The organism is Catelliglobosispora koreensis DSM 44566 (assembly GCF_000379685.1).
Taxonomy (GTDB): Bacteria; Actinomycetota; Actinomycetes; order Mycobacteriales; family Micromonosporaceae; genus Catelliglobosispora; species Catelliglobosispora koreensis.
Genome location: NZ_KB903251.1, coordinates 1 through 230686 on the forward strand (window position 1 = coordinate 1; position 230686 = coordinate 230686).

At 64.7% G+C, this 230686-nt stretch carries 209 protein-coding genes, 1 tRNA gene and 4 pseudogenes (1 of these 214 cut by a window edge); 125 read left to right on the plus strand and 89 right to left on the minus strand.

Annotation, left to right across the window (positions count from 1 at the left end):
* The coding region (locus A3E1_RS39740; RefSeq protein ID WP_211215919.1) for a glycosyl hydrolase family 95 catalytic domain-containing protein at nt 1–2159 on the minus strand (2159 nt) is incomplete at its 3' end.
* 137 nt (nt 2160–2296) lie between these two features.
* Nucleotides 2297–4270, minus strand: coding sequence for an N-acetylmuramoyl-L-alanine amidase (locus tag A3E1_RS0110610; protein WP_020520741.1), 1974 nt, complete (start codon nt 4268–4270; stop codon nt 2297–2299).
* Nucleotides 4271–4473: 203 nt separating this feature from the next.
* On the opposite strand from A3E1_RS0110610, the gene A3E1_RS0110615 reads away from it, so the two are divergent.
* Complete coding sequence (locus A3E1_RS0110615) at nt 4474–4794, plus strand: hypothetical protein (protein ID WP_020520742.1); 321 nt, start codon at nt 4474–4476, stop codon at nt 4792–4794.
* A gap of 50 nt (nt 4795–4844) precedes the next feature.
* Here the strand turns inward: A3E1_RS0110615 and A3E1_RS0110620 are convergent, their stop codons facing one another.
* Nucleotides 4845–6164 (minus strand): C39 family peptidase, encoded by a 1320-nt coding sequence (locus A3E1_RS0110620; protein ID WP_020520743.1) that lies wholly within the window; start codon nt 6162–6164, stop codon nt 4845–4847.
* Between the two features lie 181 nt (nt 6165–6345).
* On the opposite strand from A3E1_RS0110620, the gene A3E1_RS39745 reads away from it, so the two are divergent.
* Nucleotides 6346–8145 carry a family 10 glycosylhydrolase gene (locus A3E1_RS39745; protein ID WP_020520744.1) on the plus strand — a complete coding sequence of 600 codons (1800 nt, stop codon included), beginning with the start codon at nt 6346–6348 and terminating at the stop codon, nt 8143–8145.
* Nucleotides 8146–8167: 22 nt separating this feature from the next.
* A complete protein-coding gene (locus A3E1_RS0110630) occupies nt 8168–9007 on the plus strand; it encodes an amidohydrolase family protein (RefSeq protein WP_040390740.1) in 840 nt (279 codons plus the stop codon).
* Here A3E1_RS0110630 and A3E1_RS0110635 read toward each other — a convergent pair.
* A complete protein-coding gene (locus A3E1_RS0110635; protein ID WP_026208294.1) occupies nt 8984–9949 on the minus strand; it encodes a LuxR family transcriptional regulator in 966 nt (321 codons plus the stop codon). The two genes, A3E1_RS0110630 and A3E1_RS0110635, sit on opposite strands and share 24 nt — an antisense overlap.
* A 62-nt stretch (nt 9950–10011) precedes the next feature.
* Between A3E1_RS0110635 and A3E1_RS0110640 the strand changes: the two genes are divergently transcribed.
* Nucleotides 10012–10719: a PP2C family protein-serine/threonine phosphatase gene (locus tag A3E1_RS0110640; RefSeq protein WP_020520747.1), complete on the plus strand. Its 708-nt coding sequence runs from the start codon at nt 10012–10014 to the stop codon at nt 10717–10719.
* On the opposite strand, the gene A3E1_RS0110645 is transcribed toward A3E1_RS0110640, so the two are convergent.
* On the minus strand, nt 10703–11476 hold the full coding sequence (locus tag A3E1_RS0110645) for an SDR family oxidoreductase (RefSeq protein WP_020520748.1): 774 nt from the start codon (nt 11474–11476) through the stop codon (nt 10703–10705). The two genes, A3E1_RS0110640 and A3E1_RS0110645, sit on opposite strands and share 17 nt — an antisense overlap.
* Before the next feature lie 71 nt (nt 11477–11547).
* Between A3E1_RS0110645 and A3E1_RS39750 the strand changes: the two genes are divergently transcribed.
* Nucleotides 11548–12267: a sulfite exporter TauE/SafE family protein gene (locus tag A3E1_RS39750; RefSeq protein WP_020520749.1), complete on the plus strand. Its 720-nt coding sequence runs from the start codon at nt 11548–11550 to the stop codon at nt 12265–12267.
* A 1049-nt stretch (nt 12268–13316) separates the two neighbouring features.
* Here the strand turns inward: A3E1_RS39750 and A3E1_RS48345 are convergent.
* From A3E1_RS48345 to A3E1_RS0110665, 3 genes and pseudogenes are all read right to left on the minus strand, one after another.
* Nucleotides 13317–14705, minus strand: coding sequence for a cellulase family glycosylhydrolase (locus tag A3E1_RS48345; RefSeq protein WP_407637357.1), 1389 nt, complete (start codon nt 14703–14705; stop codon nt 13317–13319).
* A gap of 72 nt (nt 14706–14777) precedes the next feature.
* Nucleotides 14778–15260 (minus strand): annotated as a pseudogene (locus A3E1_RS49105) (discoidin domain-containing protein); the annotation flags it as partial.
* A 141-nt stretch (nt 15261–15401) separates the two neighbouring features.
* Nucleotides 15402–16850 carry a cellulose binding domain-containing protein gene (locus A3E1_RS0110665; RefSeq protein WP_020520752.1) on the minus strand — a complete coding sequence of 483 codons (1449 nt, stop codon included), beginning with the start codon at nt 16848–16850 and terminating at the stop codon, nt 15402–15404.
* Between the two features lie 205 nt (nt 16851–17055).
* Here A3E1_RS0110665 and A3E1_RS0110670 point away from each other — a divergent pair, with 205 nt between their 5' ends.
* The 16 genes from A3E1_RS0110670 to A3E1_RS0110745 all read left to right on the plus strand — a co-directional run bounded on the left by A3E1_RS0110670 (nt 17056) and on the right by A3E1_RS0110745 (nt 35149).
* The gene (locus A3E1_RS0110670) at nt 17056–18774 is read left to right on the plus strand and encodes an acyl-CoA dehydrogenase (protein WP_020520753.1); all 1719 of its coding nucleotides are present in this window, start codon (nt 17056–17058) and stop codon (nt 18772–18774) included.
* A complete protein-coding gene (locus A3E1_RS0110675; protein ID WP_020520754.1) occupies nt 18771–19352 on the plus strand; it encodes a TetR/AcrR family transcriptional regulator in 582 nt (193 codons plus the stop codon). The genes A3E1_RS0110670 and A3E1_RS0110675 overlap by 4 nt, the downstream gene beginning before the upstream one ends.
* Nucleotides 19349–20095, plus strand: coding sequence for an SDR family NAD(P)-dependent oxidoreductase (locus tag A3E1_RS0110680; RefSeq protein WP_020520755.1), 747 nt, complete (start codon nt 19349–19351; stop codon nt 20093–20095). Before A3E1_RS0110675 ends, A3E1_RS0110680 begins: the two co-directional genes overlap by 4 nt.
* Before the next feature lie 49 nt (nt 20096–20144).
* The gene (locus tag A3E1_RS0110685; protein WP_026208296.1) at nt 20145–21518 is read left to right on the plus strand and encodes an amidase; all 1374 of its coding nucleotides are present in this window, start codon (nt 20145–20147) and stop codon (nt 21516–21518) included.
* Nucleotides 21519–21605: 87 nt separating this feature from the next.
* A complete protein-coding gene (locus tag A3E1_RS39755; RefSeq protein ID WP_020520757.1) occupies nt 21606–23180 on the plus strand; it encodes an ABC transporter substrate-binding protein in 1575 nt (524 codons plus the stop codon).
* Between the two features lie 62 nt (nt 23181–23242).
* A complete protein-coding gene (locus A3E1_RS39760; RefSeq protein ID WP_020520758.1) occupies nt 23243–24202 on the plus strand; it encodes an ABC transporter permease in 960 nt (319 codons plus the stop codon).
* A complete protein-coding gene (locus tag A3E1_RS39765; protein ID WP_020520759.1) occupies nt 24199–26082 on the plus strand; it encodes a dipeptide/oligopeptide/nickel ABC transporter permease/ATP-binding protein in 1884 nt (627 codons plus the stop codon). Before A3E1_RS39760 ends, A3E1_RS39765 begins: the two co-directional genes overlap by 4 nt.
* On the plus strand, nt 26079–26852 hold the full coding sequence (locus tag A3E1_RS0110705; RefSeq protein ID WP_020520760.1) for an ATP-binding cassette domain-containing protein: 774 nt from the start codon (nt 26079–26081) through the stop codon (nt 26850–26852). The genes A3E1_RS39765 and A3E1_RS0110705 overlap by 4 nt, the downstream gene beginning before the upstream one ends.
* The gene (locus tag A3E1_RS0110710) at nt 26849–28048 is read left to right on the plus strand and encodes a metal-dependent hydrolase family protein (RefSeq protein WP_020520761.1); all 1200 of its coding nucleotides are present in this window, start codon (nt 26849–26851) and stop codon (nt 28046–28048) included. Before A3E1_RS0110705 ends, A3E1_RS0110710 begins: the two co-directional genes overlap by 4 nt.
* A complete protein-coding gene (locus tag A3E1_RS0110715; RefSeq protein WP_020520762.1) occupies nt 28045–28494 on the plus strand; it encodes a MaoC family dehydratase in 450 nt (149 codons plus the stop codon). The genes A3E1_RS0110710 and A3E1_RS0110715 overlap by 4 nt, the downstream gene beginning before the upstream one ends.
* The gene (locus A3E1_RS0110720) at nt 28491–29447 is read left to right on the plus strand and encodes an NADPH:quinone oxidoreductase family protein (protein WP_020520763.1); all 957 of its coding nucleotides are present in this window, start codon (nt 28491–28493) and stop codon (nt 29445–29447) included. Before A3E1_RS0110715 ends, A3E1_RS0110720 begins: the two co-directional genes overlap by 4 nt.
* Nucleotides 29444–30436: a phosphotransferase family protein gene (locus A3E1_RS0110725; protein ID WP_020520764.1), complete on the plus strand. Its 993-nt coding sequence runs from the start codon at nt 29444–29446 to the stop codon at nt 30434–30436. The genes A3E1_RS0110720 and A3E1_RS0110725 overlap by 4 nt, the downstream gene beginning before the upstream one ends.
* A complete protein-coding gene (locus tag A3E1_RS0110730; protein ID WP_020520765.1) occupies nt 30436–31617 on the plus strand; it encodes an acyl-CoA dehydrogenase family protein in 1182 nt (393 codons plus the stop codon). Before A3E1_RS0110725 ends, A3E1_RS0110730 begins: the two co-directional genes overlap by 1 nt.
* A 4-nt stretch (nt 31618–31621) precedes the next feature.
* Entirely contained in the window at nt 31622–33076 is a 1455-nt protein-coding gene (locus tag A3E1_RS0110735; protein ID WP_020520766.1) for a class I adenylate-forming enzyme family protein, read from the plus strand.
* On the plus strand, nt 33073–33951 hold the full coding sequence (locus A3E1_RS39770) for an alpha/beta fold hydrolase (RefSeq protein WP_051104968.1): 879 nt from the start codon (nt 33073–33075) through the stop codon (nt 33949–33951). The genes A3E1_RS0110735 and A3E1_RS39770 overlap by 4 nt, the downstream gene beginning before the upstream one ends.
* Nucleotides 33944–35149, plus strand: a complete 1206-nt coding sequence (locus A3E1_RS0110745) for an acetyl-CoA C-acetyltransferase (RefSeq protein ID WP_020520768.1) — start codon at nt 33944–33946, stop codon at nt 35147–35149. Before A3E1_RS39770 ends, A3E1_RS0110745 begins: the two co-directional genes overlap by 8 nt.
* Here A3E1_RS0110745 and A3E1_RS0110750 read toward each other — a convergent pair.
* The 8 genes from A3E1_RS0110750 to A3E1_RS0110785 all read right to left on the minus strand — a co-directional run bounded on the left by A3E1_RS0110750 (nt 35146) and on the right by A3E1_RS0110785 (nt 42107).
* A complete protein-coding gene (locus tag A3E1_RS0110750) occupies nt 35146–35673 on the minus strand; it encodes a DinB family protein (protein ID WP_020520769.1) in 528 nt (175 codons plus the stop codon). The two genes, A3E1_RS0110745 and A3E1_RS0110750, sit on opposite strands and share 4 nt — an antisense overlap.
* A gap of 9 nt (nt 35674–35682) precedes the next feature.
* Nucleotides 35683–36015 carry a nuclear transport factor 2 family protein gene (locus tag A3E1_RS39775; RefSeq protein ID WP_020520770.1) on the minus strand — a complete coding sequence of 111 codons (333 nt, stop codon included), beginning with the start codon at nt 36013–36015 and terminating at the stop codon, nt 35683–35685.
* Between the two features lie 64 nt (nt 36016–36079).
* Nucleotides 36080–36757 carry a S1 family peptidase gene (locus tag A3E1_RS0110760; protein ID WP_020520771.1) on the minus strand — a complete coding sequence of 226 codons (678 nt, stop codon included), beginning with the start codon at nt 36755–36757 and terminating at the stop codon, nt 36080–36082.
* Between the two features lie 92 nt (nt 36758–36849).
* Nucleotides 36850–38835, minus strand: coding sequence for an MMPL family transporter (locus A3E1_RS39780; RefSeq protein WP_020520772.1), 1986 nt, complete (start codon nt 38833–38835; stop codon nt 36850–36852).
* A gap of 59 nt (nt 38836–38894) precedes the next feature.
* Entirely contained in the window at nt 38895–39542 is a 648-nt protein-coding gene (locus A3E1_RS0110770; protein ID WP_020520773.1) for a response regulator, read from the minus strand.
* Nucleotides 39539–40672 carry a sensor histidine kinase gene (locus A3E1_RS39785; RefSeq protein ID WP_063825122.1) on the minus strand — a complete coding sequence of 378 codons (1134 nt, stop codon included), beginning with the start codon at nt 40670–40672 and terminating at the stop codon, nt 39539–39541. The genes A3E1_RS0110770 and A3E1_RS39785 overlap by 4 nt, the downstream gene beginning before the upstream one ends.
* 74 nt (nt 40673–40746) lie before the next feature.
* Nucleotides 40747–41574, minus strand: a complete 828-nt coding sequence (locus A3E1_RS0110780; protein WP_020520775.1) for an alpha/beta fold hydrolase — start codon at nt 41572–41574, stop codon at nt 40747–40749.
* A gap of 5 nt (nt 41575–41579) precedes the next feature.
* Nucleotides 41580–42107 carry a histidine phosphatase family protein gene (locus A3E1_RS0110785; RefSeq protein WP_020520776.1) on the minus strand — a complete coding sequence of 176 codons (528 nt, stop codon included), beginning with the start codon at nt 42105–42107 and terminating at the stop codon, nt 41580–41582.
* Between the two features lie 214 nt (nt 42108–42321).
* On the opposite strand from A3E1_RS0110785, the gene A3E1_RS39790 reads away from it, so the two are divergent.
* Nucleotides 42322–42615 (plus strand): winged helix-turn-helix domain-containing protein, encoded by a 294-nt coding sequence (locus tag A3E1_RS39790; RefSeq protein WP_020520777.1) that lies wholly within the window; start codon nt 42322–42324, stop codon nt 42613–42615.
* 63 nt (nt 42616–42678) lie between these two features.
* Complete coding sequence (locus A3E1_RS45615) at nt 42679–43722, plus strand: golvesin C-terminal-like domain-containing protein (protein WP_020520778.1); 1044 nt, start codon at nt 42679–42681, stop codon at nt 43720–43722.
* Here A3E1_RS45615 and A3E1_RS0110800 read toward each other — a convergent pair.
* The gene (locus A3E1_RS0110800; RefSeq protein WP_020520779.1) at nt 43709–45691 is read right to left on the minus strand and encodes a BTAD domain-containing putative transcriptional regulator; all 1983 of its coding nucleotides are present in this window, start codon (nt 45689–45691) and stop codon (nt 43709–43711) included. The two genes, A3E1_RS45615 and A3E1_RS0110800, sit on opposite strands and share 14 nt — an antisense overlap.
* Before the next feature lie 115 nt (nt 45692–45806).
* Here A3E1_RS0110800 and A3E1_RS0110805 point away from each other — a divergent pair, with 115 nt between their 5' ends.
* The 3 genes from A3E1_RS0110805 to A3E1_RS0110815 all read left to right on the plus strand — a co-directional run bounded on the left by A3E1_RS0110805 (nt 45807) and on the right by A3E1_RS0110815 (nt 48238).
* The gene (locus A3E1_RS0110805) at nt 45807–46673 is read left to right on the plus strand and encodes a M23 family metallopeptidase (protein ID WP_040390731.1); all 867 of its coding nucleotides are present in this window, start codon (nt 45807–45809) and stop codon (nt 46671–46673) included.
* A gap of 64 nt (nt 46674–46737) precedes the next feature.
* On the plus strand, nt 46738–47298 hold the full coding sequence (locus A3E1_RS0110810; protein ID WP_020520781.1) for a bifunctional 4-hydroxy-2-oxoglutarate aldolase/2-dehydro-3-deoxy-phosphogluconate aldolase: 561 nt from the start codon (nt 46738–46740) through the stop codon (nt 47296–47298).
* On the plus strand, nt 47288–48238 hold the full coding sequence (locus A3E1_RS0110815; RefSeq protein ID WP_020520782.1) for a sugar kinase: 951 nt from the start codon (nt 47288–47290) through the stop codon (nt 48236–48238). Before A3E1_RS0110810 ends, A3E1_RS0110815 begins: the two co-directional genes overlap by 11 nt.
* On the opposite strand, the gene A3E1_RS0110820 is transcribed toward A3E1_RS0110815, so the two are convergent.
* From A3E1_RS0110820 to ngcE, 6 genes are read right to left on the minus strand one after another with little or no spacing between them, the layout of a single operon-like run.
* Nucleotides 48174–48950: an IclR family transcriptional regulator gene (locus A3E1_RS0110820; RefSeq protein WP_020520783.1), complete on the minus strand. Its 777-nt coding sequence runs from the start codon at nt 48948–48950 to the stop codon at nt 48174–48176. The genes A3E1_RS0110815 and A3E1_RS0110820 overlap by 65 nt on opposite strands.
* A gap of 20 nt (nt 48951–48970) precedes the next feature.
* Nucleotides 48971–49870, minus strand: coding sequence for an N-acetylmuramic acid 6-phosphate etherase (gene murQ, locus A3E1_RS0110825; RefSeq protein WP_026208300.1), 900 nt, complete (start codon nt 49868–49870; stop codon nt 48971–48973).
* Nucleotides 49839–50762, minus strand: a complete 924-nt coding sequence (locus A3E1_RS0110830) for a MurR/RpiR family transcriptional regulator (protein ID WP_020520785.1) — start codon at nt 50760–50762, stop codon at nt 49839–49841. Before A3E1_RS0110830 ends, murQ begins: the two co-directional genes overlap by 32 nt.
* 10 nt (nt 50763–50772) lie before the next feature.
* Nucleotides 50773–51603, minus strand: coding sequence for a carbohydrate ABC transporter permease (locus A3E1_RS0110835; RefSeq protein ID WP_020520786.1), 831 nt, complete (start codon nt 51601–51603; stop codon nt 50773–50775).
* Nucleotides 51600–52508, minus strand: coding sequence for a carbohydrate ABC transporter permease (locus A3E1_RS0110840; protein WP_020520787.1), 909 nt, complete (start codon nt 52506–52508; stop codon nt 51600–51602). Before A3E1_RS0110840 ends, A3E1_RS0110835 begins: the two co-directional genes overlap by 4 nt.
* Before the next feature lie 2 nt (nt 52509–52510).
* Nucleotides 52511–53920, minus strand: coding sequence for an N-acetylglucosamine/diacetylchitobiose ABC transporter substrate-binding protein (gene ngcE / locus A3E1_RS0110845; RefSeq protein WP_020520788.1), 1410 nt, complete (start codon nt 53918–53920; stop codon nt 52511–52513).
* Between the two features lie 132 nt (nt 53921–54052).
* Here ngcE and A3E1_RS39795 point away from each other — a divergent pair, with 132 nt between their 5' ends.
* The 4 genes from A3E1_RS39795 to A3E1_RS0110865 all read left to right on the plus strand — a co-directional run bounded on the left by A3E1_RS39795 (nt 54053) and on the right by A3E1_RS0110865 (nt 59715).
* Nucleotides 54053–54964 carry an N-acetylglucosamine kinase gene (locus A3E1_RS39795; protein WP_020520789.1) on the plus strand — a complete coding sequence of 304 codons (912 nt, stop codon included), beginning with the start codon at nt 54053–54055 and terminating at the stop codon, nt 54962–54964.
* Between the two features lie 52 nt (nt 54965–55016).
* Nucleotides 55017–56615, plus strand: coding sequence for a glycoside hydrolase family 10 protein (locus A3E1_RS0110855; RefSeq protein ID WP_026208302.1), 1599 nt, complete (start codon nt 55017–55019; stop codon nt 56613–56615).
* Between the two features lie 94 nt (nt 56616–56709).
* Complete coding sequence (locus A3E1_RS0110860) at nt 56710–57438, plus strand: PIG-L deacetylase family protein (protein ID WP_026208303.1); 729 nt, start codon at nt 56710–56712, stop codon at nt 57436–57438.
* 192 nt (nt 57439–57630) lie between these two features.
* Nucleotides 57631–59715 carry a transglycosylase domain-containing protein gene (locus tag A3E1_RS0110865; protein ID WP_026208304.1) on the plus strand — a complete coding sequence of 695 codons (2085 nt, stop codon included), beginning with the start codon at nt 57631–57633 and terminating at the stop codon, nt 59713–59715.
* 45 nt (nt 59716–59760) lie between these two features.
* On the opposite strand, the gene A3E1_RS0110870 is transcribed toward A3E1_RS0110865, so the two are convergent.
* The 4 genes from A3E1_RS0110870 to A3E1_RS0110885 all read right to left on the minus strand — a co-directional run bounded on the left by A3E1_RS0110870 (nt 59761) and on the right by A3E1_RS0110885 (nt 63888).
* The gene (locus A3E1_RS0110870) at nt 59761–60570 is read right to left on the minus strand and encodes a carbohydrate ABC transporter permease (protein WP_020520793.1); all 810 of its coding nucleotides are present in this window, start codon (nt 60568–60570) and stop codon (nt 59761–59763) included.
* Nucleotides 60567–61466 (minus strand): carbohydrate ABC transporter permease, encoded by a 900-nt coding sequence (locus A3E1_RS0110875; RefSeq protein ID WP_020520794.1) that lies wholly within the window; start codon nt 61464–61466, stop codon nt 60567–60569. The genes A3E1_RS0110870 and A3E1_RS0110875 overlap by 4 nt, the downstream gene beginning before the upstream one ends.
* A gap of 62 nt (nt 61467–61528) precedes the next feature.
* Nucleotides 61529–62836 carry an ABC transporter substrate-binding protein gene (locus A3E1_RS0110880; RefSeq protein WP_020520795.1) on the minus strand — a complete coding sequence of 436 codons (1308 nt, stop codon included), beginning with the start codon at nt 62834–62836 and terminating at the stop codon, nt 61529–61531.
* A gap of 71 nt (nt 62837–62907) precedes the next feature.
* Nucleotides 62908–63888, minus strand: coding sequence for a LacI family DNA-binding transcriptional regulator (locus A3E1_RS0110885; protein WP_026208306.1), 981 nt, complete (start codon nt 63886–63888; stop codon nt 62908–62910).
* A 138-nt stretch (nt 63889–64026) separates the two neighbouring features.
* Here A3E1_RS0110885 and A3E1_RS0110890 point away from each other — a divergent pair, with 138 nt between their 5' ends.
* The 10 genes from A3E1_RS0110890 (at nt 64027) to A3E1_RS39815 (ending at nt 76666) form a co-directional block, all read left to right on the plus strand.
* Nucleotides 64027–65421 (plus strand): Gfo/Idh/MocA family protein, encoded by a 1395-nt coding sequence (locus A3E1_RS0110890; RefSeq protein ID WP_040390733.1) that lies wholly within the window; start codon nt 64027–64029, stop codon nt 65419–65421.
* Nucleotides 65409–66803 carry a glucuronate isomerase gene (uxaC, locus tag A3E1_RS0110895; protein ID WP_020520798.1) on the plus strand — a complete coding sequence of 465 codons (1395 nt, stop codon included), beginning with the start codon at nt 65409–65411 and terminating at the stop codon, nt 66801–66803. The genes A3E1_RS0110890 and uxaC overlap by 13 nt, the downstream gene beginning before the upstream one ends.
* On the plus strand, nt 66800–68089 hold the full coding sequence (locus A3E1_RS0110900; protein ID WP_020520799.1) for an enolase C-terminal domain-like protein: 1290 nt from the start codon (nt 66800–66802) through the stop codon (nt 68087–68089). The genes uxaC and A3E1_RS0110900 overlap by 4 nt, the downstream gene beginning before the upstream one ends.
* On the plus strand, nt 68074–69375 hold the full coding sequence (locus A3E1_RS39800) for a mannitol dehydrogenase family protein (RefSeq protein ID WP_020520800.1): 1302 nt from the start codon (nt 68074–68076) through the stop codon (nt 69373–69375). The genes A3E1_RS0110900 and A3E1_RS39800 overlap by 16 nt, the downstream gene beginning before the upstream one ends.
* The gene (locus tag A3E1_RS39805; RefSeq protein ID WP_040390734.1) at nt 69372–70358 is read left to right on the plus strand and encodes a Gfo/Idh/MocA family protein; all 987 of its coding nucleotides are present in this window, start codon (nt 69372–69374) and stop codon (nt 70356–70358) included. Before A3E1_RS39800 ends, A3E1_RS39805 begins: the two co-directional genes overlap by 4 nt.
* 140 nt (nt 70359–70498) lie before the next feature.
* A complete protein-coding gene (locus A3E1_RS0110915; protein WP_020520802.1) occupies nt 70499–71695 on the plus strand; it encodes a pectate lyase family protein in 1197 nt (398 codons plus the stop codon).
* An 80-nt stretch (nt 71696–71775) separates the two neighbouring features.
* The gene (locus A3E1_RS0110920; protein WP_020520803.1) at nt 71776–73377 is read left to right on the plus strand and encodes a pectate lyase family protein; all 1602 of its coding nucleotides are present in this window, start codon (nt 71776–71778) and stop codon (nt 73375–73377) included.
* The gene (locus A3E1_RS45620; protein WP_020520804.1) at nt 73374–74891 is read left to right on the plus strand and encodes a pectate lyase family protein; all 1518 of its coding nucleotides are present in this window, start codon (nt 73374–73376) and stop codon (nt 74889–74891) included. Before A3E1_RS0110920 ends, A3E1_RS45620 begins: the two co-directional genes overlap by 4 nt.
* 65 nt (nt 74892–74956) lie before the next feature.
* Entirely contained in the window at nt 74957–75916 is a 960-nt protein-coding gene (locus A3E1_RS46000) for a DUF4190 domain-containing protein (RefSeq protein WP_020520805.1), read from the plus strand.
* Between the two features lie 3 nt (nt 75917–75919).
* Nucleotides 75920–76666 (plus strand): DUF6807 domain-containing protein, encoded by a 747-nt coding sequence (locus A3E1_RS39815; protein WP_020520806.1) that lies wholly within the window; start codon nt 75920–75922, stop codon nt 76664–76666.
* Here the strand turns inward: A3E1_RS39815 and A3E1_RS0110940 are convergent.
* Entirely contained in the window at nt 76652–77608 is a 957-nt protein-coding gene (locus A3E1_RS0110940) for a GNAT family N-acetyltransferase (protein WP_020520807.1), read from the minus strand. The two genes, A3E1_RS39815 and A3E1_RS0110940, sit on opposite strands and share 15 nt — an antisense overlap.
* A gap of 46 nt (nt 77609–77654) precedes the next feature.
* Here A3E1_RS0110940 and A3E1_RS39820 point away from each other — a divergent pair, with 46 nt between their 5' ends.
* From A3E1_RS39820 to A3E1_RS0110965, 5 genes are all read left to right on the plus strand, one after another.
* A complete protein-coding gene (locus A3E1_RS39820; protein ID WP_020520808.1) occupies nt 77655–79886 on the plus strand; it encodes a choice-of-anchor D domain-containing protein in 2232 nt (743 codons plus the stop codon).
* A gap of 66 nt (nt 79887–79952) precedes the next feature.
* Nucleotides 79953–80456, plus strand: coding sequence for a GNAT family N-acetyltransferase (locus A3E1_RS0110950; RefSeq protein WP_020520809.1), 504 nt, complete (start codon nt 79953–79955; stop codon nt 80454–80456).
* Nucleotides 80457–80528: 72 nt separating this feature from the next.
* Nucleotides 80529–82259, plus strand: a complete 1731-nt coding sequence (locus A3E1_RS39825; RefSeq protein WP_020520810.1) for a S8 family peptidase — start codon at nt 80529–80531, stop codon at nt 82257–82259.
* A 63-nt stretch (nt 82260–82322) separates the two neighbouring features.
* Entirely contained in the window at nt 82323–83801 is a 1479-nt protein-coding gene (locus A3E1_RS0110960) for a S8 family serine peptidase (RefSeq protein ID WP_157631447.1), read from the plus strand.
* A complete protein-coding gene (locus A3E1_RS0110965; protein ID WP_020520812.1) occupies nt 83798–85294 on the plus strand; it encodes a S8 family peptidase in 1497 nt (498 codons plus the stop codon). Before A3E1_RS0110960 ends, A3E1_RS0110965 begins: the two co-directional genes overlap by 4 nt.
* Here A3E1_RS0110965 and A3E1_RS0110970 read toward each other — a convergent pair.
* The 3 genes from A3E1_RS0110970 to A3E1_RS0110980 form a co-directional block, all read right to left on the minus strand.
* Nucleotides 85291–85767 carry a helix-turn-helix transcriptional regulator gene (locus A3E1_RS0110970; RefSeq protein WP_020520813.1) on the minus strand — a complete coding sequence of 159 codons (477 nt, stop codon included), beginning with the start codon at nt 85765–85767 and terminating at the stop codon, nt 85291–85293. The two genes, A3E1_RS0110965 and A3E1_RS0110970, sit on opposite strands and share 4 nt — an antisense overlap.
* Nucleotides 85768–86303: 536 nt before the next feature.
* Nucleotides 86304–86501 carry a hypothetical protein gene (locus A3E1_RS0110975; RefSeq protein ID WP_020520814.1) on the minus strand — a complete coding sequence of 66 codons (198 nt, stop codon included), beginning with the start codon at nt 86499–86501 and terminating at the stop codon, nt 86304–86306.
* A gap of 222 nt (nt 86502–86723) precedes the next feature.
* A complete protein-coding gene (locus A3E1_RS0110980; protein WP_020520815.1) occupies nt 86724–87923 on the minus strand; it encodes a lipase family protein in 1200 nt (399 codons plus the stop codon).
* A gap of 107 nt (nt 87924–88030) precedes the next feature.
* On the opposite strand from A3E1_RS0110980, the gene A3E1_RS0110985 reads away from it, so the two are divergent.
* The gene (locus A3E1_RS0110985; protein WP_020520816.1) at nt 88031–88645 is read left to right on the plus strand and encodes a TetR/AcrR family transcriptional regulator; all 615 of its coding nucleotides are present in this window, start codon (nt 88031–88033) and stop codon (nt 88643–88645) included.
* Here A3E1_RS0110985 and A3E1_RS0110990 read toward each other — a convergent pair.
* Entirely contained in the window at nt 88620–89258 is a 639-nt protein-coding gene (locus A3E1_RS0110990; protein ID WP_211215906.1) for a TetR/AcrR family transcriptional regulator, read from the minus strand. The two genes, A3E1_RS0110985 and A3E1_RS0110990, sit on opposite strands and share 26 nt — an antisense overlap.
* Nucleotides 89259–89316: 58 nt before the next feature.
* Here A3E1_RS0110990 and A3E1_RS0110995 point away from each other — a divergent pair, with 58 nt between their 5' ends.
* The 4 genes from A3E1_RS0110995 to A3E1_RS0111010 are packed head-to-tail and all read left to right on the plus strand — an operon-like array spanning nt 89317 to nt 92972.
* On the plus strand, nt 89317–90483 hold the full coding sequence (locus A3E1_RS0110995) for an acyl-CoA dehydrogenase family protein (RefSeq protein WP_020520818.1): 1167 nt from the start codon (nt 89317–89319) through the stop codon (nt 90481–90483).
* The gene (locus tag A3E1_RS0111000; RefSeq protein ID WP_020520819.1) at nt 90480–91385 is read left to right on the plus strand and encodes an acyl-CoA dehydrogenase family protein; all 906 of its coding nucleotides are present in this window, start codon (nt 90480–90482) and stop codon (nt 91383–91385) included. The genes A3E1_RS0110995 and A3E1_RS0111000 overlap by 4 nt, the downstream gene beginning before the upstream one ends.
* Nucleotides 91369–92142, plus strand: coding sequence for a MaoC/PaaZ C-terminal domain-containing protein (locus A3E1_RS0111005; RefSeq protein ID WP_020520820.1), 774 nt, complete (start codon nt 91369–91371; stop codon nt 92140–92142). Before A3E1_RS0111000 ends, A3E1_RS0111005 begins: the two co-directional genes overlap by 17 nt.
* A gap of 2 nt (nt 92143–92144) precedes the next feature.
* Nucleotides 92145–92972 carry an SDR family NAD(P)-dependent oxidoreductase gene (locus A3E1_RS0111010; RefSeq protein ID WP_020520821.1) on the plus strand — a complete coding sequence of 276 codons (828 nt, stop codon included), beginning with the start codon at nt 92145–92147 and terminating at the stop codon, nt 92970–92972.
* Here A3E1_RS0111010 and A3E1_RS0111015 read toward each other — a convergent pair.
* The 4 genes from A3E1_RS0111015 to A3E1_RS0111030 all read right to left on the minus strand — a co-directional run bounded on the left by A3E1_RS0111015 (nt 92969) and on the right by A3E1_RS0111030 (nt 97919).
* Nucleotides 92969–94033, minus strand: a complete 1065-nt coding sequence (locus A3E1_RS0111015; RefSeq protein ID WP_020520822.1) for a CapA family protein — start codon at nt 94031–94033, stop codon at nt 92969–92971. The two genes, A3E1_RS0111010 and A3E1_RS0111015, sit on opposite strands and share 4 nt — an antisense overlap.
* A gap of 74 nt (nt 94034–94107) precedes the next feature.
* Nucleotides 94108–95190 carry a CaiB/BaiF CoA transferase family protein gene (locus A3E1_RS0111020; protein WP_020520823.1) on the minus strand — a complete coding sequence of 361 codons (1083 nt, stop codon included), beginning with the start codon at nt 95188–95190 and terminating at the stop codon, nt 94108–94110.
* Nucleotides 95190–96383, minus strand: coding sequence for a lipid-transfer protein (locus A3E1_RS0111025; RefSeq protein ID WP_245571131.1), 1194 nt, complete (start codon nt 96381–96383; stop codon nt 95190–95192). The genes A3E1_RS0111020 and A3E1_RS0111025 overlap by 1 nt, the downstream gene beginning before the upstream one ends.
* Nucleotides 96384–96392: 9 nt before the next feature.
* Nucleotides 96393–97919, minus strand: coding sequence for an AMP-dependent synthetase/ligase (locus A3E1_RS0111030; protein WP_020520825.1), 1527 nt, complete (start codon nt 97917–97919; stop codon nt 96393–96395).
* Nucleotides 97920–98148: 229 nt separating this feature from the next.
* Between A3E1_RS0111030 and kdpF the strand changes: the two genes are divergently transcribed.
* The 7 genes from kdpF to A3E1_RS0111070 are packed head-to-tail and all read left to right on the plus strand — an operon-like array spanning nt 98149 to nt 106537.
* On the plus strand, nt 98149–98238 hold the full coding sequence (gene kdpF, locus A3E1_RS44610; RefSeq protein WP_020520826.1) for a K(+)-transporting ATPase subunit F: 90 nt from the start codon (nt 98149–98151) through the stop codon (nt 98236–98238).
* The gene (gene kdpA, locus A3E1_RS0111045; protein WP_020520827.1) at nt 98238–99908 is read left to right on the plus strand and encodes a potassium-transporting ATPase subunit KdpA; all 1671 of its coding nucleotides are present in this window, start codon (nt 98238–98240) and stop codon (nt 99906–99908) included. Before kdpF ends, kdpA begins: the two co-directional genes overlap by 1 nt.
* Nucleotides 99908–101959 carry a potassium-transporting ATPase subunit KdpB gene (kdpB, locus tag A3E1_RS0111050; protein WP_020520828.1) on the plus strand — a complete coding sequence of 684 codons (2052 nt, stop codon included), beginning with the start codon at nt 99908–99910 and terminating at the stop codon, nt 101957–101959. Before kdpA ends, kdpB begins: the two co-directional genes overlap by 1 nt.
* Nucleotides 101959–102798: a potassium-transporting ATPase subunit C gene (locus A3E1_RS0111055; RefSeq protein ID WP_020520829.1), complete on the plus strand. Its 840-nt coding sequence runs from the start codon at nt 101959–101961 to the stop codon at nt 102796–102798. Before kdpB ends, A3E1_RS0111055 begins: the two co-directional genes overlap by 1 nt.
* Before the next feature lie 33 nt (nt 102799–102831).
* Nucleotides 102832–105330: a sensor histidine kinase gene (locus tag A3E1_RS0111060; protein WP_020520830.1), complete on the plus strand. Its 2499-nt coding sequence runs from the start codon at nt 102832–102834 to the stop codon at nt 105328–105330.
* Nucleotides 105327–106013 (plus strand): response regulator, encoded by a 687-nt coding sequence (locus A3E1_RS0111065; RefSeq protein WP_020520831.1) that lies wholly within the window; start codon nt 105327–105329, stop codon nt 106011–106013. Before A3E1_RS0111060 ends, A3E1_RS0111065 begins: the two co-directional genes overlap by 4 nt.
* A gap of 14 nt (nt 106014–106027) precedes the next feature.
* A complete protein-coding gene (locus A3E1_RS0111070; RefSeq protein WP_157631449.1) occupies nt 106028–106537 on the plus strand; it encodes a hypothetical protein in 510 nt (169 codons plus the stop codon).
* On the opposite strand, the gene A3E1_RS0111075 is transcribed toward A3E1_RS0111070, so the two are convergent.
* A complete protein-coding gene (locus A3E1_RS0111075) occupies nt 106534–107754 on the minus strand; it encodes a CynX/NimT family MFS transporter (RefSeq protein ID WP_020520833.1) in 1221 nt (406 codons plus the stop codon). The genes A3E1_RS0111070 and A3E1_RS0111075 overlap by 4 nt on opposite strands.
* 49 nt (nt 107755–107803) lie before the next feature.
* On the opposite strand from A3E1_RS0111075, the gene A3E1_RS0111080 reads away from it, so the two are divergent.
* Both A3E1_RS0111080 and A3E1_RS0111085 read left to right on the plus strand, forming a co-directional pair.
* Complete coding sequence (locus tag A3E1_RS0111080) at nt 107804–108460, plus strand: FadR/GntR family transcriptional regulator (RefSeq protein ID WP_020520834.1); 657 nt, start codon at nt 107804–107806, stop codon at nt 108458–108460.
* Nucleotides 108461–108467: 7 nt separating this feature from the next.
* Nucleotides 108468–109577 (plus strand): SdrD B-like domain-containing protein, encoded by a 1110-nt coding sequence (locus tag A3E1_RS0111085; protein WP_083929444.1) that lies wholly within the window; start codon nt 108468–108470, stop codon nt 109575–109577.
* Here A3E1_RS0111085 and A3E1_RS0111090 read toward each other — a convergent pair.
* Together A3E1_RS0111090 and A3E1_RS0111095 are read right to left on the minus strand one after the other, a co-directional pair.
* Nucleotides 109571–111301, minus strand: a complete 1731-nt coding sequence (locus A3E1_RS0111090) for a glycoside hydrolase family 35 protein (protein ID WP_020520836.1) — start codon at nt 111299–111301, stop codon at nt 109571–109573. The two genes, A3E1_RS0111085 and A3E1_RS0111090, sit on opposite strands and share 7 nt — an antisense overlap.
* A 55-nt stretch (nt 111302–111356) precedes the next feature.
* A complete protein-coding gene (locus A3E1_RS0111095) occupies nt 111357–111887 on the minus strand; it encodes a DM13 domain-containing protein (RefSeq protein ID WP_020520837.1) in 531 nt (176 codons plus the stop codon).
* An 81-nt stretch (nt 111888–111968) separates the two neighbouring features.
* Between A3E1_RS0111095 and A3E1_RS0111100 the strand changes: the two genes are divergently transcribed.
* The 4 genes from A3E1_RS0111100 to A3E1_RS0111115 all read left to right on the plus strand — a co-directional run bounded on the left by A3E1_RS0111100 (nt 111969) and on the right by A3E1_RS0111115 (nt 117147).
* Nucleotides 111969–112646 (plus strand): response regulator transcription factor, encoded by a 678-nt coding sequence (locus tag A3E1_RS0111100; RefSeq protein WP_020520838.1) that lies wholly within the window; start codon nt 111969–111971, stop codon nt 112644–112646.
* On the plus strand, nt 112636–113616 hold the full coding sequence (locus tag A3E1_RS0111105; protein ID WP_020520839.1) for a sensor histidine kinase: 981 nt from the start codon (nt 112636–112638) through the stop codon (nt 113614–113616). The genes A3E1_RS0111100 and A3E1_RS0111105 overlap by 11 nt, the downstream gene beginning before the upstream one ends.
* A gap of 220 nt (nt 113617–113836) precedes the next feature.
* Nucleotides 113837–116146 (plus strand): ribonucleoside-diphosphate reductase subunit alpha, encoded by a 2310-nt coding sequence (locus tag A3E1_RS0111110; protein WP_245571132.1) that lies wholly within the window; start codon nt 113837–113839, stop codon nt 116144–116146.
* Between the two features lie 5 nt (nt 116147–116151).
* Nucleotides 116152–117147, plus strand: coding sequence for a ribonucleotide-diphosphate reductase subunit beta (locus A3E1_RS0111115; protein WP_026208313.1), 996 nt, complete (start codon nt 116152–116154; stop codon nt 117145–117147).
* Here the strand turns inward: A3E1_RS0111115 and A3E1_RS0111120 are convergent.
* Nucleotides 117102–117890: an HD domain-containing protein gene (locus A3E1_RS0111120; protein ID WP_051104970.1), complete on the minus strand. Its 789-nt coding sequence runs from the start codon at nt 117888–117890 to the stop codon at nt 117102–117104. The two genes, A3E1_RS0111115 and A3E1_RS0111120, sit on opposite strands and share 46 nt — an antisense overlap.
* A 54-nt stretch (nt 117891–117944) precedes the next feature.
* On the opposite strand from A3E1_RS0111120, the gene A3E1_RS39830 reads away from it, so the two are divergent.
* The 3 genes from A3E1_RS39830 to A3E1_RS0111135 all read left to right on the plus strand — a co-directional run bounded on the left by A3E1_RS39830 (nt 117945) and on the right by A3E1_RS0111135 (nt 120637).
* On the plus strand, nt 117945–118574 hold the full coding sequence (locus A3E1_RS39830) for a dTMP kinase (RefSeq protein ID WP_020520843.1): 630 nt from the start codon (nt 117945–117947) through the stop codon (nt 118572–118574).
* A complete protein-coding gene (locus A3E1_RS0111130; protein WP_026208314.1) occupies nt 118549–119454 on the plus strand; it encodes a MurR/RpiR family transcriptional regulator in 906 nt (301 codons plus the stop codon). Before A3E1_RS39830 ends, A3E1_RS0111130 begins: the two co-directional genes overlap by 26 nt.
* 250 nt (nt 119455–119704) lie before the next feature.
* Nucleotides 119705–120637 (plus strand): sigma-70 family RNA polymerase sigma factor, encoded by a 933-nt coding sequence (locus tag A3E1_RS0111135; protein ID WP_040390735.1) that lies wholly within the window; start codon nt 119705–119707, stop codon nt 120635–120637.
* A gap of 76 nt (nt 120638–120713) precedes the next feature.
* On the opposite strand, the gene A3E1_RS0111140 is transcribed toward A3E1_RS0111135, so the two are convergent.
* Nucleotides 120714–121673 (minus strand): C40 family peptidase, encoded by a 960-nt coding sequence (locus A3E1_RS0111140; RefSeq protein WP_020520846.1) that lies wholly within the window; start codon nt 121671–121673, stop codon nt 120714–120716.
* A 419-nt stretch (nt 121674–122092) separates the two neighbouring features.
* On the opposite strand from A3E1_RS0111140, the gene A3E1_RS0111145 reads away from it, so the two are divergent.
* Nucleotides 122093–122572 carry a DUF6232 family protein gene (locus A3E1_RS0111145; protein ID WP_157631450.1) on the plus strand — a complete coding sequence of 160 codons (480 nt, stop codon included), beginning with the start codon at nt 122093–122095 and terminating at the stop codon, nt 122570–122572.
* On the opposite strand, the gene A3E1_RS0111150 is transcribed toward A3E1_RS0111145, so the two are convergent.
* A complete protein-coding gene (locus tag A3E1_RS0111150; RefSeq protein ID WP_157631451.1) occupies nt 122573–123400 on the minus strand; it encodes a helix-turn-helix domain-containing protein in 828 nt (275 codons plus the stop codon).
* 164 nt (nt 123401–123564) lie between these two features.
* On the opposite strand from A3E1_RS0111150, the gene A3E1_RS46005 reads away from it, so the two are divergent.
* Both A3E1_RS46005 and A3E1_RS46010 read left to right on the plus strand, forming a co-directional pair.
* Nucleotides 123565–123759 carry a DUF397 domain-containing protein gene (locus A3E1_RS46005; RefSeq protein WP_083929446.1) on the plus strand — a complete coding sequence of 65 codons (195 nt, stop codon included), beginning with the start codon at nt 123565–123567 and terminating at the stop codon, nt 123757–123759.
* Between the two features lie 89 nt (nt 123760–123848).
* Entirely contained in the window at nt 123849–124046 is a 198-nt protein-coding gene (locus A3E1_RS46010) for a DUF397 domain-containing protein (protein ID WP_083929447.1), read from the plus strand.
* Here A3E1_RS46010 and A3E1_RS0111160 read toward each other — a convergent pair.
* Together A3E1_RS0111160 and A3E1_RS39835 are read right to left on the minus strand one after the other, a co-directional pair.
* Nucleotides 124035–124742, minus strand: coding sequence for a serine/threonine-protein kinase (locus A3E1_RS0111160; RefSeq protein WP_020520850.1), 708 nt, complete (start codon nt 124740–124742; stop codon nt 124035–124037). The two genes, A3E1_RS46010 and A3E1_RS0111160, sit on opposite strands and share 12 nt — an antisense overlap.
* Nucleotides 124743–124796: 54 nt before the next feature.
* Nucleotides 124797–125372 carry a thermonuclease family protein gene (locus A3E1_RS39835; RefSeq protein ID WP_051104972.1) on the minus strand — a complete coding sequence of 192 codons (576 nt, stop codon included), beginning with the start codon at nt 125370–125372 and terminating at the stop codon, nt 124797–124799.
* 81 nt (nt 125373–125453) lie between these two features.
* Here A3E1_RS39835 and A3E1_RS0111170 point away from each other — a divergent pair, with 81 nt between their 5' ends.
* Nucleotides 125454–125864 (plus strand): QcrA and Rieske domain-containing protein, encoded by a 411-nt coding sequence (locus tag A3E1_RS0111170; RefSeq protein WP_020520852.1) that lies wholly within the window; start codon nt 125454–125456, stop codon nt 125862–125864.
* A 9-nt stretch (nt 125865–125873) separates the two neighbouring features.
* Nucleotides 125874–126815 carry a pirin family protein gene (locus A3E1_RS0111175; RefSeq protein WP_026208318.1) on the plus strand — a complete coding sequence of 314 codons (942 nt, stop codon included), beginning with the start codon at nt 125874–125876 and terminating at the stop codon, nt 126813–126815.
* On the opposite strand, the gene A3E1_RS0111180 is transcribed toward A3E1_RS0111175, so the two are convergent.
* Nucleotides 126816–127073 carry a UBP-type zinc finger domain-containing protein gene (locus tag A3E1_RS0111180; protein ID WP_020520854.1) on the minus strand — a complete coding sequence of 86 codons (258 nt, stop codon included), beginning with the start codon at nt 127071–127073 and terminating at the stop codon, nt 126816–126818.
* 8 nt (nt 127074–127081) lie between these two features.
* On the minus strand, nt 127082–128590 hold the full coding sequence (locus tag A3E1_RS0111185) for a Na+/H+ antiporter (protein WP_020520855.1): 1509 nt from the start codon (nt 128588–128590) through the stop codon (nt 127082–127084).
* Nucleotides 128591–128632: 42 nt separating this feature from the next.
* Here A3E1_RS0111185 and A3E1_RS0111190 point away from each other — a divergent pair, with 42 nt between their 5' ends.
* Together A3E1_RS0111190 and A3E1_RS0111195 are read left to right on the plus strand one after the other, a co-directional pair.
* Nucleotides 128633–129811, plus strand: coding sequence for an FAD-binding protein (locus A3E1_RS0111190; RefSeq protein ID WP_020520856.1), 1179 nt, complete (start codon nt 128633–128635; stop codon nt 129809–129811).
* Nucleotides 129808–130317 carry a GNAT family N-acetyltransferase gene (locus tag A3E1_RS0111195; protein ID WP_020520857.1) on the plus strand — a complete coding sequence of 170 codons (510 nt, stop codon included), beginning with the start codon at nt 129808–129810 and terminating at the stop codon, nt 130315–130317. The genes A3E1_RS0111190 and A3E1_RS0111195 overlap by 4 nt, the downstream gene beginning before the upstream one ends.
* On the opposite strand, the gene A3E1_RS0111200 is transcribed toward A3E1_RS0111195, so the two are convergent.
* A complete protein-coding gene (locus A3E1_RS0111200) occupies nt 130295–130675 on the minus strand; it encodes a VOC family protein (RefSeq protein WP_020520858.1) in 381 nt (126 codons plus the stop codon). The genes A3E1_RS0111195 and A3E1_RS0111200 overlap by 23 nt on opposite strands.
* Nucleotides 130676–130766: 91 nt before the next feature.
* Here A3E1_RS0111200 and A3E1_RS0111205 point away from each other — a divergent pair, with 91 nt between their 5' ends.
* The 3 genes from A3E1_RS0111205 to A3E1_RS0111215 all read left to right on the plus strand — a co-directional run bounded on the left by A3E1_RS0111205 (nt 130767) and on the right by A3E1_RS0111215 (nt 133741).
* On the plus strand, nt 130767–130973 hold the full coding sequence (locus A3E1_RS0111205) for a hypothetical protein (protein ID WP_020520859.1): 207 nt from the start codon (nt 130767–130769) through the stop codon (nt 130971–130973).
* An 88-nt stretch (nt 130974–131061) separates the two neighbouring features.
* Complete coding sequence (locus tag A3E1_RS47035) at nt 131062–131394, plus strand: hypothetical protein (RefSeq protein WP_020520860.1); 333 nt, start codon at nt 131062–131064, stop codon at nt 131392–131394.
* A gap of 67 nt (nt 131395–131461) precedes the next feature.
* Nucleotides 131462–133741 carry a polyprenyl synthetase family protein gene (locus A3E1_RS0111215; RefSeq protein WP_020520861.1) on the plus strand — a complete coding sequence of 760 codons (2280 nt, stop codon included), beginning with the start codon at nt 131462–131464 and terminating at the stop codon, nt 133739–133741.
* Here A3E1_RS0111215 and mltG read toward each other — a convergent pair.
* The gene (gene mltG / locus A3E1_RS39840) at nt 133738–135201 is read right to left on the minus strand and encodes an endolytic transglycosylase MltG (RefSeq protein WP_020520862.1); all 1464 of its coding nucleotides are present in this window, start codon (nt 135199–135201) and stop codon (nt 133738–133740) included. The genes A3E1_RS0111215 and mltG overlap by 4 nt on opposite strands.
* Nucleotides 135202–135411: 210 nt before the next feature.
* On the opposite strand from mltG, the gene dacB reads away from it, so the two are divergent.
* Nucleotides 135412–137001: a D-alanyl-D-alanine carboxypeptidase/D-alanyl-D-alanine endopeptidase gene (dacB, locus tag A3E1_RS0111225; protein WP_020520863.1), complete on the plus strand. Its 1590-nt coding sequence runs from the start codon at nt 135412–135414 to the stop codon at nt 136999–137001.
* Here dacB and A3E1_RS0111230 read toward each other — a convergent pair.
* Nucleotides 136998–137726 (minus strand): putative protein N(5)-glutamine methyltransferase, encoded by a 729-nt coding sequence (locus tag A3E1_RS0111230; RefSeq protein ID WP_026208320.1) that lies wholly within the window; start codon nt 137724–137726, stop codon nt 136998–137000. The genes dacB and A3E1_RS0111230 overlap by 4 nt on opposite strands.
* Nucleotides 137727–137838: 112 nt before the next feature.
* On the opposite strand from A3E1_RS0111230, the gene A3E1_RS0111235 reads away from it, so the two are divergent.
* Nucleotides 137839–139080 carry an SGNH/GDSL hydrolase family protein gene (locus tag A3E1_RS0111235; RefSeq protein WP_020520865.1) on the plus strand — a complete coding sequence of 414 codons (1242 nt, stop codon included), beginning with the start codon at nt 137839–137841 and terminating at the stop codon, nt 139078–139080.
* Here the strand turns inward: A3E1_RS0111235 and A3E1_RS0111240 are convergent.
* Both A3E1_RS0111240 and A3E1_RS0111245 read right to left on the minus strand, forming a co-directional pair.
* Nucleotides 139073–140539: a pyridoxal phosphate-dependent decarboxylase family protein gene (locus tag A3E1_RS0111240; RefSeq protein WP_020520866.1), complete on the minus strand. Its 1467-nt coding sequence runs from the start codon at nt 140537–140539 to the stop codon at nt 139073–139075. The two genes, A3E1_RS0111235 and A3E1_RS0111240, sit on opposite strands and share 8 nt — an antisense overlap.
* A gap of 184 nt (nt 140540–140723) precedes the next feature.
* Nucleotides 140724–141410: an LPXTG cell wall anchor domain-containing protein gene (locus tag A3E1_RS0111245; RefSeq protein WP_020520867.1), complete on the minus strand. Its 687-nt coding sequence runs from the start codon at nt 141408–141410 to the stop codon at nt 140724–140726.
* Between the two features lie 157 nt (nt 141411–141567).
* Between A3E1_RS0111245 and A3E1_RS0111250 the strand changes: the two genes are divergently transcribed.
* From A3E1_RS0111250 to A3E1_RS39850, 4 genes are read left to right on the plus strand one after another with little or no spacing between them, the layout of a single operon-like run.
* On the plus strand, nt 141568–142980 hold the full coding sequence (locus A3E1_RS0111250; protein ID WP_020520868.1) for a ferredoxin reductase family protein: 1413 nt from the start codon (nt 141568–141570) through the stop codon (nt 142978–142980).
* 19 nt (nt 142981–142999) lie between these two features.
* Entirely contained in the window at nt 143000–143437 is a 438-nt protein-coding gene (locus A3E1_RS0111255) for an FMN-binding protein (RefSeq protein ID WP_020520869.1), read from the plus strand.
* Complete coding sequence (locus tag A3E1_RS39845) at nt 143434–144252, plus strand: FAD:protein FMN transferase (protein ID WP_020520870.1); 819 nt, start codon at nt 143434–143436, stop codon at nt 144250–144252. Before A3E1_RS0111255 ends, A3E1_RS39845 begins: the two co-directional genes overlap by 4 nt.
* Nucleotides 144253–144261: 9 nt before the next feature.
* Entirely contained in the window at nt 144262–145029 is a 768-nt protein-coding gene (locus tag A3E1_RS39850; RefSeq protein ID WP_245571133.1) for a DUF3152 domain-containing protein, read from the plus strand.
* Here the strand turns inward: A3E1_RS39850 and A3E1_RS0111270 are convergent.
* The 4 genes from A3E1_RS0111270 to A3E1_RS0111285 all read right to left on the minus strand — a co-directional run bounded on the left by A3E1_RS0111270 (nt 145005) and on the right by A3E1_RS0111285 (nt 151787).
* On the minus strand, nt 145005–146660 hold the full coding sequence (locus A3E1_RS0111270) for a sensor histidine kinase (protein WP_020520872.1): 1656 nt from the start codon (nt 146658–146660) through the stop codon (nt 145005–145007). The two genes, A3E1_RS39850 and A3E1_RS0111270, sit on opposite strands and share 25 nt — an antisense overlap.
* The gene (locus A3E1_RS0111275) at nt 146657–147331 is read right to left on the minus strand and encodes a response regulator transcription factor (protein ID WP_020520873.1); all 675 of its coding nucleotides are present in this window, start codon (nt 147329–147331) and stop codon (nt 146657–146659) included. The genes A3E1_RS0111270 and A3E1_RS0111275 overlap by 4 nt, the downstream gene beginning before the upstream one ends.
* Nucleotides 147332–147340: 9 nt before the next feature.
* The gene (locus tag A3E1_RS0111280; RefSeq protein WP_020520874.1) at nt 147341–148669 is read right to left on the minus strand and encodes an MFS transporter; all 1329 of its coding nucleotides are present in this window, start codon (nt 148667–148669) and stop codon (nt 147341–147343) included.
* Between the two features lie 70 nt (nt 148670–148739).
* Nucleotides 148740–151787, minus strand: coding sequence for a tetratricopeptide repeat protein (locus tag A3E1_RS0111285; protein ID WP_020520875.1), 3048 nt, complete (start codon nt 151785–151787; stop codon nt 148740–148742).
* A 72-nt stretch (nt 151788–151859) separates the two neighbouring features.
* Between A3E1_RS0111285 and A3E1_RS0111290 the strand changes: the two genes are divergently transcribed.
* Complete coding sequence (locus A3E1_RS0111290; protein WP_020520876.1) at nt 151860–153713, plus strand: serine hydrolase; 1854 nt, start codon at nt 151860–151862, stop codon at nt 153711–153713.
* Nucleotides 153714–153831: 118 nt separating this feature from the next.
* Nucleotides 153832–154194, plus strand: a pseudogene (locus A3E1_RS48355) (mismatch-specific DNA-glycosylase); the annotation flags it as partial.
* Between the two features lie 14 nt (nt 154195–154208).
* Here the strand turns inward: A3E1_RS48355 and A3E1_RS0111300 are convergent.
* The gene (locus A3E1_RS0111300) at nt 154209–154817 is read right to left on the minus strand and encodes a DedA family protein (RefSeq protein ID WP_020520877.1); all 609 of its coding nucleotides are present in this window, start codon (nt 154815–154817) and stop codon (nt 154209–154211) included.
* Nucleotides 154818–154963: 146 nt separating this feature from the next.
* Between A3E1_RS0111300 and A3E1_RS0111305 the strand changes: the two genes are divergently transcribed.
* From A3E1_RS0111305 to A3E1_RS0111325, 5 genes are all read left to right on the plus strand, one after another.
* The gene (locus A3E1_RS0111305) at nt 154964–156325 is read left to right on the plus strand and encodes an alpha-lytic protease prodomain-containing protein (protein ID WP_026208324.1); all 1362 of its coding nucleotides are present in this window, start codon (nt 154964–154966) and stop codon (nt 156323–156325) included.
* An 89-nt stretch (nt 156326–156414) separates the two neighbouring features.
* On the plus strand, nt 156415–158748 hold the full coding sequence (locus A3E1_RS39855) for a M4 family metallopeptidase (RefSeq protein ID WP_245571134.1): 2334 nt from the start codon (nt 156415–156417) through the stop codon (nt 158746–158748).
* Nucleotides 158742–159653, plus strand: a complete 912-nt coding sequence (locus A3E1_RS39860; protein WP_020520880.1) for a helix-turn-helix transcriptional regulator — start codon at nt 158742–158744, stop codon at nt 159651–159653. Before A3E1_RS39855 ends, A3E1_RS39860 begins: the two co-directional genes overlap by 7 nt.
* A gap of 20 nt (nt 159654–159673) precedes the next feature.
* Complete coding sequence (locus A3E1_RS0111320; protein ID WP_020520881.1) at nt 159674–160477, plus strand: dioxygenase family protein; 804 nt, start codon at nt 159674–159676, stop codon at nt 160475–160477.
* A gap of 30 nt (nt 160478–160507) precedes the next feature.
* A complete protein-coding gene (locus A3E1_RS0111325) occupies nt 160508–160813 on the plus strand; it encodes a DUF1232 domain-containing protein (RefSeq protein WP_020520882.1) in 306 nt (101 codons plus the stop codon).
* Here the strand turns inward: A3E1_RS0111325 and A3E1_RS0111330 are convergent.
* The 8 genes from A3E1_RS0111330 to A3E1_RS0111365 all read right to left on the minus strand — a co-directional run bounded on the left by A3E1_RS0111330 (nt 160783) and on the right by A3E1_RS0111365 (nt 167826).
* On the minus strand, nt 160783–161628 hold the full coding sequence (locus tag A3E1_RS0111330) for a YihY/virulence factor BrkB family protein (protein WP_020520883.1): 846 nt from the start codon (nt 161626–161628) through the stop codon (nt 160783–160785). The genes A3E1_RS0111325 and A3E1_RS0111330 overlap by 31 nt on opposite strands.
* 30 nt (nt 161629–161658) lie before the next feature.
* A complete protein-coding gene (locus tag A3E1_RS0111335; RefSeq protein ID WP_020520884.1) occupies nt 161659–162048 on the minus strand; it encodes a VOC family protein in 390 nt (129 codons plus the stop codon).
* Entirely contained in the window at nt 162045–162332 is a 288-nt protein-coding gene (locus tag A3E1_RS0111340) for an ArsR/SmtB family transcription factor (protein ID WP_020520885.1), read from the minus strand. The genes A3E1_RS0111335 and A3E1_RS0111340 overlap by 4 nt, the downstream gene beginning before the upstream one ends.
* A gap of 29 nt (nt 162333–162361) precedes the next feature.
* Nucleotides 162362–163516 carry a mechanosensitive ion channel family protein gene (locus A3E1_RS0111345; protein ID WP_245571135.1) on the minus strand — a complete coding sequence of 385 codons (1155 nt, stop codon included), beginning with the start codon at nt 163514–163516 and terminating at the stop codon, nt 162362–162364.
* A 35-nt stretch (nt 163517–163551) separates the two neighbouring features.
* Nucleotides 163552–164484, minus strand: coding sequence for an NAD(P)/FAD-dependent oxidoreductase (locus tag A3E1_RS0111350; protein ID WP_020520887.1), 933 nt, complete (start codon nt 164482–164484; stop codon nt 163552–163554).
* Between the two features lie 169 nt (nt 164485–164653).
* A complete protein-coding gene (locus A3E1_RS0111355) occupies nt 164654–165139 on the minus strand; it encodes a hypothetical protein (RefSeq protein WP_020520888.1) in 486 nt (161 codons plus the stop codon).
* Nucleotides 165140–165177: 38 nt separating this feature from the next.
* A complete protein-coding gene (locus A3E1_RS39865) occupies nt 165178–165876 on the minus strand; it encodes a SigE family RNA polymerase sigma factor (protein WP_020520889.1) in 699 nt (232 codons plus the stop codon).
* A 75-nt stretch (nt 165877–165951) separates the two neighbouring features.
* The gene (locus tag A3E1_RS0111365) at nt 165952–167826 is read right to left on the minus strand and encodes a M48 family metallopeptidase (protein WP_245571140.1); all 1875 of its coding nucleotides are present in this window, start codon (nt 167824–167826) and stop codon (nt 165952–165954) included.
* Nucleotides 167827–167987: 161 nt separating this feature from the next.
* Between A3E1_RS0111365 and A3E1_RS0111370 the strand changes: the two genes are divergently transcribed.
* From A3E1_RS0111370 to A3E1_RS0111380, 3 genes are all read left to right on the plus strand, one after another.
* A complete protein-coding gene (locus A3E1_RS0111370; RefSeq protein WP_407637358.1) occupies nt 167988–169328 on the plus strand; it encodes a carbohydrate-binding protein in 1341 nt (446 codons plus the stop codon).
* 37 nt (nt 169329–169365) lie between these two features.
* A complete protein-coding gene (locus A3E1_RS0111375; RefSeq protein WP_020520892.1) occupies nt 169366–169899 on the plus strand; it encodes a GNAT family N-acetyltransferase in 534 nt (177 codons plus the stop codon).
* 63 nt (nt 169900–169962) lie between these two features.
* Nucleotides 169963–173052: an AfsR/SARP family transcriptional regulator gene (locus A3E1_RS0111380; protein ID WP_020520893.1), complete on the plus strand. Its 3090-nt coding sequence runs from the start codon at nt 169963–169965 to the stop codon at nt 173050–173052.
* Here the strand turns inward: A3E1_RS0111380 and A3E1_RS0111385 are convergent.
* Complete coding sequence (locus A3E1_RS0111385) at nt 172992–173792, minus strand: Calx-beta domain-containing protein (protein ID WP_020520894.1); 801 nt, start codon at nt 173790–173792, stop codon at nt 172992–172994. The genes A3E1_RS0111380 and A3E1_RS0111385 overlap by 61 nt on opposite strands.
* Nucleotides 173793–173922: 130 nt before the next feature.
* Between A3E1_RS0111385 and A3E1_RS0111390 the strand changes: the two genes are divergently transcribed.
* On the plus strand, nt 173923–174381 hold the full coding sequence (locus tag A3E1_RS0111390; RefSeq protein ID WP_020520895.1) for a hypothetical protein: 459 nt from the start codon (nt 173923–173925) through the stop codon (nt 174379–174381).
* 47 nt (nt 174382–174428) lie between these two features.
* Here A3E1_RS0111390 and A3E1_RS48360 read toward each other — a convergent pair whose 3' ends face one another.
* Nucleotides 174429–174677 carry a hypothetical protein gene (locus tag A3E1_RS48360; RefSeq protein WP_245571143.1) on the minus strand — a complete coding sequence of 83 codons (249 nt, stop codon included), beginning with the start codon at nt 174675–174677 and terminating at the stop codon, nt 174429–174431.
* 133 nt (nt 174678–174810) lie between these two features.
* Nucleotides 174811–175059 (minus strand): annotated as a pseudogene (locus A3E1_RS48365) (SAM-dependent methyltransferase); the annotation flags it as partial.
* Between the two features lie 221 nt (nt 175060–175280).
* Between A3E1_RS48365 and A3E1_RS0111405 the strand changes: the two are divergent.
* Nucleotides 175281–175760, plus strand: a complete 480-nt coding sequence (locus A3E1_RS0111405) for a hypothetical protein (protein WP_020520898.1) — start codon at nt 175281–175283, stop codon at nt 175758–175760.
* Between the two features lie 65 nt (nt 175761–175825).
* On the opposite strand, the gene A3E1_RS0111410 is transcribed toward A3E1_RS0111405, so the two are convergent.
* A complete protein-coding gene (locus A3E1_RS0111410; protein ID WP_157631455.1) occupies nt 175826–176422 on the minus strand; it encodes a hypothetical protein in 597 nt (198 codons plus the stop codon).
* Between the two features lie 98 nt (nt 176423–176520).
* On the opposite strand from A3E1_RS0111410, the gene A3E1_RS0111415 reads away from it, so the two are divergent.
* From A3E1_RS0111415 to A3E1_RS0111430, 4 genes and pseudogenes are all read left to right on the plus strand, one after another.
* The gene (locus A3E1_RS0111415; protein WP_020520900.1) at nt 176521–178449 is read left to right on the plus strand and encodes a tetratricopeptide repeat protein; all 1929 of its coding nucleotides are present in this window, start codon (nt 176521–176523) and stop codon (nt 178447–178449) included.
* A gap of 12 nt (nt 178450–178461) precedes the next feature.
* Complete coding sequence (locus A3E1_RS0111420) at nt 178462–179043, plus strand: GNAT family N-acetyltransferase (RefSeq protein WP_020520901.1); 582 nt, start codon at nt 178462–178464, stop codon at nt 179041–179043.
* Between the two features lie 80 nt (nt 179044–179123).
* The gene (locus tag A3E1_RS0111425; protein WP_020520902.1) at nt 179124–179471 is read left to right on the plus strand and encodes a YciI family protein; all 348 of its coding nucleotides are present in this window, start codon (nt 179124–179126) and stop codon (nt 179469–179471) included.
* Between the two features lie 62 nt (nt 179472–179533).
* Nucleotides 179534–180654, plus strand: a pseudogene (locus A3E1_RS0111430) (RNA polymerase sigma factor).
* Here the strand turns inward: A3E1_RS0111430 and A3E1_RS0111435 are convergent.
* Nucleotides 180640–181494 carry a class I SAM-dependent methyltransferase gene (locus tag A3E1_RS0111435; RefSeq protein WP_020520904.1) on the minus strand — a complete coding sequence of 285 codons (855 nt, stop codon included), beginning with the start codon at nt 181492–181494 and terminating at the stop codon, nt 180640–180642. The pseudogene A3E1_RS0111430 and the gene A3E1_RS0111435 overlap by 15 nt on opposite strands.
* A gap of 61 nt (nt 181495–181555) precedes the next feature.
* Between A3E1_RS0111435 and A3E1_RS0111440 the strand changes: the two genes are divergently transcribed.
* Complete coding sequence (locus A3E1_RS0111440) at nt 181556–184375, plus strand: AAA family ATPase (RefSeq protein WP_020520905.1); 2820 nt, start codon at nt 181556–181558, stop codon at nt 184373–184375.
* A gap of 7 nt (nt 184376–184382) precedes the next feature.
* Here the strand turns inward: A3E1_RS0111440 and A3E1_RS44615 are convergent, their stop codons facing one another.
* From A3E1_RS44615 to A3E1_RS0111455, 3 genes are all read right to left on the minus strand, one after another.
* Entirely contained in the window at nt 184383–186647 is a 2265-nt protein-coding gene (locus A3E1_RS44615) for a tetratricopeptide repeat protein (protein WP_169454390.1), read from the minus strand.
* A gap of 97 nt (nt 186648–186744) precedes the next feature.
* Nucleotides 186745–187656, minus strand: coding sequence for a hypothetical protein (locus A3E1_RS0111450; protein ID WP_026208328.1), 912 nt, complete (start codon nt 187654–187656; stop codon nt 186745–186747).
* Nucleotides 187653–187982 (minus strand): PadR family transcriptional regulator, encoded by a 330-nt coding sequence (locus A3E1_RS0111455; protein ID WP_020520908.1) that lies wholly within the window; start codon nt 187980–187982, stop codon nt 187653–187655. Before A3E1_RS0111455 ends, A3E1_RS0111450 begins: the two co-directional genes overlap by 4 nt.
* Nucleotides 187983–188080: 98 nt before the next feature.
* Here A3E1_RS0111455 and A3E1_RS0111460 point away from each other — a divergent pair, with 98 nt between their 5' ends.
* The 5 genes from A3E1_RS0111460 (at nt 188081) to A3E1_RS0111480 (ending at nt 191448) form a co-directional block, all read left to right on the plus strand.
* Nucleotides 188081–188611 carry a hypothetical protein gene (locus A3E1_RS0111460; protein ID WP_020520909.1) on the plus strand — a complete coding sequence of 177 codons (531 nt, stop codon included), beginning with the start codon at nt 188081–188083 and terminating at the stop codon, nt 188609–188611.
* Between the two features lie 127 nt (nt 188612–188738).
* Complete coding sequence (locus A3E1_RS0111465) at nt 188739–189170, plus strand: hypothetical protein (protein WP_157631456.1); 432 nt, start codon at nt 188739–188741, stop codon at nt 189168–189170.
* Nucleotides 189171–189508: 338 nt separating this feature from the next.
* Entirely contained in the window at nt 189509–190642 is a 1134-nt protein-coding gene (locus A3E1_RS0111470; RefSeq protein WP_020520911.1) for a glycoside hydrolase family 11 protein, read from the plus strand.
* Between the two features lie 94 nt (nt 190643–190736).
* Nucleotides 190737–191165, plus strand: a complete 429-nt coding sequence (locus tag A3E1_RS0111475; RefSeq protein ID WP_020520912.1) for a VOC family protein — start codon at nt 190737–190739, stop codon at nt 191163–191165.
* A gap of 61 nt (nt 191166–191226) precedes the next feature.
* Nucleotides 191227–191448, plus strand: coding sequence for a hypothetical protein (locus A3E1_RS0111480; RefSeq protein WP_020520913.1), 222 nt, complete (start codon nt 191227–191229; stop codon nt 191446–191448).
* A gap of 123 nt (nt 191449–191571) precedes the next feature.
* Here A3E1_RS0111480 and A3E1_RS0111485 read toward each other — a convergent pair.
* The 3 genes from A3E1_RS0111485 to A3E1_RS39885 all read right to left on the minus strand — a co-directional run bounded on the left by A3E1_RS0111485 (nt 191572) and on the right by A3E1_RS39885 (nt 194596).
* A tRNA-Arg gene (locus tag A3E1_RS0111485) sits at nt 191572–191645 on the minus strand.
* 106 nt (nt 191646–191751) lie between these two features.
* Nucleotides 191752–193581 (minus strand): PQQ-dependent sugar dehydrogenase, encoded by a 1830-nt coding sequence (locus A3E1_RS39880; protein WP_020520914.1) that lies wholly within the window; start codon nt 193579–193581, stop codon nt 191752–191754.
* 73 nt (nt 193582–193654) lie between these two features.
* Nucleotides 193655–194596 carry an alpha/beta hydrolase gene (locus A3E1_RS39885; protein WP_083929466.1) on the minus strand — a complete coding sequence of 314 codons (942 nt, stop codon included), beginning with the start codon at nt 194594–194596 and terminating at the stop codon, nt 193655–193657.
* A 150-nt stretch (nt 194597–194746) separates the two neighbouring features.
* Here A3E1_RS39885 and A3E1_RS0111500 point away from each other — a divergent pair, with 150 nt between their 5' ends.
* The 3 genes from A3E1_RS0111500 to A3E1_RS0111510 all read left to right on the plus strand — a co-directional run bounded on the left by A3E1_RS0111500 (nt 194747) and on the right by A3E1_RS0111510 (nt 197403).
* Entirely contained in the window at nt 194747–195259 is a 513-nt protein-coding gene (locus A3E1_RS0111500) for a single-stranded DNA-binding protein (RefSeq protein WP_020520916.1), read from the plus strand.
* Between the two features lie 81 nt (nt 195260–195340).
* Nucleotides 195341–196873 (plus strand): cobyric acid synthase, encoded by a 1533-nt coding sequence (locus A3E1_RS0111505; protein WP_026208329.1) that lies wholly within the window; start codon nt 195341–195343, stop codon nt 196871–196873.
* Entirely contained in the window at nt 196870–197403 is a 534-nt protein-coding gene (locus tag A3E1_RS0111510; RefSeq protein WP_020520918.1) for a uridine kinase family protein, read from the plus strand. The genes A3E1_RS0111505 and A3E1_RS0111510 overlap by 4 nt, the downstream gene beginning before the upstream one ends.
* Here the strand turns inward: A3E1_RS0111510 and A3E1_RS0111515 are convergent, their stop codons facing one another.
* A complete protein-coding gene (locus tag A3E1_RS0111515) occupies nt 197404–197814 on the minus strand; it encodes a VOC family protein (protein ID WP_020520919.1) in 411 nt (136 codons plus the stop codon).
* A 314-nt stretch (nt 197815–198128) separates the two neighbouring features.
* The gene (locus A3E1_RS49110) at nt 198129–198353 is read right to left on the minus strand and encodes a DUF6188 family protein (protein WP_026208330.1); all 225 of its coding nucleotides are present in this window, start codon (nt 198351–198353) and stop codon (nt 198129–198131) included.
* Nucleotides 198354–198379: 26 nt separating this feature from the next.
* On the opposite strand from A3E1_RS49110, the gene A3E1_RS0111525 reads away from it, so the two are divergent.
* Nucleotides 198380–198799 carry a hypothetical protein gene (locus A3E1_RS0111525; RefSeq protein ID WP_157631457.1) on the plus strand — a complete coding sequence of 140 codons (420 nt, stop codon included), beginning with the start codon at nt 198380–198382 and terminating at the stop codon, nt 198797–198799.
* Nucleotides 198800–199573: 774 nt separating this feature from the next.
* On the plus strand, nt 199574–200923 hold the full coding sequence (locus tag A3E1_RS0111530; protein ID WP_020520921.1) for a dipeptidase: 1350 nt from the start codon (nt 199574–199576) through the stop codon (nt 200921–200923).
* Here the strand turns inward: A3E1_RS0111530 and A3E1_RS39890 are convergent.
* Complete coding sequence (locus A3E1_RS39890; protein WP_020520922.1) at nt 200858–201625, minus strand: SURF1 family cytochrome oxidase biogenesis protein; 768 nt, start codon at nt 201623–201625, stop codon at nt 200858–200860. The two genes, A3E1_RS0111530 and A3E1_RS39890, sit on opposite strands and share 66 nt — an antisense overlap.
* A 117-nt stretch (nt 201626–201742) precedes the next feature.
* On the opposite strand from A3E1_RS39890, the gene A3E1_RS0111540 reads away from it, so the two are divergent.
* Nucleotides 201743–202312 carry a GNAT family N-acetyltransferase gene (locus tag A3E1_RS0111540; protein WP_020520923.1) on the plus strand — a complete coding sequence of 190 codons (570 nt, stop codon included), beginning with the start codon at nt 201743–201745 and terminating at the stop codon, nt 202310–202312.
* Nucleotides 202313–202321: 9 nt separating this feature from the next.
* Here A3E1_RS0111540 and A3E1_RS0111545 read toward each other — a convergent pair whose 3' ends face one another.
* Complete coding sequence (locus A3E1_RS0111545; protein ID WP_157631458.1) at nt 202322–204538, minus strand: transglycosylase domain-containing protein; 2217 nt, start codon at nt 204536–204538, stop codon at nt 202322–202324.
* A gap of 49 nt (nt 204539–204587) precedes the next feature.
* Here A3E1_RS0111545 and cobT point away from each other — a divergent pair, with 49 nt between their 5' ends.
* Together cobT and cobA are read left to right on the plus strand one after the other, a co-directional pair.
* A complete protein-coding gene (gene cobT / locus A3E1_RS0111550) occupies nt 204588–205673 on the plus strand; it encodes a nicotinate-nucleotide--dimethylbenzimidazole phosphoribosyltransferase (protein WP_020520925.1) in 1086 nt (361 codons plus the stop codon).
* The gene (gene cobA / locus A3E1_RS0111555; RefSeq protein WP_020520926.1) at nt 205670–206872 is read left to right on the plus strand and encodes a uroporphyrinogen-III C-methyltransferase; all 1203 of its coding nucleotides are present in this window, start codon (nt 205670–205672) and stop codon (nt 206870–206872) included. Before cobT ends, cobA begins: the two co-directional genes overlap by 4 nt.
* On the opposite strand, the gene A3E1_RS39895 is transcribed toward cobA, so the two are convergent.
* The 4 genes from A3E1_RS39895 to A3E1_RS0111575 are packed head-to-tail and all read right to left on the minus strand — an operon-like array spanning nt 206849 to nt 212627.
* Nucleotides 206849–207760 carry a GNAT family N-acetyltransferase gene (locus tag A3E1_RS39895; RefSeq protein WP_020520927.1) on the minus strand — a complete coding sequence of 304 codons (912 nt, stop codon included), beginning with the start codon at nt 207758–207760 and terminating at the stop codon, nt 206849–206851. The genes cobA and A3E1_RS39895 overlap by 24 nt on opposite strands.
* Nucleotides 207754–208650 carry a GNAT family N-acetyltransferase gene (locus tag A3E1_RS0111565; protein ID WP_020520928.1) on the minus strand — a complete coding sequence of 299 codons (897 nt, stop codon included), beginning with the start codon at nt 208648–208650 and terminating at the stop codon, nt 207754–207756. Before A3E1_RS0111565 ends, A3E1_RS39895 begins: the two co-directional genes overlap by 7 nt.
* A gap of 21 nt (nt 208651–208671) precedes the next feature.
* Entirely contained in the window at nt 208672–211200 is a 2529-nt protein-coding gene (otsB, locus tag A3E1_RS0111570; protein WP_020520929.1) for a trehalose-phosphatase, read from the minus strand.
* On the minus strand, nt 211197–212627 hold the full coding sequence (locus A3E1_RS0111575) for an alpha,alpha-trehalose-phosphate synthase (UDP-forming) (RefSeq protein ID WP_020520930.1): 1431 nt from the start codon (nt 212625–212627) through the stop codon (nt 211197–211199). The genes otsB and A3E1_RS0111575 overlap by 4 nt, the downstream gene beginning before the upstream one ends.
* Nucleotides 212628–212666: 39 nt before the next feature.
* On the opposite strand from A3E1_RS0111575, the gene ettA reads away from it, so the two are divergent.
* From ettA to A3E1_RS0111595, 4 genes are all read left to right on the plus strand, one after another.
* A complete protein-coding gene (gene ettA, locus A3E1_RS0111580; RefSeq protein ID WP_020520931.1) occupies nt 212667–214343 on the plus strand; it encodes an energy-dependent translational throttle protein EttA in 1677 nt (558 codons plus the stop codon).
* Nucleotides 214343–214747, plus strand: a complete 405-nt coding sequence (locus A3E1_RS0111585) for an acyl-CoA thioesterase (protein WP_085952230.1) — start codon at nt 214343–214345, stop codon at nt 214745–214747. Before ettA ends, A3E1_RS0111585 begins: the two co-directional genes overlap by 1 nt.
* The gene (locus A3E1_RS39900; protein WP_020520933.1) at nt 214735–215286 is read left to right on the plus strand and encodes a hypothetical protein; all 552 of its coding nucleotides are present in this window, start codon (nt 214735–214737) and stop codon (nt 215284–215286) included. The genes A3E1_RS0111585 and A3E1_RS39900 overlap by 13 nt, the downstream gene beginning before the upstream one ends.
* Nucleotides 215287–215487: 201 nt before the next feature.
* Nucleotides 215488–216060 carry a type III secretion system chaperone family protein gene (locus A3E1_RS0111595; protein ID WP_157631459.1) on the plus strand — a complete coding sequence of 191 codons (573 nt, stop codon included), beginning with the start codon at nt 215488–215490 and terminating at the stop codon, nt 216058–216060.
* 110 nt (nt 216061–216170) lie between these two features.
* On the opposite strand, the gene A3E1_RS0111600 is transcribed toward A3E1_RS0111595, so the two are convergent.
* The 4 genes from A3E1_RS0111600 to A3E1_RS0111615 form a co-directional block, all read right to left on the minus strand.
* The gene (locus tag A3E1_RS0111600) at nt 216171–217409 is read right to left on the minus strand and encodes a hypothetical protein (RefSeq protein ID WP_020520935.1); all 1239 of its coding nucleotides are present in this window, start codon (nt 217407–217409) and stop codon (nt 216171–216173) included.
* Nucleotides 217410–217432: 23 nt separating this feature from the next.
* Entirely contained in the window at nt 217433–217822 is a 390-nt protein-coding gene (locus tag A3E1_RS0111605) for a globin (protein ID WP_020520936.1), read from the minus strand.
* A 9-nt stretch (nt 217823–217831) separates the two neighbouring features.
* Nucleotides 217832–219154, minus strand: a complete 1323-nt coding sequence (locus A3E1_RS0111610; RefSeq protein ID WP_169454392.1) for an MFS transporter — start codon at nt 219152–219154, stop codon at nt 217832–217834.
* A gap of 118 nt (nt 219155–219272) precedes the next feature.
* Entirely contained in the window at nt 219273–220274 is a 1002-nt protein-coding gene (locus tag A3E1_RS0111615; protein WP_020520938.1) for a mechanosensitive ion channel family protein, read from the minus strand.
* Between the two features lie 157 nt (nt 220275–220431).
* On the opposite strand from A3E1_RS0111615, the gene A3E1_RS0111620 reads away from it, so the two are divergent.
* Nucleotides 220432–220959 (plus strand): HNH endonuclease, encoded by a 528-nt coding sequence (locus tag A3E1_RS0111620; RefSeq protein WP_026208334.1) that lies wholly within the window; start codon nt 220432–220434, stop codon nt 220957–220959.
* Nucleotides 220960–220963: 4 nt separating this feature from the next.
* Here A3E1_RS0111620 and A3E1_RS39905 read toward each other — a convergent pair whose 3' ends face one another.
* Together A3E1_RS39905 and A3E1_RS48370 are read right to left on the minus strand one after the other, a co-directional pair.
* Nucleotides 220964–221572, minus strand: a complete 609-nt coding sequence (locus A3E1_RS39905) for a class F sortase (RefSeq protein ID WP_020520940.1) — start codon at nt 221570–221572, stop codon at nt 220964–220966.
* On the minus strand, nt 221569–222078 hold the full coding sequence (locus tag A3E1_RS48370; protein ID WP_040390775.1) for an LPXTG cell wall anchor domain-containing protein: 510 nt from the start codon (nt 222076–222078) through the stop codon (nt 221569–221571). Before A3E1_RS48370 ends, A3E1_RS39905 begins: the two co-directional genes overlap by 4 nt.
* 80 nt (nt 222079–222158) lie before the next feature.
* Between A3E1_RS48370 and kynU the strand changes: the two genes are divergently transcribed.
* From kynU to A3E1_RS0111675, 8 genes are all read left to right on the plus strand, one after another.
* Entirely contained in the window at nt 222159–223646 is a 1488-nt protein-coding gene (gene kynU, locus A3E1_RS39915) for a kynureninase (protein WP_083929452.1), read from the plus strand.
* 115 nt (nt 223647–223761) lie between these two features.
* Nucleotides 223762–225087, plus strand: coding sequence for an FAD-dependent oxidoreductase (locus A3E1_RS0111640; protein ID WP_020520943.1), 1326 nt, complete (start codon nt 223762–223764; stop codon nt 225085–225087).
* A gap of 130 nt (nt 225088–225217) precedes the next feature.
* The gene (locus A3E1_RS0111650) at nt 225218–226675 is read left to right on the plus strand and encodes a 2-hydroxymuconic semialdehyde dehydrogenase (RefSeq protein ID WP_020520944.1); all 1458 of its coding nucleotides are present in this window, start codon (nt 225218–225220) and stop codon (nt 226673–226675) included.
* A complete protein-coding gene (locus A3E1_RS39920; RefSeq protein ID WP_020520945.1) occupies nt 226672–227466 on the plus strand; it encodes a 2-keto-4-pentenoate hydratase in 795 nt (264 codons plus the stop codon). Before A3E1_RS0111650 ends, A3E1_RS39920 begins: the two co-directional genes overlap by 4 nt.
* A 181-nt stretch (nt 227467–227647) precedes the next feature.
* Nucleotides 227648–228529: an acetaldehyde dehydrogenase (acetylating) gene (locus tag A3E1_RS0111660; protein ID WP_020520946.1), complete on the plus strand. Its 882-nt coding sequence runs from the start codon at nt 227648–227650 to the stop codon at nt 228527–228529.
* 79 nt (nt 228530–228608) lie between these two features.
* On the plus strand, nt 228609–229616 hold the full coding sequence (dmpG, locus tag A3E1_RS0111665; RefSeq protein ID WP_020520947.1) for a 4-hydroxy-2-oxovalerate aldolase: 1008 nt from the start codon (nt 228609–228611) through the stop codon (nt 229614–229616).
* Nucleotides 229609–230310 (plus strand): 2-keto-4-pentenoate hydratase, encoded by a 702-nt coding sequence (locus A3E1_RS0111670; protein ID WP_020520948.1) that lies wholly within the window; start codon nt 229609–229611, stop codon nt 230308–230310. The genes dmpG and A3E1_RS0111670 overlap by 8 nt, the downstream gene beginning before the upstream one ends.
* Before the next feature lie 67 nt (nt 230311–230377).
* Nucleotides 230378–230686, plus strand: the 5' portion of a protein-coding gene (locus tag A3E1_RS0111675) for a RidA family protein (RefSeq protein WP_026208335.1). The gene runs 93 nt beyond the window's last position; 309 of the gene's 402 nt are visible here — the first part of the coding sequence; its start codon is at nt 230378–230380; its stop codon lies beyond the right edge, outside the window.

Genomic DNA, 230686 nt, shown 5'->3' on the forward strand with positions numbered 1-230686 from the left:
GACCCAGTAGTGTTGTCGAGGTTGACGAATCCGGTGCCGGTGAAGCCTGCGTGGTTGGATTCCACGAGACCCCGGCTAATCGTGGCGTTCTCCGCCTGATACGCGGCCGTGCCAATGCCGTGCTTGAGCCGCAACGGCTCCCCAGCGAGGCTCCGCACGCGGACAAATTTAGTCGCGCCCCCGCTGCGCGATGCGCTCACGAGGAACGCGCCCTGGGCCAGGAAATCATGCAGCGTCGCGCTTTGCCACGCCGCCGGGACCGCCGGGAAGACGCGGACAATACCGCCCCAGCTCTGGCACAGCATGTCGTGCAAGGACTGTGACGCCGACAGTGGTGTCTCGACGACCGGCCCGGCTTCGGTATACATCGTGTTCGGCAGGCACGGATAGCTCGTTGTCTGGTCGAAGAACCGCAGCAAGTAGTTCAGCGCCGTGTCACCACGGCCCATCATCGCGTACATCGAGGCGGCGCCTGTGTAGCTGTACCCACGGTGTGCCCCGGTGAGCGCATGCCAGCGCACGATGCTCTTTTCGATCAGGGCCTGGTCCGCCGGCTGATCCCAGTTCACCAGATACAACGGGTAGACCATTAGCAGGTGCGAGTAATGCCGGTGCGATTGGCTATAGGGGACTCCGGCGCCAATCATAAAACCATTGCTATCTATGGGGTACGCCGTGAGGTTGTTCAAAATGCTTTGCCAGGCCGGCCGCAGCGGATCGTTGATCCCGAGCCGCGTGGACGCCTCAAGCAACGTCTGGCACCCCCAGCGAATGAGTGACAGGTCGTAGTTGCAATCGGGCGCCACCGTCGGGTACTCAGGCGAAAGCGTTGTCCCCAGGTGAAGTTTGCCGTCGCTGCCGGTGGTCAGGAAGTGGCGGTAGTAGTTGATGGCACGCTTGAGCACAGGAAAGAGCAGGTCCCGCAACAGGTTGTCGTCCATGGTGTGGCGGTAGGACAGCCAGATGTTGTGCAGTGTCCAGGTGAGGTCGCCGACTTCGGCACCGCTGCCTGGCGTGCCGACACTGCGCTGGCAGAACATGTCGGAACTGCGGCCCAGCCCGGAGGAGTCGGAACGGTAAGCACTCGGGACGTTGGCGATGAGCTGCGCTTGATTGTCGCGGATCGTGCTCGTGACGGCATCTAGTTCAAGGTGGTTGGAGCCATGGATGAGCCAGTACTCCAGCTGCACGTTGAGGTTCCACCACACGCCCGGCCATGGCGTTGGCTCCAGCCATGGGCCGGTGGTGGCCATGATAGGCCCTCCCGCACGGCTTCCAGCGGCGACCTTGTAGAGCTGAATCCAGTGAAACGCCTGCAACCGCTGATCAGGAATGGATACGAAGCTCTTGCGGTAGTAGCCGTGCCACCAGGCCCGGTGGCCGTCCACAAGCGACGGTGTGGCCGCGTTGACCCGGTTCAGCGCGGTGGCCTCGGCGCCCGTGCCGGGGAACGTGTGCGCGATCGTCAGGTAGAGCCATCCGCTGGATTCGCGATATGCCGTGGCGGTTTGACCGCCACCGAGCAGCGGCTGGGTGACCTGTTTCGTGCTCCCGGTCTGTTTCACGGCCGGGGCGGGATTGCCCGTGTACCCCGCGGGCGGCGTCTCCGAAGCGGCCCGTGGGCTGATCGCCTCCTGCGGATGAAAGTTCCACCTGACCTGCTCGCTGCCGCTCGCTGTGACGCGGACCGCCAGCACTTGGTCGTGGACCAGTGCCTGAATACTCAGCGTCCCGCTAGCGGTGGTGATGGTTCCGGTCAGTTCGGCGTCCCATAGCGACTGCCGCCAGTCGACGGAGGTGATCGTGCCGATGGGCTCTAGGGTCAGGTAACCCACGGGCAGCCGGGCCAGCCCAAACAGACTCCCGTACTGCGGGCGGTGGTCTTGTGATTCGGCGTGCTGAGTGCTGAAGCGCACTTGGTTCTTGCCCGGTTCCTTGTAGACCATGACGCCAAGGCGCCCATCACCCAGGAACGGACCCTCCTTCCACGACGGTGGCAAGCGCCGCCACAGCAGGTCCTGTCCGCGAAGGAAGGCAGCCCACTGGGCATCGGTGGTCATCTGATTGTCGAGTGGGACGGCCGCTGCCGAGGGAAGGGCATCAAGCCCGATGGCACCTGCTACCAGCGCAGTCGCGCCCAGGACGGTTCGTCGCGACACCATGTCGCACCTCCGCTACAGAATGCGTTCGAAAACATCGGATCAATCTGTATCGAAGTGAGGGTAGCTCGCCGGGCTTGATGGCAAAAGAGGGAGGATTCATAGGATCTTCCCTCTTTTGCTTCTTCGTTATTCGGTTAGAACACCGACGGGACGATGTCGACGTCGGCGAGGTTCACGAACATGAACCGGTGCCCGAACTGAATCTGGACATAGGTCATGTCGCCTTGGATGACGGTGCCATCGCCCGGTGACGACCAGTCATAGGTCACCGCCCGGTAGTACTCGCCCTTCATCAGGTTGCCCACGACGTACTTCTGTCCCGCGGGCAAGCTGTACTGCAACGGCGTGATGGTCTGGTAGGGAACGCCAGCCGGGTACGCGGCCTCCTCCGGGTAGGCCCGGCCGTAGACCGGGATGGAGGTCTTGCCCGCTTTAGGCTTGGCCACGAAACCGAACGACCACAACGCATTGCGCGCACTTGACGGGTTGTGGAACCAGGCCTTGTTGCCCAGGTACCAGATAGCCGTCCAGTCCCCGCTGACTTCGGCGATGGCGAACTGCTGCCCAGCGTCAACGCGTGCTCCCATGTCGGAAACGCGCATCGTGTTTGGCGTGCCGTCAGGCCGCAAGCCCTTGTCGTTGACGAGCGGAGCGTCGTGCGACGGTGCCTGGCGCAGCATCACCGAGGTCGAACCGCGCACGGGGCATGGCCCGGGAAGGGCCGGTCCGCTCGGGTTGGACAACGGCGGGCAGTTCGTGAACGCGGGCTTGTTGCTGGCGAAGTCCGGGTTGATGGTGACCATCCCGGTCCGCGAGGTGCCCGTGCCCCAGAACGGCCGCTTCAGCAAATCGAAGTAGTGACCCCAGTCCCAGTACGGTCCCGGGTCCCAGTGCATGGCCGGGACACGCGACGGCGTGATGCCGGGGATGTTGTCGTGACCGACGATGTGCTGCCGGTCCAGCGGGATGCCGAGTGCGAAGGCGATGTGCCGCACGAGTTTCGCCGACGTGCGGTACATCGTTTCGGTGTACCACGTGCCCTGCGCGGCGAAGCCCTCGTGCTCGATGCCGATCGCCTTGCCGTTGACATACCAGTTGCCCGCGTGCCAGCCGACGTCCTTGGCCTTGATGTGCTGTGCCGTCTGGCCGTCCACGGAACGCATCGTGTAATGCCAGCTCGCTCCCCAGTCCTTGTTCTGGCCGGCGCGAACGGTGCTGGCGTAGTAGCCCTCGGCATCGTGAATCACGATGTATTCGATGCGCTGCTCCTGCGGGCGGTTGGCCTTGTCGTACTGCCCGTAGAAGGTCTTGTCGGTTCCGTTGCCACGCAACGCGTACGCGGCGGGGAACCACTCACACGCGATGTCCAGTGGGCACTCCAGCCCGTCGGGACGCTCCAGCTTCCGCAGGCGCCACAAGCCAAGCCAGGACTTGTCCGGCGTGATCGCTTGCGGGGCAAGGGAAACCTGGCTGCCGTCGTCGGTCCGCCGGGCGACACCATCGCGGATCGTCGCGAACACCTCGTCGGCGAAAGCCGCCGCACCGTCTTCGGTGTCGGCGCCGGAATACTTCGCCACCGCGCCGTACCAGGCGGCCGGGTCGCTGTTGAGACCCGTTGGCGCACCAAGCTGAGCTTGGTAGGACGACAGGATCGCGGCACCACCACGGATGTTCTCGCCGGTCTCGGTACGCAATTCTTCTTTGCTGGCACCGGTTAACTCGGCGGCCTTGTCCATCGTTTGCAGAGCTTCGAGGCTGGGGGCAGGCTCGGAAGCACCGTGACCACCGGGCAACTCGGCCCGGGAGTCGTCCCCGCGGCGGTCTTCACCGACCGGCTCATGTTCCTCTTGCGGAACCGGCAGCGAACCAACATAAGCCGCATCCGTCAGGTGCATCGGCCCGAAACCACCGCCGGTGCTGGGTGTCCCGGCGTTGTAATCCCAGCGCGACTCCAGATAAGAAACACCAAGCAGAATACTTTCGGGTACGCCGAATTCCGCGGCCGCGGCACTGAACTCAGCTTGCCGAGAATCCGGTTCCTGTGCTTGAGCAGGCAAGGGACTCAGCACGAGGGCAATGCTGAGTGCGATGCCGATACGTCGGGCCATCGAACCTCCAAATAGAACGCTTACCCCGGTCACCCTCACGCTTCCAGCACGTTCTGTCAATGCTTCACGCAGAGTTACAAGTCTGCGTAAATGATTCACGACCCCATCAAAGAATGTCGATGGTCGCACTCCGCTGTTCGGCTGATTACCAAGAGCTTTAGCGAGCGCATAATCGTGTCACCATTTCGAGAAGGAAACGCCCCATGACCAGCGAACAGATAGCAGGAGTCCCGCTTCTTGCCGTGACGAAGCCGGGCAAAGCCTTGCATTTGGTTTGGACTTCCCTTCTCGTGACGGGAGTTGGCCTGTTCGCGGCCGGGTTCCTCTTATTGGCCACCGGCCCGGCATGTGGTGAACTCGCCAAGCCCGGCGACCTCTGCCAGGTCGGCAGTTCGGGCTCGGTCACCGCGGTGCATTACGCCGACGAGACGTCGGCGCCCTACCTTCTGATGCCGGCCGGAGCGATCGCCGCCGCCGTCGGCGCCATCGGAATCTCCCGCCGCAAACTCGTCCCGGCAGCATAAAGGCCGCCCGCCCACCTGGTGCGGAGAGCGGACGGCCCTGGGAGACCGGCTTACCAGTTCGTGGAGCCGGGGAGGTGCGGCCATGGCTTCCACCATGGCTTGATCAGATATGCCACGCCGCCGGGGCCTCCGGATGTGCCGCCGCTGGCGTTGATGCGCTTGGTCCGCTGCCAGGCTGTCTCGACCTGGTCTCGTTTGTAGACATTGCGGACCACATCGTTGGACGAGGACGCGGGATCGTTGATGATGACGTCGCCGGTCGAGGTGAAGCCAACGATGACGAACAGGTGGCCTGACGTGCTGTAGTTCGCACCGTCCAGTTCGGACGACAGGAACGAGATGCTCACCACGACCGGGATGCCCGCCTTGATGAAGTGTTCCGCCTCATCAAGCGAGTGCAGCCGGGTGACTTTAGCGTCGAGGCCGGGGAACGTGGCCGCGTAAGCGGTGTTGAACGGCCAGTTGCCGGCGCCGTCGTACTGGTAGTCGTAGACCATCCGGGCCGCGTGGTTCACGGTGTGGTCCGGGTATTGCGGGTTCACCCACGCCGTGTCGGCTTCGGACGGTTTACGGCCGTAGTACTCGATGACCATCTCCGTTGAGGTCGGCGAGCACCAGGCCGCGCCGCCACCGTCGTATTCCGGGTAGTGTCCGGCGTGGACGTTCTGCGAGTAGCGCGGAACCTTCAGCTCCGTGCCCCAGGCGATCCCGCCAGTGCTGGGCGTGACCGTAAAGCGGTCTGGGACATAGGAACTCATCGCCCCGAGCATCCACACTCGCGGCGAGCGCCACTGCTCCGGTGCGCGGTAGAGCGTTAGGCGCAGCTGGTATTTCTCCAGCATCACGCCATTGGCGACATCGTCGATCGAGAACGTGTCAGTGAAGATGGTCGACCAGGGGTCACCCTGGCGATTCTTACTGGTCCGCATGATGTCCTGATCGCCTGACGCCCAGCGGCCCATGACGTACCAAGGCGTCAAGTTGCCGGTGTTGTAGGTACCCTGCATTTCCACCTGAATCCAGGTGCCCGCGGGGGTGTAGGCGTTCCACGACACGACCTGCTCACTGGCGAGGAAGCCCACTGCCTTGACCGGTGAGGTCCAGGTCGCGTAGTTCCATGGCTTCGTGAGGCCCGTGTGCGGGTCGGTGTAGTCGGTCGTGCCCTGCGGCCGCAGCATCGTTATCCCCGTGCGCACCCCGGGGATAGCGAACGTGCCCTCATGCGTGCCGCCACGCCAGTCCGAGTAGGAATCCCACTCCTGGAACGTGATTTGTTCATCGTGTTGCACCGGCGGTGTTGCCAGGGCCGGTGCTGGGGTGGCCACGACGGCCAGGGCCATGATCGTCGCGGCGATTCGTGAAATCTTCACGCTTGGATGTTAACTATTGTCAAAGAATCACTCAAGGCTCAAACTTTCCTTCATGCAAATGCGAAGGTTAGCGATGACGGCTGTTCTCCTAGCCGGATTTATAGCAATACCAACGATTTCCCCAGCCCAGGCCGCTGTCTGCACGCCAGCCGCGGCCACGCCAAAGCAGCAATTTAGGGCAATGTGGATCGCCAGTGTCGTCAATATCGACTGGCCGAGTCAGACCGGGCTCTCCGCCGCGGCGCAGCAGGCCGAGTACCGGTCGTGGCTGGACCTGGCGGTGTCGAAGAAGATGAACGCCGTCGTGGTGCAGATTCGCCCCACCGCGGATGCCTTCTGGCCCAACGCTCTTGAGCCGTGGTCGCAGTACTTGACCGGCACGCAAGGCGTCAGCCCGGGCTACGATCCCTTGGCCTTCATGGTTAACGAGGCGCATGCTCGCAACCTCGAATTCCACGCCTGGTTCAACCCCTACCGGATCGCGATGACCGAGGACGCGTCCACTTTGGTGTCCAGTCATCCAGCGCGGCAGAACCCAAGCTGGCGGTTCCCTTATGGCGGCAAGCTCTACTACAACCCCGGCATCCCAGCGGTCCGCGACTTCGTCGAGGACGCCATGATGGACGCGGTCACCCGCTATGACATCGACGGCGTGCACTGGGACGACTATTTCTACCCCTATCCGGCAGCGGGAGAGTCCATTCCGGACAGTGCCACGTTTGCCCAATATGGCGCTGGATTCAGCAACATCCACGACTGGCGGCGCAACAACGTCGACTTGCTCGTGCAGGAGATGGGCCAGCGGATCCACGCCGCCAAGCCCTGGGTGAAATTTGGCGTAAGCCCGTTTGGCATCTGGCGCAACGCTTCCACCGACCCGAACGGTTCGGCCACCACAGGGTTGCAGTCCTATGACGCCATCTATGCCGACAGCCGCAAGTGGGTGCAGCAGGGCTGGATCGACTACATCACGCCGCAGATCTATTGGCACATCGGCTTCGCCACCGCTGACTACACGGAATTGGTGCGCTGGTGGTCAACCGTCGTAGCGCCAACGAACGTGCAGTTGTATGTGGGGCAAGCGGCCTACCGGGCCGGTGCCTCCGGGCAGGATCCGGCTTGGCAGAACACCACGGAACTGTCCGATCACTTGACGGTTAACCGCGGCTATCTCGAGGTGAAGGGCGACATCTACTTCAGCGCCAAGGATGTTCGCGACAACCGGATCAACTCGATCAGCACACTCGTCAACGCTCACTACACCAAGCCCGCCCTTGTGCCCGCTCACGGTTCCGGTTCCGCGCCCGCGGCGCCAGTCATCACCTCTGCGGTGCGAGGCGCCAACGGGGTTTCACTGACATGGACGGGCAGCGGCACCGAGTACGCCATCTACCGCCTAACCGCGCCCGCGGGCGAATGCTCGTTTGTGGACGCGGCGAACCTCATCAAGACGGTCCGCGGCACTTCATACACCGACACGACAGCCGCGGTGGGCACGACCTACACCTACTACATCAGCGCTCTCAACCGGTACCACAAGGAAAGCCCCGTCAGCGCGGGGCGGACAGAGGTGCCGGCCGGCCCTTTCCAGGTGATCATCGATGGGCCGACAACCGCCTCCTCCAACTGGGGCTCATCGTCGTTCTCCTCGCAGCGTTATGGGGCGGACTATCGCTTCGCCAATCCCGCCTCCGTAAGCGACGCCGCGTGGTTCCGGGCGAACATCCCGGCGGCGGGCAACTACAAGATTGAGATCTGGTACCCGGCGAACTCCGGCTACAACAACCTGACACCGCACATCATCGCGGCCAGTGGGGGCAACCAGACCATCAACGTCAACCAGCGCGTCAACGGTGGCGCGTGGCGCAATCTCGGCACGTTCAGCCTCACCGCCGGCGACCACAACATCGTGGGCGTCAGCAGGTGGACTACCGGTACGGGCTACGTTATTGCCGATGCCGTGAGGATTACCAAGGTTTAGCGACTGGGCTAGGGTGGTGGGCGTGCTCATCGACGCCCACCATCATCTCTGGGATGTCAGCAAAGGCTATGCGTGGCTTGACGATCCGGCCCTAGCTCCGCTGCGCCGCAGTTTTTCCGTCACTGACCTGCGCGCGGAACTGTCCGCTAACGGCGTCGATTACACGATCCTCGTGGAGGCCGGAAGATGCGCTCCGGCTGAGGTCGAAGAATTCCTAAACATAGCCGGGGGCACTCCGGAAATCGCGGCCGTGGTCGGGTGGTGCGACGTGACCTCGCCCCGCTTGCCGTCGTCGCCATTGCTTGTAGGCGCCCGTGACCAGATCCAGGGTCAGCCCGACCCCGATTTCCTTGCGCGCCAAGACGTTCACTCCGGCCTGCGCACCCTGGCCGAGCGAGGTCTCGTCTTCGATCTGGTGATCCGGCCCGACCAATTGCCTGCGGCCGCTGCCGCGGCCAGGGCGATCCCAGAGCTCACTTTCGTGCTCGACCACTTGGGCAAGCCGCCTCTTCGCTCCGGTGACTTGGGGCCATGGCGGTCCGCTTTGGAGCGGCTGGCGTTGCAGCCCAACGTCTATGCCAAACTGTCGGGTCTGGTAACTGAGGCCGCGTGGGACAGCTGGACCGTCGCCGACCTCGTGCCGCCCGTTGACGCGGCCCTAGGGCTCTTCGGAGCTGACCGCCTGATGTTTGGGTCCGACTGGCCGGTCTGTTTGCTCGCAGCGTCCTATAGGGACGTCAAAGCGTCCGTTGACGAGACGCTGGCTCAGCTCAGCGCGGCCGAGCGTGAGCAAATCTTCAGCGGCACGGCGATCCGGGCCTACGGCTTGAGCGGCCTTCTAGGAGCGGCGGGCAGCCCATAGAGCCGCCTCGGTGCGTGAGGCCAGGCCCGTCTTTCTGAGCAGATTGGACACATGCACCGCGACCGTCCGGATAGAGATGCCCATCGAACGGGCCATCTGCTTGTTGGACAGCCCTGCCGCGAGAAACGCCAGGACCTCCTGCTCGCGGGCGGTCAGGGTGGACGGCTCCTGGGACAGGAGCTGAAGATGACCGGGCATGGGCTCGCTGAGCAACGCGGTTGGTGGTGCGCCAGCGGTCGCGGCGAGGAGCTCAGACAGCCAGTAGGGATTGCCCTGGGTCCGCTCCCACACTCCATTCACGACATCGGCCGGCATGCTTTCGGCGTACCGGCTGAAAAGGATCGTGGCGACCTCGGGCTCGGGCAAAGGTCCTAGATGTTGCCGCACGGCCCTGGGGGTTCCGGAGAGCCGTGCGACGGTGCGGGCGACGAGTTCGGTTTCCGGCTGCCTGCTCGCGACCAGCAGCAGCGCGGGCAGCTCGGCGGCCGTGGCTAGCTCGCCCAGCAGATTGAGGCTCGCCGGGTCGAGCGCGTGCAGGTCGTCCGCGACGATGACGGCTGGGCCTTCCTTGACGAGCTCGTGCACGGCTTTTGTGGCGATACGCAGCAAGGCTGAAGGCGCATAACGCTCTTTGGGGACATCTGGGTCCTGCGCCAGCCAGGCCAGCGCGTCCTTAGGGATCGCAAGGTCTCCGGCCTGCGCATTAGTGAGCGCGGAGGCTAGCCAGTCATAGGGTGCTGGCGTGTGCAGCCGGGCGGTGCCTAGGATCACCGTGGCGGGCACCGGATCCAGAGCTTCGAGGGCCGCTGCGATCAGGCGGGATTTGCCGAGGCCGGGAGCGCCGGTAATAACTACCGTGCACGGTGCTTTCGCGAGCTGCGACCAGACCCCTACGATCTCCGCAAGCTCGCCGGCTCGTCCGACCATGGGCACCGGCAACACGGGCACCAGAATACGCATTAATGCTTAGTGACTCAGACATGCGGTTTCGGCAGGCTGGAGGGATGAGCGTGACCCTGAACGCGGCGGTCGTCAGCGACCTAGGGATGCTCCGTCCAAACAATGAGGATGCGGCATTCGCTGGCAGCCGGGTCATCGCGGTCGCCGACGGCATCGGAGGCGGGCCAGCTGGCGAGGTGGCCAGCCAGATCGTCATCCGGGCGATCGAGGCAGCCGACGACCCTGAGATCGATCCCTTGCCCGCATTGAGGCGAGCCGTGGAAACCGCCAACCGCCTGATCAAAGAGGCCGTAGAGGCGGATCCGGCAGCCGAGGGCATGGGGACGACGCTCACCGCGATCGTGCTGGCCGGTGCGGTGGCCTCGATGGTCCACATTGGAGACTCGCGGGCCTATCTGTTTCGCGACAGTTCGCTACACCAAATCACCCGTGATGACACCTATGTCCAGAACCTTGTCGACGATGGTCTGATCACCGCCGACCAGGCACGGCATCACCCGCACAAGTCAGTCATCACCCAGTCGTTGCAGGGACGCACATTCTCCGCTCGGTACTCCACGGTCGCTATCTCGCCTGGCGACGTGTTCCTGCTGTGCAGTGACGGACTGTCCGACATCGTGACGGACGAAGCGATCGAGAATGTCCTGCGGACCGTCACCGATCCCCACGCGGCAGCTGAGCGGCTCGTCAAGCTCGCCCTTCAGGCCGGCGCTCCCGACAACGTCACGGTCATCGTCACCCAGCCTGCATAAGCTTGCGCACGCCGTGCAGCCAGCGGTCCGGGTTAGCGGCCTTACGCTGCTGGAACGTCGCCACTTCCGGGTGCGGCAGGATGAGGAACCGTTGCGCGGCAAGGCCTTCGATGACGGACTCGGCGACCTCTTCCGGCTCTAGGATCTTTCCCGCGTTCGCGACGGCCAGCGCCGCTGGATCACCCGCGTTGATGCCGTCCATGAGCATCGGCGTCCGTACGCCCTGTGGGCACAGGACGCTGACGTTGATGCCACGCCCGCCATACATGGCCGCGAGCCACTCCGCGAACGCGACGGCCCCATGTTTGGTGACGTTGTATGGAGCGTCGCCCAGCGAGATGAGCAGGCCAGCCGCGCTCGCCGTGTGCAGCAAATAGCCTTCGCCGCGTTCGAGCATCTGGGGCAGCGCGGCTTTGGCCGAGTGCACGTGCGCGAGCACGTTGATCTCCCAGGACTTCGCCCACTGCTCAGGAGTCGCGTCGAGCCCTTTGCCGGTCGCGATGCCAGCGTTAGCGCAGAACAGGTCGACGTGACCAAGTTCTTGTTCCGCTGTTTGCACCAGCGCTTTGACATCGTCCTCATTGGACACATCAGTCGCGACGGCTATGGCATTCAGTTCGCTGGCTAGTTGCTCGGGAGCTGTAATGTCCGAAAGCACCATTTTCGCGGCGCCCTCGGCGTGGAACCGTCTCGCGAGCGCGGAGCCAATGCCACCCGCCGCACCTGTGATGACGACCGTCTTCCCAGCGATCCGCATGATGCGCTACCTTCCCTCCCACGCCGGCATACCGTCCGGTCGGTTTGCATCACGATAGGGGCGCGGAGCGTTTGAGTACATACCTGATCTGCTTCCTGATTCTCACGCTTGCGGCGTTTGCGCAAACCGTTTCGGGATTCGGATTCGCTCTGGCCGCCGTGCCTTTGCTGTCGCTCGTGATCGATCCGGTCACGGCGGTAGTGACGGCGACGCTGGGGAGCGTGCTGTTGTGCTTGATCACCGCTGTCGCTGACCGTGCTCACATCGATTGGCGTTCGTCCTGGACGCTGACCCTCACCTCCGTGCTCGGCATGCCGTTTGGGCTGCTTTGCTTGACCTTGTTGCCCGCTTCGGTCCTTCGTGCCGTGATCGCCGTCGTTGTTGTGGCCTGCCTGTTCTTAGTCTGGCGGCGCTGGCAGTTGCGTCCCGGGATCTGGCGCGTTGGCGTCGCCGGGGCCGTCTCGGGCGTGCTGCAAACAGCGACAGGCACGAATGGCCCGCCGTTGGTCGCCGCGCTTCAGGCGCTAGGCCTCGACCCGCGTCAGTTCCGGGCCACCTTGGCCGCGACCTTCTGCGTCGGCGGTGCGTTCGCCATCACCGGATTCGCCGTGTCCGGAGTGGTCACCCGCGAAGCCGTGCTGCTCAGCGCACTCAGCCTCGTCGCCACCGGCATCGGCGGCCTAGCCGGGCACCGCGTCTTCCTGCGCATCGACCCCGCCCGCTTCCGCCACGTCGTCCTCGTCGCCCTCGCAGGCTGCGCCGCCGCCGCCATCCTCAACGCCACCTTCTAGCCGGGCTTCCCCCGCCCGCCTTCCCTCCACCTCCCACCTCCCCGGCGCCGCCTGCTTTCCCCGCTGCGATTGCCTCCGTGCCCGCCCTCCATCTGCCTGCCGCGCCCGCCTTCCGCTTGGCTTTCGCGCGCTTTCGCACAGCGCCGCCTGTCTTTGTTCCCCTTTCCATGCCGCGCGCCTTACTCGCGGACCCGGTCGGCGCAGCCTTGCACTCTTTCGCAAGCGCAGCTCCGTGACGCCCGCCTTCCCGGCTGCCTGCTTTCGCTGTTGCGAACCGCTTCTCCGGCCGTCCACTGTCCCTTTGCTGGTTCCCAGGAGGTGTTGGCCGCAGGCCTTGCCCGCTTTGGGCTGTTTGGTGGCGGGCACTTGATCGTGATCCACATCCATTTAGCTGATCGGCATCCCTTGGGACGTGATCAAACCGCCTGTGGATCACGTCCCAAGAGATGTCGATCAAGTGTGGCGGGTTCGAGATCCCTTTTGGACGGTCCTCACCACTTCAGCAATGGGTCCTGAAACGACGATCGGCGCGAAGTGAAAGCCGACGAGATGCGAGACGCGCGGTCGGACGGGAGGAGTGCGGCCGGAAGCGAAAGGAGACCCGGTTGGGGAGAGCCATCAGGCCGCGGGCGTGGGCAAGCGGCGGGATGGAAGGGGACGGCGGTGGAAAGGGGGACGGCCAGGGAAGGAAACAGGTGCGAGCCCGGCAGTTCGGGGCTGCGAGGCGAAGAGAGCGGAACCCGGGACAGGCAAGCGGCAAGGACAAGAGAAGGCAAGGCACGAAGGTTGAGGATTTCGCGGGCGAATGGGAGGGCAAGCGGGGGAGGGAAGAGGGCGGGGTGCAGGTGAGCCGGGAGGGAGGGGATCGAGGTTAGTGGTAAGGAAAGGGGAGGGTGAGTGGGGAAGAGATGGGGATGCGCGGAGGTGGCGGCCTCGCGGGAGGGACGGCCGGGACCACGGCGGGCATCGGAAATAGGTTGGTATTAAAGAGAAAGTCCGGTCGTTGCGCTGGGACGGGAGCGCAACGACCGGACGTTAGGGGGACGGGATCAGCTGGTGGGGAAGTTGTCCGCGGTGCGGATGCGGTCGCGGATCCAGACGCCGGCTTCCTTCAGGCGGGACGTGCCGGAGAAGGAGCCGCCGGGGCAGGTGCCCGGGGTGAAGACGGCGCCGCTGCGGCCGTCGTCGGAGTAGTTCCAGTTGACCCAGCTGATTTTCTTGGTAGCCATCAGGTCCAGGTAGGCCTGTGACTGGGTGAAGTTGTTCGAGCCTTCGCCGGCGGAGTTCTGGGTGCCGAACTCGGTGACGAACATCGGGATGCGGTCAGCCGCACGAGACAGCGTGTTCAAGTAGTTGCTGCCGTGCGAGGCCGCGTAGAAGTGGAAGGTGTACATGATGTTCGTGGCGTTGACCGGGCTGTTGATGACCTCGGTTTCGCTGGAGCCGTCGGAGACGCCCAGTGAGGACCAAGCCCGGGTGCCCACGAGCACGACGCCGTCGGGGTCTTGGGCGCGGATCACGGGGATGAGCTGCTCCGCGTAGCTCTTGACAGCCGACCAGCTGACGCCGTTGGGCTCGTTCGCGATTTCGTAGATGATGTTCGGCTTGTTGCCGTGCCGTTGCGCGATCTCAGTGAAGAACGTCTTGGCGCGGGCGAGGTTGTAGTTGGGGTCGCCGGGGGTCAGCATGTGCCAGTCGACGATGGCATACATGCCCTTCGCGACCACGAGGTCGATGAAGCTGTGCATGCGGTCGGTGAACAGGCGGGGGTTGGTTTCGTAACCCTCTTCCTGGATGTACATGGAAAGGCGCATGACGTCGGCCTTCCAGTCGTCGGCGAGGGCGCCGACGGAAGCGGTGTTGACGCACTGCGGGAACCACTGGATGCCGTGCGTTGACATACCGCGCAGCTGGATCGGCTGGTTGAAGCGGTTGCAGAGCTTGACACCACACACGTGCAACTGTCCGTTGATGGAGACCGGGGTGCCGGTGGGCGGAGTCGGTGAGGTCGTGGGCGAGGTGGTCGGCGAGGTGGTCGGTGACGGGGTTCCAGCCGTGCCGTAGACCTCGACCTCGAACAGTGAGTAGCCGTAAGCGGTGCCGCGCTGGGTGCCGTAGACGCGCACGTAACGTCCTGTGCCGGACAGTCCGGTCAGGTCGTCGGTGGCGCCGTTTCCGGTGGTGGTGCTGAAGATGCTCGCCCAGTTGCTGCCGTCATTGGACGTCTCGATCCGGTAAGCCTTGCCATAAGCGGCTTCCCACGTCAGCTTGACGCGGCTGATCGAGGCGGTGACACCGAGGTCGACGCGAATCCACTGTGGATCGACAGCCTCGACGCTGGCCCAGCGGCTGCCGGAGTTGCCGTCAAAGGCCTTCTCCGGGCCGAAAGTGCTGTCTTCGGTAGATGACGCTGTGGCCGGCTTGCCTTGGGACAGCAAGCCTGAGGCCGGTGGCGTGGTCGGCGGGGTGCCCGTGTCGCCGTAGACCTCGACCTCGAACAGTGAGTAGCCGTAAGCGGTGCCGCGTTGCGTGCCGTAGACGCGCACGTAACGTCCTGTGCCGGACAGTCCGGTGAGGTCGTCGGTGGCGCCGTTTCCGGTGGTGGTGCTGAAGATGCTCGTCCAGGTGTTGCCGTCGGCTGAGGTTTCGACGCGGTAGGACTTGCCGTAGGCGGCTTCCCACGTGAGCTTCACGCGGCTGATGGCATAGCTGCTGCCGAGGTCGACGCGGATCCACTGGGGATCGACGCCCTCGACGCTGGCCCAGCGGGTGCCGGAGTTGCCATCAAAGGCCTTCTCCGCGCCGAAGGTGGCATCCTCCACAGAGGACGCTGTGGCTGGCTTGCCCTGAGACAGCAGCGTCTCGGCAGCCCAGCTCTGGCTGGTCATCACCAGCGCGGTGGCCGCGAAGACAGCTGCGCCCACGGCGGCGCCGAGTTTCACGGCAGGGCGCCTGCCGAGAAATCTTGTTAACGAACTGGAACGGCTGGTCATTTTCACTCCTGTTCGAAAGTTAAACTAACTAACTATCTGATCGCACAATGAACCCTATAAAGCGGTGTATGTCAATGGGGCTTATGCTGGGCTTAGGGTTCCGGCTAGCCGGTGGGGCTAGCCGGACCGCCCTAACTGGACTTACGGCGTTACGGCGATATTTGTTAAACCCGTGCGCGCGTTAGTGACTGTGTTGGTTGAGTAGACGACGTTGAGGTTGCCGGAGCACTTCGACGTTGACGTGACGTAGATGGCGTAGTTGCCCACGCCACCAAGGTCAGAACGGTTGCGCCGCCACACGTTGCCGCATCCATTTTGGAACGCTGGCGTGGTCGTCGGATTGTGCGTCTCGTAACCGTTGGCGAACGTCCCCGGCGACGCGAACGTGCCGGTGTTGTCCTCGATCACATAGCCGGCGCCCTTGACGTCGACCCAGGAGTCAGCAGAGTTCTGGCCGCTCAGGCCACGGCCGTCGAACGTGTTGCCACGAATGACACCGTTGAACGTGCCTTCCTTGACGTCAATGTGTTCCGCGGCGACGTTGGGCCCGATGCGGTTGCTGAGCACCTGCACGCGATCTGAGCGGTCAGCGCCGGAACTGTTGCCGTGGCAACCCCAGTTGGAACCCGCCGATCCAATGTAGACGCCCTCGCCATACCCAGCCTGTACCAGGCCAGTGTGCTCGATGACGGAATTGCGGATGATGCCATCGGCCGACGAACGCCGGAAGTGCACCGCCTCTTCGTCGACGTGATGGACGTGTACGCCATCGACCGTGACGAAGCGCGAGTTGTCCAGCACGATGCCCTTCTTGGACTCCTTGACCGTGAAGCCATTGAGGTTCCAGTAGGACGCGTTGAACAGCCACAGCCCGTAGCCGGAATCCCAGCCCGCCGTGGGAGCCGGGCACGAGGGCGCGGTGCCTGATGGCCCATCGTTGATGAGCACGGCAGACCGTGGCCCGGTCAGCGTGATCCGCTGGCTCGCGGTGCCGGACCGCTGGGTGAGGAACGCACCGCGATAGTCACCCGCGGCGAGACGGATCGTCTGCCCCGCAACGGCATTGGCCAACGCGGCGCTCAGCTGGGCTGAGGTCGACACGTCGACGATCGGTCCAGGCGGTTGCGACGGAGTGGGAGACGCGGAAGGAGACGGTGAGGGGCTCACGCTTGAACTGGGCGAGGCGGTTGGTGACGGGGGAGTGCCGCCGCCGCAGGGCAAACCGTTGACGGTGCAGTTGAACGGCATGCCCAGCCCGTTGGCGTTGAAGCCAAACTCTTCAGATGCGCCAGGAGCGATGTCGCCGTTCCAGGACACATTCGTGAACTTGTAGTGCTGGCCGGACTGGGTGCGCACGGAACTCCACGAACTGGAAACGGTCGTTCCGGCGGGCAGATCGAATTCCACCACCCACGACGTTGTGGTGGTGGTGCCCTGATTGGACAGAATGACATCGGCGCCGTAGCCACTGCTCCACACCGACGTCTGGACAACTTGGACGGTTAGTGCGGGCGCAGCGGCCTGAGCTGGCAATGAAGCCAGTCCGGCGACCACGGCGAGCGCGGCGCTAAGGCCTAGAACAAGGCGCATATATGCCTCCGGGACGGAAGGAGGTTGCGCCGTTCAGTTTGCTGAGCGCATTCCAGCCCGTCAATAGTTATCCGCGTCTTAATATGGCGTCCACATATGTGTCAATCCGCGAGCCACATACCGACCGGTCGGTATTGACAATCCGAGCCTGACCGGGTGTGATTCCTGGCACGTCCTGGCGGCGTCACTGACGGAGGAGAAGCGGATGACCCACTACCGGAGCAACGTGCGTGACCTGCGGTTCAACCTGTTTGAACTGCTCGGCCTCGGCGATGATCTAGCGCGGTTCGAGCTGGACGCCGACACGGTCAACGACATGCTCACGGAAGTCGACCGGCTGGCGACGGGCCCGATCGCGGCCAGTTTCGCCGACGCCGACCGTCATCCGCCGGTCTATGACCCGGCCACCTACAGCGTGCAAATGCCCGAGGGCTTCAAGCGGTCCTACCGCGCCTGGATGGACGCCGAGTGGTGGCGCCTCGACGCCGCGACAGAACTCGGCGGGCAGCCAGCGCCCCGGTCGCTGTGGTGGGCGGTCGTCGAACTGGTGCAAGGTGCCCAGGCTCCGGTGTTCATGTTCGGCGGCGGGCCGTCGTTTGCCACTCTGCTTTACCGCATTGGTACTCCCGCACAGCAGCGCCTGGCTCAGATCATGATCGAGCGGGGGTGGGCCGCCAGCATGGTGCTCACGGAACCCGATGCCGGCTCAGACGTGGGCGCCGGGCGGACCGTTGCCAAGCAGCAGGCCGACGGCTCCTGGCACATCGAGGGCGTCAAGCGCTTCATCACCTCGGGCGAGCACGACCTCGAGGAGAACATCGTCCACTTTGTCCTCGCGCGCCCCGAAGGCGCTGGCCCCGGGACGAAGGGGCTGTCGATGTTCGTGGTGCCAAAATACCTCTTCGATCACGAGACCGGGGAGATCACTGGCCGCAACGGGGTCTATGCCACCAACGTCGAGAAGAAGATGGGCATCAAGGTGTCCACGACCTGTGAGCTGACGCTAGGGGCGAACGAACCCGCTCAGGGATGGCTCGTCGGCGACGTGCACGACGGCATCGCCCAGATGTTCAAAGTCATTGAGGGCGCACGGATGCAGGTCGGTGTGAAGGCCATCGCGACGTTGTCGAGCGGTTACCTCAACGCGCTCGACTACGCGAAGATCCGCGTGCAGGGACCGGATCTGACGCGGTTTACCGACAAGACAGCGCCCCGCGTCACGATCGACAACCACCCTGATGTGCGCCGGATGCTGATGCTGCAGAAGGCATACACCGAGGGGCTGCGCTCGGTTTACCTTTACACGGCAAGCGTTCTGGACCAGGGTGACGCGGGCATGAACGATCTGCTGCTCCCGATCGTCAAGGGCGTCGGCTCCGAGCGGTCGTGGGAAATGCTGACGCTGTCGCTGCAAACCCTTGGTGGCTCTGGCTTCCTGCAGGACTACCCGATGGAGCAGTATCTGCGCGACACCAAAATCGACACGCTCTACGAAGGCACGACCGGCATTCAGGGCCAGGACTTCTTCTTCCGTAAGGTCTCACGAGACAACGCCGAGGTGCTCAACCGGTTGTTCGCCGAGATCGAGAAGGTGCAAGACGAGCGGCTGCAAGCGGCGCTGGCCGACGTGCGCGAGATGGTCGACACCATGCTCGGCTGGACCAAAGCCTCGGCCGAGCAGGCTGAAGAGCTTTACAAGGTCGGGCAGAACACGACCCGTTTGCTGATGAGCGTGGGCGACCTGGTGATCGGCTGGCTGCTGCTCAAGAGCGCGGCGATCGCTGAAGGCAAGGAGCAGGACGAGTTCTACCGTGGCAAGATCGCGGCCGCGAAGTTCTTCGCTGACACGGTGCTGCCGGAAATCACGGTCCGGCGGGCGATCCTGGAACGCACCGATAACGCCCTGATGGACGACGTCCTGTGAACGCGAAGCAAAAGGTCCTCGCCGCCGCCGAAGAACTGTTCGCGGAACAGGGATATGACGCGACTTCCGTGCAACAGGTCGTGGACCGGGCTGGCGTAACCAAGGGCGCGATGTATCACTACTTCTCGTCCAAAGAAGACCTGCTCTTCGATCTGTATCACGAGCTTTTCGTCGAGCAGCTCGCCGGGCTCGACCGGATCGTGGCCCAGCAGACCGATCCAGTGACCACGATCCGCGAGATCATCGACGACCTTGTCATCACGACGGCGGCGCGCACCAGAGCGGTCACCATCTTCGGCCGCGAAGGCTCACGTTTCCTTGGCAAGGAAAGGTTCCTGACGCTCCAGACCGAATGGCGGCGCTATCAGGACACGGTCCGCAAGGTGATTCGCGACGCTCAGCTCAGCGGTGAGTTCACCTCCGCCGCCTCACCTGAGGTCATCTCGTGGGCCATCTTCGGCTTCACCAACGACTTGCACACGTGGTACCGGCCGGACGGTCCCAAGCCGCCTGCCGTCATCGCTAAAGAGCTGACCGATTTCGTCCTCAATGGACTCATGGCAAAGGAGCAAGCATGAGAGCCGCAATCGTCACCGGAGCAGGCCGTGGGATCGGGGCCGCGACGGCCAAACGGCTGGCTGACGACGGAAACGCCGTCGCAGTCGTCGACCTGCGCGTGGAAGACACGACGGAAACCGTTGCGGCGATTGAGGAACGTGGCGGCAAAGCCATCGGCATCGGCTGTGACGTGTCCAAGGCTGATCAGGTCGAGGCTGCGGTCGAGCGCACCGTGCAAGAGTTTGGCCGCCTGGACTTCCTCGTCAACAACGCCGGGATCATCCGCGACAACATGCTTTTCAAGATGTCTGAAGACGACTGGGACCTGGTGATGGCCGTCCACCTGCGGGGCGCTTTCCTGTGCTCCCGTGCCGCGCAAAAGCACATGGTGGGCCAGAAGTCCGGCCGGATCGTCAACCTCAGCTCCACCTCGGCCGTCGGCAACCGTGGTCAGGCGAACTACGCCGCCGCTAAAGCGGGCATTCAGGGCTTCACCAAGACACTGGCGATTGAGCTTGGCCCGTATGGCATCAACGTCAACTCGATCGCGCCCGGCTTCATCATGACGCCGATGATCGAGCAGACCGCCGAGCGCATGGGCGTGTCGCTTGAGGACTTCAAAGCCGGTGCGGCACAAGGACTTCATCTGCGGCGTACGGGGACTCCCGAAGACATCGCCGGAGTCGTGTCGTTCCTGTGCGGACCGGACTCGTCGTTCATCACGGGGCAAAACATTTACGTCGACGGTGGCTACCGGCTATGAGCGAGGGAGCACCCTTCGGCGAAGGACCATCGGTGTGGTGGTGGAGCGCATGAGTGCCCTGCACCACCTCAGTGCGCTGGAGCAGGGCGACCTCATCCACAACGGAGAGGTCACCCCGCAAGAGCTCGCTGAGCACTACCTCAAGCGGATCGAGCGGATCGACCCACAGGTCGGCGCCTTCGTCACCGTGCGCCAAGACACGCACGTGGACAATCCGTGGAGCCCGCTCAACGGGGTGCCAACGGCCATCAAGGACAACATCCCCACGGCCGGCTTGCGAACCACGTTTGGTTCCAGGGCACTGGAGCACTTCGTGCCCGAGGTTGACGGTCACTTAGTGACGCTCATCCGCAACGCGGGCCTCGTGAGCCTGGGTAAGACGAACACACCTGAGTTCGCTCTGTCGGTCTACTCCGACAACGACGTCGCCCGGTCGTCGCGAACCCCCTGGGATCCTTCCAGGAGCGCGGGCGGGTCAAGCGGCGGCGCGGCAGCAGCGGTGGCGGCCGGTCTCGTGCCGGTGGCGCACGCTAACGACGGAGGCGGCTCGGTCCGGATTCCCGCGAGCGCTTGCGGTGTCTTCGGGCTGAAGACGTCACGTGGGCGCGTCAGCCCGGGTCCGCTCGGCGTCGACCTGTTCGGGCTGACCGTTCAGGGGGCGATTTCGCGCACGGTGGCCGACGCGGCGGCTCTGCTGGATGTCATGGCCGTGCCGATGCCGGGCGATCCGCACTGGGCTCCGCCGCTTCCGGCGGGCGAGACGTTTCTCCAAGCGGCGCAAAGAGAACCGGGCAAACTGCGGATAGCGGCTTATACCGAGTCCGGCTTCGACAGTGTGACCGCCGATCCGGAGTGCGTCAAAGCCTTCGAGGAGACGAGGCGACTGCTCGTTGACCTTGGCCATGACGTTGAGGACATCAAAGACCCGTACCCCCAAGAGGTTATCGGGATCTTCCAAACGCTCTGGGCGGCACAATCGCTGCGGTTCCGGGTCGCGAATGAGGACGAATTGCGTCCCATCACGCGGTGGTGGCGTGAGCGGGGCCGCACCCTCCAAGGTGGAGCGGTCATCGACGCGATGTACGACGCGCAACTGCTCGCACGCAAGATCGTCACCGAGCTCGCCCGGTTTGACGCCGTGCTGACCCCGACCCTGGCGATGCCTCCCGTGGCGCCGGGCTGGTTCAGCGAAACCGGCGATCCAGCTGACGAGATTCAGCGGCAAACGCGGTTCAGCCCGTTCGCCGGCGGAGCCAACCTGACGGGTCAGCCGTCAGCGAGCCTTCCGCTCTATTGGACCCCCGACGGATTGCCGATCGGGTCGATGGTTTCCGGGCGCCCGGCAGGGGAAGCCCAGCTGCTCTCGCTGTGCGCACAGCTTGAGCGGGCAAAACCCTGGAAAGACCGGTGGCCGTCGCCTTAAAACCGGTGATCGTGAGGCCGGTCAGCTTCCCGGCATAACGGCCTCACGACCATCCACTGCACCCCTTAAATAAGGAGAGCAATTTACATGGTAAGTGTGCGTGCTAAGACCGGCGCGCTGGTAGTCCTCACCAGTATGGCGATGGCTGCCTGTACGACCGGTGGCAACGAGACCGAATCACCGACCGAGGCGAAAGTGTCCATCGCGATGGTCGGCGATCCTTCCACTTTGGATCCGCACAAGTCCACCCCAGCTCACGAGCTGATGATGGCGCGGATGATGTTTGACACGCTCGTTCGCCGTGACGATGGCGGCAAGATGATCGCTGGGCTGGCCAAAAGCTGGACGGTGACGCCAACGTCGGGCGAATTCGTCCTGCGCGACGACGTCACCTGTGCTGACGGCACCAAGCTGACCGCCACGACCGTCGCTAAGTCGATGACCCGCTTCGCTGACCCGAAGACGGGCGCGACCGCGGCCGGACAGGTCTTCGGCACCGCGAACCTGGGCAAAGCCACCTTCACCGGTGACGATGCCGCCAGCAAGCTGACCGTCAAACTCGATCAGCCCTGGGCAGACTTGATCTTCGGCCTGTCGCTCCCTCAGGCCGGCGTCATCTGTGACAAGGGCCTGACCGACGAAGCCGCCCTCAAGGCCGGAACCAAAGGCGTGGGCACGGGACCGTATTTCCTGGCCGGTGACAGCGCTGTGCAAAAGGGCGTTAGCTACACGCTGACTGGCCGCCCTGAGTACAAGTGGGCACCGGTCTACGCCCGGATGCCCTCGGGCAAGGTGCCGACCACCGTCGTCATGAAGGTCATCCTCAAAGAAGACGTCATGGCTAACGAGCTGCTGGCCAACAACCTCGACTACGGCGGCATCACGGGACCGGACATCGCACGGCTCCCGGCCAAGGACTTCAACATCAAGCCGGCTCCGCTCATCCGGGCCTTCGTGGTGTTCAACCAGCGTCCGGGCCGTCCCGGTGCTGACCCGGCGTTCCGCAAAGCGTTCGCGCAGGCGATCGACCGCACCGCGTTCAACCAGGCGGTCACCCGTGGCACCGGAACGCTGATGGCCGGCATCACCGATCCGGCCGTGCCCTGTGCGAACAAGGATGAGTCGCTGCTCGTCAAGCCCGACGCCGCGGCGGCCAAGGCAGGACTCACGGGCAAGAAGGTCAAGATCGTTGGGCACACGGCGGTCGCCGCAGGCGCACCCGCGGAGTATGCCCTCACCGCGCTCAAGGCGGCGGGAGCCGACGCGGAACTGCGCAACGTCGACTTGGCCACATGGACCAACGACGTGTTCTCCAACAAGGGCGACTGGGACGTCACGGTGCTGACGAACCTCAACCTCACCAACATGCTGACGCCGCCAGCGGCGCTGCTAATTGGAAGTGCCCCGGAGGGTACGCCGCCAGGCCGCAACTTTGGCGCCATCCAGAACCCGGCCTTCGCTCGGGCCTTCGGCATGGCGATGGCCGCACCCGACCCGACCGCACAGTGCGCGGCGTGGGGCGAGGCCCAGAAAGCGTTGCTGGAACAGGTAAACGTGATCCCGCTCGCGGCGATCAACGTGAACTACGTGACCACCAAGCGTGCCACCGGATCTGACCCCGATGGCATCTTCGACCCGACGACCATGCGGGTCGTGGGCTAATCACACCGGCAGGACGGTGCCGGGTTTCCGGCACCGTCCTATCCCGACAGAGAGGAGGCGGCATGAGATCCCCTTGGTTTCGGTTCATCGTGCGCCGTCTGATCGGGCTAGCCGGAGTCCTGATAGTGCTCGTGGCTGGCACGTTCCTGATGGTGCAGCTCATTCCCGGCGATCCAGCCCAGCTGGTGGCCGGGCCGAACGCCGCGCCCGAACAGGTCACGCACGTGCGTGAAACGCTGGGTCTCGACCAGCCACTGTGGAATCAGTTCACTGACTACACGCGCGGCATCCTTAGCGCGGACCTCGGAAACTCTTTCGCCACAGGCGAACCGGTGAGCAAAGTCATCGCCAGCCGGCTGCCGTTCACCGCTCAGCTCGCCTTCGCCTCGATCGTGCTGGTGCTGCTCATCAGCGTGCCGCTCGGCATGGCCATCGCCGTGGCGTGCCAAGGCGGGCGCCGGCGCTGGCTCGACAGCGCGTTCACGGGCGCCACCTCATTCTTTGGAGCCATTCCCGAGTACGTCTTCGGGGTGCTCCTCATCTTTATCTTCGCCGTTTCCCTTGGGCTGCTTCCCAACTCGGGGGCGGCAACGGTCTCCGCGATGATTCTTCCCGTCGCCGCCGTGAGCGTCGGCCCGGTGTGCACATTGGCCCGCATCGTGCGCCGGGAAACGACAGTCGTGCTCGCGCAGGACTACATGCGCACCGCGCGAGGCCGGCGGCTGCGCCCGTTGCGGCTCTACACCCGTCACGCCTTGCCGAATCTGCTCACGAGCACGCTGACGCTCGGTGGGCTGATTCTCGCGAGCCTGCTCGGCGGAACGATCATCGTCGAGTTCATCTTCAACTGGCCGGGTCTCGGGACGCGGATCATCAGCGCGATCGTCAGCCGTGACTATCCGGTCATTCAAGGGGTGGTACTCGTCGTAGGCCTGCTCGCCGCGGTCATCAACCTCTTGGTCGACGTCGTGCTGGGCCTCACCGATGCGCGCACCCTATCCGGAAAGGCGGGCACGCGATGAGAAGAGTCCGCTGGAACGCCCCGCTCATCCTGGGCCTGACCGCCACGGCTGTGCTCATCGTGATCGCCATCATCGCGCCCTGGGTGTGGGGCGAGCGAGCCGAGCAAACCGATTACTCCGCGACGCATCAGAGTGCCTCGGCGGCACATTGGTTCGGCACTGACCTGTTCGGGCGGGATGTCTTCGCCCGCACGATGGTGGCCACCAGGCCGACGCTGCTCATGGCCTTCGCCGCCATGCTGATCGCTTCCGTGGGCGGCATCATCGCTGGCTCGGTCATCTGGGTGTCCGGCCCGCGCGTGCGGGAAATCGGCCAGCGTGTCATCGACATTCTGATCTCGTACCCGAGCGTCCTCTTCGCTCTTGTCATCGCCGCGATCCTGCAACCCGGAGCGGTCACTTCCGTTGTCGCGATTGGACTGGCGACGTGCCCCGCGTTCGCCCGGCTGACGACAAACCTCGCGGCATCGGTGGCCACGCGGGACTTCGTCAGCACGTCACGTTTGCTCGGCGTGGGGCCGTTGCGCTTGCTGCGCCGGCACATCCTGCCCAACATCGCCGAACCGTTGCTGGTGCTGATGTCAGTGGCGTTCACCATCTCGCTGAAGGCGTTGACCGGACTGTCAGTCCTGGGCGTCGGCTTGCAAGCGCCCGCCTATGACTGGGGATCGCTTCTGGCTAAAGGCCTGGAGGGCATCTATGTCAACGCGTGGCCGGCTCTTGGGCCGTCTATCGCGATCGTCGTCGCTGGCCTGGCCGGCGGGTTCATCGGCGACGGCCTCGCCGCCGCGGCGAACCCCGCTTCCAGCCGCCGCGTTCCCAAGCGCACCATGAAAGCCGCCCTTGCCGCCGCTTCGGCCAGCGTTCCTGGCGCGCCGCCATTGCTTCGTGGGGATGAGGTCGTTCCCGCGGAAGACGTCGGGGTCGTGGCGGTTCGGGGACTGAGTGTGGTGATGGCGGACGGGACGCGGCTGGTGGACGAGGTGTCGTTCACGGTCGGTGAAGGGGAGATCGTTGGTGTCGTGGGAGAGTCCGGCTCGGGTAAGAGCCTGACGGCTATGGCGCTGGCGCGGCTGCTCGCCGAAGGGCTGCGCGCGGAAGCAAATCAGCTCAGTGTGGCCGGGCACAACCTGCTGGGCAGACCGCCGCGCGAAAAGCTCGCCAAGGACATTGGCATCGTCTACCAGGACCCGGCTTCGTCGTTCAACCCGACGATGAAGGTCGGATCGCAGCTCACGGAAACGTTGCGGGTGCACGGTGGGGTCAGCCGGGGTAAGGCCGCGGCGCGAGCGATCGAACAGCTCACGCTCGCCCGCGTGAGCCGGCCGGAACTCCGGATAAAGCAGCATCCGCACGAGCTGTCCGGCGGGATGCGCCAGCGGGCGATGATCGCGTCAGCTTTGCTCACGTCACCGAAGTTGCTCATCGCAGACGAGCCGACCACCGCTTTGGACGTCACCGTTCAAGCTGATGTGCTGCGCCTGCTGCGGGAAGCCAACACCCGTGATGGGGTAACGATTCTGCTCATCTCACACGACATTGGCGTCGTCTCGGCGATCTGCGACCGCGTGCTCGTGATGTATGCGGGACGTATCGCTGAAGAGCTGTCAGTTGAGGATCTTCGCGCGGGTAACGCGCGGCATCCGTACACACGGGCTCTGCTCGCGGCGACGCCCAAGGTGACCGAGACCTCGGGGGAACTAGCGCCGATCCCGGGCAGGCCACCACAGCCCGCGCAGCGGCCGTCCGGTTGTGCGTTCGCCCCAAGGTGTCCGCTCGCTCAGGACGTATGCGTGGAGGAGCGGCCAGCGCTCATGAGAATTGGCACAGGGGCAGCGGCGTGCCATGCCCTCACGTGGCAACCGGTAGGTGTCCAATGACGACGGTGCTTCAGGTGGACAACCTCGACGTCTACTTTGGTCACGGCCGTAGCCGTGCGCACGTGCTGCAACAGGTCAGCTTCGCGGTGAAGGCCGGAACGACCTTGGGACTCGTGGGCGAATCAGGGTCGGGCAAGTCAACGACGGCCAAGGCGATCGTCGGCGTCGTGCGGTCCGCGGCGGGGACGGTGCTTGTCAACGGGGCGAACATCGCCGGTGCCCGAGGCCGTGCGCTGAACGCCTTGCGCCGCCGGGTGCAGATGATCCCGCAGGACCCCTACGCGTCACTGAACCCACGGATGACCGTCGGGGAAACCCTCGCCGAGGCGATCGACCCGCGCCGGGCGAGCGTGCGGGCCCACGCGGGCAAGATCACCGAGCTGCTCGCGCTGGTCGCGATGGACGCCGACGCGTCACAGCGCTATCCGCATGAGTTCTCCGGCGGTCAGCGCCAGCGCGTGGCGATCGCCCGTGCGCTGGCCGTCCAGCCGGAAATCATCATCGCCGATGAGATCACGTCGGCCCTGGACTGCTCCGTTCAGGCCGAGGTGCTGGGCGTGCTGCGGGAATTGCGTACCAGGCTGAAGCTCAGCATGCTCTTCATCTCTCACGATCTGGCCGTCGTGCGGCACGTTTGTGATGAGATCGCCGTGCTCTATCAGGGCCGCATCGTCGAGTATGGAAAGCGCGACGACGTCTTTGACGCCCCGCGCCACGACTACACCCGCCTTCTGCTCGACAGTGTGCCGGATGGAGGTCCGTTGAAGTGAGCCTGCTGATCACGAACGCCTCTCTGCTCGAACCGAGCACCGGGGAGATCACCGAAGCCGCCTGGCTGGAGATCGCCGCTGGCCGGATCTCCGGCACGGGAACCGGCCGCCCGCCGGCCCAGCCCGGCGGTGTGCGCACGCTGGACGTGGGCGGGGCGACGGTCATGCCGGGCCTCATCGACGGGCACGTGCACGTTGTGCTCACTAGCATTGACGGTGCGGACGCGAAGACCTGGACCCCGGGATACGCCACGCTCCGTGCGATGCGTGAGGCGGAGCGCATGCTTCGGCGCGGGTTCACCACCGTGCGTGATGTCGGCGGGGCCGATTACGGCATGGTGCGCGCGATCGAGGAAGGCCTGGCGCTCGGTCCCCGGATCGTCATGGGTGGCAAGGCGCTTAGCCAAACCGGTGGTCACGGCGACTTCCGTGCCCTGAGCGACGACAGTCACGTGTGCTGCCAGTCCCGGCCCGGCTTCGCGCGGATCGCCGACGGGACAGACGCGGTCAGGGCAGCGGCCCGCGACGAGTTCCGCAAAGGGGCGCAGCACTTGAAGATGCTGGTGTCCGGCGGGGTCGCCTCACCGCATGACGACATCGCGGCGGTGCAGTACAGCGAAGACGAACTGCGGGCAGCCGTTGAGGAAGCGGCCAACCACGGCAAATACGTGACCGCGCACGCCTATCACCCGCGCGCGATCGTCCGGGCGCTAAACGCCGGCGTGCGGTGTATCGAGCACGGCAACCTCATCGACGACGAGGCGATCAGCCTTCTCGTCGAGAAGGACGCCTTCCTGGTGCCGACACTCATCACCTACGACCGTCTCGCGGAAGCAGGCGTCAACCCGGAAAAGCTCGCCCAGGTCAGTGAGGCGGGACTGTCGGCATTGGACAGAGCGCACCGCGCGGGGGTAAATCTCGTCTACGGCTCAGACCTGCTTGGCGACATGCAGGAAGCTCAGCTCCAGGAATTCACGTTGCGCGCCCAGGTGCAACAGCCGATCGACATCATCCGCGCCGCCACTGTCAACGCGGCCCGGTTGCTTGGCTACGAAGGCGAGCTAGGCACGCTAGCTGTGGGCGCCCACGCCGATCTACTTGTCCTGGAAGGTAACCCGGCCCAAAACGTCAGTGTGCTGACCGACCCCGGAAGGCACATGCGCCACATCATCAAAGCAGGAGAGGTTTTGTCATGAGCTTTTCGACGCTGGAGGAGCTGCGCGCCGCGGTGGGAACCGAGGTGGGCACCAGTGACTGGGTGCTGGTCGACCAGGATCGCATCAACCTGTTCGCCGATGCGACCGACGACCACCAGTGGATCCACCTCGACCCGGAGAAAGCCGCGGCCGGGCCGTTTGGCACCACCATCGCGCACGGATTCCTCACGCTGTCACTGCTGCCGTTCCTGTCAGCCGGGGTCACGAAGGTCGACGGGGTGAAGATGGGCGTGAACTACGGGCTGAACAAAGTCCGGTTCCCCGCACCGCTTCCAGCCGGATCGAAGGTGCGGGCGCACTTCAAGCTGCTGTCCGTTGAGGACATCGAAGGCGGCGTGCAAATGGTGACCCAGGCGACGATCGAACGCGAAGGCGGCGAGAAGCCCGTGTGCGTCGCCGAGACCGTCTCAAGGATGTACCTATGAGGGCCTGGCAGGTTTTCGAGCCCGGTGAGCCGGGCGATGTGCTCAAGCTAAACGACGTCGAGGTGCCACAGCCCGGCCCCGGTCAGGTGCTCGTGCGTGTCAAAGCGGCCGCGCTCAACTTCCCGGATGTGCTGTTGTGCCGTGGGCAGTACCAGATCCGCCCGCCGATGCCGTTCACGCCGGGCGTGGAACTGTGCGGCGTGGTGGAGGGGACCGGACAGCGTGTCATCGGGACGCCGGTGCTGCCATACGGTGCCCTGGCCGACTACGCGGTGATGGAGGAAGCGGAGCTGTTCGCCGCACCCGAGTCGCTTGATGATGCGGCTGCCAGTGGACTGCTCATCGCGTACCAGACGGGATGGTTTGGTCTTCATCGGCGCGCGAACCTGAAGGCCGGCGAGACGCTGTTGGTCCACGCGGCTGCCGGTGGGGTCGGCGCGGCCGCCGTGCAACTCGGGAAAGCCGCTGGGGCAACGGTTATCGCCGTCGTGGGCGGACCGTCCAAAGCGGAGGTCGCCAGGCAACTGGGCGCCGATGTGGTCATCGACCGGCGCGAGCAGGACTTCATCAAGGTCGTCAAGGAGGTCACGGGCGGCCGTGGCGCGGATGTCATCTACGACCCGGTCGGTGGCGCGGCCTATGCGGGATCGGCCAAGTGCGTGGCATTCGAAGGGCGCATCCTGATCGTCGGGTTCGCTAGTGGCGATGTTCCCGCGCCGGCGCTGAATCACGCTCTCGTCAAGAACTACTCCATCGTTGGCCTGCACTGGGGGCTTTACCGTCAGCACAACCCGGCGTCCATTCGCGACTGCCACGAGGTGCTGACAGGCCTTGCAGCGCAAGGACTGATCAGTCCACTGGTCAGCGAAAAGCTTCCGCTGGAGGAGGCGCCGAGCGGTTTGACGAAGCTGGGCGCGGGTGAAACGACCGGCCGCATCGTGGTGACCCCATGATCGAGGTGCCGAAAGGCCTTGACCTAAAAGCGGCGAGCGCACTGCTCGGGCAGGAGTTGCTGGGCGGTCAGCTGATCGTGGGCGGCAAGTCAAACCTGACGTATCGCGTTTGGTCGGCCGAAGGCGAATACATCGTGCGGCGCCCGCCCCTGGGACACGTGCTCAGCACCGCGCACGACATGGCCCGCGAGTTCCGCGTCATCAGTGCGCTGGCCTCGACCAAAGTGCCGGTGCCGCAAGCGATCGCCCTGAGTGACGATCCGTCATTCTATCTCATGTCGTTTGTGGACGGACCGATTTACCGCCGCCCACAGGAGCTGGAGCCACTCGGGGGCGACCGAATCCAGAAGCTGATGACAGCACTGGTCGGCGTGCTGGTGGAACTGCATGCCATCGACCCCGCTTCCATTGGACTGCAAGACTTTGGCAGGCCCGAGGGGTACTTGGAACGCCAGTTGCGCCGTTGGCAAAAGCAGCTGGACTCTTCCCGTTCCCGGGAGCTTGAGGGCATCGACGAGCTGCACGATCTTCTGGTCAAACAGCTTCCCGTGTCCGGCAACCCGGCCATCATCCATGGCGACTACCGCATCGATAACTGCATCGCGACCGCTGACGACGGCATCGCGGCGGTTCTCGACTGGGAGATGGCGACCCTGGGCGATCCGCTCACGGATGTTGGCCTGCTGCTCATGTACTGGCGGCTCAACATCGAAATGGGTGGCGTGGAAGCGTTTGGCAACGCGACACCGCTGCCAGGTGCGCCGACGGGGGCGGATCTCGCGGCGATGTATGCCAGCAAGCGGGGGATCGACCTCGCTTCCCTCGACTGGTATCTGGCGTTCGCCAACTACAAACTCGCCGTGATCGCCGAAGGCATCCACTTCCGGTACCAGGCCGGGCAAACCGTGGGCGACGGCTTCGCCACGCTGGGCGCCATGGTGCCTTTGCTTGTCACGCAAGGACATGCGGCACTGAGAGGAGAATTCTGATGAACTTTGAATTCGAAGACTTCCCGTTGCTCAATGAGCTCAACAACTTCATGGTGTCGCACGTCTACCCGGCCGAACCGGTGCTGCACCAGCAGCTGGCGACGATCGAGCGGTGGACGACGGCTCCTGTGATGGAGGAACTCAAAGCCGAGGCCCGCTCGCGCGGACTCTGGAATCTGTTCCGTGACTTGCCAAACCTGCAATACGCCCGCATCGCTGAGATATCCGGGCGCAGCCCCGAGCTAGCGCCGGAGGCGATGAACTGCAGCGCCCCCGACACCGGCAACATGGAGGTGCTGTCGCACTTCGGCACGCCGGAGCAAAAGGAGCAGTGGCTCAAACCGTTGCTGGCAGGCGAGATTCGGTCGGCGTTCTGCATGACCGAGCCCGACGTCGCGTCCTCTGACGCGGCCAACGTCCAGACAGCGATCCGCCGCGACGGCGACGACTTCGTCATCGACGGGCGCAAGTGGTTCTCGTCGGGCGCGATGAACCCCAACTGCAAGATCTTCATCGTCATGGGTAAGACGTCATTTGAAGGCGACCGGCACCGTCAGCAGAGCATGATTCTCGTGCCACGCGACACGCCAGGAGTCACCGTCAAGCGGAGCATGCAGGTCTTCGGCTTCGCCGACGAGTCGCATGGTGGCCACGCGGAGGTCGTGTTCGAAGGCGTACGCGTCCCCGCCTCCAACATCATCGGTGAAGTGGGCGGCGGTTTCGCCATCGCGCAGGCACGCCTGGGCCCCGGCCGCATTCACCACTGCATGCGCCTCATCGGCATGGCCGAGCGCGCGCTGGAGTTGATGTGCCAGCGCGCCCTGTCCCGCACCGCTTTTGGCAAGTCCATCGCCGATCAGGGTGTCGTCGGCGAGTGGATCGCCGAGGCTCGCGTGCGCATCGAGCAGGCGCGCTTGCTCGTGCTCAAAACGGCGTGGCTCATGGACACGGTGGGCAACAAGGGCGCGCACACCGAGATCCAGGCCATCAAGATCGCGGTGCCCACGATGGCGGAATGGGTACTGGACAAGGCGATCCAGGTGCACGGCGGTGGTGGCGTGAGCCAGGACTTCCCGCTGACCATGATGTGGGCGGCGGCCCGTTCGCTGCGCCTGGCCGACGGACCGGACGAAGTGCACAAGATGTCGCTGGCCCGCCAGGAACTCAAGAAACACAAGTGATGACGTGAGCTTCAATCTGGCGGTCATCTTGGAGGAGGCCGCGAAACTGTATCCCGATAAGGCGGTCGCCATCGCGGGTGACCGCCGGATGACCTACGCCGAACTCGACGTTGCCTCAAGCCGTTTCGCCACAGCATTGTTAGCGCACTGTCAGCCCGGCGACCGGGTCGGTGTCATGTTGCCGAACAGGCTTGAGTTCCTGGAGTGTTACTTCGGGATTCTCAAGGCGGGTCTGGTGATGGTGCCCGTCAATCCACTGTTCAAAGCCGACGAGGTGCGGCACATCTTCACGGACAGCGCGGTGACGGCTGTCGTGCACAGCGAGGCTGTCAGCGGGGTGCTCGACGGAGACTACGTCCGGTTCAATGTGGACGCCGCGGACTACCTCGGCTCGCCTGCGCCACTGGACGCGGCCGCCGCGACGAACGCCGACGACACCGCGCTCATCATCTACACGAGCGGCACCACCGGCAAACCCAAAGGCGCTGAGCTGACGCACTTTCAGCTCTACCTCAACTGCACGATCGCGGGCGAGACGTTTGGCACGCGTCCCGAGGACGTGTCGATCGCGGTGCTTCCGTTCTTTCACATCTATGGGCTATCCGGCATCCTGAACGTCGCGATCCGTTATGGGTCAACGGTTGTGTCGATGCCCCGCTTCGACCCGCCAGCCGTGCTCGACGCGATGCACGAGCACCGCATCACGGTCATGGTCGGCGTGCCCACGATGTATCACGCCCTGTTGCACACCGACATCGGCGACCGTGATCTGTCCGCCCTGCGCATCGGGGCCAGCGGCGGCGCATCACTGCCAGAGGCCGTGATGACCGCGTTTGAGGACAAGTTCGGTATCACGATCCTTGAAGGCTATGGGATGTCGGAGACCGGCAGCTCGGCCACGATGAACTACAGCGTGCAGGACCGCCGGATCCTGTCGATCGGCAAACCGATCTGGGGTGTCACGGCGAAAATCGTGGGACCCAACGGGGTCTCGCTAAAACCACGAGAGGTGGGCGAGATCTGGCTGAGGGGCCACAACATCATGAAGGGGTACTGGGGTAACCCGGCCGCGACCGCGGAAGCCATCCAAGACGGCTGGCTGCGCACCGGCGACCTGGCCTACAAAGACGAAGACGGCTACCTCTATCTCGTCGACCGCATCAAGGACCTCATCATCCGCGGCGGTTACAACGTTTACCCCCGCGAGGTCGAAGAGGTCCTCTATGGGCACCCCGCCATCGCTGAAGCGGCCGTGATCGGCCGGCCCGATGACCGGCTCGGCGAGGAGATCGTCGCCGTTGTCGCGCCGAAACCGGGTGCGGTGATCGATCCTGAGCACGTGATCGCGTTCTGCCGGGAGCGGCTGGCGTTATACAAGTGCCCACGGGAGGTCCGGGTCATGCAAGCCCTGCCTAAGACGGCCGCGGGGAAACTGCTGAAGAGGGAGCTGCGCGGATGAGGATGGATATCGCTGGCCCGGTGCACTACGTGGACCACGGTGGCCCGCAGGACGCTCCAAAAGTCGTTTACGTGCATGGCCTGGGCGGCTCGCACCACAACTGGAACGCCTTGGCGCCCTTGCTCACTGAGCACGTCCGCGCCCACGCCGTCGATCTCGCCGGATTCGGCCTGACGCCCGCGGCGGGCCGCAAGACGACCGTCGCGGCGAATGCTGTGCTCCTGGGCCGGTTCCTGGAGCGGCTCGGGGACGGACCGTTCCTGCTCATCGGCAACTCCATGGGCGGACTGATCTCCACCTATGTGGCGAACAGTCATCCTTCGCTCGTGCGCGGCCTCGTGCTCGTCGACCCGACACTTCCGCTCGCGGAACGGCTTCAGATCGATCCCGCGGTGCGCAACCGCTTCCTCATCAACGGCCTTCCGCTCATTGGCGAGTGGGCGTTACAGCGCCGCTATCTTCGCGTTCCGGCGAAGGTGCGCATCGCCGAGGTGCTGCAGCGGTGTTGCGCTGACCCGAGCCGCATCCCCGCGTCCATGGTCGACGAGATGGTCGCGCTGGAGGAGGAGCTGACCCTGCAGCGCGGGCATGCCGCCGCCCAGCTCGCCGCCAGCCGTTCCATCGTTTATGGACTGGCCCGGCCGAGCACCTACTGGCGGCGGATGGCGGCCATCAAGCAGCCCGTGTTGCTGCTGCACGGCACACACGATCGTCTCGTGCCCATCTCATCGGCACGGGCCGCCGCGAAACGGCTTCCCCACTGGACTTACACCGAGCTTGACGCGGGACACATCCCGCAGATGGAAACCCCTGAACTGGTCGCCGAAGAGATCGTGCGGTGGCTGAAAAACACGAAGGAGCTAAGCAATGCCTGAAGCCGTCATCGTCGCGACTGCCCGCTCACCCATCGGCAGGGCGGGCAAGGGCTCGCTGGTGTCCATGCGCCCGGACGACCTGGCCGCGCAAATGGTTCGTGCCGCGCTCGCCAAGGTCCCGCAACTGGACGCAGGCGAGATCGACGACCTCATGCTCGGCTGCGCTGAGCCCTATGGCGAGCAGGGACACAACCTCGCCCGGGTCGTCACGGTCATGCTGGGCTACGACCACCTGTCGGGCGTGACGGTCAACCGCTTCTGCTCCTCAAGTCTGCAAACGACACGGATGGCCTTGCACGCGATCAAAGCAGGCGAAGGTGAAGTGTTCATCTCGGCTGGCGTCGAAACCGTTTCGCGCTATCCGCGCGTGGAATGGGAGCCAAACCCGCTCTTCAGCGAGGCTCAGGCACGCACGCTGCACGCGGCACAAAACGGTGCGCCGGAGTGGGTCGACCCGCGCAAGGACGGGCTGCTGCCCGACATCTACATCACGATGGGCCAGACAGCGGAAAACTTGGCTCTGGCTAAGGGAATCAGCCGTCAGCAGATGGACGAATTCGGTGTCCGCTCACAGAACCTCGCCGAAGCCTCTATCGCCAACGGTTTCTGGGATCGCGAGATCACGCCGGTGACGCTCAACGACGGCACCGTGGTGTCCAAAGACGACGGACCACGAGCGGGCACGACCTATGAAGGTGTTTCCGGGCTCAAGCCCGTCTTCCGCCCCGACGGCCGGGTGACCGCCGGAAACTGCTGCCCGCTCAACGATGGTGCCGCCGCGGTGGTCATCATGTCGGACCGCAAGGCCAACGAGCTTGGTCTCACCCCGCTGGCACGCGTTGTCTCCACGGGAGTCTCGGGCCTATCGCCGGAGATCATGGGCCTCGGGCCGGTTGTGGCCTCGAAGCAAGCGCTGGCGCGCGCCGGGCTTTCCGCGAGCGACATCGACCTCGTGGAAATCAACGAGGCCTTCGCCGCACAGGTCATCCCGTCCTATCAGGATCTGGGCATCCCGATGGACAAGGTCAACGTCAACGGTGGCGCGATCGCCATCGGCCACCCGTTTGGCATGACCGGTGCCCGGATCACCACTACGCTCATCAACTCGCTCCAGTTCCACGACAAGCAGTTTGGCCTGGAGACCATGTGCGTGGGCGGTGGCCAGGGCATGGCCATGGTTATTGAGCGACTGTCCTAACGGGGCGTCAGCACGTCGTTGAGGTGGTGCACCGGATCGTGCACGAAGTAGCGGGCGAACGTGTCCACCGTGAACTTCGCGCCGTCACTGCGAATGCCGGTCCGGTCCCACTGATCACCGTCAACCTTGGCGAACGCGGCCGCGATCGACTCGGCGGCGAGCCTTAGCTCGATGATGACCCGGTCCGGGTCTTGCTCGGCATAGCGCTGCTCGATCGCCGTCGCGTCCTGATCCCAGTTGGGATAGTGCGGTTCGTCCTCGCTCAGCATCAGGCCCAGCCGGTATTCGTAGAGCCGGAACACATCGCGGACGTGACACGCGTATTCCAGCGGCGACCAGACGTCGGGCCGCGGACGGCTGCGCACGTCTGGATGAGTGGAGAAGATCTCCTGCCAGCCGCTCGCGTTTTCCCGGATCAGCTTCGGCACCTCGGCACGCTCGATCGCGCGGGTGTCAAAGCCGCACTCCGGGCAGGGGCGCCGCAGGACCCAGGTCCAGTCTTTGTCATCAGGAACGATGCCCATGGGTGCAGCCTAGGTCTCGTAGGAGATGGTGAGGTTGAGAACCTCGCCATCGCGCCACTGCACCTGCATCGACCCGGAACCGCCGTTGTCCCAGTCGAACCGGGCGATCACCGTGTCGGGGCCGATCTCTTCCACCGACCAGATGCTCATGGTGTCGGTGGGCGGCTGCGCGGCATAAGCCGTGGCTATCTTGTGCCGGCCCTTGAAAGGCCCCACTGGTACGCCGTCAAAGGTCATCACGGCGTCTTCGGCGAAACTGGCCGCGAACGCCTCAAAATCACCCGCACGCACGGAATCGTTGAACAATTCCTGGTGCTCCATCACTGCCGTTTTCAGATCCACGCCCGCATCGTAGGGGACACCTACGACGCGGGCGAGGCTGCTGTTGTTGGGTGCTAAACCGGGATCAGACGCCAGAAACGCTGGTGATCCAGGCGCGGCTGGCCGGGACACTGCCATACCACTGGCGGCTCGAACCGTCCGCGGTGGAAGCTACGCCGACCTGCAGGCCGTTGTAGGTCTCCGGTCCGCCGGAGTCACCTTTCCACGCGTTGCCGTTGATCCGGGTGCTCGCGATGGCTGGACCGCCGTAGTAGTCCGTCGCTGAGGTCGACGTGACCCGGACGGTCGCCGTCTTGAGCACGGTCGACGCGCCACAGCCGGAGTAGCAGGTCATGCCCCAGCCGTAGATGTTGTTGGTGCTGTTGACCGGAGGATTCGTGCTCGCCAAACGCATGTAGGTCGTGCTGATCGACCGGTCGAGGCGCAGCAGAGCGAGGTCATAACGCACGGAGTAGCTCGTCACGTTGGCGACCGTTCCGCCGGACGTGCGGTTGACGCTGCCGACCCGCACCGACATCGCGCTTCCGGTGCAGTGGCGTGCCGTGAGCACCCACTGAGCCGCGATGATCGTGCCGGAGCAGGTGAACGATCCATTACGGAACACCGCGGCCGCCCAAGGTGCCGACGACACCGTGCCGCCGCCGATGATGGTGGGTTCGACGTCCGCCTGCGCTGGGGCAGCGTTGACGAACACGCTGCCCAGCGCCAGCGTGGCGGCGGCCAGAGTAACTCTTAGTCGCATGTATGGTCCTTTCAGTTCGGGGGCAGGACCATACATTCAAATTCTTAACTTTCTGTCAATACTTTACGGGTCATAGCATTTGCGGCATAACATCAACTCGCCAGTTTGCTGGGCCACCAGGAGCGCGGGCCAACGTGCAGGAGCAGGGCAGGGACGAGAAGCGAACGCACCACGAAGGTGTCTAGCAGCACGCCCACGGCGACGAGGACGCCGAGTTGCACCATGAACACGATCGGCAGCACCGCGAGCACTGAGAACGTTGCGGCTAGGACGATTCCGGCACTCGTGATCACGCCACCGGTGACGCCAAGGGCCTTCGTGATGCCCTCCCGGTGACCGACGCTGGCGATCTCTTCGCGCGCCCGCGTCATCAGGAAGATGGTGTAGTCCACTCCCAAGGCGACGAGGAACAAGAAACCGTTCAGTAGCACCGTTTTGTCGATCGCTGGAAAGCCCATGAGGTGATAGACGCCAGCGCTGAGACCTAGGGCCGCGCCAAAGGAAAGCACGACGCTGGCTAGCAACAGCACAGGGGCGATCAAGGAACGCAGCAAGACGATGAGGACGATCAGCACCACGAGCAGGATGAGCGGGAGGACGATCCGCAAATCGCGGTCCATGGTGGTGCTCTGATCCAGCCGCTGGGCGATGCTGCCGCCCACGAGACCTTGCGCGTCCAGGGAATGGACCGTTTCCCGCAAGTGCGCGACGGTCTGCTCGGCTTCCGTGCCGTCCGGATCAACGCTGAGGACAACGGGAATCCGGGCCCACTGCCCGCGCACTTCGGTCTCCTCGACATGATGCACCCCTGCCACAGCGGACAGTTTCGCCGCGGCCGCCTGACCGGAGGTGGCTGGAACGAACACGTCCACCGGTTCGGCCGAGCCAGCCGGGTAATGCTTAGCGAGCAGCTCGAAGCCGGCCACCGACTCCGGCTTGGTGGTAAACGAATCCGCCTGGCGCAGCCCGGCCGTGAGCGACGTCGCCCCAAAAGCAACGGCCAGCAATGCGGCCGCGGTGCTCATCCAGATCGCGCGCGGGTGCCGTGACACAAAGCCCGCCAGCCGGTTCCAGAAACCGGCCGGTGCGCTTTCAGGCTGAACATCCGGCGTGTACCGGGGAATCACCGGCCAGAACGCCCACCGTCCACAAACGACCAGCAATGCGGGCAGCAGCGTGGTCATAACGGCAAGGGCGGACACGATGCCAATCGCGGCAACGGGACCGAGCCCTCGCGTCGAGTTCAAGTCAGCGAACAACAACGTCAGCAACGCGAGCACCACTGTCGCGGCGGAAGCGGCGATCGCGGGCAGGCTGCGCCGTAGTGCCAAACCCATCGCCCGATGACGGTCAGCGTGCAGGTGCAGTTCCTCGCGATAGCGGGCGATCAGCAGCATGGCGTAGTCGGTCGCGGCTCCAAACACCAGCACGGTAAGGATTCCCGCGCTTTGCGGATCGACCACGAGACCGAAGTTCTTCGCCGCCCAGTAGACGAGCCCGCCTGCCGTGAGGCTGGCGATTCCCGCGCACAGCAACGGAATGAACAGCAGCACCGGGCTGCGATAGGTCACCAGCAGCAACACGGCCACGACGCCGACGGTGACGACGAGCAGGGTGGTGTCAAGGGAATCAAAGGCTTGGTCAAAGTCAGCCTCAGCGGCGGGAGCACCGGTCAGCCTGGCGGTCAGACCGCTCGGCTGAGCATCGGCCACCACCGAGCGGACCGCTTCGAGAGTGCTCTTGGCCGGTTCAAACGGCATGATGAGCAACATCGCCTTGCCGTCGTCACTGGGCTGCGGCGGAATTCTGACGCCCAGTGCGGCGGCATCCGCTGTCACCGCGGCCTTGTCAGCTTCGGTGAGCCCACTGTCTCGGGCGTAGATGAGGAGCAGATCCTCCGGATCGTTTGACGGGAACTGAGCTTCGGCCAAGTCCAGTGCGCGCGTTGACTCCGCGTTAGCGGGCAGCCAGCTGCGCAAGTCTTCGGACTCGACGTCGTTGACGCTGCCCGCGAAAAGGGTGATCATCATGACCGCGAGCACCCACGTACCCGTGAAGGCCCACTTCAGTTTCTTCATGCGCGCCACACTCCCGCTCTAGCCGTGTCGCGCGCGTCAGCGTGTCAACGCAACTGGCCCTACTGCGGAATGCGTACGCCCGACTGGTAAGCGATGACGACGAGCTGCGCCCGGTCACGCGCGCCCAGTTTGATGAGCACCCGGCTAACGTGCGTGCGCACTGTCGCTGGGCTCACCACGAGAGCGGCGGCTATCTCGTCATTGGACAGCCCGGTCGCCACCCAGCCGACGATCTCCAGTTCACGGTCCGTCAGCAGGTGCAGATCGGGATGTTTGCGCAATGGTGTGCTGGGCGAGGCCGCGGTGAACCGCTCGATCACACGCCGGGTGATCGCCGGGGACAGCAGCGATTCCCCGCCCGCCACGACTCTGATCGCCCGCAGGATCTCGTCGGGCTCGGCGTCCTTGGTTAGGAAACCGGACGCTCCCGCGCGCAGCGCCTCAAACACGTATTCGTCGAGCTCGAACGTCGTCAGGATTATGATCCGGGTGCTGGACGTGTTGCGCCGTAAGACTTCCAGTCCATCCATCCGCGGCATGCGCACGTCGAGCAGGAGCACGTCAGGATGCTGGGCTTCGATGAGGTCCAGCGCCGCCTGCCCGTCTTCGGCTTCCCCGACCAGCCGCAAGTCTTCTTCGACCTCGATGAGGGTGCGGATGCCCAGGCGTACCAAGGCCTGATCGTCGGCGATCCCGACCCGGATCATTGTTTCCCGGCCTCGAATGGCAGCACCGCATGCACTTTGAAACCACCCCCGTCGCACGGGCCGGCCTGAAACGTTCCGCCGAGGGAACGAGCCCGTTCACCCATGCTCTCAAGCCCAGACCCACCAGGGCGGATCGCCCCGCCGACGCCGTTGTCGCTCACCGTGATCTCGACCCGGCCCGGCGAATACGCGATGGTGACCGTGGCGAGGCTCGCTTCGGCGTGCCTGACCACATTCGCCAGGGCTTCCTGAGCGATGCGGTACCCGGCCAAGTCCACCGTGGACGGCAGGTGGCCGCGGGTTCCGTGCTCGGACAACCGCACCGTGAGCCCGCCAACCTCGCTCGCCGCGACAAGACTGGGCACCAGCTCAAGGCCGGGGTTGGGGGCGTCGGACAGCGTGCCGGTGAAGGTGGCGAGCGTGGACCGGAGCTCATCTAGGGCACCGGTGCTCGACTGGCGAATGGCCTTCAAGGACTCCTCGACCGATGCCGGGCCCGGTTGCTTGGACAGCACATGGAGCGCGGCACCCGCGTTCATGCTGATAACGGCGAGACTGTGCCCGACCACGTCGTGCACTTCTTGGGCGATCCGCAGCCGTTCCTCATAGATGTGCCGGTGCTTTTCCTCGCCCCGCAGACTGGCCTGGGCTTCGCGGTGGATGCGCACCGCCGTGCCGGCCGCGAACGGGGCGGCTAGCCAAAAAGACGTGGTGAGGCTGGTGAACAGGAGGCCGTCAGGCTCGTTTTCCACCCATAGCGACCACGGGATGTGTGCCAGCAGGCAGAAGATCAGGGCACCCGTGGCGATCTTGGCGCTGCGCCAAGCGGCGATCGAATAGATGGCCACCATGGCGTAAAGGAAGATCGGGCCATAGGGGTAGCGCAGCACCACATAGAGCATCGTGAACCCAAACGACACGAGGACCGCGACGAGCGGCCACTTGCGCCGCAGGATCAGTCCCGCCGCGCACAGCCAAAGGAGCGCGTAGGCCCGCGCGTCCAGCTTCGCCATGTCGGTCTGGTCGATGCCCGCCGCGTAGGTGCCGACCGTGACCAAGATGCCGAGCGACACCGCCAACACGGTGTCGGTCAGCAGGGGACGCCGGCTGAACCAGGCTATGAGGTGCACAAACGTGAGGGTACGCAGTGTGGCGCCCGCTGGCGTCAGCACCCATGCGTACGCGTCTTTGCGTATGCGGAGAGCTAACCGCCGACGCGTGCCACGATCTCGGCCGCGACGACTTCGGGCGCCTGATCTGGTACCCAATGAGAGATCCCAGACAGGGAAACGAACCGGTAGCCGGCCGCGACATAGTCTCGCGTGGCCTCGGCCGCGGTTTTTCCCAAAGCGATGTCCTCGTCACTCCAGAGGTAAGTGGTCGGGACGGTGACTGGTGCGATGCCGCCCAAACCCCCTTGGGCCAAGGCTGTGTACCAGCTGAGCGCGGCTCGCAGGGCACCGGGCTCCCGCATGGGCTTGACGTAAGCGTCCACTTCGGACTCTGTCATGCCGCTTCCGCTGAAAAGTGAGCGCAGCGCCTGCGCGTCGTCGGCCAGCAACATGGGTTCTGACCGGTCGAGGTTGGCGAAAACACCCATGTAGGTCGAACGCTGCTGCTGATCGGGGTCGTCGCGCAGTGCCTTGGCCAGGGCCGCCGGATGCGGAACACTAATGGCGACCAGGCTGCGCACCTGGCTGGGAAAGTTCGCTGCCAAGCCCCACGCGATGGCCGCGCCCCAGTCGTGCCCGACGACGTGGAAGTCGCTGAGCCCGAAGGTGTCCACTATGGACAGAACGTCGGCGACGCATTCCGTGACCGCATAGCTCGCTGGATCGAGCGGGCGAGCGCCGGGGGAGTAGCCGCGCTGGTCGATGGCGATGGTCCGCAAACCGGCTTCGTGCAACGGACCCGTGACCTTATTCCACTGTCCGCTGTGCTGGGGAAAGCCATGCAATAAGACGACGGGAGTGCCGTCGCGCGGCCCATCGGTGAAAACGGAGAATTCGAATCCGCGTGCAGGCACGAGCATGCGGTTCAGCCTAGCCGGTATTCCCACCCTTCGCGCCAGGCGAAATCAGTCTTCATAAGATTCTCAAGCGGCGTTTGATTGATGAAGTGATCCAGCGCCCACCGCGTCGCGACGTGTCCAATCACGAGCACCCGCTGACCCTCCCACCGCGACGGCAGGTCCTTGAGGAAACCGCCAGCCCGGTGCACCGCCTGCCGCCAGCTTTCGCCGCCGGGATAAGGCTGATCGAGGAACTGCAGCTTGTCCGGGACCGGTTGCTGCCCGTTATGCCAGCCGTAGTCGCACTCGCGCAAGCGCCAGTCGTGCAGCAACGGCATCTTGGACGTCCCGAACGCGATCTCGGCGGTCTCGACGGCACGGCGCAAGTCTGAGGTGAAGACGGCGACGATTCCGTCATCGCGCCGGCGCAGGCCAAGTTCAGCCGCGAGTAACCGCCCGCGTTCGGACAGTTTGCCAGGCAGCCAGCCAGTGGCGTGGCCACGGTCGTTGTCCTCGCTCCAGGAGTGGGTCTCAAAAACGATCTCGATGGACACGGCATTCTTTCTACCTGACGGACGCTGGTTTCGCGTTAGGGAACGAGGTCGATGCTGCAGGTCAGGTTGGACAGATCATCTGACCACTTGGTAGGTTTCGCACGGGTTCTTACCATCGTCGCGGAAGATTTCCGGCAGGCCGGCCTTGGGGCAATGTTGCTCGGCGCCGTGGCGAACCATCCGCGATTTCAGCGTTGCTGAGCTCGGGGGAGATGTGACGGAGATACTCACCGAACGCGTCATTGATGACGTGTCGACTTTGAAGGCCTTAGCCGACCCGGTCCGCTTAGGCCTGCTTGACTTCGCGATGGCGGCTCCGGACAAGACGTTCACCGCCAAGGATCTCGCGGCCCACATGGGTGTGCTGCCGACCAACCTGTACTACCACCTCAACATGCTTGAGCGGCATGGATTGCTGGCCGTCAGGGAGACGAGGATCGTCAACGGGATCATCGAGAAGCATTACGGCGCAGGGCAGCGGCGGCTGACCTATCGCCTGGGGGCGTGAAAGGTGGTAAGAAGATGAAACGCTGCGCGGCTTCATCTCCCACACCCCATTTCGGAGTGAGCCATGCACCTTTCCCGCCGCAACGTCTTTCGTGGTGCTGTCGTCATTGGAGCCGGGACGGTTCTGCCGCCCCTGCTAACTGAGCCCGCCCTGGCCGCCCCAGTGATCGCGAGTTGCGCGACCTGGGGCGCCCGTAATCCGTCATCCACGCTGACTCAGTTAGCCACTAACCCCAACAAAATCATCATCCACCACACCGCGACGCCCAACTCCACGGACTATTCGCAGGCACACGCCTATGCGCTGGCACGGTCGATCCAGAACCATCACATGGACAACAACGGCTGGTCCGACACCGGCCAGAACTTCACGGTCAGCCGAGGTGGCTACATCATGGAAGGCCGCCACTACAGTCTGTCGAAACTGACCGCTGGCAGTGGGTTTGTGACCAGTGCACACTGCCCGGGGCAGAACACGACCGGCGTGGGCATCGAGAACGAGGGCACCTACACCTCGCTCACACCACCAACCGTGTTGTGGGACAAGCTGGTTGACCTGTGCGTCTACATCTGCCAGCGATACGGCATCTCCTCGTCGCAGATCTATGGCCACCGCGACTTCGTCGCGACCGCTTGCCCGGGTGACGCGTTCTATGCCCAGCTGCCAGCGCTCAAGGCAGCGGTGCAAGCCAAACTCGTGTCCTTCTCCGCGACCGTCGACAACACGTCCAGCGGGTTCCGGGCCTCCGCTAACTGGGGCGTGTCAACGTATTCGTCGCAGCGCTTCGGCGTCGATTACCGTTACGCGGCACCGTTCTCGGGCTCCGACGGGGCGTACTACTCGGCGACCCTGCCTAGCGCGGGAAACTACAAAGTCGAGATGTGGCATCCGGCTAACACGGGCTACAACGCCGCGACGCCGGTGGTCATCTTCAGTTCGGCGGGCAACCAGACCGTGACCGTCAACCAAACCGTGAGCGGTGGCGTGTGGCGCAATCTGGGCACGTTCGCCTTCGCCGCTGGTGCGCAAGACTTCGCCGCGGTCAGCCGCTGGACCAGCGGTACCGCTTATGTCATCGCCGACGCGATGCGGATCACCAAGGTGTAACCGCGGCTTGAAGGCGCGCGGCCTCGTCGAGGAACGCGCCACCAAGGTTGCCGCGCCCGGCGTCACGGTGCAGTTCGCCGAGCCGCCGGGCGCATTTGGCTTGAGCCTGCCGGTCGCCGATGCGCTCGAAGATGTCCAGTGCTTGGGTGAGCCGCACGATGGCGGACTCCACCGGCTCCAAATCGGACAGATGCGTGAGGCAATAGGCCTCGCCGTGGGCGTCTCCGATGGCTTCGAACTGCTTCATCGCCTCGGTCAGTTTGCCGTGTGCCGCTTCGGTTTCCCCTTGCCGCAGGAAGACGACGCCGAGAATCTGGGTCAGGTGGGCCAGCCGGTGCTCATCGCCGATCTCGGTCGCGATCGCCATGCCCTGCCGCAGAGCCTGCGCGGCTTCCGGCAGATCACCACGCGCGAGCAGGCTCTGCCCAAGCGAACCCTGAGCGAACGCTTGCCCGTGCAAGTCACCAGCCTGCACATAGGACGCCAGCACTTGACGAAAACAGCCGTACGCCTGGTCGATCTCGCCCCTGATCCGCAGGACGGTGCCCAGGCCGGCCAGGGCACCGGCTTCGCCGCAGTCGTTGCCCAATCTGGCGAACAGCAACCGGGAGCGGCCAAACGCCTCAGCCGCGGCCTCATAGTTGTCCCGGTAGACATGCAGCTGCCCGAGCCCACGCAACGTGACGGCCTCGCCGAGCTGATCACCGGCCTGGCGGCACGCCTCCAAAGCCGTGTTGTGGGTGCGTTCCCAGCCCGAGGTGTGCCCACCGAGATCGCACCAGGGGACGAGCGCGTGTGCCAGCTCCCAGGCGAAATCAGCCCGCCGCAACTCCGCGGCCGCCTCGACGGCACGCTCGATGGACGGCTGCTCCTCGGTGAACCAGGCGGTGGCGTCAGGCACGGACTCGGGCGTCGGCCAGCGCGGGGCCACCTTGACCCCGGGCCCAAAGACCTGAACTGGCAACGCTTTCACGGCCTGATCGGCCAAGTGCAGGTAGCCACCGAGCACCCGCAACAGCGGAGCGTCGCCGCTATCGCCGGGCAAGTCCGGGGCCAGTAGGTTCACCAGCGCGGGCACCGCGAAGCGGTCATTTTCCGCCTCGCGCAACAGCCTCGCCGTCACCAGCGATCGCAGCACCGGTGCCGGGTCCCGGCAATCGGCCAGCGCCGCGGCGGTCCAGGCCGGAGCGGTGCCCAGGGCGAGACGGGCCAGCCCGCGCAGCACCACACCGGCCGCGCCGTCGAGCGGAGCCGCGTCGATGGGCTGCTCCACGAGCAGCTCGCGGTGCAAGCGCCGCAACGGTTCGCCCGGCTCGATGCCAAGCTCAGCGGCCAGGGTGCGGCGCGCATCGGCGTAGGCGGCCAGGGCCTCGGCTCGCTGCCCGGCCGCGGCCAGCGCCCGGACCAGCAAGAGCCATCCCTCTTCCCGCAAGGGATCATCGGCCACGAGGTCGCGCAGATCAGAAAGGACAAGGCGCGCACGATCCGTGTCGATCAGCTGGCGAGCCCGCGCCTGCCGGGCCGCGCGCCACTTCTCTTTCAAACCCGTGATGTGGGTACTCCATACGCCTGCGACAGGCAGATCCTCCAGCGGATCGCCGCGCCACAGGGCAACCGCTTCCTCCAGATCGGACAGAGCGTCGCTGGCGCACAGCTTCTCGAAGCGGCGCAGGTCGAGTTCATCGTCGCCGAGCACGAGCCGGTAGCCGCCGGAGCTGGTGTGAAGACGTTGTGACCCAAAGAGAGAACGCAGGCCACTGACGTAGGTCTGCACGTTGGCGACCGCTGACCTGGGCTGTCCCTTGGGCCACAGGATGTCGGCGAGCTGACCAGTGGAAACGACCCGGCCGTGGTGCAGGGCAAGGGTGCCAAGCAGCAGGCGCGGTTTGATGCCGCCGAGGCTGACCGCGTCTCCCTTTCGGATCAGCTCAAGCGGGCCTAATACCCGCAGTTCAAGCCCATCCGCCATACCGGTCAGCCTAGGCGGTTGTAGCCCGTTTGTAGAGAACGTGAAGCTGAATAGCTGACTCTGACGCGTGCCGCGTAGCAACAAATTCTTCACAACCCTTCGAAGGGACATCCGTATGCGACTATCCCTCCTGCGTGCGACGGCTATCGTGGCTATGGCGTTCGCGGGGACGACCCTCGTGGCCGCACCGGCATCAGCGGCGCCAGCCTTCCAGCTCCCCTTCCCCTGCGGGCAGACCTGGAACGGAAACAGCACCAACAGCAGTGCCCATGTCTCGTGGGAGATCGACTTCAACCGCGGGTCAACAGCGACGGCCGATCTCGGCGATACGGTCGTGGCCGCCGCTGCCGGAACCATTGAGGTATCCGCACATCAGGGATCGGTCAACGGATACGGCAACCTGATCGTCATCAACCACGGTGGCGGGTACTACACCTATTACGCGCACCTGAACAAGCGCGCGGTCTCGGCTGGCCAGTCGGTGCTGCGCGGCCAGGCGATCGGATCGCTTGGCAACACAAGCAGGCCGGGCAACGGCATCTCACCGCACCTGCACTACGAGGTTCGTTACCCGACCCGTTCGCAGTCGGACATCATTAAGGCGGTGTTCAACGGCTCGACGTTTGGTTACGGCTCTGCGAACGTCACCAGCCGCAACTGCGCGACCTCTTACGACCCCGCCGCCGAGTGTGGCGCGGGCTTCGAGATGACCGACTCGGTCAAGCTCGGCTCGGCTGGCACGGTGAACCTGCTGTGGAAGGGCTCGACGAGCCAGAACTGCGCCATCACCCTGAAGATGGCCAGCGTCGGCACGCCGACGGCGACCTCGGCTTTCCTTGAGCCACAAGGTTCGTCGCGAACTACCGACTCGGGCAGCTTCTCCTACTATGCCGGCCCGGTTATCCGTACCGCACCGAGCTGTGTGAAGTGGGGCGGCAGCGCCGGCGGTGTCTCGTACACCTCACCATTCGAACACTGCTAAATCCCCCAACGGGACGCCCACTCCGGCTGGACAGGACGGGGTGGGCGTTCTATCGTTCCGTCTGATGGAACGCATTGCTGCAATTCTGGAACGTGCACGGATCGTCCCGGTCATCCGCACTGCCGACGCCGACAGTGCCTACGTGGCCGCCGCAGGCTTACTCCACTCTGGACTGTCCGTCGTGGAACTGACCGCGACCACGCCGGGCTGGCCCTCGGTGCTACGGAAACTGCGAGCCGAGTTCCCTGATGCTGTGCTGGGCGCCGGAACGATCGTCACTGCGGCCGACGCGCGCGAGGCCACCGCGAGCGGGGCGGCCTTCCTGGTGAGCCCGTTCCCCGCTCCCGAAGTGCGTGCTGTGGCTGAGATCCCGTTCCTGGAAGGCGGTTTCACGCCAGGCGAGATCGCCTCCGCTTGTGCGCACGGTGTCGCCAAGCTCTTTCCCGCCTCCGCGCTCGGCCCGGCCTATCTCAAGTCCCTCCTCGCCGTGCTGCCCGGTGCCCGCGTGATGCCCACAGGCGGCATCAAACCAGCCGACGCCGCGCAATGGCTCGCCGCTGGCGCTATCGCCGTTGGTATCGGCAGTGACCTCGCCCAGATTCCGGTGGTGCTCCGTGACTTATGACGTTGTCGTGATCGGGGAACCGTTGCTGGAGTTCTCCGCTGACGGGCCGCTGACTTCGGCAGGCACCTTCACGCTTTCCTTCTCTGGCGACGCCCTCAACGCCGCCGTCGCCGCGGCCGCTGCCGGGGCACACGTGGCTCTGCTAACACGCCTTGGCGGCGACGAACTATCCGATCGTCTCATCGGATTCCTTGCCACGGCAGGTGTTGACACCTGCCTCATCGTGCGCGACCCCGGCCAAACCGGTGCCTATGTCTTAGGGGCAGACCCAGGGGGTACTAGGGAATTCGCCTACCTGCGCGCCGGCTCCGCCGCGACCCGCCTGCAACCGTCTGATGTGGACGCAGCCGGTGTCGTGAACGCCCGCTCGGTCTTGCTCAGCGGCATCACCGCCGCGCTGTCCGCATCATGCGCGGCAACGGTTCTGCACTCGGCAAAACTTGTGCACTCGGCCGGCGGGACAGTCGTCTACGACCCGAATTTCCGCCCCCGCTTGACTTCCGCTTCGGCGGCGCGTGCCTTCTTCGGCACCATCGCACCGCATCTGTCCGTCGCGCTGCCTTCCTCGCCTGGCGACACGGCCCCGCTGTTCGGCGTCACCGATCCCGTGGCGGCAGCACGGCACTGCCATGACGCGGGCACGCCGGTCGCTGTCGTCACCTGTGGCACCGATGGCTTGCTGCTGTCCACCGCGGACGGTCACACCGCGCTGCCGGTCATCCCGGCGCCAGCCGTCATCGACTCCACCGGGGCGGGGGACTGCTTCGCTGGTACCCTCACGGCTCGGCTAGCCCTAGGCGACACCCTCCCGGAAGCAGCCGGCGTAGCGATGGCAGCCGCCTCGCTCTCGCTCGGCGGCCAAGGCGGCACGGGCTTTATCCCTTCCCTGACCCAGTCTCGTGCCCACCTAGAGCGGCGGACACTTCCTGCGCGGTCTTGACGACCAGCGGGCCGAGGGCTTGGGCGTCCTTTAAGGATAGTTCGTGCGCGAGCGTGGAAACGCTTATGGCGCCAAGGATCTGTCCGTGGTGCCCGGTCACGGCGGCGCCGACGCAGCGCAGACCGGGCTCGTTTTCCTCGTCATCGATCGCGAAGCCGGCCTGGCGCACGGCGGTCAAGTGGGCGAGCAAAGCCGACGATGAGGTGAGCGTGGACGGCGTGCGGGAGGCGAGCCCCGCGCGGGCGCAGATGCCGGTGACCTCATCGTCGGCCAGGGTCGCGAGGATGGCCTTGCCGATGGCGGTGCTGTGCAGCGGCAGGCTTTGGCCAATGCGTGAAGTCATCTGATAAGGCCTGTGCCCGGACAGCTTCTCGACATAAACCGCCTCATCGCCGTTGCGCAGCGCGAAATGAACCGTGTGACCGGTGTGGTCGCGCAGCGCGCGCAGGGCGGGATCGGCTTGCCGGGCCGGGTCAAAGCGGTGCATCACCTTGCCGGCCAGCGTGAGAATGCGCGGACCGGGCAGGTAGCCCCCGATGCCATCCGGCACCGCGAACCCATATCCGGTAAGGGATTGCAGGATGCGGTGGACGGTCGACTTCGGCAGCCCGGTCTTCGCCGCTAAATCGGTGATGCGCTCGTGCTCTGACAGTGCTTCCAGCACGGTAAGCGCCTTTTCAATGGCGTTACCCGAGCCGGAACTGGCAGTCATGGCGCCAGCTTAGCGCCGGTTCAGCTTAATCGCCGCACAGCGTCAGCCACCATGCCCTGGCTCGCGACCAGAGCCGACCGCGCGGTCGCCGCGTCGACGGAGGACAGCAGCATGACCAAGGCCACCGGCAGTTCCTCGTCGGCTTGAGCGATCGCGGCCTGTGCCGTTTCGGCCGGCAGCCCCGTCGCGCTGACGAGCGTGCGCACGGCTCGCTGGCGCAGCTTGGCGTTGGTCGGCACCGCGCACACCATCAGGTTGGACCACGTCCGTCCAATGCGGACCATAACTGCGGTCGAAAACGTTGTCAGCACTAGTTTTGCCGCCGTGCCGGCCTTCATCCGGGTCGAGCCAGTGATCACTTCCGGCCCGGTTTCGACAGCGATCGCGATATCCGAGAACTCATGCAGCGGAGCTTGCGGGTTCGAGGAAATGAGCGCTGTTGTCGCTCCCACGGAGCGGGCGTGTTTGAGAGCGCCAGCCACATAAGGGGTCGCGCCGGAAGCCGCTACGCCTATGACGAGGTCGTTCGCCGTGACATCTCGCGCATCGCGCGCACCGGCCTCAGCGTCATCTTCGGCCTGCTCGACCGCGTTCCACAACGCCTCCAGGCCACCCGCGACGTGCGCGACAACCTGATCTGAGGCGAGGCTGAACGTCGGGCGCAGCTCGGCGGCATCGGCGAACGCGGCCCGGCCTGACGTGCCCGCGCCGAAGTAGTGGATGCGCCCTCCCGAGCGCAGCGCTCGTACTCCGGCGTGGACGGCCAGTTCGATCTGCGGCAGTACCTTCGAGACCGCTAAGGGGACGGTCTGGTCCTCCTGGTTGATCAGTCGCAGTACGTCGGATAAAGGTAAGGAATCCAAATCCATCGAGGCGGGATTACGGTCCTCAGTTGGTACGGCGGCTACGTGCACGTTCACCTGTCCTCGAGGAGACTGCCTGATGGACTTGCTCAAACGCCGCCCACGTCTGCTCACCTCGATGCTGGGCCAGCGCGACGAACAAGCAGTCCGTGACATACAGCTGGGCAATGCGGCTGACGGTGGCACCGGTCCGGAAGAGCACGTCTTCCTGGCCAGCGCTGGCGAGCACAATGTCCACTTGGGAAGCGAGTGGGGAGTGGGGGTAGTTCGTGACCGCGATGGTCTTCGCGCCGCGTTCCGCCGCGACACGCATCGGGTCGAGCACCTCGGTCGTGCGCCCGGAGTGGGAAACCCCGATCGCGACGTCGCCCTCGCCCAGATGCGCGGCAGAGGCGATAGAACGGTGCACGTCTGAGTACGCGACCGCGATCAGCCCGAGATGGGACAGCTTGTGGTGCAAGTCGGCGACCACGACGTCGGAGGAGCCAACGCCGTAGATGTCGACTTTGCGGGCCGTGGCAAGAACCTCCACGGCACCGGCAAGGGCACTGATGTCGAAGGTCTCCAGGGTGTCCTGGATGGCCTGCTGTGACGCGATGGCGATTTTGCGGGTTATCGCGGGCAGCGGGTCATCCGCCGCGATCTCGGCCTCGGCCCCGATCGGGAGCTGGCGGCCCGCCGCCTCCTGCTTGTATCCGGCGACGGCCAGCAGCAACCGCAGTTCCTGGTACCCGTTGAGCCCGATGCTGCGGCAGAAGCGGGTGACAGTAGTGGCGGAGGTGCCTGCCCTGCGAGCCAGTTCCGAGATCCCCACCCGGGCGATCTCAGCGGGCTGGTCGAGGACGAGGCGCCCAACGGCCCGCTCGGATTCGGCCAGCGTCGGCAGGAGCCCGCGCAGGCGGACGAGCAGGGTTTCGGCGCTGCTTTCGGCAGTGGTTTCGGTCGTCATCGTTTATCTCCTACTTCAACTGGCCCGCGGTAAGTCCGGATTGGACCTGACGCTGGAAGACGGCGTAAACGATAAGCACCGGAAGCATGGCCAGGGTCAGGCCGGCGAACAGCCGTGAATAGTCACCCCGGTAGCCTTCGCTAATCGCTAGCGCCGCCAGCCCTTGTGCCAGCGTGTATTTGTCTTCGTCGCTGCTGACCAGGACTACCGGAATGATGTACTGGTTCCACTGGCCGAGCAGGTTGAAGATTCCGACGCTGATGAGGCCAGGTTTGGCCATCGGCAGCATGACCCGGAAGAAGAGCCGGAACGGCCCTGCCCCGTCGATCATCGCCGCCTCCGCTACTTGTGTCGGCAAAGTGCGGAAAAAGGCGGATAAGAAGAACACGGTGAACGGCAGCGAATACGCCGTGTAGACCAGCATTAGCCCAGGCAGCGAGTTCAGCAGGCCGAGCTGGCGCACAACGAGGAACAGCGGCACCAGAGCCAAGAAGACGGGGAACATCATCCCACCGACGAACAGGTAGTAGATGAAACGGTTACCCCAGAAGTCGTACCTGGCGAGGGCGTATGCCGCCGTGGCGCCGAGGAACATCGTCAAGGTCAGTGACACCGACAGCACGATGACGCTGTTGAGGAAGTATTCGCCGATGCTCGCGTGCGTCCACGCGCGGGCGAAGTTGCCAAAGCGCAGTGCGCCGGGCAGCCCCCACGGGTCGCTCAGGATCTCGTTGTCGTCCTTGAACGCGCTGGCGATGACCCACAGCAGGGGCAACGCCGTCATTAGGCCCCAAATGACCAGGAAGCCCTGGGAGAAAGGGTTGTGCAGCTTGAACTTCATGCCAGCTCAATCCTTTCCCGCTTGGTAAGGCGAAGGGCCACCAAGGTGACCGACAGCGTGAAGAAGAACAGGACCACACCCATGGCCGAGGCCATGCCGAAGCGGCTGTCGGTGAACGCGGTGTCATACATGCGCTGGCCCGCCACGTCGGTGGAGAAGTTGGGACCGCCGCGGGTCATGATCTGCACGATGGCGAATCCGTCCAGGGCGATCACCGCCAGGTAAACCCAGGCGACCTGAACCGTGTCCCACACCAGCGGCAGCGTGATGCGAAACAGGGTGGTCCAGCGGGACGTGCCGTCGAGGGCGGCAGCTTCGTAGATGTCGCGTGGAATCGACGACATCGCCGCTCCAAACAGGACAACGTAGAAGCCGACGTTCGCCCAGACCATCACCGCGAGCACCAGCCAGAACGCCATGTCGGGGTTGCCGAGGTTGTCGCCGGCGAAACTGTCGAGCCCGACAGCCCGCAGGCCACTGTTCAGGATGCCGCTGCGCGGGTTGTAGATTTCTTTCCACAGCACGCCAATCACGGCGACTGACAGCACCTGCGGCACGAAGTAGATGATTTTGTAGAAGCCAGAACCGCGCAGGCCACTGACCGCTCGCTTCGAGGTGCCGCCGACGTTGAGCAGCGAGGCCAGGAACAGACCGAGCAGGATCGTGATGGCTGGCAACAGCACGAGCAGCAAAGCGTTGTGCCACAGGGCATTGCGGAAGTACTCGTCTTTGAACAGTGCGACGAAGTTGTCCAGCCCAACGAACTTGTAGCGGTTGGACAGCCCGCTGGCGTCGGTCATCGCGATCAGGAAGGCCTGCGCGTAAGGCGCGAGGACAAAGACCCCATACAGCCCGAGTGCTGGCAGCAAGAATGCTGCCAGCAACGGGTATTTGCCGTGTTTCACGGTTATGACCGCTTGTACTTCTTGAAGCTGGCGTCCTTGGCGATCTCGTCGGCACCCTTTTGGCACGCCGCGAGGAACTCCGCCGGGGTCGACCGGCCGGAGAAGAACTCGCCACAAGCCGCGTCAACGAGGTTGCGCTCGAGCTTGCGGTAGTAAATCTGGTAAATCCAGTTGAAGCCGTTGTCACCAGAGGCCTTGATGGCCTCGACACACGATGCCAGACCCGGCGTGAAGGACAGGCCGTCGGCCGCGCCCGCCACGATGGTCAGGCTCTTGACCTTGCCGGTGAAGTCCTTGGCGCCCTTCATGGAAAGCATGTGCCGCATCAGTTCCATGCCACCGCGCGGGTTCTTCGCCTTGGCCGGAACGATGTAGGGCTCGCCTGCCGTGCCACGGATCGCGGCGAACGGAAGCTTGTCACCCGCGCCGAGGCTCGGCGTCGGAGCGACGGTCATGTTGAAACCTTGCGGTGTCACCGCGGCTTGCTCGTTTTCCAGCCACGAACCGCAGGAGATGAACGCCGCGTTGCCCTTGCACCACTCGGTCTGCGACTGCTTGTGGTCCAAGCCAGGCGAGCCGTCGAGGATGTACTTGTCCTTGACGATCTGGTACCAGGCGTCGGCTGCCATCTTCATGCCCTCGGACTGCCACGCGTTCGGCACCAGGTTGTCGATGTCGAGCGCGACCTGCTTGCCGGCGAACTTGACGGCGGTCGAGATGACCGGCCAGCTCATGTAGCGCGGGTGCACACCGGCGTAAGTCCACGGCGCCATACCCGAGGCCTTGATCTTCTTGCACAGGGCGATGTGGTCGTCCCAGGTCTTGCCGTATTCCCAGCCCTTGTCAGCGAAGAGCTTCTTGGAATACCAGATGCCATACACGGTGTAGGCGTAGTTCAGGATGAACATCTTGCCGTCGAACATGCCCGTCTCGACCGCACCCGGAAGCAGCGTCTGGCGGACCGTTTTGCCTGGCTGGTCCAGGCTCGGCACGTCTAGCAGCTCCTTGAGGTCTGTGAGCTGTTCCTCGGCGACCAGCTTGCCCGCGTCCATCGCGTTGGAGCCGGAGTTGTTAATGAAGTCTGGAGGGTTGCCCTCGATGAATCGCGGCTGCAGGGTCTTCCCGATCTCAACGACCGCCGTGTGTTTGACCTCGGCCTTGGGGAAGCTCTCCTTGTACATAACCTGGTGTGCCTTGGCGTAGTCTTCGCCGAAGCCGCCATTGAAGATGACCACGTCAAGCGGCGCATCTTCCTTGACACCCAATGGGTTCTTCGTGTTCTTCTCGCCCTCGGCCTGGTTGTTGCCTTCATCCGAGCCAAGCGCGCAGCCCGTAAGCAGGCCAGCCGGGGCCAGCGACGCCGCAGCCGCGGTGCCGAGCACCGTGCGGCGGCGGATTTTTTCTGCACTCATTAAAGGGGTTCCGTTCCTTCGTTGAACGAATGTGAGCCCGATAGTTCCCTCAGAACCCGGCTGGTGTCAATAGTTAACGTGAATCGTGATCGAGCAGTTAATGATTTTCGGATCACTGCTAAGGTACGGCGCATGCTGGTTATCGGAGTCGACCTGGGCGGAACCGGCGCGCGGGCGGCGTTGGCTGATGGTGGTCATCTCCTGGCGCAATCTGAGCTACTTGGCGTGACAGATCGTGCGCAGACTGTTATCGATTTGGTCACGGAATTGCTGGCACGAACCCATTTGAGCAGCGTGGACGCGATCGCGGTCGGCGCGACCGGTTTCGTGCTCACCGGCGCTGAATTGCGGGAACGCTTGCCGCACAAGCTTTTGACGCATGCGCCGCATCTGCTGCTGTGCTCTGACATGGTTTCCAGTTATGCCGGGGCGCTCGGTCTGGCACCTGGTGTGGTTCTCGCCGCGGGCACCGGCGCCGTCGCTCTCGGGACGGATTTGAAGGGCACCTGGTCGCGGGTGGATGGCTGGGGTTATCTCGTGGGCGACTTCGGCGGCGGGAGCTGGATCGGGCGCACGGCGCTGTCGGCCGCGCTCCGCTTCGCCGACGCGCGCCCCGGCGGGTCTGAGCCGTTGCTGCAAGCGCTGAAGGAGCGCTTTGGCGAGCCGGCCGCGTTGGTGGCCCTGCTGCGGGACCGGCCGGACCGGGCGGGTGTCATGGCAGGCTTCGTCCCGGCGGTGAAGCAAGCCGCGGACGACGGCGACCCGGTCGCGGGGGAAATTCTGGCCGAAGCGGGACGCCACCTAGCCGACACGGCAGTGGCGGCGATCGTTCCAGGCTCGCCGCGGCACATCGCCCTGACGGGAAATCTGTTCCAAGCCGGCCCCGCGCTGACAGAGCCGTTTCAGACCGCTCTGGCGGCCGCTGACGCCACGTTACGGCCCGCCCTAGGGTCCAGTGTGGACGGTGCGCGTCTGCTAGCGGTCGCGGCGAGGACGGGCAATCTGCCGCCAAACACTCCTTGTGAACAATTCACTTCCTCTTAGAGGTGATCGTTAACTATTGACATCGGGCGGCGGGGTGTTGAAGCTTTCCACCATGAAAGCCACCCGCAGAAACGTCCTCCTCGCGGCTGGTTCAGCCGCTTTTGTTGTGCCGCTTGGGTTTTCCGCTCCCGTGAGCGCGGAGCCCACGACGGCGCCGGAGTGTGAGCCGAACCCGTTCACACCGAAGCGTCAGTTCCGTGCGATGTGGATCGCGACCGTGCAGCGGCTCGACTGGCCGTCCCCGGGCGACATCGAAACGATGAAAGCCGAATATCTCCAGTGCCTGGAATACGCGGTCGCCGCGAAGATGAACGCGGTCATCGTGCAGGTCCGGCCAACGGCAGACTCGTTCTGGCCGGGCGCGCTGGAGCCGTGGTCGCGTTATCTCAGCGGCACCGCGGGTCAGGACCCGGGCTGGGATCCGCTGGCCTTCCTGCTTTCGGAGGCGCACGCCCGCAACCTCGAGTTCCACGCGTGGTTCAACCCCTACCGGATCAGCATGCCGGCCTCGGCCACCGAAGCCGGTGTCGACCTCACGAAGCTGCCGGCCGACCACCCGGTGCGCAACCATCCGGAATGGACGGTGCCCTACCCGGTCGCCGCCGCGGGCGCCCGGCTTTACTACAACCCCGGCATCCCGGCCGTGCGCGAGTTCGTGCAGAACGCGGTCCTCGACGCGGTGCAGAAGTACGACATCGATGGTGTGCACTTCGACGACTACTTCTACCCCTACCCGGCCGCCGGGCAGGACTTCGGGGACGCGACGACCTTCGCCGAACACGGTGCTGGCTGGGCGAACAAGGCCGACTGGCGCCGCAACAACATCGATCTGCTCATCAAGGAAATGAACGAGAAGATCAAGGCGGTCAAGCCGTGGGTCAAGTTCGGCGTTAGCCCGTTCGGCATCTGGCGCAACGTGGGTTCCGATCCGCTCGGCTCGGAGACCAACGGCACCCAGTCCTACGACGCTAACTTCGCCGACACCCGCAAGTGGGTCAAGGAGCAGTGGATCGACTACATCGTGCCGCAGATCTACTGGCACATCGGGCTCGCCGTGGCTGACTACGCCAAACTCGTGCCGTGGTGGAACGACGTCATGGAGGGCACCCGCGTGCACCTCTACATCGGCCAGGCCAACTACAAGGTGGCCCTTGCCGGGCAGCCCGCCGCCTGGTTCGACCCGGCGGAGATCAGCAAGCACCTGACGTTCAACCAGGCATACCCCAATGTGGACGGTGACATCCACTTCCGGGCGAAGATCGTCATGGCCGACCCGATCGGTTCGTCGACTCAGTTCATCGCCGACCACTACTCCCGGCCAGCCCTCGTCCCGCGGATGCCACACCTTCCTGCCGGGCCGATGTTGTTCCCGGTGATCGTCAAGGACACCCGCGACGCGAGTGGCGTCACCCTGACCATCCGCCACATCTGGGGTGACATCAAGTCCTACGCCATCTACCGGGTCGACCAGGATTCGGAGATCGGCTGCGACGACGCTCGCAACCTTTTGGGCACCGTCCGCCGGAGCGGCAAGGAGACCACCTTCGTCGACACCACCGCCGAAGCTGGCAAGCGGTACCTCTACGTGGCCACCGCGCTCGACCGGCTCTGGAACGAAAGCCCACCCAGCCCACCACGGCTAAGCTCTTAAGCTTTCAGCATGAGCGACGCTTGCGGAGCGAATCGGAATTGCAGGGTGCCTAGTGCCGCATGGGCAAAACTCTGCGCTCTTTAGAGTTTTGCCCATGAGTTTTGCTCCATCTGCGGACCCGCTGCCGGACGTGCAGCGGGTCCTCTGCGTTTTCGCTCATCCCGACGACGTCGATTTTGGTTCGGCCGGAACCGTCGCCTCCTGGGTTGATGCAGGTCTAGAAGTCAGCTACCTGCTCGTCACGCGTGGGGACGCGGGCGGGTTCGATGACACTCCCCGCGAGCAAATGCCGTTGCTGCGTGAAGCGGAGCAGCGGGCCGCGGCCGCCGCGGTCGGTGTGAAGGACGTCGAGTTCCTTGAGGGATACCGCGATGGGTCGGTCACGCCGTCGCTTGAGTTGCGGCGCGATCTGACGGCCGCGATCCGGCGCTACCGTCCCGATCGCCTCCTGACGAGCGCGCCGTTGCGCCGCTGGGACCGGATCGCTGGGCCGAGCCACCCCGATCACCTGGCGGTCGGCGAAGCCGTCACCTGTGCGGTCTACCCCGACGCACGCAACCCGTTCGCCCACATGGATCTCGGCCTTCCGGCTTGGACAGTGCGGGAGATCTGGTACTCCGGCGGTCCGTCACCGGATCACCCGGTCGACGTGACCGAAACGTTTGGCCGCAAGCTCGCGGCGCTGCGAGAGCACGTTTCGCAGACATCGCACATGACGGGCCTGGAGGAGATGTTGCGGCAGCGTCTGTCCGATGTGGCCGGTGCGCTGGGGCTGCCCGCCGGGAGGCTAGCTGAAGCCTTCACCGTCATCAGGACTGAATAAAAGAAGAGGCCCGTCCCGGCGATCACGGGGGGAACCGTCGGGACGAGCACTGCGGGCGAGCCTACAGCCTTTCTCGGCACCTTGCCAAGCGGTGTCAAAAAATTGTCTGTCCGGCCAGACCTGGTCCACTGTAGACATCGATGATTCGCCATAATCGATACCGTCTGAGCTGGGCTTCGGTAGCGTCGAAGGGTGGTTCGCTTTTGGGGGAGCATTCCACGCCTGCTGCGCTGGGGCCTTATAGCTGGGCTGGTGGTAGCCCTGCTCGCCACTCCTGTCGCCATCGTCGCCGGCCGGACAGTCAAAGCAGGATCGGACATGTTCCTGGCATTGTCTTCTGAGCTCAAACAGCCAAAAACCGGTCAGACAAGCTATATCTACGCCAATGATGGCAAGACGCTTCTGACAACGTTCTACGAGGAGTACCGCCGCTACGTGCCCCTGGGCGAGATCAGCCCGTACCTGCGCGACGCGGTGGTATCCGCCGAAGATGCCCGCTTCTACGAACACAACGGCGTTGATGTGAAGGGCCTGGCCCGTGCGTTCGTGGCCAACCAGCAAGCCGGCGAAGTCTCGCAGGGCGGCTCGACGCTGACTATGCAATACGTGCGCATGGCTTTGCGAGACAGTGCCGTGAACGCTGAAGAAGTGCTTGAGGCGACCGAGCAGACCAATGAGCGCAAGCTGCGCGAGGTCCGCCTGGCTACGGCGCTGGAAAAGCAGCTGTCAAAGCCGGAGATTCTCGAGCGCTATCTCAACGGCGCCTACTTCGGTCACCGTGCCTACGGTGCGCTGGCCGCCGCTCAGATCTACTTCTCCAAGGAGCCCAAGGATCTGGCGCTTTCCGAGGCCGCCCTCCTCGCCGGTCTGGTCAAGGCGCCGACCGACTTCGACCCGGCGTCACAGGACCCGAAACTCGCCGTCGAGCGGCGCAACTGGGTGTTGCGCCAGATGGCCGCCAACAACTATGTCTCGGCGGCCGAAGCCGAGGCGGCAGCGGCAGAACCGTTGCGGCTCAATGTGTTTGAGCCACCAAACGACTGCATCTCGGTGCCCTCTGAGCACAGCGACTGGGGCTTCTTCTGCGACCTGTTCAAAACCTGGTGGGCCCAGCAGCCGTCGTTCGGCGCCACGCCACCGCAGCGCCTCGCCAATCTCAGACGAGGTGGGTACGCGATAACGACGTCCATAGACCCGAATATCCAAGCCTCCGCGATGGCTCAGATCAACGAGAAGGAGTCGGCGAACAGCTCCTATGCTCACGGTGTGGTCGTGATCGAACCGGGCACCGGTTTGGTCAAGGCGATGGCGGTCAACCGGGTCTATTCGATCGACCAGAGTGGCAACGGCCCGAACACGGACCCGAACAAGCGGGACGTGCCGGGTAACTACCCGAACACCGTCAACCCGCTGCTCGGCGGCGGCGATCTGCCCGGATACCAAGCTGGCTCGACCTTCAAGATTTTCACGATGCTCGCCGCGATCGAACAAGGGCATCCGCTCACGACAAGTTACGACGCACCGATGAGGTACACCTCGATGTACCCGGGCGAGATTGGCCACCCGAGCAGTTGCGGAGACCGCTGGTGCCCCAGCAACGCCAACGAGGCTATGACTGGCCGCCAAACCATGTGGTCGGGCTTCGGCAAGTCGGTGAACACCTACTTCGTGCAGCTGGAACAAACGATCGGAGCTGAGAACGCCGTCAAAATGGCGGAACGGCTCGGCTTGCGGTGGCGCTCAGAGGTCGACGCCGCGATCGCCAGCGACCCGCGGAGAGCACACTTGTGGGGCTCGTTCACGCTAGGGACCGCTGACACGACACCGCTGGAGATGGCTAACGCGTTCGCGACCGTTGCGGCGGAGGGACTTTACTGTCCGCCGACGCCGGTTGCGGCCATCAACGGGGAGAAGGTCGACCCGGGTTGTCATCAAGCCGTGGAGCCCTGGGTCGCCCGCGCGGCCACCGATGCCGCCCGTTGCGTGACCGGCTACGGCGCCGTCGGCGGACCGTGCGGCGATTGGTCCACAGCCGGTGCTGTTTATGGAGCGGTCGGCCGTCCCGTCGCGGGCAAGACCGGCACTACCGACGACACGCGTGCCGCCTGGTTTGTCGGCTACACACCACAGCTCGCGGCCGCGTCTTTCATCGCCGACCCGGACTACCCGTTCCACGTCGCCGGTGACGGCAACTCCTGGAAACCGGTGCAGTCGGTGTCGAATGTGCTGCGGGAGGCTTCGGAAAGCTTGCCCTGGGCCGACTTCGCCTATCCGTAAAAGTAGGTGCTGGTGCGGCCTCCAAACCGCACCAGCGACCTAACTCTAGCCCTTGAGGCCCGTGGTGTTGATGCCCTGAACCAGCATGCGCTGGAACACGACGAAGAACAGGAACACGGGAACGAGCGAAAGCACTGACATCGCGAACATGGGCCCGAGCGACGTTTGACCCGTCGAGTCGAGGAAGTTGCGCAACGCCACTGGAACCGTGATGTTCTCCAGATCGTTCAGATAGATCAGCTGGGTGAGGAAGTCATTCCACGTCCAGATGAATGAGAAGATCGCCGTGGTCACGAGTGCTGGCTTGGACAGCGGCAAGATGACCTGAAGGAACACTTGGAACGGACCGCAGCCGTCAATGACAGCAGCCTCGTCTAGCTCCTTGGGGATGCCCCGCATGAACTGCACCATGAGGAAGATGAAGAACGCCTCCGTGGCAAGGAGTTTCGGAATGATCAAAGGCAGCGGCGTATTGATCCAGTCAAACTGCTTGAACAAGATGTACTGCGGCACGATCAGCACGTGCCCGGGTAGCAGCAGCGTGCCGATCATCAAGGCGAACCACAGCTTGCGGGCGCGAAACCGCAAGCGGGCGAACGCATAGGCGGCCAGCAGACAGGATACGCAGTTGGCCACCACGGTCAGCCCGGCGATCAGCGCGCTGTTGGCGAAGAACGTCCCGAAGCCAACGTCCATGCTGGACCAGCCTTCGGGATAGTTGCCGAGTGTCGGGTCCTGCGGCCACAGGTTGATCGAGGCGACGATTTCGTCGTTCGGTTTGAACGAGGTGCCCAGCATCCAGACGATCGGGTAAACCACGATCGCCAGCAGGGCGATGATCAGGACCTTCCTCATGACTGATCTCCGTAATGAACCCAGAATTTTCCAGTGGAGAAGACGATCGCGGTGATGACGGCGATCGCGATCAGGAACACCCAGGCCATCGCGGAGGCGTAGCCCATCTCGTAGTCGGTGAAGCCCGCCTGATACAGGTAAAGCGTGTACATCAGGGTCGAGTCCACCGGGCCACCGGTGCCACCTGACACCACGTAGGCCGAAGTGAAGCCCTGGAACCCGTTGATGGTTTCCAGCACGAGGTTGAAGAAGATGACGGGGGACAGGCCCGGAAGCGTGATGTGCCAGAACAACCGGGCACGGGACGCTCCGTCCACCGAGGCGGCTTCGTAGAGCTCGGCAGGAATCTGTTTGAGCCCAGCCAGGAAAATCACCATCGGCGCACCGAACTGCCAGACCGCCAGAACCACCAAAGTGGACAGAGCCCAGTCGGGCTCGTTGATCCAGTTCATTCCCTCGATCCCGAAAAGGCCCAGGAAGCCATTAACGGCACCGTCTTTGGACCACATCGCCCGCCACACGAGCGCTAGCGCGACACTGCCGCCAAGGAGAGAGGGTAGATAGAACAGCCCACGGAACAGTCCGTTCGCGCGGCTGTTCCGGTTGAGCAGCAAGGCGACACCGAGTGCCGCTCCGAGCTTGAGGGGCACCGCGACAAGGGCGAAGACGACCGTCACGATGACCGCTTCGACATAGTGCGGATCGTCGGCGAACATGCGCGCGTAGTTGCGCACACCCACCCACTCCAGCTCCGACCATGGCGAAAGCAGGTCATAGTTGGTGAAGCTCAGGATCAGGGAGCCGATCATCGGAATCGCGGTGATCCCGAACAGCCCAAGTAACCAAGGGGAAAGGAACGTGTAGCCCGCTATCCCCTCACGGCGGCGCACCGCCATTGCACTCTCCTTAAGGGAAAGGGCGGCCGCGCAAGGGTTTGCGGCCGCCCAGGTGAGGGGGACTAGCTGGCTATCGCCGCGTTCGCTTCCTTGAGGTAGGCCTCGGCGGCCGCCTCAGGCGTCGCCTTTCCATATTGGACGCTCTCCGCGTGGGTGATGAGCAGAGCGCGAGCCTTGACGTGTCCCTTCGGCGGCACAGGCGGTGCCTGGCCGAACTTGGGCGCCAGATCGGTTTCGAAGGCGAAGGCCGTCTTCTGTGTCGCGTCGGTCAGCCCGTCCGCGACGGCCTTACGGACGTCGAGGTTGGCCGACAGGCCACGGTCGGCACCCCACAGCTTGCCCACTTCCGGGGAGTTAACCAGGAAGTTAACGACGTCGACCGCCCGGTCGCGCTTGGTGCTGCTGCGGGCGATCGAGAAGTAGAGCGCCGCACGAGCCCATTGCGCGCTGGGGTTGCCGGGGTAGGCCACGACGCCGAGGGCTTGCTTGGACAGCTTCTGCACCTCGGTGATCTGGTTGGCCCACAGGAACGAGGTGGCCGCTTTGCCGGTCACCACGAGCTGCTTGGTGACGTCGCCACCGTTGGCCTCGTGGATGATGTCGGCGCTCGGGGCGGCCTTGCGATCACGGGCGCCTTGCCACAGCTTGAACCACGCGACGAGATCTTCCTTGCTCGCCCCGATGGCCTTGCCCTTGTAGAGCTCCTTGCCCTGCTGGCGCAGCCACATCCACAGCGCCTTGTAGTCGGCGCTGGGGTCCATGGTGCCAAAGACCTTGCCGCCCGACTTGGTGTAAATCTGTTCGCCCCAGCTGATCAGGGCATCCCAGCTCATGCCGGTCGTTGGTTCCGGCACGCCCAGGTCGGCGCAGAGCTGCTTGTTGTAGATCATGCCGGGCGTGTTCTCACCCGTTGGCACTCCCGCGAGCTTCCCGTCAACCTCGCCGTATTTCCAGAGGCTTTCCGGGAACTTCGAGACGTCGAGCTTGCCGTTGGCCTTATACGGCGTCAGGTCCAAGGTCACACCGCGCTCGCCGTATTCGCTGAGCGCGCCGTCATCGATCTGGAAGATATCCGGTGCGTTGCCGCCCGCGGCCATGGTGGCGAGCTTGTCGTAGTAGCCCTGATTACCCTGCCACGTGGTCTTGAACGTCACGAATGGGTACTTAGCCGTGTAGAGCTTGAGCGCTTCTTCAGTCGCCTTCGCCCGGGCCTCGGCACCCCACCAGAAAACGGATAGCTCAACCGGGGCCGTCGATTCGGGCTCGGCTTGGCTCCCTTCCGTGCCGCACGCGGCGAGGACTGGAGCGGCCAGGGCAGCCAACAGCAGGCTGCGCCTGGTTGTAACGTGTGATGTTGCGGCGCGGTGCATGCATCACTCCTTGATGTAGTTTTCCGATCGCTCCGCTGCCCGGGCGGGCAGTGCGATGCCTGCCCGGGTTCCTAGCTCGCGCGGACCCCAGAGGAGTCGCGGATGACGAGCTCGGTCTGAAGCGTGACCAAAGCTGTGGTTCGACGGTCGTCGCCGTGCTGCAAGAGCATGTCGACGGCCGCCCGTCCGGCGGCCGCGGTTGGGGTGGCCACCGTGGTCAAAGTCGGGCGGGTGCGGCGGCTCAGCGCGGTGTCGTCAATGCCGACAACGCTTATCTGGCCCGGAACACTCACCCCAAGACGGTCGAGCCCATCGATCAGGCCAACCGCCATCAGATCGTTGTAAGCCAGCACCGCCGTGGCGCCGGTGCGCAAAACAGCCTCGGCCTGTGCCGCGCCACTGTCTTCGGTGGGCGGATTGGGGCCGAGCACGGTAAGCCCGCTGCCAGCGGCGCGAGCCGCGAGCGTAGCGGAGCGGCGAATCTCGCGGTTCGTCCACGAACCACGGGGCCCGCCCAAAAGTGCGATCTCCCGGTGGCCCAGCGTTATCAGGTGCTCTATAGCGAGCCGGGCACCCTGGGCCACATCCATCACCACGGCAGGCAGACCCGGAACGGGACGGTTGACCACGACTAGCGGAACGTCGCGCGAGAGCCGCTCGATCTGGGTATTGCTCATGCGGGGACTGCACAGCAGCACCCCATCCACCTGCTTGGCCAGAGCGAGCACGAGTTCTTCTTCGACACCAGCGTCTTCATTGGTGTCAGCGACGAAAACGTGGTAATCCCTTGCCCTGGCATGGCTTTCCGCCGCTTTGATCAGTGGCGGGAAGAAGGGGTTAGCAATGTCGGCGACGATCAGGCCGATGTTGTGCGTGCGGCCGGTGATCAGCGCCCGTGCGGCCCGGTTGGGCCGGTAGCCGAGTTGTTCGGCGAACTCCAGCACACGAGCCCGTGTGGACGGGTTAACCAAATGCGGCGCACTGAACGTGCGCGACACGGTGGACACGTGCACGCCGCTCACTCGGGCGACATCTCGGATAGTGGCTGGCACGGTGTCATTAATGCAAACGGTTGCGGGTCTGTCAACGCTCCCAGGTTTCGTTCTGATGACGACGGTGGACCTTGGGGGTGCTTTAACTACCACAAAATCGGGCATTAGGGGGCGGCCTATTGACGTTTCTGAGGCGCGATGGTTAGTTCCACTGCAAACGTTTGTAGTCGCTCACCGCCAGAGAGGGGAGCACCCGCAGTGCGGGCAGCAATCGTGGGAACCGGGGCCAGGGCCCAAATGTGGGCGCATGAGCTGCGCCAGCACGGCGATCTCGTCGCTCTTGCCGACACCAATCCGGCCCGGCTAGCCGCTTTCCAGCGCCTCATCGCCGGCAACCGTTCGCAGCCGGCTCCGGCTGGTGAAGCGGTATCCGGCCATGCCGCTCCAGCGAGCTGGGTGATCGCGCAATCGGCTGACGTGGCAAGGATGCTGGCCGCGGAGAGGGCCGACGTCCTGGTCGTGTGCAGTCCTGACGCCACGCACGATGAGCACATCGTCGCGGGCCTCGACGCTGGCGCGCACGTCATCACAGAAAAGCCGATGACAACTGACGCCGCAAAGGCTCGCCGCATTCTGGACGCTCAGAAGCGGACCGCCGGCTTGGTCACGGTCGCCTTCAACTACCGCTATCACCCGGTTTACGCCCAGGTGAAGCAGGTCTTGCCCCGCATCGGGGAGATCAGCTCCGTCCACTTTGAATGGTTGCTGGACGTGCGGCACGGCGCGGATTACTTCCGCCGGTGGCATCGCGACAAGGCCCAGTCAGGCGGGCTGCTCGTGCACAAGGCGACGCACCATTTCGACCTCATCAACTGGTGGCTGGGCACCACGCCGGAGCAAGTTTCCGCTCAGGGCAAGCTGTTCTTCTACGGGGAAGCGGGCCGCAGGCACGGCTATGACCGCGGCTATGCCCGTGCGCACGGGACGGCTGAAGCGGTGGGCGATCCGTTTGCCTTGTCGTTGCAGGACAACCCCGCGATGAAGGCGCTCTATCTCGATGCCGAGGAGCACGACGGCTACCAGCGTGACCTCAATGTTTTCGCCCCGGGAGTGTCCATTGAGGACGACCTCGCGGTGCTCGTGCGTTATGCCAGCGGGGCCACGATGTCCTATCACCTGACGGCCTTCTCGCCCTGGGAGGGTTTGCGCATCGCGTTCAATGGCAGCCAAGGGCGCCTGGAACTCGACCTCACCGAATCAGACCACGTCGCGCCGGGTGTTTCCGGTGCGGTCAAAGGACATTCCGCTGCCCTGCACGGCGCCGAAGCCGCTGCCGAGCAGGGAGGCGTATCGCTGCGCCTGCGCCACTTCTGGCAGCCACCACAGGACCTTCCCGTGGCGACCTATGAAAAGACAGGGCACGGTGGAGCCGACAGCCGCATGGTGGCGGCCATCTTCTCCGCGGCCAGCGCCCCGACGGCGACCGACGGTGCCTGGGCGCTGCTGACCGGGCTGGCCGCGAACGAATCTATGAGGACGCAACGGTCCGTGCGGGCCAGCGACCTTCTTGACCTAACTGAATGGGAGAGCTGAACCGCATGGAAGACCTGCTGTTCCCGGCTGATCAGCGCACGAGGGAGATCGCCCGTGAGCTTTTCGCGCACGTGCGGGAGCTGCCGCTGATCAGTCCACACGGGCATGTGGATCCGGGAATCCTCGCCGATGACGCCGCGTTTCCGGATCCGGCTCAGCTCATCATCACTCCCGATCACTACCTGACCAGAATGCTGCTGAGCCAGGGGATTCCGCCGTCGGAGCTCGGGGTGCGGCGCGTCGACGGTGGCCAGACACAGACCGATCCACGGCGGATCTGGCGTACCTTCGCCGACAACTGGCACCTCTTTCGTGGTACCCCCTCGAAATTGTGGTTAGAGCAAACGTTGCGGCAAGTCTTCGGCATCGAGCCCCCACTGACCTATGAAACCTACGATCAGCTCGCCGAAAAGCTGGGGCAGCCAGAGTTTCGGCCCCGTGCCTTGTTCGCCAAGTTCAACCTCGAAGTGCTCGCGACGACCGAGTCGCCTTTGGACGATCTGTCGCGGCACGCGAAGCTCAGGGCCGACGGGTGGCTGGGCAAAGTCATCACGACTTTCCGTCCCGATGACGTCGTCGACATGGACTGGGCCGGCTGGCCCGACCGTGTCGCACGGCTCGGTGAGATCTCCGGTTGCGACACTTCGACGTTCGAGGGATTCCTTGAGGCGCTTCGGCAACGGCGCGAGGTCTTCATTGAGTTCGGTGCGACGTGCTCCGACCACGGTCATCCCACCGCACAGGTGGCCATCGCCGATGACGTGGCCGCCATCTATCAGCGTGGCCTGCGCGGGATGGCCAGCCCCGGTGAGGCCGAAGCGTTCCGTGCGCACATGCTCATGGAGTTCGCCCGGATGTCGCTTGACGACGGCCTGGTGATGCAGCTGCACCCGGGATCGTCACGCAACCACAACCGTTACCTGCACCGCGCTTACGGGCGCGACACCGGCGGCGACATCCCGCAGGCGACGGAATACACGTTCGCGCTCAAGCCGTTGCTCGACGCCTATGGCCACGATCCACGGTTGCGGGTCGTCATCTACACGCTTGATGAGTACACGTATACCCGGGAAATGGCACCCCTGGCCGGCGGCTACCCGGCCCTTTTCCTCGGGGCACCGTGGTGGTTCCTTGACGCGCCAGAGGCTTTGCGGCGCTGGCGCGAAGCCGTCACGGAGACGGCTGGGTTCTACAACACCGCCGGATTCGTCGATGACACCCGTGCCTATTGCTCGATCCCGGTGCGACACGAGGTTTCCCGGCGCGTGGACGCCGGGTTCCTGGCGCGCCTGGTCGCCGAGCACCGCCTGTCGCTTGATGAAGCCCTTGAGACGATCGCCGATCTTGCCTACAACTTGCCTAAGAAGGTGTTCAAGCTTTGAAAATCACCGCTTACCGCGTGCACGACGTCCGCTTCCCGACCGCCGCCGCCGGGGATGGCTCGGATGCCATCAACCGCGGTGACTACTCCGCCGCCTACGTCGCGTTGTCGACCGACGAAGGTGTCACCGGTGCTGGGTTCACCTTCACCAACGGCCGGGGTAACGAGATCGCCTGTGCCGCTATCGAAGCGCTCATGCATCACGTCGTTGGCCGGTCCCTAGAAGAGTTCTTCGGTGAGCCGGTCACCTTCTGGCGCTCACTGACCGCCGACGTTCAGTTGCGCTGGCTGGGACCGGAAAAGGGCGTCATTCACATGGCGGCTGGCGCGATCGTCAACGCGGTGTGGGACTTGCGGGCCAAGGCTGAAGGCAAGCCCATGTGGCGCTTGCTCGCCGAGATGCCGTCAGAAGAACTCGTGCGCAACATCGATTTCCACCACATCACCGATGCCCTGACTCCCGAGGAGGCACTGTCGCTTTTGGAGGAACGCCGCGCCGGGTACGCCGAGCGGCTCACAGTGCTTGAGCGCGACGGGTTCCCGTCCTACACCACGTCCGTCGGGTGGCTTGGTTACCCGGACGAGCAGGTTCGCGCTCTCACCCAGGAGGCTTACGCCAAGGGCTGGCGGGCCATGAAGATGAAGGTCGGCGGTCCGATCGAGGACGATGTGCGCAGAGCACGGCTCATCCGTGAGGTCATCGGCGACGACGCGCTCCTGATGATGGACGCCAACCAGGTGTGGGACGTGCCAGAGGCAATCGAGAACATGGCCCGGCTGGCCGAGTTCCGGCCCTACTGGATCGAGGAGCCAACGCACGCCGACGATGTGCTCGGGCACGCCGCCATCGCTAGAGCCGTGTCGCCGGTTCGGGTCGCGACCGGTGAAGTGGCCGCCAACCGGGTCATCTTCAAGCAGCTGTTGCAAGCTAACGCGATCGGCGTGTGCCAGGTCGACGCTTGCCGGGTCGGCGGGGTCAACGAGGTGCTGAGCATCATCTTGCTGGCGGCCAAGTTCGGCGTGCCGATCTGCCCACACGCGGGCGGCGTCGGGCTATGCGAATACGTTCAGCACCTGTCGATTTTCGACTACCTGCGCGTGGGCACGTCACTGGAGGGCCGGATGGTGGAATACGTCGATCACCTGCACGAGCACTTCGAAGACCCGATCACCGTCGTCGGCGGGCGTTATCAGCTTCCGGTGCGGCCCGGCTACTCCGTGACGCTCAAGCCCGAATCCATCGCGGACTACTCCTTCCCGGACGGGCCGGTATGGGCACGAAACTGAGCCGTGCGGCGGTCCTGCCACCTGGCAGCGGTCCGCTGGTGGAGCCGGGGTCCTTTGGGAGCGGCATCGTCCATTTTGGAATCGGGGCGTTTTTCCGTGCCCACCAAGCTGTCTACACCGAGGCCGCGATGGCGGCCAGTGGCGGCGACTGGGGAATCACCGCGGTGGCGCCCCGGTCGCATGGTGTGCTGGACGCGCTGATACAGCAGGACTTGCTGTTCAGCGTCGTCACCGTCGGCGGGGGAGCGCCTAAGGCGCAGGTGCTTTCGGTCCTGTCCGACGGGCTGCACGCCGCCTCCGACCCGGCCGCCGTTATCAAGCAGCTGGCCGACCCAGCGAACAAAATCGTGACTCTGACCGTCACGGAGAAGGCCTACAACGCCGATTCAGCCATCATGCGGCTCCTGGTGACCGGCCTACGCGTACGAGGCGGAGCCCCCATAACGCTGCTCAGTTGCGACAACCTCCCGTCCAACGGGACAACCCTGGCCAGCGTCGTGCTCGGGCTGGCGCCCGAGCTGACCGCCGTCACGTTCCCGAGCAGCATGGTGGACCGGATCGTCCCTGCGACGACACCGTCCATATTGGAGAAAGTCCGAGCGGGTCTCGGGTGCGAGGACCGTGCCGCGGTCGCGGCGGAGCCGTTCTCCCAGTGGGTCATCGAGGACTCCTTCGCCGCGGAACGTCCCGACTGGGCCGCCGCTGGAGCCCAGTTCACGTCAGATGTCGCACCGTGGGAACACTTGAAACTGCGTGCCCTTAACGGTGTGCACAGTGCGCTGGCCTATCTCGGGGCGCTCGCTGGCCGCGACACCATCGCTGAGGCGCTGCGCATGCCGGGCATGACGGGGCTGCTGCACCGGTATGTCGAAACCGAGGTGCGTGCTTGCCTCGTGCCCCCTGAGGGGGTTGATGTTGTGGCTTATGGGCGATCGGCGCTGGAGCGTTTCGCCAACGCGGACCTCGGGCATCGCACCCGCCAGGTCGCCATGGACGGCACGCAGAAATTGCCGCAACGATTGCTCTCGGTGCTGAACGCGGTTTCCGAGCCTCGGGTGGCCACGCTGATCGCGGCCGCGTGGGCGGAATATGCCGCCATGACACCGGATCTGGACGATCCGCTCGCCGAGAAGGTGCGCGCGGATCTGAGCACGGAAGCGCTGTTCGGCGAATCCGGGGTGCTGGCTGTTCCCAGCGAGGCACATCGTGCCATGATCGCCACTTGGCGGGGCGAGCTCGCCCGGCACGGGGCAGCGGAAGTGGTGCGATCGGAGGGCTTGGCGTGAGGGTGGCACTTGTTGGCGCGAACGGGCACGGGGCGCACCACCGGCGCAACGTGCCTGATCTGGTCGCGTTGTGCGACCCCGCCGACATCGAGGGCGCGCCACCTGGCGTGCCCTTGTTCCGTGACCACCACGCCATGCTGTCCGCCATCAAGCCCGACGTCGTGATCGTGTGCACACCGCCGGCCACCCATCTGCCCATCGCGTCAGCGGCATTGCGGGCCGGGGCCGATGTGTTGCTGGAGAAGCCTCCGGTGCTGAATCTGGCCGAGCATGACGAACTGTCCAGGGTGGAGGGTGAGACGGGACGGTTCGTGCAAGTCGGGTTCCAGGCGCTCGGTTCACCTCAGCTGCCGGAGCTTCGAAGGCACGCCCCCTGCGACGTCTCGGTGGTCAGCTCGTGGCAGCGCGACGACGCGTACTGGAGCCGGTCGTCCTGGGCCGGGCGGCTGCCGTTGGACGGAGCGTTGCGCAACCCGTTCGCCCACGCGATCATGCAGGCACTGTCCGTTAACGACAGTCCGCTGGCTAGCGTAGAAGTCGCCTGGTGCCGCACCAGGGAACAGCTTGAAGTCGACGACACCGCGACCCTGCGGCTGACACTAGCCAACGGGCACCGCGTTCTCATTGCCGTCACGCTCGCCGGAGACGAGTTCGCCGACGGCTGGCTGTCGGCCGGGCCGTTTCAGGGAAACTTCCGGCACGACAACGGCGTTTCGTTGCTAGCCAACCTCATCGCGCATCGGATCAGTGGCGAGCCTCTGCTGGCGCCATTGGCGAAGACACGTGATTTCACCGCGATCGTGCAAGTGCTGAGCACCATGCCGGAGCCTGCGCTTGTCGCGTCTGAGATCAGCGGCGGCACGCGGACACTGCCCGGAATAGCGGCCATATTGCGGGAATGTGGCCGGGAATTCGCTTTGCTAAACGAGATCAGCAATCCGTGGGCTGCAAAGGTTACGGGAGGCGCTGCAACTATCGGGTAGGCCGCTCGAATGGCGAATTCAATAGCACCAGGTAGCCCGGTCTCGGCACCCGGAGCAGGGAAAAGTGTTCCCAATTCACTGCAACATTCCTGCATATCGAATCCATTGACTTCGCTGTAATGCGTTTCTAGTTTTCGTTTATGCGCGCCATTTCTTTGTTATTGACCGTCGCTTTAGGAGCGCCGGTTCTGCCGCCCAGTGACGGCTGGGGCTCGGCCGGCCCCGGCACGACGGGTGGACACGGCGGGACCGTGGTCACCGTCCACACCCGCGACGAGTTAGCTGCCGCCGTCCTGGGCAGCGCTCCGAAGATCGTCCTGGTGGACGGAACGATTGAAGGCCCCTCGTGCGCCGGCCTAGCCGATCCTGAGTACAGCCTTGAGGCCTATCTGGCCGCCTATGACCCCGCGGTGTGGGGACGAGCCACCGACCCGAGCGGACCGTTAGAGCAGGCCCGCGTGCGGTCGGTCGCGAAGCAGAAGGCGCTCACCGAAATCAAGGTGGGCCCGAACACCACGATCCTTGGCAAGCATGGGGCGACGCTGAAGAAGCTGACCCTCATGATTGACAACGCGCCCAACGTCATCGTGCGCAACCTGCGCCTAGAGGACGCCGCCGACTGCTTCCCGAGGTGGCGCCCGACCGATGGGGCCGAAGGTAACTGGAACTCCGAATACGACCTCGTGTCGGTCCGGCGCTCCACCAACGTCTGGATCGATCACTGCACGTTCACCGATGGCGACAACCCCGACTCAGCGCAGCCTGTCTACTTTGGACGGCCATGGCAGATGCACGACGGCGCTCTCGACATCACGCACACGGCCGACCTGGTGACCGTGTCGTGGAACGTTTTCACCAACCACGACAAGACCGTTCTCATCGGCTCCAGCGACACCGTCGGCCCCGATGTCGGAAAGTTGCGCGTGACCTTGCACCACAACGTGTTTGACGGGTCGATCCAGCGCGCTCCGCGCGTGCGGTTCGGTCAGGTCGACGTCTACAACAACTACTTCAAAGTGCGCGAGCCCTTCGACTACAGCGTCGGGCTGGGCATCCAGTCAGCCATCGTTCTGGAGAACAACTTCTTCCACGTCTCCGGCGGGATCCCGCTCGATCGCCTCCTGAAGGACTGGAAGGGAACGAAACTGACCGAGAAAGGCACCTGGGTCAACCACGGCCCGGTCAGCCTTATCGACGCCTACAACGCCGTGAAGGACCCAGACTTCGCCCCCGACGCGGGCTGGACGCCGGAGCTGCGGGCACACAAACCGCTACCCACCATCGTGGTGCCCATCGTCACCACGCTGTTCGCCGGTGCCGGGAGGCTGCCGGTCTAAAGCTTCCGCAGCCGGTGAGCCGCGCCTCGGTGCACCCGGCACCGAATCTCACCGGCTGCGGGAATCTGGAGGAACGACAGATGAAATTCCGTCCCAAGCTAGCGGCCGCCGTAAGTGCCGCCGCCGCCACAGTTCTCGTCGCGGTCATGGTGACTTCGGCTAGCGCGGCCACCCTGTTCTCCGACGATTTCAACGACGGCAACGCCAACGGATGGTCCAAATCCGGTGGCAGCTGGACCGTCACCGGTGGTGCCTATCAGCAGTCGGGCACCGGAGCCGACGCCAAGGCTCAAGCCGGGTCAACCTCATGGACCGCACAGTCGGTCAGCGCCAGGGTAAAGCCCCTCGCCTTCGGCAACTCCAGCCGGTCGGTGGGCGTACAGGCCCGGGCACAGAACATGACCAACTTCTACTCACTCGTGCTCACCGGCAGCGGCTCGGTGCAACTGCGCCGTACGTCTGGAGGCGGCACGGCGACGCTCGCTAGCGCGGCTGTTTCTGTGGTGCCGGGCACGTGGTACACCCTGCAGCTCAACGCTTCGGGCAGTGCGCTATCCGGCTCGGTCAACGGCGTGTCACTCGTCTCGGCCACTGACTCCACCCTCGCCAGCGGCCGGGCTGGCCTCATCACGTCTTATGCCTCTGCGGCGTTTGATGACGTCGTCGTGAGTGACGCTCCCGGAACGCCACCGACCTCGCAACCGCCGACATCACAGCCGCCGTCCTCACCTCCTCCCTCCTCGCCGCCGCCGGGGACGTGCAACACCTCTGGTGCGCCAACAGGATTCGCTTCCGTTAACGCTTGGGGGCAGAACGGGACGACCGGTGGAGCTGGCGGGCCAACGGTGGAAGTCGACACCGCGGCCGAACTCATCTCGGCGATCGCCCAAAATGGGCCGCTGAACGTCTGTGTCCGCGGCATGATCACGGTGCCCGCGGGAATGTATGACGTTTCGTCGGACAAGACCATCGTGGGCATCGGCGCCAGCTCTGGCATCACGGGAGGCGGCCTCAACATCGGCTTGCCGCTCAGTGACGCGATTTTGGAGCCGCCCGCGAACGCGGTGCACAACGTCATCATCCGGAACCTGAACTTCCGCAACGCCAACGATGACTCCATCAACGTGCAGATGTTCTCGCATCACATCTGGCTCGACCACAACGATCTCGCGCAGGGCTATGACGGTCTCATCGACATCAAGCGTGGATCGTCCTACATCACCGTCTCGTGGAACCACCTGCACAACCACAGCAAGAACATGCTGCTCGGTCACGATGACAGCAATGGTGCCCAGGACATCGGCCGGCTCAAGGTGACCTATCACCACAACTGGCTAAACGCGACACCGCAACGCAATCCACGCGTTCGCTTCGGCGAGCCCGTGCACATCTACAACAACTACTACTTCTACAACACCGATGTTGGCGTGGCCTGCCAAGCCAACGCGGGTTGCATGGTCGAAGGCAACTACTTCGAAAACGTCGAAGAGCCCGTTTCCAACTCGTACGCCGGGCCGGCCGGCCGGTGCGTCGCCCGCAACAACGTGTTCGTGGGTGAATCCGGTGCCCCTGACTGTTCCGGTTCAGTGCAGGAACCGTCGGGCTACTACTCCTACACGCTCGACGACCCGAACTCGGTCAAAGCCTCGGTCACGAGCGGCGCGGGAACGGGGAAGATATGAAGCGGATCGGAGCTGCCGCTCTCGCGGCGGTCGTGGTGATGCTGGGCCTGCTCGTCAGCCGGGCGGATGCCGCGACTCTGTTCAGCGATGACTTCAATGACGGCAACGCTAGTGGCTGGTCGACCTCCGGTGGCAGCTGGTCAGTCGCCTCAGGGACCTACTCCCAGACCGGCACCAGCGCTGACGCTAAGTCACAGGCAGGCAACCTTGCCTGGACGAACACCAGCATGCAGGCACGGGTGCGCGTGAACTTCTTTGGCAGCAACGCGTCCCGGGCGGCTGGCATCACGGCACGGGCACGCAGTTCAGCGGACTCCTACGCACTCGCGCTCACGCCGAGTTCGGTGGAGCTGCGACGGGGATCCAACGTGCTGTCGTCGGCGTCTTTCGGCGTGGCGACAGGGACTTGGTACACCCTGCGGCTAGAGGTTTTTGGCAGCACGCTGCGGGGCTTTGTCAACGGCACCCAAGTGGTCACCGCGACGGACAGCAACTTCGCGGCCGGGCGCATCGGCTTCATCGCCAAATACGCGGCGGCTTCGTTTGATGACGTTTTGGCCACCGACACGGCCGGTCCCGGGCCGACCTCTTCACCGACAGCTTCGGCTTCCGCTTCCCCTTCCACGTCACCATCGCCGCAGCCTCCGGCTGGGCAGGCCGACGGCTTCGCCAGCGGGACAACGGGTGGCGCGGGCGGGCCAATAGTCGTGGCCACCACGGCCGCGCAGCTGGAAGCCTATGTGGGACAAGCAGGTCCGCTGATCATCATGGTGCAGGGGACGATCGCGATTGACGGCATGCTCACGGTTGTCGCCGACAAGAGCATCATCGGCGCCGGCTCCACCGCGCACATCACCGGCGGTGGACTGCAGACGGGCTCGACGACCAGGCCAGGCAACAACGTCATCATCCGCAACATTAAGTTCAGCAACGCCGATGACGACTCCATCAGTGTCACCAACGGAGCACATCACGTCTGGATTGACCACAATGAGTTCCTACCCGGCTACGACGGGTCAGTGGACGTCAAGCGGCAGTCCACCAACGTAACGGTGTCGTGGAACAAGTTCAGCGGGACCGACAAGTCGATGCTGCTCGGTCACTCGGACGATTTCACCGCTGACATCGGCTATCTAAAGGTCAGCTACCACCACAACTACTTCGATGGCGCGAACCAGCGGCTGCCACGGGTCAGGTTTGGTGAGCCAGTTCACGTCTACAATAACTACTACCGCAATATCGGACTCTACGGAGTCGTCTCGGTGCAAAACGCCGGCGTCGTCGTCGAAGGGAACTACTTCGAAAACGTCGCGCACCCGTGCTATTCGGTCAGCGGCTATGCCGACAGTGGTCCCGGAAGACTGGTGCAGCGCAACAACATTTTCAGCAACTCGGGTGTCTGCGAGGCCGGCGGAAACGTCGCCGAGCCGGGAAGCTACTACTCCTACACCCTGACCCCGGCAGCCTCCGTGCCCTCTGTCGTATCCGCGTCAGCGGGCGTCGGAAAGCTGTAACAAATGCCGCTCCGGGCAGGTATCCGACCTGCCCGGAGCACACCAACCTGGTAGGTTCACCTGCTGTGACATATCCCCCTCAGGATCCACAGAACACCCCGTATCCTCCGGCGCAGCCGGAGTATGGCCAGCAACCGCAGTACGGCCAGCAGCCCCAATATGGGCAGCAGCCTGGATATGGGCAACAACCGCAGCAGCCGGCTTACGGTCAACCGCAACAGCCGGCCTACGGCCAGCAGCCGCAATACGGGCAGTCACCGTATGAGGCTCAGCAGCCGCAGTATGGGCAGCCGCCGGTAAGTGGCTCGCCCTATGAGGCGCCGACGTCGGCACAGCCTGGCTACTACCAGCCACCGGCTCAGGGCAGCCCCTACCCGGCCGCGCCCTACCAGCAATACGGCGCACCCGCGCCCTCGGGCAAAACCAATGGCTTCGCCATCGCGTCGCTCATCCTGGGCATCATCGGTGGCGTTCTGCTTTCGGCCATCTTCGGTTTCGTCGCGCTCTCGCAAATCAAGAAGCGCAACGAAAAGGGCAAGGGCATGGCCATCGCCGGCCTTGTCCTTTCCGGGGTGTGGCTCCTGGTCTGTGGTGGCCTGATCGCGGCGGGTGCCATTGGCGGCATCAACGCGTCTGCCGACCGCGATGACAAGGGCACCATCACTGACAGTGGAAACGTGGACGCCAAGGCGATCAAGCTCGGCGACTGCGTGAACGACCTTGAGGAAGGCAGTGTTACCTCCGTGGCCGCGGTGCCCTGCTCGCAGCCGCACGACGCCGAGGTCTACGCCGAGTTCAGCCTCACCGGCAGCACCTATCCCGGTGACACCAAAGTAGAGACCGACGCCGAAGAGGGCTGCAGCGACCGCTTCGAGACCGCTGTCGCCGCTAAGTTCGTCGAGGATGAGTCGATCGACATCTACTTCCTCTACCCGAGCAAGGAAACCTGGGCCCGGGGCGACCGCACCGTGTCCTGCTTCGCCGAGAAGACCGACGGCAAGCTCACCGGATCGATCAGGAAGTAGCCAATGGAGCTGACCGTGGGCGGGGTGCCCGTAGCGGAATATGTGTTAACGCCAACGCTCGATCACACCCTATCCCCGCGGCCATACCTCCATCCGGTTAGGACATTCGGCGGAGTCATCATCACCGATGCCGAACCCGAAGACCACCGGTGGCATCTGGGGCTATCCCTGGCCATGCAAGACGTTAACGGCACTAACCTGTGGGGCGGCCGGACGTATGTGCGTGGCCAGGGCTACACCTGGCTGGACGATCACGGGACGATCACGCATGAGGGGTTCGAATCTCCGGGCGTGCAGCGGCTTTCCTGGCGCGACAGTGACGGCAAGGTCCTGCTTGACGAACGGCGCACGATCACGACGTCGCTTGTGGACAGCCGGTCCTGGCAACTGAGCCTGGGCTGGGAACTGACGGCGCCAGGGGAGCGGGTCGTGCTGGGTAGCCCGGCGACCAATGGCCGTCCCGATGGCGCGGGCTATGGCGGATGCTTCCTGCGCCTGGCCCCCGGCCCGGCTCACGTCACCGCAGGCTCGCTAAGCGGTGAAGCCGAAGTCAACGGGTGTTCTGAGCCCACTGTGGTGTGGCGGTCCGCCCAGTTCGAGGTCACCGTCACTGGAGCGGACCGCTGGTTCGTGCGCACCGGGATCTATCCCGGCCTCTGTGCCGCGTGGGCCTTCGAAGAAGTGCGTGTCATCGAAGCCGGCCAAACGTGGGCCGGACAGTTTTCGATGGTTGTCTCAGACGTCCAATAGCTTGCGCCAGCTGTCGATCACGAGCACCTCGCGCATGCCTGCCCGCGTGTAGAGCCCGAGCGCGGGACGTTGCGGGTTTGAGTCGACGTGCAAAACCGTTCCGGCACGGCCGATCGCGGCATCTTCGGCGAACGCGTAACGCAGCAAGAACCCGGCGAGCCCACGGCCCTGATTCCCAGGCACGGTTCCCAACGTGAGCACATAGCCGAGGTTCTCATCCGGCACGAAGTGGTTGGTGCGCACCAGAACCGCTGCTGGTTCCTCGCCGTCATAGAGCACGTGAACAAGACTCCAGTCATGCGCGGCGCTGCCTTCGCGCTCCTGCACCCACTCGTCGTAATCCTTGGGCACGAAGCCGTAGTGGTCGTGGAAGGCTTTGTTCCGTACGTCCAACGCGTCCCGCCGCACTTTTTCCTCCGACGTCCCGTGGCGCAGCGTTGTTCCTTCAGGCAACGACGGAGGTGGTACCAGCTGGGGGTGATCGATCCGCATCCGCACGAAGCGGGCGGCCGCCTGGTAGCCCTTGGCCTCCGCGGTCCGGCGCGTGCGCTTTTCTTGCGGGTACATGTTGATGTCTAGCCGAGTGGTGGAGTAGCCCGCCTCCCGCGCCTTCTCACGAGCACGTTCTTCGGCCGTTTCCCAGAGCCAGCCGTAAAGCTCATCGTGCCCCGGAAGTGCATAGACCTGCATCTCCGTGTTGTCGCTGCCGGTCTTGATGACCGCCCAGGCCCAGCCAGCCGGCTCACCCGCCTCGGTCAGCACCAGCCAGCCGTCACGATCGCGGTCAAACGTGGGCTCATCCAGCTCATCACTGGCATCTTGCTCGGTGTAGTCGGCCGCGCCGATGGCGTCAATGTTCTGTGCGGCGACCACCGCGAAAACGTTAGGCCCGTCGTCCAGCGTGGGCCGGCGAACGGAGTAACCCGGCGGAAGAGTTGGCATCCCTCTATCCTGTCGCGCGCCCATCGTCCCGGCGACCGAATTTCGTGTGGTTGAATACCTGCTCACGTTCATGTTCGCGCTCCACACGGGGGTAAATTTGCGCACCCTTCGCGCGCTCGTATGCGCCGTAACCCTGGCCGCCACGGTTGGCTTCGCCGTCAGCCCCGCTACCGCGGCAGCCCCAACCGCCCCATACACCGCCATCGCCGGCACCATGGGTCCTATCGACCCTTACTTCAGGGGCCCGGGAAGCTTTGTGCTAGACGGCTCCAACGGCATGACTATGGAAGGCGAGAGCGGATCATACCCCGACAGCTCGGACGCGGTAACCGTTACAGCCTTCACCTCAGACCACAACATTTACCGGACAATTGGGCTTGATGGGACTTACTCTGGGCGGTTCCAGCAGGGCCAGACCTACCAGCTGAGCCACGGGTACCAAACCGGCGCAGTGCGGCTCTGGGGGAATTGGACTTCACTGTCGTGCGTCGACGCAAACTATTCTGGCACCGTAACGGTCCTAGAGGTGGCCCGAACAGCTGAGACGCAAGCAATTACGGCGTTTGCCGGGTCGATTAAGGAGAACTGCGGCGACGTCTCGATTGGCAAGGAACTTCGCTGGAATTCCACTGTGCCCTATGTCGGGGTGACGACCAGCACTGGCTGGATTGACTTCGGCTGGATCGATGTCAACGCTACTGCCGCCGAGAAGACGGTGACGGTCACTGGGCATGGGCCGACGCCACTTGTGCTGGGCAGTGCCTACCTCGGTGGAGCCGTGCCAGCAGCCTTTGAGATAACTGCCGACGCCTGCTCGGGCAAGACGCTCCAATACGGACAGTCCTGTGAGCTGAAGGTGCGCGGCAGGCCCACGGCCGTGGCGACCCAGGAGGGGCTGCTGCTCCTGCCTGACAACACGTCCGGTGGCCATCAATATGTGCAGCTGACGGTTCGAGGCGTGCATGGGGCAACGGGAACGTATTATCCGGTCAGGCCGATGAGGTTCCTCGATACGAGGTCTATCTGGAGCAACGGCACCAACAATGGCAGCAAGCTTGGGCCAGGCGCGACAACGCGGCTGAAGGTCGTGGGGAGAAACGACATCCCCGAGCAAGCCTCGGCTGTCGTGCTGAATGTGACCGCTACGGAGACGACGTCTCCCGGTCACCTGACGGTCTACCCTGCGGGCGTGACTCGGCCAACGGCATCGTCGCTGAACTTTAGCGCTGGTCAGACCATTGCCAATTCGGTGACCGTGGCCGTTGGCGCCAACGGTGAGATCGAAATGTTCAACTCAGCCGGGCAGACCCACATCCTTGTGGACATCATGGGCTGGTACGCCAAGGACAACAGTGTCCTTAACTGGGCCGGGTATGGAGCGGGTGGGCAGTTGCACACCCACGAGCCGGTGCGGCTGCTGGACACCCGGGATCCCGCGGACTGGCCGTGGGGCAAGCTGGACGCGTTCTCGTACGCCTTGGTTCGCTTTGGTTACGCGAAGGAGATCCGCCAGCACATCAAGGCGGTCGTGGTCAACGTGACCGCGGTTGATCCAGACGGAGCCGGGCACCTGCGGGCGTGGAACGGCGTCGATACGGGTCATGGAAGCATTCCTGACACGTCGATTCTGAACTACACCCCCAAGAGCATCGTGCCTAACTTGGCGATCGTGCCGGTCTCGCCCTGTGGCGCCGACTGTGGTGAGGGCTGGGAAGACCTTCCGCAAATCGGTATCTACACCAACGGGACCACGCACGTCCTCGTTGATGTCGTTGGGTTCTATGACGATTCGACGCTCGAAGGCGGTCTGCGTTTTCAGCCCAACACTCCAAGCCGGATTGTCGACACCCGGATCGGGCTCGGCGTGGCTGGCAAGGTTGGCCAAGGTCAAACGGCGACGGTGACGACGCCACAGAATCTGGCCGGAGCGACGGGACAGGCGCTCGCACTGAATGTCACCGGCGTTCACCCGAGCCAGACGACACACATGATCGTCTGGGAGAACGGGATTCCTAAGCCGACGGTGTCAAACCTCAATCCCGCGCAGGGCCAGATCGTGCCCAACGCAGTGATCACGGGTATAGACGCCGCACGCAAGTTCAACGTCTACAACAACGCCGGGCAAACCGACGTGGTGATCGATGTCGTGGGTTCGTTCTACATCTGGACACCGCCCGCGGAGTCCCTTATGGCTCACCGAGGGATACAGCGGCTGATTCCTGTGCCGGTCAACCTCGCACCAACGGCGGATGCACCGCTGGCATTCCGTAAGGCATAACTCGCTGTCACGGGCCGCCCCGGGACCTTATGGTTCCCAGGGGCGGCCCTTTCTGTGGGAGACGAGATGATGGATCACGTGATGTTGCGGCAGTTGGATGAAGAGTCGCTTAAGGCACTGCTGGAAGTCGCGGTGAGCGATGCCGATCCGGATGAGACGATGCCACCGATGCCGGGTAACCCGGGGTGGACGACCGAGCGGCGCGAGAAGTTTCTGGAGTTCTTCCGGCCGATGCTGGCAGGACTGGACGGTCCGAGAGCGACACTTATCTATGCGATAACGGTCGATGGGGTCATCGCCGGGTTTATCCGGCTTGCCCGCACGAACCGTGACGGTGTGGCCGAAACGGGGATCTGGCTCGGGCGGTCGTGGCGGGGCAAAGGGCTCGCGACTGAGGCGCTGAAGGAATTGCTGACGATAGCTGCGGCGCTAGGCTTTTCGTCGATCGTCGCGGACACGAGCCCGGAAAACGCCGCCGCGCTGGGAGCGCTTCGCCGTTTGGGGGCCGCTCTTCGCGTACACGCTGAATTAATAATCGGTCCAGCTTACGCCCCTGATCTAGATAAGTGAATATCTATAAATCGATGTGCTTCTCCCTTTAGCATCGGTCAATCGGCCAACCAGCAAGGGGAGGAACTCTACGTGAAGTTCCGGCTATTCGCGCTGGGTGCCGCAGTGGTTACCGCCACGGCGGCCATAGGCGCACAGGCAGGCGCGGCACCGCCAGCGCAAGGTTTCATTCTCGCCGCGGACAGCCCCCGTGCCATCAGCGGCTCTTACATCGTGGTGCTCAAGGACAACGTGGGCATCGCGGCGACCTCGGCCAGCCTCGCCTCGCGCTACGGCGGCACGGTCGTCACCACGTGGCAGGACGCTCTCAAAGGCTTCCACGCCAACATGTCGCCGGCGGCAGCGCGCAGGCTGGCCGCCGACCCAGCCGTCAAATACGTTGAGCAGGACCAGGTTGTCACGCTCGTGGGCACGCAGTCACCGACCCCGTCGTGGGGCCTTGACCGCATCGACCAGCGGAACCTGCCGCTCAACAACTCCTACACATACCCCAACACCGGTTCCGGCGTCACCGCGTACATCATCGACACCGGCATCAGGGTCACGCACAGCGACTTCGGTGGCCGTGCGACCTGGGGCACCAACACCACTGGCGATGGCAACAACACCGACTGCCATGGCCACGGCACGCATGTTGCCAGCACTACCGGAGGCACGACTTATGGTGTCGCCAAAGGCGTCAGCCTGATCGCCGTCAAGGTGCTCAACTGCTCCGGCAGCGGCTCGACCGCCGGCGTCAACAACGGCATCAACTGGGTGACCAGTCACCACACCACCGGCGCGGCCGTGGCCAACATGAGCCTCGGCGGCGGTTTCAGCCAGTCGCAGAACGACGCGGTGACCGCGTCCATCAACGACGGTGTCACCTACGCCATCGCGGCCGGCAACTCCAACGCCAACGCGTGCAACTACTCGCCCGCTTCCACTCCAGCAGCCATCACGCTCGGGTCGTCGACGAACACCGACGCGCGGTCCTCGTTCTCGAACTGGGGAACCTGCCTCGACCTGTTCGCCCCCGGCAGCAGTATCACCGCGGCGTGGAACACGAGCGACTCAGCCACCAACACGATCAGCGGCACCTCCATGGCCTCGCCTCACGCCGCGGGTGCCGCCGCTCTCATCAAGGCGGCCAACCCTTCGTTTACACCGCAACAGGTTCGCGACCGCATGGTCGCCGACGCCACCCCCGGCGTCATCACTTCGCCGGGCACGGGCTCGCCGAACCTGCTGCTGTTCGTGAACAACGGTGGCACGCCACCCGGCCAAACGGTCTGGGAAGACACCTTTGAGACCGCGACGGGCTGGACCACCAACCCGAACGGCACCGACACGGCGACCACGGGCGCTTGGCAGCGCGGCGATCCAGCCGCGACCTCAAGCGGCATCGCGCTGCAACTCGGCACCACGGTCAGCGGCACCTTCGACCTCGTGACCGGGGCCGCGGCTGGCACTGGCGCTGGTGACTTCGACGTTGACGGTGGCGTGACGAGTGCACGTTCGCCCGCGGTCACGTTGCCGGGCACTGGGACGCTCACTTTGAGCTATTCCTGGTACCTAGCGCATCTCAACAATTCCAGCAGTGCTGACTTCTTCCGGGTCAGTGTCGTCCACAGTGGAGGGACTACGGTCCTGTTCACGCAAGCTGGTGCGGCGTCGAACCGGGCCGGCGCCTGGGCCACGGGCAGCAACGCGCTGTCGGCCTACGCCGGGCAGTCGGTGCGCATCCTCGTCGAATGTGCTGACGCGTCAACGGCCAGCCTCGTCGAGTGCGGCGTCGACAACGTAAAGATCGCTCAGTCCTAGTTCTGCTGCAAGGGTTCCGGCGCTCACGGGCGCCGGAACCCCGTCTGCGTGGGGAGACTTTCTTTGAAGACTTTGCTAACGGCCGCGGTGGTCCTTGCTTCTTTAGCTGGTACGCCGTCAGCCGCCTACGGAAATGTAGCTGCCGCCCCGTCAGGTCAGGTGATCCCTGACTCCTACATCGTCGTCGCCGAACGGTCCCAAGTGGAGCGTCACGGCGGCAGGATAGTGCGCGAGTTTAAGAGCTTCAACGGTTTTGAAGTGCACATGAACGCCTCGCAGGCCCGCCGGGTGGCGGCCTCGGGCTATGTGGAGCAGAACGCGGTCATTCAGCTAGATGCCGGCATCCTTGGCACGCAACCGAATCCACCGTCGTGGGGACTAGACCGCATCGATCAGCGCAACCTGCCACTGGACGCTTCCTATACGTTCCCGAACAACGGTGCCGGCGTTCGCGCCTACATCCTGAGCACGGGCATCCGCGTCACACACACCGATTTCGGTGGCCGGGCGATCCACGGCTACGACTCTGTTGACAACGACTTCATCGCCACCGACTGTCAGGGCAGCGGAACGCACCTAGCCGGAATCGTTGGTGGCGCTAACTATGGTGTCGCCAAAGGCGCGACACTCGTCGCTATGCGGATCGTCAACTGCACGGGCGCCGGAACCATAGCGCAGGTCGTCGCGGGAATCGACTGGGTGACCAACAACGCGGTGCGCCCGGCGGTCGCGGTGCTGGCGGTGGGCAGCGCGGCCAATACGGTGGTCGACAATGCCGTCAAGGCTTCTATCGCCTCCGGCATCTCCTATTCCGTGGTCGCCGGCGGCAGTGGCTCCGACGCGTGTAACTTCTCGCCTGGCCGCGTCACAGACGCCCTGACCGTCGCGGCATCGTCCAATACCGACACGGTCAGCGGATCGTCCGGCTTTGGCCCGTGTGTTGACCTTTACGCGCCGGGGGTCGGGATCACCTCGACCTGGTACACCACTGACACCGCTGTGGCCACGATCTCCGGCACGACACCGGCTTCAGCACATGTCGCGGGAGCGGCGGCGCTGATTCTGTTCGCGCATCCCACGTGGTCGGCCATCCAGGTGCACAACGAAATCACCGCCGACGCGACACCGGGAGTGCTGACAGGCGTGCCGCCGGGCACGGCAAACCTGTTGCTATACGTGGACAACGGCGGCACCACGCCTTGCCTTTACACCAACGGGACCGATGTGCCGATCCCCGACTATCCCGGAGCGGCCGTCTACAGCGACATCAACGTTCCGTGCGCGGGCACTGGCTCGGCGGCGGCACCTGTCACGGTCAACATCGTGCACACGTGGAAGGGCGACCTGACGGTCGAACTGGTTTCCCCTGACGGGTCAACGTTCCTCCTGCACAACCGCACCGGCGGCAGCGCCGACAACATCAACCAGACCTACATCGTGGACCTGTCGGGTGAGGGCCGCAACGGCGTGTGGCGCCTGCGAGTGCGTGACCACGCCCGCGCCGACACCGGATACATCAACTCCTGGACGGTGAACCCATGAAACTCCTGCTAGCCGCCGTTCTCGCGTTCGGGTCGCCAATGGCGCCCGTTGCGCCTGAGGGCACGATCAGGCCAGCGTCGAATCCTGTGGACGGATCGTATTTGGTGGTGCTCAAGGACGCTTCGTCTTTGGGGGACATGCTTTCGGCGTACCAGCCGGAAAGGGTCTTTAAGCATGCGCTGCACGGCTTTGAAGTCAGGCTGGAAGCCAAGGCTGCCCGAAAACTGGCCGCTCATCCAGCAGTTGATTATGTACAGCAGAACGGGACCGTGTCGCTCGACCCGGGAATCCTTGATACGCAGCCATCTCCGCCATCGTGGGGGCTCGACCGCATAGACCAGCGCAACCTGCCGCTGGACGCTTCCTACAGCTACCCGAACACGGGAGCCGGGGTCCGCGCTTACATCCTGAGTAGTGGCATTCGCACGACGCACACGGACTTTGGCGGCCGCGTGGTGCACGGCCGGGACACGATCGACAACGACAACGACGCGTCCGACTGTAACGGTCACGGCACCAACGTGGCCGGGATCGTTGGTGGCGCCGCGCACGGCGTGGCCAAAGGCGTGACGCTGGTGGCCATGCGGGTCGTCAACTGCCAGGGCAGCGCGTCTTTCGCTCAGGTCATCGCGGGCGTCGACTGGGTGAGCGCCAATGCCGTCAAGCCAGCCGTGGCCGTGATGGTTGTCGGTGCCTCCCTGGACGCGACCATCAACAACGCGGTGCGCAACTCGATCCTTTCTGGCGTCACGTATACGGTCATCGCCGGATCGTCGAGCAGTAACGCCTGCAACTTCTCGCCCGCCAGTGTCACGGAGGCGATAACCGTTGCGGGGACGACGAACCTGGACGCCCGGCACACGGCATCGAACTTCGGGACATGCCTGGACCTGTTCGCCCCCGGCGTTGGAGTCACGACCACGGCCTGGACGTCGGACACCGCGACGATCACCATCTCGGGCACCTCGTTTGCCACCGCTCACGCGGGCGGTGCGGCAGCGCTGATCCTTGCCGCCCATCCCACGTGGACCCCCGCCCAAGTGCGCGACCAGTTAGTCGCTGACGCCACTCCAGGCGTGGTGACGAACCCTGGCACAGGTTCACCGAACCTGCTGCTCTACGTCTCCAACGCCGGTGGCCCGTTACCTTGTGTCTTCTCCAACGGCGGCAACGTGTCCATCCCGGACTATCCAGCCGCGGCCGTTAACTCGTCGGTTGTGGTAAGTGGCTGCAGCGGCAACGCTTCGGCGACTTCTAGCGCCGAGGTCCACATCATTCACCCGTTCCGCGGCGACCTTCAGATCGACCTCGTCGCCCCGGACGGAACGGCCTATCGCCTCAAGAGCCGCGATGCGGACAGCGGCGACGACATCCACTCCACCTATGTCGTGAACGTTTCCTCCGAAACCCGCAACGGCACCTGGCATCTGCGCGTGCGCGACCGCCGGGCCAATAACGTCGGCTTCATCGACAGCTGGACCTTGCGGCTCTAGCGATAGGCTCCCGGGGGCGGCGGAACACCACGGTGTTGCGCCGCCCTTACCTCCCACTGGCTAACCTTTCGCCGTTCATCGCGCCGCTTTCGGTTGCGCCAGAAGGTCTCAGGCGGATAGGCCAGCCCGTAGACGCCTCCCCACCAGTCATCGCTCACGGGGTCAACGATGGTGTCCAAGTGGGAAGGATAGCGGCGCCCGGCACCGTCTGTGAGATCCTCCCGGTCAAGCATCGGCATGAGCATGCGTCCCTTCTCGTCAGTGACGACAAGGTAGTGCTCCGTTGCCGCGAGGAGCTTCAGAAAGACCGCCAAACTTGGCAGCCTTTCACCGGTCTCGATCCGGCCAATCATCGACGGATGAACACCTGCTGCCTTTCCCAACTCGGCTTGGCTAAAGTCGGCTTTGCGTCGCGCTGCCCTGAGCAACCCTGGCGCGGGGAACGGCAGTTCATCACTGGTGCGTTTGGGCATGCCCTGAATCTGCCGCCGTGCCGTTTGGGCCGCAAGCCTTCATGCGTCTTATGTGGACAACCGATGGCGTTGTCCACAGGCTGGTTTGCTTTCGCTCTGCACCCATAGAGACTGCGCCGATTTTGGGTCTTAGGCTCGGGCCTTTGCAGGTCATGGTGTGTGCGTGCGGTGCATTTGCTTTCCACCTATAGGGGCTCGAATATGCAATGGGTCGTGCCCCCGTGGGTGGAAAGCAAATGCACTGAGATGAAGGGGTATCACCTGCGGTTCATGGCTTGAGCCGGCCGCGAGCGCTGACTCCTCTTTGGGTGCAGAGCGGTGCCAAGCCGAGCGCGCAACAAACCGCGTCAGGCTGGGCGTGCACGATGTAGTGCAGCGCGCATCTGCTCAAAGATGATGGCATCGACGTGGCGGTCGCGGGCGTGGACACGATCGCACGAGATCGCCACGGCGAATCTCGTGCGGGCCGCCAAAGTCGCCGGGGTGGGGCACGCGGTCTACGTCAGTGTTGCGGGTGCCGGGCAGGTGCCGGTCGGCTACTTCAAGATGAACAGCAAGTGGTTCACGACAATGGCGTGCCGGGGACGATCGTGCGGGCGGCGCAGTTCCACGATCTCGTTTACACCGTCGTGTCGAAGCTTGCCAAGATGCCGATCGTGCCTGTCGTGAAGGGACTCCGGTTTCAGCCGGTCGACGCTCGTGATGTCGCGAAGCGCCTTGCTGAGCTGGCGCAAGGAAAGCCAGCCGGGCGGGCGGCAGAAATCGTGGGACCGCGTTGCGGCACAAGGAAAGCGGCATGTATCCGTGCCGATGGGTATGCCGGGCCGCGCCTATCGCGACGCAGCCAACTTGACGCGCAGCGGTGCCACCGTCGGGACTCACACCTGAGAATCGTTTGTAGCACAACGGCTCGGAGCCGGCGCGAAGTGACGACGCCGGCCCCGAAGCGGAAACAACTAGCAGGAGTTGCTGACGGAACGGCCACGGAAGCGATCGTCGAGCCACGAAACGGCAGACGGTGCGCCGATGGGGACGCCGCCGATGTGGGCGACGAAATACATGGGCTTCCACGTGACGTGTGCGCCCATCGAGCAGTACTTGTCTTTCAGCGCACGGGCGTTGCTGAACGGGATCAGTTCGTCCCACGTCCCGTGGTACATAAGGATGGGATTAGCCGGCTTATAGTGCCCGGTGGACATTGAGCTTAGGGCTGCCTGCCACGACGGAAGGGTCAGCGGGTCCGGTCCGTTCACGAAATCTCTCATCCGGCGAAACGGCAAGAACCCTGACGTCAGCTCGACACAGGAGTTCTTCGCCAACGCGACCGCGGCCCGGCCGGTGTCGTTGAGGATCTCCTCGAACGGGACGTCATAACTGGTGTCAGCACCGATCGCGGCGAGAATCATGATGCCGGAAAACGGGCTGCCGTCGAGGTTTCGGGCCACACCGTTGATGTCACCAGGGACACCGCCAGCCGCTGCGCCCACGACGGCGAGGCCGGAACCGTAGGTGCCTGCTAGCTCGGAAGCCCAGGCGGCGGCGTGACCTCCTTCGGAGTACCCCCAAAAACCGACCTTGGAGGACGTGGACATGGAGGTGCCCCCAAGGCGTTGCGCGGCGCGGGCCATGTCGATGGCCGCCCGGCCGGCTTCCGGGCCGACGATGTAATGCTGCGGGCCTGGGCCGACACCCCGGCCGACGAAGTCGGTGATGGCCACGGCCCAGCCTTTGAGGAGCGCGAGGCTGAAGATGGCCGTCTCGTATTCGACGCCGTTGGCCAGTTGGTAAGACGTGGCGCAGAACGGGGCGATGCCCGCTGTGCCGGTCGTGTAGGACACGATCGGACGGGCGCCGCCGGACCAGGCGGTCAAGGGCTCCAGCACGATGCCGGACACGGCGACGTCTTGGCCATTGACCAAAGTGGACTTGTAGATGACTTGCGTGGCCCGCACTGGCACCGGGAGGAGCGGAAGTGCCTGGGCCAGGACAGGACGGGAGCGGATGATGCTGCCGGGGGAGCCGGCCGGCATCGGGGACGGTGCGGCGTAGAACGGGTCTAGCTGCGGCGGAAGAACCGTCGCGGCCGAGGCCGGAGCCGCGGGAGCCACCAGGACCATGGCCAGGATGAGCAGTGCAGTCTTGCGCAGGACGGACACAATGCACCTACCTGTAATGTGGTAACCAGTCTTTCCTGAATTGGTTACTAGACGGTAATACCAGCGACGCAAACTGACAAGACGGCTTTTCAGATTTAAGGAGACCCATGCGTTCGTATGCGGGCCGCAGTGCGGAGGAGCGGCGCACGGAACGCAGAGAAAAACTGATCGAAGCGGCGCTCGAACTCTTCGGCACAGAAGGCTATGCGGCGACCTCGATCGAGAAGCTGTGCGCGACAGCCGGAGTGTCCACACGCAACTTCTACCAAGAGTTCTCGGGGCGCGAAGACCTTCTGCTCGCCGTGCACGGCCAGATCACAGAACGGGCGGTCGCCGGGATCGCGGAACTGTTGTCCAGCTTGGAGAATGCCCCGCTCGCGGTGCGGATTTCCAAGGCGGTCACGGAATACGTCCGGCTGACAGCGGGTGATCCGCGTGTGGCGCGGGTGGCCTATGTCGAGCTCGTGGGAGTGTCGCAAACCGTTGAGGAGCACCGTCTTTCGTGGCGGGCGAAGTGGTCAGCGCTCATGGAGGCCGAAGCGGCGCGTGCCGCGAGCCGGGGCGAGGCGGTTACCCGCGACTTTCACTTGAGCACGGTCGCCATCATGGGCGCGGTCAACGAACTCGTTTACCACTGGTCGACGAAACGCACTGACGCGTCAAGGGAAACCGTGACCGCGGAGTTGACCCGCCTGATCATGGCTTTGCTAACGGTGCCTTAAGCGCGGCGTCAAAAGCCATCCGCAGGTGCTGCTTCGCGCGGTGCCATCTTGCTTCTAGCCGTGGTACTGGGTCAGCGTGCACAAACGACGTGAGCAAAATGCCGCGGACGGTATCCATCGCCGTGTAAACGCAATGCGCGTAGGCCTGCTGGTCGGCGTGGGCCGGGAACAGCGAGCGCGCGACCTCCACAACGGACGCTGTGGTCGCGGGCTCGACGAGAGCCAACTGGCTGTTGAGTTCCGGGTCGGTGCGGGCCGCGACCCAAAGCTCAACGGTCGCGTGGAAAACCGGTCCTTGGTGCATCTCCCACATCAGGTCGAGTGCCGCGTCGATGGGGTCGGGCGAACTGCGGATGCGGTCTAGTTCAGCGAAGGCCGCCTCGGCCCGTTTGGCGGCAAGGTGCCGAAGCGCCGCGGCGACAAGGGCGGCTTTGGTGGGGAAGTGGTGCACCTGCGCACCGCGCGTGACTCCCGCGCGCTCGACGACTTTTGTCGTCGAAGTGCCCGCGTAGCCGTAATCCACCAGGCACTCGATGGTCGCCTCAAGCAGGCGGTGCCGCATCGCGGACGCCCGCTGCGCTTGGGTTCTCCTCGTTGTAGCCGTGGCTGCCATAGCGCCTACTCTAACGGCCGGCTATACAAACATACAATTCTGACTGTATGTTTCTGGCGTGGACCTCACGGACTCCCCTCAGCTGGCCACGTTCCGCCAGCGCGTCCGCTCTTGGCTGCAAGCGCACCAAAGCGATGCGCCCACGGAGAAGACCGGCCTGCACATCAAGGACATCGAGCCGTTTCGTGCGTGGCAACGGCAGCTAGCCGAAGCCGGACTGGTCGGGGTGACCTGGCCGGTGGAGTTTGGCGGGCAAGGGCTCGGCATGATCGAGCAAGCGGTCATCAACAGCGAGCTTTACCGGCTGGGTTTGCCGGGCGCGCTCGACCTCATCGGGCTGGGCAACCTCGGGCCGACCATCATCGTGCACGGCACCGCCGGGCAAAAAGAGCGTCATCTCAAGCCTTTGCTGACCGGTGACGAGATCTGGTGCCAGTTCTTCTCGGAACCTTCCGCCGGCTCCGACCTCGCCGGGATCAGAACCCGTGCCGTTAAGACGGACGAGGGCTGGCTCCTCAACGGGCAGAAGGTCTGGACCACCAACGCTCAGCACGCGGCCTTCGGCCTGCTGCTGGCCCGCACCGACCCGTCGTTGCCTAAGCACCAAGGGCTTTCCATGTTCATAGTGGATATGAAGGCGCCCGGGGTTCAGGTGCGGCCGCTGCGTCAGCTGACCGGGATGGCCGCTTTCAACGAGGTCTTCTTCGACAACGTTGAGCTGCCCGAGACGGCGATCGTTGGTGAGGTCAACGACGGCTGGGCTGTCGCGCTGACCTGCCTGATGTATGAACGGTTCAACCTGCTCACGATGCTGGACCAGATCGGCTGGCAGCCTTCGGTGTTCGTGCAACCGTTGCGGGACAAGATAAAACCGCAGCATGTGCAACCGCTGGCTTCCGTTCTGGTGGATCTGCTGGCGGTCCGCTATAGCGGCCATCGTGCGCTCAGCAAGGTGGCTCATGGCGAGTTGCCCGGGCCTGAAGCGGGGCTAGGAAAGATCACCCTTGTCGACGCGGCGATCCGTGGCGCGCAGATCATCGCCGAAGTGGACGGACCGTCGGCATTGGACGGTCAGTGGGGCCAAGTGCTCGCCGAGATGCAGGGTTTGCGCAGTGGCGGTGGCACCGATGAGATTCTCCTGAACACGATCGGGGAGCGCGTCTTGGGCCTGCCGGGTGAGCCGCGAGTCGACAAAGGCATGCCGTTCTCGGAGGTGATGTCGTGAACTTCGAGCTGGGCACCGACGAGATAGCCCTGATCAATAGCGTGCGCCAGGCATTGGGGCGCACCGCGACGCTGTCAGCGGCCCGGGACGCGCTCGATGGCGGGCAGCGCGCCGACCTGTGGCCCGAAGCGGTCAAGGGCGGCTGGAACGATCTGCCCGAGCTGCTCTATGGCGCGCTCGTGCTCATCGAGTGCGGCCGGGTGCTGGCGCCAACGGGACTGCTCGGTCATCTGACGGCCCGTTTCGCCGTACCAAATCTCGATGCCTCCAAGCGCACCGCCTATGTCCCGCTGGACGGGAAGTACGTTCCCGACGCCGCGGAAGCCGAAGTCTTGGTCGCCGAAACACCCGACGGCGGCCTGCTGCTGGTCGGTCAAGCCGAAGTGGAGGCGGTTGGTAACTATGACGCCTCGCGGCCGCTGGGCAACGTGACCGTCCATAGTGGAACGCCGGTCGACGGCGACGCCCGCCACGCGTGGAACGTCGCGCAGACCCTGCTCGCCGCGGAAACGCTCGGCGCGTCCGAAGCGGCACTTGCCATGGCCGTGGGCTATGCCAAGCAGCGCAAGGCTTTTGGGCGTGCGATCGGCTCGTTCCAGGCGATCAAACACCAGCTGACCGACGGGCTGCGGCTCAACGAGAACGCGCGATCACTGCTCTACTACGCGTGCTACGCGGCTGGGTCGGCGGAGTTCGAACTGGCCGCCAACGCCGCCAGATTCGCCGCTGACCAGGCGATCGGCGTCGTGACCCAGCGGTGTATCGCGATCCATGGTGGAATCGGAGCCACCTGGGAACACGATGCTCATCTCTATTTCCGCCGGGCGCAGCTGACCCGCCTGCTGCTTGGTGGTCAGGCTGGCGCGGGCGAGAAGGTGGTTACCCATGTCATTTCTGGTTGAGGCGGCGCGGACCATCGCCTATGCGAAGGCCACGAACGACCCGATCGCCGAGCATCTCAACGGGGAACTGGCTCCGCCGGTGTTCGCCGTCGTCCCCGCGTGGGACGCGCTGGTGATGGCGATGGCCAATGTCGCGCCGCCCGAGATGCTGCCGTTGCTGGTGCATGGGGAGCAGGACATTCATATACACCAGCCGCTGGTACCAGGTATGAATGTCACCACCGCAGCGAAGGTGATCGGGGTCCAGGTCAAGTCGTCTGGCACGACGGTCACGACGCACTCGGTAACGTCCACTGTGGACGGTGAACCCGTGAACGAGCAGTATCTCGTGACGTTCATCCGGTCGTGGCAGGCCGAGGAGTCGTGGGGACAAGCCGCACCGGATCACGCGTTCAGCGTGCCTGAAACCCAGCGGGACCACGAAGTCATCACGCGCATCGACGCGGATCAGACGTTCCGTTATGCCGAGGCGTCGGGCGATCCGATGACGATCCATCTCGACGATGAGGTCGCCCGGGCCGTCGGCCTGCCCGGGATCATCGTGCATGGCTTGTGCACCATGGCTTTCACGTCGTGGGCGGCCATCACGACCTTGTGCGACGGTGACCCGCGCCGGCTCAAGCGGATCGCTGTCCGCTTCAGCCAGCCGGTGTTGCCGGGGCAGGAAATCACCACCCGTTTTTGGGGGAACAGCTTTGAAACCTCGTCCGACTCGGGCGCGGTCGTGATTAAGAATGGTCTCATCGAGAGGGTTTGAACATGGGTGCACTCGATGGCAGGGTCGCCATCATCACCGGCGGCGGCCGGGGCATCGGGCGTGAGCACGCTCTGCTGTTCGCGCGAGAAGGAGCCAGCGTCGTCGTCAACGACTTCGACCCCGACGTGGCCGAAGAGATCGCCAAGGAGATCGGCGGTGTCGCTGTTCCTGGCGACGTTTCCGACTTCGGCGTGGCGGCGGCGATGGTGGAGCGGGCGATCAGCCACTACGGCAAGCTCGATGTGCTCATCAACAACGCGGGCATTTTGCGGGACCGGTTCCTTGCTGACATGACCGAAGACGAGTGGGACGCCGTCATCAAGGTTCACCTCAAGGGCCACTTCGCTCCACTACAGCAGGCGGCCCGTTATTGGAAGGCCACGGCTAAGGCGAGCGGACCGGTCAACGGTGCGGTGGTTAACACAGCGTCGGCCAGCGGCACGTTCCTGCCGAACCCGGGCCAGATCAACTACGGCGCGGCAAAGGCTGGCATCGCGGCGATGAGCCTGGTGGCGGCTCAGGAACTGGGCCGCTATGGCGTACGCGTCAATGGCATCGCCCCGGTCGCGCGGACCCGTCTGACCGAGGACGTGCCGATGGTGGGCGATCTCGTTGCCGCGCCATCGGAGGAAGGCGCTTTTGACGCCTACCACCCGTCGCACGTCTCGCCGTTGGTGGCCTATCTGTCCACCGCGGACTGCACCATCACCGGCAAAGTGTTCTCGGTGCAGGGCGGCCTGATCCAGGAGCTGGAAGGCTGGAAGGCCGGTGGCGCTTACGAAACCACGGGGCCGTGGACGCTGGAGTCGGTCGCGGCCAAGCTGGGCTAAGACGATGGCGCCTCGGCGAGCCCGGTGCACTTGGCCGACTCGTCGAGGCGCTTTTGTATGGCGTCCTTCTGCGTGCCGAAGACGGGAATGGGCTGACCGGTCTCACTGACCGTCCCGACGACGAACTCCCGTCCCGTGACCCGGCCGTCCCGGCGGACCGTCACGAGCAACAACCCGGTGTCCTTGCTGCCTGAGCGGGCCCACAGAAAGTTGCCCAGCCCGTAGTGGACATAGGTCTTACCACTGAATCCGTCGCCTTGCGGCACATGGGAATGCGTCCCGACGATAATGTCGGCCCCCGCGACTGCCAGTTCCTTGGCGATGCTCTTCTGATCCGTGTTGGGACAGTTCACATCCTCGGTGCCCCAGTGCAGGTAGACGATGACGACATCGGCCAGCGAACGGGCCTTCTTCACCGCGGCGACGGAAAGCTTGCGGTCGTGCGCCATCGCGATGCCGGGCTTGGCGGCCGTCGCCTTCCATGGCCCGGCCAGTTCCCAAACCTGAGACAGGGCAACGACTCCGAGCTTCACGCCCTTAACCGTCGTGATGTAGGGCTCGTAGGCCTCCGTCACGTTGCGGCCTGCGCCAACGACCGGCATGTTGGCGGCTTTGGCCCCGTCAAGCGTGTCGAGGAGACCGATCTGCCCATAGTCGAGGGTGTGGTTGTTGGCGATGCTCACCAGGTCGACGCCTGCGGCTTGAATCGCTTGGTACGCCGATGCAGGCGCCCGGAAGTGGAAGTTCTTGGGCTGCTTCTCGCCGCGTTCGGTGATGGCCGTTTCCAGGTTCACCATCGACCAGTCAGCGGCGGACAGCTGCTTGGCGAACGGCCCGAACGTGGTCTTCGGATCGTTGAGCAGCGGCAACGTGTGATCGACGAAATGCACATCCCCAGCGAAGGCGAGGGTCAGCTCGTTAGCGGTCGACGGCGACGGGCTAGGCCGTGAAGGCAGGGCCGTCGGCAGGTCAGGCAGCGGGCCAGGAGGCGGTGGCGCCTGGTCACAGCCAGCGAGCACGATGGCGGCAATCGCAATGATCAAACCTGAGAGGCGTGGCACAACGGCAGTCTATGGTTGAGCCACTCTGACGTAGTGATGGCCCTCGCTCGATCGCGGCGAGCGGGGCCATAGCACTAGGTCCAGCTGGACAGGACGTCGTCGAGAGCGTCCTCACCTGGGTGCGGAGGTCTGCGGCCCAGCTCTGGCGGCGTGCGCGAAAAGCGGGGCGCGGGTGCGGGCTGGGTCGCCCCTTCGTGCACCACATAGGTCCCGCGTGCCTGCAGGTGCTCGTCAGCGGCGGCGTCCCAGAGCGAGAGCACCGGTGCCACACAGCCGTCTGAGCCGGCGAACACCTCGGCCCACTCGCCTTGCGTCCTGGACCGGAACACGTCCGCGATCAGCGAGCGCAACGCTGGCCACCGCTCGCGGGAGAAGTAGTCATCGGTCTCACCGGCCAGCCCGAGACGTGTCATCATCTCGGCGAAGAACTGCGGCTCCAGCGGGCCGACCGCCATGTGCTTACCGTCTGACGTTTCGTAGACGCCGTAGAAGGGTGCGCCCCCGTCAAGCAGATTGACCCCGCGACGGTCCGCCCACGTGCCGCCCTGCAACATGGACCACTGCAGGGTGAGCAGGTGCGCCGCACCGTCCACAATGGCGGCGTCGACCACTTGGCCTTTTCCGCTGGTACGCGTCTCCCAAAGGGCGGCAAGGATTCCCGCGGCCAGATACATGGCACCGCCGCCGAAATCGCCGATCAGGTTCAGCGGCACCGACGGCGGACCGTCAGCCGGCCCGATCGTGTGCAAGACGCCACTGACCGCGATGTAGGCGATATCGTGCCCGGCCGTGTGCGCGCGGGGGCCGCTCTGGCCCCAGCCCGTCATCCGCCCATAAACGAGCTTCGGGTTTACCGCGAAGCAGTCCTGCGGCCCGACCCCGAGCCGCTCAGCCACCCCGGGCCGGAAGCCCTCGATGAGCACGTCGGCTTTTTCGATGAGCCGCAACGCTTCCGCCGCTTGCGTCTTCAGATCCAGCGAGACCGACCGCTTGCCGCGATTCAGGAGATCCTTCTTGTACTCCGTCGCTACGATCCCGCCTGCGGGACGGTCGATCCGCACGACGTCGGCGCCGAGGTCGGCGAGGAACATCGCGCAGAAGGGACCCGGGCCGATCCCCGCCAGCTCAACGACCCGCAGTCCCTTCAGCGGTCCCATTAGGGCTTCTTGTACATCGTGACGACGGCGGCGCCGCCTAGGCCAATGTTGTGCTGCAAGGCGACTCGGGCACCCTCGACCTGCCGTGCCTCGGCCTGGCCGCGCAGTTGCCAGGTCAGCTCGGTGCACTGGGCCAGACCGGTCGCGCCGAGCGGGTGTCCTTTGGAGATAAGCCCTCCGGACGGGTTCACGACCCACTTGCCGCCATAGGTTGTCGCCCCGCCGTCGATGAGCGACCCACCTTGACCGGGCTCGCACAGCCCCAGCGCTTCATAGGTGAGCAGTTCGTTGACAGAGAAGCAGTCGTGCAGCTCGATGACCTGAACGTCTTGCGGGCCAAGGCCTGCGCGGTCATAGACACGCTGCGCGGCCAGGCGGGACATCTCGGCGCCCACGATGCTGATGGCACTGCGGTCCTCGAATGTCGATGGCGTGTCGGTCACCATCTCCTGTGCCGCGATCTCGATGGCCCGATCCCATAGGTTGTGCTGCTCCACGAAACGCTCAGAAGCCAACACCGCGGCAGCCGAGCCATCGGAAGTCGGCGAACACTGCAGTTTCGTGAGCGGTTCGTGAATCATCGTCGCGCCCAGGATCTCCTCCAGCGTGTAAACGGTCTGGAATTGAGCGTAGGGGTTGTTGGCGGAGTGCCGGTGGTTCTTCTCGGCGATGCGCGCGAACTGTTCTGGCGTGGTCCCATATTTCGTCATGTGCTCGCGGCCGGCGTCGGCGAACATCTGCGCCGCCATCGGTGCCGCGGTGAGTTCGTAGAGTTCGGACAGTGCCATCAGGTGGCGCATCAACGGCTGTTCCCGGTCGCCAAACTGCGCGGTCAGCGAGCCGGGCTGCATCTTCTCGAAGCCGAGAGCCAGCACGCAGTCGGCCAGACCGCCCTGAACCAGTTGCCGCCCAAGGAAAAGCGCGGTCGAGCCGGTGGAGCAGTTGTTGTTCACATTGCTGATCGGGATGCCGGTCAGCCCCAGCTCGTAAAGACCGCGCTGGCCACAGGTGGAATCGCCGTAGACGTAACCCACGACCGCCTGCTCGATGGTGCTGTAGGCAACGCCGGCGTCGTCGAGCGCCTTCTTTCCCGCCTCACGCACCATCTCGGGGTAGTCAATGTCGTCGCGGCCAGGTTTGCGGAAGGGAGTCATGCCGACCCCGATGACAAACACGCGTGAAGAAACAGTCACGACTGTATGTTAGTTGCCGTAGAGCGATTCGAATAGGCCTGCATAACGCTCAAAAACCACTTTCCGCCGCACTTTCAGGGAGGGGGTCAGGTCACCGGTCTCCGGCGTGAAGTCGTGATCGAGGATCGTGTGACGGCGCACCTGCTCCGGCGGTGCGTAGCGCTGGTTGACCTCATAGACGAACTGGTCCACCAGATCGCGAGCCTCTTGCTCGCTGATGCCCGCGCGGTCAACCTCTTCGCGGTCCAGCGTCAGCAACGCCACGGCATAGGGCCGGCGATCGCCATACATCACCGCTTGCGAGATCCAGCGGCACTGGCGCAGATCGTTTTCCATGTTCGCGGGGCTGAGGTTCTTGCCGGCGCTCGTGATGATGAGATCTTTCTTGCGGCCAGTGATGGTTAGATAGCCCTCGTCGTCGAGCTCGCCCAGATCACCCGTGTGCAGCCAGCCATCGCGGATCGTCTCAGCCGTCGCTTGTGGATTGTTGTGATAGCCCGGGAACACGTGCTTGCCCCGCGTCAGAATCTCCCCGTCCTCGGCGATGCGGACCTCAACTCCCGCCAGAGCCTTGCCAACGGTGCCATGCTTCGTGGCTCCAGGAGAATTCGAAGAGATCAGTGCCGTCGCCTCGGTCAACCCATAAGCCTCATATATGGGTACGCCGCAAGCGCCGAAGAACTCAAGAATCTCTTTGGCGATCGGGGCACCACCGGTCAGCGCCTCGACGACGTTGCCGCCAAAGATGCCCTGCACGATCGCGGGGCCGTATTCGGCGCGCTGCTCCTCGTCGAGCATCGACGCGACACGGGCGTAGGCCTTCTCGAAAAGCCTTGGCACGCTTGGCACATGCGTGGGCTTGAGCTCGCCGAGATCGTCGACGATCCGGGTGACGTCACCACCCCAGAACACCAGCGTCGCCCCCGTGGCGAGCGTAGCGAACTGCACCGTGCGCGCGAACATGTGCGCCAGCGGCAGGTAGAGATACATCGTTGAGCCCACCGTCATCGCGCTCAGCGAGGTGATGGCGTCGATCGTGGCGAACCAGTTGGCGTGCGTGATGAGACAGCCCTTGGGTGGACCCGTGGTTCCGGACGTGTAGATGATGGTGTTCACGTCATCAGGGCCAACGGCGGGTGCCGCGAAAGTGCCCCCGCCGGACAGCTCGCCAAGCATCACCGTCGGCACGTCCCCGGTGCGGGTGCGCTGCGTTTCGTTGCCACATACGGCCAGTTTCGTGCCCGAATCGCTGAGTACCCAAGCGTTTTCCTCGGCCGAGTTCGTGGGATAGACCGGCACGCATACCGCTCCCAAGGCGGCGACCGCCAGATCACACACCGTCCACTCCGGACTCGTGTCGGCCAGCAGAGCCACCTTGTCGCTCTTCGTCATCCCCATCGCCGCAAGTGCACCGGCCGTTTGCTGGACCCGGTCTGCCAGCTCCGCATAGGACAGCTGGCCACCGGGAAACTTCAGCGCGACTGCGTCACGGTGCGCATGAGCCGCGTCGGCGGCGAAGGTCGCGAGCGTACGCATAGACATCTCCAAAAGTGGTCAGCTGCCTTTTCACTTTGCGCGAGAGCGTAGCCCCTCGTCAAGATCGCGTCAAGAATGCCTGTTCAGGCGTATGGGAGGCGTCAGAGCCGCTGGCAACTCGGGGTCTAGCGCGGTTCGCTCGGGAGGTGATAAACGACCTGACCTTCGTCCTGCTCACCATCGGCCTGTTCGCTCTGCTCGCCCTGACGATCCGGGGAGCTGAGCGGCTGTGACCGCGATCGACCTCGTTGGCCTGGCCATCGCCGCGGGGCTGGCCATGTTCATGGTCGCGGCTCTGCTTTTCCCAGAAAGGTTCTGATGACTACCGCTTTCGCGGGAGTGCTCTTCATCCTCTCGCTCATCGTCGCGCTGGCGGTGGCTTACCGCTATCTCGGCGACTACGTGTTCAAGGTCGTCTCGGGCACCCGTCACTCCGCCGTGGAGCGTGGGCTCTACAAGGTGATGGGAGTGAACCCAGCGGCGGAACAGTCCTGGGGCACCTATGCCCGCAGCCTCCTAGCGTTCTCGGCCGTCTCGATGCTTGCCCTGTATGGGTTCCTGCGGTTGCAGGACCATCTCCTGACGACGCCTCAGTTCGCGGCGGGAATCAACGAGCGGGTCTTCGCTCATCTCGCGTGGAATACCGCGGTCAGCTTCGTGACGAACACGAACTGGCAGGCGTATTCGGGTGAGGCGACCATGACTCACTTCGTTCAAGCGGCGGGCTTGGCGGTGCAGAACTTCGTTTCCGCCGCGGTCGGCATCGCCGTCGCCATCACGCTGGTCCGGGGCTTCGCCCGTTCCCGCACCGACAAACTCGGCAACTTCTGGGTTGACCTCACGCGCATCACGTTGCGCCTTCTGTTGCCGCTGAGCGCTATCGCGGCCGTGCTGCTGATCGCTGGCGGGGTGGTGCAGAACTTCTCCGATGGCACGGTGGTGTCCACGTTGACCGGTGGGCAGCAACACCTCACGGGTGGGCTCGTGGCCTCACAGGAAGCCATCAAGGAGCTGGGCACCAACGGTGGCGGGTTCTACAACGTGAACTCGGCCCACCCGTTTGAGAACCCGGCGTCGTGGACCAACTGGCTGGAGATCTTCCTGCTGTTGTGCCTGCCGATCGCGATGCCCCGGGTGTTCGGGCGGATGATCGGTGACAACCGGCAGGGGTACGCGATAGTGGCCGTCATGGCCACTCTGGCGCTCGCCAGCGTCGCGCTCACGAATGTCTTTGAACTCAACGCGAGCGGCACCGTGCCGTCGGCCGTCGGGGCCGCACTGGAAGGTAAGGAGATCCGCTTCGGCGTCTCCAACTCGGCCACCTTCGCGGCGGCGACAACACTGACGTCGACGGGAGCCGTTAATTCCTTTCACGACTCATACACCGCACTCGGCGGCATGATGCCGATGGTCAACATGATGCTGGGCGAAGTCGCGCCGGGCGGTGTGGGCGCGGGGCTTTACGGCATGCTGGTGATCGCGGTGCTGACCGTTTTCATCGCGGGACTCATGGTTGGCCGGACGCCGGAATACCTCGGTAAGAAGATCGGCGCGCGGGAAATCAAGTTCGCCTCGCTCTACTTCCTCGTGACGCCAGTGCTGGTCTTGAGCGGCACCGCGGCCGCTCTAGCGACGGGAAACTGGAGCACGCAAGCCAACGCTGGCCCGCATGGGTTCTCCGAAGTGCTCTATGCCTTCACCTCGGCGGCGAACAACAACGGTTCCGCGTTCGCCGGCCTTACCGTGAACACGCCTTGGTGGGACACCGCTTTGGGCTTAGCGATGTTTCTCGGGCGCTTCCTGCCGATCATCCTGGTGCTCAGGCTGGCCGGCTCGCTGGCACGGCAGAAGCCGGTTCCGGTATCAGCGGGCACACTGCCCACCCACAGGCCGTTGTTCATCGGCATGGTCGTGGGCGTCGTGCTGATTCTTGTGGCGTTGACTTTCCTCCCGGCGCTCGCGCTCGGGCCGTTGGCTGAAGGTTTGTGATGACAGAACAACTTTGGCGCTCCCTTCCGGACGCTCTGGCCAAGCTCAACCCGATGACGCTGTGGCGCAACCCGGTGATGTTCGTGGTCTGGATCGGGGCTGTGTGCACCACGGTTTTGGCTATGATCGAACCGTCTGCCTTCGCCTGGACCATCGTGGGGTGGCTCTGGCTGACCGTGGTGTTCGCGAACCTGGCCGAGGCGGTGGCCGAAGGCCGGGGCAAGGCGCAAGCCGCGACGTTGCGCAGGGCCAAGAAGGACACCATCGCCAGGAAGCTGCCGCGATGGCCCGCGCTCGGCGAGGTCGCCACGGAAGCGGTTGCCCTGCGACAAGGTGACGTGGTCGTCTGTGAAGCGGGCGATATCATCCCCGGCGATGGCGACGTCATCGAAGGTATCGCGAGCGTTGACGAGTCAGCGATCACCGGCGAGTCGGCTCCCGTGATCCGGGAGTCGGGCGGTGACCGCAGCGCGGTAACCGGTGGCACCAAGGTGCTTTCCGACCGGATCGTCGTGCGGATCACGCAGAAGCCCGGTGAGTCGTTCATCGACCGGATGATCGCACTGGTTGAAGGCGCCAGCCGGCAGAAGACCCCGAACGAGATCGCCCTCAACATCTTGCTAGCCAGCTTGACCATCATCTTCCTGCTGACCGTCGCCACGTTGCAGCCGATGGCGGTCTACGCCAAGGGATGGCAGCTGGCCGCACCGGACACCATCGCGCTCAGCAAGGACGGCCTATCCGGGATCGTGCTCATCTCATTGCTAGTCGCCTTGATCCCCACCACCATCGGTGCCTTGCTGTCCGCTATCGGCATCGCGGGGATGGACCGGCTGGTGCGGCGCAATGTCCTTGCCATGTCGGGCCGCGCCGTGGAAGCAGCGGGTGACGTGACCACGCTTTTGCTGGACAAGACCGGGACGATCACGCTGGGAAACCGGCAGGCGTCGGAATTCTTGCCGGTGAAGGGAACCACGGCTCTGGAGCTGGCGGATGCCGCGCAACTGTCCAGTTTGGCCGATGAAACGCCCGAGGGACGGTCGATCGTCGTTCTCGCCAAGGAGCAATTCAATCTGCGTGAGCGGGAAAGCAAGGACCTTCACTTCGTGGCCTTCACCGCGCAGACACGCATGTCTGGCGTGGACATGAAGGACCGCCAGATCCGCAAAGGTGCGGCGACCGCGGTGATGAAGTGGGTACGCGAAAACGGCGGTCACCCCACCGACGACGTTGGCTCCGCTGTCGATGCCATCAGCGCCGGGGGCGGGACACCGCTCGTGGTCGCTGAAATCGCCGCAGGGAGGCCAGCCCGCGCTCTGGGCGTCATTCACCTCAAGGATGTCGTCAAGCAGGGCATGCGTGAGCGGTTCGACGAGATGCGGCGCATGGGCATCCGGACCGTGATGATCACGGGCGACAATCCGTTGACAGCCAAGGCGATCGCGCAAGAGGCCGGGGTCGACGACTTCCTCGCCGAGGCGACGCCTGAGGACAAACTCGCGCTCATCAAGAAGGAGCAAGAGGGCGGCCGTTTGGTCGCGATGACCGGCGACGGCACGAATGACGCCCCCGCGCTCGCTCAGGCCGACGTCGGCGTAGCGATGAACACCGGAACCTCCGCCGCCAAAGAGGCTGGGAACATGGTGGACCTCGACTCTGATCCGACGAAGCTGATCGAGATCGTGGCGATCGGCAAGCAGTTGCTCATCACGCGCGGGGCGCTGACGACCTTCTCGATCGCCAATGATGTAGCCAAGTACTTCGCGATCATCCCGGCCATGTTCGCCGGGGTCTATCCGGCTCTCGACGCGCTCAACGTCATGCGGCTGAGTTCGCCTGAGAGCGCCATCATCTCGGCGATCGTCTTCAACGCGCTCGTCATCGTGGCACTCATTCCGCTCGCCTTGCGCGGGGTCCGGTACCGGCCGGGGAGCGCGAGTCAGCTGCTGGCCCGCAACCTCTGGATCTATGGGCTCGGCGGCCTCATCGCACCATTCATTGGCATCAAATTGATCGACATTGTCGTGTCATTTATTCCAGGGATCTCGTAATGCGCATACCAAGCTGGATCAGCCAGCACGGGGCCGCGGTCCGTGCGGTGCTCGTCTTCACCGTGATAACGGGTTTGCTTTATCCCGCCGTCATCCTCGGCATCGCTCAGCTTCCCGGGCTCAGCGACAAAGCGGGCGGATCGATCGTCGAAGCGAATGGCCAGCCGGTGGGCAGCAGCCTGATCGGGCAGTCGTTCCTTGACGCGCAAGGAAATCCAGTCAAGAAATACTTCCAGAGCCGGCCCTCGGCGACGTATGAGTTCGAATACAACACCGATGGCACCGCGGCTAGCAATCTCGGCCCAGAGTCCATTGAGGGCAACGAAGCGCTCCTCACGACGGTTTGCGCGCGCAGCAAAGCCGTTGGGGAGCTGGAAGGCGTGGACGGAGCCCGGCCGTATTGCACCAAGGGTGGCGTCGGCGCGGTCCTGCGGGTCTTTTACAGCGAAGGACTGAAAGGCAAGGTACAGCGGGCGGTCAGCGTCAACGAACTCTGCCCGGCGACGCCCTTCCTCGCCGCGCACGAGGGGGTCACCGTCGAGTGCGCTCAACCAGGCGGTGACTACGCGGGTGGCGTGTTGGTGCCGGTCCGTGGGGACGCTGCGGAGTCACCCGCCGTGCCCGCTGACGCGGTAACGGCAAGCGGCAGTGGGCTCGACCCGCACATCAGCGTCGCCTACGCGAAGCTGCAAGCGCCACGGGTCGCGCGCGAGCGTGGGCTGCCGCTCGACAGGGTGCTCAAGCTTGTCGGCGCTCACACCACCGCCAGGTTCCTTGGTTTCATGGGCGAGCCAGCGGTGAGCGTGTTGGAGCTCAACCTGGCACTCGACCGCGAGTGACGACCACGAGCGCGGCCCTGGGAGGATTTAGGCATGTCACGCGGACAGTTGCGGATCTATCTCGGTGCCGCGCCGGGTGTCGGCAAGACCTACGCCATGCTCGAGGAAGCGCACCGGCGCAAGGGCCGGGGCACCGACATCGTCATCGGCTTCGTGGAGACCCATGGGCGCCGGCACACGATGGAACTGATCGGCGACCTGGAGACGCTGCCGCGGCGGGCGATTGAGTATCGCGGCGCCACCTTTACCGAGATGGATGTGGACGCCGTCATCGCGCGCAAGCCAGATGTCGTGCTCGTCGACGAACTAGCCCACACGAACGTGCCGGGCTCCCGCAACGCCAAGCGCTGGCAGGACATTCAAGAGCTGGTGGACGCGGGTATCACCGTACTGTCCACTTTGAACATTCAGCACCTGGAGTCGCTCAACGATGTGGTGCAGACGATAACCGGTGTGCCGCAACGGGAGACCGTGCCAGATCAGGTCGTGCGCCGGGCCGAGCAGGTTGAGCTCGTGGACATGACTCCTGAGGCGTTGCGCCGGCGCATGGTGCACGGCAACGTTTATCAGCCCGAGAAGATCGATGCCGCGCTCGGCAACTACTTCCGGGTCGGCAACCTCACGGCGCTGAGGGAGCTGGCCCTGATCTGGCTCGCGGACAAGGTCGATGAGCAACTCGACCGCTATCGCGCCGAGCACAATATCGACAAGACCTGGGAGGCCCGTGAGCGCGTCGTCGTCGCGCTAACCGGCGGACCGGAGGGCGAAACGCTGATCCGGCGGGCCGCCCGGATCGCTGACCGTGCCCGGGGAGCGGCACTGCTCGCGGTGCACGTCGCCAGAAGCGACGGGCTCGCGGGCGCCGACCCGGCGCTGTTAGCCAAGCAAAGGGTCCTCATCGAAAGCATGGGCGGGAGCTATCACGAGGTCGTCGGCACCGACATTCCCCAGGCCCTGCTGGAATTCGCTCGCGGGGTGAACGCGACACAGCTCGTGCTCGGGGCGAGCAGACGTGGCCGCTTCGCCCAGATCCTGTCCCGGGGCGTCGGAGTAACGACGACGGCCGAATCGGGCTCTATCGACGTCCATCTCGTCACCCACGAAGAAGTCAGCCGGGGCAACAGGTTGTCCATCGGGCGCTCCGCGCTGTCGCTGCGGCGGCGGGCCGCCGGGTTCGCCCTCGCGGCGGCCGGCTTACCTTTGCTGACCCTCGGCCTGCTCGCGGCCGGGGAACTCAACCTCACCAGCGACGTGCTGCTCTTCCTGCTCGCCGTGGTCATCGTCGCGCTCGTGGGCGGCCTGTGGCCCGCGGTGCTCGCCGCGCTTGGCGGATTCCTCTTACTGAACTACTACTTCACGCCGCCCGTGCGCGAGTGGACCATCGCGGAGACGGAAAACCTGCTGTCGCTGTTGGTGTTCTTGGGAGTTGGCATCTCCGTGAGTGTTGTCGTCGATCTCGCCGCCAAACGCACGCGCGAGGCCGCCCGAGCGTCAGCCGACGCTCAGACACTGTCCACCGTGGCCGGTGGCGTCCTGCGCGGCGGCCGTCCGCTGATCGCGCTACTGGAGCGCCTGCAAGAAACCTTCCAGCTGACCGCTGTGTCGCTCCTGGAACGAGACAGTGACGGCAAATGGCAGATCGCCGAATCGGTCGGGACTAGCGCGGCTAAGACTCCCGCTGAGGGTGACACCGAAGTGACGATAGACAGCCAGCTCGCGATGGTCCTCAAAGGACCTTCGCTGGGTGCGGGCGACCGGCGCATCCTGGAAGCCTTCGCGGCGCAGGCGGCCACGGCACTGCGTCAGGAACGGCTCGCCTTGGAAGCGGCCAAAGCCAAGCCGCTGGCCGCCGCCGACAAGATGCGCACGGCACTGCTCGCGGCGGTCAGCCACGACTTGCGTACGCCTTTGGCGAGCGCGAAGGCGGCGGTCACCAGCCTGCGCAGCACTGAAGTGCGTTTCACCGAGGACGACCGGGAAGAACTGCTGGCGACGGCCGACGAATCCTTGGACAAGCTGAACCGCCTCGTGGTGAATCTGCTCGACATGAGCCGTTTACAAGCCGGTGTCCTTGGCGTGTCATTACAGCCCGTAGGCTTCGAGGAAGCGGTCCCGCACGCGCTTGATGAGCTGGGCGGGGCCGCGCGGGCGGTCCGCATGCGGATCCCCGTCGACCTGCCGGCGGTCAGCGCTGACCCTGGCCTGCTGGAGCGCGTGCTCGTGAACATTGTCGGCAACGCGCTCAGGTTCAGCCCACCGGAAAAACCACCCTTGCTCAAAGCCAGTGAACACGGTGGCTGGGTGGAACTGCGCGTCAGCGACCAGGGCCCGGGGATTCCAGAGGAAGACTGGGAGCGGGTTTTCTTGCCGTTTCAGCGTTTTGGCGACCGTGACAACACCAGTGGCGTCGGGCTCGGCCTGGCATTGGCCCGTGGTCTGACCGAAGCGATGGGCGGCACCCTGCGGCCCGAGGCGACGCCGGGCGGTGGGCTGACGATGGTGTTGTCGCTTAGGCAGGTGGAGGAAGCGTGACCAAGGTCCTCATCGTGGATGACGAGCCGCAGATCTTGCGTGCGTTGCGGATCAATCTGCGTGCCCGGGGTTATGACGTCGAAGTCGTGCCCGATGGGACGTCGGCTTTGAAAGCGGCAGCGGCGTACCACCCGGATCTCATTGTTTTGGACCTAGGTCTTCCAGACATGGACGGCGTCGACGTCATCCGCGGCGTCAGGGGCTGGACCGAGACGCCGATCATCGTGCTGTCCGGCCGCGCGGGCAGCGAGGACAAGGTCGAGGCGCTCGACGCGGGCGCTGATGATTACGTCACCAAGCCGTTTGGCGTCGATGAGCTGCTCGCGCGGATGCGTGCGGTCACCCGCCGGCACTCGAGCGTCGCCGAGGTGACGCCGATAGTCCGGATTGGACAGTTCAGTGTGGACATCGCGAGCCACTCGGTGCACGGCACCGACGGCAGCGAGGTCCGGCTGACGCCCACGGAGTGGGGACTGCTCAGCCTGCTCGTGCGCAATCCGGGAAAACTTGTCAGCCAGCGTCAGCTTCTGCGCGAGGTGTGGGGGCCGCAGTACCAGTCCGAGACCAACTACCTGCGCCAATACATGGCACAACTGCGCCGCAAGCTGGAAGCCGATCCCGCGCGCCCACGGCAATTGCTCACCGAGCCAGGAATGGGATATCGATTCTTGTCACAGGACTAGCGCATAATGTGCCGGTGGCGGAGAAGGGCTCGTTCTGGACATCGACGGCGACGATATTGACCGCGATTGGCACGCTGCTGGCGGGATTCGTTGCGCTAGCGACGTTTATCGTCAGCCAGGACTGGTTCGGCGGCACCGCCAAACCGCCCGGCGACGCGCCCTCACACATCGAAATATCGAACAAGCTGTTTTGGGGACCAGACGAGATCAGTCTTGACGACTCCGGGAGCATCGACCTCGACAAGCAGCCGCCCGACCGTGACACCTATACCGGCGACATCTACCTGACCATGCGCAAGACGGCCTTCGGCACCCTTTTCCTATGGAACGCTGACAGCACACCGTCGGCATCGGACTGTGCGACCTACCTGTCCAAGCGGTCGACCAGCGAGCAGATCCCGATTGATCCGGGCAGCAAGATATGCGCCTACACCGATGAGGGGCGTTATGCCCTGCTCGTGTTCAAGGAAACCGGCGACCAATGGCTGATCGAAGTGACTGTCTGGGCTTACCGCGACGTCTAGCGAAGCTCGTCTTCGAGGTAACGCGGGCGGGCCACGATCAGGCCGGCGAAGGCTTGCACGACCGCGGCGGCGATGAGGAACCCGAGCGGCATTGTCCAGCCACCCGTGACTTCGTGCAGGATGCCAACCAGCAGCGGACCGAGAGCGCCGATCACGTAACCCGTGCTTTGAGCGAACGCTGACAGGGCGACGATGCCGTCAGGAGTGCGGGCCCGCATCCCAATCATGGCAAGCACCATGGGGAAAGCGCCCTGTCCTAGAGCCAGCAAAGCGACCCACAGAATGGCACCGCTGTGAGGCGCGATCATGATGCCCACATAGGACAGGATCATGGCGGTGGAAAGCATGAGGACGAGCGGCTTCAGGTTTGGCCGCCGGGTCGCGATCGAAGGCATCAAAAGCGCTATGGGTACGCCGAAAGCCGTCACCCCGGCCAGTAACAGGCCGGCGTTAGCGGGAGTGAAAGACGCGTCGCGGAAGATCTGGGCCAGCCACCCCATCGTCGCGTAGCCGCTGAGCGACTGCGCTCCAAAGTAGATTGCCATCGCCCACCCGAGCCTGGTGCGCCCAGCGCGGATGCGCGAGTGGGCCTCGGTGCGAGCGGCGGGCTTTCCTCGCTGTGATAGCCAGGGCAGCGCGGCCACGACGGCGACCAGTGCCCACACGCCAAGGCCGGCTCGCCAGGAGCCGAAGGCGTTGGCGACCGGGACCGAAGCCGCCGAGGCGACCGTGGTGCCGGTAATCATCGTCATCGTGTAGACACCGGTGACCAGGCCGGCCTTTTGCGGGAAGTGTTCGCGCACGAGAGCGGGCAGGAGCACGTTGGCCACGGCGATGCCAGCCATCGCTAGCGCGCTCGTGATCAAGAAGATGACGGCCGAATCCGTGAGCACGCGAGCGGCCTGACCCAGGGCGAGCACGATCATCGCGCCGGTCAGGATCTGTCCCGACGAGAAGCGGCGGGTCAGCTTGGGCGTGAACGCGCCGAAGAAGGCGAAGCTCAGCGCGGGCAGTGTCGTGATCAGCCCAGCGACCGTGGGCGATAGCGACAAACCGGCGCTGACTTCCGGCAGGAGCGCACCCAGGCTCGTGATGGCAGCGCGTAGATTAAGCGCGACCAGCAGGATGCCGAGCAGCACGAACCCAGCAGCGCCGACCCTGAGCCGAGGGCGCGCGACGGCGGAAGTGGGCAGCTCGATGACTGCGGTCGGCGGCATGGTCCCATCGTAGAATCATGGGACGAATTGAGTCGAGGGGTTGTAACGAGTGACACTGCGTGCTCCCAAACGCGAGGCACTGGTCCCGCAAGTGATCGAGCAACTGCGGGCTCAGATCAGCATGGGTGAATGGCCCGTCGGCACCCGGATTCCCACCGAACCTGACCTGGTCGCGGCACTGGGAGTGGGCCGCAACACGGTCCGCGAGGCGGTCCGGGCGCTGGTTCACTCGGGTGTGCTGGAGCGCCGGCAGGGGTCGGGCACCTTTGTGACCGCTCGCCACGAGCTGACCGGTGTCATTACCCGCCGCCTGGAGGGTGCCGAGATCACGGACGCGATCGAGGTGCGGCGAGCCTTCGAGGTGGAGGCCGCCCGGCTGGCGGCCTTACGGCGTACCCCCAAGGATGTTGAGGCGCTCGACGAGGCGCTGGCTGCCCGCGAAGCCGCCTGGGCCTCGGGCATCGCGCTGGATTTTGTCAAGGCCGATGCCGAGCTGCACACCCTCATCGTGAAAGCGGCGCATAACGCCATGCTCGCGGAGCTCTACGCGTCCTTTCACGGTGCGCTGATCGCGAGCCTGAGCCAGCAAATTGGCGAAGAGCTAACACCCGACTCCTATGTGGACCACTCCGAGCTGGTAGCAGCTATCCGGGCAGGCGATTCCGCCCGAGCGGCCACTGCTGCCGGAGCCTTCCTAGAGCTGTAGTGCCATCATGCGTATCTTGCGTGCCGCAATGGTGGGCCTCATCGCCGCGGTGCTGATTGCGGTGCCGGCGGCGGCCGCGCCCCTGGTCCCTTCGCTGACCCTCAAGATCGAGCCGAGGTACTACAGCGACCAAGGGAACTTCAGTGCCATAGCCGTGCTGGCGGGCGCGACAAGCAACGTGACCGGGGTGCTCTACTTCCGGCGCTACGCCACCGCCGCGTGCACCGGAGGGTTCGAAATGCTCGGCGGGATTGGCGTTTCGGGCAACCGCGAATACAACAGCCCTAACTTGCAGTCGGGTGCGCTGGGCGACTTTGGGATGACCGTCTTTTTCGACAGCTCGAACACCACCGTCAACACCGATCAGACCAGTGCTTGCGTGAAATACCTGCGACAGCAGCGTACGACCGTTGAGATTCATTTGCCACGCAACCGATTCGACACTCCGGCGAAGCTTGAGCCCCAGATCACCGCGTCGCACGAGGGCGTTGTCGAGCTGGAGCGGTTCGCCGCGGCAGATTGTACGGGCACGCCACGGGTGGTTCCGGCCGGTCCCGTGACCGACGACGCCTTGGGCAACCACTCGCTGCGCGCCGCCTATCGCGGCACGGAAACGCTCGCTGAGGCGTTCTCCACCTGCCGTGCCTACACCGTCGGGACCTACGTCCGGGGACGCGTGTTTGAGGACATCGATAGCAACGGAACGCTCGACGACGGTGAGAAAGGGCTCGCCGGTGTCACCGTCACGCTGCGCAAGGGTCCGTCCACTGTGGACACCGCGCAGACGGACGCGGAGGGACGCTACGAGTTCTTCGTGACCTCGGCGGGCGACTACACGATCGTGCAGAACCAGCCGCAGGGCTTTGACAGCACGACACCGGATGAGCTGGCACTGCAGGTGCCGGGCAACGTGCTCGCCGACTTTGGTGAGGCGTCAGCCGAGCCTTCTGTTCGCCCGATCACGACCAGTGCGGCCGCGAGCCAGCAGCCGCTGGCCGCCGAGGGTGGCCGGACAGGGCTGGAGTTGGTGCGTTACGGCGCCATCGCGCTGATCGCCATTGCCGTCATCGTGTTGCTGGTGCTGCTTTATGCCGCACGGGCGAGGCGTGACTACTGAGCTTCGCGCTTGAAAGCGAGATCGCGCACGGGGTGGGTCAGGTCGAGCACGACGATCTCGTTGCGGCCCTGGCACAGCAGTGGCCACGGGAGGTAGAGCCGTTGCTGGGGGCCAATGTTCCAGTACCGGCCTAGGGCGAAGCCGTTGACCCACACGTAGCCCTTGGTGCCGTGGGGAATCTCGACGAAGGTGTCGCGTGGTTCGGTCAGCTCGATCGTGCCCCGGCTAAACGCGGCGCCCTCGGTTTCGGCCGCGAGCTCCCAGGGCAGGGCCGAGATGTCTTCCAGGGCAAGGGGATGCGCGGTGAACCCGTGCACGAACTGCTGTCCGTGGCGCAAACCCTTGAGTCCCTTGGACTCACCGGTCAGCGGTCCGTAATTCACGCGGCCCATCGACTCCACGAGCAGGCTGACTTCCCGCTCCTGCGCTGGCACGTCGAACGGGAGCGTGGGAGCGGTTTCGTCCAGCGTGGCCAGCTTGTGCCCGTCGGAGAAGACGTGCGCGATCCCGTCGAGACCGTCCGCTGTCAGGGGATAGCTGGCGCGGGGACCGGGAACGGCGGTGCGGTAAAGCACGACGCCGTGATGCACGCCCAGGTCCTCAAAGGACAGTGGCATGCCCGACGCTGTCGCGGGAACTTGCTGTAGGACGGTCAGCAGCGGGAGCGTTTCCGTTAACGTGACGGTCTGTTCGGGCAGCAACGGGGGCAACTCGGGGACGTCCGGCAACGGTTGCGCCGCATAGGTTTGCAGCACCTCACGGAATTTCCAGTATTTCTCCGTCGGCCCGCCGCGCTCATCGATCGGGGCGTCGTAGTCATAGGACGTGACATCTGCCTTCAGCACGCCGAGGTGGTCGGCGCCAGGGCGGTTGGCGCCCGCCCACAGGCCGAAGTTCGTGCCACCGTGCGCCATGTAGATGTTGACGGACGCGCCCGCGTCGAGCATGCGCTTCAGGGTGTCCGCGGCGTCCGCCGGGTCACGGGTCACGTGCTCATTGCCCCAGTGGTCGAACCATCCGCACCAGAACTCCATGCAGAACAAGGGATCGCTTTCGCGGTACCCCCGGAAGGTCTTGAAAGCCTGTTCTGGCTCGGAGCCGAAGTTGACGGTGGCCAGGACACCCGGGATCGTCCCGCCCGTGAGCATGAAGTCCTCGGGACCATCCGAGGTGAATAGCGGAACGTCGATGCCGCGCCGGGTCAGCCCGTCGGCGAGATGCCGCAAGTAGGCCTGGTCGGACCCATAGGAACCGTATTCGTTCTCGACCTGAACCATGATGACGTTGCCGCCACGGGTCACTTGATGCTCGGCGACCAGGGGGATGAGCTGGTCAAACCATGAGTCCACCGCGCTGAGATAGCGCTCGTCGAGGCAGCGGATGCGGATGCCCGGCTGGCCGGTCAGCCACGACGGCAGGCCGCCGTTGTCCCACTCGGCACAGATGTAGGGACCGGGCCGCACGATCGCGTCGAGCCCCCCCTGGGCCGCGGCTTCCAGGAACGCTGGCAGGTCGTTTAGCAGGGCGAATTCGCCCGGCTTCGGTTCATGCAGGTTCCACGGGACGTAGGTCTCCACCGTGTTGAGGCCCATGGCCCGCAGCATGCCGAGACGGTGCCGCCACTGCTGCGGGCGCACCCGGAAGTAGTGCAGGGCACCCGAAAGCACCCGGTGCTCCCGGCCATCACGCACGAATCCGCCCCCGTTGACCTCGAACGTGCCCATGATGTCTCCTCCGGAAGTAACCGTTTACTACCGGAGGGGAACCATACCTGGCAGGTCAGACTTGCGCCAGTGGGGCAGCGCCAAAGGAAACGGAGAACCGCTTGCACCAGATCGAGACCGACGTGTACTCGGCGGGGTTCACATCAGCAGGAAGGTCATAGACCAGCGTGCCGTGGGTGCCCTTGAGCCGGCCGGCTTCGAAGTATTTGCCATCGTCGAACAGTCGCCAGCCGGCCTGTCCTTCGACGACGGGCTGATCGGTGAGCCACACGCGCAGATCTGGGCCGTCGCTTGTGGACAGATCCCGGAGCACCAGTTGATGCTTGCCGTCCGGGAGCCGGACGATCTCGGCCGTGCCTGACGTCTCGTGCTCGTGGGTGATCAGGCTTCCGTGGGATACCAGCATGGCCACCGCCTGGGGCGCGTTGCTCGGCGCGCCACTCGGCGCGACGCTAGCCACGATCGGAGCCGCGTCGTTGACCGTCTTGGACGTGAACAATTTCCACGGCTGGAACCAGTAGAGCCCGAACCCGGCCAGCACCGAAGCGACAAGGGCGGCCGTTATCCAAACTGTTTTCCTGCGCATGGCTTAAGCCTAAGGGCATTTGCACTGATCGCTGTCGTTCCGTAAGACCGCCGTAAGGTTCTGCGCACTAGGCTTTGGCTCATGGGGACAAACGTGCTGGTGGTCGACGACGACGCGACGGTGAGCGACGTGGTCCGGCGGTATTTGGAGCACGCCGGGATCGCCGTGACGCTGGCCGCCACTGGCGCCGAAGCGCTTGCCGCGTATGGGAAGTCGCGGCCCGACCTGGTGGTCCTGGATCTCATGCTGCCCGGGATCGACGGCCTGGAGGTGTGCCGGCGCCTGCGTGCCTCCGGCGACACCGTGCCCATCATCATGCTCACGGCACTCGGCGAAGAAGTCGACCGGATCGCCGGACTGCAGCTGGGCGCCGACGACTACGTGACCAAGCCGTTCTCGCCGCGGGAACTCGTGCTCAGGGTGCAGTCGGTGTTGCGGCGCAGTGCCCCACCCGCGTCGTCGGCGGTCTTGACCGACGGCGACCTCTCGCTCGATCCCGTCTCGCGGACCGTGCTGTTGTCTGGTGCGCCTTTGGAACTGACCGTCCGGGAGTTCGACCTGTTGCACTACTTCATGTCGCGCCCGGGCGTCGCCTTACGCCGGTCGGATCTTCTCGAAGCGGTGTGGGGCTGGACTTTCGGCGACCAGTCCACGGTGACTGTCCACGTGCGACGGTTGCGCGAGAAGATCGAGCCTGATCCCGCCAATCCAGCGCGGATCCAGACCGTGTGGGGAGTGGGCTACCGCTATGGTTCGTGATCTCCTGCTGATGCTGCTCGCGACCGTCATCGGGGCGCTGATCGTTTGCGTACCAGGCGCTTTCGTCCTGCGGGCACTGCACCGGCGCTCGATCACGGTCAACATCGTGGTGTTGCTCGCGATCACCGTTCTAGCTGTCGTGGCCGGGGTTGTCGCCGTCGCCGAGGAGATGTTCATTTCCCCGCACGACCGCAATGTCCTGCTGATCGTGGTGCCTATGGCGGGTCTCGTGAGCCTTGGCATCGGCTGGTGGCTCGGGCGGCGGCTGGCCCGTGCCGCGATGTGGGCCGCCCAAGCCGAAGCGTCGCGGCGCGACCTCGTCGCGTGGGTGTCGCACGACTTACGCTCGCCGCTGGCCGGGCTGCGCGCGATGGCCGAAGCGCTAGAGGATGGCGTCGTCAGCGATCCGGTGACCGTGCAGGAATATCACCGCCGCATGCGCACCGAAACCGATCGCATGGCGTCTCTTGTGGACGACCTGTTTGAGTTGTCGCGCATCAGTTCTGGAGCGTTGCGGCTACGGCTGTCTCAGGTTTCGCTGGGCGATGTGGTTTCTGACGCGGTCGCCTCGGCGTCACCAATAGCGGCCTCCCGGGGGATCCGGCTCGTTTCGCCGACCCAGCAATGGCCCCACGTCACCGCATCAGCCCCCGAACTCTCGCGGATCGTCGCCAATTTGCTGCTGAACGCGATCCGGTACACGCCATCGGACGGCACGGTCACCGTTACGGGTGGCAGTGATGGCGCGGGCAGCTGGCTCGCCGTGTCCGACACGTGTGGCGGGATCGCCGAGACTGACCTGCCAAGGGTTTTCGACGTCGCGTACCGGGGATCATCGGCCCGCACACCGGGCGAAGGTGGCGGCTTCGGGCTCGCCATCGTGCGCGGCCTCGCCGAAGCACACGGCGGCCGGGCGACGGTGGAAAATATCGCCGGCGGCTGCCGCTTCGTCGTCCACTTGCCGGCCTAGTGACGCGGATTGCCCTTGTCCTGAGCGTTCGTTTATTGATGGTCCATTTTGAGTTCTATAGACGCTGATTTGCGCGACACGCCAGACGATGTGGGGTCACTTTTACGCGCGAGCCACTACATGTAGTGTCTCGATGGCGGGGAAAGCGTCCAAGGTGGAGGAAAGCGCGCTCTGGGGAGCGCTGCTTTGCCGTGCCCGGATAAGTTTGGGGGAGCGTAGGTTGACAACAACGGTGGATTCGCTGGTTAAAGCGGTGCAAGAGGCGGCGCTAGGGCTGGCTGGGGTAGAGCCAGAACTCGTGAGCGGCCCGGTAGCCGCAGGCATTTGGCCCGGCGCGACCGAGGCTGAGCTGCGATTGCGGGCCGTTGAAACAGCAGCGGCGATGGTGGCGCAGGAGCCGTCGTACAGCCGGCTGGCCGCGCGGTTGCTGTCCGCGCACATCAGCGAGGAAGCCGCTACGCAGGGCGTCATGTCCTTTGCCGACGCCATCAGGGCTGGGCACGATCTGGGGCTGCTGGCCGATGACCTGGCCAAGTTCGTGGCCGTGCACCCGGAACTCGGCGACCTGATCGATCAGGACGCGGATGACCGCTTCGAATACTTCGGCCTGCGTACCGTCTATGACCGCTATTTGCTGCGCCACCCAACGAACCGCCAGGTCATCGAGACGCCGCAGTTCTTCCTGCTGCGCGTCGCGTGTGGACTGATGGGTGCCGTCGGCAGCGCTTCCACGGCCGGGCGCACGCTGGCTGGCAGCGTCGCCGACATCGCTGAGCTCTACGAGCGCCTGAGCAAGCTTGCCTATCTGCCCAGCTCGCCGACCCTGTTCAACGCCGGCGCGAAAAGGCCACAGCTGTCGTCATGCTTCCTGCTCGACTCACCCCGCGACGAACTCGACTCGATCTACGAGCGGTACGCTCAGATCGCGCGACTGTCCAAGTACGCCGGTGGGATCGGGGTGTCCTGGTCGCGCATCCGTTCGCGGGGTTCGCTGATCCGGGGCACTAACGGGCTGTCCAACGGCATCGTGCCGTGGCTGCGCACCCTGGACTCTTCCGTCGCGGCGGTCAACCAGGGTGGCCGGCGCAAGGGTGCGGCCTGTGTCTACCTGGAGACCTGGCACGCCGACATCGACTCCTTCTTGCAGCTGCGGGATTCCACGGGCGACGAAGCCCAGCGCACGCACAACCTGCACCTGGCCAACTGGGTTCCCGACGAGTTCATGCGGCGGGTCGAGACCGACTCATCCTGGTCTCTGTTCGACCCCAAAGATGTGCCGTCGCTAGTGGACCTGTGGGGACCCTCGTTTGATGAGGCTTACCGTGCGGCTGAGGCGGCTGGCCTGGCGATCAAGACGGTCCAGGCGCGTGAGCTTTACGGCCGCATGATGCGGACCCTCGCGCAGACCGGCAACGGCTGGATGACCTTCAAGGACGCGTCCAACCGCACGTCGAACCAGACGGCCCGCCCGGAAAACGTGATCCACCTGTCCAACCTGTGCACCGAGATCCTCGAAGTCACGAGCGACGAAGAGACCGCGGTGTGCAACCTCGGCTCGGTCAACCTTGCGGCGCATGTCACGGCTGACGGTGTCGACTGGGACACGTTGCGCGAGACGGTCCGTGTGGCGGTCCGGGTGCTGGACCGCACGATCGACCTGTCTTACTACCCGACATCGCAAGCCAGTGGTGCCAACAACAAATGGCGCCCGATCGGGCTTGGCGTCATGGGCCTGGCCGACGTGTTCTTCACGCTCAAGCTCGACTTCGACTCCCCGGAAGCACTGGCGCTCTCGACGCGTATCGCCGAGGAGATCTCGCTCGCGGCCTACGACACCAGCGCGACACTGGCTGCCGAGCTGGGCTCGCATCCGTCCTATGCCGACACTCGTGCCGCCCAAGGCGTGCTGCACGTGGACCACTGGGCCTCGGCGGAAATGACGAAGCCAGCCGAGTGGGCGTCGCTGCGGGAGAAGGTGGCCCGCACGGGATTGCGCAACTCGCTGCTCATCGCGATCGCTCCCACCGCGACGATCGCCTCGATCGCCGGCTGTGCCGAGTGCATCGAGCCGCCCGTGGCCAACGTGTTCAAGCGCGAGACGCTCTCGGGTGAGTTCCTTCAAGTCAACCGGTACCTGGTCGAGGAACTCAAATCCCGCGGCCTGTGGACGGCACAGTTGCGTGACCGCATCATCCGGGCCGAAGGCTCAATCGTTGGCATCGCTGAGATTCCGGCCGAGCTGCAGAAGCGGTTCCGCACGGCGTGGGAGCTGCCGCAGCGGTCCCTGATCGACCTCGCCGCGGCACGGGCGCCCTACATCGACCAGTCGCAGTCGCTGAACCTGTTCATGGCCGCGCCGGAGATCGGCAAGCTGTCGTCGATGTATGCCTATGCCTGGCGCAAGGGTCTCAAGACGACCTACTACTTGCGCTCGCGCCCGGCGACGGCCATCGCCAAAACGACGGTCGCCGCGCCGTCGATGATCCAGCTTGATGTTGAGAACCCTGAGATTTGCGAGGCTTGCCAGTGACGAAGATGTTGCTCAACCCCGGGCTGGATCTGACGTTGCGGCCCATGCGGTACCCGGATTTCTACGAGCGCTACCGCGCGGCTATCCGCAACACGTGGACGGTCGAAGAGGTGGACCTTGGCAATGATCTGCCCGACCTGGCCACGTTCTCGCCCGGGGAACGGCACCTGATCAACCGGCTGGTGGCGTTCTTCGCCACCGGCGACACGATCGTGTCGAACAACCTCGTGCTCAACCTCTACCGGCACATCAACGCTCCGGAGGCACGGCTCTATCTGAGTCGCCAGCTCTTCGAAGAAGCCGTGCACGTCCAGTTCTACTTGACGTTGCTCGACACGTACCTGCCTGACGACGAGTCGCGCCGGGAGGCCTTTGACGCGGTCGAGAACATCCCGTCGATTTCCCGCAAGGCACAGTTCTGCTTCCGCTGGATCGACTCCGTGTTCGACCTTCCGTCGCTGGAGACTGTCCAAGATAGACGCAAGTTCCTGCTGAACCTGATCTGCTTCGCGGCGTGCATCGAGGGCCTGTTCTTCTACGGCGCGTTCGCTTATGTCTACTGGCTTCGGTCGCGCGGTCTGCTCGACGGTCTGGCCACGGGCACGAACTGGGTGTTCCGCGACGAGTCGATGCACATGGATTTCGCGTTCGCTGTCGTGGACACCGTTCGCGCCGAGGAGCCGGATCTGTTCGATGAGCAGATGGGCAAAGACGTCACGCTCATGATCGAGGAAGCCGTGGACGCGGAGCTCGCCTTCGCCGAAGACCTGTGCGGCGAAGGCCTGCCCGGGATGACGACGGCCGACATGCGCGAATACCTGCAATACGTAGCGGATCAGCGGCTGGCCCGGCTCGGGCTGCCCGCCCGCTTCGGATCGCGAAACCCGTTCCCGTTCATGGCACTGCAAGACGTTCAGGAGCTAGCGAACTTCTTCGAGCGCCGGGTCACGGCCTATCAAGTGGCTGTTGGCGGTTCTGTTTCACTCGACGAAGACTTCTGATCGCTTGCGATCAGAAGCGGTGAGCTCTGCTGAAGTATTGCTTCGAATCGCTGGGTGGCGAGGTCGAGCTGGCCGTAGATGTGCTGCTTGACCTCGCCATCGAGCGGAGTGTCCGGTCTGGACACGAGCGCGCGCAGAATCGGCACCAGCGGCGCGTATTTGGTGGACGCCTTCACGAGCTTGTCGCCCGTCGTGTGGATGATGCCCACGCCGTTGTCGGTGAAGTCGGAAATCTTGATCACGCGGGCCCATGGCTCAAACTCAAGCGCCTCGGCGACGTGATTGCGGTACTGCTCGTTCTTGTCCCGTGCCGGGTCATAGTCGGGGTTCGTCACCGCGTCCACGAGGCGGGCGACGCGATGGCTGTATCGCTGTGCCAACACCAGGAGCGCCTCTGTCGTGGGTGGAGGGCCGGTCTCGTCATCGGCGCCGGTGAGCCGCCACGGCTGATCCTCGACCGCGTCGTGCAACAGGGCCGCCGTGAGCACCTCAGCGTCCCGCACGCGGTAGTAGCACAGGATCCGCAGGGTTACCCGCAGCAGATGGTTGATGTACGGCTCGCGCACGCGGCGCTGTCCATCGTGCAGGGTGGTCGCTAGCTTCAGCGCATCGAGCAACGTCGCCTGGTCGTGCGGGGGCAGGTCTGAGATCTCGAGAGCGAACCGTTCCCGTAACCCCTCTTCCCCGTACACCTCGGTGATCGCGTGCAGGGGCATGGTTCGCAATAGAGCCGGGGATCTCATGGCAATCTTTATAGCCAACATCCGCCGTTTGTGCGTGCGCGGTAGCGTTTTGCTGTGGTTACCTGCATCGCCATAGTCGGAATCGATGGCTCCGGCAAAACAACGCAGGCGGTGCGGCTCACCTCAACGCTCAACGAGGCCGGCCGGCCTGCCCGCTACGGACCCAACCCTGGAGGCCGTCGCTGGCTTAGCCGGGCGGCGCAGCGGTTCGGCCGCGAGGACGCCGCCGACTGGCTCGGCCGGCGCGGAATGCTTATGGCCGAATCCCTCCTGCGATGGCTGGCGATCGCACGGTCGCTGACGATCGCGGCCCTCACCCGCAAGACGGCGATCATGGACCGCTACGCCGTGTGCCAGAGCGTCAGTTTGCGGGTGCATGGAGGCGGGCCGTGGCTGACCAAAGTGGTCAATGCGGCTTATCGTGTCTTTCCGGCGCCCGATGTCCTTGTCCTGCTTGATATCCCGCCAGCGGTCGCGTTCGACCGGATCGAACGGCGCGGAACTGACCATGAGGAGTTAGCGTTCCTCGCTTCGGCGAGCGATGCTTATCAGGAGCTTGCTGCGACGGCGATTCACGTTGACGCGAGCGGCTCGCCCGACGAGGTCGCCCAAGCAGTCTGGAACGCGGTGTGCGAAAGCGACCGGGTAAGGTCCGATCGTGGCAAGGACAACAAAGGTGCCTGAATCCGATGAAGGCTTGGCCGGCCTAATGGTCCAAATCAACGGCTTGCTCCCGGCGCTGTCGCCGGCGGAGCAACGTGTCGCCAGGATCGTGCTGGCTGACCCCGCCGGGGCCGCCGAGCGCACCATCACCGACCTTGCTGCCGCGGCACAGACGTCAGAGGCGAGCGTGGTGCGGTTCTGCCGCTCCATCGGGCTAACCGGTTACCCCCAGTTGCGGATCAGGCTCGCGGCTGAAGCGGCTCGCAAGGACCCGACTGTCGACGCTCACGTCGCTGGCGGAGCGATTCAGCCCGGGGCCGGGCTGTCGCAGATCATCGCCACAGTGGCCTTCAATGACGCCAGGGCGGTCGAAGAGACCGCGCAGCAACTTGACCCCGAGACGTGCGAACAGATCGTCCACGCGCTGCTCAAGGCCTCCAGAATCGAGGTCTTCGGCGCGGGCGGAAGCAGCTTCATCGCCGCCGACTTCCAGGCCAAGCTGCACCGGCTCGGCCGGGTGGCCTACTTCTGGCCCGACGTTCACGGGGCGCTCGCCTCGGCGTCGATGCTCGGCCCGGGCGACGTCGCCATCGGCATTTCGCACACCGGGACCACCTGGGACACCATTGAGATGCTCTCTCGTGCCCGAAAAGCGGGCGCGACCACCGTTGCGCTAACGAATTTCCCCCGGTCGGCCATCAGTGAGGCCGCCGATCTCGTTGTCACCACCGCTGCCCGTGAGACGACCTACCGTGCTGGAGCGCTCGCCTCACGCTTGGCCCAGCTGACCGTGCTCGATTGCATCTTCGTCGCCCTGGCCGCCCGCACGCGCGGAAAGCAGACACTTACGGCTGAACAGCCAGCCACCAGGCGGGGGACGGGACGCAAAAAGGCGTCATAGCGCGTTCGATCTTCTGTCGCCAGGAATAGCGATGCAGCTCACAGGCCTTTCGTGACCTGCATCGCTGTGACCATGGCCCGGATCTTGGTGTCATAAATCGGGCAATTTAACTCCCAATACAGGAAGTTCACAGCTCTTCGTGACACTTTCAGGGGCAACGCGGAATCATCTCCGAGCGTCATCTGTTGTGCAGGTGTCAGCACCGCAGGCCCCTGCGGCGATTACGGGGGAGGACCCGAACGTGGAGAACATGACCATGCTGCGCACCGATCAGGTAGCCGAGGAGCGCGATCTCGTCGGCGTGTACCTGCACGAAATCTCACGCACTCCTCTGCTGGACGCCCAAACTGAGGTAGACCTAGCCAAGGCTATCGAAGCGGGACTCTACGCGGAGAGCCTCCTCGAGGAGAACACCCTTCCCCAGGGTGTCTCGCGCGAGGAACTCGAGCTGCTGATGGAAGAGGGTGCGCGAGCCAAGGACCTATTCATCCGGGCCAACCTCCGCCTAGTGGTGTCGATCGCTCGCCGTTACGTACGTTCCGGAATGCCCATGCTGGACCTGATCCAGGAGGGCAACACCGGCCTCGTGCGCGCCGTCGAGAAGTTCGACTACGTCAAGGGATTCAAGTTCTCGACTTATGCCACCTGGTGGATTCGTCAGGCGATCAGCCGCGCTATCGCGCAGCAAGAGCGGACGGTCCGGCTGCCAGTGCATCTTGTAGAAGACGTCAACCGGATGCGTAATGTCGCCCGTCAGCTCACTCGTGAGCTGGGCGCCGAGCCAGAGCCCGAGCAGATCGCGGTAGCCCTCGGGGTGCCGCTGGAGCGGGTTACCGAGCTCATCCGGTGGTCACAGGACACCGTGTCGCTCGACACCCCCGTCGGCGATGACGGCGACACCAACCTCGGTGACCTCGTTGCCGACAGCGACTCCCCGAGCCCGGAAGAGATCGTTCTCTCCGCGCTTGAGCGCCAGCGCATCGAGGGCCTGCTCAACCACCTGGATGACCGGTCGGCCGGCATCATGCGGGCGCGTTACGGGCTCGAAGACGGCCGTGAGCACTCGCTCACCGAGGTCGCCTCGCGCTTCTCGCTTTCCCGCGAGCGCATCCGCCAGCTCGAGATCCAGGCGTTGGGGCGCCTGCGCGAGCTGGCCCGGGCCGAAGGCCTTGCGGCAGCGTAAGTAGACATTGTTGGGGGATGGGAAAAGCCCCGCACCGCCGGCTGGCGATGCGGGGCTTTCGTAGATGCGATCGTCGTTACGTGCGCACGCGCCCGTAGCCGTACGGCGTCATCATGTCCACATTGGAGATCTTCACCACGTCGCCGAACGTTGGCGCGTGAATGACTTTGCCGTCGCCGACGTAGAGCCCGACGTGGCCAAGGCCGGAGTAGAACACCAGATCGCCGGGCGCTAGGTCAGAGCGTCCAATGTGGGCGGTCTGATTCCATTGCTGCGCCGCGTTATGCGACAGCGAGACGCCAGCGGCCCGCCAAGCGGCAAGGGTCAGCCCCGAGCAGTCATAGCCATTAGGACCCGAAGCGGCCCAGACATAAGGTGTGCCGATCGCGTTGTAGGCGAAGGTCACCGCGACCCCGGCCGACCCCGGGATGCTGGGAATCGGTCCGTTGTAGGAGCTGCCGCTCGTCGTGGCGGACCCCCGGACCTTGATCTTCAGCTCATTTAGTTTGGACAGCTCGGCTTCGATGCCCTGCTTCTGGGCTTCGAGGGTCTTGGCGCGGCCGTCCTCGATGGACTGCTGCTCCTCAAGCGCCTTGCGCGTGCCCGCGAACTTGCTGGCCGCTGCTTGTGCGGCGTAAATGTGCTCGTTTTGAGCGGAAGCGAGCTGGTTCAGGGCGCCCAAGCGCTGAAGGGCCGTGTGGGCGTCGCCACTGGACAGGACCGCCCCGACTCCGCTGACCCCCGCTCCGCGGTAAGCCGTTTGGGCGATTTCTGTGACGCGGCCACGGGCCTGCCCGGCTTGCTGCTCCAGCGGGCCCAGTGTCTCTTGCAGCTTCGCGATCTCGGCCCGGGTCGCGGCCAGCTGTTCGTTGATCATGTTGTATTGCTCGACGACTTTTTCGAGTTCCTCAGACTTCGCCGAGATCTGCTTTTCGACTTCGGCCACGGTCGGCTCGGCATGAGCCACCGCCGCTGAGCCGAGGATGGTCGCGCATATGACGCCCACCGGTAAGAGCATTCGGAGGGTCTTGAACATGGGGGTGAGCCCTTCCTCTGCCGCCTCTCGCTAAGCCAAGGCGGCCCTGTCCGGTGCCGAACGGGGGTGAACGGCGGGGGACCGGCACAGTGTTGGTCACCCTAGCCAGGCAAAACGCGGGCAGGCCAGCGCTCGTTGAACCAGATATCCGCTTATGAAGGGAAAAAGGAAGAAGATTCCGCACAAGGGTCAGCCGTTTGGACTATGCATATGCCAACCTGACAGGTGGCTATCTGACGCCTTCCCCTTATGACATCTCTACGTCACACTAAATCTCGCACGCTCTCGTAAGCACGTGCCCCACTGCCGGTGCCTGGGTGCCACCGGGCACCGGCACCATTGGTGCGAAAAGGGGATGATCGATGGATCACCGCGACCCCGTAACCGCCATAACCCACACAGACGCAGAGCCCATCCTTGTGACTGTTCGTCCCGGGCTCCACATCACGCCGACCTGTTTCCGGGTCGGGGGGCGTCACTATGAACTCCACTCGCTACGCAACCTGGAAACCCGGCAGTCCGCTCACGATCCGCTCACGCGGCAGTCGGCGATCCTCGCCGCCGTGGGGCTGCTCGGTCTCGCGCTGCTCGCCAGGTACATGCACCCGGCCGGCATCGCCGCCACTGGCGCTGTCCTGTGTGGACTCGCCGTCGTCGCTCTCACCAGCGCTCACCGCAGACCGCGGCATCAGCAGCTGTGGGCCGTCTACAAAGGACACGACATCCAGTTGTTCAGCAGCGACGACAACTGGCTCTTCGGCGCCGTCGACCGCCAGCTGCGCCGGTCGATGACAGAAAGCAGGCTCGGCAGCACGACGGTGCCCCGCCCGGTCACCCCGTTGCCCGCCGTTCCGCACCCGTCACTCGTGCATCCGTCGAAGATGTATCCGGTGACGTAATTAGTTGTATCGCCCGGCGAAGGAAGCGATGTAAGCCAAGGATTCCGCCGGGCTAAGCGCGGCCGCTGACAACCGGTCGAAAACCTGACGGTGCTTGGTGATGCCATCGGCGCGGTCGAGAACGTGTGATGTCGCAACGGCATTCTCAAGGTAGACCGCGTCGGTGTCGGACTGGTCGGGGAACTCAAGCACGACGAAGGGTCCGCTCACGGTGTTGATGCCGGCGCCAAACGGTAAGACCCGCAACGTGATCCGGGGCGAGTCGCCGAGCGCGATCAGGTGCAGCAGCTGTTCGTGCATGGTTTCCTCGCCGCCAAAAACGCGGTGCAGCACCGATTCGTCAAGGATCGCGTCGATGACCGGAGCGTCGGGGCGGTTGAGCAAATCACGCTGGCGCTCAAAGCGAACGCGTTTGCTGATTTGGCTCAGCTCCTCGGGCGGCACGGACGGCGCCGTGCTCGGAATGACCGCCGTGGCATAGGCATCGGTCTGCATAATGCCCGGCACGATCATTGGCTGATAGAAGTAAAGCGCGCTCGCCTCGCGTTCCAGTCCAATGTAGGCAGCGTAGGCGGTGGGCAGATGTTCTTTATAGGGCGCCAGCCAATCGCGCTGGCGCGCGATGCGGGCGAGGGCGAGGAGCCGGTGGACTTCTGCCGGATTTCCGACGTTGTAAAGCTGAAGTGTCGCGCGTAAATCCGTAGAAGATATTCCGACAGTTCCCGCTTCGATTCGGATCACTTTGGACAGTGACCACTCGAGGAGTTCCGCAGCTTGTTCCTGGGTTAAGCCCGATTCCTCACGGGCAGCACGCAAAGCTATTCGCAAGCGGCGTCTCGCTACGGTCGGGCCCTTGGCCTGGCTAGACATCGGGACTTGACACGCGCCTCTCCGGCTCGCTTCTAGCTCCTTGCTCTTAATTAGATGCGTAGTGTACAACAGGACGTTGGCCTATCCGCCATTTCCGATCATTATTCGCATTTGGAGCACCTATGACAGGTCGAGTTGCCGGGTCCTGGCGCAAAAGCACGCGCTGTGGCGAATCGAGCCACTGCGTGGAGGTTGCGTATTTGGGCCATAGCGTGGGTTTGCGCAACTCGACGCGTCCACATCAGACGATGGAGCTGTCCATTCCGGCGTTTCAGGATCTCGTGAGCCGGATCAAGAACGGCGAGCTCGACCGCTAGCCAACGTGAGCCCGTATTCACTCGCGTAACATTTTCGCATCTCTATGGCACCCTGAAGTTGAACAACGGACCGACAGGCGGGGTGGCCAATGGTAGATGAGGCGCACACGCAAGGATGGCGTAGCGCATGCGGCGAAGCGGGCAGTTGTGTTGAGGTCTGCTACGACGGCGACGACGTCTTAGTAAGAAGTTCACGGGACCCCAGTGGTCCCGTGCTCACGTTCACCACTGATGAGTGGCGCAACTTCTGCGCTGGCATCGTCTCGGGTGAGCTGTTACCCAAGTAACGTCCACATGCGAAGGGCGGCCTCGCGGGCACTGGGGCGGCCGGTGGCGTTCTTAGCGAGGCATGCCCGGCACAGCTCGGCCACGGCCGAGGGCAGGCCGGGTAACGCTAGGACCGGTGCCGGGCCCATGGTGCGCGGTTCCCGCGACCGGCCGGTCAGCATTTGGAACAACAGCGCCCCGAGGGCGTAAACGTCATCACACGCTTTCGTCGTGGGGCCAAGGAGTTCGGCGAGTCCAAAGTCGACGACCTTGGTGCCGTGTGACGTGAGCATGACGTTGGCGGGGCTGAGGTCGCGATGGGCGACACCGCGGCGGTGTGCGACCGCGAGCACGTCTGCCGCCGTGCCCGCGACCTGCAGCGCTGTGCGCCAGGGGAGCGGGCCGTTGGTGAGCGTGTGCGTGAGTGAGGCGCCGCGAAGCAGTTCCAGCGCTAGGTATCCAGCCTTCTGGCCGGTGCGGTTCAGTGACACGACACCGACGTCATAGACTCTCGGCACGTGCGGATGGTGCAGCAGCCGGGTCATCTCCGCTTCGTGACGGATCAGGCCTGCGTAGTAGTCGTCAACAACCTTCACCGCCAGGCGCCGGGGTGACTGGACATCCACCGCTTTGTACACCGTGGAAACCCCTCCTCTGGCAAGGGTTTCCGTCAGCACGTAGCGGCCGGCGAGGGTGGTGCCGAGCGCTATCTCCACGGCGACAGATTCTGCCCCAAGAACTAGCTTGAGGCCATATCCATCACATTAAATTCAATTTATGCAAGCGCCCCAGAGGCCGCGTTTCTCTGTTCGCGCCTCGGCGATTTTGTTGTGGAGCTGCTGTTCATAGGCATAGTTCGGCGGGATGGACAGCTCGCGGACGGCCCCGAGTGAGGCCAGTCTTTCGTTGACGAAGATTCCGGTCTTCGTCCAGGCGTAGACGAGATAGCGCCCGTAGACATCCTGCGGCTGGGTGTCACCGCGCAGCCAGAGTCTGCCGCCGGAGGGGGCGAGCTGGTTGAGTTCGGCCTTCGCGGTGTCCGCCCAGCACTGTGGCTGCCCGTTGTCGGTGTGCATCTCAGGGGCGTCGATGCCGAGCAGGCGCAACTGGACCGGCTCGGTGACCCCGATGACCGGCCCGGCCGCGAGCGCGGTCACTTGGAGCGAGTCTCCGTCCTGGAGAAAGTTGACGATGACTTCCTGCGAGCCCTCAGGCGGACCGGTCATCTCCGGCGCGTCCTCGGGCGGCTGCTGCTTCCAGTACCACCACGCGCCGGCCACGAGCAACCCAATGATCAGCAGCCAGAACAGGGCCGCCGACCCTTCGCGGCGGGCAGCAGTGGACATAACACTCATAATGCCCGTCTCATATGTGAGACAAAGCACGATCACAGGGAACTCCTAGCCCGCACTGAGACTCTTCACGGCATGCCGGAAACTGATCTGAGCCGCCGGGCCGTGTTCGCCGCTGGTGCGGGCTGCGTTGCCCTCGCCCTCCTCGGCGCTTGCGGAAGCGGAAGCGAGCAGACACCACAAGACCAGAGCACCGCTGGCACGGGGCTGCCCGTCAAGGCGTCTTCCGTGCCTGTAGGGAGCGGGATAGTCGCCGGAGATGTGGTCGTCTTACAGCTCACGGAAGGCAACTTCACCGCCTTCAGCGCTGTCTGCCCGCATCAGAACTTCAAGGTTCAGCCGCCGGACAGCACCGGGGTCATCACCTGCCTCGGGCATATGTCGCATTTCAAGGCCGCTGATGGCTCCAGGATCGACGGTCCGGCCATGAGCGGGCTGACGCCAGTAAGCGTCAAGAAAGACGGCGAGAACATCGTTCGGGCCTAGCATGGGTGCGTGAGCAACCTTGAGGCGAGCCCACAGGAGGCTCTGTGCGAGGGGACTCCGGCTGACGGTCCGGTGCGGGAACTGCTTTACCCACGAGACGTCGTGCTCGGCACCCGCGACGGAACCACGGTCAGCCGGACCCTGCCCAACAAGGACCGCCGGATGGTGGGCGCCTGGTGCTTCGCCGACCACTACGGCCCGACAGACGTCAGCGACAGCCCGGGGATGAGCGTGGCCCCGCACCCGCACGCCGGTCTGCAAACGGTGAGCTGGCTGGTGGCGGGGCAGGTGCTGCACCGCGACAGCCTCGGGCACGTCGCGACGGCCAGGCCGGGCACGCTCAACCTCATGACCGCGGGGCGCGGCATCGCTCACTCGGAACACTCACCAATACCCCATGATGATGTTTTGCATGGGGTGCAACTTTGGGTGGCGCTGCCTGGCGAGCACCGCGACACCGAGCCCCATTTTGAGCACCATGCCGATCTGCCAGCGGCCGAAGGGCACGGATGGCGGGCCACTGTCGTGATGGGACAGTTCGCCGGTCAAACCTCAGCGGCGGCAACGTATTCGCCGCTCGTCCTAGCCGAGATCACCGCTGATGGCCAGTTCACGTTGCCGTTGCGGGAAGACTTTGAAAATGCCCTGCTGGTACTCGACGGGGAGGTCGACGGCGTCGAGCGCGGGCCGCTGCTCTACCTCGGGGCGGGCCGGGCGGAGATCGAACTGACCGGCCGGGCAAGGTTTCTGGTGCTCGGAGGCGTTCCGTTCCACGAGAAGATCGTCATGTGGTGGAACTTCATTGGCCGCACCCACGACGACATCGTCGCCATGCGAGAGTCGTGGATGGACGGTGACCGCTTCGGCGAAGTCCAGGGCAGCGGCCAAAGCCGGCTTGCGGCACCGCCGATGCCCGGGACTACCTTGATGCCGCGTGGCCGCAAACGCTAGCTAGCCAATGGTTTCGTCGACGTAGCACCAGCGCCAGCTCTCGCCCGGCTCAAAAGAGCGGATAACAGGGTGGCTGGTTTCGTTGAAGTGCTTGGTCGCGTGCTGGTAGGGCGATGAATCGCAACAGCCCACATTGCCACAGGTCAGGCAAAGGCGCAGATGGACCCAATTGGTGTTGCCGATGGCCAGGCACTGAACGCAGCCCTCGGTGCTAGCGGGGTCGGGCTCGGTGGCCACCATGGTGTGCTGACAGGTCATGTGCGTACTCAACTCCTTTCCAGGAGCGACTCTTCCAGATCCATGTCCCGTTGTGCCCGAACTAGGACACGTTCTGTGATGCGTCCCTCATCGCGGGCGATCCGGAATACTTCACGCTCGGCTTCGAGCATCGCCCGCCGCAACCTTACATAGGCTTGAGAGGGAGTCTCGCGGTTGCCGCCAAGGCGCTCCCAGGCCATATTCGTGCGCTGCTGGGTCAGACTGCTCAAGCGTTCGACCACGTCCGCTGGCGCGGTCGCGGCGAGTTTTTCGAGCGCTTGCCGGGCGGCGGCGCTGGCCTGGTGCTGAACCGCCGCTTCGGCCAGCACCTCCTGCATCGGGTCATCCATGGGCGGCTTCACGAGCCGGGCGAAGGCAGGCAGCGTCAGTCCTTGCCCGACAAAGGTTCCCACGATGACGGCGAAGGCAAGCCAGATAAAGAGCTCCCGGGGGTACTCCATCCCGCCCACGTCATTGGGTAAGGCAAGCGCGGTCGCCAGGGTGATCACTCCCCGCATGCCGGCCCAGGAAGCGACGGCGGCCACTCGTTTCTGCTTCCATGCGGTCACGAAGACCCAGATGAAGCGGGTCAGGATGACCGTCCCCAAGACCGCTGCCGTGAGGGTGACGACCCTCCATATTGGAGTGTCCAGTTCTTTGATGACACTGCGCAGCTGAAGGCCGAGCACGAGGAAGATGACACCTTCGAGAAGGAACGTGGTCATCTTCCAGAACGCGCCCATTTGCAACCGGGAGGCCGCGGACATCAGCGTCGGCCACTTGTGCCCGAGGGCGAGTCCGGTGACCACAACGGCCACCAGGCCGGAGGCGTGCAGGCGTTCCGCGAACAGCATCACGGCGAACGGGGTCAGCAGGGAAATAGTGTTGTCCAGCAACGGATTCGTCGTCTTGCGGTGCAAGAACCCGAACACGATGGCGCCGAGCACGCCAATGGCTATACCGCCGCCAGCGGCCAAGGCCACCTCGGACACGATTTCGCCCGCGCTCACGGCTGATCCAGCCGCCGCCAAAAGCGCGACCCGGAAGATGACCAAGGCCGTGGCGTCGTTGACGAGACTCTCGCCTTCCAGCACGGTCACCAGGCGATTGGGTAAGCCGATGCGCCGGGCGATCGCGGTCGCCGCGACCGCGTCGGTGGGGGCGACCGCTGCTCCTAGGGCCAGGCAGATCGCGAGCGGCACGCCAGGCACCATCGCGGCCACGACATAGCCGACGGCAACCGCTGTAAAGATCACGAGCCCGATGGCGAGGAAGAGGATGGGACGCAAGTTGAACCGGAAGTCCGGCACGGACGTCTCGATCGCCGCCACATAAAGCAGGGGCGGCAGCACACCGACGAGCACCAGATGCGGGTCAAGCGAAGGAACGGGGAACCCGGGGACCAGCGCCAGCACGATGCCAGCGAGCACCAGCAGGATCGGGCTAAGCAGCCGAAGCTTCCCGGCCACCGCCGAGACGGCCACGACGATCGCGATCAGTCCAACGAGCTGTTCCATGGCGATGAGCCTAGATCGCGGGCTTTCACTAGCCTTTACGGCGTGCGGAAAAACTGGGCTGGCAATGTCACCTACAGCGCTCGTGCGTTTCACGAGCCAACGACCGTGGCACAGGTGCAATCGGTGCTGGCTAGCAGCGATCGGGCGCGGTTCCTTGGTACCCGCCATAGTTTCAATGGTCTTGCCGACACCGACGGCGACTTGATCTCGCTGGCCGGGCTGACGTCGGTGGTGGAAATCGACTCCGTGGCCATGGCGGCCAGGGTGCCGGGCGGCATGCGTTATGGCGAGCTGGCTGAACATTTGCACGGCGCGGGTTACGGGCTGCACAACTTGGGATCCTTGCCACATCTGTCGGTCGCAGGGGCGGTAGCGACCGCCACACACGGCTCCGGCACAGCCAATCTGGCCACCGCCGTGTCCAGTTTGGAGGTGGTCACAGCGCTCGGTGAAGTCATCGAGCTTTCCGGTGCTGGGGTGCCGGTGTCGCTGGGGCTCCTGGGCGCCGTTACCGCGCTGACGCTAAAGCTCGAACCAGCCTATGAGGTGCGCCAGTTTGTCTATGACGATGTCGCCGGCCCGTGGCGCGACGTGCTCTCAGCCGCTTACAGCGTCAGCGTTTTCACCGCTTGGGATGGCCGTTACCAAGCGTGGGTGAAGGCCCGCGACGACTTTCAGGCTCCAGCGTCCTGGCGCCTGGCCGACGGTGAGCGGCATCCGATCCGGGGCGTATCCGCGCAGGCGTGCACAGCGCAGGCAGGCGTGCCCGGGCCGTGGCACGAGCGGCTGCCGCACTTCCGGCTCTCGCATACACCGAGCGCTGGAGCGGAGCTTCAGTCAGAGTTCTTCGTGCCGCTCGCGGACGCCGAGGCCGCGATCGAGGCGATGGCGAGCATCGGCGAGCGCCTCCGGCCGGTGCTGCTGATCTCCGAGTTGCGCACGGTTCTCGCCGACCGGCTGTGGCTGAGCCCGGCTTATGAACGCGACTGCCTCGCGATTCACTTCACCTGGACCCAGGACACAGCCGCGGTGCTGGAAGCGATCACGCTGGTGCAGGACGTGCTGCGGCCGTTCGCGCCACGCCCACACTGGGGCAAAGTGTTCACGATGCCGATTAGCGGGCTGTATCCCAAACTTGCCGATTTTGCGGCGCTCATCAGGGCATATGACCCTAAAGGCAAGCTGCGCAACACTTTTGTTAACACTATGCTTGCCGAATGATCATCCTTGAGCCGTGGGCAGCCGGTGACTTCTGGCTGCTCGAGGCCACTAACTCGCCGGACATGACCCGGTTTCTCGGCGGGCCGGAAAGTGACGGGCAGCTGCGCCTGCGTCACGAACGTTACGTGCGGCTGACCCGCACCGGCCCCGGCTGCATGTACCGGGTCGTGCTCGAAGAAAGCGGCGAGACCGCTGGCAGCGTTGGCTTCTGGGAGCGCGAGTGGCAGGACAACAAGGTCTACGAATGCGGCTGGGGCATCCTTCCCGCCTTTCAGGGCAAGGGAATCGGGGTCGCCGCGGCACTGGCGGTCGCCGAGCACGCCCGCCTCGCCGGTGCGCACCGCTATCTGCACGCGTTTCCTGACACCGAACATGCCGGCTCCAACGGGATCTGCCGCAAGGCGGGCTTTGTCCACATGGGAGTGTCAGACTTCGAATACCCCAAGGGGCACTGGAAGAAGGCTCACGACTGGCGGCTCGACCTCAGTCCCAGCGAGCAGCGTTAGCGTCGTTGAGCGTGCCCTGCGGCACCGGGATGACACAGAACAACAGGCCCGCCGGGTCACGCATGATCTTCCAGTGACCCGCCTCCTGCGCCACTGTCGCGCCAAGGGCTTGCAGGCGTGCGACTTCGGCGTCGAGGTCGTCGGTGTGGATGTCTAGGTGCACCCGGCTTTGACCTTCGGTCAGCTCTTGCACCAGCACACCGAACTCTTTGTGGTGCAAATGGGCGCCGTGAAACTCCGGGTATTTAGCGAACTGTTCCATCGGCAGGCCAAGCGCGCCTTGCCAGAACTCCAGACCCTCGTCGTGCACGTCGGAGGGCAGGTCGATCACCACTTTGGAGAGGTGGCTGTAGTGCATGTTTCCCCTTTCACGGCGACGGCCCCAGGCTAGCCTGAGCCTATGACACAGGCGGGATGGACGGGCGTGCTGCAGGCCGTGACCCCCGCAGGTGCGCTCGCTCGCCCTCGGCGCGCAGGAGCTGCTCGGCAGTGTGCTCAAGGACGCGTCGCAGGAAACCGATGTGACGGCGAAACTGCTCGCCTTCACCTACGCGCCGGAGACTGCACGGGTTTGCTCGAAGGAACGGGAAAGAAGGCCCGGCACATCAAGATCAGCGCAACTGAGCAGCTCACGGACCCTCGCGTACGGCAGCTGATCGAGGCGGCGGCAGCACTGAGCTAGCCCGTGTTTTCCCCTCGCGCCCTCCGGGTAATTGCAGGCGCCTGGGAGAAACGGAGCATGAGATGGTTACCTTGGGATGGCTGCTACTACTTGGCACGGCTGGGATCTCGGCCGCGCTCATCTGGTCCAACCAGGAGGTGTTCCTGGCATCAGCCGGGACGATCGAGTTCCTGGGCTACACCGTTGAACCGTCAGCCGGTCAGGTCTTCGGAGCGGGAGCCATCGCTGGGGCGATGGTCATTCTGAGCTTCGCGTTGATCCTAAATGGACTGCGGCGGCGTTCGCGCCGGGCTTTCCGGCAGACACCAGCGCCCGCGAAGGCGACCGCGAGCGTTCCAGCACCCCCTCCACCCGCGCCGGTCAAGGTGGAGGAAAAGGAACTGGCGAAATCGTAGGCTACGGGCTCTTACCTACGGGAGTTACCCGATCGCAGGGGTGGCGCGAGCACGCTTCAATGGTGAGATGACCCGATTAGGTCAGGGCCCGTATCCGTTTCGCCAGCAAGACCTGCACATCTCGCGCCTGAACCCAGGCGTGGCACACACCCTGCGCGACTTCTGCCGGTGGCGCGACACCCATCCAGGCGTCATCGCTGATCACGTCAACCAATACACGGCACAAGCGCGCGGCATGAAACCCCGGCACCGGTTTAGCGGGTTCCTGCCGGGCCGGCGCCGTCGCGTCCAGGAGCGGCTGTCGCGAGAGCTCAACTACTTCGCCGTCTACAACCTCGCCGAGATCTTGCCGGGCCAGTCGCTGCAGCGGTTCGCTGAGCGCGGGCTAGGCCGCGTGCGCCGCATGCGGGAAGTCGACCGGAGCAAGAGCGTCGGCGGTGTCATCGCCACACTGCAAGCTCAGGTGCCGGCGTTGCGTCAGATGGACGAAATGCGGTGGCTCGCGGGACGGCTGGAGCGGCTTTACCGGATCCTGCCGGAGGCCGTGATTGTCAACGGCGGCATGGGAAAGGTGTGCCGGACCGTCGCCGGGATTCTCGCGATCGGGGCCTTTGACACGCTAGACGCGGGCCGGGCCGCGACCAGGGCGCATCTCGCGCGGATTCTTCCGGCCGCCTACGCCTACGGCGCTACCTACGCGATCATCGACGACACCTTGCACGACATGCCAAACTATCTGTCCGAAGCGGACAGACAGCGTTACCACGAGATGATTCAGCGCGGGCTGTCCACCGGTCAGCCGCTGGACTCGGGGCACTTCCCGGATCATCCGCTCGCCGAGGAACTTTACGACCTCTACAACCTGGTGCTAGCGGCCTTTCCGTTCGGCACCTACCGGCATCTCTACCACGCGGCCGAAGCCATGTACGCCGCCCAGCACCGCGACGCTTCAGGGCCGGCCGGGCAACTGTCAGCCATGTATCCCGACATCTTCGTCAAGTCGGGCATGAGCCGGATCGTGGCTAACATCTTGGGCCGCAGGGAACTGCACGACGAGTTCTACGCCAAGTGCTTCAACACGATCTTCCTCAGCCAGCTCAAGGACGACCTCGCTGACCGCGCGGAGGACGCTCAGGCCAATCGCCTGACACCGTTCACCTTTCCGGCCGCTGACGCTGATGTGAACCCGCTCTACGACACGTTCGCCTACGACGCCTACGTCGTGGAAGAAGTGTTCCGGGGCGACGAAGCGGCCCGCAACGCCTTCACCTACTTTGGCGCGCTCAAACTCGCCGTGCACCTGACCGCGGGCGAGCACAACGCCCGTGAGCTCAGGCAGCGCTACGAGACCACGAGCGAGATCGACAGTTTCCTCGACACCGCCTCCGGGCTGCCGCCGCGGGCTGTCCGCCGTCTAGACCCGGCTGACGTACGGTTTCAAAACGGGATCAGCAAAGCGTTGCGCTCACGGGACCGGTCCAAGATGGACGCCCGCACCTTCGTGTCCGACCGCCGTGTTTATCTCGATGACGTCATCAAGCGGCACTACCACCACAACGAACTGGGCGAGATCGTTCAGTACACGATGGACGGTGCCGGCAAGCGCTTGCGGCCAGCGCTGACGCTGATGCTCGCCGAGTCGCTGGGCACGCCATATGAGAAGACCGAGCCACTGCTGGCCGCTGTCGAGCTGTTCCACACGTCCAGCCTCGTCTTCGACGATCTGCCCGCTCAGGACAATGCGACGTTGCGGCGTGGGCGGCCGACAGCGCACACCGTCTTCGAAGAGAGCAGTGTCCAGCTCGCCGCCATCTCCATGATTTCGTCCGGGTTCGGTTTGCTTGGCGGGCTTGACTACCCACCGGCCCGGATCACCGAGGTGCTCAGCTACGTCGGCACGGTGCTCGGGCCGGAGCGGCTGTGCCGCGGGCAATACCTGGACTTGCAGCTTGGCCGCGACGGCGGGCAGGTCACCGCCCCGGCGATCCTGGAGATGTACAACCTCAAGACGTCCACCATGATCGAGGCGGCTCTAGTGCCGTTGATGGTGCTCGAAGGCCGCCCGCCGCCCGAGGTAGAGCTGATCAAGCGCTACGCCTATCACGCCGGTGTGGTGTTCCAGATCCGCGACGACATCCTCGACGCGACCGCGCATAGCCTGCGCACAGGCAAGGACAGCGATCTCGATGTCGGCAAGGTCAACCTGGTGCGCGTGTATGGCCTCGACCGGGCGAGCCAGCTCATGCAGACGCACCTCAGCGAGGCTTTAGCGAGCTGCCGTGAGCTGCCTTTCCCGACCGCGTTGCTCGAAGGCGTCGTGACCGCCTTCGCGACCCGGGCCGCCTAGCAGGGCCTGACCGGAACGTTGGCTTTGATCGCCTTCTGCACGTTGGAACAGTGCGATGACAAACTCGAGGCGAACGCCGCGGTGCCCTTGTCGTCGACGATCACCCAGTATTGGAAGCTCGAACTCGACGGGCTCATCGCCGCGCTCAGGGCGACTTTGCCGGGGTTTCCGATCGGGGTCGGTGGCATGCCCGCGTTGACGTAGGTGTTGTACGGGTTGTTCTTGTCCGCGAGCTCAGCGGCGGTGATGTCCTTGGACGGCTTGGCCGGCGCCCCGTTGAGCTTGAAGTAGTAGTTCAGTGCGCTATCGGCCTTGAGGCAGTTGCATGGGAACTTCTTCGAATAGGCGCGGAAGTAAAGGGCCTGCGTTCCCTTGGACATGTCCTCGTCTTTGCGCAGTTCGTTTTGCGCGATCGACGCCGCGATAAGCGCTTCGTAGGCGGAATAGGTCTTATTAGAGGCGAGCGTCTCGACGAACTTGATTTCCTTGGCGACCTCGTTGAAGCGGGACACCATCGCCTTGAGTGCCTGCTCGGGAGTGGTGCTGGGGGTGAACTCGTAGGTCGCCGGGAAGAGGAAGCCTTCGATCGACTTGGTGACGGGCTTGCCGTCTTTGCGGGTGAACCAGGTCTCGGCGACGCCGAGCGCGACCGGATCCTTGGCGGCGTTGGTGAACTCTTCCACCGGGCGCCCCAACTCGGTCGACAGCTTCTTATAAATCTCAGGCGTCGCCATGCCCTCGGTGACGAGCACGGTCTTGACGTAACGATTCTTCTTGTCCAGCAACGCTATGATCGCGGCTTCCGCGCTCATTTCCTTTTGGAGCTTATAGAACCCGGCCTGAATGGTTTTGGAGTCAGGATTCTTCAGCGAAGCTTCCAGGAAAGCCGCCGCGCTCTTGATGACTCCTGCGGAGACCAGGGTTTCGGCTATCTCGCCGCCGGACTGGCCTTTCTTGACCTCGACAATGGCCTCCTGGCCGTTGCCGGAACCGCTGTAGTCGGAGGGGCCTAGGAAACCAAACTCACTAAGGCCGTAATAACCGCCGAAACCAATGCCAGTCAGGATAAGTAGGGTAACCAGCGCGGCGAGGAAGGGATTGCGCTTCTTCTTGCGCTTTTTCTTCTTCGGCGCGGTCTTGCCAACGGGCCGTTGCGGTTGCTGGCCATATTGTGGCTGCGGGGCGAACTGCTCGTATTGCTGCGGGTCATAGCCTTGGTGCCCGTAATAGGTGCCGTAGTCCTGGCCGTATTGTTGCTGGCCATAGGTTTGCTGACCGTATTGCGGCTGTTGCCCATATTGCGGCTGACCATATTGCGGTTGCTGCTGCCACTGATCCGGTTGCTGCTGACCATATTGCCCGTATTGCGGTTGCTGCTGTTGCGGCCACTGCTGCTGGCCACCCTGCTGCGGGTAGCGTCCATCGTCGTAGTAGCCGCCGTAATCCTGGCCGTAGCTCACTACGCCTCGCCTCCGCTTCTTAGTGCCTCTGTCGTGCGAGCCTACGACCGTAGCGCAAAATGTTGAAGGGCTCTGTATCTGTTGCGACGGTATTTCCCCATGTGGCATGCCCAAACAATCGATCCACTTTGGATATTCGAGCCCTTTCGCGTGATTAATTTCCGGACGTGGCATCTAGAGGGAAACAAATTTTCGTGACAGCATGCAGCCATGCATCGACGTCACGTTGCCCGCCTTGCCGCGGCGGGCCTGCTCACCGTGGCCGCGTTCGCGGCTGGCGCTCCCACCAGCGGAATCGCCCAAGCACAAGATCCAGCCATCGTGCAGCTGACTCAAACGCTCGACAACATTCTGGCCGACGCCCGGCTCAACGGCGCGGCTCCGGCCGTGGTCGTTCGTGACGCGGCCACCGGCGAAAAGCTGTATGACCGCAACGGAAACCAGCGGCTGATCCCCGCTTCCAACACGAAGCTGCTCACCTCGGCCGCCGCCATGGAGATCCTTGGCAGTGGGTACCGGTTCAGCACTGACGTGAAAACAGCGGTTGCCCAGCGCGGGCCGGTCATCACCGGTGACCTCTATATCAAGGGCACCGGCGACCCGACCATGCTGGAAGCCGACTACGACAAGCTGGCGCAAGCCGTCGCGGCTAAGGGGATCCGGCTCGTGACCGGAAACCTGGTCGCCGACGACACGTGGTTCGACAATGTGCGCCTGGGCCCGGAGTGGGGCTGGGACGATGAGTCCTTCTACTACGCGGCACAGATTTCGGCTCTGAGCGTCGGGCCGGACACCGACTACGACGCCGGAAACGTGATCGTCTCGGTCGGTCCTGGCACGGCCGCGGGAGCCAAGCCGGTGGTCACGATGACTCCGGCCAATGGTTATGTCACGTTCGACAACCGCGCCACCACGGTCGCGGCCGGTGAGAGCGACACGCTCACCTTCGAGCGCGAGCACGGAACGAACCGCATCGTCATCACCGGGCAGATTCCCGTGGGGGCGAACCCGACCGTCGACTGGATGTCGGTGTGGGAGCCAGCCGGTTACGCGGCTGACGTGTTCCGCCGCGCGCTGCAAAGGCACGGGGTGCACGTTCTCGGTGGCAACAAGATCAGTGTGGCTACGCCCGATGGCGCGGCGACGGTCGCCTCACACGAGTCGATGCCGCTGGAGCAACTGCTCGTCCCGTTCATGAAGCTGTCCAACAACGGCCACGCCGAAGTGCTCACGAAAGCCATTGGCCGCAAGGTTTCCGGCCAGGGCACGTGGTCGGCTGGACTGGCCGCCATCAAGAACTTCGTTGGTAACGCTGGCATGGACACCGCCGGGCAGCGTCAGTCAGACGGGTCTGGCCTGTCGCGCTGGAACATGATTCCAGCGGGCGAGTTCACGGATCTCCTGCTCGCGATCAAGGGCAAGCCCTGGTTCGCCGCCTGGTACAACTCGCTGCCGGTCGCTGGCAACGCTGACCGGTTCACCGGCGGCACGTTGCGCAGCCGGATGCGCAACACCCCGGCCGCCAACAACGTGCGGGCCAAGACCGGCTCACTGACCTCGGTGTCCGCGCTTTCGGGCTACGTCACCGACGCTGACGGTCATGAACTCGTGTTCTCGATTCTGCTCAACAACTACCTGGCGTCGAGTGTCAAGAACATCGAGGACCGCATCGCCGTCGCGCTGGCGAGCTTTACCCGCAACCCGGGGGCCAGCGCACGGATGGCTCCGCCCGCTGTTCCTGAGGTGGCTGGACCGCCAGCCAATATCGAATGCAGCTGGGTCAAGCCGATCGCCTGCTAGAGCGACTGTCCGATCACGACGGCTGACCCGTCGCGGTGCGAGACCTTTACGGTCAAGCCGTGGCGGGTCAGCTCGTCCCGGGCGGCGCAAGCCTGATCACGGGACGTCTCGGTGAGTAGGAAGCCTTGCGGCGCAAGCCATCGCGGCGCGCCCTCGGCGACGCGGCGCAGCACGTCAAGCCCGTCAGGACCGCCGTCGAGCGCGACCCGGTTCTCATGCAAACGGGCTTCGGCCGGCATCAGCTCGATCGCTTCTGTTGGCACATAAGGAATGTTGGCCACGATGAGGTCAGCTTTCAGCCCTTTGGGCAACGGGTCGTAGAGATCGCCAAGGTAGACGCCATCACCGAGGTTGCGCCGGGCGCAGGCCACCGCCGCGGGATCGATGTCGACGGCGAACAACTGGATCGCGTGAGCCGCCCTCAGCACCGCACCCACGGCACCGGAACCGCAGCCAAGGTCGAAGACAGTCGTGTTGGGGCGCAGCCGCTTCAGGGCTTCGCGCGCGAGCGCTTCGGTGCGCCGGCGCGGTATGAACACTCCGGGGTCGACAGCGATCCGCAGCCCGCAAAACTCGGCCCAGCCAACGATGTGCTCCAGCGGCAGCCCGCTCACGCGGCGCGCGACCATGTCGTCGAGTTCGGCTGGCGTGCGCGCGGCTTCCAGAATCAGCTGTGCTTCATCCTCCGCGAACACACAGCCCGCGGTGCGAAGTGTCTTAACGATCTCTTCCGTTTCCGTAACGCAGTGATCTTAGCCGAGGGGTAAACGCAAGTATTTTTCACGCCTGGCGGGTTTGCTCTTGTGTCCGCTTTGGACACGCGACCAGGCTGGGCGAATGCGTAAACTCCGTCCCTTGCTCGCCGCGGCGCTGCTGGTCACCACCTTCGGTGCGCTGGCCGTCAGCACTCCCGCGGCAGCCAGCCTCCCGACCGCGGCGGTCGCCCTCGGCGACAGCTTCATCAGCGGTGAAGGTGCTGGCGCCTATCAGCCCGTTCCCGACCTCAACGGGGTGGCCCAAGGCTTCCCCGGCTGGTCGGCCCCTAACAGCAATCCGTTCTTCTGCCACCGCTCAGGGAACGCCTCGATCAACCAGGCCAGCCTGCCCGGCATCTCGGCCCGGTTCAACTTGGCGTGTTCCGGCGGCCAGCCGTTCGACATCGCGAGTGCCTCAGCTAGCCGTGCCAAAGGCCGCCAGGTGAAGTCGCAGCTCGACCAGTTGCGTGCCGTGGCCCAGACGCACGACATCGATCTCGTCCTGATCGGGCTGGGTTCCAACAACAGTTCGTTCACCTTTGGTGATGTCGCCGCCGAGTGCGCCAACCGGTTCATCGCCGACGCGTGGACCGGCTGGTGGGAGTTCTGGGCCTACATCAACGGCCCGATCAACCAGAACCCATGCACCGCCAACGATTTGGCCACTCCGGCCGAGGTGACCGCGGCCACCGCCGAGACCGCCAGCGCGGTCAGGCAGATCCTCACCACCCTGGCTCAGATCGATGTGGACGGACAGCACCGCGTCGTGTTCCAGGATTACACCAACCCACTGCCGTTTGACGTGCTCGCGTCACTCATCAGTGAGGATGGCCGGGAGGACGACCGCGACAAGTTCCGCGATCTCGGCGCCGAGCGATATGCCGCTGGCTGCCCGATCCACCGCGCGAGCCTGAGCCCTGGACACGGCTTCTCCACCAACCTCGGCACGCTCGTGCGTTCCGTGCACACGACGATGTCGGCTGAGTTCCCCGGCCGGGATCTGGTTTACCTCAACGTGCAGCAGGCCTTCAATGGCGCCCGTCTGTGCGAGGTCTCGGCCAATCCGGCCACCGCGCTGGCGACGCCGGTGCGCGTGATGGACGGACCGTCCGGGGTGCACCTCACCAGCCTGGCGGGCAAGGACAAAATCGCGATCAAGCGGTACGCCGACACCTGCATCACGTATTTCCAGACGTGCCAGGAGTCGTGGCACCCCAACGCCTCCGGCCATGCCGTGCTCGGTCAGTGTCTGGCAGGCGCGGCGGCCACGGTGAACCGGACCGTCGCTTGTGTCCGGTCCAACGGGATAATCACGGTCAGCTAAAAGCTGGGCGCTGCAGCAAGCTGACGAACTCGATGAGCATCCGCTCACGCAACCGGGGTGGCGCGGCCGCCAGGATGGTGTTGACCTCAGCCATCCGGCCGCCCGCCCCGGCCTCGCCCGTCAAGCCAAACGTCTCGGCCAGGCCGGCGACCAGATCTGGCGTGAGCTGGTCCGGCGTCAGGGCTGCTGCCATCGCGAGCAGCTCATCAGGCAACCGCACCGGGCCGTGGGCACGGGCGGCCTCCACCGCTTCGGCAAGCGCCGGCCCGAACGCCGGGACCTGTGGCGCGACAGCCGCCGTGACGGTCAGGTGGATGCTCGCTGGCATTGCGGCATAAGGCAACTGGGGCTGTGTGTGCCAGCCCCGGCTGGACAGCTCGTCTGCGAGCACGAACAGGTCAAGCCGCGGATCGTCTGAGGTGAAGCACACGACGGTCGTCTCGGCTGGCGCGAGCAGCCGCAGACCGTCCACATCGGACACCGCCTTGGCCAAACCCTGCACCGCGTCACGCGTTTGCCCGGCCAGCTTTAGATATCCCTCGTCCCCGATATGGCGCAATGTCGCGAACGCCGCCGCGATCGGCCCGCCGGAACGCGTCGAGGAAATCACGGGATTAATCATCGTGTAGCCGGGCCAGTCAGCGAACGCGAAGAACTGCGGCTTCCTCAACTCCGCATCGCGGTGCAGCAACACGGAAACGCCCTTGGGGCAATACGCGTATTTGTGCAGATCGACCGACATGCTCGTCACGCCAGGCACACTGAAATCGAACGCGGGCAGGTCAACGCCTAGCCGCTTGAGGAACGGCAGCGCCCAGCCGCCAAAACACGCGTCCACATGACAGCGAATGTTGTGCCGCAACGCGATCGCCGCGATCTCAGTGACCGGATCGACCACGCCATGCGCGTAGGAGGGGGCCGAACAAACCACAAGCACGGTGTCCGGGGTGATCGCCCTGGCGATAGCTTCGGGGTCTGCCTGAAAAGTTTGACCATCGACTGGTACGCCATCAGCCTGAACTTGAAGATAATGCGCGGCCTTGAAGAAAGCCGGATGCGCTGTCACCGGCAGGACCATGCGCGGGTGCTCGATGCCGGGCCGGGCATCCCGGGCCGCCTTGACCGCCAGGATGAGCGACTCCGTGCCGCCGCTCGTCACGCTGCCCACGACCTCCGGGGCGGAAGTTCGCGGGCCGGCGCCCAGCACGCGGGCGGCAGCGGCCACCAAGGCGTTCTCGGTCGCGAGAAGAGAGGGGAAGGCCGTCGGATCGAGTCCATTCACGTGAGCTGACAACGCATATGCCGACATCGCCAGATCGTCGAGCCCGGCGACCGCCGGGTCGTAGACGTAAGCGAACAACCGCCCACCATGCGTCGGCAGGTCCTTGTCCCGCAGCGCTTTTAGTTCCGTGAGCACCTGTTCGGCGGGCACACCCCGGCTCGGCAACGCCTCGATCATGCCTCCAACCTACCGGAGCCGAGGCGGGTGTCAGGAGGTTGACTGTGGGCTTTGAGATTTCTTTGATCCCACCTTGAACCTCGTGACCAAGATGTTTCCCGCTGCCGGCGAAAGGCGCACCTTCCCGGACAGCAGAGAGCGGGTGCCCCGCGCACCTAGGGCACCCGCTCTCGCTTCGCTGGGGTTATACGGACTCGGTCAGGTCCCGGCGGCGGCGCAGCGCGAGCAGCGCGGCACCGGCGGCGATGAGACCAGCGCCCACCGCCAGGATCGCGCCGATGGACGCGCCCGTCCTCGGCAAGGTGCCACCCGGTGGCGTTGAGGCCGAAGCCGACGCCGAGGTGGACGCAGATGCCGAAGCTGACGGCGACGGCGAGGGCGACGTGCCCGGGTCGTCGCTGGCACAGGTGTGGCTCAGGTTGAAGAAGGCGCCCGTCTGCACATTGAGGAGGAACGCGGCAGCCGCGTCCAGGGTCCAGCCCTCGTCGGTGATGACGTAGGCGTGCTTCTTCTTGCCACCAGCCTCGGCGAACCAGCCGGACCAGCCCGCTCCGTTGTGGACGGTGCCAGCCGGGCTATCGGGTAGCACGACGGTCACCTTGGTGTCGTCGCTCTTTTCGTAAATGACCGTGAGCGAGACGAAACCTTCGCCCGCGGAGTCGGGCACGATGAAGTGCCAGCCATCCTTGCCGTCGGGCAGATTCGCGAACGGCCCACTGCAGTCCTGACTGCCGAAACCGGCGGCGGTGGCGCCCAGGTGGGCGTCGTTGATGTCGATCGGCAAAGCGGGGTCGGCCTGCGCCGGGGTGGCGAGCACAGCCACGAGCACGGCCACCGCGGCGGCGCTCAGGCCAAACCGTTTGGTGCGCATTACGTTGTTCCTCCAGAGAAAAGGGGACTGGAAGGCAACATCATGCAGGTGGCGCCGCGTTTGCGATGTCTAGTTGCTGACAGCAGGCTCCACCAGACACAGCTGGTTCATAGCCAAAGCAAAGGAACCGCCAACGCTGGCTGTGAATCGTTAGGGCATGACCATGACGGCAGAGCCACTCCGCACTTTTCTGAGCTCGGCTCCGGTGGCGGGCAGACGTGCCGCCCCGCGCTGGTGGGGGCGGGCAGCGATCGCCGGTGCCCTGTTCAGCCTGCTTGCTGCGGTAGCACTTTGGGCGAGCAACGGCGGGATCGGCGAGCTGGCCAGTGGTGGCGCGCAAGCCATCGTCGCGGGCGGACGGCTCGGTGGCCTCATCGCCTCAAACCTCTTGCTGCTGCAGGTCCTGCTGATGGCCCGGATTCCGTTCGTGGAGCGGTCCTTCGGGCAGGACCGGCTCGCGCGCTGGCACCGGTGGACCGGGTTCACGTCATTTCACTTGATGCTGGCACATCTCGTGCTCATCACCGTTGGCTACGCCCTTCCCTTTCGCACCAACGCTTTTAGCACCTTTTTCGACCTCGTGCTCACCTATCCGGGCATGCTTCTGGCGGCGGCTGGCAGTGCACTGCTCGTGATGGTGGTGGTCATCTCGATCCGGGCCGCTCGACGGCGGCTGCGTTACGAGTCGTGGCATCTGCTGCACCTTTACGCCTATCTCGGCGTTGGCCTGGCCTTGCCGCATCAGCTCTGGAACGGCGCTGACTTCCTTCACTCGCCGGCCGCGACGGTCTACTGGTGGGGGCTCTACGCAACCGCTGTCACAGCGGTGATCGTGTTCCGGGTGCTGCTGCCGTTGTGGCGCAATGCCAAGCACCGCTTGGAGATCGCCGACGTGGTGAGCGAAGGTCCCGGCCTCACTTCGGTTTACCTTCGCGGGCGTCAGCTGGGACGGCTTCCGGCCCGCGCCGGCCAGTTCTTCCTGTGGCGCTTCCGTGACGGCCCGGGCTGGTCACGCGCACATCCCTTTTCGCTATCCGCGTCGCCTCGTGAGGACATGTTGCGGATCACGGTCAAGGCACAGGGCGATGGCAGCGACCGGGTCGCCTCGCTGCGGCCGGGCACACGGGTCCTGGCCGAAGGCCCGTTCGGCAAGCTCACCGGCGAGACCTACACGGGCGGGCCGGTCACGATGTTCGCCTGTGGCATTGGCATCACGCCTCTACTGGCGCTGCTGTGGGAGTTGCCCTACCAAGAGGGTGAGGCCACGCTGGTTTACCGGATCCGCTACTCGCAGGACCTGGCTTTCCGCTCCGAATTGGACTATCTCGCCGAGCAGCGCGGCCTGCGGCTGATCGTCCTGGCGGGGCGCCGGGCCGACCGTGCGTCGTGGCTGCCCGCGGGTTTTGCCGAGGTGACCGATGTGGAAGCGCTAAGGCAGATCGCGCCAGACATCGCCGAGCATCACATTTACGTTTGCGGGCCAGAGCTGTGGACACAGCTAGTCCAGAAGGCGGCCAAGGAAGCCGGAGTCCCCGGCAAACGGCTGCGTACCGAACGATTCGCCTGGTAAGAGGAAGGGACTAGTTCGCATGCGACGTATCGCGTTGTGGCTCGTGTCCACGGTGGCCGGTCTGGTGCTGCTGTTTAGCTACCGTCCGCCGGCCACTACGGTCACGGCGCCCAGTCCGCCACCGGCGATCGTGGCCACGGCACCGGCTCCTACGACAAGTCAGGGCACCACTCTGGACAACGGGACGTTTGACGGGACGCTGGTGCAGACGACTCAAGGGCCCGTTCAGGTGCGGATCACTGTCGCCAATGGACGCATCGTTGACGTGAACGCGATCGTGTTCCCTAACGACAGCGTCCGCCATCAGCAGGTCAGCAGTTATGCCTTGCCCAGCCTGCGGGAAGCCGTGCTAAACGCGCAAAGTGCTGAGATCGACACGGTTTCCGGCGCTACGGACACCAGCTTTGGCTACCTTGAGTCGCTGCAAGCTGCCATCGACGCGGCGCACCGGGCATGACCACGATTCCCCGGCGAGCGTGGACGCGGCAGATCATGGGCATGCCCATCAGCTTGCACGTGCGTGGCGCGGAACTATCCATCGAGCACCAAGTGGAGCAGGTGTTCGCGAGTCTGTGTGACGCCGATGCCTTGTTCAGCACCTATCGCGAGGACAGTCAGCTCAGTCGATGGGAGCGTGGTGAGCTAGCCCTCGCCGATGCCGATCCAGCTCTGGCGGAAGTGTTTGAGCTGTGCGAAGAGGCGCGACACCGCACCGGGGGCTACTTCGACGCGCGCTCGCTGCCGCGCGTGTCCGGCGCGGGACGGCACTACGACCCGTCCGGACTGGTGAAGGGCTGGGCCGTCGAGCGCGCTGCCGGGCACCTCGCTGAGCTGACCGCGCACAGCTGGTGTCTCAACGCGGGTGGCGATGTGCTGGTGCGCACGGCTGACGGGCACCCGGCCTGGCGCGTGGGCATCGAGGACCCGTTCGACCGGGCCAGGATCGCGCGTGTCTTCAGCGTCGCCGATGGTGCGGTCGCCACGTCGGGAACAGCGCGCCGCGGCGCGCACATCGTCAACCCGCATGACGGCCAGCCGGCGATGGCTGTGTGTTCGGTCACTGTCATCGGGCCATCGCCGTTGTGGGCCGATGTCTACGCCACGGCCGCCGTCGCCCGGGGCGAGGGTGCCGCATCATGGCTGAGCAGCATCAATGAGTACCAGGGGATGATCGTTAAGGCCGATGGACGGCCGAGCTGGTCTGGCCCGGCGAGGGTGGTTAAGCAAGATCCGGACAGCTTCTTCATAGGTTCTTCATCGGCGTTTGGGTAGCTTCTCGACGTGCGTTGGTGGATCGGGATCCTGGCAGGCGGGTTAGCACTCGTGATCGCGGGCGTGGTGTGGCGGGTGGGCAGCGGTGAACCGCAAGCTCAGCCCAGCACGCCGGCCAGTGTGAGCCCGCCGGTGAAGCCGTCTCCTAGCGTCTCGCCCTCGCCGGTGTTGCAGAAGCCCGGTGACCTTCCCGCTTCAGGGCCAGAAACGTTCGTCTACGGCAGCATTAGCGGGCCTGTGCTCGGCAACAGCGGTGTCGTCAAGCGATTCCGCGTGGCGGTCGAGTCCAACCTGGCCAGTGAACTTACCGAGTTTGGCGCCACCCTCGAGCAGGTGCTCGGTGACCCGCGCAGCTGGACAGCCAGTGGGCAGCACCGGTTCCAGCGCGTCGCGGAGGGCGAGCCCTACGACTTCACGGCCTATCTCGTGACCCGCGATACGGCGTACAAGATGTGCAAGGTCAACGGTGTCGACATCCGGCAAAATGGGGTGCCCTACACCTCGTGCCGGCAGTGGAAGAAAGTCATCATCAACCTGGATCGATGGCGGCTGTCCGTCCCGGATTATGTCAACGGTGGTACACCGCTGCAGACCTATCGCGAGTACGTCATCAATCACGAGACCGGACACGAACTTGGCCGTGGGCACGAGCAGTGCCTGGGCCCGGGGAAACCAGCGCCCGTGATGCAGACGCAAACGCTGGGGCTCAAGGGCTGCACCGCCTATCCGTGGCCTTACCTTGACGGCAAACGCTACGAGGGACGGTGGATCCGCTGACGCGACGGCAGCCGCAATCTAAACGTCGTGCCCTGGCCCAGCGCACTGGAGACGTCAACCGTGCCACCGTGATCGGACACGATCTGGCGCACGATCGCGAGCCCCAGCCCGGAGCCTGACCCGCGGGGCCGGGCGCGGTTGGCCCGCCAGAACCGGTCGAAGACGTGAGGCAGGTCAGCTTCGGCGATGCCGGAACCCGTGTCAGAAACCGTTAACTCGACGCCATCGCCCCGGTTGCTGACCGTCAAGACGATCCGCCCTCTGGCGCCGCACGCCGCGACAGCGTTGCGCACGAGGTTGCCGATCGCTTGCCGCAGCCGGTCGAGGTCACCGTCCACATAGGCCGGTCCGTTGCTCCTGGCCACGATGCTGATTCCGGGCGCGAAGTGTTGTGGCGGATAGGTTTCGGCGAGCTCAGCGAGGTCGATGCGCTCGTGGCGGTAGCGCAACTGTCCCGCTTCGGCGAGCGCCAGGTCCTGCAGATCGTCGATAATGCGTTGCTGCAGCAGGGCTTCTTCGCGCAGGGACAGGAACAGCTCCTTGCTAGGGGCGGCTGTGCCGTCGGTGAGCGCTTCGAGGTAGCCGCGCAGATTCGTCAGCGGGGTGCGCAGTTCGTGAGCGATGTCGGCGGTCATTCGCCGTTGCCGCTCTTCGCTGTCCTGCAAGGCTTGTGCCATCCGGTTGAAGGCCTGGCTCAGCTGCGCTAATTCGTCTCGTCCGTTGACCGGAACGCGGTCGCCCAGGCGTCCCTGCCCGAGCTGGTTGGCCGCGCTCGTGAGGGCCCTGACGGGCTGCAGCACCCGGCGGCTCAGCAACAGCATGCCCAGCAAGGCGATGAGAGCGACACCGGAGGCAGCGGCCGCGATCGGTGCCACGGGAACAGCGGCCGGGCGATCCTCCGAAGCACCAATGTAGACCCGTAATGGCTCCGGCGTCACGGTCGCGATCTGCGTTAGGAACGCCTGCTGAAGACAGTCCCGCAAAGCCTTGTCGGCCAAGGTTTCGCAGGGCGTGGCGGCGGTGATGTAGGCCGAAAAGTCGCCGGCCGAGGTTTCGGTGTTCCGGTCGCACATTCTTGACGCCACCGACGGGACCGAAGCCTGCACCACCTCCATGCCATAGGGCCCAGACGCGGTCGTCATGGCTGCCCCGGCATTGAGGAGGCATTGCTTGAGCCGGTGGTTTTGCAGAAAGCTGGAGATGGCCGACGCGGTGATTTTGATGCCACTGCGCGGGTGCATGCTCGCGACGCCGCCGGGCTCGAGCACCGCGGGCAGTTGCAGCACCGGCCGTGGATCGATGACCAAAGGCGCTCCGGTGACCGCCCTCGCGGGCCGTCCAGCTAGCTCATCGGAATCAGCGATCGTGCTGCCCGACTCGGTGACGAGCCGGATGCGCTGGCCGGTCTGGGTGGCCAGATCGCTGACCACCGGCTCGATGCCTTGCCACGTCTCGTGATCACGGCCGTGCTGCACGAGCGAGGTGGCGATGTGCTGAATGTCCTGGGCACCGGCCGTCACGGTCCGCTGCACCTGCTGCGTAGCGGTGCGCCAAGTGAGCCAGGCGGTCGCTCCGGTCGCGAGTACGGTCACGAGCATGATCAGGGCGAGCACCCGTACGCGGAAACTCATGACACCGCCAAGCGGTAGCCCCGGCCGTAGACCGTTTGCACGTAAACCGGTTCGGCGGGATTGACCTCGATTTTGCGCCGGATATTCATGATGTGCGCGTCGACGGTCCGTTCCTCGACGAAGCGGTCGAAGCCGAATGCCCGCTCGATCAGCTGGGCTCGCGTGAGCACGTGCCCGGGCGGGCTCGCCAGTGCCCGCAGGATGTCGAACTCCTTGGCGGTCAAGACAACCGGCTCACCAGCGACGCGCACTTCGAAGCGGGCCGTGTCGAGCTCTAGCTGGCCGGCGCTGATGAGCGACGGCGGCACAGCCTTGCCGCGCCTGAGCAAGACGCGCACGCGAGCGGCCAGTTCCCGTGGGTTGTAAGGCTTGGTCATGTAGTCGTCAGCACCGATGTCCAAGCCGAGCAGCATGTCGTTGGTCGTGGTGCGCGCGGTCAGCAGCAGAATCGGGATCTCGGACTCGGCTCGCAGGATGCGGCACACGTCGAGCCCGTCGACCTCGGGCAACATGATGTCCAAGATGGCCAGATCGGGGCGGTATGCCCGGCAGCGGTCCAGCGCCGAACGCCCATCGCCGACGATCTGCAGGCTGTGACCCTCACGTTCGAGGTACATCCGGATGAGGCCGGCCTGCTTCGGGTCATCTTCGGCGACAAGGATGCGAGGCATGCGCCAAGACTATTGAGCCAAGTCGGCTTCCGTCAGGGTGTAGCGGCTCAGAAGAAGCGTCGCGATCCCCACGAGCAGGGCCGGCACCACCGTGAAGGCGAGCAGAATGCCCAGGCGTGCCCCGGAAGACTGAGCCACGGCAACACCGGTGTCGGAGGACCGGTAGCCGGCGACCGCGATGATGAGGCCGAAAATGCCTGGGCCCAAAGCCAATCCGAGCGTTTCGCCCGCCGTCCACAGTCCCGTGAACACACCGGCCTGCCGTTTGCCGGTACGCCGTTCGTCCCACGCGATGCAGTCAGGCAGCATGGCGAGCGCGAAGACTTGCTGACCGGCATAACCACAGCCGATCAGCGCGGTGATGGCGTAGGTGACCGCGGGCGGAACAGCACCCGAACTCGTCAGCGCCAAAGCACCGCCAGCGAACAGGAGCGAGGACACGATCAGGGAACGCTTCTTGCCCCAGCGTGCTCCCGCCTTGAGCCACAACGGCATCACGAGCAGAGCGGGAGCCACGAAGGCGGCGAACAGCAGGGTCGGGCCGTCATCAGGACGTTTCAATACGTGATCGGCCATGTACTTGACCCCGGCCAGCATCGTGGCGATGCCGACGGACTGAATCACGAACACGATCAGCAAGGCCACGAACGGTTTGTTGCGCCGCGCGACGCTGAACTGGGCGCGTAGCGTCGGCTCACTCTCGGTGGCGTGACCGGTGGGGGCTTTTCTGGTACCAGCGAAGGCTCCTAAAGCCCCGATGAGAATGAGGGCCCCGACGAACAGGCCCATCGCGCGGTGGCCGGGAATGCCATTGCCGGCGGCCTTGACCACGAGGGGTGCCACCGCGCCGGAGACCAGAATCGCGATCGCGAGGACGGCTATGCGCCACGTCATCAAGCGAGTGCGCTCTTCATAGCCGTCGGTCATTTCCGCGGGCATCGCGACGTAGGGCACCTGGAAGAACGCGAACGCGGTCGCGGTGAGCAGGAACATGAGGGCGACGTAGAGCGCACCGTCAGAACCCGGGCCAAAGGGCGCGGCGAACATGCCCGCGAACAGGACGGCCATCGCGATCCCGCCAGCGAGCAGGTAGGGGCGGCGGGCACCCCAGCGCGTCACGGTCTTGTCGGACAAGCGCCCGGCCAGCGGGTTGATCAGGACGTCCCAGGCTTTGGGCAGGAGCACGAGCAATCCCGCGAGACCCGCCACGATGCCCAAAGAATCGGTCAAATAGGGCAGCAAGAGCAGGCCCGGTACCGTGCCAAAAGCGCCCGTGGCCAGCGAGCCCAGGGCATAACCCGCCTTGGTGCCGGTCGTCAGCCGCGCGGAGTTGCTCATGGGAGCGCATGTTACGCGGCAGCCGACCCTGGGCAGCAGTGCACAAAAGGAGGAGATGCCCGCTAGCGACTCAGCTTAGGGTGCCCATCGCCTCGCGGTAGCGGGCTTGCGCTCGCTGAGCTTCTCCGTGCCAGCCGTGCCCGGACAGCAAGTCGATCAGTGTCTTGTGCGCGCTCTCGTCATAGGGGTCGAGCTGAAGGATTTGGTACAGGTAACCGATGGCTTCAGCGGTCTCGCCCGCGTCCTGGCACAGCTCGGCGAGCGTGCGCACAACACGCAAGTAGACAGACCGTGCCTCTTCCCGCGCTGGGACGGCCCAGTCGTCATAGGGCTCGTCGCCGAGGAATTCGCCGCCGTAGAGCCGTTGCGCGTCACCGAGCACGGACCGCGCCTGGCTGTGCTCACCTTCGCGCACGAGACGCAAACCGTGCTCGGCGGCAAGGAGAAAGTCTTCCAGGTCAATGTCTATGCGCACGTTATCGAGGCTGACACTGCCCTGGCCCGGCTGGATGAAGTGATCGGCGGGCATACGCTTGTCCGGGTCGAGCGCACCGCGCACGGTCGACAGCGCGACCGACAGCCGGTGCGGGACTTTGGCCGGGTCTTCTTCAGGCCAAAGGAGTTCGCCGAGTTCCTCGCGGGGGACGGGACGTCCACGGCGCGCGATGAGAATCCGCAACAGGTCGCGGGCTTTGCGCGATTGCCACGTCACGGGTTCGCCCGCTTTGACGATGACTTCGAACCGGCCGAACGTGCGCACCGACACCCGGTAGGGCGGTGCCCCGGCCGGAGCCCAGTCCACGCCAGCGGCGGCAAGCCTTGCGGCGGCTAGCTTTCCGGCGATGCGGTCGTCGGCCGGGGCGCCCGGCAGGGCACCGAGGCCGACAGCGAGCCGGTCGGCGTCGAGCACGGCGCCAGCCGCCAGCCAAAGTTCCAGGGCTTCCCGCCATGCCTTGCGCGCCAACGACGGGCTGTCCGCCGCGTCGCCCATGAGTTCCAGTGCCTCGGGCAGCAAAGCCCGTTCCTGCAACCGCCGCGCCGCCTGAGCGGACTGCGCCGCGATCTCAGCGGCCGCTTTGGACTCGCCCGCCGCGAGCTTCGCCCAGCCGACCGCCAAGCGGGCCACAGTTGACTCCGGGTCGGCTGCCACGGCACGCTCCGCATAGGACAGTGCCGCTTGCGGGTCGGTGCCTGACATGACGCGGGCGAGCCCAGCGAGCGCGGGCACGAGTCCTTGCCGGTCACCGGCCGCCTCGGTGATCTCGATCGTTTCGGAGTAGGCCGTAATCGCTTGCGTCACCTGCCCTTGGCGCCGGTGGATCCCAGCGACACCGAGCAGGGGATAGGCGACCATCCGCGAGCCCGTACGCCGATACAGCCAAACAGATTTCTCAAACGCCGCCAGTGCTTCGTCCAGGCGGCCCAGTCCGGTGAGGGCTTCGCCTTCGTTCACAAGCGCGAGGGCGTGCATGGGCACGTGCCCGATCTCCTCAGCGAGCCGGACGGCCGGCTTAACCTCCGCCAGCGCCTCAGCGAACCTGGCGTCGTCAATCAAACGCGAAGCCCTGTTCGACCGGATCCTGGTGACCTGAACCGTGTCGCGTGCTTGTTCGGCGAACGCCAGCGCCCGCTCATAATGCTCGCCGTTGCCCTGCGGGTCACCGGCGAGCTTCGCGTGCAACGCTCTGGCGACGTGAGCCGCGGCCATCGGCCCGGGTTCACCACTGTCCAAAGCGGACTCCATCGCCTTCTCAGCGTGCCCCGCACAGTCGCCGAGGTTGCCCAGCAGCCAGTGCACCGTGGCGCTCCACGAGTGCAGCCGCGCCCGGTCGAACGCTGTGCCCCCGCCGTCTGCCTGCTCCAAAACGGACAGTGCCGCTCGCGGGTCGCCGGCCAGATAAAGCAAACTGCCCAGGCGCCAGGAGACCGCAGGGTCTTTCGCGTCCATCGCCTTCAGCAACCGCAGCGCGGCCGGGGCTTCACCGGTCGTGTAAAGCGCTTGGGCGTGCAGCATTTCCAGCCGCGCTGGCCGCTCTTTCAGCTCGCCCGCGAGCCGGATGATGGCCGGAGCCCCGCCGCTGGCCAGGATTTGTTCCCCTTGGGCCACAACGAGTTCGGCGGCATCGCCGAGCAACCCGGCGTCGTGGTAGGTGCGCACTCCCGCCACCGGCAGCGCGTTGCTGGCATACCACCGCGCCGCCCGGACGCGCATGTCCCTAACCCCGCTGCTGTCCGGCGCTTCCTGCCCGCCGGCGACCGTTGAGGCAGCGCTGGCCTTCGCCTTGGCGCTGCCTTGCGGGTCGTCGGCAGCCAAGGCGGCCAACGGTGGCACAGCGGCGAAGGGTGAGGAAGGCGAGGTGACTGGGGAGCGGAGGTAAGCCGAGATGAGGGGCACGATGCGGTAATGACCGGGCTGGCCCGCCGGGCGGAGCAAACCGGTGCGGCGCAACGTGTCCACGGCCGCACCCGCGTCGGGAAAGCCGAGGTCGCTAGCGAGGCCGGTCGTGATGACGTCGATATAGGCCGAAGCGGTCAGCAAGGCGAGCGCCGACGGGTCGAGGCTGTCGAAGACCTCGTGCGCCAGGAAGTCGGCCACGGGACTGTCGCTCGACGTGAGCCACGTTTGCACCGCGGCCGGCGAACCGGGACGGTCTGGTTGCGACAGTGCCTGCCCGAGTAGGTGCACGAGCGCGGGCCAGCCGCCCGTGAGCTGCCAGACCAGCTCGCCGTCGGTCACGCCATATTCGCCCCGCAACAGCGCGTCAGCCTGCGGCTGCGTTAGCGCCAGGTCAACGGGGCCGAGCTCGGCTAGCAGGCCGCGGGCACGCCACTTGGCAAGAGACGCCGAGTGTGGCGTGCGTCCTATCAAGACCAGGCGCGAGTCGTCGGGCAGGGCCGCCGCGTGCTCCATGACGGATTCGATTTCGGGGGCGGCGAGACTGCGTACGCCATCGAAGACAAGCACCGTGCCCGGTGCTGGCGTCGCGGCCTTGAGCTGCTCTTCGAGGTTCTTTCCGTCAGCCCAGCGGACCTTGACGCCACGCAGCCGTGTGCGCACGGTGGTGCTCTTGCCGAACCCCGCCGCGGCCGTCACGACCGTGCACCTGCGTGAGAACACCTGTCCGCTCCTCAACACCCGACTTTGAGAACAGTTTGAGGCACCTTGAGGGTTCATCGCGAACCTTGTCCCATGCGATTGAACAAACTCATCAACGCGGGCCTGACCCTGGCCCTCACCGCCGGCATCGTTGCCGGTACAGCCACCTCGGCTTCGGCCGCGACGGTTACCGACCCGGAGCGTTACTCGGCGACCCCGACGGGCTTCGGCTGGTATTTCTCCGCCTCCAAGGCGACGATCAACAGCTGGGCGAACCAGTACAACATGCGCATCACCAACATAGAGGTCAACGGCCCGGACAACTTCACGGCCACGCTCGTGCACAACTCCGGCGTCTACCAGCGCGGGCTTAGCGGATCGTCCTCCTGGACCACCGATGAGACCGTGGACACGATGCTGGCCAAGCTCGCTGGCAAGCGCCTGCTCGACCTGGAGCGGTATGTCGTGAACGGACAGACCCGCTTCGCCGCCGCCTGGGTCGACAACCCGGCGGGGAACTGGCACGACTACCGCTGGTACATCAACAGCACCGAAAGCTTCATCAACCAGAAGCAGGCCGACTTCAACGGCCGGATCATCGACATCGACCATGTCTCGGCGGACCGCTATGACGTGGTGATGGTGCCCAACACCGGGGTGGATTACAAGGACTCCAAGGTGGTCTTCGGCAAGACGATGGTGGAGATCGGCAACATCATCGCGCTGGACTACCGCGTCGTCGACATCGAACGCCACGCTGACGGCAAGTGGTCGGCCGTGCTCGTCAAGAACGACCAGGCCTACTGGTCCTGGCACCCGAACCTCAGCGGGCAGCAGGTGCTCGATATGCAGGCTGACAAGGGCCTGCGCCCGATCCACCTCAAGTCGTTCGTCCAAAATGGAGAGACGCGCTATTCGGTCATCTTTGTCGACAACCTGGACACCGTGTCCATCAAGGCGCGTGACGCCATCGAAGACGGCGTCGGCCACAGCAGCGCGACGCGGGGCTTCTACCTCAAGGCCGTCGATGGTGGCGTCTACAACTGGCTCGGTGGCGACACCAAATTCGAGCCGGCCAGCATGCTCAAGGCGCTGCACCACATCCACGCGATGCGTCAGGTCTACCTGGGCAATGACTCCCTCGCCGACGGCGTGACCTGGTACAAGAACCCGGCCGGGCCGAACAACGGTGGCTGGTGCGCTTACGAGGACGACGGCGACCCCATCACCACGCTGCCGGTCAACGACACGCTGGAGAACACGCTCAAAGGCATGATGGAGCAGTCGGACAACCGCAAGACCGACGCCATCTACAACCTTTACGGCCCCAACGCTTTGAACACGACCGCGGACGCGCTGGGCATGACCAACACGCAACTCAACCACCGCATCGGCTGCACGTGGGAGGCGGCCGGTCAGGTCAAGGCCAGCAACGAACTCACCCTCGTTGACGCCGGCAAGCTTTACGAGTCGGTCTACCGGGCCTCAAACCCTTACCTTGGTACAGGAGAAGCGCGCACCAAATTTACCGAGCTGGCCAGCGACGGCACCTCGATCTTCTCCGCCGTCATGAAGGAGGAAGCGGCGGCGCTCGGTCTAACCATCGCGCAGCGCGACGAATTCGCGACACAGATGTGGGGCGCGTTCAAGCCCGGGGGCTACGCCAACGGCACCCCGACCGCGGTGTGCGACGCCACCGGCTGCACCGAACTGCTGATGCGCAGCACCGGTGGTGGCATGCTCTCGATCCCGGTCAAGGGCATCACGGGCCGGATCTCGGAGAAGAAGTTCGTCTACGGCGCCTTCATCGACGGGGTCTTCGACTGCGGCACGGGTGCCGACAAGGACTGCTCGCAGGAGTCGGCGGCCATGTGGCCGGCGGTTCAGGCCAGCATGGCTGAGATGATGCGCCCGCACTTGAAGGCCGCGCTGGCGACGTTCAAGTAACACCAGCCCAACCACGAGTAGCCGCTCCCACCCGGGGGCGGCTACCGTCCGTTAGGTGCTGCCAGATGTGATCGGGACCGGGCTGGACGTGTTGTTCTGTGGGATCAACCCAGGGCTCATGTCGGAGGCGACCGGGCATCATTTCGCCCGGCCGGGTAACCGGTTCTGGCCAGCGCTGCACCAGAGTGGGTTCACGCCGGTGCGGTTGCACCCAACGGATCAGGGGCGGCTCACGGAGTACCAGCTGGGAATCACGAATGTGGTGGCGCGGGCCAGTGCGCGAGCCGATGAGCTTTCGCGCGATGAGCTGGTTGAGGGCGGGAAGATCCTGGTGCGCAAGGTGAAGCGGTATCAGCCCGCCTGGCTCGCGATTCTGGGAATTGTCGCGTTCCGGGGTGCGTTCGGGCAGCCGAAAGCGGTTGTGGGGGAACAAGATTTGCGCATTGGCCAGACCCGGGTATGGGTGCTGCCGAATCCGAGCGGGCTTAACGCCCACTACACGCTTTCACGGCTCAGTGCGGAATTCGCCGCCTTGCGGCGCCAGGCGCGGATGACTTCGACGACGACGGTGATGGACAAGGCCAAACCGAGGCCGAAGAGCAAGCCCTTGACCGGGTGATGGTCGAAGGCGACGCCCCCGAAATAGCCGATGAGGGCTGAGTAGAGCGCCCAGGACACCGCCGCGATCGTGGTGAAGAAGCTAAATTTCTTTAGCGGGTACGCCATCGAGCCGAGCGTGAGCGTGACCGCTGTGCGGCCACCGGGAATGTAGCGGGCCACGACGAGGATGAGTCCACCCCGGACAGTGATGGCGTCACGGGCCCAGGCGACCGCCTTCTGATTGAACCGGGCGAGGATGCGGGCGCCGAACTTGCGGCCAAGGAAGTAGGAAATGTGGTCGCCGATCCAGGCACCGGCGGCGGCGACCGCGATGACGCCGAAGATATTGGGCCGGCCTGAGGCCGCGAAGACGCCCGCGGTGATGACTGAGGTCTCGCTCGGAACGATAGGGAAGAAGCCGTCGATGACAGAAACCGCGAACAGCGCAAGGTATCCCCAGGGGGATCCGAGGGCGTCTTGCAGCCAGGCGGTGATCTCGTGCATGAACGCCAGCCTGCCGCTGGCCTCACCCCAGAAACATCGGTGGCGGCCACCCAAGTCCCGCTAGGGGCATTCCCTTAGGTCATACTGTTAACAATATGGCCTATTCAGTAGTACCTTGTTAACTGTTATCTCCTTAGATTCCATGAATGGCTAACAGATCTACATGGATCGCTACAGCACTCACCACGGTAGCTGTCGCGGCTGCCATGGCGATAACCCCCTTTGCCGGTGCGCAACCCGCACCCGCACCTCTTGAGGTCACCGGGCTCGACCAGGGCATGGTGACCGAACTGGCTCGCACGCTGAAGATCACCCCAAGTGAGGCACTCGCTCGCGTCGGACGTGAAGCAGCCTTCGCCAAGGCCGAAGACCGGCTGCGGTCCTCCCTCGGCAGCGAGTTCGGCGGCGCCTATCTCAATGGCGACGCGACCACCCTTACCGTCGCGGTCACGAGCGTGTCTCAGCAGACGCGAGTGAAGGCAGCCGGTGCCACGCCGGTTGTGGTGCGGCACAGCGAAGCCCAGCTCTTGCGGGCCTCATTGCTGCTTGACCGTGTCGCCGCCCAGGCGCCCAAACAGGTGCCTGGTTGGTACACCGACGTGCGCACCAACGCGGTAGTCGTGCTTCACCGCGCTGAGGCGCTCGCCGCGGCTCAGTCGTGGGTCAAGTCGAGCGGTGCGTCGACGGAGGCCGTCCGCTATGAGGCGACCGCTGAAGACCCACGTCCACTGATCGACATCGTCGGCGGCAACGCCTACTACATCGGCAGCGGCACGCGCTGTTCCGTGGGCTTCGCCGTCACCGGCGGTTTCGTGACAGCCGGGCACTGCGGCAACACCGGCGCTTCGACGACGCAGCCGAGCGGAAGCTTTGCCGGGTCTAGCTTCCCGGGCAACGACTACGCCTGGGTGCGGGCCGCCGCTGGAAACACCCCACAACCGACGGTCAACCGCTACCCCGGCTCCGTCTCCGTCGCGGGCTCACAGGCCGCTGGCGTGGGCGCGTCGGTCTGCCGCTCCGGCTCGACCACAGGCTGGCACTGCGGCACCATCAACGCCCTCAACAGCTCAGTGACCTATCCACAAGGGACGGTCAGCGGTCTCATCCGCACCAACGTTTGCGCCGAGCCCGGCGACTCCGGTGGCTCGCTGCTCGCCGGCAACCAAGCCCAGGGCGTCACCTCCGGCGGATCGGGCAACTGCAGTTCCGGTGGTACGACGTACTTCCAGCCGGTCAACGAGATCCTGCAAACCTACGGCCTCACGCTGACCGTCAGCGGGGGAACGCCACCTACGACAACGCCTCCAACGTCGACGCCGACTTCTACGCCAACCACGCAGCCCCCAGGTTGCGGCGGGTTGCAGGCGTGGAGTTCGACGACCGCTTATGTGCCGGGGAACCTCGTGTCCCACAACGCCCGGCGCTATGAGTCGACCTGGTGGTCCACCGGTGCCGTGCCTGGAGCACCCGGTTCCTGGGCGGTCTGGGCTGACCGCGGTTCCTGCTAAGCATTCCTCCCCTGCAGGTGTGGCCTGGGCGCGTGTCTAGAAGGGGGCCGTCGCCCAGGCCACCCACCCCTATCCCTTAAGGAGCAACGGTGAAGTCAGCCGTTATGAGAGCCATGGTCGCGGTCACCGCCGCGGCCGTGGGACTGGCCCTGTTACCCGGTGCGGTCACGGCACGACCAGTGACGCCCCTGCGGCCGGTGAACATCGTGGCAGCAGCCGACCGCGCTGCCGACAGCGGATTTGACGCCCTGGCCAAAGGTCCGGGCGAATCGTTCGTGCGCCGCGACGCGGTCGCGGGTTCCGGCGGGTTCCACTACGTTTCCTACGACCGGACGTTCCGTGGCCTGCCAGTGATTGGCGGCGACGCCGTGGTCACGACGGACAGTCGCGGGGCGATTCGGGGCACCGCGTCGGCGATCGGCCGGCCGGTCCGTCTGGGTTCGGTGAGTCCGCGGCTGTCTGCTCTGCAGGCAGACGCCTTGGCGCGCAAGCAAATGAGCCAGGTGACCGAAGCGTCGGCACCGAGTTTGGCGGTTCACGCCAGCGAAACCGGCGACAAGCTCGTTTACACACAGGTGCTCGCCGGCACGCGGGAAGGCCTCCCCAGCCGGCTGCACGTTTACGTCGATGCTCAAACCGGCTCCATCGTGGACACTCGCGATGACGTGCGCTTCGGCACCGGCAGCGGCTTCTACAACGGTCAGGTCAGCATCGCCACCAGCGGTTCGGGCACGTCGTGGTCGATGACCGACACCTCGCGTCCGGGGATCCGGTGTGGCGGGCAGAACGGCTCGGCCTTCACCGGCACGGATGACACATGGGGCAACGGCCAGGGGACCAACCTCGAAACCGCTTGCGTGGACGTGCTTTATGGCGTGCAGAAGCAGTGGGACATGCTCAGCTCGTGGCTGGGCCGCAACGGCATCAACGGCAACGGCGGCGGCTTCCCCGCACGGGTCGGGTTAAACGAAGCCAACGCCTACTGGAACGGCAGCTTCACCAACTTTGGCCGGAACTCGGCCGGCACGCAGCAGGCCACGCCGATTGACGTGGTGGCACACGAGTATGGGCACGCCATCTTCCAGACCACGCCGGGCGGCGCGGGCTCGGGCAACGAAAACGGTGGCATCAACGAATCCACCGGCGACATCTTCGGTGCGCTCACGGAGTTTTTCGCCAATAACCCCAACGATCCGCCGGACTACCTCGTCGGTGAAGAGGTCAACCTCGCGGGATCGGGCCCGATCCGCAACATGGCCAACCCTTCGGAAAAGGGCCACCCGAACTGCTGGTCGACCAGTTTGCCCTCCTCGGTGCACGCCTCGGCCGGGCCGGGCAACCACGCGTTCTATCTAACCGCTGTCGGCTCTGCCGGTGGTGGCGGGCAGCCGTCGTCACCGACGTGCAACGGCTCGACGGTCAGCGGTATCGGTATCCAGAAAGCCGGCCAGATCTATATGGCCGCGCTCAACCTGAAGACCTCAACGTGGCGTTATCCCAATGTGCGCACGGCCGCGCTGCGGGCAGCCGTGAACCTGTTCGGCGCCTCGTCGGCGGAATGCCGCACGGTCAAGGCGGCGTGGGATGCCGTTAGCGTTCCGGCGCAAAGCGGTGAGGCACAGTGCACCACCGGGCCGGGCAACGACTTCTCCCTCGCGGTCAGCCCCACAAGCGGATCTGTCCAAAGAGGATCGTCGGTTTCGGCGACCATCTCCACCGCGACAACGTCTGGTACCGCACAAAACGTGGCCCTAACGGCCAGCGGCCTGCCCTCGGGTGTGACCGCTGCCTTCAGCCCGTCCTCGGTGACCTCAGGTGGCTCAAGCACGCTGACTCTCACCGCGTCGGCTGGCGCGGCGACCGGCTCGTCAGCGGTCACCATCACCGGCACGGGGACCAGTGCCACCCACACGGCGACCTACACGGTGACCGTGACCACGGCGCCCGGGGGAGACGACTTCTCGGTCTCGCTGTCGCCTGCCTCGGCGACTGTCGCGGCCGGATCGTCCACATCGGCCGCCGTCAACACCGCGACAACCTCAGGCAGCCCGCAAACGGTTGGCCTGACGGTTAGTGGCGCGCCCACAGGAGTCACCGCGTCGGTCACCCCGGCCTCGGTAACTTCCGGTGGCAGCGCGACACTTTCGATAGCGGTCGCCGCCACCGCGGCGGCCGGGACATACACCCTGACGGTCACCGGGGCCGGCCCCTCGGCGACCCACACCGCCACCTTCACGCTGACCGTCACGAGCAGCGGCGGAGGCTGCGGTGGGCTCCCGGCTTGGAGTGCTTCCACGGCATACGCACCCAACGATCTGGTGACACATAGCAGCCGCAAGTGGAAGTCCACTTGGTGGTCAACGGGCGCCGAGCCCGGTGCTCCCGGATCGTGGGCCGTCTGGTCTGACCAGGGGGCATGCTGAAACCGGAGAGCGTGGAGCGGCCCGGTCACACCGGGCCGCTCCCTCTGCATAACCTCGAAGCTGACCTGCCCTTCGCGATCGGCAGCTTTGACGGGATCGGGCCGTTGTCGCGCGCGGATTTCCCACACCGGCACACGTTCTACGAAATCGTCTACGTGACTTCAGGAGCGGGCGGTCACGTCATCGACCTGTCCGCACGGCCGCTGCAGCCGCCGCAAATGCATGTCGTCTTTCCCGGGCAGGTGCACTTCTGGCAACGGACAGCTGGGCTCGACGGCTATGTCATCCTGTTTACCGGCGAGTTTCTTTCCGCCTATCCCGGCGACCGGGAAGTGTTACGGCGCTTGGCTGACCGTCCACTGGGCCAGTTGTCCCCAGGCGACGATGACGACCTGTCAGCTGTCGTGACGGCGATGCGGCAGGAGTATGAGCAGCGGTCGGCTGATTTCGTGCCGGTTCTTCAGGCCTATCTGCACATCCTGATTCTGCGGGCGGCCCGGTTGCCCGCGTGCCCGATGGCCTACATCCCGCCACACCGCGCCGCTTTGGTGGCACGCGAATTCTCCGTCCTGCTAACGGAATGGACCGGCACCCGGCTGACCGTCCAGCGGTGTGCCCGGCACTTGCGGGTCTCCCAGACGTATCTCAACGAGGTGGTGCGTGCCGTTACCGGGCACACGCCAGCCCAGATGATCCGTCAGGCGGAAGTGCTTGAGGCCAAACGACTGCTCACACGCACAGGGCTGACGGTCGCGCAGATCGCCAGGGAACTTGGCTTTCCCGATCCGGCTTACTTCTGCCGGTTCTTCCGGCGGGAAACGGAACAGTCGCCGGGGGAGTTCCGGCGTACCGCTGATGGAATTCACCATCTTCACCCGCCGCACTCCATCGACGGTCAGCATTGAACCTCTTTAGTTTCAAAGACATGACCACAGAACCCACCGGCATCAGCCGCAAGAATCTGCTGAAAGCCGCTGCGGCAGCTGCGATTCCGTCAGCCCTGCTCGCGGGAACCGTTCCCGCTCTTGCCAATACCGAGCCGCTCACGCCGACCCCGTTCTGCGACGACGGGGACGATCCGACGCCACCACAGATGGAAGGACCGTATTTCAAGCCGAACTCGCCGCGCCGCACGTCCATGCTGGACGGTGCCGGAACCCGCCTCACCGTGAGCGGATACGTCTTCGGGCTCGCCTGCCAGCCGATCGCCAACGCGCTGCTCGACTTCTGGCAAGCTGACAACGCCGGTGCCTATGACAACTCGGGCTACCGGTTCCGTGGGCACCAGTTCACCAACGCGCAGGGTGCTTTCTCGCTTACGACGATCGTGCCCGGGCTCTATCCGGGACGGACCCGACACATTCACGTCAAGGTGCAGGCGCCGGGACGCCCGATCCTGACCACGCAGCTCTACTTCCCGAACGAGCCGCGCAACGCGACCGATTCGCTCTTCAATCCTGTGCTCCTGATGACGGTCCGAACCGTACCGAGTGGGCGCGAAGGCACGTTCGACTTCGTGTTGAACGTTGCGGGCACGTCGAGCCCGTCACCGACAACGACGCCTACCTCGACACCAACGCAGCCCGGCGGAACCTGGCAGGCCGGCCAGTACTACGCCGTCGGCGCCCAGGTGACCTATGGCGGCTTGCGCTACCAGTGCCAGATCGCGCACACCGCGCAGCCCGGCTGGGAACCGCCGAACACCCCGGCGTTGTGGCGACGGCTTTAAATTCTCCGATGCGGGGGTAACAATCCGCCCATGAGTCGTGAGGGCTGGATCGTCGTTGGCGTCATCGTCGCCGTCATCGGCATAGTCACGTTAATTGGAGCGATTCGCTTGGTGCGTAAGCTTTTCCGCACCAAGCGAATGCTCGGTGAGCTGGGCACGGGCGGCAAGGTCGCGTTCTACGGCGCGCTGATCTACACGTTCTTCCCGCTGGACCTGCTGCCCGATCCCATCTATTTGGACGATATGGGAGTTCTTGCGGCTGCTTTGGCGGTCCTCACCGGTTTGCTGCGTAAGCGGCGTAAGCCTCAGGAGCTGCGCTCGCCGTCACGCAAGTGAAGATGACGGTCGAATTCCGCCCCGAGCAACACGGCAAGATTGCTCAGCCAAAGCCAGATCAGAAAGACGATCACCCCGGCGAGGGTGCCGTAGGTCTTGTTGTAGGAGCCAAAGTTCGCCGCGTAGACAGCGAACCCAAACGACACGACGATCCACAGCAGCACCGCGAGCAGCCCGCCGGGGGTAATCCAGCGAAACCCGCCTTGACGCGAACTCGGTGACGCCCAATAGAGCAGGGCGAACATCAAGCTGACGAGAAGGATCAGCACTGGCCACTTGGCGATGTTCCAGACAGTTACCGTGGCCGACGTGATGCCGAGCCAGGCGCCCACGCGCTCGGCCAGCCCTCCACTGAGGACGACGATAAGAATGCTTGCCACGAGCAGGACGCCGGTGACCAGCGTGACTCCTAGCCGCAGGGGCAGCGTCTTCCACAAGGGACGGTCCTCGGGTACGCCGTGGATCATGTTTGCCGCTTGGATGAACCCTCCGACGTAGCCGGAAGCGGACCAAAACGCGACGGCGAGGCCGATGAGGGCGGCCAGCCCGGCCCCGCTTCCGCTCTCCTGCACGCTGCCGATCGCGGTGGCCAGGATCTCCCGCACGGGCTCAGGCATCACCGGAGCCAGAGCGTCCAATAGCGACTGGGTCAGGGAGTCATCGATAAGCCCGAGCACCGCCACGAGCACGAGGAGCCCGGGGAACACCGAAAGCACGCTGTAGTAGGTGAGTGCCGCCGCCCAAACGGTGAGCTTGTCCCGCTTGAATTCCTTGACGGTGCTCACGATCGCGGATTTGACGCCTGACCTGGTCACAGCGCCAACTTACCCACCGTGAGCTGCGGTTTAACCCATCTGAACGATCTGGATGAGGTTGCCGCACGTGTCGTCGAAAACGGCGGTGATGACCGGCCCCATCGGCGTCGGCGGTTGCGTGAACGTCACGCCCAGCTTTGTCAGCCGCTCGTATTCGTCCTGCGCGTTGTCCACCTGGAACTGGGTGAACGGAATGCCATCGGCGACCAGGGCTTCCTTGTATACCTTCGCGGCCGGGTGTCCCGTGGGCTCCAGCAGCAGCTCGACACCGTCGGGGTGCTCGGGTGACACGACGGTGAGCCAGCTGGCCCCGTTGCCCACCGGCACGTCGGTCTTCTTCACGAAGCCGAGCACGTCGGTGTAGAAACGCAGCGCTTTGGCCTGGTCGTCGACGTAAACACTGCACACGTTGATAATCACGATGTCTCCTCATCTGTGCGCCGCCGCCAGCGATCGGCGATGCGCTCTAGCGGCTCAGCGTTGATGTAGTGGAATTTGAACCGCCCCTCGCGGCGCGTCTCGATCAGCCCGGCCCCTTCAAGCAGGTCAAGGTGTTGCGAGATCGCCTGGCGAGAGGAGGCCAGCTGGTGCTTCATGGCCAGCCGCGAGCAGATTTCAAACAGCGTCTGCCCGTTGCGGTCGGTCAGCTCGTCAAGGATCTTGCGGCGAGTTGGATCCGCCAGAGCCTTGAAGATGTCTCCCACGGCTCCATCATAGGCAAGTAACTACTTGCCTATGCAATGGTTGGACCATGAAAAGTTTGCGCACGAGCATCCGCGTCGTCGCTGCCGCTGTATAGGCGGGAGTTTTCTTCCGAGCCGGGCGTGGGGCGCACTGGCCGTTTGGGGCGTTCGTCGTCGGGGCCGGAAAGCTCGGCCCTCGTGCGGGGGATCGCGAGTGGCTGCTGATCGCGGATCCACGCGACGAGGTGTTCGCGCACCAGACAGCGCAAGTCCCACAGGGAGGGTCCGTCGGCGGCACTGACGAGCGCGCGGAGGCGGACCGTGCCCCGAACCGCGTCGGTAACCTGCAGCACGCAGACGCGGCCATCCCACAGGTCGCTGCTTTCGGTCACTTTCCTTAGCTCGTCGCGCAACCGGGGCACCTGGACTGTCCAATCCAGATCGAACTCGACCGTCCCGAGCACCCTCGATTGCGTACGCGTCCAGTTCTGAAACGGCTTGGTGACGAAGTAAGCCGTCGGAAGGATGAGCCGGCGTTCGTCCCAGATGTGCAGCACGACATGGGTCAGCGTGATTTCCTCGACCCGCGCCCACTCGCCTTCCATCACCACGACATCGTCGATGCGGATCGCGTCGCTGAACGCCAATTGCATGCCGGCGAACACATTGCTCAGCGTGCTCTGCGCGGCGACGGCCGCCACGATGCCGATCACACCGGCTGAGGCGAGCAGGCTCGCGCCGAGCGCCCGCACTTGCGGAAACGTCATGAGGCTCAGCCCGAGCGCCAGCACGACAACGGCGGCGATGGTGACCCGGCGCATCATGGCGACCTGCGTGCGGACCCGCCGTGCCCGGCGGTTATCGGGCACATCGATGCGAAAACGGGACTCAGCCGCGTCTTCCATCGCGATGAGCATGGTCGCCAGGAGCCACGCGCCCACGCCGATCAGCGCGATAGCCGACAGGTGCAAAACGCCGGCGCGCCAATCGAAGCGCAGAGGCGACAGGGCAAGGACAGTGCGCATGGCGAACAGCGCGCTGAAAATCTGGAAGGGACGGTGGGAGTGCGCGGCCAGCTCGCTAAAGGCCGCTGAGCGCCGGGCCATCCGGACGATCGCGCGATGCACGATCTCGACCAGGCCAAGCGCGAAAGCCGCGGCCAGCAGCATTCCCAGGATTGTCCAAACCATCTGCGGGTACGCCATAAGCACTGCCCTTACCCCCACCGCCCGGGAGTGAATCATTCCTCGCGGTGGGCGGCGACAGCGAGGCGCGTGTCTTCGGTCACTAGGTCAAAGTTGATGGCGGCGGCGGCGTTGAGGCCTGCGCCCGCGGCCACGATGACCTGGGCCGCGAGGTTGGTCACGTTGCCCGCGACCCAGACCCCGGGCACGGAAGTGGCGCCCATCGGGTCAGACGGCACATAGGTTCCGATCACGTGATCGCCGAACATCTGTTCGGCGGTCTGCAACCCAAGGCCCGCAAGCACTTGCGAGCGTGCCGTCATGCGGGTCGCGACAACGACCGCTTGCCGCTCAACGAAGTCGCCAGACACGAGCCGAACGCCCTTGTCCTCAACCGCGGCGACCTCACCGGTGACGACTCTAATCCCGCGGGCGGCCAGTTCTTCAAGCTGCGCCGCGGTAATCTCGCTCACGGTGTGCTGGAACACGATGACGTCGTCGCTGAGCTGGCGGAACAGCAACGCTTGGTGCATAGCGCCTTCCGGGCTGGCCGCGATGACGCCGATGGCCTGGTCCCTGACTTCCCAGCCGTGGCAATACGGGCAGTGGATGACGGTGCCGCCAAAGCGTTCCGCGACACCGGGAATCTCCGGCAGTTCGTCCACGAGACCGGTGGTGACGAGAAGACGGCGTGCGCGTACGGTCCGGCCGTCGCTTAGCTCGATGACGAATCCGGGCTGGGCTGAAACGACCGTGCCGTCGACGATGTCCACGCCGTAGGATGCCACTTCCGCGCGGGCGAGGGCGAGCAGCTCCGCTGGCGGGGTGCCATCGCGGGTGAGGAAGTTGTGCACGTGGCTGGCGGGCTTGTTGCGTGGCGCGCCCGAGTCAATGACGAGGACGGACCACCGGGCACGGGCGAGGGTTAACGCTCCGCTGAGCCCGGCGGCACCGCCGCCGATGATGATGACGTCGTACCTTTCATTCATGCCATAACGGTGCGCTGGGGGACCCCGCAACGGCAATGGTTGTTGCCGTTTTGGCAAGTTCGCTGAGCCATCAGCCGGGCGACAAGGTCACGCCGGGCGTAGCCGTCGTAAAGGCAGGAAGCCTGGCACGAAACAAGGGGCCAGCCCCGTGACTGGCCCCTCACCCCCGTCAGGCGCACATCGCCATCGCTGTTTTCTCAGCCGCGTCCATCTCGGGAATCTCCGTCGCGGCTTCTAGCTTCGAGCGATCCGTGCCCGCCGCCTGAACGTTGGCCACGGCTTTGGCCGCGCCGTCGGAATAGGCCTTGAGACTTTCCTTGAGCTTGGCCGTTTCCGCCTGGCTAGAAGCCTTGGCCATCTCGTCCTTGAGCTTGGTGAAGGCGGTCTTCAGATCCGTTGCGGCTTCGGTGATTTCGGTGGTTGTCGAGCTGGCGTCGGTGACCGTCATCGCGGCCATCAGCACGTCGTTGACCGCCGCCAAACGCGCTGCCTTGAACGTGGCGCAGGCCGCTTTGTCGTCGCCCTTCGGCGCCGCTTGGGAACTGGCCGCGGGGGCGGAGCTTTGCGGTGCCGTGGGAGTGTCGCTGGAATTGCAGGCCGTCAATGCCGTGGCGAGGGTCAGCCCGGCGAAAAGGGGCAGCATGAAGCGTCGCATGTCGTTACCTCGAAAAAGTGTGGTGAACGGGGGTGATGTCAGCGGCGGCCAGCCCGGCGCCAGGTGGCGACGGTGCGATGTGCCGCAAGCGATCCAGGCATCGTGATCGGCGGCGGGATCCACGCCTCGAACAGCTCGGCCAGCGGATCGGTGAGCGAGATGCCGAGATCGAGGTGCGCTGATCCCGGCCAGGACTCGATGCCAGTAAAGGACTCCACGTCGCCGCCGCGAGTGCGCCCTCCCGTGCCAGCGAGCTGAATCGTGTCCGAAACAGACAGTTGAGCGGAAAGCACGGTGCGTGCCCGCGACATCCACGACTTGACCGTTCCGGCTGGCACCTGTGACAGCTCGGCGATTTCACTCACCGAGAGGTCGCCCAGGTAATGCATCACGACCACTTGCCGTTGCCGGGCAGGCAGTTTCGCCAGCGCGGAAACGAGGTCGACCCGGTCTGGCGTGGGGCCAGAAGTTGACCCTTCCGCGTCTTCCGGAGTCCAAGCCGACAGCCGCCGCGAACGGCGCCACTGGCTTGTCGCCAAGTTCCACGCGACGCGGCGCACCCAGCCCGCCGGATCGTCGTATTGCGACAGTTTCGGCCACCGTGCCAGCGCCCGGCAGCAAGCCTCCTGCACGACATCTTGCGCGTCGGTCAGGTTGCCGCAATAGGCGTAGAGCTGCATGGTGAGCACGCGGAAGTTCTCGGCATAGAACGCCTCGAAATCTCTCGCCTGTGTCATAAAGCCCTCCGCCCGGTCGTGAAGCGCACAAGACACGCAGCCTCAGGGCCACCGGTTGCACACTTTTCAAGATTTTTATGTGTACGCCTTGAGCAGCCCAGTTAGTGCGTCGGCGCTGTCGTCGGTCAGCCTGTCACCGGTGATCGCTTCCCGCAGGACGATCTGCTTGCCGTCATAAAGCGTGAGCTCGACGTGAAACGGGCTCGGCCACTTCACGACCGCCTGGCTGACCTCGGCGAACGGGGTGAACGGATAGCTGACCATCAGCTCGCTTAGCGTCATGCGGCCAAGGACCTCACGCAGGCGTTTGTTGCCCTCGTTGGTGTCACGGCTGGTCTGCATGAGCACGAGACCGGTGTTGAGCACGATCAGATCGGCTTGCGGGCAGGACCAGACGGATCCAGTACCCACGTTGACGTTGCCGAAGCCAGCGACCAAGCGTGGGCTAAGGTCTGGCGCTTTGAGCTCGTCCAGCGCGGCCGGATCGAGCGTGATGCCCAGCCGCCGCAACCGTCGCGTTAGGAGAGCGTCGCCGTCGGGCTTGAGCGCCGCGCGCGCCATATCTGCCAAGGGCAGCGGTTGCCCGTCGGGGTCCACGAGCATCGCCGGGCCGCTCCAGGACGGACGCCAGTCGGCCGATCCACTGCGCAAAATGGCCAGCGCCAACACCAACGGCAACTTCGCCGCGAGATCGCCCGCAGCTTCCCCCGCGGAATCCTTCGCACCCTGCTTCCCGTCGCCTGACTCCGCAGCGGTGTGGCCTGACCCTTGCGCGGTGTCTCGCCGCGCTAGCTCCAAGATTTGTGCCAGCGTGACCGTGCGCGTTCCGAGGATCCGGCGTGCTTCGCGCAGGACGGCGTCGGCCTCGGCTTCCAGTCGTGCCGAAGATGCCGCGGCGACGAACTCGTCCCAGGGCAGGAACTGGCAATCGGCGCGTGGCAGCACGTGCGGGATCATCACAGCGGCCAATTCCTCAAGCCCGCCAACGAGTCGCGCCGGAGCTTCAGTGAGCACCGCTGGCTCGGGCAGTCGCTCGATCGCATGGATCCGTTCACGGACCGGCGGATGCGTGTCCCAGACACTCGCCGGACTGTCCAAAACAGACTGCCGCAACTGGCCTAGCTCGTCTTGCCGTTCGCTAAGGAAGAGGGCGAAGCCGTCGTAAAGATCGGCGGGCAGATAGCCATATTCGGCGCGCGGAGCGATTTGAGTGTTCACGAAATGGGTGAAGGCCGACGCCAGCGTGTGAATCTCGACCAGTGAGCTGACCGTCGCGGCCCGCCCAGAACTGCGCACCGCCTGCGCGTCAGCTTGCAGTTCCTGCACGCGTGAGGCAGCCCGGTCAACGAAGAGATAAAGGCGGTAGTAGGCCCGGAATCCAGCCCCAAGCGGGTTCCTCGGGTGGATGCGCCCGACCGTGCCCGAGATGGCCGCACGGCCGCGGTACACGATCGCGCCGAGCCGGGTGTGCGCGTGCGAGTAGTGGCCCAATTCGTGCGAGATGATCGCCTGAAGCTGTGGCCCAGTAAGCACTCGCAGCAAGGGCAGCCCGAGGTAGAGATAACGCCTGCCGCGCCATAGCCCGAGTAAACGGCTGGCCTCCGAGACGGCGGCGTTGACCTCAGCGACGATCCGGATCTCGTCAGGCGGCCGGGTCTGGGCGCGGCGAGCCAGTTCGTCGACCATCGTCCACAGAGGAGCGGCCTGAGCCCGCGAGACGGTGACTCCCGGCATGGGAAGGTGCCGTGCCCGGATCGCCGCCCACCAGGCGCTGAGCACCGAGCCAGCGGCGACGGCATATAGCGGCAAGGAAAGGATGAGGCCAAGTGGACCCGGAAGCCACTTGGACAAGAACCAGTTGATGGTCACGACGATGGCGAACTGTACGAACGCGACGAAATAGAAGCCGGTCAGCATGACCAAGCTGAGAAACGCGCGGGCCGTCGCCATCACGCGCCACACGATAGCGGCTGTGGCGTTATTAAGGTTTTGCTAATCCTTTGGCATAGACATTGACAATAAGCTTTCCTAATAATTACGGCATGCTGAACATACCGATTCCAGCAAGATCCCGGCGGATGGCAGCGGCCCTGGCCACCGCCACCGTCACGATGACGGTCCTAACCGGACTGGTTCTGGTGCCCAGCGGCCAGGCCGCTAACGGTTCGGCAAACGCGGTCATCATGGTGGTCTGCAACGCCCCGGCCTGGGCCGAAGGCAGAACCTACACAGCAGGCACCCAAGTGACCTACAACGGCCGGCTCTACCAGGCGCTCGTGACCCACACGGCGCATGTTGGCGCAGGCTGGAACCCCGCCGCGACGCCATCGCTGTGGCGGGACCTGGGCGCGTGCACCGGCACGCCGACCTCGTCGCCCACTACCTCTCCCACCACGTCACCCACTAGTTCACCCACTTCGTCGCCCACCGCCTCGCCAACGACGTCTCCGACGGCATCTCCGACCTCCTCGCCGACGCCCACTCCCACGGGCTCGCCGACGTGTGCGGTGAAGTCGCGTCCGTCAGGCAAGGTGCTGCACGGCTACTGGGAGAACTGGGACGGTTCGTCCAACGGCGTGCATCCGCCCTTTGGCTGGACGCCGATCACGGACTCGCGCATTCGCCAGCACGGTTACAACGTCATTAACGCGGCTTTCCCGGTCATCCTGTCTGACGGCACAGTCCTTTGGCAGGACGGCATGGACGCCACGGTAAAGGTCGCCACTCCGGCCGAAATGTGTGCTGCCAAGGCGGCCGGCCTGACGATCTTGCTGTCGATCGGCGGTGCTACGGCCGGGATCGACCTGAGCTCAAGCGCTGTCGCGGACCGGTTCATCGCCACGGTCGTGCCGATTCTCAAGAAGTACAACTTCGACGGCATCGACATTGACATCGAAACCGGCCTCACCGGCAGTGGCAACATCAACCAGCTCTCCGCTTCTCAAGCCAACCTGATCAGGATCATTGATGGGGTACTAGCGCAGATGCCCTCCAACTTCGGTCTCACGATGGCTCCGGAAACCGCTTATGTCACCGGCGGCAGTGTCGTCTATGGATCGATCTGGGGCGCGTATCTCCCGATCATCAAGAAGTACGCCGATAACGGGCGTCTGTGGTGGCTGAACATGCAGTACTACAACGGCAGCATGTACGGCTGCGCGGGTGACTCTTATTCGGCCGGCACCGTGCAGGGTTTCGTGGCCCAGACCAATTGTCTCAACACGGGTCTGGTCATCCAGGGCGTCACCATTCGCGTGCCGTTCGACAAGCAGGTCCCGGGGCTTCCGGCCCAGCCGGGCGCCGGTGGCGGCTACATGTCACCGTCACTGGTCGCGCAGGCATGGAACACGTACAACGGTCAGCTCAAGGGACTTATGACCTGGTCGATCAACTGGGACGGGTCGAAGAACTGGACGTTTGGTGACAACGTGAAGGCGCTGCAAGGAAGGTAAGTCACGGCTCACGCCACCATGATGCGATCATGGTGGCGTGAGCGTTTCCACCCGTCTTGTCAGCCTTGACGATGCCCCTGTTCTCGCGGAGTTGCACCGCACGCACCGCGCCTTCCTCGCCCCGTGGGAGCCGACCCGGCCAGAGGAGTACTTCACCGTTCAAGGGCAGCGAGCGGTCATTGAAGGGGTGCTTGAGCAACATGTTCAGGGACATACGCTGCCCCATCTCATCCTCAACGACGAGCGGGTCGTCGGCCGGATCACGCTAAGCGAGATCGTGCGCGGCGCGTTCTTGTCCTGCCGCCTGGGCTATTGGGTCGCCCCGACCGACAACGGCCGCGGAGTCGCGACGGCCGCCGTGGGGCTCATGGCGCGCGTCGCCTTCCGTGATCTGGGCCTGCACCGGATCGAAGCCAACACCCTCTTGCACAACGAGGCATCGCAGAAAGTGCTGCTGCGCAACGGGTTCACTCGCTTCGGGATGTCACCGGGTTACCTGAAAATCGCGGGACAGTGGCAAGACCACGCGATGCATCAGCTGCTGTCCACCGATCTGCCCGGCTCGCAGTAGCAGAAAGTTGCCGCTGTCGGCTTGCCGCCAGCGGCCAGCGGGCACTGCTCTTATGGTGGGGCGGTGCCTTCGCGAAGTGAGTTCGGCATCCTTGGATGTGTCGAAGTCGCTGGGCCGCAAGGCCCCGCAGACCCGCTCGGTGCCCGGCACCGGGCTCTGATCGCCGCCTTCGCCTTGCGGCCAGGGCAGACCGTGCCCCGCCGGCGTCTCGTCGAGGCGCTGTGGGGCGAGGACCCGCCACGGACTGCCGTGAAATCATTACACAGCCACGTCGCCAGGCTTCGCATTGTGCTGGAGAAGTGTGGCGCTGGCGGTGTCCTGCAAACGCGTGGGCAGGACTATGCCCTGTGCGTTGACCCGGTTTCGGTTGACGCCGGCCGCTTCGAGCAGCAGCTGCAGTCTATCCGAAAAGGACTGTCCAAAGGCGAGGTGGAAGAAGCGCTTGACGCCCTGGCGCACGCGCTGGGGCTGTGGCGTGGAGAGGCGCTCGCCGACGCCGAGCCGACCGGGTGGATGGCGGCTGAGGCGGCACGGCTGGACGGGCTGCGGTCGGCGGCATTGGCCGACCGGTGTGAGGCGATGCTTAGCCTCGGGCATTACGGTCCCGCCCTGAGCGAGGTCGAGCGGTTGCTGGCGACCGACCCGTTGCGGGAACGCCTCACCGGGCTGCACATGATCGCGCTGTGGGGCTGTGGCCGGCCCGCTGAGGCGCTGGACGCCTATCAGCGGCTGCGCCAGGACTTGGCCGAGGAACTCGGCGTTGATCCCTCACAGGAGCTTCAGGGCTTGCACACGTCCATGTTGCGCGGTGTCGCGGCCGGCGAGCTGCGGGCACCGGGAAGTGTCGTGGGTGCACGCCGGCCGCCGGTGCAAGTGGCTCCCGCGCTGCGCCCGGCGCAACTGCCCGCGCCGGTGGGCTACTTCACGGGACGGGCACGGGAGCTGGGTGCCCTGGAAGAAGTCCTGACTAGCGATTCCCCTGTGGTCGCGCTGATTTGCGGGCCGGGCGGGTTTGGCAAGACCGCGCTGGCGGTGCAGTGGGCGCATCGCGTCGCGGCAAGGTTCCCTGACGGACAGTTGTTCGTGGACGCTCGCGGGCACGATAAGGCCAGCGCCATGACGGCTGTGCAGTTAACCGGCGTGCTGCTGCGCTGCCTGGGAGTCGCCGAAGACCGCCTGCCGCCGGACTTGAGTGAACGCGTAGGTCTCTACCGCAGTTTGCTCGCGGGTAAGCGAATGCTGATCGTCATCGACAACGCCTGCAACACCGAGCAGATCGCCCCACTGATTCCCGGATCGGCGGCCAGCCAGCTCGTGGTCACGAGCCGGGCTAGTCTTGCCGCGCTCGTCACGCACGCGGAAGTGCGGTACGTCGCGCTGGAAGCCATGTCAGCGGCAGAGGCCGGAAACCTGCTGGCCAAGGTGATCGGCCCGGAGCGCATCGCTCATGAAGTGCTTGCGTCGCAACACCTCGCCGAGCTGTGCTCACGGATGCCCTTGGCCCTGCGGATCGCCGCGGCCAAACTCGCGGCTCAGCCGGCCCGCGCGATCAGTGCCTTCGTCGCTGAGCTGTCGGCCGGGGACCGGCTCGCGCAGCTGGGGATCGAAAACGGAACCCGTTCGGTAGAAGCCGTATTCGCGAGTGCCTACAGCGCGTTGTCGCCGACGGGACAGCGCCTGTTTCGCCGGCTGGGGTTGCACCCTGGCCCCCACCTAAGCCTCGGCCTGGCGGCCGCTTTAACGGCGACCCCATCGGCTATGGAAGAACTGGTGGCCGCCCATCTGATCGCCGAAGTCCAGCCCGGGCAGTTTCGCTTTCACGACCTCATCCGGATCTTCGCCTACGAGTGTGCGCTGCGAGACGAGGCACCGGCCGCCCGTGACGAGGCCATTCAGCGCGGCTTGGAGTGGTATCTCACCGCCGCACAGGCGGGCAGTCAGCTGCTGGACAACAGTCACGACTTGATCGTGCCGACATTGCGTTTCGCGCCCGCACCGCGTCCTTTCGCACCAGCCCGGGAAGCGGCTCTGTCCTTTCTGGACACTGAGCGTGACAATCTTCAGGCCGTGGCGTCGTTCGCTTCCGCTAACGGCCACTTCCGCATGGTCTGTGAGCTGACCTATCTGCTGGCGAGCTACTTCGACGCACGCGGAAGCTGGCTCGACCGCATCGAGATGTGCCAGCTCGCGGTCGCCGCGGCGCAAGAACTCGCGGATGTCAGGGTCGAAGCGGAGATGCACCGTGCGCTCGGGGCCGCTTATCGCTTCACCTATCAGCTGCGGCCGGCCTTAGACAGCCACCTGCGGGCTTTGGAGTTGATGCGAGACACCGGTGACGACAAGGGCTTGGCCTACGTATACAACAACATTGGCGGGGCACGGGTCGAGTTGCGCCAGTTCGACGAAGCGGTCGCGGCGTACCAGTTGTCATCTCGGCTGCATCTGAAAGCCGGCAACCAGCACGGGGCCGCGGTGGCGCGGCGCAACCTCGGCTACACCTATATCCGGATGGAGCGGGCCGACCTGGCTTTGAGCTGCCTGGCCGAGGTGCTCGACACGAGTCGTGCCATCGGCCATCAGCGGGTGGAAGCCGGCACCCTCGACAGTCTGGGCGAGGCCTACCTGCAGCTGGAGCAGTTTGGCAACGCCCTGGAGTGCTTTCAGCAGGCCCTCTCGGTCAGCCGTGCGATCGGCAACCGCCGGTACGAGATGGACGCCCTGGCCAACATCGGCCTAGCTCACCTGGGCAGTGGTGCCATCAGCTGTGCGCTCGAATCGTTCGCCGCTGCGCTGGCGTTAAGCCGCGAGCTGGGTCACAGACACGCGGAGGCCCGCATCCTGCACGACATCGCCGAAGCTCACGTGCGTCACCACGAGCCTGGCATAGCGCGGAGGTTTCTTTCCGCCAGCGCGGTCCTGCGTCAGTCCATTCCGGACAGTTATGAGCAGGCGCGGTGGCACCGGACCTTCGGTGAAGTTTGCCTGCTGGAAGGCTCTGTTAGCCATGCGCGCGAACATTGGGAAAAGGCGGCCGGCCTGTTTCGCGCGGCCGGAGCCGGGAAACAGGCCGATCAGCTTGTGTCGCAACGGGTTCAGCTTGCGGGAATGACCGCTTTGGTGACCGCTTTGGTGATAACACCAGCGGATGGCTGAGAGATCCTGATGCCGAAGTAGCGTGAGACCCCGAAGTCGCGGTCCGTGCGCAGCAGCACCTTCACCTTCGCGACGGTCGTCCCTGCGGGGAAGGTCACCTGACCGGCGATGACCGGATGGTATTCGGCGACGCTCGTGCCTGTCCCGTCGAACGTCTCAAAGGTGAGCGTCACACCCTTGACCGAGGGCGGCGACATAATGACCACAGCCTCGCAGACCTGGCCCAGCTGCCCGAGGCAATCGGGCTCGCTGTCGATGGTGTAGTTGCCACCGTCATCATTGCGAATCCACCCTGTGGCGGACGTGTCCCTGGCACTTAGGCCAGAGAGGTTAAATAGCTCAAGGACAAGCGCTTCGTCGCTTTCGATGTCCACGTCGCTTCTGATCTCGACGTAAACGGTCTTGAGAGCCGCCTCATTGATCTGCCAGGACAGGGTTGACGTGGTGGTCACATAGTCATCGGTCGTGGCCGACGCTGGGCCTGGTGTCCCCGGGACGGTGCGGTAGGACAGCGATCCTGCCGCACAGCCATTGGCTGTGATCTGGAACGCCAATCGCAAGCCGAACGTGTCGCCTTCGGCCCGCGAAGCCTCCGTGACAGTGACCTCTCGTGCGCGACAGGCGTCTTCAACGGCAGCCGAGGGGGCGCCCGAAGCGAATACGGCGAGGGGAACCAGTATCGCCGGGAGAAGGATCCGGCCGATGACCCAGCGCTTCCTCTGTTTTGCCCGCGTAGTCATGCCTACCTGTGTAGAGCACGCCGGTTGCAGCTCGGTTGTGGACAGTGCCGCAACCGCGTGGCAACCGTGGCACAACCCTAGCCCTCTTTGCTGGCCTTGCCACTAGGGCACTCACCAGAGGGAGTAAGAAATGATCACAATGCGAAAGGGACTGCGGGCAGCGGTCGCGACGCTCGGGTTGCTGGGCTCGCTGATCGCCGTGCAGGCGATTCCGTCGGCGGCACAGGCCCGCTGTAACGGCGCAACGTCGGAGACGCTCTATCTGACCGTCAACGGCACCACCTATGCCGAAGCGATTCCGGTGGCAGGCACCTGTAACGCCAACGGGTTGTTCCGGGTCAACTTCCACGCGACCCAGCCCGGCTTCCGGGCGACCTACCGGTGGCAGAACAACGGGATCTGGAGCGCCGCCAGCGGGCCCTACAGCATGGCGTGGTCCTACGTTGAGTTCTACGACGCCAACTCGAACTCGCTAGAGAACATGTGCGTCAACAACAGCATCGGCACCTACATCTGCGGCATCGACGGCTGGGCCACGATTACGGCCGCGCCTACGAACACCTACAGCTGGCTCAATAGCGGCTTCTAGTCCCCGTCACAAACGAACGGCCCGCACGCGCGGGCCGTTCGTGCTTTCTACCGCTTCATCAGCGCGAAAAGGCCCCAGCCCAGCAACGGGCGCTGGAACATGGTGTAGCGCAACGGTTCCCGATCCAGCTCGGCCCGCATCTCGGGCGCGAGTTCATCATCGGGGTTGGCGTCGAGCCAGGTTCTGACGTTCAGCCATTGCGCGGCCACGTAGCGATCCCAGCTGTCCTCGTCGGCCAGCACCATTTCGACGACGTCGTAATTCAGCTCCTGGAAGTGGGAGATGAGGCCCGGCAAAGCCCGAAAGTCGCTGGGGGGACTGGGCGAAGCAGCCTTCCACCGCCTCCTGGCTGGGAGGCTCGGCCCGCCAGAACGGTTCGCCGATGAGCATCAGGCCACCCGGGCGCAGGCTGCGTTCAAGCAGGCCAACGGTTCCGGTGACACCGCCACCGATCCAGGTCGCCCCGACGCAGGCGGCGACGTCCACGGGACTGTCGGCTATATAGGACGAAGCGTCGCCATGCACGAACGAGACTTGAGCGGCGACGTCGAGGGCGGCGGCGCGTTCGCGAGCGGCGGCTAGGAACACCGTGCTGATGTCCACCCCGGTTCCCGTGATGGCATGCTCACGTGCCCACGTGCTGAGCATTTCGCCTTTGCCACAGCATAGGTCCAGCATGATGTCGCCGGGCCGCAGCCGTAAGGCGGCGCCAAGGGTCGTCAGCTTCTCTGGGGTGTAAGGGTTGAGAATCCGGTGATGACTCTCCCGGATGGTGTGTTGCCGCGCTAGATCCACTGCGGCAAGCTAGCGCCCAGGCCGGTGACGTGGCAACAGGTTTTGTGACCTGCCTTTGAGTCGGCTTTGAAGCCACCATGAAGCGCATCCATAGGTTTGCCCGTATGAAACGTCTCGCGTTACTAGCCACTGTCCTAACCGCGACAGCAGCCGCGGTTCTCGTTGGTGCGGCGCCCGCGGCGGCCGCGGTCGAGCTGAACTGCACCACCAGCACCTACACCATCCCCGACCCGTTCAACGGCACCCACACGGCCAGCTACGTTGGCAGCTACTGGACCCTTGGCGGGACGTGGCGCGTCTGGCACTTCACGTCCAACTACGGCTCCGGGAATATCTACAACGGAGCTGGCGCGGCCCGGTGCGACGCGTCTGGCCACCAGCTCAGCTGGACTGACCTGACCCGCGAAACGCTGACGGCCAGCGACCATCCCAAATGCGGCACGACGAGCTACACCGTCGGCGACGACAGCTATACCTACCTCGGCAGCCGGTACAACAACGGCGACAGGTTCCGCTATTGGGGGCAGACGATCCAGTCGGGAATGATTCTGTTCCGTGGCGTCGCCGCGGCGCGCTGCGACTGACCTGTCCAGATAGGACTAAGCGGGCCATGCCGTCACCGGCATGGCCCGCTTTAGTTCCGCTGGGATTACAGTGCTCGCTTGGCGGCTATTTCGGCGTACGCCTTGGTGAACTCGCGCAGCGCGGCGGCACGCCAAGGGTGGGGGTCAGGCTCGGCGAAGGAGCGCTGCAAAAGGGTGAGCCCATCGGACAGATCCTGGTCCGCGGCCGCCAGCCACGCCCGGTGCGCGGGAACGGTGGTCTGCTTGAGCTCGTCGTAGTAGCCAACGACACCGGGGCGGACACTAGCCGACCCGAGACTGCGCGCGGCGGAGCTGAACGCGCTCATGGCTTCCTGCTGCAGCTTCGCGGCGGCTGCCGGATCGCGCTGGATGTGCGCGTCACTCATCTTGGCCAGCCCGGCCGTGAGCTGCTCGTGGAACGCCTTGTCCACGGCCGCGGGCAGCGACACCGACGTGCCGAGGTCGATCTCCCAGAAGCACCGCTCACAGCCGATGATGCCGTCGATCTGGTCGATCCAGAACCACTTCTGCAGTTTGTCGCCAACCTGACTGATGACGTAGTACTTCTCGAGCCTCGGCACGGCCTGGGCCGGAGCCTGAACGAGCGTGGTAGCCACGACCGCTGCCAGGATCGTCGCAGCGAAGCCGGTGAATCGCTTCATCACATCACCTTTCCTATCGGAGGCCACCAGCGTCTCTGTCGGGATCACGGCTGCTTCAAGGCCTGTTCTGGGCCGGTTCACGGTGGCAAGGTGGGCGAATGAGGGTGTTGGAGTCCAAACCCGATTTCAGTACCATTGACGCTTTGCTGCTATCGGGCGATATCGATGGTCTGCTTGACGAGTTCGCTGACCTCGGCGACCGGCTACCGGCCGGGATGGCGTGGAGAGTCGGGCTCACGCACTACCTGCTTCGTGGTTCCCCGCGAGACGCGCTACGTGAACTGTCCAAAGGGGACGTCGGTGCGGAGAAGACCGCCGATGAGGCGATTCTCCTGGGCTGGCTGGCCTCGGTGCACTGGGCGCTGGGTGATCTCGAGGCATGCACGCGTGATGCCGAGCGGGCTTTCCTTGCCGCGCAAGCGTCTGGCTCGTGTCAGGCCAAGGCCGCCGCGCAGGTGAGCCTCGGATTGCGGGCGATGCTCGCGGGCGACCGGGTGGGCAACGCGGCCCACTATGCCAAAGCCCTTCGTTATGCCTCCGCCGCCGCGGACAGCCTTCAGATCATCCGGGTACGCATGAACCGTGCCGCGCACTTCGGAGATGAAGGCAACTATCGCGAAGCGCTGGACGACTTGGCCGAAGCGGTCAAGCTCGCGACCGAGATCGGAAACCCGGTGCTGCTGGGCGTGGCTCTCACCAACGAAGGTGACACGTTCAGCGCCATGGGCCAGCTCGGTGAAGCCGTTAGCCGTTTTCACCAGGCGACACAGCTGTTTCAGCAAGCGGGCTCGGGCAAGGTGTCCTTCTCCCTGCTCAGTTTGGGTGACGTTCAGCGCCGTCGCGGGCAGCTCGCGTTGGCGCAAGCCGCTTATGAGGAAACGATTCCGCTAGCGGAGGCGCACGGCCATACCCAGGTGCTCGTCGCGGCGCTTGCGGGACTTGCCGAGACTGTCTGCGAAGCCGACCCGGAAACGGGACTACAGCTTGCCTCCCGGGCGCACAAGGAGGCGGTAGGTCCTTTCACGACAGTCGCGCTTTTGGCTCTGGCCAAGGCCACACTGGCGAGCGGAGATGTGGAACGTGCCGGGCAGTTGGCCATCGAGGCCCAGCGGTCGGCGCGGGCCCACCGCGACCGGGCTTCCATCGCTCGCGCGCTGGAGCTTCAGGCACAGGTGTGCGCTGACTGGGAACGAGCCGGCCGTTATCTGGCCGAGGCCCGGGGAATTTGGATCGACCTTGGCTCAGCGTTTGACGCCGAGCGCGTCACTGTCGTTTTAGGAGACCACAGTCCGCTAGCTGTCGGACCGGTCGCTATCAGAACGCTGGGGCGATTTGAGGTTAGCGTTGGCGGTAAGCCGCTGCCGCCCTCGGCGTGGCAATCACGCAAAGCCCGGGATCTGTTGCGGTTGCTTGTCGGGCGGCGAGGCCGGCCGATCGCCCGGGAGGAACTCGTCGACCTGCTGTGGGCCGACGAGCAAGGCGTGAGCACGGAAAAGCGCCTGCACCGGCTCGCTGTGGCACTTTCCATCGTGCGCGGTGTCGTGGATGGCCCGCGACAGTCCTCATCGGACAGTGTGGTGCTCGCCGACGGCTCAAGCATCGCCCTGGACACCAGCCGGATGAACATCGACCTGGAAACCTTTATCCGGCAAGCAGAACACGGGCTGCGATTGCATCGCGCGGGCAAGACCGACGATGGCCTGGCCGTGCTCATCGGGGCAGAACGCCGGTATACCGGGGATTTCATGGAGGACGAACCCTACGAGGCGTGGACGAGGGTTCCGCGCGAACTCGCTCGCGCGACCTATCTCAGGGTCGGGCGGGTGCTCGCCGAAGCCGCATTGCGCCGGTGCGACACCGACGAGGCGATCCACTATCTGCTGCGCATCCTGGCCGTCGACGGTTATGACGAGCAAACGCATCTCGACCTCATTGAGTCCTATGCCAAAGCGGGCCGCCACGGTGAGGTCCGGCGGGCGAGGGAACGCTACGCCGGGGCGATGGCTGAACTCGGCGTCACCGTTTAGTAGTTTGGCTCTATGCGGGTCTACCTGGAAACTGACCGCCTTGTCCTGCGCTACCTGACGGCTGATGACGCGGACAACCTCATCGAGCTGGACAGCGACCCTGAGGTGATGCGCTACCTGAGCGGTGGCGAGCCCACATCACCTCAGCGGATTCGCGAGGTGGTGCTGCCTTACATGCTTGAGTACTACGAGCAGGGTGACGCGTTCGGTTACTGGGCCGTGATCGAAAAGAGCACAGGTGAGTTCCTCGGCTGGTTTCACTTCAGGGAGCACCCCAGCGAAGGTGGCCCCGCTGGAGCGCCCGAGCGTGAGGGAATCGAGGTTGGTTATCGCCTGCTCAAGAAGGCCTGGGGCAAGGGCTACGGAACCGAAGGCACGAGAGCCCTGATCGAAAAGGGCTTCCGCGAGCTTGGCGTGCGGCGGGTCTACGCCGAAACCATGGCCGTGAACACGGCCTCACGGCGTGTGATGGAGAAGTCCGGCCTGAGTTACGTGCGCACGTTCAAGCAGGACTGGCCGGAGCAGATAGAAGGCTCTGAGCAGGGCGAAGTCGAATACGCCGTCACCCGCGAAGAATGGCTGAAAAAATCTTGAGCCGGTAACGTAGTGGAGCGCCGCAGCCGTTCGTCATCCAGGTGAGCAGGTAAAGGCCGACGAGCGAGCAGGAGCGCAAAGTGAAGTATCTGATGCAGGTGTGCACCGACCCGGGCTACGAAGTCAGCGAGGCGGACGCCGCCAACATTCCCGATATCGAGGCATGGGTGTCCGAAATGGACAGTCGCGGCGTGCGTCTCATGGGCAACCGGACCCGTCCCGCGAGCGAGGCGACGACGATCCGGGTGCGCGGGGGAGAGGTGCTGCTGACGGACGGTCCGTTCGCTGAGACCAAGGAACAGATGGCAGGCTTCGACATCCTTGAGTGCCGGGACCTCGACGAGGCGATCGAAGTCGCGTCCAAGCATCCGATGGCGTGGGCGGGAATGATCGAGATCCGTCCGTTCTGGCCGGACGACGAGGAGTAGTCACGGACGCGGAACGTTTCGCGCGGATCTACGCCGATGGCTGGAGCCGGATCGTGGCCACCATGATCCGGCTGACCGGCGACTGGGATCTCGCCGAAGAGTGTGCTCAGGACGCGTACACCCAGGCATGGCAAAAATGGGATGCCACCGGCATTCCCGGCCAGCCACTGGCCTGGCTGACGACGACTGCCCGCAACAAGGCGATCGACCGGATGCGCCGTGCCTCGCGTGAGGCGCAGAAGATGCAGGAGGTGGCGCAGATGGAACCCCCGCCCGCGCCGCAGCACGACTCCGAGATCCCCGATGAGCGCCTGGAACTGATGTTCACGTGCTGCCATCCGTCGCTGAACCTTCAGGCACAGGTCGCTTTGACGTTGCGCAGCCTCGCGGGCATGACGACGGCCGAGATCGCCCGGGCGTTTCTCGTTTCCGAGCGCACTATGGGGCAACGACTGTTCCGGGCGAAGGAAAAGATTGTCCACGCGGGCATCCCGTTTCGGGTGCCGCCGGCACACCTGTTGCCAGAACGGCTTCCGGCCGTGCTGCACGTCATCTACTTGCTCTTCAACGAGGGCTATGGCGACGCGTCCAAGCGGCGGCTGACCGATGAGGCGATCCGCCTGGGCCGGGTGCTGGTGGCTTTGATGCCTGACGAGCCGGAAGCCAACGGCATGCTCGCCCTCATGTTGCTGCACGACTCCCGGCGGACCGCCCGTGTCGGCCCCGATGGCGATCTCGTGCCGCTGGACGAGCAGGACCGTACCAAGTGGAATCAGGCCGATATCGCGGAAGGCTTGGCCCTGTTGCGTTCTGCGGCGGGACCGTTTCAGCTTCAGGCGGCGATCGCGGCGTGCCACACGTCAGCGGTCACCGACTGGGCCCGCATCGCTGACCTTTACGGACAGCTGGAAAGTTCGTTCCCAGTGCGGTGGTGCGCCTCAACCGTGCCGTCGCCGTCGGCTTCGCGCAGGGACCCGCACAAGCGTTGCCCTTGCTCGATGAGCTTGACAGCGAGCTCAACGGTTACTACTTGCTGCCAGCCACGCGAGCCGACATGCTCCGCCGCGCGGGCCGGGCGGAGGAAGCGGCCGAGAGCTATCGGGCAGCCATCGCTTTGGCCCCAACAGATCCCGAGCGCCGCTTCCTCCAGCACCGTCTCGACTCGTTGTCAGCGAGCCCCTGAGACCACCAGCATTTCGCAGGGCCCGGAAAACCCTTGTGGCCCTTCGAATTCTGAGAGCGCTGTCGCGATCTCGTCCCACGCCGCTTCGCGTTCGTGAGCGGGCAGCCCTGAAAGCATTTGGTGCAGCGCCCCAAACGATTCACGTTCGAACCGCACGCACTCGGCAGCTGACGGCAACCGCACCGGTGACGGCACGGTGTCCACCGTGATGTCCCGGAATCCGGCGCGGGCCAAGGTTTCCTCGGCGACGCCTGGGTTGCCGAGGCTGAACGGGCCAGGCTGTCCCGGGGCCGGCGGCGGAAGCTCTGCCCGGCGGCGGATGATGCCCACCGGCGTGGAGAAGAACTTATTGCGGTCAGCCGTCGAGTAGACCACGGCGGCGAACCGCCCACCTGGCCGCAGCGCGTCACGAATGCAGCCGAGCGCCGCTTGCTGGTCGGGGAAGTAGATCAGCCCGACCCGTGAGATCGCCGCGTCGAAACTCTCCTCTGGCACCTGTAGCGCCTCGCCATCGGCCTCCTGAACGGCGAGGTTCCGTACGCCCGCGTTAGCCGCGGCAGCCATCGCGTAGTGGAGGATCTCCGGCGAGATGTCGGTCGCCAGGACGTGACCTGACGGGCCGGCCCGGTGAGCCGCCGCGATGGACTGCCCACCCGCGCCCGCCGCGACATCGAGCACCCGGCTGCCCGCCCCGATCTTCGCCGCGTCGAGCATCTGGCTGGTCGCCGCGCCGAGCCAGTCTTCGATAGTTGGCCCCCAGCGGTGCCACGCTTCGGCGGCGTCTTGCCACTGCTGCCGCGTGGTGCTCTTGTAGACCGCTGGGTCGAATGTCGTCGTCATACCCTGTACGCGCTAGAAGCACCGCGCGTTCCGCCAGATCCGGTCTAGCGATAATGGACGGGTGCCATTCGTTGGGCGCCCCGAGGCGCTCGCCGCCTTGCACGAGGCGGCAGGTCCAGGCAGAAACCTCGTCCTGGTGACGGGTCCCGCCGGCATGGGCAAGACCGCCTTGCTCACCCGGTTCGCTCAAGATCATGATGCGCTCTGGGGCACCTGCTGGGCGCCCGACGCCCCAGCGCTGTGGCCTTGGACGCAAGCCTTGCCCGAGATTCGCGAACTGGCCCAGATCGAAGATCAGCTGGAACTCTTCGAGGCGATCAGTCACCGCATCACCAAGCCCATCGTGATTCTTGACGATCTCCAGTGGAGCGACCCGTCAAGCCTTGCCCTGGTGCGGTTTCTGCTCGGTGCCGCACATATTGACCGGTTGCTTATCGTGGGCGCCTATCGTGATGACGAGGCCCATCCCGGCCTCGCCGCGCTCAGCTCCGCGGCCCTTCGCCTTCCGCTGCGGGGGCTGAGCCGCTCGGAGGCAGCGGAACTCATCGATGCCAGTGCCCAGTCGTGGGCGGATTCCATCTACGAGCGCAGCGGCGGCAATCCGTTCTTCCTGCGGGAGCTGAGTCAGGTCGTCTCGTCCGGCGGAGCGGTCGCCGGGGTGCCGCACGCGATCAGGGAAGTGGTCTCCCGGCGGCTCGCCCGGCTTTCCGATGGTTGTGTGCGGCTGCTGGAGGCGGCCGCGGTCGCCGGTCCCTCGCCGTCGCCGGATGTGCTGGCCGGCATGCTCGGCGTCTCCGCGACACAGGTCGCCGAGCTGCTCGATGAGGCCGTGGGAGTGCTTGGCGCGGGCGGTTTCACGCATGACCTCTATCGCGAATCCATCTACAGCTCGCTATCGGCCAGCCAGCGCGCCGAGCTGCATCACCGCGCCGCGCAAGCGCTGGTGCGCCGGCACGAGCGCGGTGCTCAGGTGCACGCCGCCGAAGTGGCCCGCCATTTCACCCTCGCCGTAACGCTTTGCGGTCCGGATCCGGTGGCGCGGTGGGCCATAGCGGCCGCGTCCGCTGACCGCGCCCGGTTCGCCTTCGCCGAGTCCGCCGCGCACTTGGCCCGGGCGCGTGAAGCCATTGCCACCGCTGGTTTCGCGCTGTCCAAACCGGACCTTGTCGACCTGCTCACCGCCGAGTCGGGAGACCGGCTGCGGGCCGGAGATCCCACGGCCGCACAGGATTTGCTCACGCAAGCGTGGTCGCTGGCCGCGGATCCGCAACGGCAAGGGGCGGTCGCGCTAGGTTTCGCGCAAATCGGTGCGCGGTTCGCTATGCCAAGGCAAAACCTCTTGGGGGTACTAGGTAAAGCGCACGAATCCCTGAAGGGCACCGCGACGGCCACCGAAGCTCAGGTCACCGCGGAGCTGTCGCGCCAACTGCAGCACTCCGTCCCGTCAGACCGGCCGCGAGCGCATCCGCTGGCGCGGCAAGCGGTAGCGATCGCCCGCTCCCTCGGCGACCCACGCACCCTGGCCGACTGTCTGCTCGCGGAACACGACAGCTTGTGGCGCCCTGGTCTAGCTGCGCAACGGTTGCCCATCGCCCGCGAGATCGCCGCCCTGGCACAGCAAGCCGGCGACACGGAACGTCACGTCCAGGCTCTGCTGCTCATCGCTAACGCTTTACTGGAGAGCGGTTCACCAGCCTTCAGGCCCGCGCTGGCCGACTACTTCCATCACGCCCGCCAATCACGTCAGCCGCGCAACCAATATGTGTTGCGCACACGTGAGGCGGCACTGGCCATTTTGGACGGAGATGCCGTCGCCGGCGAGCGGCTGAGCCGGGAAGCCGAAGTCATGGGCGAGGCTATCGGCGACCCCGACGCGGGCAACGTCAGGATGTCGCAACGGCTGGAACTGGCGCGCCTTAGCGAAGACCCGGTGCTGTTGCGCCAGTTCGCGGAACAGGCCATCCAGTGGTGGGTCGGTGTTCCCGCCCACGCGCACGCTGTCGCCGCCGGATTCCTCGCCCGTGCAGGCGATCTCGACGCCGCCAAACGCGAGCTGGACCTAGCCCGTTCCCTCGATGACTGGAAACTCGACCGGTCTTATCTGTGGTCTGTGTTCATCGGTGAGATGACCGAAGCCGCGGTCCGGCTTGAGGACCGTCCATTTTGCACAGAGCTGCTCGCTGAGCTGTTGCCAGCGGCGGACAGTTGCGCGGTCAACGGCGCGCTCGTGGCCTTCGCTGGAGCACAGGCGCACCGGGCCGGGCAGCTCTACGCCGTCCTCGGCAAGCCGGAGGACGCACGCAAGTGGTGGGAGAAGGCGCTCGCGACACATCACGCGCTCGGTGCCCGCGCGTGGGAGGCCGTCTCCGACAGCGTCCTCAACAACGCGCGTCCCCAATTCGTACGCGACGGATCGTTGTGGCACTTGACGTTCCAGGGACGGACCGCGATTGTGCGTGACACCAAGGGATTGCGCGATCTCGCGACGCTGGTCAGCCGTCCCGGCGTGGACATCTCCGCCCTGGATCTCGCGGGCGCGGGCGTCGTCGACTCAACGGAACCAGCTCTCGACCGCCAAGCACTCGCCGCCTACCGGCAACGGTTGCGTGACCTCGACGAGGAGCTGGCGTCGGCTGACGTTGTCCATCGTGACCGGGCGGCAGCCGAGCGCGAGGCTCTGCTCGCGGAACTGCGCCGTGCCACCAAGCCAGACGGATCGTCACGCGACCTCGCCGTTACCGTCGCGGAACGTTCCCGCAAAGCCGTGACCGCTCGCATCCGTGATGCCATCACCCGCATCGGCGAATCGTTCCCCGAGTTAGCCACCCACCTATCGCGGACCGTCCGAACCGGACTTTCCTGCCGCTACGACCCGCAATAGACTGGCGTCACTTGAAGGTGTTCATGAGGCGGATGGATTCCTTGGTGTCCGGGTGATCCGGGCCGAGGATGCGTGTGCGGTCCTCGACGAGCTGCTGGAACAACTCCACCGCCTGCTGCCGGTCGCCTGATTCCCCGACGTTGTAAGCCAGGCGGTGCCGGGCCTTCAAGGTGTCGAGGTGATCGGGGCCGAGCACGCGCGTGCGGTCGAGCACGAGATCGCGGAACATCTTCGCCGAGCCCGCCCGGTCACCGGTCTCACCGAGGTTGTAGGCGACCTGGTGCCGCGTCCACAACGTGTCGGGGTGATCGAGCCCGAGGAACCTGACGTAGTCAGGAAGCAGCTCCTGGAACAAGCGCAGTGCTTGCGGCCGGTCTCCGGTTTCACCGATGTTGAACGCCAGCTGGTGCCGCGCCCACAGCGTGTCGGTGTGATACGGGCCGATGATGCGCGTGCGGTCAGCGACCAAGTCCCGGAAGAGCATCACCGCTTGCGCGCGGTTGCCGGACTCACTGATGTTGTAGGCCAGCTGGTAACGGGTCCACAGCGTGTCCGCGTGCTCTTCGCCGAGGATGCGGATGTTGTCTTTGAGCAGGTCCTGGTACAGGCGGACGGCCTGCTGCCGGTCGCCGGTCTCGCCGACGTTGAAGGCGAGCTGGTGCCGCGTCCAGAGCGTGTCGGTGTGATCTGGCCCGATGACGCGGATGCGGTCGGTGATCAGCTCGCGGTAGAGCCGGATGGCTTGCTGGCGGTCTCCAGACTCACCGAGGTAGTAAGCCCACCGGTAGCGGGTCTTGAGCGTGTCCACATGGTCGGGCCCAAGGACCCGTGCGCGGTCGTCGGCCAGTTCCTTGAACAGTTCCGCGCCCTTTTTCTTGTTGCCTGTCTCGCCGGTGTTGTAGGCGACTTGGTGCCGTGTCCACAACGTGTCGTTGTGATCGGGGCCGGCGTAGCGGATGTGATCGGGCTCCAACTCCACGAACAGCCGGAGCGCTTCCCTGCGGTCGCCGGTCTCGCCGATGTTGAACGCGAGCTGGTGCCGGGTCCAGAGGGTGTCGATGTGGTTCGGGCCGATCGCGCGAATGCGGTCGGTGAGTAGTTCCCGCAAGAGCGTCACCGCTTGCGCGCGGTTGCCGGACTCACCCGTGTTGTAGGCGAGCTGGTAACGAGTCCAGAGCGTGTCGGCATTGTCAGCGCCGAGCACCCTGGCGCGATCCTTGGACAGCTCCCGGAAGATTTCGATCGCTTCTGGGCGGTTGCCGCTCTCACCGAGGTTGAAAGCCAAGTGGTGTCGCGTTAGGAGGGTGTCAGTGTGATCGGCGCCCAGGATGCGGACGCGGTCGTCGAGCAGCTCGCGGAACATGACGGCGGCCTGGCGGCGGTCACCGGTTTCGCCGGTGTAATAGGCCGCGCGGTACCGCGTCTTGAGGGTGTCGGAATGCTCCGGGCCGAGGATGCGGCTGCGGTCGTTGACGAGATCCTGGAACAGCTTTACAGCCTCGGCCGGCTCGCCGGTCTCACCGAGGTTGAAGGCGAGCTGGTGGCGGGTCCACATCGTGTCGCCATGGTCAGAACCAAGGAACAGCACGTCGTCTGGCAGCAGCTCCCGGAAGATCAGAACCGCTTGGCGGCGGTCGCCTGATTCGCCGAGGTTGAAGCCAAGCTGATAACGCGTCCACAGAGTGTCGGGGTGCTCGGCACCAATGACGTGCGCACGGTCGACGGCCACGTGCCGCAGCAACTGAACGGCACCGTTGTAGTCGCCACGGCCAGCCAGCGTTAGGGCGTCGTTGTATTGACGGGTCAACGTCGCGGCATCGGGCAGCGGACTGGTCGGCGGGATGGACAACAGCGTGCTCACCGGCTTTGGTGGCGGTGGTGCCACCGGCGCCGCGGCCTTCGAGCCCCGCAAGCGGTCAACAAACCGTGACGGTGGCATCCGGCCGCCGGTCACATCCTCGAACTGAACATCACTGAGCCGGAAGAACCTCCGGCCGGAAATCAGCAGCGGGTAGATCGGCTTGCCCATCTCCTCCGCCTGGTTGATTTCCCGGTTCACCCACACGGATTCTTCGGCGGCTGGACTCATCACGACGATAAAGGCCACGCATGAATCAAGCTGTTTTCGGATCACAGCCGCCCACCGATCACCACTGATGATGTCGCGGTCGAACCAGACAGGTATGCCTTGCTGGCTCAGGTGTTCTGCCAGTTGCTCAACATAATCCGAGTCGCTGGCATGGCTGTAGCTGATAAACACGTGGCCCGTCACGAACAGAAAACTACCGATTGCCACACGTCCCTGACAAACCCAGTACGCCAATCTTTATCCGAAATGCTTAGTCCTATGTGGAGAGAGATCAGTTAGCTCAGCTAACCAGGTTGATAGCCTTGGCGCGGCTGGCGTACTTCCGCCGGGCCTTGATGGCGAGGTCAATGAGGATTCCAGCGACGGTGAGCACCAGCACAAACTTGACGAGACGGTCCGACGGGGGACTCTGGTAAACCGGGCCGGCGAACACCACCCACGTCATCACCGCGCCCATCGCGAGGTCCAAGACAAGCTCCAATTTGCGTGTGAAGGGCGACCATCGCCCCTGGACGGTGACCATGGCGAAGTGCACTATCGCGAGCACCATGAGCGCGAGCACCAAGGGGCCCCGCAGGCGCAGGAACTCCTCGTCGAAGGAGAACGCCGCGATCGCGTCAGGTGCCGAGGTCACCTTCTTGATGAGCCAGCTGGCGTTGACCAGCACCAGCGTCCCGGCGACGAAGAACACTATCGCCGCGATCCGGCCGGCCCTGTTCACGTGATCGGTCCGTGACGGCTTGGGTTTCCAGGCCGCACTGCTAGGCCAGCGCCTGCGCACCCAGCCCGCGATGCCAAAGCACACGACGAGAAGGCCGGGCCACCAGAAGGACTGCAGGACATATTTGAAGTACCACACCTGAAGCACCATCATCGCGCCGCTGCCCGCCTCGATGGCCTCGATCAGCCCCAGCGACCAGATGACGATGACGCCGACAACGCTGAGCCTGAGGAACGGGCGCGTGTCACCCTGATCGATCACTGTCAGCGGTTTTCCGTACCGTGCGGCCACTTCCGCGGGACGGCCGAAGCCCCGCAACAGTTCGAGCGCCTCGTCAGCCGAGCCGTCCCCAAGCTCGTCGCGCAACAGCTCGCGCAGCTCCATCGAAACGTCGGCCCGATCCTTGCGTGGCAGCAATCTGGCCACATCGGCCACGTAGGCGTCAATTAGTTCAGGCGCGGTCATCATCATCCTTCATCACCTTCCAGGAGCCGGTCCATAACCTCGTTCAGCCCGCGCCATGAGGCCGTCAGCTGCTCGCAGAGCTTCACCCCGGTGTCGCTGAGCTGGTAATAGCGCCGCGGTGACCCTTCATTGGCCCGCCACTCGCTGGTGAGCACGCCCTGCGACTCCAGCCGCCGCAACAGCGGATAGAGCGTGCCCTCTTCGATGGGGAGCCCTTTGCTGGACAGCGACTGCCGCAGCTCGTAGCCGTAGCGGTAGGACCGCAACTGCGACAGGACAGCCAGCACGACCACCCCTCGCCGCAGTTCAAGCTCCAGCTTCTCGCTTACCATGCGCCACACAGTACTGTGCGCCACATAGGCTCGTCTAGTGACAGAATTCAGCACCATGTCCCCTGGGCTGCTTCAGCAGTCTCCAATGTGGAGGATCTATGTCCGGCAACGCGAGACAGCCCAGCAACAAGCTCCTTGTCCTCGGGTGTTTGGTTCCTCTGCTCGCTGTACTCGTAGGAGCTGGAAGCCTGCTGGTCCACTACGCCATCGAATCCCCCGTGTCGCCTTATCAAGTGGAGTTCTCCGCGTCCGGGAAGGCGTGCACAAAGGATGATCCGGGAGACTCTGCGCTCGTCCTTGATCAGGACACGGGCGAGGTTCTGTATTGCAGTGTCCTGCCTCCGATGGGTGTGACCGGCGGTCCTCTTGCTAGCGGGGCGTTTTCGGCTGAGGAGGTTGGACGCATCACTCAACTGTCGCGTTCGCTCGCCTCAGAAGGTGGCTTTAGCGATGCGGACCGAGACGCTGTGCAGCAACTGGTGGCACAGATCAGCCGCGAACACGGCCACGACAAGATGGAGCCAACCCTGCTCGAAGACCTGACGTGGAATGTCGGCCTCTTCAGTCTCATCGCAGGGTTTGCTGTAGTCATTGGTCTCGGCCTTTGGAGCCATTCCCGCGGGGATTGAGCTCAAGTTGTGATCCAAAGGCGCTTTACCGACGGCACGGAGACTGATTGGTGCGTCAGGAATGTAACGTCTCAGCCGTGAGCACCGCTTAGTAGATAAGCGTTCCGGTCGGCGGATGGAGGCTCCAATGACGTCAGAGTGTCTGCGGATTATGTGCGAGCAGCTGGATGTGCACTGGCGGCAGCTTTACGAAATCGACGTCATCGAGCAAGCCGAGTCCGTGATCCGCGAGCAGCACCAAAACGCGCTTCTCAAGCAGCTGACCGAGGCACTGTCCGATGTGGACACAGCGAAGGATCGCTTAGCTGAGGTGAGAGAGTCTTGCGGCCAATCGGCTGCAGCGATGGCCGAAGAACATCTGTGCGCGGTCAGGCGGCGTGCGGAAAACCTGCTGGATCAAATCAACCGGCAACGTGACGCCTGCGCGCTCGTGCAAGACACGCATAAGGCCAACCGTGCTCATCTGCTTCACGTGATTCAGGCCTTGCAACTAGCCATCAGCAGACGCCGTGCCGAGGAAGACAACGACGGCGTCCTCCCGTGGCCACCCGTCGTCTGACCCGCTGTCGCATGGGTACCGAAACTTTCGGCATTCTCACGCCGAAGATTTAGTGATCTCCAAAGTAGACAGGCTATCTTCGGCGGCAGCTAAAGCCGTGCAAAGGCACTAAAAGGGAGCACGCGAGAGTGCCATCGCTTCCGGAAGTTTCCCGGAAGTTATTGACAGTCCAAATTGGGCCGGCTGATGATTCGAGCATCGATGAACCTCAACGATCGAGACATCCCGGCGTGATCCGGCGCTGATGACGGTGGCCGTGCCCGACGGCCCCACGACAGTGCCGAGTCGTGTCACGCAGCCTGGTCCCTAGGGCTGCCCTCACCTAAGGACACCTGCACATGTTCGACATCCGCTCCCATCCCAAACGCCGCATCAAGCTGCTCGCTGTCGCCGTGAGCGCCGTCGTGCTAGCCGCGGCCTCGATCACGCTGGGCAGCGCCGCCCATGCCGAGGCCGACCGCACCATCACCTCGAACTCGACCGGGTACCACAACGGGTTCTTCTACTCGTACTGGAAGGACAGTGGCAACGTCACCATGAACCTTGGTGCCGGCGGCCAGTACAGCGTCCAGTGGAACGGCATCAACAACACCGTCGTGGGCAAGGGCTGGAACCCAGGCTCCAACCACACAGTGAACTACTCGGGCAGCTTCAGCCCGAACGGGAACGGTTATCTCGCGCTCTACGGCTGGACGACCAACCCGCTCATCGAGTACTACGTCGTGGAGAGGTTCGGCAGCTACAACCCGAGCACGGGCGCGACCCGGCTGGGGTCGGTGAACACCGACGGCAGCACGTACGACATCTATCGCACCCTGCGCGTCAACCAGCCCTCCATCATCGGGAACGCGACGTTCTACCAGTACTGGAGTGTCCGCCAGCAGCACCGGACCGGCGGCACCATCACCACCGCCAACCACTTCAACGCGTGGGCCAGCCTTGGCCTGAACCTGGGCACACACAACTACCAGATCCTCGCCACGGAGGGCTACCAGAGCAGCGGTAGCTCCAGCATCACCGTCAGCGAAGGACCGGGCGGGAACCCAACGCCAACGCCAACTACCTCGAATCCGCCTGGCGGCAGTGGCCAGCAGATCGTGGGTGGGCAGTCTGGCCGGTGCGTTGACGTTCCAGGCGCTTCGACAGCCAACGGCACCCAAGTGCAGCTATACGACTGCTGGAGCGGCACCCAGCAGCGCTGGACTTACACCGCCAACAGGCAGCTCGTGGTTTACGGCAACAAGTGCCTGGACGCCTCGAACCGGGGAACCACCAACGGCACCGCAGTGATCATCTGGGACTGCAGCGGCCAGTCCAATCAGCAATGGAACGTGAACTCCAACGGCACCATCACCGGTGTGCAGTCCGGGCTTTGCCTAGACGCCTCCGGCAACTCACCGGCGAACGGAACAAAGATCATTCTCTGGTCGTGTAGCGGTGGCTCGAACCAGCGATGGAGCCTGCGCAGTTGACCGCCGTCCGGGCCCTCGGCAGCGAAAGCGGTCTGGGGCCCGGACAACAAAGTTTGGTACTGCGACGGTTCGCGATCCCGATTACGGTCTGCACATGGTCCCCGACATTCATATCGTGTTCGACTGCGGCGATCCGGACCTCCTCGCTCGTTTCTGGATGGTGGCGCTACCTGGCTACGACTTCCCGCACGGCCCACCCGACGGCTACGCCACCTGGGAGGAATGGGCGGACGCCAACGAGATTCCGGAAGATCAGCGCAACGCCGGCCGCACCTTGGTCGACAAGAAAGGCCACCGTCCCGACATCTTCTTCCTCCGCGTTCCTGAACCCAAGAGCACAAAGAACCGCGTCCACCTCGACGTGAAAGCCGGCGGGCCAGACGATGGCCAGCGCCGCGCACGGATCGAGGCGGTTGGCGCCCAGCTAATCGCCGCCGGTGGATCGATCCTGCGCCGCGTAGACGACGGACGGTTCTGGCTTGTCATGCAAGACCCGGAAGGCAACGAATTCTGCGTCAACTAAAGACCACGCTTTCCGGTGAATGCCTGTTTAGCGGCCGGCCTTTAGGGGCAACCAGCGGTTCATGGCCGACAGTTTCATGCAGCTGATAAATAACGCCCGCCTGATAGAAGACACAGGCGGGCCGGCCCCGGCCACAGATCTTGAACGCTTTGACGCCAGCCTGGCTGAGCTGATTCGCCGCGCTCGTTTGCAGGCGGGCGAACTCGCTCTAATGATCCAGCGCATGGAAAAGCTCCGCCTCGATATCAGGACGCACCTGCCCCGGCCGCGCACCGCGGAGTAGGTGCCCTGCGGGTGCGGCTGTCCGCCTCGTGCTCGTGGCGGTGAGCGTCGCAGGCAGCCAGCCGCACCACCGCTCACCTGCCTGGCTAAGAATCCAACATGCGCAGGTGGGGAAGAGTGAGAGTGCGCCCGGCAGGATTCGAACCTGCGACCGGCGGATTAGAAGTCCGCTGCTCTATCCAGCTGAGCTACGAGCGCATCCGTAAGGGTCGCCGGCCAGCATAGGTGACGGACCGTGACGCCCGGAGAAAAGGGTACCGCGGACACGGTACCGCTCCCCGGGCGCGTCGGGCATCTCGATTAACTACGGCGCTGATCCATTGGTGGACGTAACTTTCCAGATCCGGCCGTTGGCTTTGGCGAGGATGTAGAGCTCTCCCGCCGCGTCGAGGCCGAATCGGAGGTCGACTCGGGAGTCTCCGGCTAAAGACGGCATGCTTGTCTGCGTACCAGATGAATTGAATATCTTGAATTGATAGACCTGGGGTAGGGGACCGCCGCGGACCATGGACGATTCGTTGGTGTAGAAGACCCAGCCCTGCACCAGATCGCCGAAGATGTATTTGCCCCGTAGCGCGGGGATGGCGTTGCCGCGGTAGACGAAGCCGCCGGCGATGGCGCGGCCGAGGTCGCTGCTGCAGTTCCAGCCAGGCGGGGGATCGTGGTCGTAGGCCGCGACCGGATAGGTATAGCCAAACGTCGAGTCGTTGGACGGCAGGCTGTAAACGTTGCAGGGATCGGATTTGTTGTAGATCCAGGCGCCTTCGCGGTCGCTCCAGCCCATGTTGTCACCGGCGCGTACGTCATAGACGCCCTCAATGGTGTGTTCGCCGATGTGGCCGAGGAACATGCGGTTCGTGCCGCCGCGGTCCCAGCTGAAGCGGTGCGGGTCGCGGTAGCCGATCGAGTAGATCTCACCGAGCGTTCCGGGCACGCCAACGAATGGATTGTTCGGCGGGATGCCGTAGCGGCCGTTCGCGCTGTTCGTGCCCGCCGGGTTGATCCGCAGGAGCTTGCCGAACGGGACATTGCGCTGCTGCGGGATCGTGCTCGACGCGCCGCGGCCGCCATCGCCAACCGCGATATACAGCAAGCCGTCTGTCGTGTTCGGATTGAAGTCGATCTGCTGAATAGCGTGAATGTAGGTGCCAAAACCGAGGCGCAGCAGCTGCCGCCGAGTACCAGTAAATGTTGTCGCCATGGGGTTGCTGGCGGTCCATTCGGTGACGACGCTGTGCACCACGGCGCTGGATTGCGTCCAGTCCGCTTGCTGGTTGGGCGATTCACTGTGGACGGTGTAGAACTTGCCGTTCGTGACGTACTGCGGGTGGAACGTGACGAACCCAAAACCACTGCCAAGGCCGCGGCCTGAGAAGAAATTGCCGCCAACCGTGGCGCGAACATCTAGATAGGTGGTTGGGGTTCCACCACTGGCTGGTACTAGGTAGAGCTTGCCGTTGAGGTCGGGAACGAACTTGCGCCCGGGTATGCCCGGCACCTCACCTAGGTGGTTGATGCGGGCCCGGCGCACGAGGCGGGAGTCCGTCGGCGCGGGCACCGGGTTTGACTGCGGAAACGTCGCGAACTCCGTGAGCACGAGACCGAGCCCTGACGTGACCGGATCGTTGGGGATCGGGTCCTCGACCGGCGCGGGATCGCCGCCTCCGCCCTGGCCATCGTCAACGGTGAGGGAGTCGATATTGGACAGTCCGTTGGACGTCGTCGCGCTGATACGGATGGTGTTGGTGCCAGCGGCCAATGTGGCGGTCGCGCTCATGGTGGACCACGATGTCCACGCGCCCGTGGGCGGAAAGAGCGGGCTGGAGTGGGCGGTGCCGTTGATGGTGAGCGTCGCGGGACGGTTCGACGTGGTTCCGTTGGCGTGCCGGAAGACGAGGGTCCGGCTGGCGGCCGCCGTCATCGGGACGCTGAACTCGATGGCTGCCCCGATAGCGTTGGCGCTGTTGACGAATCCGGTGCCGGTGAAGCCCGCGTGATTGCTCTCGACGACACCGTTGATGATCGTGGCCTGTTCGGCTTCGTAACGGACCGGGGCGGCGCTGGCGGCGGGACTGATGACAAAGCTGAGCATGACGAGCGCGGCGAATGCCGCCCAGGTCCGGACGGGACGCATAGTCGTCTCGATTCGACGGTTGGAAACCTTTCCATTAATAGTTCGTCAGGTTAACAATCCATCTTGATCGATTCTAGATGTAGGCGCCCAGCCACTTCTGGGTCTCGCTGAAGAACCGCTGCCTGGCAGGCTCCCGGGACAAGGTCAGGTCGTGTTTGCCGCCATCGATGCGCACCACCGTGACGTGGCGGCCGAGCGCTGGTGCCCAGCGGGAGATGTGCTCGACGTTCAGCACGGCGTCAGCCTCGTGGGCGGCATCGTCCCAAACCGGGGCATGAAACGAGGCGCTGGAGTGCGCGACCAGGATCGGCGCCGTGATGTCCAGGCCCGCCCGCAGGCGCTGCTGTCCTAAGCGGACCGCGTGCAGCCAGCCCAGCCGGGCCGGGAACGACGACACCGGTTTCCACGACAGGTCATAGACCCACTCGCCGTTGTAGTCCTGGTGCAGGCTCTGGCCGTAAAGCGATACACCACGCGAGCCGAACGGGCGCTTAGGCAGCCGCCCGGCGACGCGGCCGATCACGGCGGCAAGCGGCCGGCGGACCATCCAGCTGGTGTTGAAGTCAAAGAACGGACTGTTGAGCACGAGCCCGTCCACGGCCCCGGTGTGCGAACGCGAATGCGCCCACAGCGACGAGATCAGGCCACCGGTCGAGTGAGCGAAGATGACCATCGTGTCGTGCTCATCGTCGGCCCTGATGATGCGGGCCGCCTCGTCGAGCTCGGGGAAATAGTCCGCCAGGCTGCTGACATAGTTCGCGGTTTGATGGGGCTGCAGACTCCGGCCGTACTTACGCAGGTCGAGTGCGTAGAAGTCATAACCGCGCTCGATGAAGAAGTCAGCGATATGCGTCTGGAAGAAATAGTCGTTGTAGCCGTGCAGGTATAGCGCCGCTTTCGGCGTCGGCTGAGGTGCCTTGCGGCTGACCAGCGTCGCGATGACGGGACCCTCGTCATCGTCGGGAAGCTCGATCACCCGCTGGTGATATGGCTCGCCGAGAACGTCGATCTGCAGTGCGTCCGTGCCCACCACCAAAGATTACCTGGGGCTAGTTATCCACAGGCTGGGGTTATCCACAGCGGACGGGTCGTGAGGTTCGCTCGGGGTTGGGGTGCTGGCGCACGCTCCTTTTCAGGTTCGCAGATGGAGAAGGAGGGATGGGGGATGTTCGATACACCTCTGACGATCGTGGGCAATGTCTTGACGGCGCCCGAGTTTCGCAAGACCAGCCAGTCCAACCAGGTGGTCGCGAGCTTCCGGGTCGCGTCGACCGCGCGGCGCTTCGATAAGGGGACGAGCGAATGGGTTGACGGGCATAGCTTGCGGGTTCGGGTGACGGCCTGGCGCCGGCTGGCCGAAGGCGCTGTCCAGTCGCTGAAAGTTGGCGACCCGGTCATCGTTGTCGGGCGGCTCTACACGCGCGACTGGATCGACGAGGCGGGCGTGCGGCGCGTGCTTTACGAGCTCGACGCGGGCGCGATCGGGCACGACCTCGCTCGCGGGACGTCGACGTTCCAGCGGCACTCGTCGGCGGTCAGCACGAGCACGATCGAAGACGAGGAAGCGGAGCGCCGCGTCGGTGGCGAGGATTCGGAGCCTTATCACCCGGGCGTGGTTCCGCCGGGTGAGGCCGACGATGACGCGTTCGAAGACGAGCGTGAGCTGGCCGGAGTCTGACCGCTGCTGGGGACAGGGGTGGCCGGTGAGGGCGCTCTGGGGAGAGGGGGGCACCGGCCACCCCGGCACGGATAGGCTCGGATGATGGGCGGGATCTTGATCGCGGGCACGACCTCGGATGCAGGCAAGAGCGTTGTCGCCGCTGGCGTTTGCCGGTGGCTGTGGCGGCGCGGGGTCAAGGTCGCGCCCTTCAAGGCGCAGAACATGTCGAACAACTCCGCTGTGGTGGTCGACCGGCACGGGCGGGGCGGCGAAATCGGGCGGGCACAAGCGTTGCAGGCTGTCGCCTGTGGACTCGAGCCCGAGGTCCGCTTCAACCCGGTGCTCCTCAAGCCGGGCAGCGACCGGTCGAGTCAGGTCGTGCTGCTCGGCGAGGCCATCGGCAACGTGGACGCGGATAACTTCCGCAGCCTGAAGGAAACCATGTCCACCACCGCCTTCGCGACCTATGACGAACTAGCGCGCGAGTTCGATGTCGTGGTGTGTGAAGGGGCGGGCAGCCCAGCGGAGATCAACCTGCGTGCACATGACTACGTGAATATGGGACTGGCGAGGCACGGAAAGCTCCCCACCGTCATCGTGGGCGACATCGATCGCGGGGGAGTCTTCGCCGCGTTCTACGGCACGGTCGCCTTGCTGGACAAGGCGGATCAGGATCTCGTGGCCGGGTTCCTCGTCAACAAGTTCCGCGGTAGCCGCTCGTTGCTGCAACCGGGAATCGACATGCTGACGCGACTGACCGGCCGGCAGACCTTTGGCGTGCTTCCGTTTGACGTCGACCTGTGGCTCGACGCGGAAGATTCGCTCGCCTACGGCAAAGTGCTCGGGCGTCCCGCCGCACCGGTGGGCACGCAATGGCTTCGGGTCGCGGTCATCCGGCTGCCGCACATCTCGAACGCGACTGACGCCGAAGCACTCGCGACCGAGCCGGGAGTGGCCGTCCGCTTAACGGTAGAGCCCGCTGAACTCGCCGACGCCGATCTCATCGTGATCCCAGGGACAAAGTCCACAGTGGAGGATCTGGAGTGGTTGCGCCGCACCGGTTTAGCCGACGCCATCGTTGCCCACGCGAACAGTGGCCGTCCGCTGCTCGGGATCTGCGGCGGGTTCCAGATGCTGTCACGGCGCATCCACGACGAGGTGGAGAGCAAGCGCGGCGAGGTCGAAGGGCTCGGTTTGCTGCCCGTCGAAATCGGGTTCCAGAAGACGAAAACCCTTGCCCGGCCAACAGGTGAAGGGCTCGGCGCTGACGTGAGCGGATACGAGATCCATCACGGCCAGGTCGTGTGGCGCGAAGACCATTTGCCACCCCTGCTCACGCTGCCCTCCGGTGCCGGCGAGGGGGCAGCTTCAGGATCCATATGGGGTACTCATTGGCACGGCGCGTTTGAATCAGACGAATTCCGGCGACGGTTCCTGACCCTCGTCGCCGGGCTAGCCGGGCGCCGTGGATTCACCGTCGCGCCGGGCACCTCGTTCGCCTCACTGCGCACGGCGACCGTGGACCGCCTCGCCGACCTGATCGAGGAGCACTGCGACACGGAGGCGCTCTGGCGTGTCGTGGAAAGCGGTGCGCCACAAGGACTTCCGTTCCTGGCTCCCGGTGCGCCGTGACCTATGTCGCTACGTTAGAAGCGCGCCTTCGCGAGCCACGGCTCGGGCGGACGCGCCTGGTGCTCATTGACGGGCCTAGTGGAGCGGGGAAGACGACTCTCGCTGAGCTGCTCGGTGAGCACTTGGCGGCTCAGGTAGTACACACTGATGATCTTTTGAATGGCTGGGATGACCAGTTCACTTACTGGGATCGCTTGAAGGAACTCGTGTTAGGCCCGTTGTTCCAGGACCGTGCGGGTCGCTACCAGGCTTACGACTGGCACGCCGAACGTTTCACCGGCCCATGGCACGAAGTCGAGCCCGGCGGAATCCTCATCGTCGAAGGCGTTGGCGCGGCGAGAGAAGAAGCACGCCCTTGGGCGAGCCTGACCCTCTTCGTCGACGCGCCCCTGAGCGTCCGCGAAGCGCGTTCCCTTGAGCGCGACGGCGAAGCCATGCAAACACAGCTAAAAGCCTGGCGCGCCAGGGAAGAACTCCACTTCGCCGCCGACGCCACCGCCTGGTGCGCCGACGTCATTATCTCCGCGTGACTAGCCGCGCTTGGGCCAGACGGGACCCTGGTCGGTCCACGTGACGCCCTTGTTACGGCACAGGCAGAAGGGGTGCCCGACGGGGTCGGTGTAAACGCGGTGGCCGTAGCCCTCAGGGCCGACGTAGTCGCGCATCAGGGTCGCGCCGAGGGCCAGGACACGGCTGTGTTCGGCCTCGATGTCGTCGACTTCGAAGTCGAGGTGAAACTGTTTAGGGCGCTCGCTGTCGGGCCACTGCGGCGCGCGGTAGTCCTCCACGGGGGTAAAAGCCAGCTCGATCTCGCCGAACTGGATGCCGGCCCAGTGCTCGGTGCTGCCCTCCTTGACCGGGCGGCCCGTCACCTCCGAGTAGAAAGCCGCCAGCTTCATCGTGTCCGGGCAGTCGATGATGAAATCGGTGAGTCGCAGCATTCGGCGATCTTGCCACAAGTCCAAATACGCCGCGGACTGAGACGGCCCCGTACGCTGCGGCTCAAAGGCCGTTAGCGAACGGCGAGACATCCGGTGGTGGGAGTACGAAGAGGGCTGCATCCGAGACGCTTGGCTTGCAGCGGAATAGCCGTCAAGCATCAGGTGGGACGCCGGCGTAAAGCAGTACCCGAGACCTGCGACGGCAGATGGCGAAATGCCAGGCTTGGATTGATGTGTGTTCTCCCCGCCTTTCCAGCTGCCCGCAGCCGGGAAGCTTCTAGCTAGACGCTCACGCTCGAAATCTGGGTCATGGTTCATTGTGCTGGCTGTCGGTTCCAGCTGGTCTCACTGCGGGGACCGACAGTGATGCATTCAACGCCGTGTCCGGCCAGATGCCAGGACTCAAACGTTGGGTCGGGGGTGACGAAGACCTCGGCACTGTCGTGGAACATCAGGTGAAGAGGATGCTTAACTTTTCCGTCCCAGGTGATCTCTACCTGGTGACCCAGAGCCAAGCAGCGGTTGCGCGCGCATGGCATCCTGCCTGGTATGGGTGGGACCGATCATGGCCAATGAAGCGCCGCCATATGGATATTGGTTCATTTCCGCGATGCTTGCCGTCGAGATCGGACTGTCACTATTGACCCTTGGCCAAGCGATTTGGCTCAGTATCGCCGGTCAGGAGGTAAGGGGAACCGTCGCGGCGGTCAACTACGAGAAACGCCCAGAAGGCGGCGGGTGGGTTCAGCAGTCCTACGTCAAAGTTGACTTGCCGCAGCCGTGGAACCAGCAAGTGGACCTTTGGACCTGGAACGGGGCGCCGAAGCCAGGTGACACGGTTTTTGTGACCGTCGACCGGTTCAACCCCAGTTTCGCCCGGGGCGCCAACAGCTTCATCAATGGCCAACAGTTCGCCACCGGTTGCTGCACCATGCCGGTCACGTTGGTGTGGTGGTACGGCTTAAGGAAAATGCACCAGCGGTAGGAGACACGCTGGCCACTCCGGCAGAGAAGTCATGCGCACAGCTATCCGTTGACGGTTGGCGCAGACTCTCACTGTTCATGAGACCGCGTACGGTTGAACGTCTACTGGGACACAGAGGTTAAGCATCACCCGAGACAGGACACCTAGGTCCACTTGATGTCCGGCTCGGATTGATGCGTTACGGATCCCTACGGGCTGCTAAAACCCGCCCCCGGGCACGCTCGCGCCTCAACGCCTTCGGCGACGGCGCGGCGGCCCGGGCGATTCCAAACCCTTAGCTACCAACGACGAAAGCCCAGCGCACCGGCAAGAGAACGCTGGGCAGGTTCGGCCGCGAGGGCTGGTCAGCAGTGCATTGCTACGAGTTGTTCCGCTTGGATCGAGGTTTAGTGAGCCTCCGGCGGGCAGGACCTCCCGGCCCTGCACCCGGTGAAAGCCTCCGGCGGCCAGCGTTCCCGCGCTGGACCCGGGGCAGCTCTGGAATGACTGGACGGCCGTTGCTGGGCGCGTCCGCCGAGCGCCGAAGGCCACCAGACCACGTCCGCGGGCGCAAACGGTGGAGCGTGTTTGCGCCCGCGGCCCGGTCGGGGAAACCTGCACGACGGAATGACCGGGCCACATGTGGTCCAGGTGCGCTGATTCGGTCTCGGTTGCTGGGCCGTCTCGGGCCGTCTGAGGGTGCCGAACGCTGACCAACAATGACCACCGTCGACGGAAGAGGTCCAGGTAGGGCATTGGGCGCACGGCCCGGAGCTTGGTCATAGGATCGGGGGCATGACAACCCTCAGTGTTGATGAGTTGCGTGCCGCCGTCGCGCGTGAACTGCCCGGTGTGCGAGCCGATCTGGAGCGCTTGGTCCGCATTCCTGGCATCGCTTTCGACGGCTTCGACTTCACCCCGCTTGAGCGTTCCGCGGAAGCTGTGGCCGAGCTGCTGCGCGCGGAGGGGCTTGAGGTGCAGATTAGCCGGATCGGCGAAGGGCACCCGGCGGTCATCGGGAAGAAGGCGGCTCCGGCGGGCGCCCCGACTGTTCTGCTTTACGCACACCATGACGTTCAGCCACCCGGAGACATGAGCCAGTGGCGCACGGATCCGTTCGAGCCGACGGAGATCGACGGCCGCCTTTACGGTCGTGGTGCGGCTGATGACAAGGCTGGCGTTATGGCGCACATCGCGGCGCTGCGTGCGTTTGGTGACCAGCTGCCCGTTGGGGTGGTTTTGTTCATCGAGGGAGAAGAAGAGTTCGGGTCGGCATCGCTGGAAGATCTGCTGAAGAAGCACCAATCCGAGCTGACCGCTGACGTGATCGTCATCGCCGACTCGGCGAACTGGGATATCGGTGTGCCCGCGCTGACGACGTCGCTTCGCGGCATCGTCAACAGTTTCGTTACGGTCGAGGTGCTGCAATCGGCTGTCCACAGTGGAATGTACGGCGGAGCCGTGCCGGACGCGCTGATGGTGATGAGCCGGCTGCTGGCCACGCTGCACGACGAGCGCGGTGACGTCGCCGTGGCCGGGCTCGTGAGCAAGCCCGCTTCGCCGCTGGACTACCCCGAGGACAGGTTCCGTTCGGAGGCCGGCATCCTTGATGGCGTCGACCTGATCGGCACCGGCCGCATTGTCGACCGGATTTGGACCAGGCCAGCGATTTCGATCCTTGGCATCGACGCGCCCGGGACTGAGGGCGCGCCAAACGCCTTGATTCCCAAGGCGAAGGCGAAGCTGAGCATGCGGCTGGCGCCCGGTGACGACCCGAAGTCGGCTTACGAAGCGCTGAAGGCCCACTTGACGAAGTTCGTCCCGTGGAACGCGAAGATCTCGTTCGAGTTCGAGCACGACGGCAACGCTTGCGTGATCGACGCGACCGGCAAGTACTTCGACGCGGTCCGGGACGCCTTCAAGGTCGCCTACAACGGTGCCGACACGGTCGAAGTTGGCATCGGTGGTTCGATCCCGTTCATCGCCACGTTCCAGGAGATGTTCCCCAACGCCTCGATCATGGTCACCGGCGTGGAAGACCCGATGTCAGGTGCGCACGGCCCCAACGAGAGCCTGCACCTAGGAGAGTTTGAGCGAGTCTGCCTCGCTGAGACGCTCCTGCTCCGCAACGTCGCCCTCGCCTGAGCTGGCTGGTGGCGCTTGGCTCGCGCGAACTTCTTTTCGCGCGAGCCAAGCCAAGGCCACGAACGCGCCCGCCGCGAAGATCCACCATTGCACCGCGTAGCCCAGGTTGAGCCAGTCGTTCTCCCGTTCCGAAGGCACCGGAACAAGATCGGTCACTTCGTCGTCGGCCAGCAGGTAGGTCTGGGCCAGCCGGTAGGGCACCTTCGAAGCGATCTCGGGCAGGCCGATCCGGCGTGCTTCCCAGAGCCCTTCGCGCAACTCCAGCCGCGGGTCGGATTCGGTGAACCGCACCCGGCCATTGATGGTCACCTGTCCCTTGGGTGGTGCCGGGATCGGTGGGGTGACGGTCGGTCCGGCCGGGTCAGGTGCCACCCAGCCGCGGTCGATCAGGACAGCCGACCCGTCAGCGAGGATCAACGGTGTCAGCACCTCATAGCCGACGCGGCCGTTCACGGTTCTGTTGCGTACCAAGACTTGTAGCTCTTGGTCGTACTCTCCGGTGACCGTCGCGCGGGTCCACTCCGGAGTGCCCGGCTCCAACGGGACGGGCGCTGCCGTTTGGCTGGCGTCGATGCGTGCGTTGATGCTGCTGCGCTGTTCGTAGCGCCCCCACTGCCACTGGCCGAGCAGAACCATGACGTATGAGGCCACGGCCGTCAGAGCGACGATCCCGAGCCAGCGTGGGGTGAGTAGCGAACGCACGCCAGACAGTCTACGGTTGTGATTCCTATCACTCAGGCTGGCCTAAACGGTCACTCAGTCACGGCGCGGGTTTCCGGGGTAGGTTGAACCGGTTGCCCCTCACGGTTTGGGAGAAGCATGACCGGCTACGTCACGGTTCGCCGTTTTCCGACGCTTACCGTTCAGACGCCACGGCTAGATGTTCGCCCCCTGACGGCGGCTGACGCGGAGCCTGTGGCGCAGATCTTCGCCGACAAGCAAACGCAGCGCTGGCTCCCGTTTCCGCAGGAGTTCGGCCCGATCGAGGGCAAGGCTTGGTGCACCGAGATGGCTGCCGAGCGCCGCGACAGCGGCAACGGCGATCACTACGGCATCATTCGCCGCGAAGACAACCGCCTGGTCGGGTGCCTGTGGACCCGCCGCACCGACTGGGGTGCCCGCGCGACCGAGATCTCTTATGCGGTCGCCTCTGACGTGCGCGGTTTCGGCCTCGCGCCCGAAGCGGTCGACGCGATCACGCTGGCGCTCGTGCTTGAGCACGGCTTTCAGCGGGTAGAAGTGCGCGTGGCACCGGGCAACCTGGCCTCCCGTCGCGTGACGGAGAAGGCCGGCTTCACCTACGAGGGACTTTTGCGCAACGCCGGTTTCGTGCACGGAGGCCGCGTCGACCTTGAAGTGTGGTCGATGGTCGCCGCCGACCTCCGTTAACGAGCGTCGTTAGGGCCGTGCCGCGGTCGCGGTGGCCGACTTCTTGGGCGCCGGTGGTGGCGGCGGAGCCTTGCCGAGGATCTCGCCCGACGGTGCGGTGAAGTAAGCGACCGGCTGGCCGGCGAGAGCATCCCGCAGGGTCTGGGACACCGCTTCGATTGGCTTATAGGCGTTGCCGCCGCCAACGCCGTGGAACGGGTTGTCCGGATCGGCCATGAACGCGGCGCTGGCCAGGTCGGGCGTGAACCCGACGAACCAAGCGGCCCGGTTGTCGTCGGTGGTTCCGGTCTTGCCGGCCACGGGACGCCCGACCGAGCGGTAGACACCGGGCGCTGTGGACCAGCCACCGCAGGTCGAGGCAGCCGCGCCATATCCGGTCACGCACCGTGCCGCATCAGCGGCCGCACGAGCGACCTCGGGCGAAAACGCTTGCACGCATTGAGGTTCCGAGGCCGGGTGCACCGAACCGTCAGGCCGGACGATGGACACGACCGGTGTGGCGGCGCAATACTTTCCGTCCGCGGCGACCGTGGCGTAGGCGTTAGCCATCTCCAGCGGTGTGGTGTCAGCGACGCCGAGCGTGAAAGCGCCCCAGCCCTTGGCTTTCGCCGGTGAGGCCTGCAGCTTGTCGATGTCGGTCCGCCACCGCAAGCCGAGACGTTCGGCCATCTGCACGACCTTGTCGGCGCCGACCTTTTGCTCCAGCTGCACGAAGTAGGTGTTAACCGACTTGCCAAAGCCCGACCACATGGCGTGGTTTCCGGTCATCGAGCCGCTGGCGTTACGTGGGCACCAGTAGCCGTTGCCGCAACTGGCCGGCTCACCCCACCCGGCGAAGTAGATGGACTTCAGGGTGCCGGGCGCATAGAACCAGGTGTGCATGGGCATGCCCGCATCGAGCGCGGCGAGCATCGTGAACATCTTGAAGGTCGACCCCGCCTGGTACCCGGGAAGATCGCCCCCACCGAGCAACGGGTTGACGGTGTTCGGGTAGTTGCCCGGCCCGTCGGAGGAGCCGGTGTGGTTGCCGTTGTTGGACTTGTCCAGCGAGTAGTTCCGGTTGACGGCCATCGCCCGCACGCGTCCCGTCCCAGGTTGTACGACGACCTGGCCTAGGGCGTAGGAGCTGCCGATCCGCTCACGGGACGTCACGTGTTTCAAAGCGGCGGCCTGCACTGACGGGTCTAGCGATGTCGTGATCCGGTATCCGCCGCGGCGCAAGTTGTCGAGCCGTTGCGCTGGTGTGGGACCGAACGCCTCTTGCGATAGCCACCAGTTCTTGAAGAAGTCGCAGAAGAAGCCATAGTCGTTCGTGGACGGTGCGACGGACACGCAGTCGTTCGGTGGCTCCGTCACGTTCAAGACGATCGGCGAGTCTTTCGTCGCGGAAGCCTCAGCAGGAGTGATGTAGGTCAGTTCCGTCATGCGGTCGATGACGTAGTTGCGGCGTTCCGTCGCGGCGGACGGATCCGCGCCCGCGGGGTCGTATGCCGACGGTGCTTTGACGAGCCCGGCCAGCGTCGCGGCTTCCGCGACCGTCAAGTCAGACGGTGCTTTGGAGAAGAAGATCTGCGCGGCCGCGTAGATGCCGTAGGCGCGGTGCCCGAAGTAGGCGACGTTCAAATAGCGTTCCAGGATCTCGGTTTTGCTGAGTTCCTGCTCGACGCGCACGGCCAGCCGCATCTCGCGGATTTTGCGGCCACTGGTCTGTTCGGTGGCGGCCATGACTTCTTCGGCGGACTGTGCTCCGTCGCGCAGAGCCATCCGTACATATTGCATAGTCAGCGTGGACGCGCCCTGGGACACCTGACCGGCGGTCTGGTTGGCGACGAACGCGCGCGCGATGCCTTTGGCGTCAACTCCACGGTGCTCATAGAAGCGGCCGTCTTCGCTGGCGACGATGGCTTGCTGCATCAGCGTGGAGATGCCGGCGATTGGCGTGTACTTGCGGTATTCGTCGTAGAACAACGTCAGTGGCGTGGTGCCATCGGAGGCGTAAACGTAGGTCGTCTGGGCCGGGGGCTGGACACTGAGTTCCGAGGGAAGCGCTTGGTAGAAGTCCGATCCAGCCTTGATGGTTAGCCCCCCAACCGCGGCCAAGGGGTAGGTAACGGCGGCGACCACGATCCCGGCGAGAAGGCCGGCCCGGGCGATCGGTTTCAGACGGCTGGTGCCACCAAACAAGCGACGCAGGATCACCACTTCAAGGTAGGACAAAGTACACATACGCCTTGAACGACGCGCAGGAGAAACGCCCCTGAGTCGGCAAGGCGACATGCCACGTGGTGAAGTAGGCAGTGTGACAAGCGAACTCATTAGATCAACGATCGAGCAGATCATGCCGCTCGATCAGGGCTCCATGGAAGAAGCCCGTCACCTGCATGGACGTCTGACGAAACCCGCTGGTTCGCTTGGTGAGCTTGAAGAATTGTCGATCCGGCTGGCCGGGCTGGCGGGGGAGTGCCCGCCGCCGTTGCTACGCAAAGCCAGTCTCGCCATCTTCGCCGGGGATCACGGTGTGCACGCCCAGGGGGTCACTCCCTGGCCCCAGGAAGTCACAGCCCAGATGGTGGCGAACTTCCTGCACGGTGGAGCGGCCGTCAACGCGTTCGCCCACGAAGTCCGGGTGGGGGTGACTGTCGTCGACGTCGGCGTCAACGGTGACCTTCCGCAAGACCTAGGTCTCGTGCACGCGAAGGTGCGCCGGGGCACGCATGACATGACGGAAACGGCGGCGATGACGCGAGGCGAAGCCGAAGCGGCGATCGAAGCCGGCATCAAGGTGGCTCAGGATCTCATCGAGGACGGCGCTGACGTTCTGCTCACGGGAGACATGGGGATCACGAACACGACCGCCTCGGCGGCGCTCATCTCCGCCTTCTGCGGACGCGAGCCGGGCATGGTGACCGGCTATGGCACGGGTATCGACAACGCGACCCATGCTCGCAAGATCGAAGTAATCAAGGCCGCGCTCGCACGGCACAAGCCGTCCAAAGAGGACCCGATCGGGGTGCTGTCGTCGGTCGGCGGGTTTGAACATGCCGCCCTGGCCGGCTTTATCCTCGGGGGCGCGGCTCACCGGGTACCAGTAATTCTTGATGGGGTTATCGCTGTTTCTTCGGCGCTGGCGGCTTATGCGCTCGCCCCTGAGTGCCGGCACGCGATGATCGCTGGACATCGTTCCGTGGAGCCGGGCGCGACGATAGCCCTGGGCAAACTCGACCTGGCGCCCCTGCTGGAGCTGGGCATGCGTTTGGGCGAGGGCACCGGAGCCGTCCTGGCTTATCCCATCGTCGCCGCCTCGGTCCGGGTCTTGCATGAGATGGCCACGTTCGACGATGCCGGAGTGTCAGAAAAGTGAGCGATTTATATCCGCTGGGGCTCAGGCTCGATCAGAAGCTGGTGCTCGTCGCGGGCGGCGGATCCGTTGCCACGCGCCGGGTTCCGGCTCTGCTCAGCGCCGGGGCGAAGATAAAACTGGTTTCGCCGCGTATCACCCCTGCGCTGCAAGGCCTCGCGGAAGCGGGCCGTCTGGAGTGGATAGAGCGCACGGTCCAGCCTGAAGACCTTGACGGAGTGTGGCTCGTCCAGGTCGCGATCGACGATGCGCAAGCCGCGTCAGCGATCTCAGCGGAAGCCGACGCGAGACGCATCTTCTGCGTGCGTGCGGACGACCGGTTCGCGGCGAGCGCCTGGACTCCTGCCGTGACAAGGCAAGGCACGGTGACGGTCGCGGTGCTGGCCGGTGGCGATCCACGCAAAGCCATGCGGGTGCGTGACCGCATCTCCGAGACGCTCAGCGTCGAGCAGGACACGGTCGAGATGGAAAAGGGGACGGTCGCGCTGGTCGGTGGTGGCCCGGGCGATCCTGAACTCATTACGGTCAAGGGGCGCCGGCTGCTCAGCAAGGCTGACGTCGTGGTGGCCGACCGGCTCGGGCCGATGTTGCTGCTCGATGAGTTGCGGCCAGAGGTCGAACTGATCGATGTGGCGAAGCTGCCTTACGGCCCGGCCGCGCAACAGGAGGAAATCAACCGCATCCTTGTGGACCGTGCTCAGCAAGGAAAACGCGTGGTGCGCCTCAAAGGCGGAGATCCGTTCGTGTTCGGCCGGGGCAGCGAAGAAGTGCTCGCCTGCGCCGAAGCCGGCGTCAAGGTGATCGTGGTGCCCGGCGTCAGCAGCCCGGTCTCGGTGCCCGCTATCGCTGGGATTCCCGTGACGCACCGGGGTGTGACGCACGAGTTCACCGTCGTGAGTGGACATCTGGCCCCGGATGACCCCGGGTCACTGGTCAACTGGGCGGCCCTGGCCAAGATGCGGGGGACCCTCGTCATCATGATGGGGCTCAAGAACCTCCCCTCCATTGTGGACACCCTGATCCGCGAGGGCCGCGATCCCGCGACGCCCGCCGCGGTCATTCAGGAAGGAACAACCCCTCATGAGCGGCGGGTACGCGGTGAGCTAGCCACCCTGGCACAGATGAGCGCCGGCCTGCGGCCTCCGGCGATCGTCGTGATCGGTGACGTCGTGAACGTCTTAGGCGTCACCGAAAGTGGCTAGATAGGTGTAGGACGTGGCGATCACCTTGTACCCGAGCCAGTCGTTGACGGCGAGCATCGGGGCGTTGGTGTAATCGTTGGCGGTGATGGCCTGCGTGACGCCGAGTTCAGCGGCCTTGCGCAGGCACACCGACTTGACCAGCTTGGCCAGGCCCCGTCCCCGGAACTCGCGAAGCGTTCCCGTGGCCCCGGTCCAGCCCCGGCCGAGCAGCGGGTTGATATCAAACTCGGTGACGCACGCGGGCTTACCGTCCACAAAGGCCACCGTGCTCGCTTCGTGACTGTAGTCGGGTGCGTTGAAGTGCCGCACGAGCCATTCTTCTTTGGGTGCCGCCTCAAACGGCATGTCCCCGGGAACGTCGCGGGCCGCCTCAAGGTCGACCGTGTAGAACGGGCCTGGCCCGACTTCGGCCGCGCTGTGCAGCGTGACGCCGGGCGGAATCTCGGGCATCGGGGGCAGCTCGCGCGGGTCGACGGCGGAGAAGCGTGACGAGGCGCCACGAGCGATGCCGCGCTTAGCCATCCACGCTTGCGTGTGTTCGTCATCGCGGCCCCAGCCCATGGCGCGCTTGACGCCCAGCGACCGGTAGTGCGCCGACAGCGGCTCCCACAATGCGGTGCCGATGCCGCGGCCCTGGTAGTCCGGATGCACCTGGACGAAACCGCCGCCGGCGTTGGGTTCCGTCGTCATGAGGTTGAGCGCCGCCAGGCCGACCCCGGCGATGACCCCGTCGACCTCGGCGACCAGTTGCAGCGCGTGCGACCCGGCGGGCTGGTTGCGGAACCGCACTTCCTGCGCCTGCACCGAGGCCACCATCCACGACGTGAGCGCGTACTTAAGCGCGCTTACCCCCGGCAGATCCTCGACCGTCATTTCCCTGATCAGCACGACACATCCTTCAGGTAGGACCACTGGGTGCCGACGACCTTATAGCCCAGCCAATCGTTGATCGCGAGCATAGGAGCGTTGGTGTAATCGTTCGACGTGAAGGCGTGGGTCACGCCTTGTTTTGCGGCTTCACGCAACGACAGCGACTTGGCGATCTTCGACAGCCCACGTCCCCGGAACTCCCGCAGGGTCACGGTTCCCGCCGCCCACGCGCGTTCCCCATTTACCTCAAGGAAGGTCGCGGCAGCGGGCACTCCGTCGACCAGTGCCACGATGCTCAGATCGTGTGACAGGTCGGGACTGTTCCAGACGCGGTCGAGCCAGTCCTGTTTGGGCAGCCGGTCGTAGGGGATGTCGGAAGGCTCATCGGCCGAGGCGGTTGTGTCGAGTTCGTAAAGCACGTCTGGGCCGACCTCAGCGGCCGTGACGAAGGTGACGCCCTCGGCAATGGCCGGAACCGGTGGCAGACTCCCCGGTTCAACGAACGAGTAGCGCAGCGAAGCACCTTGGCTGAACCCGCGCCGCTCGGCGAAAGCGGTAGAGCCCTCAGCGGCCCAGGTCTGGGTGCGCCGAGCGCCAATGGCCCGCAGATGCGCCTCCAGTTGCGTCCACAGCGCCGAGCCGATTCCCTGGCCTTGGAAGCTGGGCCGCACGGCCACACCCGCCCAAGCGGCGCCCTCTTCGGAGGTAGCGACATTAAGGCCGCCAAGAGCGAAGGCGACGATCTCGCCATCGATCTCAGCGGCTATGCGTTTGGCCTGGGCCTTCGGCTTTTGTGTGCGGTACCAGTTCTCCTGTGCCGCGAGCGAAGCCACGAGCCAGGGGAACAGTTCCTTGCGGATCTCACAGAACGCGCGAACATCGTCAATGGTGGTATCTCGGATATGCACGCGTTCTGTCTAGCAGCGGTGTCAAGCGGATAACAGCTGTGCGCAGCGGATCAAACCCAAGTGGGAGTAGGCCTGTGGATGGTTGCCGAGCCCACGCTCAAGGTCGGGATCGTATTGCTCTGGCAGCAGCCCGGTTGGCCCGGCCGTGGCGAGCAACTGCTCGAACAGCTCCTCGGCATCGGCCCGCCGTCCCGTGCGCAGGTAAGCCTCGATGAGCCACGCCGTGCAGATGTGGAAGCCACCCTCCTTGCCCGGCATGCCGTCGTCCCAGTGATAGCGGTAGACGGTCGGGCCACTGCGCAGTTCCGACTCAACACGAAGGACCGTTTCCAGGAATCGCGGGTCGTCATTGGGCAGCAGACCGGACAGTCCAATCCAGAGACTGGACGCGTCCATTTCCGTTGAGCCGTAAGCGACCGTGTAAGCCTGGGTGGTGTCGTTCCAGCCCTGGTTGAGCACGTTCTCGGCGATCCGGTCACGCAACTGTTCCCAGTCTGGGTTGGTGTCGCTCGTGTGCCGCGCCATCACCTTGATCGCGCGGTCGACCGTCATCCAGCACATCACCTTGGAGTAAACGTGATGCCGCGGTGGGAGCCGCGCCTCCCACAGGCCGTGATCGGGCTCGTGCCAGCGCTGCGCCACGGCGTAGACCATGGCCTCCAGCACCCGCCACTCTTCGTCTTTGACCTTGCCGCGCTTGTCCGCCACTGCCATCAGCACATCCGCCACCGGGCCGAATACGTCGAGTTGCAGTTGCTTGTTCGCGGCGTTGCCCACGCGCACCGGCCGGGAACCCGCGTAGCCGGGGAGCGTCTCGATCACGGCCTCCGGGCCGAGCTCGTGTCCGTCCACGGTGTAGAGCGGGTGCAGCCGCTCCGGGTGCCCATCGGTGTGCTCCAGGCAGACCCCCACCCAGCGCAGGAAGTTTTCCGCCTCCTGCACCGACCCGAGATCCGTCAGCGCCTTGACCGTCATCGCCCCATCGCGCAGCCAGCAGAACCGGTAGTCCCAGTTCCTAATGCCGCCAAGGGTTTCCGGCAGTGACGTGGTGGCCGCGGCCAGCACCCCACCGCCTTCGAAGTGGCACAGCCCGCGCAGGGTGAGCGCACTTCGCAACACGAGTTCACGTTCCCTCGACGGAAGGTCAAGCGAACTGGCCCACTCGCGCCAGCCACGTTCGGAGGTCTCCAGACGCTCCTCTGTGGACAGTGCCGGTGGCGACAGGTCGTGCGTGCGCATCCGCAGATCCAGCAGCACTTCACCGCCAAGCTTGCCCACGTCGATCGTCGCCCGCGCGACATCGTGCCCCGCGTCGAGCGACACCTCCCAGTCGACACCGGGAGAGTAGAGCGTCATGTGATCGCTCGTGCCCAGAACCAGCAGCCCGTCTCCGAGCTCCTGCAAGCGCACGGGCACCTGGCCGAATTCCGGGCGCGGAGCGAACTCCACGACCGCCACGGTGTTGCCCGTGATCCGGCGCAGCAGGTGATCACCGTCGAGCCAGTCCGTCACGCTCAGCCCGGGCCACCTGGTTTCCACCGTCATGGTGCCCGGGCGGTACCGCTGCCCGAGAGGGTGACCTCCGCGTTGCGAGGAGACCGTGAAGTGCCCGGCCGGGGCACCACCTAGCAGATCGGCGAACAGTGCCGCCGAATCAGGCCGTGGGTGACACAGCCAGCTGATGCGGGCATCCGGCGTCACCAGAGCCACGGTGTTGCCGTCGGCCAGCATCGAGTGCCGCTCAATGGGCACCGCGCGCTCGCCATAGAGCCAATTGCGCCGCGTCTCGAGCAACAGGGCCAGCACGCGGACCGCCTCGAGCGGGTCAACGACGCGGTAATGCGCCGCGGACTCGCCGTTGCCGACCTTGATGCCAATGTCCTTTCCGGACAGTGCGCGGAAGGCGTCCTCATCGGTCACGTCGTCACCGATGAACAACACGCCACCCGCCGACACCTGCCGGCGCAGTTCCTCGATCGCGGTGCCTTTGTGTGTCGCCAGCACCGCGAGCTCGATCACTTCCTTGCCGAGCTTGGTGTGCACACCCGCCCATTGCGCCGGGCCCGTGCTCACAGCGTCCACCATGGACTCGGTGACCGTGGGCGTAGCGGTCCGGGTGTGAACGGCTATCGACGCGGGTTTGGGCTCAAGGCGTACCCCCGGGTGGCCTTTCGCAAGATCTTCAAGCGTTTCTAGGAGACGTCGCCGTAGCTCTGTTAGTTCCGGCTCAAGCCGGGCTACGAAGCCGACGTCGAATTCGGAGCCATGGCTGCCAACGAGATGCACCTCGCTGGGCAGCCGTGACATGGCGGCCAAATCGCGCAGGGCGCGCCCCGAGACCACGGCGACCGTCGTTTGTGGAAGTGCGGCCAGCGACCGCAAGGCCGCCACCGCCTCCGGCAGCGGCGCTGCCGCCGAAGGATCTTCCACAATCGGCGCGAGCGTGCCGTCGTAGTCACAGGCCACGAGGAGCTGCGGGATGCGGGCTAACTGGGTGATGGCCGAGCGCAGTTGTGCCTCGAACCCATCACGATCCAAGTCAATCGTCATAAGCGGTTCTTCTCCGTGCCACCGATCTCGGCCAGGGAATCCAAGAATTCAGATGCCCAGGCTGCCACGTCATGTTTACGCAAATGTCTCTGCATGATGGACATCCGGCGCCGCGCTTCACCCTCGTCGACCGTCACGGCACGCATGAGCGCGTCCTTGACGCCATCGAGATCGTGAGGGTTACACAGAAACGCCTGGCGCAATTCCCCTGCCGCACCGGCGAACTCGCTGAGCACAAGTGCTCCGCCGTTTTCAGCCCGGGCCGCCACGTATTCCTTGGCTACCAAATTCATGCCGTCCCGCAGAGGTGTCACCATCATTACGTCGGCCGCGCAATAGAGCGCGGCCAGTTCGCTACGACTGTACGACTGATGCAAGTAATGCACCGCCGGCACGCCGACTTTCCCAAAGTCGCCATTGATGCGGCCGACTTCACGTTCCACTTTGACCCTAAGCGCTTGATAGTGCTCTACCCGCTCCCGGCTCGGAGTAGCCACTTGGACCATCACTGACTCCGGAACGGACAGTTTGCCGTCGGCTAGAAGTTCGCGGAACGCTTTGAGCCGGTGTTCGATGCCCTTGGTGTAGTCAAGCCGGTCCACGCCGAGGATGACCGTCTTCGGGTCGCCGAGCTCGGCCCGGATCTGCTTGGCCCGCTCGCGCACGAGCGGATTGTCGGCCAGGCGCTGCATTTCCGCGAAATCGATGGAGATCGGAAAGGCCTCAGCTTTTACCTTGCGGCCTTCATATTCGAGGGTGCTACCAGAATAGGGGGTACCAAGTAAGTGCTTGGACAGGCGCAAAAAGTTCTGTGCCCCCAAGCGTTGCTGGAACCCGACGAGGTCGGCGCCCAGCAGGCCGCGCAACACTTCGGCCCGTTGCGGCAGTTGCATGAACAACTCGATCGGGGGAAACGGGATGTGCAGGAAGAAGCCAATGAGCAGATCGGGCCGCTGTTCCCGCAACATCGCCGGAACGAGCTGAAGCTGATAGTCCTGCACCCAGACGGTGGCACCGGGCGCGGCGACCTTGGCTGCCGCGGCGGCGTACCGGCGGTTCACCTCGCGGTAGGTGTCCCTCCATCGCCGGCGGAAGATCGGCGGCTCCACGTTATCGTGGTAAAGCGGCCAGATAGTCGCGTTTGACTGTCCTTCGTAGTACCGTTCGACTTCGTCTTCGGAAAGGGACATTGGCACCAGCTTGATCCCGTCGACCTCAAACGGGTCGGGGGCCGGGCCCGGTGTTCCGGACCAGCCGATCCAAGTCCCCTTGTGCTCAGCGAGCACGGGATGAAGGGCGGTTACAAGACCGCCGGGGCTCGGGCGCCATCGCCTGCCGCCGCTGGTTCGGGAAGAAGGTGTGTCGTCGGTCACCTCATCGACTGGGAGACGGTTAGCGACCACGACAAACGGACTACCTTGGACCATCCATTCAGCCTACTAAGAGCATCTGGGAAGATTTCTACCGTGGCTCAGTTCATTTACACGCTTGAAAAGGCACGCCGGGCGCATGGCGACAAAGTCGTGCTCGACAACGTGACCCTCAACTTCTTGCCTGGCGCCAAAATCGGCGTGGTTGGCCCTAACGGCGCGGGTAAGTCCAGCCTGCTGCGGATCATGGCGGGCGACGATCACCCGTCCAACGGTGAGGCACGTCTCATGCCGGGCTACACCGTCGGCATGGTGGCGCAGGAGCCGAAGCTCGACGAGTCACTGACCGTTCTTGAGAACATCGAGCTCGCCGTGGCTGACACCAAGGCGAAACTAAATCGCTTCAACGAGATCGCTGAACTGATGGCGACCGACTACTCCGACGCGCTCATGGACGAGATGGGGCGCCTGCAGGAGGAACTCGACCACGCCGACGCCTGGGACCTCGACTCGAAGCTTGAGCAGGCGATGGACGCGCTGCGCTGCCCGCCCGGTGACGCGCTTGTCGCGCCGCTGTCCGGTGGCGAGAAGCGCCGTGTGGCGCTGTGCAAGGTGCTGCTGGAGCAGCCTGACCTGCTGCTGCTCGACGAGCCCACGAACCACCTCGACGCCGAGAGCGTGCTGTGGCTAGAGCAGCACCTCGCCAAGTACCCGGGGACGGTCATCGCGATCACCCACGACCGGTACTTCCTGGACAACGTCGCCCAGTGGATCCTCGAACTCGACCGTGGCCGCGCCTACCCCTACGAGGGCAACTACTCCACCTACTTGGAGAAGAAGGCGCAGCGCCTCTCGGTTGAGGGCCGCAAGGACGTCAAGATGAAAAAGCGCCTCACCGAGGAACTCGAGTGGGTGCGGTCCAACGCCAAGGCGCGCCAGACCAAGTCCCGTGCGCGTCTTGACCGCTACGAAGAGATGGCGGCCGAGGCGGAAAAGACCCGCAAGCTCGACTTCGACGAGATCCAGATCCCGGCCGGGCCGCGTCTTGGCAGCACCGTGATCGAGGCCAAGAACCTGACCAAGGGCTTCGGCGACCGGGTGCTCATCGAGAACCTGTCGTTCTCGCTGCCGCGCAACGGCATCGTCGGCATCATCGGCCCCAACGGTGTCGGTAAGACCACGCTGTTCAAGACGATCGTCGGGCTGGAAAAGCCAGACTCGGGCGAGGTCAAGGTCGGCGAGACGGTTTCACTGTCCTATGTGGACCAGACCCGCGCCGGTCTTGAGGGCAAGAAGACCCTCTGGGAGGTCGTCTCCGACGGCCTGGACTTCCTGATGGTCGGCAAGGTGGAAATGCCTTCCCGTGCCTACGTCGCCGCGTTCGGCTTCAAGGGACCGGATCAGCAGAAGCCGGTCAACGTGCTCTCCGGTGGTGAGCGCAACCGCCTGAACCTCGCGCTGACGCTCAAGCAGGGCGGCAACGTGCTGCTGCTCGACGAGCCGACAAACGACCTCGACGTGGAAACACTGTCCTCTTTGGAGAACGCGCTCCTGGAATTCCCCGGTTGCGCTGTGGTCATCTCCCACGACCGGATGTTCCTCGACCGGGTCGCCACGCACATCCTCGCGTGGGAAGGCGATGACGAGAACGAGGCCAAGTGGTTCTGGTTCGAAGGAAACTTCGACGCCTACGAGAAGAACAAGATCGACCGTCTGGGTGCTGAGGCGGCCCGCCCACACCGCGTCACCCACCGCAAGCTGACTCGCGACTGATCCCCGTGCGCTATACGTACCACTGCGCGCTGCGCTGGTCCGATCTGGACGCCTACGGGCACGTGAACAACGCGCGCTTCCTCACCCTTTATGAGGAGGCGCGCGTTGCCATGATGTTCATCGGGGCGCGGGAAGCTGGGCTGACGTCCTTTGAAGAGGGCATCGTCATCGCCCGGCACGAAGTGGATTACCTGCGTCCCGTGGACTACGGCGATCCGGTGCGCATCGAGCTGTGGATCGACGAGATTCGCCCGTCGCGGTTCACGGTCGCCTACGAGCTGTTTGACGGCGACCTGCTCGCCAGCAGAGCCCGTTCCGTGTGCGTTCCATTCGACTTGGACAGACAGCGCCCACGGCGGCTCACAGACGAAGAGCAGACTTTCCTCAAGCCATGGCAGATCTAGCCGTCTTCCGCGCCCAGTTGCTGCGCTTCGACCCGGCGGCGCTGGTGCGCGTGCAAGACGGTCTGGCGTGGGCGAAGCTGCCCTGGGACGTGTTCGTCGGCGTTGCCTGCGATGCCCCAGAAGGGGTCATCTCAGCGGTCGATGGTTCCGCTGCGGACGGCCAATGGCGCGGGGCACTGCCTCCTGTCTCCGCCCCGGCGGTGGAGTCCATTCCGGCGTCCGCATTGAAGAGCGCCGCTGCCGCGGCCGCTAAAACGCTCCGTGAGATGACCGGGCGGGCCGGAGAACGGGCGATTCGTGACGCCCTGCTGGACCACATCGTGGTACGCGGAGAGTCCGATGTGGACGGCACGCCTTTCGCTGTGCCGCAACGGCTTGTGCAAGCCATGGTCCGGATGGATCTGCTCGGCTCCGCGGCGGTGACCGTGCGCGTGAGCGGCCCCTGGACCGGCCTAACCTCCGAACTTGGCTTGGCGTTTTACCGCCTCGGTAATCCATTGTCTGTTCGGCCGATAGTTAATCAAGCGTTCGGCCGGTAGGGCTCATACCTTTGGACACCACCCGTCGGTAAGGGGCTGACGAAAGCGGGGCCCAACGGGTAGCCTCACGCCTCGGGATCTACTGAGGGTAGGCAGGCGGCTCCACTCAGCTGATGAAGCGGTCCGATTTGCATACCTGAATTTGTTGTTCACGGGGGGAGGCGGCTTCTTTGCATTTGCTGGGAGAAGGGGGCGTGAACGATGGCATGGTGGTCGTGGCGATGGTCAGACCAGCCGGGGCGGACCGAGGTTGCGCGTGAACGGGTGGTCCCACCGCGACGCGAATCGATCTATTGTCCAGATGATCTATCGAGTCTTGATGGATTGCCATCTATTCCTATGGAGAACGATATCAACCCGCCGGTCAGTTTGCGGCGGGTCGCCTGCACACTGGACCTGCTAGACGTTCGCCATTTGTCCGACGGTGAATCTAGCTTGCTGGCGTTGTGGGAACGGCACGCGCTGCTATTCGGCATCGAGGGACCAGACGACGAGATCCTCGTCATCCGGGCCCGGCCACACGCGACTGTCCCACCTGAACTGTCCGAATTGGCCTATCGCGCCGTAAACGAGTGGAACCATGCCCGCCGGTTCGCCAAGGCATATGTTGGCGACCCGACCGAGCGCGGTCAGCTGCCTATCTTCGCGGAGTGGCAAGTGCCCATGCGCTCAGGCATCCACGACGCGTTGCTGCTCGAAATCGTGGACACCGCCAAATCAGTCTCGACGACGTTCGTCGACTGGCTGCACGGCGACGGTGGCCTGTTGTTCTAGTGCGAAGAATTGGGGCTTCGCACTTTGCCGGATCGTGCCGCTCGAAGGTGCTATGCACCCGAGGAAAGCGGCGCTGCGCACTTCCCATCGTGCGGCGCCGAAGCTGATTCTCAGCCGGCGCCGGGGAAGAGCCCGATTCGGCCGTGATACTCGCGGGCGAGCTCGTCGGTGTCAGAACCGGCGAGCAATCCCTTGCTCGTCAACGCGAACGCGCGTACGCCGACACCCCGGCTGCGCGTTGGATTCCAGTCCAGGGCCTTGCCCGAGACCGGGTCCAAAGCAGCCAGACCCGGCCGGTCCACCGCGCCGGGCCCGGCCGACTCGTGCCCATACGGGTTGTCCATCCAGCGCTGGTGGCCACCGACGTAAACCGCTGAGTCCGAGATCTCAACGGCGTAAAGCGAGTCGCCGCCGGTGTGGTTGACCCACGTGGGTTTGACTTCATCGTCGGCGTAGGTCTCAAAGCGCGACGCGGTGTCGCAGAGCTTCAGCACGCTGTTTTGCCGGCCGGTCGTCACGATGACGAAGTAACTGCCGTCAGGCGCGAAATCAACGGCCCGCATGTAGGTGTCGAAGCCCGCACGGCACGGGCGGTTGAAAGCGTCCGTCCACCAAGGAGCGAGCACCGGCTCGCGCCCCGTCAGATCGAACATGGCGGCCTGAACGCGGAAATCCCCACCGGCCTCCGTCATCGCCCCGATCGCGATCAGACGGTCGCCCTGAGGCGATACGGCGATGTCTTCCACTTTGACCCGCCCGATCTCCGGAGCGGACAGTCGCGCGTCGAAGGCGTCCACGGCGCCCGTGCGTGGATCCAGCTTCGCCAGGCCGCTGCGTTTGACCCCGTTGATAGCCGAGAAGGTGCCACCAACGTAGAGCGAGCCATTGGTGTACTCGATGCCCCGCACATCGCCCCAGTCCACCGCGGCCGTGAACTCCGCCACCGGCTGCCCCGTCGCTAGGTCGAGTTGCGTGATCCCACGCTGATCGCGGTCGCCGACGCGGTGAAACCTGCCGCCGACGTAAACCGTGTTGCCTGGTCCCGGTTCAAGCGACATCACGGAGCCGTCCAGCCAGGGCTCAAAACTCAGAATCCGCCCGGTACTCAGGGAGAACGCGAACAAATACCAAAGTTCGCGGACCGGACCGCCGTCGCTTTCCGTGACCCCGGTGAAGTCCCCGCCCACGACGACGGTGTCGCCGACCGTCGTGATCGCACGGACCTGCCCGTCCATGACGTGCGGCGTCCAGTCCACGGGATCTTCGCCAACGGTCCATCCCGGAGTGGCTGTCGCTGGCACAGCGAAAGCTAGGAGCAGGACACTGAGGGCAAGCACAATCCGCCGCATAAACGGCTTAACGAACGAGGGTCCTACTCCGTGTTCACCATGAAGAAAGCCGCGCGCTCCAAGTAGTCCCAGAGCATCTTGTCGAGTTCGGGGGACAGCTCCAGCACGCTGACCGCATGGCGCATGTGCTTGAGCCACGCGTCACGGGCCGCCGCGTCCACGACGAAGGGCATGTGACGCTGGCGCAGCCGGGGATGGCCTCGCTCTTCGGAATACGTCTTGGGGCCGCCCCAGTACTGCATGAGGAACAGCCGCAGGCGGTCCTTGGCCGGGCCGAGGTCTTCCTCGGGATACATCGGGCGCAGCAGGGGATCGTCGGCCACCCCGGCGTAGAACTCGTCGACGAGCAGCCGGAACGTGTCTTCACCGCCTAGGGCGGTGTAGTAGTCAGCAGGGGTGGCATCAGCGGTCACGCCCCAAGGTTATCCGGCCGCTGTGGCCTGGTTCAGCCGCCGGGCACGCTCGATGGCGGCCGTGAAGAGGTCTTTGCTCGGCCAGAAGATGACGGCAGTGAGCAGCACCACGCCAAAGGCGGCTAGTCCCCACCAGCCGACGACCACCGGGAGGACCGAAGCGGGCATGGCCAGGCTGCCGATCGCGAGCACCGAAGCGCCCTGGATCACCTGAAGCCCGCTCTGCACCACCCCAAACGCCCGTGCGCGGTGAGTCGACGGGAGTGCTTGCACGAACATGCCGTTGGCGGTCGGCAGCACTCCGGCGACAGCGATGCCGGTGGAGGCACCGATCAGGCACACGACTGGCAGAGAGGGGCTGAGCAACGCTGGAATGAGCGTCAGCGGGGCGATGAGCGCCAACGGGCGCACCAGCCGCTGGCGTGCCGCCGGAGGGACCAGACGGCCGATGAGCAGACCGCCGACGATGAACCCGGCGCCGTGCGAAACAGTGATCAAAGTCTGATAGAGGCTGTGCTGGCTCTGGCTTGACGGTTCCAGGCTGTCAGCCCACACCACGGCCATGCCTTCTTGCACGGCGGCGACGAGCATGAGGGAAAACACCAGCAGCGTGATCGCGCGCAGCGCTGGCGTGCCAAAGACGACCCGGAATCCATCGCCCGTCTCACGCAGGATGTTGCGCCGTTCGTCCCCGGCGGCCACCGCGGGCCGTCGTTTGATGAACATCATGATCAGGATGCCGGAGACCCCGAATGTGGCGGCATTGATGAGCAAGGCCATCCGCGGATCGATCGCCGCGAGCACGCCACCGGCGCTGTATCCGGCGATCTGGGCCGCCTGCGCCATGCTCGCCTGCACGGACACGCCAACGACGAGCCGGTCGCCGGTCAGCAGCGTGGCCACGAGAGCCGACCGCGACGCTTCGTAGGGCGGATTGCCAAGGGCGGTAAGGAAAAGGAGCCCGATCATCGCCCACACCGGCAAACCGGGCAGAGCCACCAACGCGATCGTGACCATGCGCGCGAAGTCACTGAAGATCATCACACTGCGCCGGGGCAGCCGCTCGGCGACGGCCGTGAGCACCGGCCCGATGACGATCCAGGGTGCGTAACTGATCGCGAACGCCGCTGCGGTCACCACGGGTGACTGGGTCTGGTGGAAGATCAGCGCCGCGACCGCGATCTTGGCGAGATAGTCACCGACCCACGACAGGACGGTCGCCGAAAAGAGCGCACGATACTCGCGGATCGCGAACACTTCACGAAAGGTTGCCTGACGCTCCGGGTTCGGTGGTTCGCTGGGTGCAGAGCTGGTGCTTACGGGGTGTGGCACCGGCTATCCTCCATTGATCATGATGAGCACACTGCACCTGGGGATGAGTCATCGTGACGCACCCTTGCGCCCCTTGACTGCCGTGATTCTGCCCGATTGGCCGATGATGCGCTAGCCCCTATGGCTGACGAGGTGACTCATCGGGGGAGGACGGCCTAATGACCCGGCCTGCCTGCATTTGTGCCGTGATTCCGGAGGAGTTCAGGGCCTCGGTGAGACGCAATCTCAGCTCCCGCTGAACGTCGATCTGGCGCTCGGAGGGAGTCTTGCAGATGACCCGCATGATCGTGCCATCGATGGTGATCTGCTCGACTCCGGCCAGGTAGGGCGGCTCGATGAAGTCGTTGGCGTGGACCGGGTCGGCGGCATAGGTGTCGATGGCCTGGCGCAGCACGACCGACGCTTCCTCGACCGAGGCGAAGCCGATCGGAACATCGATGAGCAGCTGGGCCCAGCCCTGGCTCTTGTTGCCGATCCGGATGATCTCTCCATTGCGGACGTACCACAGCACGCCCCGGGCGTCGCGCAGCGTGACCGTCCGCAGGCCCACGGACTCGACGACACCGATCGCCTCGCCGGTGTCGATGACGTCGCCGACCCCGTATTGATCCTCCAGCAGCATGAACAGCCCGGCGATCATGTCCTTCACGAGTGTCTGCGCCCCAAAGCCCAGTGCGACACCGGCGATGCCGAGGCTCGTCAGAAGCGGCGCCAAGTTGAACCCGAACAGGTCGAGCACCATCAAGAACGCGATCGAGAAGACGATGACCGTGACGACGCTTTTGAGCACCGAGCCGATCGCCTCGGCCCGCTGGCGCCGGCGCTCCGGCACGAGTCCCGGAGCCGGGGCCGGCATCTTTTCACGCAGGGGACGCAGGAACGCTGGAACACGCCCGGCCGCGGTGCGCTCCACGATTTTGTTGATGGAGTGGTTGAGCAGGGCCCGCACGATCATCGCGAACAGGAGGATGAGCAGGATCCGCACAGGCTGGACCACGAGGTAGTAGCCGCCGTCGGTCAGCCAGTTGTCGCCGACCCAGTTATAGATCTGCTGACATACCTTGTCATCGGGGCGGCAAGCGGAAGACGGGGAAGTACTCGGCACGGGCTCCAGGCGCATACCTACTGTGGTACCGCATCGGCCGCCTTAAGGGTTAGTTGGCCCCCCGGACATTTTCGGCAAATGCCATATTCATCGGCGGTCTGCGAATTTGTTGGTGCAATAGTGGCATCAATCAGGGACGATGGTCACAGGTTCGAGCGGAAGGTTAAAGCTGATGCCTGACATACGACCCATACCGAGCTCGGTAGCGCTGCTATTAAATGCCACCTACGAGCCGCTGTGTGTCGTGTCAGTGCGAAGAGCCGCGATCCTTGTCCTATCGGGAAAAGCCGTCTGTGTCGCCGATGGTGATGGTGTGCTGCACAGTGCCCGGCGCGAGGTGCCGGTGCCGCTCGTGATCCGGCTTTCCCGTTACGTGCGCGTGCCCTACCGCGCTCACGTGGGCCTTTCGCGCAGAGCCATTTTCGCCCGTGATGGCGGGCGATGCGTTTACTGCCAAGGGTCGGCGGAAACGATAGACCATGTACACCCCCGATCCAAGGGCGGTGAGCACGCGTGGGACAACGTGGTGGCCGCCTGCGCCAAATGTAACCACCACAAAGGTGACAAGACGCTAGCCGAACTCGGCTGGCGTCTCGCCGTTAAGCCCACCGTGCCGCATGGCAACGCCTGGCGGATCCTCGGGCACCGCGTGCCCGATCCGCGTTGGGCCAACTGGCTAGAGCCCGCGCTAAGCCTTTAAGCGCCTAGGCCTTGTGCGAGCTGACCAGGCTCGCGAAAACGATGACGTTGTCGGCGTAGCCGGTTTCACCGCCGACCCATGCGCCGCCACACGTGATGAGCCGCAGCGAAGGCCGGCTGAAGTCTTGGTACACCCGGGGAACTGGCACGTGGTCCTTGTTGAACTGCTCGACGGAATTCACCTCGAACACAGCCACTTGCCTGTCCCGGCGCACGATTTCGATTTTCGCGCCGGGCGTCAGCTCCTTGAGCCGGTGGAACACGGCCGGTTTGTCTTTGGTATCAACGTGTCCCACGATGACCGCAGGGCCGAATTGGCCCGGCGTCGGTCCTTCGCGATACCACCCGGCCTCGTTGCGCAGGTTCAGCGACGGGGTCGCGATCGTCCCGTCCTTGTCCTTGCCAACGCCGTGCACGGGTGCCGCTACACCGATCGCGGGGATGCGGATTTTGGAGGGCGGGCTAGGGTCCAGGACCGGAAAGTCATGCGGCGGCGCCTTGCTGTCAGCCTGGAAGAAGCTCTTGAGGCTAAAGCCATGCTGGCGGCCGATTCCAATGCCGACACTGAACAGGCCGGCGACCACTAGCAGCGCCGCGAGCGGCTTGAGCTTCACGACGAGGCGGACTCGCGGCGCCTGCGCGCCACAAACAACATCAGGCCACCAGCCAAGGCGATCACGCCACCCGCGCCGATCATCATGTTGGTGGTGCCGGTGCCGCCGCTGGCCAGATAACCGCCGCCCGTCTTGGGACCGCGCGACTTGAAGTCGTTGTTGACGACGTTCAGCGTTGTCGTGGCGGTCTGCTGGCTTGGGCAGGTCAGCCGCACCTTGTACGCCCCGGCCGCGGTGTTGCCCGGGACGGTGGCCCGTCCACGATGCAGGTATTTGCCGTTGCGGTCAGGAGTGGGGGTAATGGTCACGACCCCGAAAGCGTCGGAGCTGACCGTGGCGGGGTTGACGTTGTCGCCGCAGTTAGCTTCGATCTCGACCTGATAACCAGCCTGGATGGTGCTCGGCGTGATCCGGAGGTACTCCCCGTCGGCGTACGCCGGGACAGGTGCTGCCAATAGGGCGGCGGCACCGGCTGTCACGGCGAAGGCCCGTAGTACAGACCGCATCATTCCCCCTCGAAAAGGACTTCTAGTGACCAAAGCATCTCATTGCGGCACGGATGTGAGCTGGGAAACGTGAAAAGTAGATGAGATATCGTCGGCCTGTGTCGCTCAATGAAGACGGCGCCAGGCGGCTTGACCAGGCCGACCCGGGTCTCCGTGATCTTTTTCTGATCCCGCCTGCCGACGGTGGCAACTACGCCGAAGCTGCTTATATGGCAGGCAACTCGCTCGGTTTGCAGCCCAAGGCCACTCGTGCCGAGCTGCTAGAAGACCTCGACGCCTGGGCCCAGCTCGGGGTTGAGGGCCACTTGGACGCCAAGCGCCCCTGGCTGCCGTATCACGAATTGCTCACGGGACCAGCGGCGCGGCTTGTCGGCGGTCTGCCGGAAGAGACCGTCATCATGAACTCGCTGACGGTCAACCTGCACTTCCTGATGGTGTCTTTCTACCGGCCACGCCCGGGGCGCGACCGCATCGTCATTGAGGATTCGGCTTTTCCGTCCGACAGCTACGCGGTCCGCAGCCAGGCCCGTTTCCATGGCCTCGATCCAGACCAAGTGGTGGTACGCCTTGAGCCCGCCGACGTCGTGAGCTATCTCGAGGCTGAAGGCGAAACCGTCGCCCTGGTGCTGCTCGGTGGCGTGAACTACCTGACCGGCGAGCTGATGGACATCCCCGGCATCACGGAACTGGCCCAGCGCAAGGGCGCCATCGCCGGCTGGGATCTCGCGCACGCGGCGGGCAACGTTCCGCTGCGGCTGCACGACTGGGGCGTCGACTTCGCGGCCTGGTGTTCGTATAAGTACCTGAACTCCGGGCCGGGTGCCCTCGCCGGAGCGTTCGTGCACGAGCGGCACTTGGCTGACGAGACGCTGCAACGGTTTGAGGGCTGGTGGAGCACTGATCCGGCCACCCGGTTCAAGATGGCGCCGGTCGCGACTCCACTGCCCAAAGTGGACGCATGGCAGGTGTCGAATCCGCCCATCTTCGCGATGGGGCCGGTGCGCACGTCACTCGAACTATTCGATCGCGTGGGCATGGAAACGCTGCGCCAGCGGTCCGTCAAGCTGACCGGCTATCTGGAATCCCTTCTGGACAAGGCGTTCCCGCGACCCGTCACGCCGGCTTGGCCGTCCTTCGACCCGCCGTTTGAGACCGAGCGGCTCAAGCGGGACCCCTTCGGCACCACTGCCGCCTTCGTGCCGGATCAGCCGGAAGGGTTGCACCGCACCGGATCCCGCGATCCGAAGGACCCGTTCGCGTCCAGCGTGCCGTTCGTGGCGCCGACAGTGCAAGTCCCGCCGAGCCAGCAGGCGATGCCGGTCAGCCCCTATCCGGTGATCGTGACGCCGCGGGATCCAGAGCGCCGGGGATCGCAACTGTCGCTGCGGATTCCGGGCGGCAAGGGTGCGGGTGACCTGGCCCGCCGGCTGCGTCACGAGCACGGTGTCGTCGCTGACGCACGCGAACCCGACGTGCTCCGCCTGGCGCCCACGGCACTCTATTCGTCCTATCACGACTGCTGGCGCGCTGTCGCCGCCCTCGCCTCAATCTACGGAGCACAGCTATGAGCGCCCCATCTCGTCTCGCTCGCGACACCACGGCCTCGGGCGAAGGAGCGGCGCGAATCAACGTCTTGCCTTGTCTCGCTCGCGACACCATGGCCTCGGGCGAAGGAGCGGCGCGATGAAGCAACGGGTCGCCATCGTTGGAGCCGGGCTGGCCGGGTGTCTGCTCGCGAGCTACCTGGCCAAGCGCGGCTACACCGTCGACCTTTACGAGCGCCGGCCGGATCCGCGCACGGGCAAGGTCGAGCGGGGCCGCTCGATCAACCTCGCGCTGTCGGAGCGTGGGCTAGACGCGTTGCGCCGCATCAACCTAGACCAGCTCGTGATGAAGGACGCGCTGCCGATGACGGGGCGCATGATTCACCCGATCGACGGCGAGCTGGACTTCCAGCAATACAGCGTGCATGGCGACCGGGCCATTAACTCGATCAGCCGTGGGGCGCTCAACGCCGCGCTGCTGGACGCGGCACTGTCCAACCACGACGTTCGGGCCTACTTCGACCGGCGCCTGACCGGGCTGAACCCGCTCACGGGAGAGATGACCTTCGAGCGTGGGCTGAGCGCACAGGCCGATATCGTGCTCGGCACAGATGGTGCTGGCTCCGCTGTCAGAGGGCAACTGCTCAAGGCTGGCTTGCTTGACGAGAGCCTCGACTTCCTGGACTACGGATACAAGGAACTGTCGATCCCGGCGAAGGACGGCGACTGGGCGCTTGATCCGGGCGCGCTGCACATCTGGCCGCGCGGCAGCTCGATGATGATCGCGCTGCCCAACCCCGACAAGTCCTTTACCTGCACCCTTTTCTGGCCCAACGGTGGCACGTCGAGCTTCGCCTCGCTCACCAGCCCGGCAGCGATCATGCGTCACTTCGAGGAGCACTACCCTGACGTTCCGCCGATGGCACCCAACCTCGTCGAGGACTATCAGCACAACCCGGTCGGCCTGCTCGGCACCGTGCGCTGCACGCCGTGGCAGGCGCACGGCAGGGTCGCCCTCCTTGGCGACGCCGCGCACGCGATCGTCCCGTTCTATGGGCAGGGTGCCAACAGCGCCTTCGAAGACGTGGTCGAGCTGGACCGGTGTCTAGAAGAGACCGGGGACGACTGGGCCGCAGCGCTGCCCTTGTTCCAGGAGCGGCGGCAGGAAAACGCCGAGGCCATCGCCCAGATGGCGCTGGAGAACTTCGTCGAGATGCGCGACAAGGTCGCTTCGCCCGTGTTCCAAGCGCAGAAAAAGTTAGAACACGTTCTAGAAAGAGCCCTCCCGGGCCGGTATGTTTCGCGGTATGAGCTGGTGTCGTTTTCCACCGTCCCCTACGCACAGGTGCGCGAGCGGGTTCGCCGCCAGCAGCGGGTGCTGGGCGGGGTGCTCGGCGGCACCGTGCTAGCGCTGGCAGGCCTGGCCGCGGCCGCACTCCTGCGGGCCAGCCGGAGAGCGTCATGAGCGTGGAGCGGGCCGGCTCGGCAGGGCCGGGGAAAGCGCGGGTCCGGTTCGCGGCGCCGCACAGACTGTTCGCGAAAGCGCGGGTCTGGTTCGCGACGCCGCACAGACTGTTCGCGAAAGGACGGGTCCGGTGAAGCGGCTGAACAGTTTCGTGAACGGGTCGTTTGTGGACTCTGGCAAGCACTTCGCGAAATTCTCTCCCGTGACGGGGGAGCAGATCGCCGAGGTCGACGAGGCCTCCAAGGAGACCGTTGACGCCGCGGTGAAAGCGGCGCGAGCCGCGTTGCGCGGGCCCTGGGGACGCATGTCCGATCAGGAGCGGGCCGGGCTGATGCGCACGGTCGCCAACGAGATCGAGCGGCGTTTCGATGACCTGGTCGAGGCTGAGGTCGCCGACACCGGCAAGTCCATCTCGCAGGCCCGCACGCTCGACATCCCGCGTGGGGCGGCCAACTTCCGGGCGTTCGCCGACATTGTGGCGACGACGCCGACCGAGAGTTTTCTCACCACGACCGCTGACGGGCGCAAGGCGCTGAACTATGCCGTGCGCAAGCCCGCTGGCGTCGTGGCGATCATCGTGCCGTGGAATCTGCCGCTGCTGTTGCTGACGTGGAAAGTCGCGCCGGCACTCGCGTGCGGAAACACGGTGGTGGTCAAGCCATCGGAGGAGACACCGGGTTCGGCGACGGTTCTGGCTGAAATCATGAAGGCCGCCGGCGTACCAGATGGGGTGTTCAATCTTGTTCATGGGTTTGGGCCTGACTCCGCGGGCGAATTCCTCACCCGGCACCCCGGCGTAGACGCGATCACGTTCACCGGGGAATCCGCGACCGGAAGCGCCATCATGAAAGTGGCCGCCGATGGGGTGAAGGCGGTGTCGTTTGAGCTCGGCGGAAAGAACGCCGGGATCGTCTTCGCCGACGCGGATCTGGACGCCGCCGTGGCCGGGTCGGTGCGGTCGAGCTTCACCAATGGCGGGCAGGTTTGCCTTTGCACGGAACGGCTTTACGTCGAGCGGCCGATCTTTGACGAGTTCGCTACGCGACTGGCCAAGGAGGCGGGAAACCTGCGCTACGGGTGGCCTACCGACGAGGCGACGGTCAACATGCCGCTGATTTCCGCTTCTCACCGGGAAAAGGTGCTGTCCTACTACGACTTGGCGCGCCAAGAGGGCGCCACTGTGCTGACCGGGGGCGGCGTGCCGCACTTCGGCGACGACCGGGATAACGGCGCGTGGGTTGAGCCGACCGTCCTAACCGGACTGTCGCAAGACGCGCGCTGCAACCGCGAGGAGATCTTCGGTCCTGTCGTCTCGCTCATGCCGTTTGACACCGAAGACGAAGCGTTCGCCCTCGCCAACGACAGCGACTACGGGCTGGCCGCAACGGTTTGGACCCGTGACGTGGGCCGAGCGCACCGGGCGGGCCTGCGGCTCGACGCGGGCATCGTCTGGGTCAACACGTGGTTCTTGCGCGACTTACGCACGCCGTTTGGTGGCGTCAAGGCCTCCGGGATCGGCCGCGAAGGCGGCGTCCATTCGCTCGAGTTTTACTCCGAACTCACCAATGTTTGTGTGGAGCTTTCATGAATGAGCTGTTGGGCGCTTACGCGACCGGGGTCCCGATCCCGCCACTGCGTGAGCACCTGCTGCCGGTGGGCGACATCGACGCCGCCTATGCCGTGCAGAAGGAGGTAACCGCACACTGGCTGACGCAGGGGCGGCGGCTCGTCGGGGCGAAGATCGGCCTGACGAACAAGGCGGTGCAATCGGTGTTCGGGGTTTTCCAGCCCGACTTCGGTGTGCTGCTCGCCGACATGGCGGTCAACGACGGTGACGTCGTGGACCTCGGGCGCCTGATTCAGCCCCGGGTCGAAGCGGAGATCGCTTTCGTCATGGGCGCGGACCTACCGTACAAGGAAGTCACGGCGGTTGACGTCATCCGGGCGACGGAATACCTGTTGCCGTCCATCGAGATCGTCGACTCGCGGATCATCAACTGGGATATCTCCATTGTGGACACTGTCGCGGACAACGCGTCCAGTGGACTTTTCGTGCTGGGGACGCAGCCGGTCAAGCTGAGCGATGTGGACCTGCGCATGTGCGGCATGGTGCTGGAGCACATGGGTGAGCCAGTGTCCGTCGGCGCCGGTGCCGCGTGCCTGGGTAACCCGCTGAACGCGGTGACCTGGCTGGCCTCAACGATGGCGCGCATGGGCACGCCGTTGCGCGCGGGCGATGTCGTGCTGTCAGGTGCCTTGGGCCCCATGGTTTCCGTGACACCGGGAGCCCGTTACGAGGCCCGCATCAGCGGCCTCGGCTCGGTGCGCGTCGGCTTCAGCGACCGCCCGGCTGCAGGCACCGGCGGCACCCCGGGTTGAACGACATCCCTGGAGACGTGATCAACAGGCGGTTTGATCACGTCGGTGGGGATGTGGATCAGTGTTGGGGATGTGGATCACGACTAGGGCCACCAAGTAGAGGCCGCCGCTGGAGACGGTCGAGGTTTGCAGGACGGGACGGGATGAAGGGCGTGGCGCAGATGTGGGATGAGGAGAGCGCATGAGGGCCGGTGTGGCGATCATTGGGTCGGGCAACATTGGGACCGATCTGATGTTCAAGGTGATGCGGCTGTCGGAGACGCTGCGCATGGTGGCGATGGTCGGCATCGATCCCGAGTCTGACGGTTTGGCACGGGCGAAGCGGATGGGCGTGGCGATCACGTCAGACGGTGTCGACGGGCTGCTGGCGATGCCGGAGTTCGCCGAAGTGGAAGTCGTGTTCGACGCGACGTCGGCCAAGGCGCACCACCGCAACGCGGAGCTGCTCAAGGATAAGATCGTTGTCGATATGACGCCGGCCGCGATCGGTCCGTATGTGATCCCTCCGGTCAACCTCGACGAACATATGAACGCGCGCAACGTGAACATGGTCAGTTGCGGTGGGCAGGCGACCGTGCCGATCGTGGCGGCTGTGGGACGGGTGACACCCGTGTCCTACGGCGAGATCGTGGCGTCCATTTCGTCAAAGTCAGCTGGACCTGGTACCAGGCAGAATATTGATGAGTTCACGGTGACGACATCACGTGCCATCGAAGTCGTTGGCGGCGCCCAGAAAGGCAAGGCCATCATCGTGCTCAACCCGGCCGAGCCGCCGATGATTATGCGCGACACCGTTTACTGCCTGTGCCCTGACGTCAACGCCGATCAGGCCGCGATCGCGAAATCGGTGCAGGACATGGTTTCCGGGGTGCAGGAATATGTCCCTGGCTACAAACTCAAGCAGGAAGTCCAGTTCGACCAGCGCGAGGATGGGCTTCAAGTGAGCGTGTTCCTTGAGGTTTCCGGTGCTGGGCACTATCTGCCCGCCTACGCCGGCAATCTTGACATCATGACCTCGGCTGCGCTGCGCACCGGTGAGCGTTTGTGGGAGCTGTCGAAATGAGTGAGGGCAAGCCCCGAGCGAATCGGATGACAGGGTGTCGCGTGCCTCGTGACGAGGCTGACCGAAGGGAGGCCTCGGCATGAGTGTTGAGATTTACGTTCAGGACGTGACGTTGCGCGATGGCATGCACGCCATCCGGCACCAGTACACGGTGGAGCAGGTGCGCCAGATCGCGGCCGCCCTTGACGCGGCTGGGGTAGCGGCGATCGAGGTCGCTCACGGCGACGGGCTCGCCGGGTCGAGCTTGAATTACGGCATCGGCAAAGCGACCGATCACGAGTGGATTTCAGCCGCGGCGAGTGTCATCAAGAACGCCAAGCTGACGACGCTCATTCTGCCCGGCATCGCGACGATCGACGATCTGCGCGCGGCCCGTGACCTCGGCGTGGAAAGTGTCCGCGTGGCAACGCATTGCACCGAGGCCGACATCTCGGCACAGCACATCGGCTGGGCACGCGAGAACGGGATGGACGTCAGCGGCTTCCTCATGATGTCGCACATGAACGATCCCGCGTCACTGGCTCAGCAGGCCAAGCTGATGGAATCCTATGGGGCGCATTGTGTTTACGTCACCGACTCGGCCGGGCGGCTGACGATGGGCGACGTGGCCGAGCGCATCGACGCGTACCGGTCCACGCTGGACGATGACACCCAGATCGGCATTCACGCGCATCACAACCTGTCGCTAGGTGTGGCCAATAGCGTGGTCGCGGTCGAGCGCGGGACCTACCGGGTCGACGCGTCGCTCGCGGGCATGGGTGCCGGGGCCGGCAACGCGCCACTGGAGGTGTTCGCGGCGGTGGCCGACCTGATGGGCTGGAAGCACGGCTGCGATGTGTTCGCGCTCATGGACGCCGCTGACGAGCTCGTCCGCCCGCTGCAGGACCGGCCGGTGCAGGTCGACCGCGAGACGCTGACGCTCGGCTACGCGGGCGTTTACGGCAGCTTCCTGCGCCATGCCGAGCGCGCGTCAGCCAAATATGGTGTTGACGCCCGGTCGATCCTGGTGGAACTAGGCAAGCGCCGGATGGTCGGCGGCCAAGAAGATATGATCGTCGATGTGGCATTGGACCTGAAGAATGGCTAACGCAGCGGAACTGCTGGACTACGCGGCACGCAACGCGCAGGCGATGCCGCAGTTGCGGCTCGCCGAGGTCGCCGACGGCTACGCCGTGCAGGACGAGCTGGTCAAGCGGCGGCTGGAGCGCGGGGAACGGCTTGTTGGCTACAAGATGGGGCTCACCAGCCGCGCGAAGATGGCACAGGTCGGCGTGAACGAGGTGATCTTCGGGCGCTTGACGGACGCGATGCAGGTGCCTGACGGTGCCATGGTTGACCTCGCCCAGTACATCCACCCGCGCGTGGAGCCCGAAGTCGCGTTCTGGATCGAAGACGGCGAGATCGCGGCTGTGGCGCCGGCGCTGGAGCTGATCGACTCGCGTTACGCCAACTTCGAGTTCACGCTGCCGGATGTCGTGGCCGACAACACGTCTGGAGCGTCCTTCGTCATCGGAGCCTGGCAAGACGTTCCGTCCACAGTGGACAACCTCGGCGTGCTGCTGGAAATCAACGGTGAAGTGGTTCAGGTCGGGTCAACGGCGGCGATCCTCGGCGATCCGCGCCGTGCGTTCACCGATGGCGCCGAGCTAGCGGCCCGTTACGGCGTCACGTTCGACGGCATCTTGCTCGCTGGCGCCGCCACCGCCGCTGTGCCGTTGCCCAAGGGTGCCTACGTCAAGGCCGTCGTGGAAGGACTCGGGACAGCGTCCCTGCGCTCATGAGCGAGGGCTTGCCCGAGCGAATCGGGATCGCAGTGGTAACTCATGGCGGCGACCGAAGGGAGACGGCATGAGCCAGCAGTTAGTAACGCCGCGGGGACGGTTCCCGCATGTGAAGGTGGCCAACGGGTTCGCCTTCGTCAGCGGGACGTCGAGCCGGCGCGTGGACAACACCATCGCCGGCGCGAGCGCCGACGCGATGGGAACCACCACTTTGGACATTCGCGTGCAGACACGCGAAGTCATCGAAAACATCGGCACCATCCTCGCCACCGTGGGGCTGGGCCTGCAGGACCTCGTTCAGGTCACCACCTACCTGGTGAACATGAACGATTTTGGCGGCTACAACGAGGTATATGGGGAATACTTCGACGAGACC

What these genes read in the sequence shown, in the direction of transcription:
- A3E1_RS0110610 (WP_020520741.1), bottom strand. Translation starts at nt 4,270, where the DNA reads ATGGCCCGACGTATCGGCATCGCACTCAGCATTGCCCTCGTGCTGAGT.
- A3E1_RS0110615 (WP_020520742.1), top strand. Translation starts at nt 4,474, where the DNA reads ATGACCAGCGAACAGATAGCAGGAGTCCCGCTTCTTGCCGTGACGAAG.
- A3E1_RS39745 (WP_020520744.1), top strand. Translation starts at nt 6,346, where the DNA reads ATGTGGATCGCCAGTGTCGTCAATATCGACTGGCCGAGTCAGACCGGG.
- A3E1_RS0110640 (WP_020520747.1), top strand. Translation starts at nt 10,012, where the DNA reads ATGAGCGTGACCCTGAACGCGGCGGTCGTCAGCGACCTAGGGATGCTC.
- A3E1_RS0110645 (WP_020520748.1), bottom strand. Translation starts at nt 11,476, where the DNA reads ATGCGGATCGCTGGGAAGACGGTCGTCATCACAGGTGCGGCGGGTGGC.
- A3E1_RS0110665 (WP_020520752.1), bottom strand. Translation starts at nt 16,850, where the DNA reads ATGCGCCTTGTTCTAGGCCTTAGCGCCGCGCTCGCCGTGGTCGCCGGA.
- A3E1_RS0110670 (WP_020520753.1), top strand. Translation starts at nt 17,056, where the DNA reads ATGACCCACTACCGGAGCAACGTGCGTGACCTGCGGTTCAACCTGTTT.
- A3E1_RS0110680 (WP_020520755.1), top strand. Translation starts at nt 19,349, where the DNA reads ATGAGAGCCGCAATCGTCACCGGAGCAGGCCGTGGGATCGGGGCCGCG.
- A3E1_RS0110685 (WP_026208296.1), top strand. Translation starts at nt 20,145, where the DNA reads ATGAGTGCCCTGCACCACCTCAGTGCGCTGGAGCAGGGCGACCTCATC.
- A3E1_RS39755 (WP_020520757.1), top strand. Translation starts at nt 21,606, where the DNA reads ATGGTAAGTGTGCGTGCTAAGACCGGCGCGCTGGTAGTCCTCACCAGT.
- A3E1_RS39760 (WP_020520758.1), top strand. Translation starts at nt 23,243, where the DNA reads ATGAGATCCCCTTGGTTTCGGTTCATCGTGCGCCGTCTGATCGGGCTA.
- A3E1_RS39765 (WP_020520759.1), top strand. Translation starts at nt 24,199, where the DNA reads ATGAGAAGAGTCCGCTGGAACGCCCCGCTCATCCTGGGCCTGACCGCC.
- A3E1_RS0110705 (WP_020520760.1), top strand. Translation starts at nt 26,079, where the DNA reads ATGACGACGGTGCTTCAGGTGGACAACCTCGACGTCTACTTTGGTCAC.
- A3E1_RS0110715 (WP_020520762.1), top strand. Translation starts at nt 28,045, where the DNA reads ATGAGCTTTTCGACGCTGGAGGAGCTGCGCGCCGCGGTGGGAACCGAG.
- A3E1_RS0110720 (WP_020520763.1), top strand. Translation starts at nt 28,491, where the DNA reads ATGAGGGCCTGGCAGGTTTTCGAGCCCGGTGAGCCGGGCGATGTGCTC.
- A3E1_RS0110725 (WP_020520764.1), top strand. Translation starts at nt 29,444, where the DNA reads ATGATCGAGGTGCCGAAAGGCCTTGACCTAAAAGCGGCGAGCGCACTG.
- A3E1_RS0110730 (WP_020520765.1), top strand. Translation starts at nt 30,436, where the DNA reads ATGAACTTTGAATTCGAAGACTTCCCGTTGCTCAATGAGCTCAACAAC.
- A3E1_RS39770 (WP_051104968.1), top strand. Translation starts at nt 33,073, where the DNA reads ATGAGGATGGATATCGCTGGCCCGGTGCACTACGTGGACCACGGTGGC.
- A3E1_RS0110745 (WP_020520768.1), top strand. Translation starts at nt 33,944, where the DNA reads ATGCCTGAAGCCGTCATCGTCGCGACTGCCCGCTCACCCATCGGCAGG.
- A3E1_RS0110750 (WP_020520769.1), bottom strand. Translation starts at nt 35,673, where the DNA reads ATGGGCATCGTTCCTGATGACAAAGACTGGACCTGGGTCCTGCGGCGC.
- A3E1_RS0110760 (WP_020520771.1), bottom strand. Translation starts at nt 36,757, where the DNA reads ATGCGACTAAGAGTTACTCTGGCCGCCGCCACGCTGGCGCTGGGCAGC.
- A3E1_RS39780 (WP_020520772.1), bottom strand. Translation starts at nt 38,835, where the DNA reads ATGAAGAAACTGAAGTGGGCCTTCACGGGTACGTGGGTGCTCGCGGTC.
- A3E1_RS0110770 (WP_020520773.1), bottom strand. Translation starts at nt 39,542, where the DNA reads ATGATCCGGGTCGGGATCGCCGACGATCAGGCCTTGGTACGCCTGGGC.
- A3E1_RS0110780 (WP_020520775.1), bottom strand. Translation starts at nt 41,574, where the DNA reads ATGCTCGTGCCTGCACGCGGATTCGAATTCTCCGTTTTCACCGATGGG.
- A3E1_RS45615 (WP_020520778.1), top strand. Translation starts at nt 42,679, where the DNA reads ATGCACCTTTCCCGCCGCAACGTCTTTCGTGGTGCTGTCGTCATTGGA.
- A3E1_RS0110800 (WP_020520779.1), bottom strand. Translation starts at nt 45,691, where the DNA reads ATGGCGGATGGGCTTGAACTGCGGGTATTAGGCCCGCTTGAGCTGATC.
- A3E1_RS0110805 (WP_040390731.1), top strand. Translation starts at nt 45,807, where the DNA reads ATGCGACTATCCCTCCTGCGTGCGACGGCTATCGTGGCTATGGCGTTC.
- A3E1_RS0110810 (WP_020520781.1), top strand. Translation starts at nt 46,738, where the DNA reads ATGGAACGCATTGCTGCAATTCTGGAACGTGCACGGATCGTCCCGGTC.
- A3E1_RS0110820 (WP_020520783.1), bottom strand. Translation starts at nt 48,950, where the DNA reads ATGACTGCCAGTTCCGGCTCGGGTAACGCCATTGAAAAGGCGCTTACC.
- A3E1_RS0110830 (WP_020520785.1), bottom strand. Translation starts at nt 50,762, where the DNA reads ATGACGACCGAAACCACTGCCGAAAGCAGCGCCGAAACCCTGCTCGTC.
- A3E1_RS0110835 (WP_020520786.1), bottom strand. Translation starts at nt 51,603, where the DNA reads ATGAAGTTCAAGCTGCACAACCCTTTCTCCCAGGGCTTCCTGGTCATT.
- ngcE (WP_020520788.1), bottom strand. Translation starts at nt 53,920, where the DNA reads ATGAGTGCAGAAAAAATCCGCCGCCGCACGGTGCTCGGCACCGCGGCT.
- A3E1_RS39795 (WP_020520789.1), top strand. Translation starts at nt 54,053, where the DNA reads ATGCTGGTTATCGGAGTCGACCTGGGCGGAACCGGCGCGCGGGCGGCG.
- A3E1_RS0110855 (WP_026208302.1), top strand. Translation starts at nt 55,017, where the DNA reads ATGAAAGCCACCCGCAGAAACGTCCTCCTCGCGGCTGGTTCAGCCGCT.
- A3E1_RS0110860 (WP_026208303.1), top strand. Translation starts at nt 56,710, where the DNA reads ATGAGTTTTGCTCCATCTGCGGACCCGCTGCCGGACGTGCAGCGGGTC.
- A3E1_RS0110870 (WP_020520793.1), bottom strand. Translation starts at nt 60,570, where the DNA reads ATGAGGAAGGTCCTGATCATCGCCCTGCTGGCGATCGTGGTTTACCCG.
- A3E1_RS0110875 (WP_020520794.1), bottom strand. Translation starts at nt 61,466, where the DNA reads ATGGCGGTGCGCCGCCGTGAGGGGATAGCGGGCTACACGTTCCTTTCC.
- A3E1_RS0110880 (WP_020520795.1), bottom strand. Translation starts at nt 62,836, where the DNA reads ATGCACCGCGCCGCAACATCACACGTTACAACCAGGCGCAGCCTGCTG.
- A3E1_RS0110890 (WP_040390733.1), top strand. Translation starts at nt 64,027, where the DNA reads ATGGTTAGTTCCACTGCAAACGTTTGTAGTCGCTCACCGCCAGAGAGG.
- uxaC (WP_020520798.1), top strand. Translation starts at nt 65,409, where the DNA reads ATGGGAGAGCTGAACCGCATGGAAGACCTGCTGTTCCCGGCTGATCAG.
- A3E1_RS39800 (WP_020520800.1), top strand. Translation starts at nt 68,074, where the DNA reads ATGGGCACGAAACTGAGCCGTGCGGCGGTCCTGCCACCTGGCAGCGGT.
- A3E1_RS0110915 (WP_020520802.1), top strand. Translation starts at nt 70,499, where the DNA reads ATGCGCGCCATTTCTTTGTTATTGACCGTCGCTTTAGGAGCGCCGGTT.
- A3E1_RS0110920 (WP_020520803.1), top strand. Translation starts at nt 71,776, where the DNA reads ATGAAATTCCGTCCCAAGCTAGCGGCCGCCGTAAGTGCCGCCGCCGCC.
- A3E1_RS45620 (WP_020520804.1), top strand. Translation starts at nt 73,374, where the DNA reads ATGAAGCGGATCGGAGCTGCCGCTCTCGCGGCGGTCGTGGTGATGCTG.
- A3E1_RS39815 (WP_020520806.1), top strand. Translation starts at nt 75,920, where the DNA reads ATGGAGCTGACCGTGGGCGGGGTGCCCGTAGCGGAATATGTGTTAACG.
- A3E1_RS0110940 (WP_020520807.1), bottom strand. Translation starts at nt 77,608, where the DNA reads ATGCCAACTCTTCCGCCGGGTTACTCCGTTCGCCGGCCCACGCTGGAC.
- A3E1_RS0110950 (WP_020520809.1), top strand. Translation starts at nt 79,953, where the DNA reads ATGATGGATCACGTGATGTTGCGGCAGTTGGATGAAGAGTCGCTTAAG.
- A3E1_RS0110965 (WP_020520812.1), top strand. Translation starts at nt 83,798, where the DNA reads ATGAAACTCCTGCTAGCCGCCGTTCTCGCGTTCGGGTCGCCAATGGCG.
- A3E1_RS0110970 (WP_020520813.1), bottom strand. Translation starts at nt 85,767, where the DNA reads ATGCCCAAACGCACCAGTGATGAACTGCCGTTCCCCGCGCCAGGGTTG.
- A3E1_RS0110985 (WP_020520816.1), top strand. Translation starts at nt 88,031, where the DNA reads ATGCGTTCGTATGCGGGCCGCAGTGCGGAGGAGCGGCGCACGGAACGC.
- A3E1_RS0110990 (WP_211215906.1), bottom strand. Translation starts at nt 89,258, where the DNA reads ATGGCAGCCACGGCTACAACGAGGAGAACCCAAGCGCAGCGGGCGTCC.
- A3E1_RS0111005 (WP_020520820.1), top strand. Translation starts at nt 91,369, where the DNA reads ATGTCATTTCTGGTTGAGGCGGCGCGGACCATCGCCTATGCGAAGGCC.
- A3E1_RS0111010 (WP_020520821.1), top strand. Translation starts at nt 92,145, where the DNA reads ATGGGTGCACTCGATGGCAGGGTCGCCATCATCACCGGCGGCGGCCGG.
- A3E1_RS0111020 (WP_020520823.1), bottom strand. Translation starts at nt 95,190, where the DNA reads ATGGGACCGCTGAAGGGACTGCGGGTCGTTGAGCTGGCGGGGATCGGC.
- A3E1_RS0111030 (WP_020520825.1), bottom strand. Translation starts at nt 97,919, where the DNA reads ATGCGTACGCTCGCGACCTTCGCCGCCGACGCGGCTCATGCGCACCGT.
- kdpA (WP_020520827.1), top strand. Translation starts at nt 98,238, where the DNA reads ATGACTACCGCTTTCGCGGGAGTGCTCTTCATCCTCTCGCTCATCGTC.
- kdpB (WP_020520828.1), top strand. Translation starts at nt 99,908, where the DNA reads ATGACAGAACAACTTTGGCGCTCCCTTCCGGACGCTCTGGCCAAGCTC.
- A3E1_RS0111055 (WP_020520829.1), top strand. Translation starts at nt 101,959, where the DNA reads ATGCGCATACCAAGCTGGATCAGCCAGCACGGGGCCGCGGTCCGTGCG.
- A3E1_RS0111060 (WP_020520830.1), top strand. Translation starts at nt 102,832, where the DNA reads ATGTCACGCGGACAGTTGCGGATCTATCTCGGTGCCGCGCCGGGTGTC.
- A3E1_RS0111075 (WP_020520833.1), bottom strand. Translation starts at nt 107,754, where the DNA reads ATGCCGCCGACCGCAGTCATCGAGCTGCCCACTTCCGCCGTCGCGCGC.
- A3E1_RS0111085 (WP_083929444.1), top strand. Translation starts at nt 108,468, where the DNA reads ATGCGTATCTTGCGTGCCGCAATGGTGGGCCTCATCGCCGCGGTGCTG.
- A3E1_RS0111090 (WP_020520836.1), bottom strand. Translation starts at nt 111,301, where the DNA reads ATGGGCACGTTCGAGGTCAACGGGGGCGGATTCGTGCGTGATGGCCGG.
- A3E1_RS0111095 (WP_020520837.1), bottom strand. Translation starts at nt 111,887, where the DNA reads ATGCGCAGGAAAACAGTTTGGATAACGGCCGCCCTTGTCGCTTCGGTG.
- A3E1_RS0111100 (WP_020520838.1), top strand. Translation starts at nt 111,969, where the DNA reads ATGGGGACAAACGTGCTGGTGGTCGACGACGACGCGACGGTGAGCGAC.
- A3E1_RS0111105 (WP_020520839.1), top strand. Translation starts at nt 112,636, where the DNA reads ATGGTTCGTGATCTCCTGCTGATGCTGCTCGCGACCGTCATCGGGGCG.
- A3E1_RS0111115 (WP_026208313.1), top strand. Translation starts at nt 116,152, where the DNA reads ATGTTGCTCAACCCCGGGCTGGATCTGACGTTGCGGCCCATGCGGTAC.
- A3E1_RS0111120 (WP_051104970.1), bottom strand. Translation starts at nt 117,890, where the DNA reads ATGAGATCCCCGGCTCTATTGCGAACCATGCCCCTGCACGCGATCACC.
- A3E1_RS0111135 (WP_040390735.1), top strand. Translation starts at nt 119,705, where the DNA reads ATGACCATGCTGCGCACCGATCAGGTAGCCGAGGAGCGCGATCTCGTC.
- A3E1_RS0111140 (WP_020520846.1), bottom strand. Translation starts at nt 121,673, where the DNA reads ATGTTCAAGACCCTCCGAATGCTCTTACCGGTGGGCGTCATATGCGCG.
- A3E1_RS46005 (WP_083929446.1), top strand. Translation starts at nt 123,565, where the DNA reads ATGACAGGTCGAGTTGCCGGGTCCTGGCGCAAAAGCACGCGCTGTGGC.
- A3E1_RS46010 (WP_083929447.1), top strand. Translation starts at nt 123,849, where the DNA reads ATGGTAGATGAGGCGCACACGCAAGGATGGCGTAGCGCATGCGGCGAA.
- A3E1_RS39835 (WP_051104972.1), bottom strand. Translation starts at nt 125,372, where the DNA reads ATGTCCACTGCTGCCCGCCGCGAAGGGTCGGCGGCCCTGTTCTGGCTG.
- A3E1_RS0111170 (WP_020520852.1), top strand. Translation starts at nt 125,454, where the DNA reads ATGCCGGAAACTGATCTGAGCCGCCGGGCCGTGTTCGCCGCTGGTGCG.
- A3E1_RS0111180 (WP_020520854.1), bottom strand. Translation starts at nt 127,073, where the DNA reads ATGACCTGTCAGCACACCATGGTGGCCACCGAGCCCGACCCCGCTAGC.
- A3E1_RS0111185 (WP_020520855.1), bottom strand. Translation starts at nt 128,590, where the DNA reads ATGGAACAGCTCGTTGGACTGATCGCGATCGTCGTGGCCGTCTCGGCG.
- A3E1_RS0111195 (WP_020520857.1), top strand. Translation starts at nt 129,808, where the DNA reads ATGATCATCCTTGAGCCGTGGGCAGCCGGTGACTTCTGGCTGCTCGAG.
- A3E1_RS0111200 (WP_020520858.1), bottom strand. Translation starts at nt 130,675, where the DNA reads ATGCACTACAGCCACCTCTCCAAAGTGGTGATCGACCTGCCCTCCGAC.
- A3E1_RS47035 (WP_020520860.1), top strand. Translation starts at nt 131,062, where the DNA reads ATGGTTACCTTGGGATGGCTGCTACTACTTGGCACGGCTGGGATCTCG.
- A3E1_RS0111215 (WP_020520861.1), top strand. Translation starts at nt 131,462, where the DNA reads ATGACCCGATTAGGTCAGGGCCCGTATCCGTTTCGCCAGCAAGACCTG.
- dacB (WP_020520863.1), top strand. Translation starts at nt 135,412, where the DNA reads ATGCATCGACGTCACGTTGCCCGCCTTGCCGCGGCGGGCCTGCTCACC.
- A3E1_RS0111235 (WP_020520865.1), top strand. Translation starts at nt 137,839, where the DNA reads ATGCGTAAACTCCGTCCCTTGCTCGCCGCGGCGCTGCTGGTCACCACC.
- A3E1_RS0111240 (WP_020520866.1), bottom strand. Translation starts at nt 140,539, where the DNA reads ATGATCGAGGCGTTGCCGAGCCGGGGTGTGCCCGCCGAACAGGTGCTC.
- A3E1_RS0111245 (WP_020520867.1), bottom strand. Translation starts at nt 141,410, where the DNA reads ATGCGCACCAAACGGTTTGGCCTGAGCGCCGCCGCGGTGGCCGTGCTC.
- A3E1_RS0111250 (WP_020520868.1), top strand. Translation starts at nt 141,568, where the DNA reads ATGACCATGACGGCAGAGCCACTCCGCACTTTTCTGAGCTCGGCTCCG.
- A3E1_RS0111255 (WP_020520869.1), top strand. Translation starts at nt 143,000, where the DNA reads ATGCGACGTATCGCGTTGTGGCTCGTGTCCACGGTGGCCGGTCTGGTG.
- A3E1_RS39845 (WP_020520870.1), top strand. Translation starts at nt 143,434, where the DNA reads ATGACCACGATTCCCCGGCGAGCGTGGACGCGGCAGATCATGGGCATG.
- A3E1_RS0111270 (WP_020520872.1), bottom strand. Translation starts at nt 146,660, where the DNA reads ATGAGTTTCCGCGTACGGGTGCTCGCCCTGATCATGCTCGTGACCGTA.
- A3E1_RS0111275 (WP_020520873.1), bottom strand. Translation starts at nt 147,331, where the DNA reads ATGCCTCGCATCCTTGTCGCCGAAGATGACCCGAAGCAGGCCGGCCTC.
- A3E1_RS0111280 (WP_020520874.1), bottom strand. Translation starts at nt 148,669, where the DNA reads ATGAGCAACTCCGCGCGGCTGACGACCGGCACCAAGGCGGGTTATGCC.
- A3E1_RS0111290 (WP_020520876.1), top strand. Translation starts at nt 151,860, where the DNA reads ATGCGATTGAACAAACTCATCAACGCGGGCCTGACCCTGGCCCTCACC.
- A3E1_RS0111300 (WP_020520877.1), bottom strand. Translation starts at nt 154,817, where the DNA reads ATGCACGAGATCACCGCCTGGCTGCAAGACGCCCTCGGATCCCCCTGG.
- A3E1_RS0111305 (WP_026208324.1), top strand. Translation starts at nt 154,964, where the DNA reads ATGGCTAACAGATCTACATGGATCGCTACAGCACTCACCACGGTAGCT.
- A3E1_RS39860 (WP_020520880.1), top strand. Translation starts at nt 158,742, where the DNA reads ATGCTGAAACCGGAGAGCGTGGAGCGGCCCGGTCACACCGGGCCGCTC.
- A3E1_RS0111320 (WP_020520881.1), top strand. Translation starts at nt 159,674, where the DNA reads ATGACCACAGAACCCACCGGCATCAGCCGCAAGAATCTGCTGAAAGCC.
- A3E1_RS0111325 (WP_020520882.1), top strand. Translation starts at nt 160,508, where the DNA reads ATGAGTCGTGAGGGCTGGATCGTCGTTGGCGTCATCGTCGCCGTCATC.
- A3E1_RS0111345 (WP_245571135.1), bottom strand. Translation starts at nt 163,516, where the DNA reads ATGGCGTACCCGCAGATGGTTTGGACAATCCTGGGAATGCTGCTGGCC.
- A3E1_RS0111350 (WP_020520887.1), bottom strand. Translation starts at nt 164,484, where the DNA reads ATGAATGAAAGGTACGACGTCATCATCATCGGCGGCGGTGCCGCCGGG.
- A3E1_RS0111355 (WP_020520888.1), bottom strand. Translation starts at nt 165,139, where the DNA reads ATGCGACGCTTCATGCTGCCCCTTTTCGCCGGGCTGACCCTCGCCACG.
- A3E1_RS39865 (WP_020520889.1), bottom strand. Translation starts at nt 165,876, where the DNA reads ATGACACAGGCGAGAGATTTCGAGGCGTTCTATGCCGAGAACTTCCGC.
- A3E1_RS0111365 (WP_245571140.1), bottom strand. Translation starts at nt 167,826, where the DNA reads ATGGCGACGGCCCGCGCGTTTCTCAGCTTGGTCATGCTGACCGGCTTC.
- A3E1_RS0111370 (WP_407637358.1), top strand. Translation starts at nt 167,988, where the DNA reads ATGACGGTCCTAACCGGACTGGTTCTGGTGCCCAGCGGCCAGGCCGCT.
- A3E1_RS0111385 (WP_020520894.1), bottom strand. Translation starts at nt 173,792, where the DNA reads ATGACTACGCGGGCAAAACAGAGGAAGCGCTGGGTCATCGGCCGGATC.
- A3E1_RS0111390 (WP_020520895.1), top strand. Translation starts at nt 173,923, where the DNA reads ATGATCACAATGCGAAAGGGACTGCGGGCAGCGGTCGCGACGCTCGGG.
- A3E1_RS0111405 (WP_020520898.1), top strand. Translation starts at nt 175,281, where the DNA reads ATGAAACGTCTCGCGTTACTAGCCACTGTCCTAACCGCGACAGCAGCC.
- A3E1_RS0111410 (WP_157631455.1), bottom strand. Translation starts at nt 176,422, where the DNA reads ATGAAGCGATTCACCGGCTTCGCTGCGACGATCCTGGCAGCGGTCGTG.
- A3E1_RS0111415 (WP_020520900.1), top strand. Translation starts at nt 176,521, where the DNA reads ATGAGGGTGTTGGAGTCCAAACCCGATTTCAGTACCATTGACGCTTTG.
- A3E1_RS0111420 (WP_020520901.1), top strand. Translation starts at nt 178,462, where the DNA reads ATGCGGGTCTACCTGGAAACTGACCGCCTTGTCCTGCGCTACCTGACG.
- A3E1_RS0111435 (WP_020520904.1), bottom strand. Translation starts at nt 181,494, where the DNA reads ATGACGACGACATTCGACCCAGCGGTCTACAAGAGCACCACGCGGCAG.
- A3E1_RS0111450 (WP_026208328.1), bottom strand. Translation starts at nt 187,656, where the DNA reads ATGATGATGACCGCGCCTGAACTAATTGACGCCTACGTGGCCGATGTG.
- A3E1_RS0111455 (WP_020520908.1), bottom strand. Translation starts at nt 187,982, where the DNA reads ATGGTAAGCGAGAAGCTGGAGCTTGAACTGCGGCGAGGGGTGGTCGTG.
- A3E1_RS0111460 (WP_020520909.1), top strand. Translation starts at nt 188,081, where the DNA reads ATGTCCGGCAACGCGAGACAGCCCAGCAACAAGCTCCTTGTCCTCGGG.
- A3E1_RS0111465 (WP_157631456.1), top strand. Translation starts at nt 188,739, where the DNA reads ATGACGTCAGAGTGTCTGCGGATTATGTGCGAGCAGCTGGATGTGCAC.
- A3E1_RS0111470 (WP_020520911.1), top strand. Translation starts at nt 189,509, where the DNA reads ATGTTCGACATCCGCTCCCATCCCAAACGCCGCATCAAGCTGCTCGCT.
- A3E1_RS0111475 (WP_020520912.1), top strand. Translation starts at nt 190,737, where the DNA reads ATGGTCCCCGACATTCATATCGTGTTCGACTGCGGCGATCCGGACCTC.
- A3E1_RS0111480 (WP_020520913.1), top strand. Translation starts at nt 191,227, where the DNA reads ATGGCCGACAGTTTCATGCAGCTGATAAATAACGCCCGCCTGATAGAA.
- A3E1_RS39880 (WP_020520914.1), bottom strand. Translation starts at nt 193,581, where the DNA reads ATGCGTCCCGTCCGGACCTGGGCGGCATTCGCCGCGCTCGTCATGCTC.
- A3E1_RS0111500 (WP_020520916.1), top strand. Translation starts at nt 194,747, where the DNA reads ATGTTCGATACACCTCTGACGATCGTGGGCAATGTCTTGACGGCGCCC.
- A3E1_RS0111505 (WP_026208329.1), top strand. Translation starts at nt 195,341, where the DNA reads ATGATGGGCGGGATCTTGATCGCGGGCACGACCTCGGATGCAGGCAAG.
- A3E1_RS0111515 (WP_020520919.1), bottom strand. Translation starts at nt 197,814, where the DNA reads ATGCTGCGACTCACCGATTTCATCATCGACTGCCCGGACACGATGAAG.
- A3E1_RS49110 (WP_026208330.1), bottom strand. Translation starts at nt 198,353, where the DNA reads ATGCCATGCGCGCGCAACCGCTGCTTGGCTCTGGGTCACCAGGTAGAG.
- A3E1_RS0111525 (WP_157631457.1), top strand. Translation starts at nt 198,380, where the DNA reads ATGGCCAATGAAGCGCCGCCATATGGATATTGGTTCATTTCCGCGATG.
- A3E1_RS0111530 (WP_020520921.1), top strand. Translation starts at nt 199,574, where the DNA reads ATGACAACCCTCAGTGTTGATGAGTTGCGTGCCGCCGTCGCGCGTGAA.
- A3E1_RS0111540 (WP_020520923.1), top strand. Translation starts at nt 201,743, where the DNA reads ATGACCGGCTACGTCACGGTTCGCCGTTTTCCGACGCTTACCGTTCAG.
- A3E1_RS0111545 (WP_157631458.1), bottom strand. Translation starts at nt 204,538, where the DNA reads ATGTGTACTTTGTCCTACCTTGAAGTGGTGATCCTGCGTCGCTTGTTT.
- cobT (WP_020520925.1), top strand. Translation starts at nt 204,588, where the DNA reads ATGCCACGTGGTGAAGTAGGCAGTGTGACAAGCGAACTCATTAGATCA.
- otsB (WP_020520929.1), bottom strand. Translation starts at nt 211,200, where the DNA reads ATGACGATTGACTTGGATCGTGATGGGTTCGAGGCACAACTGCGCTCG.
- A3E1_RS0111575 (WP_020520930.1), bottom strand. Translation starts at nt 212,627, where the DNA reads ATGGTCCAAGGTAGTCCGTTTGTCGTGGTCGCTAACCGTCTCCCAGTC.
- A3E1_RS39900 (WP_020520933.1), top strand. Translation starts at nt 214,735, where the DNA reads ATGGCAGATCTAGCCGTCTTCCGCGCCCAGTTGCTGCGCTTCGACCCG.
- A3E1_RS0111595 (WP_157631459.1), top strand. Translation starts at nt 215,488, where the DNA reads ATGGCATGGTGGTCGTGGCGATGGTCAGACCAGCCGGGGCGGACCGAG.
- A3E1_RS0111600 (WP_020520935.1), bottom strand. Translation starts at nt 217,409, where the DNA reads ATGCGGCGGATTGTGCTTGCCCTCAGTGTCCTGCTCCTAGCTTTCGCT.
- A3E1_RS0111615 (WP_020520938.1), bottom strand. Translation starts at nt 220,274, where the DNA reads ATGCGCCTGGAGCCCGTGCCGAGTACTTCCCCGTCTTCCGCTTGCCGC.
- A3E1_RS0111620 (WP_026208334.1), top strand. Translation starts at nt 220,432, where the DNA reads ATGCCTGACATACGACCCATACCGAGCTCGGTAGCGCTGCTATTAAAT.
- A3E1_RS48370 (WP_040390775.1), bottom strand. Translation starts at nt 222,078, where the DNA reads ATGCGGTCTGTACTACGGGCCTTCGCCGTGACAGCCGGTGCCGCCGCC.
- kynU (WP_083929452.1), top strand. Translation starts at nt 222,159, where the DNA reads ATGAGATATCGTCGGCCTGTGTCGCTCAATGAAGACGGCGCCAGGCGG.
- A3E1_RS0111640 (WP_020520943.1), top strand. Translation starts at nt 223,762, where the DNA reads ATGAAGCAACGGGTCGCCATCGTTGGAGCCGGGCTGGCCGGGTGTCTG.
- A3E1_RS39920 (WP_020520945.1), top strand. Translation starts at nt 226,672, where the DNA reads ATGAATGAGCTGTTGGGCGCTTACGCGACCGGGGTCCCGATCCCGCCA.
- A3E1_RS0111660 (WP_020520946.1), top strand. Translation starts at nt 227,648, where the DNA reads ATGAGGGCCGGTGTGGCGATCATTGGGTCGGGCAACATTGGGACCGAT.
- dmpG (WP_020520947.1), top strand. Translation starts at nt 228,609, where the DNA reads ATGAGTGTTGAGATTTACGTTCAGGACGTGACGTTGCGCGATGGCATG.
- A3E1_RS0111670 (WP_020520948.1), top strand. Translation starts at nt 229,609, where the DNA reads ATGGCTAACGCAGCGGAACTGCTGGACTACGCGGCACGCAACGCGCAG.